The organism is Legionella parisiensis, from assembly GCF_001467945.1.
GTDB classification, from domain to species: domain Bacteria; phylum Pseudomonadota; class Gammaproteobacteria; order Legionellales; family Legionellaceae; genus Legionella; species Legionella parisiensis.
Window position 1 is genome coordinate 2,296,769 of sequence record NZ_LNYQ01000013.1, and the last position, 230,686, is coordinate 2,527,454.

Consider the following 230,686-nt stretch of genomic DNA (forward strand, 5'->3'; position numbering starts at 1 on the left):
GTGACCTGCACGATGATACTCAAAACTGAACTCGTGGAATAATTGATGCGGGGTATCAAAATCAATGGTTTCAAAATACTGCAATGCAGCCCTGGCTTCTTTTTCAGTATAAAGAGGAAGAGCAGGTTGGTGCTTGGAGAATCCATACTTATTGGCCAAGCGGGCTTCTTCTTCCTGCAGATAACCACTGTCGGGTAATAATATGGAACACAGTGCTTTGGTACCCGGTGTTGCATAAATTTTACCTTGGAATCCGTTTTTTACTAATAAGGGCAAATAACCCGTGTGGTCAATATGGGCATGAGTGATAATCACCGCATCGATGTCATGGGGGTCAATAGGTAAAGGAGCCCAGTTGCGTAATCGTAATTCTTTGTAGCCTTGAAAAAGACCGCAATCAATCAGAATTTTTTTAGAACCAATGGTCAAAAGATATTTTGAGCCGGTGACGGTCTGAGTAGCTCCTAAAAAAGTTAATTTCATCTTGCCTCCATTAAGCCTGCTGTTTTTTTCAAATCCACTTGGCCCCGCCACATCACATAAACCACGGGAATCACAATTAAGGTCAGCACAAGTGCAGAAAAAACCCCACCGACCATAGGAGCTGCCAGACGTTTCATCACATCAGCCCCAATGCCCGTGGCCCACATCACCGGTAATAAACCAAGGATGTTAGCCAACCCCGCCATGGCCATCGGACGAATGCGTGAGACCGCGCATTGTTGCACCATCCGAATCAAATCGGGTAAGGTTTTGAGTACCCCTTTTTCTTTTTGTTCGTTGTAATCGGAATCAAGGTAAGCGAGCATCACAGCACTCGTTTCAGCCGCAACTCCTGCCAGCGCAATCATCCCTACCCAAACGGCAATACTCATGTTGTATCCCAATACATAAAGCAATAAAAAGCCGCCAAATAAAGCAAAGGGAACGCCTAACATCACCATCAAAGTCTCGGTGATGGTGCGGAAAGTAAAGTAAAATAAGACAAAAATGATGGCCAAGGTCAGTGGCACAAAAATTTTAAGTCGCTCATACACCCGTTGCATGAACTCATATTGTCCCGACCAGGCCAATGTATAGCCTGGAGGCAATTTCACTTTGACTTTGACCGCTTGCTTTAACTCCTCCACATAGCCGCCAATGTCTCGGCCGCTGATGTCAATGAACACGTAACCCGCCAACATGCCATTCTCATCGCGAACCATGGCAGGTCCTGAACGAAAGGTTAAAGTCACCAATTGCGCAACGGGTACTTCCGCACCACTGGGTGTTTTGACTAAAATACGATTGAGTTTGTCGGGGTCGTCGCGTAATTCTCGCAAATAACGCACATTCACTGGGTAGCGCTCACGCCCCTCAATCGTGGTGGCAATGTTTTCACCACCCACAGCGGATTCAATGATGCGATTGACATCCATAATGGTTAAACCATAGCGAGCCAACTGGTCTCGATTGATTTGAAAATCAAGGAAGTAGCCTCCAGCCACCCGCTCGGCATAAACCGTACTGGTGCCCTTTACTTCTTTGGCCACCATTTCAATTTCTTTGCCAATGGCTTCAATCTTTTTAATGTCGGGACCAAAAATTTTAATCCCTACAGCCGTTCGAATGCCTGTGGTGAGCATGTCATTGCGCGCTTTAATGGGCATAGTCCAGGCATTACTCACACCTGGGAATTGCAAGGCTTTATCCATCTCGGCCACCAAGCCCTCATAAGTCATTCCTTTGCGCCAAAATTCTTTAGGTTTTAACTCCACAATCACTTCCATCATATTAAATGGAGAAGGGTCGGTAGACGTTTCAGCTCTTCCCGTCTTGCCAAAAACGTGTGCCACCTCTGGAAATGCTTTTAATTTCTTATCCATTTCCTGAAGCAAAGCCGTCGCTTGCGTCACCGAAATGCCTGGTAAGGTCACTGGCATATACAAAATGGTGCCTTCATAAAGAGGCGGCATGAATTCGGAGCCAATGAGTTTATAAAGAGGAATGGTGGCCATAGCCAATACAATGGCAATTCCCACCACGAATTTTCGATACCTCAAAGCAAGCCTCAGCACGGGTGCGTACATGGCTTGCATCCACCGCGTAATTGGATGTTTTTGTTCAGGAATGATTCGACCACGTACCAAAAGAGGCAATAACACAGGAATTAAGGTGATGGCGAGTAAAGCGCTCATGAAAATGGCCAAGTTTTTGGTATAAGCCAAGGGCGAAAACAGCCGCCCTTCTTGGGCTTCCAAGGTAAAAACGGGCATGAAGGAGATGGCAATCACTAAAAGGGATGAGAAAATCGCAGGCCCCACTTCTTTCGCCGAATCAATCAACACTTGGGTGCGATCCCCCGGACTTCCTTTTGCTTCCCAATCGGCTAAGCGTTTATGAGCATTGTCGACCATGATGATGGCCGCATCGACCATATCGCCAACAGCGACTATAATGCCACCAATGGACATGATGTTCAGTCCAACATGTAAGAAATAAATGGGAATAAACGAAATCAAAATCGCCAGCGGCAAGGTAATAATGGGAATGAGTGCGGAACGAAAATGACCTAAAAACACAATAATGAGTAACCCAACCACGACGAGCTCTTCAATCAAGTTCCAATTGGCCGTGGAAATCGCTTCCCGGATTAAATTACTTCGGTCATACACAGGAACCATTTTTATCCCTTCCGGGATGGCTGAAGCTAATTCTTTCAATTTATCCTTGATGCGACCAATCACTTGCAATACGTCTTCACCAAAGCGCATGATGACAATCCCGCCCACGGCTTCGCCTTGGCCATTTAAATCGACCACCCCGCGGCGCATGTCCGAGCCAAGCTGAACAGTCGCCACATCACGTAATAAAATCGGTGTGCCATTGGCATTGGTGCCCACGGCAATTTTTTCAATATCCTCAGTAGACTTAATGTACCCGCGACCACGAATCATGTACTCCACGCCTGAGAACTCAATGACTCGACCACCGGTGTCGTTATTACTCATGCGAATTTTTTCAACAATCTCAGGAACCGATAGGTTGTAGGCAAGGACTTTGACTGGATCCAAATTGACTTGGTATTGCTTGACAAAACCTCCCACACTGGCTACTTCAGACACCCCAGGAACTGCTCTTAACCAATAGCGCAAATACCAATCTTGAAACGTGCGTAACTCAGCCAGGTTATGTTTGCCATTTTCATCCACCAAGGCGTATTGATAAATCCAGCCCACGGGTGTGGCATCAGGCCCCAATTGAGGAGTCACTCCTTCAGGCAATTTTCCAGCCAGCTGACTCATGTACTCCAAGACCCTACTTCGCGCCCAATAAATATCCGTACCATCCTCAAAAATGATGTAGACATAAGAAAAACCAAAGTCAGAAAATCCCCGCACAGCAACAACCTTTGGTGCGGATAAGAGGGCTGTTACAATGGGGTAAGTGACTTGGTCTTCCATCAGATCGGGCGAGCGCCCCATCCAGGTCGTATACACAATGACCTGAGTGTCTGAAATGTCAGGCAATGCGTCCATACGGGTATTCTTCAAGGCAATGTAACCCATGAAAGAAAACCCGAGTACAAAAAGCAACACAATAAAACGATTGCGTGCACAAAATTCAATAATCCGTTCGACCATAAAATCCCTTTATTCCAAGGCCAAATTACGCCTCTTTATTAGAGCTTCTTTCCTATTATAGAGGCTCGGAAAGAAAGTCTATTGATGTTGCATGCCTCCCATGGCCGCTTTCAACTGGCTCTCTGAGTCAATGAGGAAATTGGCAGACGTAATAATTTGATCGCCCTCTTTAACCCCTTTGATTATCTCAAGCAAATCCCCTGCCCTAACCCCTAAGGTCACGTCTCGCCATTCAATTTTGCCATTGCCATGGTAAATAAACACCACTGCGCGCTCACCTGTGAGTAGAACAGCATTTTTAGGGACCACAAGACGTTCACCCAACGGTACTTTGAGTTCCAGGTTAACATACATGCCAGGTTTTAATTGCTCTTTTTGATTGTCCACTTCAAAGCGAACCTTGGCTGTACGTGTTTTCATGTCAATCGTAGGATAGATAAAATCAAGCTTGGCTTTAAATAATTCATTGGGCAAGTAGGTAAGAGTCAAATCAGCCATTTGACCAAGACGAATATAAGGAAGCTCGTATTCGTAAATGTCCCCTAAAACCCACAAGCGTGATAAATCAGCAATGGTATAGAGTTCATCTCCTGGCTCAATGCGCATGCCCACCAGCGCCATTTTTTTAAGAACCGTACCTTGGATGGGGGAATGAATCGTCATCGTCCGAGTGATTTTGCCCGTACGTCTTAATTGCTCAATGTCTTTTTCGGAAATCCCCCACAGCAACAACCTTTGGTGGGCTGCTTGAAAAGCAGACTGCGCACCACGAGCCGCACTCGATGTCGTATTTTTGCTTAATATTTTTTGGGCATTAAGGGCGAGCAAATATTCTTGCTGGGTGGCTACAAGTTCCGGACTATAAACAGTAAACAGAGCTTGGTCTGCTTTGACTTTTTCTCCGGTAAAATTAATGAATAAGTTCTCAATCCATCCATCAAAGCGCACATGAATATGGGCAACACGCCGCTCATCGGCTTCAACACGCCCCACGGTACGGATTATTTTTTCAACCACTTGGCGACGCACCGGCTCTGACGTAATGCCAATGGCTTGTAAACGAGCCGGATCAATCACAATCTCATTTCCTTGAGTGGACTGTTTCATGTCCATCTTGCCATGATTATCCATGGCCTGTTGCGCCTGAATTACCTGCAACAACGAAAGTAAACTCAAAATAACCACACTCTTGATTATTAGCTTAAGATTCATAAGAACGTCCCTGTACTTTCTTCGATTTGTGCAATCGCTTTTTCATGTTCAGCGAGTTCACCGTGCCATTCCAATTCATTTTCTTGCAGCGTCAATAAATTATTCAGCATCGTTAAGAAATCCACTTTGCCCACGCCGTAGGTGGCTTGTGATGAAGTAAATGTTAAAGTGGCTTGTGGAATGATGGTATGTTGAATCAGATGAATAAGTTTTGCAGAGCGCTCTGCCAATAAATAGGCATTTTTCACTTGAAAAGAAAGCATACGATAGGTCGTCTGCAAATCCTCAATATCCGCATTATACCGCGCAAGTGATTCGCGCACGGCATGATTTTGCTTTTGCATGAAATAAAGTGGAACCGTTGCTTTTAACAACACTTGATAGCCTTTGGTGTGCATCCCCGTATCATGAAGTCGTCCCCCTTCGATTTCCACATCCGGGAAATACTCCATTTTACTTAAGCGGATGGCTTGTCGTCCTTTTTGAACAGCGCGCTGTTGCATGATTAATTGTGGTGCTCGGCTCTTAACAAGGGTATAAAAATACTCTAAATTATGCCCCATGGGCGTTACGGGGAGTGTTCCTGGTGTATCGATTTTAATTTCTAACGAACGATTTAAAAGGCGATTGATATCCGCCTGCAGGGATCCCCGTTGTTGTTTTAATATCACCAAGCGCATCAAAAGGCGAGAAATCTCCGTTTGAGCACGATAAATGTCTTGTTGCGGTGTTTTCCCCACACTGTAAGTCGCTTCAGCACTCTTCTCCATCTCATGAAGAAGTTCTTGGTTTCTTTGTACGATCTCAATGGATTTATTGACAAAATAAAGGTCATAATACAGCCGTTTGAGTTCCGCAATAACCGCGAAACACGTTGCATGATACTCCGCTTTGGCTCTTTTGGCCTCTAGCGTTGCTATCCTTCCTCGCACAATGAGTTTGCCAGGAAAAGGAATTTCTTGTTGGCCACCTAACATTTGCTCGCGTCTTGGATCCACATCCATAGGGATATTCTCTGACATGTTGATGTAACCTGCATTCAATTTGGGATCGGGCAATGCTGTTGCCTGGGGAATCACATGGATTGCGGCCATTAGTCGGTCACGTGCGGCGCGAATCTGAGGATTGTTTTGCGTAGCCTCCTTAATTAGCTGCGATAAAGCAGGCGGTGTTCTGGCATAAGATATTGGCCCTGTAAAACAACAAAAACCTAAGAGAATAGTGTAAGTGATTTGTTTCATACTAAAATGCTTCATTGGGTGCCTTCCTTAGTCGTTTCTGAGCTTCTATGATGAGCAAAGGCACCATGCCCAATAGAATCCAAACCAGGCATTGGGTGAATGAGACCGGTTGTATCCCAAATAATTCGCGCAATACCGGGATATGATGAATCAAGACCTGCAGGGAAAAACTGATGCTCACAATAAAAAAGAGTCTTAAATTGGAAAACAATCCTACTTGCCAAATGTTCTTCGTGTCGCTTCGCGCTCCAAAGGCCCATAAAAGCTCGGCGGTTACTAAAACAGAAAAGGCCGCATCTTGGGCTTGAATTAAATCCTTATCGATTAAATATTCATAAGCGAACACACTAAGGATTACTAAAGCCTTTAAACAACCCACAAAGGTTACTCGTTTGAAAAACGCCATATCCATCATGGATTTTTGCGTGGCTCTGGGTGGACGATTCAAAATCCCTGGCTCTGACATATCGGTAGCTAAGCCAATGGCCGGCAAACCATCGGTTACTAAGTTAATCCATAATAATTGGATAGGAAGTAACGGCAGGGGCCAGCCGATTAAAAGTGCTACAAACACAACCAGTAACTCCCCACTATTGCCTGCTAATAAATAGGCAAGCGTTTTGGCAATGTTATCGTAAATCGTGCGACCTTCTTCAATACCTGCCACAATCGAGGTGAAGTTATTGTCCATGACAATGATGTCAGAGGCTTCTTTAGTGACAGCAGTCCCTGTTTTCCCCATGGCAATGCCCACCGAAGCTTCTCTTAAAGCAGGCGCATCATTCACCCCATCACCTGTCATCGCCACCACCATTTGTTGTTTTTTCCAGGCCCGTACGATTTTTAATTTATGCTCCGCCGTCACACGAGCATAGACAGCAATGTCTTTGACGCAATGGTTAAATTCCTCCTCTGGCATATTTTCAAGTTCATTGCCAGTGAGTAATCGATCCCCTGCTTCCAAAATGCCAAGCTCTTTGGCAATGGCTCTTGCCGTGTCAGGATGGTCTCCTGTAATCATCACCGGTTTGATGCCGGCTTTTTTACAGCGACTGATGGATTCCTTGCTACTTGCATGAGGTGGGTCCTGAAGACCAATAAGACCTAAAAACACCAGGTTATGTTCAATCTCGTCGTCTTCTTTTTCTAAAGCTGTAGGCTCTAATTGGCGCTTCGCAAAAGCTAGCAGTCGCAATGCTTCGCTGGCCATGAGTTCGCAGGATTGTTTCATGCGCGCTTTATCATTCGGTGTTAATTTTTTAATGCCTGTTTTGGTCAAAATATGGGTACAGCGCTCCAAAATGAGTTCGGGTGCCCCCTTCACAAAAGCGATGTGTTCATGGTCTTGTCGACACACAACTGTCATGCGTTTGCGTTCGGAACTAAAGGGTAACTCTTTGATGCGAGGATAAGAGGATCGCAGTTCCCCTCGCCAAATGCCTCCTTTGGCAGCAGCAACCAAAAGTGCCACTTCAGTTGGGTCTCCCACAGTAGCTACCTGTCCATCTTGGCTCTCAAAACTCGCGTTATTGCAAGCCACCATCGCTTGCAAAGTGGCTTGCAACAACTGGTCTTCTGGCACATTAATTTCTTGACCTTGAAGAGTAAACCCTCCCGAGATGTTATAGCCTTCTCCATGAATGCTATAAACATCACTTGCCGTCACAAGCTGACGTGCAGTCATTTCACCTACGGTTAACGTTCCTGTTTTATCGGTGCAAATGACTTGTAAACAGCCGAGTGTTTCAACCGCCGATAATCGTCTTACCAGTACGGCACGCCGTACCATACGCTGCACACCAAGCGCTAAAGCCACCGTGACAACAGCAGGCAAGCCTTCAGGAATTGCAGCCACTGCAAGACTGACTGAACTCATGAATAAGCTGAATAGAGAGATATTACGTAAAAGACCTAAGCCAAAAATGGCAATGATAATGAAAAAGCAAAGCCACAATAGACGAGACCCCACTTGATTGAGTTTTTTCTGTAAAGGTGTTTCATCACGAGACGCCTCACCCAGCATTTTGGCAACATGGCCCATTTCCGTTTGCATGCCGGTTGCCATAACAAGTGCTCTGCCTGTGCCATCGGCCACAGAGGTCCCCATAAACACCATGTTTTTACGGTCAGCTAGAGGCGTCTCGGCAGTGCAAACATCCAGATTTTTAGCAACGGGTATCGACTCACCCGTGAGTGGCGCTTCATTGACCTTAAGCGCTGATAATTCAAAAAGACGAGCATCGGCAGCAATTAAATCGCCACTTTCAAAAAGAAGAATATCACCTGGTACGATATCAGAAGCGGCTATCACCTTCGCATGGCCATCGCGAAGCACTGTTGCTTTGGGAGCAGCCATTTGCTGAAGCGCAAGCATTGCCCTATCAGCGCGATATTCCAAAAAAAATCCGATGATGGCATTTAAAATGACAATGGCCAAAATGGCAATGGCGTCGGCTTTTTCATCTAATAAAAAAGAAACAAGGACAGCACCTAAAAGTACCCAGATGACCACACTCTCAAATTGCTGCAAAAAAATAATGAAGGGAGAGGTTCGCTTCTGTTTGCTGAGAAGGTTTGGCCCTACTTCCTTTAATCGCAGCTTGGCCTCTTTTTCAGATAACCCCAAAGAGAAATCGATGTTAAACCGTGAAGCAATCTCTACAGGTGATTTATCATGCCATTGCCCTTCCATAATAACCATCTAACCATCCTTTGCATTTGCATATCCATTAACCTGTTTTTACAGGTTTGATTCTTTGAATATCCTCTAATCAATTGTATCAAAATGTAATAATTTTATCACATTGGGGTATGGATTCATTTAACTGAAAATCAAATACATGAGCATACTCATGAAGAAGAAACACATAGTCATAGCCATTATCATGACGAACATCATCAACATGAACATCTTTTCGATTGGGCTTGAAAAGAACCACATTCACACAGTCATCATCACAATAAGCTCATTCATGCACATCCCCACTTTCCAGATATCCATCATCAACATAAGCATTAACCAGAGTATCCTCTTCAAATTAATGAAGTTTAAATGATACTCCGTGTAAAAAAATAGCAAGCATGATAAGAAAACTCACTAAGGAAAAAATAAAAGATAATTTTTGCTTATTTTTTTGAAAATAAATCATAAGACTGAATAAAATAATGAGAAAAACAACAAACATGCCTAATACCCAAGCATTTATTATCACTTTTATTCCTAATTCTAGTCGTTATAATAATCATGCTCATGCTGAGCTTTGCCATCAGAACCCTTATCATGACCACTTTCAGAATGAGCTCCACCAGAAGCAGTTTGCATATGAGTGCATGAAATTAATCCAAACCCCGAAATAAGAATACCTATCAGGAAGAACAGTTTAAATCTTGGCATAGTCATTACATCTCCATATATAGACATAAAAAAACAAACTCACCCTACTACATTGAAAAATAAGCTACCTTTTATACTAACATAATAAATACCCACTTTGATGAGTGGTGAAAATCAATTATTTTCCTTCATTAAAAACCCCAATAAACTTAAAACATTTTGTTTTGAAATGGATTTATGCTAAAGAGCCATCAAATACTAAAATTGACTCATTTCCATCCTGATTTTAATACCCAAAAAATGTTCTCGACTTACGTTATTTTATTCATTACTTTCTGGAGACAAATACAACAATCGCAATCCATTAGCTACTACGATTAAACTCGCTCCCATATCTGCAAAAACCGCCATCCATAAAGTTGCATATCCTACAAGAGCTAAAATAAAGAAAATGCCTTTAATCGCAATAGATAAACTGATGTTTTGATAAAGAGTGCGTGCCGTCTTACGACTTAAATCAATATAAAAGGGAAGTCTTGCTAGATTATCATTCATGAGAGCAACGTCTGCTGTTTCTAAGGCGGTATCTGTTCCTTTCCCCATCGCAAAACTCACGGTAGCTTTTGCCAATGCAGGTGCATCATTAATTCCATCTCCTACCATACCAACACTATGATAGTGTTCTAAAAGACGATTAATCGCTTGCAGTTTTTCAGCAGGTAATATATTCGCATTTACTTCATCAATACCTACTTTTTTAGCAATAGCCTGAGCCGTTACCGCATTGTCTCCCGTTAACATCGCGGTTTTTATCCCCCGTTCATGTAGTTGTGCAATCGCCTGTTGGCTTGTAACACGTAAAGTATCAGCTACTGCAAAAATAGCCAAAACAGTCGTAGCATTACTTAATATTACGGTCGTTTTACCTTCTTCCTCCAAGCGCTTCAGCTCTTGTTCGACAAAATGATTGCATACCTGATTGTCTTCAGCTAACTGATGATTGCCTACAAAATAGAGTTCTTGACCCACTAATCCCTTTACTCCTCGTCCAGGAAGCGCTGAAAATTGCTCAATTTCAAGTAAAGCGTTTTGAGGTTGTTCCTGTTGCCAGTACTGTACTAAGGCATTAGCGACTGGATGCTCTGAGTGACTATCAAGGCTTGCAGCTAACAATAACAAACTATCCTTAGTTCGATTTTCATCCCAAGCTATGAAGTCAGTTACAACTGGCTTTCCTTCCGTTAAAGTACCTGTCTTATCTAAAGCAATTAACCTCAGTCGATGACCAACCTCTAAGTAGCTTCCTCCTTTAATAAGAAGCCCTTGTTTTGCTGCCGCTGCAAGACCGCTTACAACAGTCACAGGTGTTGAAATCACTAAAGCGCAAGGGCAAGCAATAACTAATAAAGTCAGTGACTTATAAAGAGAATCATAAAAAGGATAACCAAATGCTAAAGGTGGAATTAATGCAACAAAAAAAGCCATCAATACCATAATTGGAGTATAATATTTAGAAAACTGATCAACAAATCGTTGTGTTGGAGCTCGATCCGCTTGCGCTTGCTCTATCGCTTTACCAATTTTAGCAAGCAATGTATCGCCTGACGCTTTACTGACCTGCACTTCAAACGCGCCGTGCTCATTTAATGTTCCTGCAAAAACCAAATCACCCACTTTTTTTGTTATTGGCATTGATTCACCAGTAATCGGCGCTTGATTGACCGTGCTCTGACCTGAAATAACCACGCCATCCAGGGGAATACGCTCTCCAGGTTTTACTCTAAAAATAGCACCAGGCACCACTTTTTCAATGGCCAAGGTTTGCCATTGACCATCGTCCTGTTTCACTGAAGCCACCTCAGGGGCAATTTGCATTAAGCTTCGAATCGCAAGACGTGCTTTATCTAAGGAGTAGCGCTCGATACGTTCGGCCAATGCAAATAAAACAGTCACCATTGCCGCTTCAGGCCACTCTCCAATAAGAACAGCCCCTGCTATCGCAATGAACATCAAGCTATTGATATTCATTGTTTTAGTCCCTAAGGCAAGCCACCCTTTTTTAAAGGTAGAAGGCCCACTAAGACCAATAGCCAACAAAGCTGGAAGAATAGTCCAAACGGATTGTTCTGTAGCTAAAAAATAAGCTGCCAGCTCAGAAAATAGGGCAAGAAAACCTGCTAGTCCAATAATTTTCCAGGAAAAATCCAAAGATAATTGTTTTCTTTGTGGTATAGGCAAAGTGCTTTCCAGAGTTCGAACATTCATTCCCAACGCCTCAATGCGTTTTTGCAATTCTTCACTTGAAGCCAACCGGTGATGAATGGTAACTTCTTCAGCAATAAAATTAAAATCCAACTGCTCCACTTCAGGAATATCCTGTAACTGCTTTCTGATTAGTTGCTCTTCCGCTGGACAATCAAGACCTGCAACAAAAAATTTGGTTTCATTTAAAGGTACTGTCATTTGGTTTTTCCGCATTGTCCGTAAAATATAACCCTTGTAATGAATGAAGCATCACAAGAACATCGTCTGATACACATCACTCTGTGATCTCTTGCTTAAGACCTTGCTTCTTGCGCCGCTCATGAAATATATAATACAACCCTGGCAATACCAGTAATGTCAAAAACGTGGAAGAAATAATTCCACCAATAACCACAGTGGCCAGAGGTCTTTGTACCTCAGAGCCTGTACCCGTAGCTAATGCCATGGGGACAAAGCCTAATGATGCGACCAGTGCAGTCATTAATACTGGACGAAGACGAGCTAGAGATCCTTGCAACACCGCATCCTTTAAATAGTATTTCTTCTGTTCGCGTAGCTTATTGATGAACGTAATCATCACCAAACCATTTAAAACAGCGACTCCTGACAAAGCAATAAATCCTACTCCTGCTGAAATTGAAAGTGGAATGCCTCGCAGCCATAAAGCAAAAACGCCTCCAGTCAAAGCCAAGGGAATACCAGAAAATACTAGTAATGCATTACGTGCGTTCCCAAAACTCATAAATAAGAGTAGAAAAATACCCAATAAAGTTATGGGCACCACGATTTGTAGTCGTTGCGATGCCGATTGCAGCTGCTCAAATTGACCACCCCAGGTTATCCAATAACCACTAGGTATCTTAACCTTTTGCTCAATACGCTGCTTTGCTTCATTAACAAAAGAGCTTAAATCCCTGTTCCTCACATTTGCAGTGACTACTACACGACGTTTACCCACTTCACGACTGATTTGATTGGGACTTTCACTGCGTACCATTTTAGCAACTTCACTCAATGGAATAAAATGACGCTCTCCGTCTTTTGCAAGAGGTAACGGAATAAACACTTGCCTTAAAACAGTAGGGCTTGTACGTAATGCCTCAGGCAGGCGCACGATTAAATCAAATCGCTTGTCACCTTCAAACAATTCTCCACCTTTTTTCCCCCCTGCAGCAATGACTATAGCGTCTTGGACATTACCAATTTGTAGACCGTAACGAGCCAATGCATCACGATTGATTTCTATGGTCAGAAGCGGCAACCCACTGACTTGTTCGACTTTCACATCAGAAGCACCCGGTACTTTTTTAAGCTCTGCACTAATTGCGTCCGCAGTCTTTAATAAAGTAGGCATATCATCACCGAACACTTTCACTGCGACATCGCTTCGAACTCCTGAAATTAATTCATTAAAGCGCATTTGAATCGGCTGGGTAAATTCATAATTATTTCCTGGAATTTGTTTCACAGCCTGCTCAATTTCTTGTACAAGTTGTTGTTTGCTTTTCTTAGGATTAGGCCATTCGTTACGTGGCTTGAGCATAATAAATGTATCAGCCACATTAGGCGGCATGGGATCAGTAGCAACTTCTGCGGTCCCCAATTTGGCAAACACACGTTTTACTTCAGGAAATTGCCGCACGCGTTTTTCAACTAAATCTTGCATAGCAATGGCCTGAGTTAAACTGGTTCCAGGAATACGCATAGCATGCATAGCAATATCCCCCTCATCAAGACTAGGAATAAATTCCCCACCTAAACGAAATGAAAGAATAAGACTGATAATAACCAGAACAACTGCTGCCCCAATCACTTTCCTACGTGCATGAAAGCACCGTCTTATTACTTTGGCATAACCTATAGAAAGGAAATGAACCAGTCGATTTTCTTTCTCTTGTATGCGTCCTCGCAAAAAAATAGCGACAGCAGCCGGTACAAACGTTAAGGCAAACAGCATCGATGCCAAAAGTGCAATAATGACGGTTTCTGCCATGGGCAAAAACATTTTTCCTTCAACACCTGTTAAGGTTAAAATAGGCAAATAAACCACAGTAATAATAAAAACACCAAAAATACTAGGTCGAATCACTTCAGTGGTAGCATAAGCAATGGTCTTTAAACGCTCTTCAAGGTTTAAAATTCGCTGTAGAGCATGCTGTTGCTCTCCTAAATGCTTGATGCAATTTTCAACAATAATAACCGCACCATCGACAATCAAACCAAAATCAAGTGCACCTAAACTCATTAAGTTGGCACTGATTTGATTAGTCACCATACCAGTGATAGTCAGCAGCATGGATAATGGAATGACCATCGCCGTAATGAGCGCGGCGCGAACGTTTCCCAGAAAGAGAAATAAGATAACGCATACTAATAAAGCACCCTCAAGTAGATTCTTTTTCACAGTATTAATGGTGGCATTAACGAGCAATGTCCGGTTATATACCGTGACCGCTTCGACTCCCTCGGGTAATGATTTATTAATTTCCTTCATTTTTGCAGCAACGCGCTGAGACACGGTACGACTGTTTTCGCCCATTAGCATAAACACAGTTCCTAAAACGACTTCATCACCATTTTCCGTTGCAGCGCCCGTTCTTAGCTCCTTGCCAAGAGCCACCTCTGCTACATCACGAATTCGAACAGGAGTTCCCTCAAAGTTTGCCACCACAATGTTTTCTATGTCGGCAATATTCTTTACTTGGCCTGGTACACGAATAAGATTTTGCTCGCCATTTCGTTCAATATAACCTGCTCCAACATTAGCATTATTGCGTTCAAGTGCTTCAACAACATTATTTAAACTCAGACCATAACGCACCAATTTGGTCGGATCGGGAGTAATATGAAACTGCTTTTCATACCCACCAATCGTGTTGACCTCTGCCACTCCTTCTACATTCCGCAACTGGGGTTTGATTATCCAATCTTGTATTGTACGTAGCTCAGTTGGGTTATAACGTTGATTTTTTGGAGTATTTGCTTTGTTAGTCACGGTATACATAAAAATCTCACCAAGTCCTGTGGAAATAGGACCCAATGTTGTTTCTGCTTCTGGTGGTAATTTATCTTTGACTTCCTGTAAACGTTCGTTAATAAGCTGTCGTGCAAAATAAATATTCGTCCCATCTTTAAAAACAACGGTCACTTGCGATAAGCCATAGCGCGATAAAGAACGGGTATAGTCAAGATTAGGCAGACCACTCATGGCCAATTCAATAGGAAACGTAATGCGTTGCTCCACCTCAAAAGGCGAGTAACCTGAGGCTTGTGTGTTGATTTGTACTTGCACATTGGTGATATCAGGGACTGCATCAATGGGAAGGCGTTGAAAATTGTAAACGCCTAGTACTGCGATAATGAATGTAAATAAAAGAACAAACCAACGGTGTTTTAAAGAAAAACGTATGATTTTTTCAAGCATCACTATTCCTTAGTGGTCATGGCTTGCGCCTTCTTTGCCTATTTCTGCTTTGATATAAAAACTATTTTTGCTCACATAGCGCTGCCCTGCATCCAATCCCGAAATCACTTCTGCCCATTGCTTATCTTTTTCACCCAGATTAACTGGAGTGGCTTCAAAATAATCGCCTTGCTGAACAAAAACTACATCTTGTTCGCCCATTTGTTGGAGTGCAGAAAGAAGTACTGCAACAGGGGCTGTTTTCTCTTTAATCACGATAGCGCCATTCACATACATACCAGGAAGCCAGATGCGAGCTTCATTATTAAGAACAGCACGTGCCAATGTGGTTTGACTGTCCTCAACACCCAAGGGTGAAATGTAGGTAATGGTGCTCACAGATTTAGGCTTTCCTTCATCACCAGTCACAATGACTTCCATACCTGGCTTCACTAAAGGGGCATCCTTGCGATATAAGGTAAAATCAGCCCAAACAGTAACTAAATTGGCTACCTCAAAAATAGGTTTGGTGTTTTGGGCAAACTCACCATTGGTTGCATATTTTTGTACTATCGTTCCCGTTATGGGTGACCTTATTTCGTAATTTTGCAAACTCTCATTACTTTCAATCGTTGCCAACACATCCCCTTTTGTCACTTCATCGCCTAAATTTTTATTCATTGCTTTAATAATTCCCGAATAACGTGCATAAATAGGCGCTGAAGTATCACGATTAGTAACAATTTTACCTACAGCATTTAATTGCGTTTTTATCGTTTGCTCTTGGGCAACTGCTGTTTCTATCCCCGCTGCTTTAAGAATAGCGGGAGCAATTTTTACTCGCCCTTCATACGTGGAGTAATGCCAACTCAATTGTTTTCCAAAACTATTTAATTGAATTGTTACATCAAAAGAATGAGGTTCTTCAATGATCTGGTTGCTTTGTAAAAAATTTTCCACAGGAATAAAAGTAATCTGCTCTTTTTTTCCACCAAATCGAGTAAATGCTACAATTAATTCTGCCTTTTGTGGCAAAATCATTTCTCCATTTTTATAAAGGTAGGCTCTAAAATGAGGTAGCATCCCTCGCTCAAAAATTAGAAACTCTAAGGCCAAATCCCCATCTTTAAACAAACGGCCTCCGTGAGGTCCTTTTTCCATGGTTTCTTGATGACTATTTTCTTCTGTAGCATGAGTTGTTTCTTCCGCCCAAAGCGAAAAAGAACTTATTCCCAGCAGGAAAACAACAAGTTGCAGGAAGAAACTGACTGGTTTTAATAGATTCATTTACTCTCCTTGGTAGGATGAAGACCTAAAAGCCCTGTAAGTTGAATTAATGTTTTATGATAATCTGCATGTGCCTGTTGATAGTGTCGTTCTTCTTCATACAAAGCATTTAAGGCCGTGGATAATTCAATGTAGGTATAGCGTCCCATTTGATAGCCATCTTGAGCGAGTTTTATTGATTTACGAGCAAGGGGTAACAAAGTACTGGTTACTAATTCTGCTTCATAATGATTTTGTTGGGCTTGTAAAAATACAGTATATGCTATTTGACGTATATCGAGCTTTGTTCCCTGATATTCACGCGCAGTTTGCGTGAATTGCGCTTCCGCTGTCATGATTTTCCCCTGATTGCGATCAAAAACAGGAACTTGTGCATAAGCCGACATCACCGCAGCATTGCTTCCATCATCAGAAAAATGACGAGCGCCCAATTGAATGTTTAAATCGGGCCAAACGGATTTTTTAACTGCTGTAATGGTTGCTCGTTTGGCTTTTAGTTTCTGTTGCATTTGTATCAATTGCGGGCTTTGAGGTAATTTTTTTAAAAGCACTGACCAATTTAATGTAACATCAGGTAGCCCTTTATCTACTAATGGTTGATCCACCTTTAACCCGACACCTAATAAACGAGCCAATTTAGCACGTTGTGACAGTGCATCACGTGCCGCTTTTTTTTCTTGAATGCGCGATTCACCCAATCGAATTTGAGCTAAACGTAAATCCAATTCAGCTCCCGCACCTGCTTTAACACGCCGCTCAATTGCTTTAACGATACTCTCATTGAGTGAAATAAGCTTTTTAGTTACTTGGTGCCATTGTCCGGCATACAATGCATCAACATATGCGCCACCAACAGCCATATAAATCGCTGCTTTTTGGACTTGAATTTGTGCCAATGAGGCTAAATAATCTGCATAGCTGGCTTTTTTCAAATAAGATAAACGATTACCTAAAGGAATAGGCTGTGTCACTGATGCCGTAGTTTCAGCAGATTCGTAACTGGAATAACTGCCAGATCCGCCAAAATTCTCGGCAGTTAAGGTAAGCTGTGGATTAGGGTAAAGCCCGCTTTGTACAAAGTACCCACGCATGGCCCGAGCTTTATCTATTTCTGCTTGTAACTCAGGATTGTTTCGATACGCAATGGCCAAAGCATCCTTGAAAGTAAAAGAGGATGATGCCATAGCTTCATAAGCCATGAGGTTCATCCATGTAATAACTAAATAAAAATAAATACGCATCCCTTAACTTACCCCTAGCTTGCAAATATACTTTTTTAGTTTAACTTTATTTGGGTGTTTTTACATGTTTAAATTGTAACTTCTCAATAACCTAGAGAATGAAGTTACCAAACAAATATTTAGGATACCTCTACTTTTATTTAATCCCTGTCTTAAAAAGACAATCATGATATCATTCTATTTACTGATTAAAATAAATAGCATTCAAAATATAACTATAAGAAATTATTTAAAACCTATTGGTTTTCTTGGAGATGAAAATATTGTGAAAAAATTTGCCATCACTCTAATGAGCTTGATATTCATTAACTTATATTATCCTACTGCTTTTTCCGAAAAGCCTAATCAGCGCATGATGAAAAATCAAGCAACACATTCTTTGAAATCAAAAAATACCATGCAATTATCTATTCAAAAGATAATTGATAAAAAAGACAAGAAACTGGTGTTAATCAAACTCATTGACACAAAAAACAATAAACCAATCACCTTAAACGATCTTATTGAGGCACATACACAAAAGATTCATTTGTTGATTATCGATGATAACCTCCTTGACTACAGTCATGTCCATCCAGTCGAAACAACGAAACCAGGCATCTATCAATTTGAATGGCAACCTACTCTTAAACGTGCCTCCTATCGAGCATGGGCTGATCTGATACCGACTAATACAAAAACCCAAGAATATGTAGTTGCTGATTTACCTTCCCCAAAAACCAAAAAGAAATTGGAAAATCATATTCATCGACAACTATTATTTGAAAGTACTGTTGATGGCTACCATTTTAAATTGTCCTTTGATAAAACACCATTGCACGTCGGTCAAGCAGTCATGGGCAAAATTGATATCACCGATGCAAAGGAAAACCCAGTTCATACCCTAGAACCCATTATGGGTGCTTATGCTCATATCGTTGGTTTTAATGAGGACTTTAAAACAGTAACTCATGTTCATCCTATGGGCAAGGAACCTACAAATAATACGGAACGAGGAGGACCTGAATTACTATTTCATATAGAGCCCAACAAAGTAGGATTTATTAAAATGTTTGCCCAAGTACAAATCAATGGGAAAACACTGTTCGTTCCGTTTGGAGTCACAGTAAATTCATAAAGATCTTTGATGGATTGTGAATTCACAGGGGTTAGGCCTAGCATAATGATTTATCCTGTTTGCCATTCGTCTGTATGAACGCTACGGTTTGATTGAGACACCACAACGAGCCCCGAATGGCTATCGCCAATATCTAGAAGACGTCGTTGATTGCCTTCAACTTTGCCAAACTCAGATTGCATTAAAAGCGATCTTAATATTCAAATATAACATGATCCATCCACTCTCCATGTGGGTCATTAGAAATACCAAGCAACCAAGAAGCAGCAACAACCAACTCTTTGGATAGAACTAAAGCCTCTTCAGGTCCTGGGCTTCTCGTACCCTGCTCCCAATTCCCAATCCTGGCAGCGCCAAATCCTGTTCTCTCTGCCAATATCTTAATCGTCAACCCATTCGCTTTTCTAGCCTGCGTAATCCTACTGCCTATAATTTTTTTCATGTTCATTTAGGTTCATTTGATATCAAACGGAAATAGCCCATTGACACTAAAAAGTGCTTATTTACAATGGGTTATCAACAACACGTTTCGTGTTATTGATTGATACTAAATGAAATTATTTGATATTGCAAACACTGAATTTGGAACAGTGTTTTTAGATGGATGAATAAGAAAATGGGATTTTTGTTTGTTACTACTAACGAATTATCCGCACTGATGGGATTGCCTTATATCCAGCAATCGACCTACTTGCTGGGGATTCGACCTTATATGGATAGGGAAACCTTTCTGGTTGGGGTTAAACGAAAAATCAGTTATCAGCAACTCGCTGAGGCTTTATATATTGAGCCTCATCAAGGCTTTCAACAATCCGGTAGTCCTAGTCGTCAACAATTGCGAAGAATCATCTATGCGCTGGAGAGAGCTGGTTTAATCAAGATTGAGTCCATAGGCATGAACCTGATTGTAAAATGCCTTTTAGTTGATACGGATATTTCTGTCCAAAATAAACCCGACACAAACCCGACACAGCAACCCGACACAAACCAGAACATAAAAAAGAATTACAAATCATCAAGTTACGATGATTTTTCTAAAAAATCCAACACAGTTGAAAACACAAAACCCGACACACCTCATAACTCAGAAAATTTGTGTGTGTATGTGCGCGCCCAATTTGAAAAATTTTGGGAACTTTATCCACAGAAGCAGGATGAGACCAGGGCATTCCAGGAGTTTTATAAACTCAAGCCCGATGAAACTCAATTTAGGCAGATGATAGATGCTCTGCAAGCGCAAATTGAAAACCGTTTAGACATGGAGCTCTGTGGCGAGTGGGTTCCTAAATGGAAGTTTCCAGCCAATTGGCTAGCCCAACAATGCTGGAATGATGAACTTTTACCCGTAAGAAAACAGGAGCAAGGCCATGCAAACACTCAAACAAGTTATAGAAAAAAATCAGCCGCAGATATTCTCGCTGAATCCTGCAAAGAATCCAGCTTCAGCATCAACTTTGAAGACGAACCCCAAACAGGAAACAACGTCCTCAACTTCAGTTCAACAAGAAACGTATGACAAACGGGTAGATACTTTGTTCTTAAGATTTAATGCCATTTATGGTGCCTTATGGCTTTCTGCCTATAACAATGAAAAAGCCCTTGAAGCTGCCAAGCTGGAATGGTCTGACAGCATCAAAGAATTTGATAGCCAGGTCTTAACCTTTGCAGTGGAAAAAATCAAAAGAACGCAACAACGCCCTCCCGTTATCCCTGTCTTTGTAGAACTTTGCATCAGCATTCAAAAAAGTATTAAGGCAAGAGAAGAATCTCTGCGGGCTAAACCCGAAAACTATAAAAGAACCGATCCACAAATCGTTAAATCCCACATCAAAGAGATGATGGAAAAGCTAACCAGTCCCTCAGTTAAGGAGAAAAAATCATGCTGATCCTAGACCGCAAAATTGGTGAAGAAATATTCATCAATAAAGGCAAAATCAAAATCACTGTTCTTTATGAAAAAAATGGCCTGATAGGAATTGGTGTCAGAGCACCCAGCGAAATCGATATCGATCGCAAAGAAGTCTTTATCCGCAAATACATTCAAAAATTAGACCAAGAAAACAAGCCAAATCAAGAATAGGAGTAGTTATGTTGAGAACAACCATTATTGGCCTTTTAGCCCTAAGCAGCATGCAAATACAAGCTGCTAATATCACCCAGGTTGGACGTTATGCTACCGTGAATAATCAACCCCTGGCAGCACAGATAAATCCGCTTAAAACAGTCCAGCAGATTCATTTCCCAAGCTCAGTTCAAACGATAGGTGAAGCGGTTGAATATTGGCTTCGTTATTCAGGCTACCATCTTGTTCCCCAAGATAAGCAAAGCGGAAGCCTTAAACAAATCATCCAACAACCCCTACCCCAAGTCACTAGAAACCTCGGTCCTTTAACCATAGCGGACGGACTGACCGTATTGGTTGGGAAAACCCTGTTTAGCCTCAAGCAGGATGACCTCTTAAGAGAAATCAATTTCAGTCTTAATGCAAGGAGAGCACAATGAAGAAATTTCTGGATGCCAAATGGCTTGGCCTGGTTGTTTTAAATATTCTGGTGATTGTGTTTGTGTGTGTAAAACACCAATCTTCATCCATCAATAATAACAATCTGAATGGTCTGGAACAAAAACTTATAACCATTCAATCGCAATTAAATAAACCTACCCAACAACCCGATCTTTCTCCTATTACTGACAATATCAAACAGCTTGGGGATTTCATCCAACAAATGCAAAACAAAGACGACCATCAATTGGGTGATATTTTTTCAACCGAACAAGCTGCTATTAAAAACCAACTCGATGGCATTAAAGAATTGCTGAAACATTTAGATAGCCAAAAGCAGCCTATTAAAATGCTGCCAGCAAGCGAACTTCCTTTTAGAGTTTTAAGCATAGACAGCGTACAGGAAGTTTCAGTCGCATCGGTTGCTTACGATTATAAAACCCAAGCCCTAGGGAAAGGGGATTCCCTAGCCGGATGGAAAATCCTAGATATCAATTTTGCCAAGCAAACTATCGAATTTGAGAATGCAGATCAAGCCCATGCCCTGATCCATTTGACTCAACAAGAGGTGGGCAATGAATAAATTGTCTGCCATCGCTCTAAGCCTGTTATTAGGCCAGCAGGCCATCGCTGGTTTGTATATCCCTGGCATTGCCACCCCACCCATGCAGCAAGCCGACAATGCCTTGGCAAAAGCGGGTCTTGGTGAATTTCATGATGAAGTAATTGAGGAAAAGGATTTTCAACTGAATGATACTCAAAAACAAGAAGCCAAAGTTTGGGGATTAAGTGAAACAGAAGAAAAACGTTATCTGCAATTAATGCAAAGTAGAAGCAGTATTTACTACAAAGATCTGCGTATGACCCCTGTTGATATTCTTGGACTTAATGCAAGAAATGATACTGAACGTGCGCATTTCGCCGAACTTGCTGCCCTTCAAGAAGCGCAAAAGGTCGCGCAAAACATAGCTTGGAATAATGCTTTTTATAAGGCCTATAACGAACTATTTAAAGACGTACCCGTGGTTGGCGATTTTGATCCCTCCCCTTACTCACCTTATGCTCATCAGCCTATTCAATTAAAAGCAGGTGAAACACTCTACTTATTTGTAAGACCTGACGATGCTGTTACCACCATTGTATTGCAACTGATTGACGCGATTAACCGCACTCCCAATACAAAATTTAACCTGCTGTTTCTGGATATGGACAATAACGCCATACAACTGTGGGCGAATCGACATCAGATCCCCATTCAATTAGTGACCAGTCAGCAAATCACGCTAACCCCTGGCAACCAACAATTTGAAGGCTTATCGCTCACCAAGAAACAAACCCCATTACTGCTAATAGCCAACGGTAAAAACTCCCAAGTCGTCGATTTAGGGAGATTTTAATGATTAGGATTCTGCTCTTACTGTTGGTCGCGTTGAATGTTCATAGCATGAATGTCATTCCTTTAACACTGTCACAAAGTGATACGTCATTAAAATTAAATCTGTCTAGCCCAATAGGCGTCCCAGCCAAAAGCAAAGCCACCGCAGGCAAAGTCAGCCGCAAAACATTGGATACCACTTTATTAAACATGCCTTTGTTTGTCATAGGTGCGGATAAAGCATCGATTCAATGGTTAGAGCAGCATCAAGAAGAATTAAAATCCATGCAAGCCACAGGATTCATTACCAACGTCAATGACTTTGAAACCATTGTCGCTTTGCAAGAAAAATTCAAATTACCATTACTGCCTGTCAATGTTGATCCATTGCTTGCATACCTTCACGAACAACATTACCCCTTAATCATTGCTGAGGGGGCTGTATGGCAGTAAAACAATATTCAAGACAACTGACCATGCAATTAACCATAGTGCTATTCTTAGGTTGGTTAGCAATTATTATCTGGGTATTGAGCCAATGGATGCTGCATGGCTACGCCCTCGCTTTTGAACAAGTGAATATCCTTGTAAACACTCAAAGAGAGGCCATTACTCCTGTTTATCAAGGCTCCCTTCTGGCAGTCCTTCCTTTAAATGCCAAACCGGATTGGGCATTAGTCATTCCCTATTTAAACAAATTGGCCATCAATGATCTTGTCAAGGACTTAATCGAAAAATCACAACAATTCTTGCAGATCCTTTTATTAAGCAGCCAATGCCTTTTAATCAAACTCATTATCCTATTCGCTGCCTTGCCCTTATTTGCTTTAACCATGATTGCAGGTCTGGTTGACGGTCTAAATCAAAGAGCGATACGCACTGCTTGTTTAGGTCGTGAATCCTCTTACGTGTTCCACAGGCTGAATCACTTTTTAAAAAAGGGACTTGTGATTTTACTCATGCTGTGGCTTGCCCTACCCGTCAGCATCACCCCTGCTTATGTCTTTGTACCTGTCAGTTTATTGATGGGATTAATGGTTGCCATGACGGCCAGCCGCTTTAAGAAATACTTATAGGGAGAAACCATGAAACGAATATTATGCCTGATCTTAATGATAATAAGCCTGCAATGCTCAGCGAATAACCCTGATTTAAATGAAACGCTGGTACGGATTATTAATCAGATTAACGCCATCATGCCTTTGCTTGATGAAGCGCAAACACAAATAACACCTAACGCTCGTATCCAATTGCAAATAGAGGGATTTGAAGATCTGCAAGGACAACATCACGCAGGATTGAGAGAGGATTTGCTAAACATCCGCAACGGTCTGATTGACTATATCAACCAGCCCATCATTGCCCCTCGAAAAATTAAACCATTAGAAATGGATTTTGTGAGGAAACCCTAATGAGTAAAGACGAAATAGCGAGAATGTTTGCTTCAACATTCAAACAAGCCAGCAACAACACCTCAGCCCAAGTCTTTTCCAGCAGTATCCGTTTTATTGCCATAAGCCTGGTGATTTTAGCGGTGATGTGGTGCGTCAACCACATGATGGGAACCGAGGAAAAACAGCAACAAGGATACTTACTGAACTTCGGCTCTCGAATGGTCAGGCTTGTCATTGGCCTGATGATTTTCATTTTAGTGTTATTCGTTAAGGAGACAACATGAAAACAACGCTTCGCACGCTCTACCTGGGAGCTGTCAATCTTTTTTATGCGCCTGTGTTATTGGCAGATAACTGGTTCCCTAAAATTTCTGATGCGGACAACATCGGTGACGGTTCCAAAAGCATGATGTCGGTAACAGGCAATTACGTCAAACAAGGTCTTGGCTTATTGCTGTTCATCACCGCAGTCGTGACCTTTATCAAGTTCATTACCACTGTGCAACACGGTATTGAAGAATCCAAAAAGAACGAAGGTTCCATGGTGGCCTTCGGTACTTTTGCCGTAATGGGAATCACCTATTTAGCCATTAGCATCGCTTCTGGTTACGTGGGTTACACCATGATTACCAAGTTCAAAATATAGGAGGTGAATTTATGAGCCAGCCTTCTTCGCGCCATCTATCACATGACTTCCCAGCCTGGAAAGGCTTAAGTCTGCGTGAATTGTTTTGGATTGTCGTCACTACAACACCAGTAACTACCTTGCTTTTTATTCTTTTAGGAACAATGGCAGGGTATCCTCTAGCCGCTGGCTGCATCGGTTTTGTGATTGGATTCATCCTCTCCATTACCGTGTGGCCAAAAGGTGTCGCCCGTATCAAAGCTGGCAAACCTTACGGTTATGTGATGAAGAAAACCATTCAATGGATGGTGCGATTAAGGCTCAAACACTCGCCCTGGATTCATTACCAGGGACAGTGGCAAAAGAATAAATCTGTTGGAGAGCCTCATGTTTGAATATTGGAAAAAAATCGACAGCCTACAGCACCATAACCGCTTGTTACTGGCCTTTATCAGCGTGTTATCCGTCATCGTTTTGGCCTTAATCATTAACCTCATGACCATGCCCAAACGCTATGAGTTTTGGCTAAGCCCTAATATGGCAGCCAATGGCGGTTTAATGAAAGCAAGCGATATCCCTAATGAATACGTACAAGGGTTTGTATCCTCGTTAATACCCACGCTATACACTTGGTCTAATAAGGGCAAAGAAGAATTTAACCAGAATATTAAAGCCTTCCATTATTATTTTACTCCTCGCCATGAACAATTACTCAGAGACACTTTAGGAGCTTACAAAAATGCGCAGCTTTTTGATCGCAGCCAAGTAGCAAGCCTCTATCGCTTCATGGAACCTCAAGACATTAGAAAAATTAGTCCTGATACCTGGGAAGTAAAATTAATCATGCGCATTACTCAAAGACTGAAAGACAACAGCGGTATGGTGATTGCCGACAAGGTAGTTGCCTATCACCTGCGTGTAGTCAAACTCAACTTGTCTCGTTTACACAACCCCTTCCAACTGGCTCTCGATGGCTATACCCGTCCTGAAGAACGGTTACAAGATTTATTGGTCGACACGGAGGAACCCCATGAAACTCACTAAACACATATTATTAATACTTGGCTTTATGCTCACGCAAGTGAGCTACGCCCTGCAAAGCGAACATCTGGTTTGGGAAAAAGTCCCTTTAACGATCGAATTGCCTATCAATAAAGAAAGACTTGTTCAGTTTCCCCAGGCCATTAAAATCATTGATCAACAACTCAGTACTAACCTCGATATTCTGAAAGTAAAAGGAAGTTTGTATTTAAATGCCAAAGACACTTTCAATGATGCGCGTTTGATTGTGCAGCTCTTACCTGAAGGCGAAGTAATCATACTGAATCTTAAAGCCAATGAGAAAGTCGTCAATACCACTCCAATTGAAATCCTGATTGATGATCCCAAAGCCACTCATCAGTCAGGTGCAAGTCAATACGAATACAATGCCATCCAGCTTACTCGCTTTGCCATTCAAGCCTTGTATTCACCTGAACGTGTCAGAGATATTCCAGAAGGTATTTATCGCTCGCCCATGCAAACCAACAAAACCATTCCCTTATTTTATGGTGCAAGCATTGAAGCGCACCCTCTAGCTTCATGGCGTGGCGGTAGCCTCTATGTGACTGTGGTCGATTTGAAAAACCTGCTGAATCAACCCGTGAAACTGCAATTTTCAAAACTCATGGGACGTTGGCAAACCGCAAGTTTCTATCCTAAAGGGGAATTGCCTCCACGAAATCAACATGAAAGCACCACCGTCTTTTTGGTTTCAGATCAACCCTTTGCCACAGCACTTACTCAACATGCGAGGTACAGCCGATGAACAAAAACAAAGGCATTAAAATCTTAGCTGGATCGGTGGTGTTCGCAGTCGTCATGATTCTTATCAATAGCCGTCATAGTACGCCTGTCCATGATGATACGCCCAATCCCAACAATTTTCATGAAGCCATTACCAGCCAATTCAACGACAACATCCGTGATGTGTCTGCAAGACTTCTGGAAACAGAAAAGAAACTGGAACAAATGCACAAGGAGAATAAATCGCTGCAAAAACAATTAAAACAACCGATACAAGAAGCAAGCCATACACTACAAGATGAATTGCAAACACTGAAAGAAAAGCTCTCAGCCCTTACTGATCATCAAACTCAATCCTACCCCATGGAGGGCAATCAAGCTCCTGTATCTGGCCAAATCAAAGATCTGGATGGATTACTGGATAAAGCTCCTATTGAGAGCAAAGTCTTTGCAGAACAAGATACCTCAACCAAAGAAGAAGCCCCAACCAAAACGCCCTTCTATACCATTCCAGCAGGCAGTGATTTCAGTAAAGTCACGCTGTTGTCCGCCTTAATGGGTGAAGTACCTGTTGAAGGCAAACTGATGCAGCCTTTGTTTCCCTTTACCGCAATGGTCAGCCGTGGGGACTTAATGACAGCCAATGGGATGCAATTGCCGGAAGAAATTATAGGTATGAAAATCAGTGGTTACTCGATTGGCGTAGGTTCTTTTCTCGATAACATCAGCTGCGTTCGCGCGTATGTCACTGCCGCTTTATTTGTCTTTGAGGATGGGAATTTTGTCAGTATCGGCCAAGAGCAAATGAAAAGCTCTGCGGAGCTGGTGAACAATGACAGCATTGGTTATCTGACTACTCAATTCGGCAATCCTTGCATTAAAGGACAGTACATCACTAATGCCCCCAGAGTTTTAGCTGCTTTCATGGCTGCTGGCGGTATTCAGGGGGCAGGCAATGCTTTATCCAAATGGCAAATGAGTTATCAAGCCGAAGGCGGTTCTGCGATTGCCACGCCTACGGGTGATTTAGCGCATTTTGCCGCTGGCGGCGCTATCAACGAGGGTAGCCAAAAAATTACTGATTGGCTTGAGAAAAGGATACAAGGCAGCTTCGATATGGTTTTTGTTCCTGCCAGCATCCGCAGTCATTCAGGCTTTATACCAAACCAATTCAGTCTTCATTTCAGTCAAACCATAGCCATTGATAAAGAACACCAAGGGAGGGTATTAGATTATGGTTACCATCAACAAAAGAACTTTGACAATGCTTTGCGCTAGTCTGGCTTTGAGCGCTTGTTCAACCGCCAATATATCGCAAAGCGCCATTCCTGAGCAGGGCTTAACTGTCAGCCAGCTCTATCAGCAAAGCATGCAGCAGCCTATACAAAAAGCTGTTGTTCAACAGGTGCGGTTTGAGGATTCAGGCGATGAGTTTAAGCAACTGCCTAATCCCGAAGTGCCTATCCATATTTTTGCGCATGTGGCTCAGCTCGGCGATGAACAAATCATCAAACCAGCCTATACCACACGCTTTTTTCTTTACAAGCAAAATCAATATGCCCTGGCATCAGAACTGTATTAAGGAGGCATGATGAAACGATTATCTAACTGGTTGCTTGGGGAAATGAATCTCCAGGCTATGAAAGAAATAACCATTAAAAAGCAATACGCCAATCCTTTGCCTTCTTTTGCTGACAGGCTGGCCATTGTTGATTTCAACGAGCAAGAACAAGTGTTTTTATTAGTCGATGGAAAAAGTTTAGGTTCTGGGTTTGAGCTAGGTGATATTCAAGCCGAAGCAGCTTCTCCTGAATATTTGCAAGCTGTCTTTAATAAAATCCGCGACACCTTTGCAACGGTAGTTCCCCTTCATGCGATAGATCCTTGGGTCATGCAAATGTTTGTTCAAGACGAATATTGCCTTGATCCCGTTATCGATCATATTAAATCCAAAATCCCACAACAACTCGTTGAAAATCCACTAACGCAAGATTACTTACAACGCTTGCAAGATCTCTACAACAAAATGACCAAGCCAGAAGGCTTATTTCTCGATCCTAAAACAGGTGCGCCCTATCGAGGACGAAGACGACGAATCAGAGTATTGTTTTATAGGCAACTACATCAAACCACTTTAACCAGAGAACAAATTCTTCTCGAACATCAAGAAGTCATCAGCCAGATTGAAACCAAACTACGCTCACCAGGTTTAGAAATCAAACGCCTTAAAGGTCAGGATTATTATCAGTGGTGGATACGCTGGTTTAATCCGAAATCAGCCGATGAGATCTTGGAAGAATATCCCTACCCTAATCCCATGCCCGCAGGTTTTAATCTGACGCAAAATATATTCTTTTCCCCGCCTGAGAGCGATGAGCAAGGATTTATTTTTGAAGGCCGAAAACAAAGAATCCTGTATGTTGATGGCTTAAAAGAAGCACCCATTATTGGTTTAGTCTCCCGAGAAAGACAACAAGCCAATCCTAAGCACCGATATGCGCTTTTAGATACTTTGCCAGAAGGAAGCATTTACACCATTCAAGTCGTCTTTAGCCATGATGAAAATCTTGATTCCCATTTAACACGATTAGAAAAGGGAATTGTGGGAACCAGCCTAAAACCCCAAGAGGTCAGAGATGATATAAAAACAGCCCGTAATGAATTAAGTACTGGCAATCGTCTGTTCTGGGTTAATCAGGCTGTTTTTTATCAAGCAGAGGATGAGCAACAAGCACAAGTCATAGAAAAAAACCTGCATACCATTTTCAACGACGCCAAGATGCCATTAATTCATTCCAGCTATGATATTCACCCTTTAAATTCCTGGCTCAATGCGTTGCCGTTTAATTTCGATCCTCACTATGCCCGTAAGTACTTATGTTTTGATCGTCTGATGTTTGCTACAGAACTTGCTGCCTTGCTTCCAGTCTATGGCCGAAACCAAGGTGCAAGGCATTTACCCTGCTTTCCCTTTTTCAACCGCTTAGGCGAACCCGTTTTCTTTGACTTACTACACCATGATTTTATTAGTCAAAATTCGCATTGCGCGATTTTCGCCAACTCTGGTGGTGGTAAGTCAGTTTTAACAGGTTGGATGATTCAATCACTACTCGCAATGAAAAACGCCCGTGTAGTACTTTTTGAAATGGGAAACTCGTTTGATCGGATGCTCGTTCATGCCAAAGCTCATGGTAAGAAAACCAAGCAGTTACTATTAAGCAATAAAAAAGAGGAAGCTGTTCCATTAAATCCATTTTGTGAAGCGTATAAAGCAATTCCAGAAATAACAGATAATTTAAGCACAGAACAAGCTGCTTTAATAGCTCAAAAAATCATGGATCTTAAAGATCCGAAACATTCAGAAGATTTAGCTTGTGGTGATGGTTCACGCGCATACCTTGCAGAGCTTGCTTTAGCTTTGCGTACCATGATTACTGAAGCCAATGCCATGGAAGAAGAACAATTTACCCTGGCTGATGAAACGCTGCTAATTGAAGTATTAATTGATGCCATTCTAACTTCATTTAACGATGGCATACCACAAATGCTGACTGAGCATATTGTGAGTTCGTTTCAACGGCGATTGGATAAAGAAACGGTGGCGCGCAAGAAAGACCGGATTCTGGATATGCACGACCGATTAAACAGTTATGTCATTAACAGCGCAAAATCACGCTTTTTTAATGTACCAACAGAACCTTTAGGTGATTTTGATATCTTTCATATTGATATTTCCGCCATTAAAGATGATACCGGAAAACTGGCTTTGGTCATGGTCTCTTTGTTGCCAAGAATACTGGCCATGGCTGAGGCCACTCAAAACGATAATAGGCCAACCTTTCTTTTTATTGATGAGTCACACCTGCAATTTCAAATTCCTTCTGTGGTGACAGTGTGTCTACTGGTTGCCAAAGTAGCCAGAAAGCTCGGGCTTTGGCTGGTTGCAATTACCCAAAACGTTACCGACATGAATTCTGAAAAATCTGCAAAGATTTTATCGCTAATTGAAACCTGGATTTTATTGGGATTGGATGAAAAAGAAATCACTGATGTGAAACGCTTTAAATCCTTAACACCGCAGCAGGAAACATTAATCAGAGATATTGATTCGCAAAAAGGTTTGTATGCAGAAGCAGTTTTATTAGGGTCACGCTACCAAGGATTATTTCGCGTCATTCCACCTCGCTACTTGCTTGCCCTCTTAATGACTGAAAAATCAGAAAAAGCGCAACGCCACCTCCTGGAGAAAGAACATGATGTCCTGGTCGCCGCTGAAATCATGGCTAAGAAACTCGAACAACCAAAGGAAACTACTCATAACAGGGCTTATTTTTATGACTAACACTGCCCTTGCTTTAGAAAGCACAAGCCCACCTCATCCTGTGAATACCTTCACAATCGCTACACGGGTTTTGCAAAAACTGTTTCAAAACAGTCATTACAAAGTCATTGGTTCTTGCACTTGGACGGTGGGACGTTTACCGCCAAGACTTGAAGTCACTCCTGCGGTTGAACAGTTTTTACCTGATTTAGTGATTACCGTCAGCAATAAACCAGAAGAAAATCCCTGGCTTGAAGCTCGAACGCTTTATGAAAATAAAGCAGCAAGAACGATGTACCAACAAGCCTATAAAGCTGCGACTGGTTCAGCGTTAGGATTTGGCAATGACAGCGGTCAAACCACTGATCTTCACATCAATGATGAGCGGACACGCATTGTTGATGTGATTGGCAGCCCTGCTGCATTTTACCGTATCCCTTATCTATCACACAGGCCGGAAACTGGTTTTGGCGTTCCTTATTATCTGGCCGAAGCTGATGCAGTCATGGATAGAACAGAAGCAGCTGAATTGTTATATATGGGAACGCATCCTCATCTGTTAATTAATCATGAAATTGGCACATTAACACAGCATTGGGGTTCTGAAATTCCCAGGTTGATGCGCGTAACACAACCTTATAACTACAGAGCTTCAGTTGTTGCAGCCATGCACGCCGTAGATATTGTCACCAATAAAAATCCTTTGCATGTCACCAAGTCAACCAATAATTCCTGCGGTAAAAATTGTGTGGTGGCTAATGCCATTTACGACCCACAAAACAATAAAGTCATCTGGCAGGAAATCTATCCTTTAAATCGCAATATCCACCCAGGCGATGCACAGGATTTCGGCATTGAAGACGAAAAAGCCGGAAATGGCAATTACGTGTTTGTCCTTTGGCGCAAATATCGCGGCTGTATTCAGAACAAAGGCAAACTCGTGAACTTTCTCACTTTCCCAAAAGTTGGACAACCTCAAAAACGATAGGACATCAACATGAATAAATATCTATTATTAACCTTACTTATTCCGCACCTAACCCATGCCGGAAACTTTATGCCCAGCCAATCAGATTACTATTATGAATTAGGAGGAACCTCCAATTTATTTATACCACCTGTTAATAAAGATCAAACGCTGGTTATTGGTGCAGATATTGATGGCCGTATGGGATTCTCTTGTAGCGGTTTTAATCCTGTCGTATCCATTACCAATACCTTTCAGGATTTAAAAAAATCAGCATTAAATATCCCTGGTGGTGTCATTGATAACTTAAAAGGTTCAGTCGCAGGATTCCCTCTTTATAAGCTGCAACAGTCCATGCCTGCTTTATACAATGTTCTACAAAACGCTGCATCCAGTGCACAAAACGAATTTACCCTCAAGGTTAAAGATTGTCAGGAAGTCAAACAAGCACTGGAACAAAACCAATCTCCAATGGAAGGCATATTATCAGTATCCGATAGTCAAGGATGGCTTGATGCTGCCAAACGAGCTAAAAAGGAAAACGTCGATGTGACCGAAACATCAAAAAGCATCGCTCAAAAGCGAGATGAATATGGTCTACCCTGGATAGGCAGCAATAAAGGCAATGCGGGCGGTAAGTTTCAACGCCCAATTAAGGTAATTAATGATGTAGTCATTGCGGGCTACAACATTCTTTTAGAGAGAAAACCTTTAGATTCTTTGGAAAAACCAAGCACCAAAATTCCTATGGTACAAAGCTGGCCAACACCTACCGATGCTGCTAATTGGGCAGTTAAGGTTCTTGGCGATATCCAGGTCAGCAGCAGTGAAAACAAACAAAGCCATGATGCTAAAGCAGGGATTGGTTTATCAGCTTTATTGCAAAGCTGCGCGAACGCCAATACCTGTAGCCAGAACATTGCCAAGGCCTTATGGAATTTAGTCAATGGTACTTGGACGCTTACTGAAGAAAATCTGAGTAAAGTCAGTGCCTCCAATTTACTGATTACTGATGAAGTCATTACTACTATTCAGCACCTGCCCCGTGAAGAACAAATGCTTACTGTCTCAAAACTGGCAGAAGAAATCGCTGTTCAAAATATGCTGGATAAAGCCTTAATGATGCGCCGCATCTTACAAGCAGGATTACAAGTGCAAGAAGTACAGAATTTAAAACCTGCTATGAATATGGTCTTGTTTGCCCTGAAAAAACTAGACGATGACATTCATTCTTTGTCCTTTGAAAACGATGTCCGCAAAAAAATGATGACTGAGACTTTGGGAACCATCATGGACATTCGCCATCAAGCCCAAAGCCAAAATATGCCAGGCCAGGATCACGAACAGCCTGCTGTTAAAAACGGCGCAATCTACGTTAAAGAAAATAAAGGAGCTTAATCATGATTGTCTTTAATCCTTTATCTCTCTATACCACCTATCTAGGCTGGCAACAGTATGAGGTTCTATTCAACGCCCTGTGGCAAACAGGGCTGTTGTATCTTGGCTTTTTGGCCATTGGTTATCGCTTTCTTAAAAATGTGCTCAATCCAGCTGGCGCGTTCTATGCGGTTGAACATGCTTTAAATAATTTTCTTTATGAATTGGCAATAACTTTCCTGATATGCAGCTTATTTGTCTATCCTTGTGTACCGTTGGAAACCAAAGCCCTACAATTTAAACCCTTATGCGGACTGAAAAACCCAACGACTGCGGTCATTGGCGACAGCGGCACAACTTATGATGAAGCCTTTGCAGATCTACTGACTAACCAGGTCAAAATTCCTATAGGCTTTGCCATCATCCAGAATTTTATATCGAGCTTTACCTACAGCCTTATGAAGGTGACGGGTTGCACCGATAGTTTGCAATCCATTCAAGGAGATTTGGTATCAACCTATCTCCCCCAGAGCGTTCGCAAGCAGGCATTGGATTTTCATAGACAATGTTTTATTGAAGCCAGAACTCAATTCAATAGTGAAAAGCATGAAGCCAGTGAATTAGACCCTATGCTCAAACGCTATGGCGGTGAAGATGACTTAAACTGGATGGGTTCTAAAATCCTGCAAAAAATGTATTACAGCAAACTTCATGCTCGCCAACCCGTGCCAGGATTTACCTTTCATCAAGCCCCTAATCGCAATCTTGAAAAGGCAGCTAATCGTGGCGATATCCCACCCGAACGATTGCCAGAAGATGGTTATCCCAGCTGTCAGCAATGGTGGAACAAAATCAAAACTGACCTGGTTGAAGTCTCTAATCAGGCCAGTGTTTTTAATAAACACTTAAATTACTACGCCATGCTTGATAGGGTTCGCCAATATAAAGTGAAACACCCAAAAGCCTGGAAAGCAGACATCAGCGCAGAAGATTTTATTGCGAAAATGCTCTTGCAAGAAAGCAAAGACATGCAGACCAGTTCTGTGCAAAACCTCATGGATAATAACAATGGGAAGGTCGCATCTGCCATTACCCATAGCCTAGTCAATGTCGGACAATGGACAAAATCATGGACATCCACCCCATTAAAAAGAGAAGCAATCATGCAAACATTGCCCGTCATGCAGGCGTTTTTCATGTTCTTTTTAATCATTCTCACTCCAATGGTTTTGTCTTTAAGCTGCTACAGCACCAGAGCATTAGGCAGTTTATGCGCCTTATTTGTCATGGCTATTTTTCTTCAGTACCTCTGGCATTTAGTCGGATTTCTTGAACGTTCAGTGCTTGATCCATTAGGTGAAAACGATGCGATTTCTGCCATGAAGAATATGGCTGTGATGTTTTACTTTGTTGCACCTGTTTTATTGTTGAGATTATCAAGCCATTTTGGCGGTGACGCTGGGGCGGGTCTTATGGATTTAGTCAATGGTGCAGATAGGCAAAGCGAAAGCATGGCGCAATCCGGTATGCAGGTAGCCAAGACAGGAGTAAAAATTATTTCAAAAGGAATTCAATGAATATGTTAAAGCACATCTTTACGTTCAAAGGCTTCATTGTATTCACGAATAGTGATCAAGCCATTATCAAGCTTATCTTGAGCCTCATAAACAGACATGTAGCATTTGGCAGGTTTATCCTCTGCCACTCCGACAATGGCATCAAGAACAACTGCCAACAACCGAAATACCTTTCTCATTTGGAGCTATCCCTATGATTAAACATTATATCCGTTCATCCATTATAGTATTAATTCAAACCGTTTTACCAATCATTGCCTTATTAGCAATTGCGCCCTGGTTCATTAATAGCAATCTACTGACTCGCTGGCAAAGCACCTTCACTACCATTCAACCATTATTTCTTGGTCTGCATGGAGTACTCTATTTATCCCTTGTCTTATTATGGCCAAGGCTAATTTTACGCCTACAGAATCAACACCAAATAACCACAGAGCAGCTGAACACCGCTTTAAAAGCTCGGTGGTATCTGCTGGGTATTTTTGTATTTATTGATATTTTGATGATTGGAGGCAAACTATGAGCAATTACCCCATTAATAACCTATTAAGAGAACCAACAGAAGCCTGGTCAGCCATTACCTGTTTGTCTCTAGCCTTGCTGGCATATACTCAACCGCATTTGTTTTTACTAACACAAACTATGGGATTATACGCTGCGCTCGCATTGTTAATCCCTGGAATTTATAGAGCCTGGCAAGCAATTAAAGTAAAACGCTATCACCGAAGATTATTAGCCATGCCCACTTATGCCCTATCCACCACAGAAATACCTTTATCCAAAAACTGGTTGTTCTTGGGCAAAGGCTTTCGCTGGCGACCAAGCCACACTCAAAAGCTGCATCAAATTAAACAGGTCAAAAATGAAAAGTTCATGCAACGAAGCTCTTGCTACCAACTTGCCAGAAGATTCTGCCAAAATCATGAACATACAAAGCTAGCCAAATGGTTAAATACAAATTCTAAACTAAACCCTTTTAGACCTGATCCACCTGTTGGCGGTAGTCCATTCTTGCATGGTATAGGCGAAGAAGATAAACCTGTATACATCCCTCAAGATGTACGTGTCGGTCATACCTTCGTAGTCGGTACAACCAGAGTAGGAAAAACACGGTTGGCCAGTATTCTAATTAACCAAGACATCCGAAATGGGGATGCGGTTATCGTTGTAGATCCAAAAGGCGATCAAGACCTGGTTAGAGACATGATGGCAGCCTGTAAAGTATCAGGCCGAACAGAAGACTTCAAAATCGTACACTTAGGCTTTCCAGAACAATCTGCACAATACAACCCCTTAAAAAATTTCGACCAAATCAGTGAGGTTGCAACACGTATCACCGATGCAATCTCCGCAGAGGGAGAAGGAAAACAGTTCGCAGCCTTCGCCTGGAAATACGTCAATATCGTGGCTATATGCCTAGAAGAAATGAATCAACCCCTTACCTACCAAACAATAGCCTTCTATATCAGCCGACTAGAACAATTATTAATGTCCTATGCTGATAAGATTCTTCCTAACCACTACCCAAATTACCATCAAGAGATAGATGAAATCATCGAGGAGCATGATAGTAAAATAGGCAAAAATAATAAGACAAAATCCCCTATGGAACGCCACCAAGCAGTCATTCAATATGTCAAAAACCACATCAATAAAACGATCAAAAACAACAATGCTGAAGCTCTGCACGATCAAATACTAATCGACCTCTACGATGCAGCCATTATGGATAAACACTATTACGACAAAATCACCGCCAATGTCGGTCCTGTACTGTCTGAAATCAATAAAAGTAATGCCTCAAAAATCCTATCGTCAAAAGCTCAACCAGGTGAAATTGAATTGATGGATGTAATTAAAAATAAGAAAGTTCTTTATATCGGCTTAGATAGCCTAACCAATCCCAATATTGCCCAAGCAGTAGGAAAAGCCTTTTTGTCTGATCTGGTTTCCACAGCAGGTAAAATCTACAAAGAACCTAACGCGCGGTACACTTTAAATCTACACTGCGATGAGTTATCAGAGATTATTCAGGATTCTTTTGTGAAGATTCTTAATAAGGCAGGTGGTGCTGGGTTTCAAGTAACCGCTTACGCTCAAACTATTCAAGATATGGAAGTTGCACTCGGTTCCAGAGCTAAAGCAGAAGTATCCGAGGGAAATTTTAATACTCTAATTATGCTGCGTGTTAAAAATGAAGAAACAGCCAATTTACTGGTTAAGGTGCTGCCACAAGTAGGTGTTGTCGGACATACTCAAGTTTCGATGGTTAACGACACACCACATGGGGATGACGGTGTTTACTTTAATACGACTAATGAAGATAGAGTCCAAACGTCTTCTGTGCCGATGGTTGGAGTGGATGATATTATTTCTTTACCTAAAGGACAGGCTTTTATGATAGTAAATGGTGGAGAACTATACAAAACTCGAATTCCTCTACCAATAAGTTGTAAAAAACAGACTAAAACACCATTGCCAATATTCAGCACCTACATCAATCGCACTATATGATACAATTTATTCAAAGCATTATAACCCAATCACCTAATGAAGATTTAGTTCTAAGGGTATAACCAGAAATGCACAAGAATGAATACTGAATCAAAACGAATTGAGAAATGTACTATTGTCTCTAACACATTAGCGTGTATGAGCAATCAACAATTACAACAAGTCCTGTCAACCGGAAAAGAGATGCATGCTGGTATTGGAGGAACTTCTGTTCGAATAGATATCGAAAACATCCCCGTTTTTGTAAAAAGGGTTCCAATTACTGAATTTGAACTCAAGCCAGATAACTTCATGTCAACGGCTAATATTTTTAAATTACCAATGTGCTATCAATATGGTATTGGCTCAGCTGGTTTTAGCGCTTGGCGTGAGCTTGCAGCACACATCATGACAACGAATTGGGTGATTAGTGGTCAATGCCCCAATTTCCCAATGATGTATAGCTGGCGAATTATTTCTAACTCTTTAAGTAAAACAGATCTTTCCTATTGGGAATCTACAGAAAAATATTTAGATTATTGGGAAAACAACCCAAACATCAAAGAGCGTATACATGGTCTGAATAGCGCAAACACCAGTGTCCTATTATTTCTTGAGCATTTTCCGAGAAATTTACACCAACATTTAAAAGAAGTTTTATCATCCAATATCTCTGAATTAGATTCAATTAACCATCTGGAAAAATTGAATAAATCATTTGGAACGGCTTTAGAATTTATGCAAAAAAAAGGTTTTCTTCATATGGATGCTCATTTTCATAACATTTTAGCTGATGAGGATGACATTTACCTCAGTGATTTTGGTTTGGCATTGTCAAAGAAATTTGATTTATCAATGACCGAACATAATTTTGTAAAAGACCATGAGCATTATGATCGATGTAGTTATTCAGTCAATTTGCTGCATGCTGTCTTAACAGCCTATGCAGGAAAAGAACATTGGGATAAAACATTAAGTGATTACTTAACAAATAAATTTTCAATTAAGTTACCCAATAAAATAAATGAAATACTATCTATAAATGCTCATATTGCGGAAAAAATGCATACATTTTATAAAGAAATTCAGAAAGATAAGTCAACTCCGTATCCATCAAATCATATGAAGGAGATGCTCGAAATACTGCGACAGAGGGAAATATTATGATTCAAATTGAAAAAATAACAGGTGAACTAGCTAAAACCTTGTGTCAAACCATTACAACGGAGTTACCTGAGTACTTCGGATTACCAGAAGCAAACGAGCATTATGCAATAGGTGTTACAAACCGTATAAATTTCGCTGCAAAAAAGGATGATAACTATATTGCTCTGATTTCAATAGATTTTCCCTATCCTAATAATGCCAATATTTATTGGATGGCTGTAAGACGTGATTTTCACCGTCAAGGTGTTGGAAATCAATTAATAGATGAGGCCTGTCATTTTGCTATAACGCAAGGTGCTAAAACTATAACCGTTGAAACTCTAAGCCCTTCTGAATCAGAAGAGAATTATCTTAAAACGTATCGGTTCTATCAGTCGGTTGGTTTTAAAGCTCTTTTTGATTTAAAACCCGCCGGATATGAGTGGAATATGGCATATATGATGAAACAGCTTGAACCTTTAGCAATAAACCAACAGGCAATTGTGATCAAAGCACTGGCTTTATCTGATATCCCCTTTCTGGTCGATGCCTTTCAAAAAGCAAATTGGCAAAAACCTGCATCGTTATTTGAAAAGTATTACCAAGAACAACAACAGGCTGAACGAGTCGTATGGTTGGCTTATTTTCAAGACCAAATTGCAGGATATGTTACGCTAAAATGGACATCACTCTATGAACCCTTTGCTCAGAAAAAAATCCCAGAAATTATGGATTTAAATGTATTACCCTCATTTCGCAAATTTGGAATAGGAAGTACTTTACTAACAGTTGCTGAAGAAAAAGCAGCAAGCCAACACTCACATGTAGGTCTTGGCGTTGGCTTATATGGTGGACAAGATGGTGGCTATGGACAGGCGCAACGACTCTACATTAAACGCGGCTATATTCCTGATGGGCTAGGAGTCACTTATGACTATAAGTCAGTTGCTCCAGGAAAAATGGTTTCTTTGGATGATGATTTGATATTATGGTTTACCAAAAAAGTGAAATAATAAAATGAAATTTCCTTATCACCTCATCGAATTAACCCATACTTTAGATGAAACCAGTCCTTCTTGGGAAGAAAACTGTGGTTTTTCATCATCACTAATATTGGATTATGCAGATTGTACTAGCGAAGCCTCATTTCGCGTGCAACATCTCACAATGCCAGCAGGAATGGGAACGCATATGGATGCCCCCTCTCACTGCTGTCCTGATGGGCTATCTATAGACCAAATTCCACTGGATAAATTAGCCGCTCCTTGTGTGGTGATTGATGTATCTCAAAAGGCACATGAACTTTACAGCGTGACACCTCAAGATATCGCTGACTTTGAAAAAAAGCATGGCCTTATTCAACCTAATTCATTTGTCATCATCAAAACAGGTTGGTCACGCTTTTGGGACAACCCCTTCCAATATCGTAACAACCATAATTTTCCCTCTGTCTCGGCAGAAACAGCTACCTTGCTGGTGTCACGGGGCATTGTGGGTTTAGGCATAGATACCTTATCACCTGACAGGCTAGATGATGGTTATCCTGTGCATCGCATCTTGTTAAATTCAGGACGATACATCGTGGAAAACATTGCAAATAGTGAACAATTACCCCCTACAGGTAGTTTTGTCATGGCCTTCCCACTGAAAATCAAACAAGCAACCGAGGCACCTATGCGTTTAATTGGATTATTGCCATGAATTATCCTCAAGAAAAAATAGAACCCAATCCTGATGCGCAACAAATCAATGAATGTATTAATTTAGTCACTAAAGTTTTAGGTGACAATCTTTTGGGCGTTTATCTCTATGGTTCAGCCCTTGTGGGTGGTTTACAAAAATACAGTGATATTGACTTATTCGTTGTAACCAATCATGCCACAACCTTGAGTGAAAAGAATGAATTGACGAAACACCTGCTTCACATATCAGGCCTTTACATGAAAAGCGCAAAACGGCCTATAGAAATGACGGTTGTTGAAAAAGGAGCAGTTAACCCCTGGCATTATCCCCCTCGTTTTGATTTTCAATATGGAGAATGGCTAAGAGCTTCTTTTGAAATGGGTGAGATTGAACCCCCGAATCTTGAAATGCCTGATCTTGCCTTGATTATCACTCAGGTTTTATTGAAGAGCCAGACCTTGTTTGGGGAGCAGCCAGAAAAAATTTTAGCGCCAGTTCCCTACGCTGATTTTATTAAAGCGATGCTTCAAGATCTCAATAGACTTGCAGCCGATATCAAGGATGATACTCGAAATGTGTTACTCACCCTGGCACGAATTTGGTGTACTTTAAAAACTAATACAATTTGCTCCAAACCAGATGCAGCGGATTGGGTAATAGAACGGTTGCCAAAAACTTACCAAGCCGTGATGAATAGAGCTAAATCCATCTGCATCGGCGATGAAAATGAATATTGGGAAGATATCAAAGCATCGTTAAAACCTTGTGCAGATTGGATGCTACAGGAAATTAACACAATCAAATTATCCATAAATCCAAACAAAATAGCCTACAAGGTGAGCGAATGAAAGAACTTACTTTTTTTAAGGGTTATCAACAAGATGAACAAAAGCGCGCCGCGTTTAATCACCTTGCAGTTAAAACCTTTGATCTATCGTTTGAAGAATGGTACCAATCCGGCTATTGGCGAGATAAATACATCCCCTATACCTTGTTCGATGGGGAGCAAGCCGTTGCCAATGTTTCAGTAAATATTATGGATTTTAGCATCTTTGGCCATCAACAAAGAACCATCCAGATTGGCACGGTGATGACAGAGGAAGCCTACAGGAATCAAGGTTTGAGTAGAAGGCTCATGAAAAAGATCTTTGAGGATTGGAAAGCAAATAGCCATCTGATTTATCTTTTTGCTAATTCAACCGTATGGGGCTTCTATCCTAGACTTGGATTTAAGTCAGTTAAAGAGTACCAATACCAGCGAACAATAACCCCAACAATGAAAGCTAACTTCATCAAATTGAATATGGATAAAACAGAAAATAGGGAAAAACTCTATGATTATGCCCAAAAAGCTCGCCCAATTAGCAAGATTTCCATGCAAGAAAACGCCGATTTGGTCATGTTTTACGGCATCACGGTATATAAAGATAATGTGTTTTACCTGCCTGAATTAGATGCCATCGCCATTGCCAAAATAAACGGGAGACAACTACACCTTTTAGACGTGTTTAGCAAAAAAGATCAAAGCTTAGATGATATTATCCATGCATTAAGTGACGGAACCATAGCTACCGTGCAACTTGGTTTTGTCCCTAAGGATTGTTCATCCTATGAGATAATTCCTATCGATGAAAAAGAAAAAGATGAAATGCTTTTTGTTGAGACAGACAAGACTGCTTTATTTGATGAAAATCAGTTGATGTTTCCTCTTTTGTCTCACGCATAAATTAAGAGGGGTTTAAGTATGGATGAACATAACACCTTGATTCTGTTAAATGAACTATCAGAAAAAATTAATAACTTATATGGCTTTGTCAAAATTGCTGGCGAAAATTTTGGAGAACCGGCAATAAACTCCGGTCCATGTGGCCCTTTTGCTAATGCCTTTTATACGATTTGGAATCAAAAATTTACTGAAAAAGTAAATATTGCCTTTATCATGGTAAAAAATTCTGATGAATGTTGGCATGTATTAATTAGATTACCAAACGGGTTACTTTTTGACGGCGGTATTGGCGTTCATTCAGATGATAGTTGGGATAAGGACAAATTCGATATTGTGGATATGCCCAAATATGACCTGCAACTATTAGAAAAACATTCCGGTGGTTTGAATAGAACGTACCCTAGATATTGCCCCAATTTTTCTATTGGTGAAGTCACCCACTTGATAACAAATTGTATTGACCTGATTGAAGAATAAAATGAATATGCAACTGTTGATAGAAAATCTGCAACTTGGTGAATTAAAAGCACAGCCTGAGTTACTCACAGGAGGTGCGCTGCATACAATGATTAAAATAGAAACCAGCAACGGCGCTTTTGCGATTAAACGATTAAATCCTCATATTACCGCTAAAAGTCATTTTAAAAACGCCTATGAGCGCTCCGAGCAGATTGCTAATGAGATGGCTAAAAATTCTATACCTGCGGTTAAGGCTTTATCTTTGAATAATGAGTATGTTATTAACGTCAATAAAGATCATTATATAATTTATCCGTATATCGACGGTCATTTACTGGATGAGTCTAAGTTAACGCTTGAGCATGCGCGCTCTATTGGCGAATTGTATTCGTTAATTCATTCAGCCAATATCCACCATGCTGAAACAGATGAAGCCCAGTACGATTACTTTGACGATGCTAGGGCATTGTGTATTGGCATGGACTGAATTTAACATACGCCGTATGCTAGGCGAGGTTACTTCTGATGAGACTGAAATACTAAAAGGACGTGAGATTATCGAAGAAAAAATGATGCCTTGTATAACCTATATTAAAACAGAAGAAGTACTTCTAAAGTCATTGTTAGAGACATTATTTTCAACTAGATAATGAATATTCATTGAAAGGCATCAAGTTCTGGTAAATTCTTGTCTGCTCAAGCACAAGTTAGTAATGAAACCTTCAAATTAAATATGGATGCACGTATATAGGTTCAAGTCTTTCTTTTTGCCTAAGGGACAGGCTTTTATTTTAGCTAATGGAGAAGAAGTCTTTAAGATGCGAGTACCAATTCACCTCAGATGTAACTAATAGTTGTTCATTTTTTGACTTAATTGTTAGGAAAAAGTAAATAAACTGGATAAGTACAATTTATGTGCTATACTAAAAGGTGGACCTGTTATTGGTCTTAGCTTTAAGAGCTGCTAGGATTTTCTTTGACAAGTGTATTCTAGAAAATGTTGTTCAAAAAGTCAATTATTAGGTGCGATTTTTTTCGACAAAGCTCTTAAAACTAAAGAATGTATTCATTTGATTGAATGAGTACTGTTTTTTCTTTGTTTTTATAAGAGGATTTTTAATGAGAAATTTTAAATATGTTGTAGATGATAACTTTGCTAAATCAGAATACCTAAAAAATGCGCCCTGTTATAGAACTGTAATATGTGCTGCATTTTTAGAATACTACACATTTAATGAGTGCGAAGAAACACTTAGGCTAAAAATAGATGAACTTATTAACTCACTCAAAGATAAACAAGAGTTTCGATTATTAGGCATGGGCAATACAAAGATTTATCTAGAAATATATCCAGTGCCTATGCAAAATAAATGCGGTTTTGTTGTCATAGACCATACAGGGGGATGTTTTCCATTAATAATCTATCCTTATCCAAACAAATCATTCAATGGTAAACCAAATTTATCAAGATGTCTTGGGCTATCTAGAGCTATTGAAAATATTGAACAAGAAAAAGAACGAATCATTAGTTTATTCATAAAATATAAAAATATATGTGATTTTTTCGATGATTCGGGTCTTACTTACGATGATTTTCAAAATGAACTACATAGCTTTATATACTCAACTAGAGATAAATAACAATCTTGGTAATTCTGCGTCACTGCAAATTTCCCAGCAGTGACGCAGAAAAATCACCTTGATTTTACCACGTAAAATCAACACATTTCAGCATTTTGTCCTATCCCGCCAATCGGGATTGGACAAAATTATTTCCAAAATCCCTTGCGAAGCAAGCACCGCTTTGCTAATTTGGAATCAAGCATGACTGATGAGCTGGTGAAAAACCGGCGAAACGTCAATCGACGTCTTATGCTAAGCCACTTCATTCCCTAACTTTGTGGCTGGACGTTCAGTCGGGAAAAACATCTAGGAATCTCTGTCATCCGACAGGGCAACTCCCTCGGGAGTTTAAGTCAATTTATTTCAATTTGACCATGGACTTGTATGACAAGAGCCATTGTCTTGTCGTTTTTATTAATCATCAAAACAAGGAGGAAATACACACCCAAAAACTGTTGTAAATCGGCGAGATCGTTTGCCTTATAACGATTGATTTGCCCCCTACTTCGAGCTTTATGGCTTTGGCCAGGTTTCATCTTTGAGTGAGCCGCTCGTTCAACACTAAACCAAAGACAGGGCAAATAAATTTTATCGGATGGGATGATGAGAAAATACAGCTTAAGACAAACTGCCAATCAATATTTAAAGCTCGGCAATCAAGGCAGCTACAAAATCAAAAAACAACGAGCATACGTTATTCGTAAAATGATTGATGATTTCTATACCATTGGAGATGTGCCATCTTCGTGGAAAAATATTCAATCAAATCATATTCATCAACTGGTAGCACATTGGAAAAAGAGTAAACTACGTTCCAGCACGATTATGAATCATATGACTATCGTCCGACATTACCTGCTCAGCATAGACTGCCCTATCCCCGATATAGACAATAAATCGCTGCAACTTAGCAAAACAAGCAAGAAACGCAAAAGAAAACTCAAAATCCAGCATAACCATTGGCAATCATGGGATAATTCAATCCCCCGCCTTATTATGGCATTACAAACTGAATTTGGGCTTACCTTTCAAGAAGCCATTTATATAAAACCTGAAATTAACATCCAAACAGACAGCATCTGGATAACCAGAAACATCGCGTTTAATTCCTTGGATAGAACAATTCCTATCAGATTTGAAATGCAAAAATCCATCCTGGATGAAATCAAAAAGCTGACTGACGGTAAATCCATTGCTGAGTTTAACGATTATGACGACACCAAAATTGCCTGGCGAAAGGTTTTAAAAAAACATGCCTTACCAATTAATAAAGCATACCGCTATCTCTATGCAAAACAGATGGCTCTGTATCTTTTACCACTATTGGGGAAATACGAAGCCTATTGGGTTATTCGCAGCGAAATGGGCATCAAATCCCGTGATTCTTTATGGAGGTATCTCAATGAGTAAGTCCAAACTTAAAAATGCGCAGTATTCCATCAATGAATGTATTAAGAAAATCCAAAACTACTCCCACGCCAGCAGAGCGGATATGAAACACATGCTGAATCGCTGCGTCAAAGATTTGCACGCGCTAGGCTATATGGTCACACACATCAAAGGATTAAAACCAAAGCACATACACATCCTGGTTGAACACTGGAAAACCCAGAATAAAAATCCTGCAACAATAAAAAATTACATGGCTAAACTGCGAAAAGTAGCCTCGGTGCTAAACAAGCCAGAACTGGTTAAGCAAGGCAACGACAGCTATCAAATCAATAAACGTAATTATGCTCCTCAATACAATAAAGCAATCAACAATGTCGATTTTTCTAAATGCTCAGACCCAATGATCCGTTTATCCCTGGAAGCCCAATTCCTTTTTGGTCTTCGCCGTGAAGAATCTATGAAGATTGTACTTAGTGATGCCTGGCAAGGAAATAAATTGGTTATAAAGCCTAGCTGGACAAAAGGTGGCATCGGTCGTGATATTAGACTCACGAATGAGCAACAACGACAATGGCTACTCAATGCGATAAAGCAAGTTCCTGCTGGACAATCTCTCATTCCTAAAGAAAAGACCTATAAAAATCATCTTGCTCAGTATCATGAAGTGATAGAAAAAATGGGCTTAAGCAAATGCCATGGCCTTCGCCATGCTTATGCTCAGCGAAGATATCATGAAATTACAAAATCCTATGACAAAACTGGCAATGGACTTATATGCCCAATTCAAGGAGGCAGAGTATACAACGAACTGAATCCTCTTGAAAAATATTGGGATAGAACCGCAAGGGAAATTATTAGCCAGTCGCTTGGGCATTCGAGATTGAGTATTACAAAGATCTACTTAGGCTGACAATCTTTGTATTTTTAAATCTTCAATACACAATTTCATTTTATAATGTGGTACTGGGTGCCATGGAGCTATAAATTCCCCAATGATTTCAAAACCAGCTTTTTTATAAACATGAACCGCACGCTCATTAGAGATTTCAGGATCAATAAGCACGATTTTAGCATCAGAAAATTGCCTTAAGATAAATTCATGTATCATCTGTACTGATAATCCCTTCCCAATATAATCCAACCTGCAAATGAATAAATCCAGCGTAACTGCACTATCAGGATATTCTTCTGATTTCTCTATTTCAGAAGTAATCAAGTAAGCGAAGGGGATTTCATTATCATAGGCTATCCAATGAGTAGCCCATGGTTCCCCATCGTTTAAAAATTCATGAAGGTCTTTTATTGTATTACTTAAACCATCACCATGAAGCCATTCATTAATATGTGGCTGATGAATCCACCCCAAAACAAGTGCATGTTGCGCATTCATTGGTTTGAAACAAAAACGAACCTCATTTGTGGAGACTTTAATCATCAAATAACACTCAAAAAAACTAGGACCTTATCTTTGAATTCTACCATTTATCAGAAAGCGGTCTATTAATAAATTTTCAATTAAGTTCATTTACTATCACTTGAAAAAAGCGCTTGATTTCCAATACAAGCTTGATAATCTGAAAGCAACACAACTGATGAGTCAGCGCAAATCTGACGAAACCACTAGGTCTTGTGATATGCCATCTTGTTCCCTAATTCCATGGCAAAGCGTTTAGCAGGGAAACCCATCAGGAGTTGTCTTTACGGCTTTACGCCCGAGGAGTGCTTCAAGCACATCATCATTAATAACCAGGTAAATCAACCGATGTTTCGGTGATCTTTTTGCATAACCCAATTGGGATTCATAGTCCCTTTGGGGCTAATCCTCCCTACCCCTAAGGAGCATACCATGCAACAGCAGGAACCAGCGCAACTTGAAATTGAACATTTGCTGTTTGAACTGAATTGTTGTGTGAATGATTTAAGTCGTCATCGACTGCAAATTAATCCCTATGACATTCAACAGGCAGAGTTAAGTTTGCACAAACTGGAATCTTTGATTTCCTTTGTCAAACAGTTCGATACTCAACGAATTGCTTGTTAATTGAAACAAATTAAGTCTTATCCGCATAACAGAAAACCACCTGCCTATGCGGATGTTTTTCTGTTATACCGCTCAGATTTAACAATAACAGGAGAATACAATGACTGCATCTTTAAACCGAGTTCAATTAATTGGCAATCTTGGTGCTGATCCCAAAATCGTCACTGGAAAAGATGGACAATCTTTTGTCACAGCTACTTTGGCTACCAATGAATCATTCAAACAGAATGATGAATGGCAGACCAGAGTGGAATGGCATCAGCTGGTACTATTTGGAAAGCTAACCAAAGTCGCTGAGTATTTAAAGAAAGGTTCACATGTATACCTAGAAGGTAAACTGCGTTCTAATCAATGGACAGACAACGAAGGCAAAGCACGTCAAGCCTTAAGCATTATTGTCAACCATATTCAGCTACTCAGCTCACCCAAATCAGCTGATGAATCTAGCAACAAAACCGCAGAACAGCACATGGCGCAAATGCGTGAAATGTTGCAACCGGATTCAGAAGAAATTCCGTTTTAATCATACCCTACCACGGGAGCAAGCTCCCGTGTGGGATTGCTCCCTTAATACAAGGAGATAATCCCATGGACACCCCTTCAATCTACGTCGCGTGTTTAGCCTCATACAACAATGCCATTCTGCATGGTGTTTGGATAGATGCCACACAAAGCGAAGATGACATTATGGAAGAAATCTGGGAAATGCTGGATAACAGCCCTGAACCCAATGCTGAAGAATACGCCATACATGATTATGAAGGATTCGGCAGCATCAAAATCCATGAGTATGAGTCAATAAGTAATATTGTGGAGTATGCTTCATTTATTCAAGAACACGGAGAGCTAGGCTTAGCCCTTCTCTGCGATTATTTGGTAGATGATGCACAAACCATGCTGGAGGATCATTACCAAGGTTGTTATGATTCAGAGGTTGATTTTTCCAGGCAGTTATTTGATGACTGTTATGCCCATCAAATGCCGGATAATTTGATCTGCTATTTTGATTTTGAAGCTTTTGCTCGGGATCTTTTTATTAGTGATTATTGTTCGGTAGAGTTTGGTGGACAGACATATATTTTTGCGAACTTTTAAGCCCCTCTTTGGGGCATCTTTTTTAATACTTTAAACTCTAAAATCACTTTGCAATTTCTATTAGGTTTTAAAAATTTTATGTTATAGGCTGTTGGTTCAATGTTAGAATAATCGATTATTTATCTCGAAATGAACTGAAATGGGTTCTGGTGTATTTATAATTTTATCTGCAATCCTCCATGCAGCATGGAATACATTTGCCAAACGCAATTCAACACCCTATTACGAAGTACTGGGAATTATGAGTTTTGCAACTATATTCTCGCTTGTATTTATTCCTTTTTTCTCTGGCCCGTTGTTTGAAACATCTGATTCTTTTTTATGGGCATTAACATCTGGTTTATTTGAAGGTGGCTATATAATCACATTAGCCATTAGTCTTAGTCAATCTTCGCTTGGTAAAGCTTATATTATTATGCGAGGAAGCGCCATGGTAATTGTCTGGTTTATCTCAGCATGTTTCCTTGGTGAGAATATAAATTTATTTAATATCATTGGAATATCTTCTGTATTTTCTGGATTAATACTTACAAGCCAAACTTTTAACTCTGATCAATCAAGACAATTATTCTTCCCTGTTTTATGTGGTATCTGCATTGCTGGTTATCATTTATGCTATGGTCGTTCTTTGGCATATGGTGCAAACCCAGCCGCACTCTTTTCTGCCGCTTTATGGATAGCTTTACCTTGTGTTTTTCTTTTGATGAAGAAAAAACAAAGACGAGTATTCAAAGAACAAGTCAAATCCAATTGGAAAATAACTTCTCTAGGAGGAATTATAAGCGCATTATCCTTCTTATTATTTTTAATCGGATTGCGTCATTCTGAAGCTGGGCTAGCCCTTACTCTCCGTAATACCTCAGTGGTATTTGCGCAAATATTTGCTTATTTTATTGGTGAAAAGATTTCTCGATATCAGTGGATTGGAGCCTTCCTAGTAGCTTTGGGCGCTAGCTTAATATATCCATACTAAAAGTGCATAAATCTATGGATCATTTGTCTTCTATAAGTTGACAAAAAATTACCTTCAAATACTCTATAGAGTTATTAGCGCTTGCACTTAGTTGCATTAGATAAGCATTTTCATTATCCCACCAAAGGACATCATGTGGTCCATAACAATTATTAAGACTTGCAATGTATATATTGCTCGCAATCATACTACTTTTCGGGTTTAGAACTGTTAAATTAAAATTACTATAGCCACTAAATGAATTCATACTAGGCAATCTAGAGAGGGCTGGCTTCTTTATTGGAAAAGAGGCTTTATTGAAAACACGAAACCATACCATTTGATTTTTCTTTCCATTCTTCGGAAACAGGACAAATTGAATTTCTTCTATTTGATTTTCATTACCATAAATAATTTGGCTATCTGGAATAAAGTCTAAGTTAAGTTGGTTTGAGTACTTGATATAGCAATCCGGCTTGCTGCCTCTAAGGATATTATGCATTGGCCATCTTAAATTCCATAAACTCGAAGGTGGTTTATATTCATTGCTATTAATGCAAGCATTTTCTAGGCAGTTGCGGTAACGTGACCAATAGGATAGTTCAAAAAAACTCTTTTTTAAGATTTCATTTGATGATGAAAGAGGATAAAAAAATTTACAAAGTTCTAAAAATTCTTCGTCCTTCAAATTTCCTTCAAGCAGACGAAGTTCAATATTAGTCCCATAACATAAAAAACTTAACGTTTTCGATTTTGAATAATCATAACCAATCCAGCAAATATTTTCCTGATTCAATACGTGGGGTTTCATTTCCCAAACCCAATGATCGTATAGAGCAGCGTGATCTAATGTTGATAAAGGTCCAAAGTCATACAAAAATTGCTTACATCTTAAGAGAGCATTTTTATACTTAATATAGTAGTAATAGGAAGAGAAATGGGCGGAACACCAAGCAGACCACTTTTTAAATTGATAATGACTTGGTTGTTCATTATAAGGAACATCTTCTTCTCTAAGAATAAAGTTAGATAAGGCTGCCTCATCAGAGTTGGGTATCGAAATAACAAAATTTACTTTTTCCTGAGCTAGTGTAGGTGTGATTTCATGCACTAAATTCATTTTATAATTCCAAGCATATTAAGATTGATAGTATCAATAAGTTGGCCGGACTAAACTAATACAAATAACTCTTAGATTGAATGTTCTTTTTCTGCCTCTTTCGTTTCATGTATTTTCTCATTACTCATAAAAAAACCCGTTATTGATGCTCTAACATGATTACCGGCTGCATTTTCTACTTTTTTTATGCAGTGCAGAATATTATTTTTAAAAATAACCAACCTATTGGGTTTTGGGACAATATAATATCCAACTCCATCATCGGCATATTTATTCAATTCAGCGCTATTTATATGGTATCCTACTTTTTTCTTCTTATTGTTGATTAACGTCACTTCGGGATAATCGAAATCAAGTTGAGGAGTAGGATTTATTAGTAATTCAGCTCCCCAATTTATGTCCCAAATTGGATGGCAGTAATATACATAGGCTCCTGAAATTTTATACTTACCATCAGTATGCCAAGAAAGTCCTGATCCTCTAGGATATAGATATGGTCTAGCATAGAAAAAATCCCAATCTCTATCCTTGAAACCAATTAAATGAGAATAATCAGAGGAGCTTGCAATTAATTCATTTATAAATAAATCAATAGTTTTGTTTGTAGGATAAACTTGCTCTGTTGTGCAAGCTTCCGGCCTAGGATGAGAAATAGTAACGCTGCCCCATAGAGGAGATCCATCCTCAAGACTAAAAGCATTTACCCATTTAGAAGAGTGAACAAACTTGAATTTTTCAGTTTGAATAAAATTCCAAATTTTTTCAAAAGATGGTTGCTCCAGGAAATCATCAATGACCGCTAGAACATCATTGTTAAAAACTAATTTCATATCAATATAAAACTATAAAAGGAGATACTTATATCTCCTTTATTTACCAAGGCATATATTCATCCTTATCTTCGTCGGTATCAATTCTATTAGAATAATATACGTTCATAACATCTCCTTATTAATATCCTTGAATAACAGTATTGGATTATAATTTTATTATTTCACCAAGACAATCATATTAAGGAGTGTTTTTTTACACTATGATCTATATAAACTCACAAAATGATCATTTATATTGTATTTTGTTCTCATTTAAACCGAACTTATGGTTTTAGAAAATTATAGGGTTCGTGTTAGGGTGCTCTGCGAATGATTAAAGCTGCTCCTAATTGGGAAAGAACCAGAATACCCATGTTATTATTTTGATATCAATTAATGTCTATTAATTACATTTCAAAACAGGTACCAAAAACGGTACCAAATTTTTTCAATTTTTAACTTTCTATTTGTAACTCATTGATTTTACTATGCCGCTGAGAGGAGTCGAACCTCCGACCTCTTGATTACGAATCAACTGCTCTACCGACTGAGCTACAGCGGCGCTATAGAAAGTATACTTAAGTTAAGTGATGATGCAACTGATTGGGGTTATTCATAATTCTCGGAAATAAAAAAGAATAACTATTTTTTTTATAAAAAAAACAATTATTATAAGCTTTTTCATTGGTTCAACCTCTAAATTACAGCAGAATCCGATGCTTTTGCTGTAATAATTTTCGCTAAACTAGCAAATAAAAGTTCAATTAGGTAAAAAATGATTTATAATGTTCTGCTTGCTAATTTTTTATATCAGTTTTTAAAAAAAATTAGTATAAATAGGAAAAATTTAGTTTTAAATTATTAAAGATGAATATAACATAGCGTCACCCAAAAATATGACAACCTGTGAGAAATAAACAGCCCGTGAAAAAGAGTAAGATGGAAACAGATAAGCCTGTAAAAGACAGTGGCTATAGCCGAAGATTAAAAGACCGCCATGTGCAACTCATTGCCTTAGGGGGCATTATCGGCTCAGGTTATTTTTTAGGCACAGGTGAGGTAATCAACCTGGTAGGTCCTGCAGTGTTTCTAGCCTATATACTAGGCGGATTGATTATCTTCCTAACCATGCTTTGCATGGGTGAACTTGCTGTGGCTATTCCCATTTCAGGCTCGTTTGTAACTTACACCGCTGATTTTATATCTCCATCAGTTGCCTGTGGCGTAGGATGGTCTTATTGGATCAGTTGGGTAGCATATATCCCTGCCGAATGCGTTGCGGGCGGGATAATCATGGAAATGTTTACTGGGGTGAATGGTTATGTATGGGCTCTTTGCTTTGGTTTACTAATTACCTACATTAACTTGGCTAAAGTAGACACATTTGGTGAAATCGAATTTTGGCTGGCTTTGATTAAGATTTTGGCTTTATTAGGATTTGTTATTTTAGCACTTTTAATTTTCTTTGGCCTAATCCACAGCCCAGAATCCAGTGGAATTATTGGCTCCAGATATATTTTAGGTGATGGGGGACTTCTTCCTAACGGAGTGATGTCCCTGTTAACCGCGATGGTGCTTTTACTGGTGAACTACCAGGGGTCTGAAATCATTGGACTTGCTGCAGGAGAATCAGAAAACCCCGCACGCATGATTCCCCACGCCATTCGAAATGTAACTTTAAGAATCCTTTTTATATATATTATTCCCGTATTTTGTCTGGTATTAATTTTCCCATGGCAAAAGGCCGGTTTATCCAATTCAGTATTTGCTGATGCCTTAAACTATTACAATCTTAAATGGGCAGGCGCGGTAACCAGTTTTGTGACTCTAAGTGCTACTTTATCCTGTGCTAACTCAGGGTTTTATGGTACTGTTCGCGCACTCAATGCATTAGCACGCGATGGCATGGCGCCACACACTTTTTCTAAATTCAATCAAAACTCTGTACCCCAAAATGCAATCATTGCAACCTTGATTACCATCTGGATTCTTTTAGGAGTGGGTTACTTGTTCGGGCAAACCCAGCTTTATATCGCACTACTTCTAGTATCTGGATTTACTGGAACCCTGGCATGGATCTCCTTATGCACCTCACAAATTCGTTTTAGAAGCAGATTATATCAAGCTGGATATACAACAGCGAATCTGCGTTATGTTACCCCCTACTCCCCCTACACAGGAATACTTGCCATCATACTGATGTGTATTGCCTTGTTTTTCCTGGTACTGAATAAAGATCCTACTTATAAACTTGCTTTTTATATAGGTATGGTTAGCTTTATTGTTCCTATAATTATCTATAAACTTTTTGACTTATCAAAGAAAAGGAAAAAAGCATTGCACCTGAAATCTCGAGTTAAGTTTCAGGATCTTTTCCCTCCGGTTTAACACGTGTAGTTCTTATGTAGCCTGGGTGATACTGTTGTAAAACCCAGGTTTTATTTCTTTATTTCAATGACTTAAAAACCAGTTTTGCTACGTTTTCACCACATGTTGTCAACTCAATGATTCTATTAATGCAATTTTTGTCCATTTGGAACTTTAGGATCGGTAGTTACTAGGCATATGGCGCCATTCTCATCAGAGAATCCAACCAATAAAAATTGAGAAATAAAACCTGCGATATTTTTTTCACCCAAATTGACGCAGCCGACTACAGAGCGTCCTACCAAGGTTTCTGGCGTATAATTCACGGTGATTTGCGCAGAGGTTTGTAATACTCCTATATCCTTACCAAAATCTACCCAAACTTTATATGCAGGTTTGTTTGTGCGAGGAAATTCTTCAACCTTAACAATTGTGCCTGAACGCAATTCAACTTTGGCGAAATCATCGTAAGAAATCATTTAAAACCTCTTATTCAATAAAGCACAGCAACAACAAATTAGATTGCTGGTATCACACTTGTTGTATTTAATTCAGGAACCAAACTCTTCAATAAAATAAATAACTCATCGGCCTGATTCTCTTCACACGCTGTATTTAATAAACGCATTGTTTGGATTAATTCTTCCCAGTTAAGTTCACGGACTTTTGCCTTGAATAATTTTTCATGCTCTGTTGAAGCCAATTGCTCTGACTCATGGAACAACTCTTCAAATAATTTCTCTCCTGGGCGTAATCCAGTGTATTCAATCATAATGTCTTTTCCAGGCTCTTTCCCAGCCAGGCGAATCATTTGCTCAGCCAAGTAGCTGATTTTAACAGGTTCTCCCATATCCAAAACAAAAATTTCTCCGCCCTTTCCATTAACCATGGCTTGCAAAATCAATTGGGATGCTTCAGGTATTGTCATAAAATACCGTTGCATATCAGGATGAGTGACTTTGATTGGGCCCCCGCTTTGTAATTGTTTTTGGAATAATGGAACAACACTTCCTGCAGAGCCTAAAACATTTCCAAAACGAACCGTAATGAATTGTGTCTTAGCTCTTCCATCCAGATTCTGGCAATAAATCTCAGCAACCCGCTTGGTAGTTCCCATGATGTTGGTCGGATTTACTGCTTTATCAGTGGAAATCAAAATAAATTTTTCAACATTAACTGCAACACTGGCCTTTGCAACAACTTGGGTTCCAAGCACGTTGTTCATCACAGCAACACGTATTTGATCTTGCAAAAGTGGAACATGCTTATACGCTGCAGCATGGAATACGATTTCAGGTAAGAACTCCGTAAATAAATGATTAATAGCTACTTCATCTGTAACACTGATCAGCTTAAGCTCTAAAGGAATATCTGGAAAATTTTGCTTCAGCTCAAGCTCTATTTGATATAAATTAAATTCACTGTTTTCAACTATAGCTAAACTCTTGGGTTTAAGGGCTAAAATTTGACGGCATAGTTCTGATCCAATGGATCCTCCCCCGCCAGTAACCAATACTCTTTTTCCTGCAAGACCGGCCGATAGTCGGTCCCATTGTAAATTAACCTGATCTCTGCCCAACAAATCTTCTATATTGACAGGTCTTAATGCATTTACCTCTACCCTTCCAGACGCTAAAGCATTAAGACTAGGAAGTGTGCTAAATGGAGTTTGACTTTCCTCACAACAGGTTACGATTCGGCGCATTACTGAAGAGCTTGCTGAAGGAATCGCGATAAAAATCAAATCAATCTTATACTTATGGACGCGCTCCACAATTTGGCTGGAGGTTCCAAGAACAGGGATACCATGAACCTCTAAGCCGCGTTTCGCTACATTATCATCAATAAAACCTATAGGCCTATACCGATTGGAGCGTTTTAAATCACGAGCAAGTCCCTCACCGGCCATACCGGCACCAATAATAAGCACACGTTTAATTTCAGTTGCTTTACTGCCTCTGGCCCTCTTATCCCAATAAATCCTTCTCAATAACCTGCAGCTGCAAAGCATGGTAGTTAAGATCATGCAATATAATGGAAATACGGAACGAGGCAGTTCATGCAGCATTGAAGTTGCGTATAAAACGGAAATTCCCAACACTGTAGTAGTCAGCGTCGCTTTTAAAATTCGAACTACATCGTTTAATGAAAAAAAGCGCCACAAACCACGGTATGTTTTGAAGTAAAAATAACAAGACACTTGAATCACTGTTAGCAGAGCCAAGGCTAGAATGGAGTGGGAAGAAGCTAATATTTTAGGAAAGGGTTGCATGTTATAACGCAGCCAATGCGCTGCGTACCATGCGACAGGAATCGCAAAAATATCACACAGAAAAACAGGGGTTTTTTTATGCAGTTTTTGCAACAACACTGACATTTTATGTCTCATACAAAGCTCATCCTTTACTCATTTTTATTATCTTATCATCGTGAGATAGTACACTATGTTAAATTGTATCTCATCAAAAAATCACTACAACCCTGGTAAACCCTAATCGAAATTTATCTCCTCTGGTAAAGCAGGAGTGGAGCGTTCATATAGTTCATAGCAATAAATTGAGTTGGGGCTAATACTTATATAAGTTTTACTTAATTTGTATTTAAAGGATTTACTCAATTCAGGTTTTAAACAAATATCACTCAGGGTATATATTACTTCGTCTTTTTTAATAAGCGAAGTTAAAATGATAAAATGCTGTTTTTTACAAAAAGTCCTAACAAACTACTCATATCTTTGTTTCGAAGAATAATAGCCTACCAAATTATTTAAACAATATGAAATAATATAATTCAAATTAATAGCATAAAGAGTCGCCTTTATCTGGGGTTTGAATAAAATAACGACAACCCACCAAACTCATCACTGGAATAAAAAGAAAGATCAAAGGATCTTGTATCAGAGCAAATAAATAAAAAATAATAAAATCAGGGATGCTGTCATACTAACGCACCCCAGGTTTCATTGGGCCAAAGCCATAAAGGTCAAAATTACGAAACACCAAAGATTAATTCGCGATAATTGATCACTTAAAAAAACAATAACCGGATCATCATTCTCAATGTTTTGTCTTGCCAGCCAGGCAAAACGCCACAATGCAATTGCTGCGAAAGGTACTGTCAACATAAAATAAAAAGACTCATCTCGAACATAAACGATGTAAAAAACATACGTAATGAAACTGGCAAGGCCTATGGTTACAATCAGCCAATGAAGTACCAGAGGATTATATTTTTTCAATACCTTACGTGTCGCATGCTTTAAGCCTAATTGCATTTCCATTTGTCGTTTGTTTAAAGCGATAAAAAGGCTAAGTAAAGTTACTGCCGTAATTAGCCAGGTAGAAATGGGTAAGCCAATACCCAAAGTACCGGCTAATACGCGCAGCATAAATCCTGCAGCAATACAAAGTACGTCTATGATGGGGATAAGTTTGAAAAGATGGTTGTAAGCAATATTAATTACTAAATAAACACTGAGAATTATGGCCAGTTTTTTAGAAATCAACCAACCCAAGGTAAGCCCCGTAACCAGCAATAAAAACAGCATAAAAATTGCTTCAGAAAGAGAAACTTTTCCGCTCGCGAGTGGCCTATGTCGTTTGTGAGGATGCAAACTGTCTTCAATTCTGTCTTCAATATCATTATAAATATAAACAGCGCTTGAGATAAGGCAGAAAGCCAAAGAAGCAAGTAAAGCAGGTATAAAATATCCAGGAATAGGTGTGTAACAAAATCCCAGCATTACAAAGACTGCTTTGGCCCAGTGGGACACACGAAGAAGCATAAATAAATGTTTCAGCCTTTCCATGAAACTCACTTTTTTCATATCATTTATCAATTCAGTCACCTTCTCTGTTCCTGTAAAATACAGTCTGGGAGAAGTAAGCATGACTCCGAAAATATCCTTCATCTGCTAGTTGCTTGGATTATGGCTTACACACCCAAGTTAACCCTACTTGCACCCACAACATACAATAGACATATCCGGAAGTCCTGCTACAGAGAAAAATTGATAGGGCTCGAAATCCGCATGTACTTGCGTATACCGGTTCTACACTCCGCATCTCCTCACACTTTTCTCTGTAGCGGGTCTTCAAAGAAGTCTAATAACTATTAGCCATTAAGTTAAAAGTATCATAATCCTGAAAAAATGCATCATTTCAACATGTTAATTACTAAATAAAATAAAAACGTTCAATATATTGAAGCAATTTAGTAAAAAATAATCAAATAACATTGCATTTATACAATTACGAAGTAAGATAAAATATGCTAAAGGAATTACACGTGTATCAGACACAAAAAAATGCCAATGGAAGGGGGATATTATGCACTTTATTCTTGCGCCAGGACGTATCGCAAAATTTGACAATTTACGTAAAACTTACGAAGCAGAAAAAAAAATTGATTTGAACGAAAAACCATCAATTATTAGTACGCCGATTTTTTTTGGTGGAACTGATGTAGTCAGTAGAAACAAGCAAATTTCATTCTTAGAAAAAGTGAAAGTACTACTTAAAATACATTTGATTAATGAAGAGGACATCAAAACACCAATACAACGTCAAGTATACATCATTGCAACACGATTTATGATCGCTGCGTGTTTGTATGTAGAATCTCAGATTGGAAGTTCAAAGCGAAACTCTGTCTTATATCGAATTATCGAAGACAACTTGGGCATAACCTCTGAAAATTATCTCGATGATGAAGATAAAGAAACGTGTCTTTTGACCGCAGAGCGGATCATAAAAACACCAAATGCTTTTGAGCACGCTAATGCTGCGTTAGAAAAAAATGGACTTAGACCTTTTTCTGAAAAAGATTGGAAAGAATTCACCGAGTTTTTAAAAGGAATGTCCCGAACAAAAGAGACTAAAGATCAGTTTACAAACTTCCCTGTGATTTCACTCACCCAACCCTTCTTCGGTACTGCTTTGGCTTATGCAGGAGCTACTGTAGGTGTTGTATTGGCGGAGGGAATAAGCAACTCTACCTCCGCAGTATCTCCCCGTGTTCAATTAACAGCGCTTGTTGGAAGTACTTTATTAGTTTTTAGTCCCGCTGGGCCAACCGGAGTTGCCCTTTTGGCACCAGTAATTGCCACGAAACTCTTCACTTCTTTTTGTACAATAAGTTTGGCCCATATTATGAGCACAGCAGGAGGTTATCTGGGACAAGGCATAGGGATAGGAGTAGGCCTTCCTTTTGATGCAGCATATAATTTACTCTGGTCTATATGTTCTCTAATCAATCGTTACTACAGTAAACCATCACAACTTGCTCCAATTGATGGAATACGTGTTGTTGATGGAGCTACAATAGTTTCGGGTATTCCTATTCAACTAGTTCCTGAGGATGCATTACCCCAGGGATATACTAAAAAAATTCTCGAAATCACTGATGGAGGTGAAATTCGCATTGAGGGGGAAGAAATAAAAGACTCCGAAAAACCTGTACACATTCCTCCTGAAGTAATTGAAGAACTAAAGAAACAATTAGCTGCACGCACTAAAGCACTGGAATCATCCGAAGTGCAACAAGAGTCAGAGAAAAAAGAAGAGACACAGAAAAATGATGAAGAAGCGGACTTGGAACCATTCTCACTTGTTTAAGAAAAAACCTGGGTACCTGGAATTGCACTTTTCTAATTCAATTGCATGATTTCTTTTTTGAAAATTTGCCGCTATAAAAGTAAAAGCAGCCTGGGTGCGGCAGAGAGACCCAGGTTTCGCTGCGCGCTCCCAAGCTAGGAATTAGGGGCGACTATCAACTTCTTTGCGCTGGTTAGGCATAAAGTCTTTTTTATCCAGTCCCATAACTACAGCTAAAGCCCCAGCAACATAAATCGATGAATATGTTCCGATCACAATACCAATGATCAACGCCAGCGAAAATCCACGTATGGCTTCGCCTCCATAAATAAAGAGTGCAACTACTACGAAAAGCGTTAACACAGAAGTCATAATAGTTCGCGATAACGTTTGGTTAATCGAAACATTCATAATTTCAATGGGAGAGGAACGGCGAACCTTAATAAAATTCTCCCGTACCCTATCAAAAACTACAATAGTATCATTTAGAGAATAACCAATTACTGCTAACAACCCAGCTAGTGCTTTCAAATCAAATTCAATGCCGAAAAAGGCAAAAACACCCAATATCAATACAGGGTCATGCACCAATGCAACAGCAGAACTCACTGCAAGCCGGTACTCGAAACGCATAGCAATATAAATCATCGTCGCTAACAAAGAAACAAGAACGGCCAAGGCGCCCTTAGTTGCTAACTCTTGCCCTACTTGCGGTCCAACAAAATCAACTCGCTGCTTTACAGCGCCTGGTAGTACACTCATGACTTGATCAACCAGACGAGCCTGCTCTTTGTCTTCTCGAGGAGCGATACTGATTAATACATCCTTAGAAGTACCGTAACTCACTACCTGAGCTTCTTTAAATCCTGCCTTATTCAGACTTTCCCTTATTGAAGATAAATCTGCAGCAGAAGAATAAGAAACTTCAATTTGAGTTCCGCCAGTAAAATCAAGCCCCCACTTCAAGCCATGAATCAATAAAGCGCCTATAGAAAGCACAAAAATTAATATAGAGAACGTCGCCGTCCAACGGCGAGCACCCATAAAGTCCACATTTGAATTTGGATTAAAAAATTCCATCTGAGCCCCGCCTTAAATACCAATAGACAATTTTTTAACAACCCTGCCGCCATAATACCAATTTACAATCCCTCGGGTGTAAGTGATACCGGTTAGCATAGAAGTTAATAACCCTAAAGAAAGTGTTACTGCGAACCCACGTACAGGTCCTGTACCAACAGCAAACAAAATGATTGCTACAATTAGTGTCGTTACGTTCGCATCAAGAATCGTAGAAAAAGCACGATCGTATCCGGCACTAATTGCTGCTTGAGGTGACAATCCATGCCGCAATTCCTCTCGAATACGCTCGTAAATCAGGACGTTGGCATCTACTGCCATACCAACCGTCAATACAATTCCTGCAATGCCTGGGAGCGTCAGTGTTGCATCAATCAGAGACAATAAAGCACAGAGCAAAACCAGGTTAAGCAACAACGCAATATCCGCAATGAGTCCGAAAAACCGATAATAGATTGGCATCAAGATGAGAATTAAGCCCATACCAACCGCTAAGGAAACAATACCTCTACGAATATTCTCCTTACCTAAGGTTGGACCTACTGTGCGTTCTTCTATCGGATAGATGGCAGCAGGTAAAGCCCCTGCTCTAAGCAATAAAGCCAAATTACTTGCTTCTTTATTATCAGTAAGACCAGTAATCTGAAAATTATTTCCCAAAGCATTTTGGATAACTGGAGCACTAATAACACGCTCTTCTCTATGAGTGACTCTCTTTTCTTCTCCATTTATGTTTTGTATGGTGTTTTTTGTTTCAACATACACAATGGCCATACGTTTACCAATATTCTCACGAGTAACTTTGGTAAACAGACTCTCACCACCTCCGCCAAGTTGTATTTGCACTGCAGGGGTAGCTGTTTGCTGATCATAACTGGAAACTGCTGAGGTAATTGAATCACCACTCAATACCACTTGCCTCTTTAACAGAATGGGACGTCCATCCATAATGAGTAATTTATCATTGACAGGAATCGCACCTGTTTGTTTCGCAATTTGCGGATCATTGTCTTGGTCCACCAGGTAGAATTGCAAGGTCGCAGTGCCTCCAAGAATTTGCTTTGCGCGCGCAGCATCTTGAATTCCTGGTAAATCAACAGCAACACGAGTTGCCCCCTGTTGTTGCACCACTGCTTCGCCAACACCTAACTCATTAACCCTGTTACGCAAAATACTCATTGTTTGCTCAATCGTATTTTGGCGCGTCTTGTTTAATTCGACAGGCGAAATCGATACTAGAATTTCATTATCTGTTTTGCTTTTTACAAAGATGAGGTCAGGAATTTTTTCCTTTAAGCCCAAATAAGCATTATCCATGGACTCACCATCACGGAAGCGTAAGTTCACACCTTTGTCAGCTATGTAACGAATGCCTGTATAGCGAATGCCAAGATCACGTAACTCTTGGCTAATATTTTTCATTATCCCTTCATAACGACGGCTAATAACACTGTCTATATCAACTTCTAACAGAAAATGCACCCCACCACGTAAGTCCAGACCTTGTTTCATTGGGTTAGCACGAATTGCATCCAACCAATTGGGTGTGGATGGAGCTAGATTCAGAGCCACAGTGTATTGGGATCCCAAAGCATTTTTGATGGTATCGCGAGCTAATAACTGGGAGTCAGTCGATGAAAAAACAACCTCGACCCCTTCATTTTGAGCGTTGAGGGATTTAAAAGGCAGATTATCTTTTTTTAAGATACCTTCTATCTGATTTTTTAATTCATCATAATCCACAGGTGTCTCTGATGAAATCTGTACTACAGGATTTTCTGTATACAAATTAGGTATAGCGTAAATAAACCCAATAACCGCAATAATAATCAGCATTAGGTTTTTCCATAGAGGATATTTATTTTGCATTTCCGTGTCCCTATGCTTTCTTAAAGCGATTTTATCGTGCCTTTGGGCAATACAGTACTTACCGCACTTCTTTGTAAATTAATCTCCACACCTTCTGCGAGACTTATCTTAATGTATTGCTCATCAAGACTCACTACTTTAGCTAACATACCGCCAGAGGTAACAATCTCATCGCCTTTTTTTAAACGGCTTATTAAGTCACGATGTTCTTTTGCTCTTTTATTTTGAGGTCTAATCAGCATAAAGTAGAACAACACAAAAATAGCGGCGATCATAATGAGTGAAAAAGATCCATCTGCTTGAGGCGCTGCTGTCCCCGCTCCAGCCAGAGCATCGCTAATAAAAAAACTCATATCGTCTCCTTTAATCTACTATTGATAATCGCGTGACATCATATAGCGAATTGCTCTTAAGGTAAATGAATCAAAGCGGAAATTAAAACAGTTTTTCATAATATTAGTTCCTATTTTGAACTATAATTTTTAAGAACTGCTCAACAAGGGATCTAAATGAACAATTATAAGGTATTGGTTGTTCTTTTATTTATGATGACCTTTCTGATAACTGGATATTCAGCAATAGAAAAAAGTACTCAGGACATAAAAAAACCAACTGTGCTTATTATAAAAAAAATACCACTTATAGTAGATGGAAAGAGTACGGAGGTATTCAAAATCGAGCAGCCCGATGGCACTTGGGGCTATAAGGGGGTAAAAGGGCAATACTTTGATGCAATAGTTAAAAATACAACTGATAGTCCAACAGTGGTTCATTGGCATGGGTTAATTTTACCGAACTCACAAGATGGAGTACCTTATGTGACTCAAGCACCTATTCCAGCAGGTGGAGAATCTCATTATCATTTTAAATTACGTCAATCAGGCACTTATTGGATGCACTCTCATTTTGACTTACAAGTACAACGTTTTCTTTCTGCCCCATTTATCATTTACGAGCCAAACGAAAAAAATAAAGAAAAGGATGTCGTTTTATTTCTCGGGGATTTTAGCTATAAAAAACCTGAAACTCTACTGTATGAGTTAAAAAACAAAGGTACCGCGCCCCTAAAAACAATGGGTGATATGCAACAAAAAACATCCATAAACGATAATACAATGAAAAAAAGTACATCTAAAACAGCAAAACCTGATTTAAATGATGTGAGTTATGATGCTTTTTTAACAAATTATCATACTCTTTCCAATCCTGAAATAATCCCAGTTCACAGTGGAGAAATTGTGCGGCTTCGCATCATTGATGGTGCAGCAATGACTAACTTTTTTATTAATCTTGGCAAACTTCAGGGAAAAGCAATTGCAGTTGATGGGCAACCTATCAAAGAAATTCAGGGTAACCAATTTCAACTTGCTGTTGGACAGCGCATTGATATCCTCATCAAAATCCCTAAAGGTGAAGGAGCATATCCTATCCTTGCTCAAGGTGCTGGCACCCAATTGCAAACGGGATTAATTTTATCTACACCAGGGGCTTCTAAAATATCTGTAAGCGCAAAAGCCCCCTCTCTTGTTGGCGGACTAAATAATGAGCAAGAATTTAAAATCCAATCCTTGGCTCCGCTGCCAGTGAAGCAACCGAACCAAACACTCACTGTCACCTTAGATGGGGATATGCTGAATTATATTTGGAAAATAAATAATCAAGCTTGGCCTAATATTACTCCATTAAGCGTGGATAAAAATAAAAGAATAGAAATAGTCATAATGAATAAAACAGGTATGGCTCATCCGATGCATTTACACGGGCATTTTTTTGAAGTCACAGAAATTGATGGCAAACCTCTTAAAAATGGATCAAAGCGAGATACCGTTTTAGTTTTACCTAACTCCACAGTCAAAATCCAATTTGATACTGATAATCCAGGAAATTGGATGTTTCACTGCCATATGCTCTATCACGAAGCAACAGGAATGATGACTTTTATAAATTATAAAGACATCAAAATACCTGATTATAAGAAAGATACTTTTCGTCGATAAATTGTAGCCTGGGTGAAGCGCAGCGAATCCCAGGTCAACCATGCTAGATGTTTATCATCTATAATGAATCCATTCCATTAGCCAAGTGATAAACTGTGCGAAATCCTGCTTGTTTTAATAACACTACAGCGCGCTGACTTCTTTGGCCGGACTGACAATAAATAAGGATAGGCGCTAAAGGATCAAGCTCATCAAGACGCATAGGCAACTCAGCCAAGGGTATTAATTTTCCACCTAAATTATTATGGAAGTGTTCGTCTGCTGTTCTCACATCCAATAACAACGCCTGAGGATTCTCTTGCAAAAAACGCGACAAATCTTCGCGCGCAATGGTAAAAAACTGCATCTCATCTGCAGGGATACAAAAAGCACTTGCCTCAGGGGTTTGCCCAAAAACACAAAATTGACATTCTTCGTTTTTAATCAACTGAGTTTTTTTTATCTCCATAGTGAGTAAGTCAATACAAAGCAATCGATTCAGCAATGAGACACTACCTGTAGTAATCCATTTGATAATTTCTGTTGCCTGCAAAAGTCCTAATAATCCAGGAAGAGTACCTAAAACCCCTCCATTTTGACAATTGGCGCCCATGTCAGGAATAATCGGAAACAAACAATGTAAGCAGGGATTCTCTTGCCCGTAAAATAAAGAGCAATGTCCTTGAAATTGATAAGCACTTGCATAAACATAGGGTTTTCCTAAACGATAGCATGTATCATGAACAAGATAACGCGTATAAAAATTGTCGGAACAATCAGCTACCAGATCGTATTGCGCAATAATTTCTTCTGCATTACAAGCAGTTAAACGAAAAGCATGGGTGTCAATAGTATTACGGGAATTTAAGGCGTGTATTTTTATTTTTGCAACATCAGCTTTTGCCTTGCCCACATCGATTTCCTGATAAAGAATTTGTCGATGTAGATTATTTTCTTCGATTATATCACCATCAATAATCCCTATTGTTCCTACTCCTGCGCCAGCAAGATAAGGAAGTAGTGTAGCTCCGATACCACCTGCCCCAACACATAATACTTTTGCTTTTCTTAGTTTTAGTTGTCCCTGAATGCCAATTTCTTCTAATTTGATTTGCTGAGAATAACGTTCCAATTCTGATAAAACAGTCATATTACGGTTCCTTATCTGACTTGAATTTTTACTTTGTCTCCGATTTATATCAATCGCAAAAGTTGCTCGGTTGCCTTTTGCGGATCCTTTACGTGAGTAATTGCAGAAATAAGTGCTACACCTTGAACTCCTGTAGCAACTACATCAGGCATACGCTCGACATTGATTCCCCCTATTGCAACCAAAGGATAATTTAAAGTCCTTTTCCAGCGTTGTAGAGATAGTATACCTTGCGCTGTAAAAGGCATTTCCTTGCTGGTAGTCGGAAAAACAGGGCCAATTGCAATGTATGAAGGATTAAGAGCATGTGCTCGTGCGACTTCGTAGTAACAATGGGTACTCACTCCCAGTAAAAGCCCTTGCTTTCTAATTGCATCAATATCTGCATTATCTATATCTGATTGCCCTAAGTGCACTGCTTCTGCATTTAATTTTAAAGCCATTTCCCAGTAATCATTAATAAATAAGGTGGCATAATGTTTTTTAGCTAAAGCAATACTTTGTCTTATCTCCTCTTCAAGATTATTTGTCCTTTCTTTAATGCGCAATTGAATGGTTTTTACCCCAAGACTCAACAGCATTTCCACCCAGGAAAAACGGTCAACTACAGGGTAAAGGCCTAATCGATGACATCGCTTAAATGGAGGAGGTGTACTATATAATGGTTTGGATGAAAGATAAGGCAAATCTGTTTCATCTTCTGGAAAATTACCATAATACAGACCGGTTTGTGCTCGACGCACTGCTTGGTGTACATACATTTTTGCTATGATGAGTGCATCCTTAAGCACATAACCAAGAGCCAATGATGCTGTAATTGCCGCTGAGAGAACCGAGCGAAGTTCTGGATACGCTGCATCAGAACAGTGATTTTTGGTCAGCCAAAATGAAGTAACGCCGTTTGTCCAATAATCATGTCTCCACGAAGCGCCCTGCCCATGCTGGCCTAAGAGAAAAATACTTTTTGCGCCATAAGCTAATAATCCGTGCGCAGCTTCTTCCATAGATTGGTGCGTCATAATTTTACGCTTTAAAATAAATTCAGCTTCAAGTGTATTCAGCACCAAAACATCAGCAAAAGAAAACTCAGTGCCGCTTAAATTTTTTTCACCAAAATACCGGGCTGAAGCTAAAGTAAAATCGAAAACCACCGGGCCAGAATAATAACTGAGACAGTCAAGGTCCTCAGAAGAAATTTCCCCATTAATTTTAATAGCATCAGGTTGGGCATCTTCATAAAATAGCTGTGATTGAAGTTTAAGGCCCAACCCTCGAAAAGTGTGTCTATCCGCCTCATTTTCAGCTTTGGTCCACACAAGGCTCATAATGGAGTCTCCTGAAGCCAAAATGGTGTATCGATCAGAGGAGTACACGATTGTGCTGTAATTCGCTCAGGCATAAGGCCTGCTGCAAAAGCACCTCGTCCTGCGATGACCGCATGCGCAAAGGCTTCAGCCATCGCTATTGGATGAGTTGATGAAGAAACCGCACTATTTAGCAGTACCGCATCAAAACCTAACTCTAAAATACGTGTCGCATGAGATGGCTTACCAATCCCAGCATCAACAATCAAGGTCACATCCGTTAATCGCTGGCGTAAAGTTTCCAAAGCAAAGGGGTTAAGTAATCCTTTTCCAGAACCTATAGGCGCTGCCCAAGGCATCAAAATACGACAACCACAATCAACTAGACGCTGACATAAAACTAAATCATCCGTACAGTATGGAAAGACTTCAAATCCTCGTTTTACCAATTCAGTTGCCGCATACAACAATTCAAAAGGATCGGGTTGCAAGCTGTAATCATCACCGATTACTTCCAATTTAATCCATGAGGTTTGAAAAAGTTCGCGTGCCATTTCAGCTGTAGTAATTGCAGTTTGTGCATCACGGCAACCCGCGGTATTGGGAAGTAAATAACAACCCAAAGATTGTATGGTTTGCCAAAATAAATCTGTTCCAGAATCCCCAGGCATTTGCCGTTTTAACGACACAGTAATCACATTGGTTTTAGAAGCCTGAACGGCATGGGTCATCACTTCAAGTGATGGATAGCCTGCTGTTCCCAAGAGCAAACGACTTGTTAAAGGCTTATCTGCTAGAGACCACATAGCTATCCTCCCTGCATCGGTATAATCAGATCGATACGATCCCCTTCAGACAAGATGGTGCTAGAAAACATGGACTTAGGAACAAATTGATTATTAATTGCGATTGCTACATGGGCAGCAATCCCCTCTCTTTGTGCAAGCATTTCCTGCAGTGTACAGGATGTATCAAGTGTTAATGGTTTATCATTTATATAAATAATCATGAATAAGCCTCCCAAAGCTCAGGATAACAAGTGTCGTGTTGATTGCTGTTTAATCCACGTAGAATTTCCTCGACTAATGCCGGAGCAATTAAATATCCATGACGATAAAGTCCGTTAACTGCAATAAATCTCTTCGCATATTTTATACGGGGCTGATGATGCACTAAAGTCGGACGACAATGCGTCACCGTTTTAATTATTCGCGCTTCGGAAAAACCTCGATGAACATAGTATGCAGCGGTTAATAATTCGAGCGTTGTGCGTACCGAAATTGGGCTACAATCTTCTGCTTCTAACTCACTTGCGCCGATAAGGTAATGAAAGTCAGGGCGTGGTGCAATATAAATAGTATACCTGGGGTGTAAGAGTCGAATAGGTCTTTGTAACTGAACCTCAGGGGCATGCACCCAAATAAGCTCCCCCCGAAGTCCGCGCAGATGCGGAAAAGAGGTTTTTGCCCCTAAACCTCGGCAATCAAAAACAAAATCAAACCGATGTGATTCATTCCTTGCTTCTATTCTTCCTGGATAGACAGCGGAAACAAAGGTATTATCCCGGCAAATAACACCCTGCTTGCACAGATGATTTTTAAGTGCTGACAATAGAGCCTGATTATCAAGCTGCGCTTCTTTAGGGAAATAATAGGCTCGTTTAAATTGACGAAGTTCTGGTTCAAGCTGAATTAGTAAATCTTCATTGAGCAACTCGTAGCATGAATCACTTAAGTGATTAACAATTCTGGAACTAAACTGCTGCCATTCTGCTTTATCTTGTGGATGATGTACCACAAGACTGCCTTTTTGGCGAAAATATACCGGTTCTGTCAATTGATTTAGAATGGACGACCATAATGTTTCAACCGATTCCATCCCCAAATGGAAAATCACTTGCTCCGCCTTATCAAGCTCAGATAGGGGTGCCAAAAGGCCTGCTGCTGCATTGCTGCAATTATTGAAGGAAGTTTCTGCTTCAAATAATGATACTCGCCAGCCTTCGTTTTGTAAGCGCAAAGCCAACAAACACCCCATTATCCCAGCCCCCACAACTGCAGCATTTTTCATTTAATAGAATCACTCAAGAGTAGACCTATTGTAGCCTGGTGCGACGCATCGGGAGCCGGGATTGATGAGCTAATGAGTTTTTTGATCCTGGGTTCCGCCGCGTTACACCCAGGCTACAAACACCCGGGCATTGATTTATTTTTTATTCACCTACGCAACACGCGATAGGCTCCAAATCAGAATGAGGCATCTTAGGTAAGAACTCATTCGTATAGCAAACATCCACTGCGAAAGACTCATCAATTACTCCCAAATGTTTGCCAAATCGCCCTACTTTATTCCAATCACGTTCCACATTTAAAAGCGTACGGGAGAAAAAAGGTAAGCTGCGGATGAATATTGTGTGATACATAGGAGTTCGCAATTGAGGTTTCATACGACATAAAAGCTCATAAGCTTCATCCGGATTTTCGGTTGTAAAGGCGGCTCCACGTTGTGTGGCTTTGAGAAAACCTTTAATAGTTTCAGGATTCTTTAACATGCGTTCTGGTACAATAAATTGAATGGAACAAAAGCAGCAGCAACCCAAGCCGGCAAGCTGATCCAGGCGCAGAAATACAGTTTCACCGCGTAAATGTTCTAATTCAACTTTCTGAAAGTTAATAAAGCCAATGCCGGTGTCAATAAGATCGCGGCAAATCGCATCAGTCACATTCATGCCGATGCGCACCGTCTCATAACTTGTGGGAGCAATGCCTGCTAACTTAGCCAAATTATCTATGATGATTTTGCCAAACTCACCAATATAACCTACTCGTTTGCCGACAATATCCTGAAATGAGCTTATACCACTGGATTTAAGTGCAATAAGGCCTGTTGGCGGCTCATCCAGCAATGTTCCAATTGAGGTAACAGGATAGCCTTTCGCACGAGCAGCCAAGGTGTGAATCATAGCCTTGACTCCAAAATCTACATGTCCCATACCCACAATTTCGGTGACATCACTGGGATCGCTAGGTTCCAAAATCGCAAGTTTTATGCCTTCTTGCTGATAATACCCTAACGAATGGGCAACAAAAATTGGGGTATGATAAGGGTTTGCATACCAATTAAGTAATAGGGTTGTTCTTGTTGATAACGCACTCATGCCATGGCTCCTTGAATTAATTAATAAAATAGAGGATGGCAAAAGATATCGAATGAAGGCCTAATAAAGAAATGAACCTGTATTCAGAGCAATGATTCTTAAAAAAATAGCAAATAGATAAGGCTTTCCAAGAGATCAATTAAAAATAAACACAGATTTAAGGCGTTCTTACGCTGGTACAAACCAGATCAAGTTCAACGGGTATTTCTCAGACGTTTATCACGACACCCCGCGCCATCAAATTGTTGGTAATCCTATCTTGTATGGGAAAAACTGTCAAACATTATCCCCTCTCCTATGTATGGGGGAGGTTAGGAAGGCTGTCATTCCGCCTTCGCGGGGATGACAGCCTCATAGGGGGAAAGTGAAATTCATCAGGAATAACAATAATTCTGCACATGAAACACGTTATGCTGAATTAAAAACCGCTGACATAATAGGGGGGTATGTTGCAATAGATGATGCAGATAAGCCCGAGTAAATTGTTGTGAACACGTGGGGCAAACGCAATCTGCATCAATCATTTCAAATTGCATCTGCGTTTTTGAATCAGTTAAATCCACAGTTCCTTCCTGGCTGTAAACCTTGCCTTGAGCCGCTGCTTGGGCAGGCTCATCTGTCTCAATAAGCCCTATTCCCTTATCATGCAAACGCTTAATTAATTCAGGATCAAAACGTCCTATAGCATAACGTGCCAGATGAGACCATTGATCTAATTGCTTCCAATTCAGCTCATCCAAAACATTAAAATAAACCCCATGTGCCTTAACTACCTCATTTTTTTCCAAATCATTCACATGAATAAATGGAACAATTGCATCATCCCAGTTACTCCAGATTTGTGGAAAATCGCGCAGGATATTTTGAGGTAAAATTACTGCATTAGGTTTTAAATGATGGATAAGATCAATTAATTTCTCCGAAGTAAGTCTAACTTTAGAGCCATCATAGGGTGATTTGAGCACATAAACTTTTTCCCTATTGGCTACAAGTGACATTGCATTAAGGACCACTTTCCCAAGGCAACCCAAGTAACGGGCTAAATCTGATATTTTTTCGAGTACATCCTGACCTGGCTTATATAACAAATGCTCCAAAGAATAGGATGCCGCCGTTATTTTTACTTCGTGCCAATTTGCCGTTGTAAGACATAAACCTGCCTCTGAAGTTAAGACAGGTATAACATTCTGTATCGCAGCCAACATTCCTAATCTCCTGATTTATAGCAATAAACTGGTATCACCATAACTAAAAAATCTGTATTTCTTTTCGATTGCTTCCTGATAAAGCTTCATTGCTTGTTTATGGCCGATAAAAGCTGAAACCAGCATGAGTAAAGTAGACTCAGGCAAATGAAAATTAGTCATTAAGCCATCACAAATCTTAAACTCATATCCTGGGTAAATAAAGATGTCTGTATCTCTGCTGCACGCGGTTAAAACTCCATTTTGTGCTGCACTCTCTAAACTGCGCAAAGCAGTCGTACCTACTGCAATTACTCGATTTCCTGCTGCCTTTGTAGCGTGTACCGCAGCACATAATTCAGGGCTAATTGTGAATTGCTCACTATGCATTTTATGGTCTTCTATATTATCACAACGAACAGGTCTAAATGTTCCTGCTCCTACATGTAACGTAAGATAAGCTACAGCAACTCCTCTTGAATGTAAGCTGGATAATACAGCTTCATCAAAATGCAAACCAGCCGTAGGAGCTGCGACAGAGCCTTCATATTTTGCATAGACTGTTTGGTAACGATCCTGATCCAAAATTTCATCATTTCGAGTAATGTAAGGAGGCAACGGAATATGTCCTATTCCATTTAATAATTGCAAAACATCTATATCCGCTTTGCATATAAATAAATCATCTTCTCTATCAAGTACTTCGATTTCTTTATTGTGCTCTAATTTAATAATAGACCCGGCCTTTAATGCTTTACTGGCTTTAATATGAGCTAGAAAAGTAAATTCTCCTGTAATACGTTCCACTAATAGTTCTACTTTTCCACCAGTAGTTTTATGGCCATACAGTCGAGCTGGAATCACTTTAGAATCATTCATAACCAGTAAATCGCCAGGATTTAAAAAATCAGCTATTTCGCGAAACTGATAATGGCCATATTCATCTTTTTGACGATTATAAAGTAAAAGACGTGAATCACTACGATGCGCCAAAGGATATTGCGCAATTAATTCTGGTGGTAAATCAAAGTAAAAATCCTGTTTATTCATAGAGCAACCTGAAAATAAATTGCCGATATTATACACGGAATGAAACGATTCAGCACCCCCAATGAATAAGAGATGGCTTACAAATTAAACTTAAATTTTCTGCACATCTGATAAACCAGGCCGGATCTACTCCAACGCCCTCCCCACGATGATCAAAAGACAGTAATAAAAAAGAGGTACCCTTGAACATGTTACTTCATCGTTTTAGTCGGATCGACTTCAGGCTTGGGTGATGAATCCATAATTGTTCGTTTGGCGCTGTATAACCATTGAAGCCTTTGTTTTTGCGGCTCCATAATCTTCTCTGGTGTGATTTGTTCAATTAATTTATCAAGTTTTCCTTTGCTCTCAGGCGGTATTGATGAATTTTTAACAACATCTCTAACTTTTTCTATATCTTCTTTTTTGGGAGCTGTTAATATCAAAGACTCAAATTTCTCTACTATCTGTTTATAGCTTGCATGCGGCTCAGGTTTTAGCACGGACCTTTGGGATAAGCGGGGATTGCTTAATAATGTTGCTTTTCGAGTTTGAGCAATGCTTAAAGTTTCTTCCATTTTTTCCCTGGCACGATGCATTTCTGATCTTTGGGTTTGTAATATTTCTCTTAGGCTTAGGTGTTGTTCTTTGCGTTGAATTTGTTTCTGCAAATTTTCTTGTATCTTTTCCATAAAATTAAAGCGGGGTGTTTGAATACGCACTTTCTCTTGATTAAAATTACACTTAGCTTGCTCCCATTCTTCTTGAGTCATTTTTTGAGGATCCGCATCCTTAGGGATTAGTGCATATGAGCCATCATCTTTTTGAATAAGGCATTTAGCCTCCTCATGTTTAACAATAAAACGGGCTTGAGAAAAATCAAAAACTTGTTCCAATTGATCATTAAGGAGTATTTTCTTATTTCTCATAACTTTTAATGCAGACACGAGGCCTTGCTCACGTAATTGTAAGCCTTCAATTTGAGTGTCCAATTGTCTTGGGAAAGATGTTTGTGACTTAAGCTCTTGTATTTGAGATCGTGTTTGTTCCAGAGCTAAACGAAATAATTCCTCATAATTTGTGACTGTTTGACTTAGGTGAGCTTGATGAAAATTCAGTTCATGCTCAATGGTCTTGATGTGCCTACAAATCCGGCGTCGCTCTTTTTCCTGGGTCTTAGGATCTTCTGAAGTTGTATTTCTATGTAATGCTTCTTGTTCTCTATATCTTTCGAGATCTTGTATTAAAATGGAACGTCTTCGTTCAACAAAAACAGCAGGATTCTCTTGAGGATGACTCAAAATAGGCATCGCTAAGAACGTATTCAATATATCGAAATGCGCATGAAGTTCTTCGTGATAGACCTCCATTTGCTCCTCTTCTTCTTCAATAGCAATCCATTCTTTTTCAATTTCATTCAATTGCTCTTCTAATTTATTCAGCTCTAAATCTAGAGCGTGGATAGTACTGAGATAGTTATCAATCATAGCATCTATAATTTCTACCGCACGGCTAGAAATTGTTTCTGTATGAGCATGTTTATCTTTTGTAAGATGCCTTTCAATTTCGACTCTAAAAAGTTGATCCACATTTTTAGCTAAAGCTTCTCTCTCTGCAATTAATCCCATAAGAAGAAAAACGATATGTTCTCGCTTTTGCATTGCCTCTTCATTTTGCTCTCTTATTGATTGAATTTCCTCCTCTTGCCTCATCAGTTCTCGGGCTATCATCGTAATCGTTTCCATTCCTCCAGCCGTTTTAAGAAAATAAAACACCTCTGCAGCATTTTTTAATCCAAAATATGAAAGAAACCGAGTGGCTAAAGAGAGGGTTGTTCCGTTATTTCCAGGGTTATTGTTTTTTTCTATATCTGCAAACCATTGTTGCAATCGCCCCGTCATAAGTTGTTGTTCTGCTTCATTTAGTTCTGGCCACATTGAGGTAACAGTTTCTGAAGAACGTTGAGGAATTTCCGATCGATTAGAAACCATATGAAAACTCACCAAAAACTCATCTTGATTAAATTATAGGCTATTTTGGAAGGAAAAAACGGATAAGGCCTAGAAGAAACTCTTAATTGCTTAGTATTGTAAACCTTGCAATGAGGATTAATTTCAAAGATTTTAATTGTTTAGAATATTTATTTGGCTTTTGGGTCCTCTGATAAAGAACCCAAAAAACTATTGAAAAAATCCACTGAAAACAGAGGCAACAAACACTAGTTATTCGAACTGTATATTGAAGGGTATAAAGGAAAAGAAACTTGAGAGTCTAACAGATGATGCTCTTCACTTTCCTCTCGAGTTTTACTATACAATTCAGTATGAACAGGTGGCAGATCTTTTCGCTGACTACTCATGGAGGGTTGTGAGCCTAGACCATTCGCTCCCATCTCTTTATAGGATTCTGTAATTTCCATGCTTACCACAGTAGTCGACACCGAGCGGGGTGAAACACGAGCGCTCATAGCCGCTTTAACTGCCATACCTGACAAACCACCAAGGAGTAAAAATGGAGACCACAAGACAGAACCTATGGATTTCATAACCCCTTTAAAGCTCAATCCATCGTCATTTACAACACGTGATTTAATCATATCAAACACGTTTTTGTCGCTGCTGTAGCATTCTTTAGCACTAGAATATAAATACGCTAAACCCAAAGCACCATAAAGTACAAGTGCTCCGATACCAAAAGTAGCGGCACTAAAAGCCATTGCACCTGTAGCACCAGCTCCAGCAGTAGTTAGCGATGCTGTGGTTAAACTCATCGCGCTAAGAGTCGAACTCAGTATTGCAGCAACAACCACAATGGGTAAAAGGATAAAAAGTCCAACAAATAAAACACGTCCACCACGGCCAGAAGAAGAATAACTGTGATGATTATGGTGATGACTATGTTGATAACTATTATGTATGCGAGAAGGAGTGCGAACCTCTACATGGGACTGACGAGGCGTTACCTCAACATAAGGGTTATGAGAGGACATTACCTCAATATGAGGATAAAGAGGTTTAGGATTATGCTGATGAGAACCACGGGTAACATGATCATGATGATGTTGTTTGCTGCTGAATTCCACTTGAATCTCCTTTTTAATTTTTATTAAATTCCAAACTGGTGGCAAGGAGTATAAAAAAGAAAACTTAAGGTTTTATTAACAAAAGCGACAAGCCTTTACATAAAAATTACATTTCTTTACAGAAAGACTAAATGATGATTAATGAAAAAACAGATAGCAACCAAATTATCCCGCTTGTAATATAAGGGTACTTATATCCTTTGAATTTTTTTCTTCGTGAAAGAATATCAAGAATAAGGACTGGAACAACGGAAAGAAAAGTCAACATGAATATCAGTACAACTGGAACTGCGATATTCTGAAAAGGCATAATACGCACTAAAAAGTCCTCTATTACCTGCAATATTTCACGCATATAAAAAATTGCCCATAAGCACCAAAAGGTAAACGTATAAATTAGCCAAGAAGCAGCAAATATTGGTATAAACAATTTAGCTCCTTTTATGGCAAAGAGCTTCTTAAAGGCTTTAATAAATTCCTCTGAAAAGAAAACCAAAATTGCACTCAAAAGAACAACCAAAGCCAGTGTTAGTAACATTTACTTGTTCCTTTTCTCAACATCTTCTAATACCTCCCATCGCGCATAAAGTCGTGTTAATAAATCCTCATCTTCAGCCAGACCTTGATTCATTTTTGTAATCAGCTGGGTATCTTGTTGGTAAAATTTGGGTTCGGTCATTTGTAATTGTAATTCGGCTATTTTTGCTTCTAGCTGTTCAATTTTTTGGGGCAATTGCGCCAGTTCTCGTTGCTCATTAAAACTTAATTTGTTTGTTGCAGAATTTCGTTTCACAACAGGTGTTTTTACTATATGCTCTCGCTGTTGTTTTTTATGCATTTTATATTCATCATATCCACCAACAAATTCATTAAACTGCCCTGCTTCTTCGTAAACCAGGACACTGGTAACGACCTGATTAATAAACGCTCTATCATGGCTAATTAATATTAAAGTTCCGGGATAGTCAGCTAACATACTTTCAAGGAGCTCCAAAGTTTCAATATCCAAATCATTGGTAGGCTCGTCCATTACTAACAGGTTTACTGGTTTGGCAAACAGTTTAGCTAATAATAATCTGTTTCTTTCTCCACCAGAAAGCACTGAGACCGGTTGATTAAAACGCTCGGCTGAAAACAAAAATTCACGCAAATAACTGGCAACATGTTTTTGCTTGCCATTAATTGTTACATAATCCGCACCATCACCCACATTAAACATAACTGTTTGATCTTCATGCAATTGACGACGCAATTGATCAAAATAAGCGACACTCAAAGAGGTACCAAGCTTTATTTGTCCAGAGTCAGGCTTTAATTCCCCGAGCAATAACCGGACCAAGGTCGTTTTACCGCATCCATTAGGACCAATTATTCCAAGCTTATCTCCTCGAGTTAATAGTAAGGAAAAATCACGTAAAATTGTTTTATCCCCCAAATTATAGTTCACCTGGTTTGCTTCGATAACCACAGCACCCGAACGAGTAACATCGAGAGAGAATGATTTGACCTTATCTAACTGATTACGGCGAGCCTTATATTCATCGCGCATTGCCTTTAATGCACGCACCCGTCCTTCATTACGTGTTCGTCGCGCTTTGATTCCGGTACGGATCCATACTTCTTCCTCTGCCAGCTTCTTATCAAATAAATCATTATGCTTTTGCTCGCTAAGACGAATGGATTCTCTTCTGTCCAGATAGGTTTCATAGTTACAATCATGCTGGTACAGTTTTCCTCTATCAATTTCTACTATCCGGTTGGATACTTGGCTTAAAAATTCCCTGTCATGAGTAACCAAGAGAACAGCCCCTTTGAAACTCTTTAAATAAGCCTCCAACCATTCGATCGCTTCAATATCCAAATGGTTTGTAGGTTCATCCAATAGTAATAAATCTGGAGTTGCGATAAGTGCCGCACCCAGAAGCACCCGTCGTTTCATACCACCAGACAAGTTATTCATCCGCTCATTAGTAGCTATGCCGAGACGACTAGCCATGGTCTCAATTTGCGGCAATTTATCCCAAGCATGGAAATTATCCATTTGTTGCTGACACAAAGCTAATTCGTTCACATCACCCAACTGAGATAATTCATTAAAACGCGATAAAACCACCCCTACTTCGCCGAGGCTTTTCACGAGAAAATGATAGACAGACTCTTCTTCAGTAATTGGAACTTCCTGAGTCAATCCAGCAACCCGCAATCCAGAAAGTCGATTGATTTGACCTCTATCAAGAACCAAATCTCCTAGCAAAAGTTTAAGCAAAGTGGACTTTCCTGCTCCATTCCGTCCAACTAATGCAATACGATCCTGAGGTTGAATCTGCCAATCAGCATTATCTAATAACTGATTACCAGCGATATTAAGGGAGACACCATGAAGGGAAATAATACTCATAATAAGCTCTGATTATAAATGTGTAGCCTGAGTGAAACCCTTAAGATTGCAAACCAATTAACCCGGGTTGCACCCTTTTTCTGTACCCAGGCTACTTTTCAATAAATTATTTCGAAGATAAAACCATTATACCATCCATCTCAACCTGAACACCACGTGGCAATGCAGAGACTTCTATCGCTGCTCTTGCTGGATATGGTGATGCAAAATAACGACCCATTGCTTCATTAATTAAAGGAAAATGACGCAAATCCGTAAGATAAACATTTAATTTCACTATATGTGCCAAACTACCGCCTGCGGCTTCACAAACGGCCGACAAGTTTTCCAAAACCTGAGTGATTTGTAATTTAATGTCTTCGCTGCATAGTTCCATCGTTACAGGATCAAGTGGTATTTGTCCTGATAGATAAACTGTATCCCCACACTTAATGGCTTGTGAATAAGTTCCAATAGCTTCTGGAGCCAATTTTGTATTTACCGGTTGCATTAATTATCCCCTTGTTTTTTTCTATAAAGACGCATTACCACCTTATTTGCCCGCAACCTGCGCATTACACGAGCCAGATGCGTTCTATCAATAACACTAATTGAAAATGTAACTGCATTATGTCGCCCATCTCGCGGATCCACGTTGATATTACCTATATTGGATCCTGCTTCCGCAATAGCAGTTGCTAAAGCAGCCAGCACTCCACGCTCATTCACCACATCAACTGTAATATCAACCCAGTACTCACCTTCAACCTTCTCATCCCAACGAAGAGCAACAAATTGCTCTGGATTGGTTCGCGAATTTTTTAAGGTGGTGCAATCACTGCTATGAACAATAATTCCCCGGCCCTGTTGGAATTTTCCAACAATATTATCTCCAGGGATAGGTTGACAACATTCACCGAAATGAACCACCATTCCTTCTGTTCCTTTAATCGCCAAGGGCCGTGTTTTAATTCCTTTATCTAATTCATTAGAGTCTTGAGTTACTACTAATCTTTTGGCAATTACCATTGCCATTTGGTTGCCTATACCAATCGCATAGAGCAAATCATCCATCGTTTTATAATGTAAATCACTTAATAATGCTTGTAGGGATTCTGGTGGGATTTTAGCATAGTCACTGGATAGTTCGTTTAATGATTGCTCTAAAAGGCGTTTTCCTAAACTAATTGATTCCGTATTTTGTTGACTCTTCAGAAAGTGACGAATATTAGATCGTGCTTTTCCAGTAACTACAAAATTTAACCAAGTCGGGTTGGGATGAGCACCTTGTGCCGTAATAATCTCAACTGTTTGCCCATTAGACAAAGGAATACTTAAGGGCACCAGTTTTCTATTTACTTTCGCTGCCACACAACTATTACCCACTCCCGAGTGAACCGAGTAGGCGAAATCAACCGGCGTAGCTCCTTTAGGTAATTCCATAATATGACCTTTAGGAGTAAAAACATATACTTCATCTGGAAATAAATCGATTTTGACATTCTCTATAAACTCTAACGAACTTCCAGTGCTACGTTGCATTTCCAATAGACTTTGTACCCATTCTCTTGCACGCAGTTGCGCTTCATTTACTTCAAGGCCGGACGATTTATAAATCCAATGTGCAGCTACCCCATTGTCAGCGACCTTATCCATGTCGCGAGTACGAATTTGCACCTCGAGAGGAACCCCAAAAGGCCCGAACAAAGTAGTATGCAAAGATTGATATCCATTTGCCTTAGGTATTCCAATATAGTCTTTAAAGCGTTGAGGAACAGGTTTATAGGTACAATGTAAAGCACCTAAAATACGGTAACACGAATCAATATCTTCAGTAATCACCCGAAAAGCAAAAACATCGGTAATCTCTGTAAAGGAGGCTTTTTTCTGGCGCATCTTTTTATAAATACTGTATAAATGCTTTTGTCTACCGAACACTTGTTCATAAGGAATATTTAATTGCGCTAAAGCCAGTTGCAAATCACGTTCAATTGTCTGAGTCAATTCACGTCGATTACCACGAGATTTTTCAACTGCAGATTTAATGGCTTTGTAGCGCATTGGATATAAAGCCTGAAATCCTAAGTCTTCAAGCCCCACATAAACCGAATGCATCCCTAAGCGGTTTGCGATTGGGGCATAAATTTCAAGAGTTTCTATTGCGATACGTCTACGTTTTGCATAAGGCATTGCACCCAGGGTCTTCATATTATGCAAGCGATCGGCTAACTTAACAATAATCACACGAATATCTTTAACCATAGCCAAGACCATTTTGCGGAAATTTTCCGCCTGGGCCTCTGCCTTTGACTCAAATTTGATTTTAGTCAGTTTGGTAACACCATCCACAAGGGAGGTAATTTCTTCACCGAATTGGCGTGTTAAATCATCTTTGCTTACTGATGTATCTTCAACCACATCATGAAGCAAAGTGGCCATAATTGTTTGATAATCCAGACGCATTCGGGCAAGAATCAATGCGGCTGCAACAGGATGAGTAATATAAGGCTCGCCAGAACGCCGCATCTGCCCTTGATGCGCTTTTTCAGCTACCAGATAGGCTTGGTAACATTTCTCTATTTGCGACTGCTCAAGATAGCATTTCAGCTCTTCATCGAGCTCCTTAAAGTAGCTCACGCAGTACTCCCTAGTATCTAACATGACCATACCCCTATACCCATAATGCACCCTATTTAAGGTGTCCCGTATAAATCACAATCCTTTATGATTCGTAGCTTGGGTGAAGTGAAACGAATCTGGGAATTTAGTCACACAAAACTTTGGGAACCATTTCACTCTACCCAAGCTACGTGAATATTTTTCCCGGGTCTCTGTTACAATTCTACTATTTCTGGCCTAAAAGCCTTGAGCGTCTAATGAATTGAACAGGAACCCGTCCAAAAAAATTATTCTTTATCCAAAATTTCTGGCGTAATTAAACCTTCTGCTATTTCACGCAAAGCCACTACCGTAGGCTTATCATTTTCCCATTCAACCATAGGTTGATCGCCTCGAACTGCAATTTGACGCGCACGTTTAGTGGCTACCATAACAAGTTCAAATCGATTTGCAACATTCTTTAAACAATCTTCAACTGTAACTCGCGCCATAATTCATTCTCCAGTAGCAAAACCTTGCATTTTACTGCGATGATAAGAGGAAAGAAAGCAATTTTGATTGTTTATTTATCTGCCGCCCAATACGTAGACGGTTAGCAATCACAATTGCACCCAATTCCATCGCTGCTTTTTCAAAACTATCATTCACTATTAAATAGTCAAACTCAGGATAATGACTCAACTCATCCTGTGCTTTTTTCATCCGGTCACTAATCACTTCATCCTTATCTTGTCGTCTATTCAATAATCGTTGTTTTAAGGCATCCAGAGACGGCGGTATAATAAAGATACTCACCACGTCCGGAAAGGAACGTCTAATCTGTTCTGCCCCTTGCCAGTCTATATCCAAAATTACATCAATGCCATCTTGCAAACGGCTAGTAATTTGCTCCATCGATGTTCCATATAAATGATTGAAGACTCGGGCATGCTCTAAAAAAGCACAATCATCAATCATATGTATAAATTCTTCTTCATCAATAAAAAAGTAATCCACTCCATGCTGTTCCCCAGGTCGCATCGTTCGTGTTGTATGCGAAATGGATACTTCAATATCCTCAAGAGTTTCAATTAACTTTTTTACTAAACTTGTTTTACCTCCCCCAGAAGGTGCTGCAACAATAAATAAATTACCGGAATTATCACCCACAATAATACTCACTCAATGTTTTGAATCTGCTCACGCATTTGCTCAATTAAAACTTTCATTTCCACTGCACTCTGAGTCAATTCCACAGAGTCAGACTTTGAGCTTAGCGTATTCGCCTCCCTATTTAACTCTTGCATCAAAAAATCAAGACGCCTTCCTGCTATTTTATCGCAATTTAGTGTCCGATTCACTTCATCAAGATGAGTCTGTAATCTATCTAATTCCTCGCTTACATCAATACGAGTCAAAATCAAAGCAATTTCCTGCTCCACACGCGATTCCTGGACTTCAAGTTTCACTGAGTGCAATCGGGTCAATAACTTGTCTTTCACTTGTTCTGTTTGCATTAATACTATAGACCGAGCCTTCTTAATTTCCTGACCTAATTCATTTAATCGTCCTTCCACATGTGCTTTTAATGCGCTCCCTTCTGTGGTACGCATTTGCCTAAGTTGCTCGACCGCCTCATTAAACAAGGAAAGCGCATGTCCTCCTAACACCTCTACATCGGGTATACTTGCTTGCATCACGCCAGGCCAAGATAGTACGCGACTAACACCTAAGTCATTCGGCAAACGGTGAGATTCAGCAAGTTTCTCACTTAAATTCATTAATGCATTTACCATGCCCATATTTATAAGCATAGACTGATTATTAGCACTTGTGTCTTGATATTTCAGCTGACACTCCAATTTTCCACGATTGATCTTATCGCGCAACAAATGACGCAATTGTTGCTCTATAAATCGAAACGATTCAGGCAAACGAAAAGAAACATCTAAATATCGATGGTTAACAGATTTAATTTCCCAACAAAAATGACCTTCTTCGATTTGCTTTTGCACTCGGGAGAAAGCCGTCATACTTTGAAGCATATAGATACCAATGAAAAAAACTACCTTGCGCGAATATACTCCAATTTAAAGCAATTGGACAGAGACAATCTGCCTGAAATTATTATCAGACCATGATAACCAGTGATCAATATTACAACACTTTGGTTATTAATTAAATATATAAATACGATGGTTTCATGAAAACACCTATATCAATCACCTATTTTTATCCCGAGTTAAAACTTAACCCGGGACCAAAATAATTACTTATTTTATAATTACTTATTTGGAGAAGAGATGGATTTCTTTTGCTGATTTTGGGACAAAAGATCATCCATCTTTTCATTCATCCAACTCATAAGCGTTACAGCAGACATCACTCGTAGACCTCGAGGAAATCCTCCTTTAAAAAATCCATATCCCCCCTGAGTTGTATAGAGCTTTTGAGTCGTTTTAAAAAAACCGGCTGAGTTCATCGTAATTGATGACTGCTGGGCTGTTTTTACTACATCAAATTTTTGAGAAGCCAATGTTGCTCCCACTCCTGCCAGCATTCCTGCTAGCAAAGAAGCCGCATAATCATTGGGATAATACTGTTTTATTCTTACTTTCAATGTAGGGGCCACCGCTAGAAAAAATGTAGAAAACAACCCTTCCCTCAGCATCGTTGCCATCAGTCCTGTATAAAGACGAGGCCATCCACCTTGTCTCACCAGATTTAATCCTGTTGAAAAAAAACCTGTTTTTTGATGCGTCATTATCATTTCAGTAGGACAACTTATCAAAGCAGAACCAATCCCGGCAGCAAATGCGCTAGTTAGTTTTTGAGCGTCAGACAATTCATACCTGTTGCCCAGAAACCATTTTTGAAATACACGATTCAAACCTAATTGCACTGCAGTTATTGGGATCATACTTGCAGCATTCGGCAATATGCCTCGATACAATACTTGCGGATTGAGCGTAAAAGGATCTCCTTTTTGAATTCGTGTCTTTATCGACCACAATGGATGATCAACGAACACTTCAAAAGCACCAGTAACACTTCCTGAGACAATGCTTTGGAATATACTTAGATTATTTTTCTTTTCTGCTGGGTACGACTCTTCTTTACGTGCCTCAAATTTTGCTTGAGTCATAATAATTCTCCGATAGTTAAGTCACATGATTCATTACCCGCTTTGGTGTCGCCTCTCCCTAGAGAGGCGCGGATAATGACAAATGTCCGCCCTAGGGAAAGGATGGTAAGAAAATAAGTACTAAAGAAGAAATATTTTGTAAGGAAACCAAATCGCAGACTGATAGCTTGCTTGCAGAAAAACCTGCAGATAATGCAACGCTGATTTCATGGCTACGATAGTTCATAATGAAGACTTTTTATAAGCTAGATTTCAAGCTACCAAATGAATCATTATTAGTCAACATGGACTTAAAGAAATTTTTTGTCCTAAATTAAAACTCTATGCTTGGAGATTCGAATCAAGGCTCAACTTATCATTTTGCCCACATACACCATAAGCCTATCCATATAATGAATACAATGATTATACGTTTTTATCACGTTCCCCATACTTTAGGATGCAACATGGGAAATTAAGCGTTATAATTCTTAATTTTACCGAGGATTATCTAATGCGCCCAAGTAACCGCGAAGCCAATCAATTACGTTCTGTTAAATTAACCAGAAACTATACAAAACATGCTGAGGGCTCAGTTCTTGTTGAATTTGGACAAACTAAAGTATTATGTAATGCATCCATAACCGACGGAGTTCCCCGTTTTATTAAAGGAAAAAACCAAGGTTGGGTCACTGCTGAATATGGTATGCTCCCACGCGCAACACACAGCCGTACTGAACGAGAAGCAAGTAAAGGTAAGCAAGGGGGCAGAACCATGGAAATCCAGCGCCTCATTGGTCGCTCGCTAAGGGCCTGCGTTGATTTAAAATCCCTAGGTGAAAATACAATAACTTTAGACTGTGATGTAATTCAGGCTGACGGGGGTACAAGAACAGCAGCGATTACAGGCGCCTGTGTCGCGATGAGAGATGCAATAAACTGGATGGTAGAGCGAGAAAAAATACGCAAAATGCCGATATTTCACTACATCGCAGCAGTTTCTGTAGGACTCTATCGAGGTCAAGCCGTGCTTGACCTGGATTATGCTGAAGATGTACTTGCCGAAACGGACATGAATATAGTGATGAATGAAGCAGGGCATTTCATCGAAATCCAGGGAACAGCCGAGGACAAGCATTTTAATCGTGATGAATTAAACAGCATGCTTGCACTTGCTGAAGTGGGGATTCCTCAATTAATTGAATTACAAAAAAATGCGTAAGTGCTTCCTGCCAATGACGGAGAATTAAGCCCGTGAAGCCTGGTTACTTGCAAATAGTACCTTTAGATTACACAGGATTGATTTCTTAAGTTGGCACCCTTGAGTGCTCAGCACCTATATGAGAACGGTTGGATTATCTTGCAAGATGCGCGCAAAATCCAACCATCCGATAAGACCATTACAAAATAAGCTAAGAAGCCTTCTCGGTTTGCAGGAAAATCAACTCTTTAAAATAATGATTTATCAATAGCCGCCTCTCGTGCTGTATGAGTAGAAATCATATTTTTTTTCACCAGTTCAGTTAAATTCTGATCCAACGTTTGCATCCCTTTGGCCTGACCTGTTTGAATGGAAGAATACATTTGCGCCACTTTATCTTCACGAATTAAATTTCGTATCGCACCGGTGCAAATCATAATTTCAAGAGCGGCAACTCTCCCACCGCCACTTTTTTTCAATAGAGTTTGTGCTACCACAGCCTGCAGTGATTCAGACAGCATCGAACGCACCATGGCCTTCTCCTCGGAGGGAAACACATCAATAATCCTATTGATAGTTTTGGTTGCAGAATTAGTATGTAAGGTGCCAAATACTAAATGTCCTGTTTCCGCAGCAGTCATTGCTAAACGAATTGTTTCCAGATCGCGTAACTCCCCCACCAAAATCACATCAGGATCCTCACGTAATGCAGAACGCAAAGCAGCATTAAAACTAAGCGTATCTCGATGAACCTCACGTTGATTCAACAAACATTTTTTACTTTGATGCACAAACTCTATTGGATCCTCCACAGTTAAAATGTGATCATAACGACTCGAGTTGATGTAATCTATCATGGCTGCCAAAGTCGTACTTTTTCCTGATCCAGTTGGGCCAGTAATGAGCACCAACCCTTTAGGATAACTGGCCATCTCTTCAAAAATAGCCGGTAATCCTAGGTCATTCATACTTAAAATTTCAGAAGGAATAGTACGAAAAACAGCTGCTGCTCCACGCAATTGATTAAAGACGTTCACCCTAAAGCGGGCCAGATTGGTTATTTCAAAAGAAAAATCCGCTTCTAAAAATTCTTCAAATTCTTTCCTTTGCCGATCATTCATCACATCATAGATGATTTTTATCACATCTTTATGTTCCATGGCAGGTAAATTAATTTTACGCAAGTCGCCATCCACGCGAATCATTGGCGGTAATCCTGCAGAAAGATGTAGATCTGATGATTTATTTTTTACTGAAAACGCTAATAGTTCTGCTATATCCATTGCTTAATTCGTCCTGGTTTTTAATCAATAATAGGTTGAACCATTAATGCTAGTCCAACCACACAATATGATGCTACTAGCTTAGCTCACGAACTAAGACTCGGCAAACATTGTTTCTTTTGCTATTGTTAAGGTTTGCAAACATACCTAAATGATCATGAATCTTCAGCAAAATCTATATCAAATAAAACAATTAATTAAGCAATACGAGCTGGATTTCAGCAGAGAACCAGGAAGTGTTCTATTACTAGCAGTCAGCAAACAACAAAGTATTGAGGCAATTAGCCAATTATTTCATCTTGGAGTGACCCATTTTGGAGAAAGCTATTTTCAGGAAGCCCAACAAAAAATAAATGCATTAAAAAACATGCCTATATGCTGGCATTTTATTGGTCCCATTCAAAGTAATAAAACCAAAGGGATAGCGACTTCATTTAACTGGGTTCATAGTGTTAGCCGCTTGAAAATCGCCCAGCATCTCAATGAATATCGTCCACCTCATCTAGCCCCACTCAACATCTGTTTACAAATTAATTTAGTAAATGAAAAAACAAAATCAGGAGTTCCTCCTGAATATGCTGCAGAATTAGCTTTTGCAGCCAGCCAACTTCCTCACCTCAATTTAAGAGGTTTGATGACTATTCCTCCACCCCAACAAGATACAGAAACCCAATATGATTTATTTATGCAACTCAATCAACTGATGCACACACTCAACCAGGAACTTCGACTCAATATGGATACATTATCTATGGGCATGAGTGATGATTTAGTCTCTGCGATTAAAGCAGGTGCTAGTATAGTTCGTGTTGGTCGGGCATTATTTGGTGAGCGACAAAAACAAAACGACGCGATATAATCCTAAAATCAGTTGTAGAGAATGCAGGATAGGGGAAAATATGTCTGGTCTTATTGCCGTAATACTTTTTATTGTTTCTTTATTTTTTTCACTTGTTATTTTTAGTTTATGGTTGCGTATAGCGCTACGCTATTTACGCGTCAGTGCACTTCATCCAGTAAGCCAACTTATTTACAGAATAACTAACCCTATAGTAAACCCAATTCAACTGATCTCAAAACAATCTTATAAGCCGGGACAGAAATACGATATCCCGGCCATTATCACCTTAGTGCTGGTTGAGCTATTAAAAATTATCTGCATTAGCATTCTTGTCTTAAATGGACTAATTCCTATTGTATTCATTTTCGTTTATATAATTGCCGACTTAATCATCCAGCCTTGCGATATGTTGTTTTATGCCATACTTATCCGTGTCGTTATGAGTTTTATCAATCCACAGTGGCAAGGTCCAATTGCTGATTTCTTACGTTTGCTCACAGAACCCTTGTTAAAAATCGGTAGAAAGATTGTTCCACCGGACATTTCTGGTTTTGATTTTTCGCCTTTTATCATCATGATTTTGTTAAAAATAATTACTTTGTTTATTAACGCAAACCTACCCTGGAGATTATTATAAAAGCAGCTATACTTAATTTTAAGCAGAGGATTAGCAGGATTGAATTATGAAATTGACGCTCCTCAGTAGTACTGGCTTGGGATTAATCCTTTTACCTTTTAGTTTAATTGCTGATACCCAATCTTATTATTGCCCACAAAACCACGGATATATTAATGTAGGAATGACACCCGATGAGGTAATTGCAGCCTGTGGCCAACCAGTGAGCCAGCAAGAATCAAATCAACCTCTTATGCAAAAAATTCCCATGCAACAGCTGATTTATAATAATATGGGAACTCAAACCGCCTTTTACGGGGTATGGAATGTTCCCACGGGTAGTGGCGGCGTCTCACTTGAAGTAAATATTGTGAATCAAAAAGTACGCTCTATTAAATTAAACGGCTCAGATAGCAATGCGGTATCTGTTTGCCAGGGAGCAAACATTCAGGCCGGTGATCCAGTGCAAAAAGTTTATTACTCGTGTGGATCTCCTTCTATGGTAAACAATACTTTTATCAATGAAATTGTACCAACCGCCGAAAAACCTCTAGTTTGGCTTTACCAACCGGGAGAGTACCAACCTGCCGTTAGCATGACTTTTGTTAATGGTAAATTGCAATCCATACAATAATTCGGCAAAGCGATTGGATATAATAATTGCTCATTTCATTCTATTCCCTATTTTTTGAGCAAATCACCGTTCAACACTATGGTAAGTTAAAAAAATAAGATAAACTCTCAGCATTTTAGAGCAGAACTCAATCAAATTAATGAGTTCACTGCTTTTATTGAAATATTTGTTAAGGTAGATTTTTAAATGACTGCAAGCATAGATGAACTCACTATTGCATTTAGTGAAAATGGAACAGAAACAGTTAAAGAACTGGATAAGAAGGTATTAAGTAAAGGCGCTTGGACTACGATTATGTTTAAGTATCAAGATTGGGATAACGCCCAAAACGACTATGGACCAGTTAAATTTTCAATTCGGCGTTATCAAAAACGTAATAATCAATACTGGCAAAAATCCAAGTTTAATATATCCAGCGCAGAACAAGCGCAGAAAATCATTGATATTCTGAGTGATTGGTTGAAATAGTTTATATTTATAACCTATTCTCTTATTAAATTTTTACAATTTACAGTTTTTTTTAAATAAATTTATCCTATCTCCCAGTATACGATTTGCTTATTGTACCTTCACGCCATACTAAGATAAGTATCTATAAATAAAATATTTTTTATTTATCCTCCTATTATAATAAGCAAATACCTGGGAGCTTTTTGCTCAATTCCAGCACCCTTGTGCCCACAAAATAAACCTCGCGATTTTTTTTTGTTCTAATTATTCATGTTTCTTAAGGTTGAGTTAATTTTTGCTCCTTATAATGCAGATCTAATTAACAACGATGTAAGAAATTATCATGCAGAATAAAAAAGAAACTCAAGTTGCAAAAAAAGGGCAACCACCAGTGTCTTCACTATGGAACATACCTAACCTCTCTAATGCTCCATGGTTGGTAACACCGTGGGACGTAGTAAAGCAAAAACTACAAACCCCAAAAAATGGGCACATGCCTGTGACTTCACCAGTATGGACTTTTCCAGATTTTACCAAAGCCACATGGTTTCCCAGCGTAACTAATATGTCATGGATGACAACACCACTGGATTTAGTCAAGCACAGACTGCAAGCTTCAAATACGAAGCAACAACCGATGTGGAGCATACCGAGTATATTTACTGCTTCATGGTATTCACCATTTGATGCAGTAAAACAAAGACTGCAAACATCAAATACCAAGCAACAACCTATAACGCCACCAGTGTGGACTTTACCAAATATATTTCCTTTTCCTGGGATAATACCGTTGGATTTAATAAAACAACAGGTACAGGCTAGCAAAACCACGCCCATTCATAAACCTGGAACCTTAGGGGTAGGTGGCGTACCTGGCAGCACTTGGTCACCTATGCCAACAATGGATACACTCCAACAACAAATGTGGATTGGAGCTAATTTTGTAACTGTTGCATTAGCCACCAGTTTTAGTATCGTAGCTGTTCAAAGTCCAGTAAAAACGATGTTAGTTAATTTATCCAAGAGCGGTAATATGGTCCCTACTTATCAAGGCGGAGTTTGGGGACTAATGAGAGCAATGTATGCTGGTACTTCAGCTTCTATTTCAGGATCAGTAATTCGAACTGGTTATGTTACCGGAGCTAAAGGCGGCAGCAAGCCTGTAGAAGAAGGGATCCATGAGGTTGGTAAAGAAGAAGGTAAAAAATATTCCGCAACGAATTACAGCCTTGTTATGGCTATGGCTTTAGGCGATATCCTGGTGACCCAAATACCTGAATCATTATCCACCTTGAAAAAGGTTCCTGGCCTTCTTCCTACTGATTTTACATGGAAAACTCCTCATAATGCTTGGAAATTGATGATGGGAGGTTTTATACCCAGATATGGCTCTGGAATGGTTAACTTTGCTGCTTTATGTATTCTTGAAGAAAGAATAGCAATGAACTTGCCAATTCAAGATAAAAATGTAGCTCATTTCACTTCTGGAATGTTTAGTGGTATGGCTGCTGCCTTTTTCTCATATCCATTTACATCCTTTAAAGATTATGCACTAGTGCAATCTACGGTTAAAGATGGACGTCTGCATAATGTAAGCACAATTAAATTAACTCAAGAGTTATTTTATTGCTTCATCAGCAATCCAGGCGCTTCATTAAAATCATTTGGATCAATGGCTATAAAACAAGTTCCCATGCGAATGACCTTAACAGGGGTTATTTTTGCACTGGTTGCTGGTGTTGGTGAAACTATGGGAGCGGAACCTTTGGAAAAAGTTGTTCCCTCAAAATACCAACCCTCACCAGGAAAATCCAAACATAGTATGTTTGCGCCTAAGGGAACAACACCTCGAATTGAAGAGGTAATTGAAGAAACCAATGAAAAGGAAAATAACACGAGTAGCAAATTAAATTAGGTGTTTGAAAAACATTGCATGGCAAACTAATTTTCATAAAAGAGTTTGCTATATGCAAAAATAGTGTATTATAGATAACTGTGATGTGTAATTTTAAACCATACATTGCAGTTTTTAACACTATTAAAAAGGATGATAAAATGATGTCACGTTTTGGGATGTTTTTCAAACCAGTTCTTGAAACCACGGCTTATTCAGTTGGAGCTGCCGCAGTAGGTAGTGGTATTTATCGTACCGGAACCTATATTCTAAATAAAACCAAAGAGCAGGAACAGGAGCCAGGACAAGAGAAAAGTAAGTCCTTTATAAATGATATAAGTTTTCCACTTGAAGACAATAATGAAATACATGCACCAGGAATTAAGCTTGGATATTAAAATCATCGCTCATGGTCATTTATCATCATGAATGACTCATAAAAAGCTCGGTGCTGTTAAAATTAGATTTATCAATACCGAGCCAAACAGTCTTACAAAAAACCGAAAAAAACTATACCAACTCCAAACCAGGATGGGAACGTTCGAAATACTTCTGAACCATTTCCTCTGAAACTAAATCCAAACGCACTGGATGCCATTGAGGTTTTTTATCTTTATCAATCAATAAAGCTCTGACTCCTTCATAAAAATCATAATCGTGCATAAAATGACTGACCACGTCATAATCAATTTGCAAGCATTGCGCTAAAGAGAGTCCTTTTGCCTTTTGTAATTGAGCTAAAGTAACTTTAAGGCTCAAGGGAGATTTTTGAGCCAAAGTATTATCAACCGCTTCAGCCCAAACTGTATTGGCACTTTGCAGGGACTCTCGAATCATTTCCACTGTTGGATGCGCAAAACAGACATCAATCAAGGGCTTAATTTGACTGACCTCCTCTGTAGCAGGTACAAATGAAAAGTGCTGCAAGCATTGATTGACACGTTCAAAAGCATCTGTTGATAAATCTTCATTCATTAATGCATCATACAAAGCGGGCATTTGTTCTGAAGACACTATTTTTTTAACCAATCCAGCTTTCACCGCGTCATGTGAGCCTAGACGATTGCCGGTCAAGCCTAAGTAAGTACCCAAATATCCTGGACATCGTGTTAATAAATAGCTCGCACCAATATCAGGAAAAAAACCAATACCTGTCTCAGGCATGGCAAATACGAAACGCTCACTGGCAATGGGATGACTTCCGTGCATAGAAATCCCTACTCCTCCTCCCATAACAATCCCATCAATTAGAGAAATGTAGGGTTTACCAAAATGGTGAATGAAATGATTTAATCGGTATTCGTGCCAAAAAAACTGCATTTGTTCGGCATCATTTACTTGCCCGGCAAAATAAAGCGAGCGTATATCCCCCCCGGCACAAAATGCATTTCCTGAAACAGCGCGTACAACTACAGCATGAATAGTATCATCTTCTTGCCAAAGACTTAACTGCCTTTGTATGTTAAGAATCATATTTAAAGTCAGTGCATTCAGTGCACTAGGTCTATTTAATGTAATAACACCCAATGAACCTTCTTGATTAAAAAGTACTTCGTCAGTCATGATTATTTTCCTTCGAACCCAGCTGCTCGTTTTTCGATAAATGCAGCCACCCCTTCTTTCTTGTCTTCAGTAGCACATACTTTAGCGAAGTGAATTGCTTCTAGATGCAAGGCCTCGGTTAAAGACAAATCATAACCATGATCAATAACCTCCATAACACTTGCAACCGCAAGAGGAGCCATGCTCAAAATTCCATGCAATAATGTTTTCCCACGATCCAACAAAGCTTCCGGCTCTACAACCTCACTCACTAATCCCCAATGTAATGCGGTTTCTGCATTAATAAATCGTCCGGTCAAACATAAATCTAAAGCACGTCCTTTACCGATTAGACGCCCCAATCGTTGTGTTCCGCCATAGCCAGGAATTACCCCCAGTTTTACTTCGGGCTGACCAAATTGAGCTTTAGTTGAAGCAATTCTTAATGTTGCAGAAATAGCTAACTCACAACCACCCCCGAAAGCAAATCCATTAACTGCTGCTAATGAAGGCTTACCTAAAGTTTCCAAAATACGGAAGACCTCTTGTCCACGACAAGCAAATTCATATCCTATTTGTGCAGTACATTCAGCCAATCGGTTAATATCTGCCCCAGCACAAAAGGCTTTACCATGCCCAGTAATTATTAACGCCTTAACTTTTGGATTCATTTTCGCAGAATGGAATGATTCTTCTAAGGTATCTAATACTTCCGAGCTTAAAGCATTTAACTTTTCGGGTCTGTTCAAAGTTAAAGTCAAAATTCCCTGGCTATCTAAATCTTGTTCAATTAAATTCATTTCATTTACTCCTTTTCTGTAAGAACATACTAGTGTCATAGCCTGTGTGCAACGTATTAGAACCCGCTTTAGGAGTTCGTTCTGCGCTGAAAACTCAGGATCAGCTCCGAAAAAAATTCATTATTTTTTACTCTACGTCTCGCCGCTCAGTAACAATAAACTACCTTTTAAGTTCATGTCTATTTCAGGGCTCTATACTACACCCAAATCAACAATATCAATCAGCACAAAAAAAGCTCCTCATCCAAAGTTGCCTTCGCTACAATTTCGCGCATGATTTCATTAGTACCCTCAAGAATTTGATGCACTCTCAAGTCCCTGAATATTCGCTCAATTTGATAATCACGTAAATAACCATATCCCCCATGAATTTGCATTGCCTTGTCACAAATGCGGAAAGCAACGTCCGTAGCCAGACGTTTCGCCATAGCACAATATAGAGGGACTTGAGGATCATTTTTATCCATGGCATTTGCTGCTCGATAAACCATTAAACGTGCTGCTTCATAATCTGTTAGCATATCCGCGAAATAAAAACGTAATGCTTGCATCTCAGTGAGTGGTTTACCAAATTGTTTACGCTCATGCATATAGTTCTGAGTTAATCGTAAGCAAGCAAGAGCCCCGCCTAATGAACATGAGGCAATATTTATCCGTCCCCCATTTAAAGCATTCAATGCGATTTTAAATCCCATACCTTCATCGCCCACACGATTGACAATAGGTACGCGACAATTTTCAAAATACACCATACAGGTCGGCTGACTATTCCATCCCATTTTTTTCTCTAATTTTCCAAAACTTAATCCTGGGGTATTTTTTTCGATCAACAAGCAACTTATTCCATGATGCGACTCATCACCAGTACGAACCATACATAAATAAACATCACTTACTGAACCACCTGAAATAAAAGCTTTAGAACCATTAAGAACATAATGGTCTCCATCTCTTACAGCTCTGGTTTTTAAAGAAGCCGCATCTGAACCTGATTCAGGTTCAGTCAAGCAATAACTACCGAACACTTCCATTGATGTTAATTTTGGTCCCCACTTCATTCGTAACTCGGGATCAGCATATCGGTCCACTAGAGAAGTCACCATGTTATGAATGGAAAGATAAGCACTGGTGCTGATGCAACCTGTTGCTAATTGTTCAAACAATAATGCAGAGTCTAACCGTGTTAATTGGGCTCCGCCAATATCCTCACGCGCCATCATCCCTGCCATTCCTAATGTGGCGGCTTCACGTAAAACCTCTATGGGAAAATAATGGTGTTCATCCCAATTATCAGCCATAGGAGCCAATTTTTTGTGCGCAAAATCAGCTGCCATCTCACGAAAGGCCAAGTGCTCTGCTGTGAATTCGAAATCCATAAAACTGTCCTTAGAAAATTTATTCAAATGTATTATTATTGCGAATTTTTATCATCCATGAAAGAGATATGTTTCTAAAATTACCAAGAACATTTTATGAACGTGATACAATCAGTGTTGCCAAAGAACTTTTAGGAAAATACCTTATCCATAACCAATCCGGCCTTGAATATATAGGAAAGATTGTCGAGGTAGAAGCGTATCTAGGACAACATGATCTCGCTTCCCATTCCTCTAAAGGTCATACCCAAAGAACGAAAGTCATGTTTGGGCCAGCTGGATATGCCTATATCTATTTAATTTACGGAATGTATTACTGTACCAATGTCGTTACTGAAAGTGAAGGCACAGGTTCTGCAATATTATTGCGTGCTGTTGAACCCATCAAAAACATTCAAGGACGAACACAAGGCCCCGGGTTACTTTCCAAGGCGATGCATATAGACAAACAATTGAACCAATATGATTTAACCGGTGATATTATTTATATTGCGGAAACAGAAACCCAAGAGCCATTTACCATTGTGGAAAAACCAAGAATTGGGGTTCATTATGCAAAAGATTGGGCTGAAAAATTACTGCGCTTTTATATTAAAGATAATGCTTATATCTCCAAACCATAGTCCCCAAAAAACAGTAGACCTCATAGTGAGAATAACCAAGTGTCTACTGCTTTTTTAAGGATAATGATATGATTGCAAACTTCCTGCTTGTGAAAAGAATAAGAATAATCACATGGAAACTCTTGTAGCACCTGTAATTCGTAATAACTCACTTACTGTACTTAAAGAATATTTTGGTTTTGACTCGTTTAGAACACCTCAGGAAGACATCATTCATGATGTTATTGCTGGCCATGACGTTCTTGTTTTAATGCCAACAGGCGGTGGAAAGTCCCTATGCTATCAAATACCTGCTATAGTAAGACCAGGAATAGGCATCGTTGTTTCTCCATTGATTGCCTTAATGGAGGACCAAGTGGCTGCACTCAGATTACAGGGAATCCGTGCTGCATATTATAACTCCTCTTTAACCAGTGAAGAGGCAAAAAACGTATTAATGCAATTACATCATAATGAATTGGATTTACTGTATATCGCCCCCGAACGTCTTATTAACCCATCATTCCTGGAGCGCTTAAAAGAATGTCATATAGCACTTTTTGCCATTGATGAAGCCCATTGCATCTCTCAATGGGGACACGATTTTCGTCCCGAATATTCTGCTTTGGGTATTTTAAAAAACCATTTCCCTGATATTCCGATTATTGCGTTAACCGCAACTGCTGATAAACAAACACGCCAGGACATTGTTGATAAATTAAACTATTCACCCAAAAAATACATTGCTTCATTTAATAGACCCAATATCCATTATAAAGTAGTTCCCAAAACCAATGCAGTGAAACAATTGAATCAGTTTTTGCAAACAGTAGAACAACAATCAGGGATTATTTATTGTGGCACCCGCACTGGGGTAGAAAATCTTGCCAAAAAACTGCAAGAAATCGGTTTCAAGGTTCGAGCATATCATGCCGGACTTTCCCATAAAGAACGTCGAGAAGTCCAAACTTTATTCAGGTACGATCGTATTGACATTGTTGTTGCCACAATTGCTTTTGGGATGGGAATTGATAAACCCAATGTTCGTTTCGTTGTTCATCATGATTTACCTAAAAATATCGAAGGCTACTACCAAGAGACAGGACGTGCTGGACGTGATGGGTTGCCAGCTCAAGCACTGTTACTCTATAACGCAGCAGATAGCGCCAGGCTACGCTCCTGGATTATGAATAACCCGCTCGATGAACAAAGACGGGTTGAAACCAATAAGCTCAACCACATGCTTGCTTTCGCTGAAGCAGCCTATTGCCGTCGCCAAATTTTATTGCGCTATTTTGATGAGCCTTGTGATACGGAATGCCAATATTGCGATGTATGCGAAAATCCACCAATAACCGCTGATGCAACAGAAGATGCGCAAAAATTCTTATCCTGTATATATCGATTACGGCAAAATTATGGTTTAACGCATACCATAGACGTATTGCGTGGCAGTTCTTCCGATAAAATAAAACAATACGGTCATGAACAACTAAGTACTTTTGGCATTGGTAAAGACAAATCTGCCCACTTTTGGAAGCACTTGGCCTGGCAACTCATTCATAAAGAATATTGTGTGCAGGACATAAATCACTTTAATGTTCTTAAATTAACGCCCAAAGCCATTCCTTTGCTTAAAGGCGGAGAAAAAATTTCGCTCACATTACCTGGTGATGATCTGAAGCGGAGTAAAAAGAAAACCAAAGAACGACGTTCGATTGAAACGACAAACACCCCATTATTCGAATTGCTTCGTGCATTAAGACGCCAGATGGCCGATGAAGAAAACAAACCACCTTTTATGATTTTCAGCGACGCAACCTTACAAGCAATGGCCGAAGTAAAACCTCAAAATTTAGAACAGTTGCTTGCAGTACCTGGTGTGGGTCAACATAAACTGGCTCATTATGGACGTCAATTTCTTGATGTATTAAGCGAATACAGTGAATGAAATAAACGCGGCTAATCAGGTGCAATAATAATCCCTTACCATAGTGCGCTATACTATAAATACAAAGGATTGTACCTGAGGTTTTAAATGGCCTTACCCCATAAAGAGGAAGTCGCATTTCTTTTTGAAGGCTCGCTTCGAGCCATACCTTTTAACATAATTTTAGCCATATTATTAACTTTAGAACTTCTGTACATGCACGTGCCTTGGCAATACGTTATATGGATAGCTCCAGTTATCCTGTCCAGCACATGTAGATGGTTTTTATGTCATTATTTCCTCAAAAAAAGACGAGGGCAGTACAAAAGCTCTCGCGCGTTAATTTATTTTATTCTACTTACGTTGATTACTGGTATTACATGGGGATGCTTTTATTGCCTTATCTTTCCTTACATATCGATAATTCAAGAATTTATTATCATTTTAGTTTTAGGTGGGTTAAGTGCTGGTGCTATAGCATCATTGTCTATTTATCTTCCTGCTTATTATGCTTATATCGTTCCTATCTTTATCCAAGTAATCGGCTACAACTATTGGATAAATAAAGAAGAACGAATCGCTCTTGCAGCTATGTTTTTATTTTTTTTAATAATGATGATCATTTCTGCAAGGATGAGTCACTCTTCGTTAAAAAAAATATTCCTGTTATCTAGAGAAAAAGAAAGATTAATTGAGGATTTACAAACGCTTTCTATAACAGACGCTCTAACCGGTTTATACAATAGACGTTATTTTCAATCTAGTTTACAGAAAGAATGGGATAAAGCGCGACGCACTCATTATTCAATAATTTTAGTATCAATTGATATTGATAATTTTAAACTGATTAATGACAATTTGGGACATACTTATGGTGATAATTTTTTAATTTTTACTGCAAAATTATTAAAAAAAATATTCCGTCGCGCCAATGATACGATTTGCCGTGTTGGGGGAGATGAGTTTTTCGTCATTCTTATCAACCAAACTATTCAAGAATGTCTCACGGTGTGTCATTCATTGAATGAACAATTCAATAAAAAGAAATCGAGATATAAATTCCTAATGAACCAAATCACATTAAGTATGGGTATAGTGTCTACTCAAGCTAATTATAAGTTCCATGTAGATAATTTAATTGCATTAGCAGATAAAGCACTATATCAAGCCAAAAATGAAGGTAAAAACAGAATCGTCATAAAAGAATTAGCTTGATCTCAGCAGCCTCCTGCCTGCTAAGGTAAAATCAATTCACCTTGGGCGTTAAAACGATATCGATTTTGATCCCACCCCTGACCAAAAAGCCTTAGTACAGAGTTGTAATAACTGTCAGCTCTCAGCTCTTCAGCATCAATGCGCTGTCTTTGCACTGCAAGCTCTGAAGGATTATTTGCCAATAATGGTAACAGTGCCGCAGCAAAACCAATAGAGCCTTTACCCTGTGTTTTACCTGTCAGAATATCAATTTTCTCTGGTGGGGCTCCTAATTGTTGGGTTAAACCAATAATAGGCAAAAAGTGTTTTATCAATTCCACTGCTTGAGGTGCGTCCTGAGCTAACATCCCGACCCAAAGATACACACGAATTGCATTATAACTACCTAAATTAGGATACTGTAAGTCAGGTTGCCAGCCGCGATTCTTTTTCCAAATAACCCAATCCGGTGCAAATCCTTTAGGAGAGGTTTCGAGCAACAAACGTCGGCTATTACGTTCAACATTATTCCATTGGCTGTTGAGTTGAGCAAATCGAGCAAATAACTGCGGAGGTAAATAACTGGGATTAAGACGCCAGTAGTTTTTAAAATTAAACCCGAATTTTCCTGGAAGTAACATAAGTCCAAATCCTGGAATTTGAACTACCTCTTCCTTCAGAATACGTTGAAGAAGCTTTTTACCAAGAGTATGATATCGCTTATTGTTCCATAAGCGTCCTGCTTCAAGTAAAGCATAAGCAATCCATACGTCAGAATCAGCAGCCGAATTTCTGTCTAAAACAGTCCATTTTTTTTTAGCATTTTGTCCCCATTCCCATGCAGGTAAGTGCTTTCCCAAATCGCCCGCAGCAAGATTTTTTTCAGTCCAGTGTAATAACTTATCAAACATAGGCTGATCATGAGCAACTAAAGCAAAAAATAATCCATAACTTTGCCCCTCAGAAGTAGTTTTTCTCTCTGGAGGTTGTGGATCAATGACTCGTCCATCCCTACTGATGTAGTACTGTTTAAATTTATCCCAAATTGGCCATGGGGTACTTGCCATAACGTTACAAATACCCGATATCAATAAGATAATAATCAATAAGCATTTCTTATTTTTAAAAATCACGTGTTATCCTTTTGTGTACCTTTTAAACGATGTTTAATGAGTCTTGACATAGCACTCCAAATCAAAAATGTAATCAGGACTGCCGCCAAAAGAGATAAGAGAGCGAGACTAATTGGATGTTCGTACAGTAAGTTCCAAAAGCGATCCCAAAATGGCAAATATCCCAAATAATACTTATTGCCTACCCGAAAACTGTCAATTCCAGAGTCACGGATTACTGCTAAGGAACCAAAAATTTTGTCGACATTTTTATTATTAGTTAATGCCTTATTGAGTAGATCAAAACCTTGCTGGCTTTCTGCTAGCAAAGTGATAATGCTGCGTTTTTGGTAATATGGTGATTGAATACCGAGAATAGCTGCTACAGAACCCATTGCTGTGACAGTAGTTTTACTTTCAGCAGCACTGAAAGAAGTCAATCGATGTTTATCTGGCATTGCATTTCTATTCAAAGGCTTTTTAACCCAATCTTGGGTTTTATTAATCAGCAAATTAAGATCATCATTATCACGAAGATCTTTAGGTAACGTGCCAATGATCAAAAGATCAGCATCTTTATTTTTAGCTTTGGACCAGTTATCTGTCAAAGTCATCGCTAAAACAGGATAACCGGTTGCTGCACCAATGTTACCCGCTACATTAAGTAAAGAAGCCACTGCTTCAGGTTTTGATTGTGGATCAATATAGACTACCGTTTGTGACAAATCAGCCAAAATACTAAAAGGAAAACCTGAACTCGCGAATGCATTTAAATTGGGCATTGCAATATAATGATAATAATTGGAGAGATTTAAAGTTGAAGTATCATCAATGACTCCCAAATTATTAATTACCTGATAAGTAATGCATTGCTCATTGAGAATTCCTCCTGCAATTTGTGTTCCGTATGCAAAATCAAAGGTAAATTGGTTATTCGCTCCTAATTTTGCTGGAATATAGAGTTCTTTACTTGTGACTGCCATATTCCCAGAAAGGGCTTTCTCACTCTTGGGCTCTAGCACATAACTTTTTACAAAAGAATTATTTAGACTAATATGCAGCTGTGACATACTTGCTGCCGGGGGTAATGAGTAACGATATTTTAAACGTAAATCAATCCCTCTGCTTTGATGTAAAAACAAATCGGGCGGTAAATTAAATCTAAGTGAGATGGGATAAGGAGTAAACCCTTTTGTTTGTAGTTGCTCATCAAATTCTTTTAATTTTGCAAAAGCTACCGGCTTATAAGTAGGAGTCCAGTTTGGCGCATCATAAGGCTTTCGAGGCTCTAGCATTTTTACGTTACTGATAATAACGCTTGGTCCTCGAAAAAGGACATTACCTTGCGCTATGCCTCGAACAGCAGTTACTAAATCTTTATCATCACGCCCTAAAATCAAAAGTAATTTAATATAGGGATTATTTGGATGACTTATCATCTCGACTGTAGGGGCTGTGACAGTTTTATAGTTTTTCAAGAAATCAGGTTTTTTTGTATTCGTCGCAAATATTATGGCGTTGCTTGTAGGTACCTGGTTCAACAAAACAGGAAAAGTCGATCCACGCCATAGAGCTTTACTTCCAAACCATGACGCCAGAATTGCAGCAGCACGCTGTTGCGCCAAATTAGGTTGGCCAGAGAATATAATGGGTAAATTTAACTGATTGTGATCTAGTGGGTCAAAAAAAGGCTCGGGAAAATGTGACAGATCATTTTTCAAAAGTAAGGTTTGAAAATTCAACTCAAGATAGCTGCTCTTGTCAATATCCATCCATATTGAACTATGCGCTGGATTTTCACAAATCGCTTTATAATGGCCAATAAACTCAAGGCGAAGGCGATTAAAATCATTGATAAAACGAGGATCGATGGGTATATCTATGGCATTTAATTTACCTAACTGTTCGGCACTGATTGCGATCACATCGACCAATTGGTCATTTAAATAAATTTTAATTTGTGAAAGTAAAGGAATCAATGCGGGTGAAGGAGTAAATTGCAAGTGTAATGCTGCTTGAAATATTAATTCATCTTTACGCATGGTAAATTCGATATTTCTTCCTGTAGTGAAGTTGCCTAAAGTAAAATTACCTTGCTGCTGATTTAAGTTATTAAAATATAATTTAACTTTTCGTGTAGGAGTATTGGCTGGAACAGATAATGTAGGTTTTGCAGCCTGACCTGGATTTGTTGTAACAGCAAACACTGCGGGAAAGTGAAATCCAAAAACCAGTAATGTAATCCAAATTATTTTTCTTATCATTATCTCATCCATTAGTTTTTAAATTTTATTCCAACTTTGGCAATCCATGCTTAGAGATTGCTCTTTATTCTCGGTCGATGTGGAAAAAAAGTCCCCATCCAAATAACCACATTAGTAAAGCCTAGAAGTATGTTACGAATTACACGTGGTGTATATTCTATGATATCGTAATAACCACGCAAATCCAGCGCAAATACATCACGCATACTTTTCAGAGGTTTATCCTGACGGAATTCTTCTTGCCACAATGACCAGACGTCTGCCCGTGCAAAGGTACACTGAATAAAATCGATATTTTGTCTCAGAGACAATTCGTGTAAATGGATGCCCGCATTGCGATGAAATGTATAGGCAATCGTTCCTGGGAAAACAAATTCGTCTCGCCCACGTTTGAGGAGCAGGTTTATCTCTTCTCCTGCACGAAACAAGTTTTGCTCCTCCATTTGTATACCTACCCCTCTATCAGAATAATTATTCATGATGCATTGATATACATGTCCATCAGATCGCATGATTGCTGCTGGCATAATAAAAGACACGCGAGGCGCCCTGCGTCGTTGTCTTGCCTCGATACTTACTCCCAGCGCACCACCAAGAATAGCTATATTATATAAAGACCAGGTTGCCGTAATAATAACCGCCAGAATTGTTGCGGCTGGATCCACAGTCAAACGGAATCCTGCAGCGATTAAACCAGCTATATTAATGCATAGTAACACTACATAAGGCCTGGCCGTCATCCAGTCTACGTGCTCTTCTGCAATAAGATCCCCTTTAGGTGTGACATTAAACCTTCCCTTATGCGGGTTAATTAATGCCATAGTTGTAGGCACCGCAATATACCAGGCCATTACCGTTTCATAGATTTCATTCCATAAAAAATGGCGAAACCTGCCTTGAATCTGATTATTAGTCAAAACTGCATGCACAATATGAGGTATCGCATACAGCAATATCATTACTCCAGAAGCATAGACAACATAGGCATTCAAAACTAAAAATGCTGCAGGGGTAATAAAAAAAATTAAGCGAGGAACTCCAGAAAGAAAATGCAGCATGGCATTAAAATAACAAAGGCGCTGTCCAAAAGCTAACCCTCTACCGAATAAAGGATTATCCATACGTAAAATTTGTACCATGCCGCGTGCCCAACGAATACGTTGACCTACATGACCTGCTAGACTTTCGGTTGCCAAACCGGCTGCTAATGGGATTCGAATATAAGCAGAATTATAACCAAGACGTTGCAGTCGCAATGAAGTGTGTGCATCTTCGGTAACGCTTTCTACTGCCAGGCCACCAATTTTTTCCAGGGCAGAGCGACGCATAATCCCACTCGATCCACAAAAGTAAGTTGCGTTCCATGTATCATTCCCATCTTGTACTACACCATAAAACAAGGCACTTTCATTAGGTGTTTTTCGAAACGATTTTAAATTGCGTTCGAAAGGATCAGGTGAAAAAAAGTGATGCGGGGTTTGTAAAATCGCAAGATTGGGATCTTTTAAAAACCACCCCACTGTCAATTGCAAGAAGGGATGAGTAATGACATAGTCACAATCAAAAATTGCTACCAGCTCACCATTTGAACGTTCCAAAGCATAATTAACATTGCCTGCTTTTGCATGTTCATGGGTAGGACGTGCAATGTAATGTACCCCAACTTCCTCGGCAAATGCTTTAAATTCAGGACGGTTACCATCATCCAGAATATAGATGTTAAGTTTTTCTTTGGGCCAATCCAAACCTAAAGCCGAGTATACTCCTGGTTTTAATATACTTAGATTTTCATTATATGTAGCTATCATAATATCCACAGTAGGCCAGGTGGATTGATCAGCAGGTAGCGGCACTGGCTTACGATGCAGGGGCCAGATACTTTGAAAATATCCTAATATCATAACCAGCCAAATGTATGTTTCAGCAATGATAAGCAAGGTTCCAAATACAGCACTTACTGTATCATCCCATACTAAAGTATATGCGTATCTCCACCATAAATACCGACATGAAACAATCACGGATAGGACAATCAGCATAATGGTACTTATATGCCCTGGAGCTTTACGAATGCTCAGAGCCATTGCCCAAAGAAGTACCACAAAAATAAATTGTGCTATTGGTTGAAATGGCTGGGTAATACAAAGCAATAATAATATAGCGGAAAAAATACTTAATACAATAAACAGAATACGGCGCACCATACTTTTTGCTTGGTTAAAATGCCTTGCAGTTTGTTTTGCTACTTTATTCCCTTCAATTTTATCAGGAAGTACTTCTATCCAGGAGTAATAATAATTAAGGCCTCTTTGCCAAAGATTATTACTCGTTCTTTTTTTTTGTTCTGGATAAAACACAACAAGCCATAAACTTTGAATTAAATAACGAAATATATCTCCTGGACGAGGGTGTTTTCGGGAAATATGAGGAAACCACGTATGATGATTGCTCCTTACCCATTGCCAACGAGATGATTCCAATCGTAAAAAAGTCCATGCAGTTATTTGCAATAAAATAATGCAAATCACAGTAAAAAATGAAGCTTGATGATGAAGAAAATGTTGATAAATCTTTTCAACTTTTTTACATGCATGACGTGACAAAAGCAAATGCAGGATCTTACTCATTTTGTATTTCCAAAATCATTGCCCATGCACCAATTAGCTAAGGTATTTATATCTTGAGCGATTAAACTATGCGCTTGATATTCTCCTATAGGTTTTTTAGCAGCGAGCGCCTCTGCAAGTGCCTCATCACTATGAAGTACTACTGGTAAAAAATTTGCTAGCAACCGTTGCCATAGCTCATATAAATCTTTTTGCAATGACTTGGCCGCAGAATAATGATTCATTAAAAAATAACACTGCTCTGGAGTTTTTTGCTGATGCAAACGAATGTGGCAGTTAATGTCAGGGGTTAACAATAAGAATGTAATATCTGCTCTTTCTAATCCCTGTTGAGTCAGTAAAGTAGTATCAGAGGCCAGATCTAGTAAAATCCAACGATAATCATTTTTTGTGACTAAATGCTCTATATTTTTTTCCCAGAAATCAGGATTTTTCTGGAATTCATTTTCCAGGTTAATACGCTCAGCCTGGTTTATTTTTCCAAAAGGCAAATAACTCAAACATTTGTTGTAAGAGTAAATACTTTCACTCCAGTCCCCCTTGTCCTGATAGGAGCGCGCCCAACCCTGTGCCTGTTCAAACGGCATATTAAAATGCAACCGCAATAAGTTATCCGCTGTAAAATCAATAACCAATACTGATTCATTCAATTGCGCTAAAGCCCAACCCAGGCCCGCAGCAATGGAGGTTACGCCTATCCCTCCACGGATTCCTTGAAACGCAATTACCGGCATGCTTTTGTCCTATTTATTTTTTGACTCAATTTGACTAAACTCTTTCAATATTTTCCATCGTTCGATTATTTCTTTGATAATTTCTTGTTTTGAAATATCTACATACATTAACTGAGTTAAAGAATATATTTTACTCAGTATGAGCAAATCATCCTGAAGCCCAAGTGATTTCAGTCCATGTGGATCTGATATCTGATTCTTCATAGTACACCCCTTACAAGCTGTGTCCATTTAAACATAGCTTGCTTTGACAAAAAGATCAATTTTATCTAGCTGGTTATGCCATTCTAATAGCTTAAATTATAGAGTCTATTTACAATTCGCTATCTTGAAGAGAATGCTGCAATTTTAGAGACCCGAAACAAGGTATACACAAAATATATGAGTATCGACGCGCATAAAAATCGAAGCCAAGGGAGTAAAATTGTAAACAAACCTTAAATATGGAATTTTTGAGTATCCGGTGCAAGTACCTCATACCTTTTATCAACAAGTTCCTGTGCTTTAATAATAATTGGATTTTCTTGTAGGCTTTCATCCGGATGGGCTATCCGACAAAACTCTTTATATCTATCTAACTCTTGTTCGCGCATATAAAGTTCAAATTCCTTGTAAAATGCCTTTCCATTTTCTGGTCCAAGAATCTCAATAAATTGCTCATATAAACCTGTTTTTGGATTACTGTAAAAACAAATATCCATAAATTTTTTCTGGTAAATTGAAGAAAACTGGTAGGGCTCACCCACGATCTCGGGTATTTGGTTAAAAAGGATATTCGTTCCTTTTGCCTGAGGTTCATTTTTTGCTTGATATAAAAGCTGAATCACTTCTTGACGTTGTTCTTTTGGCACAATAATTGATCGGACTGCCGCAAATTTCTTGTTTTCATCATTTAAAAAAGGAGCTCCGCCTACCCGAGCACCTCGCTCAGCAAGCGAGAGCTTCATGCTTCCATCTGGCAAATCTTTTAATGTGGCAAGAACAGCATGTCCCTTAAAGCCAGTTGCCTGAAAGGCCATACCTTCTCTATCCAAGCGATTTAATATATTTCCAACGGTTGCATCAAAGTAGAGTTTATCTAACACACCCAATAAGTGTTCGAAGCATGCCGTGTATTCTGGATGTTTCTCATGAATAAAGGTCTTTAAATAGGAATTAAGGACCTGTACCCCTTCATCGAATAAGCCGGAACCAAATTTAACATCCGCATTAGGAAATTTAAGAGACTCATTCAACTTTTCTCCTCCAAAGATAAAGTACAGTCGTCGGCGAGCATAATATTCTCTATAATCAATTTGATGTGCATCAAAAAAAAGCTTGAGAGTTTCCAGGGGAAGCGTATTCAATGGCGCGATTGTAATGACTGATTGAGCTTTACCGTTTTTAGCTAAAACATCCGCCCCTGCAGCTAAAAGTATAGGTATTGCTTCAGGATGTTGACACTCAACAGCTGTCAATAGAGGGGTATTTCCATGTTGATCTCTTGCTTCCATTAACTCAGCTTTGGCCTTAGGATCTGAAGTAACTAAAGCAAACACTCTCCCTATTTCATCCGTTTGTTTGTGCTTAATTACTGTATGTAAGGGAGACTCTTCTTTATTATTTTTTTTCAAGAGCAATGCAGGGTTATGGGCGTGAATATAGCTCATAGCATTTCCAAAATTTCCTTTGGCAAGTAACAAATGATACGCAGTGTTTCCCTCATTATCTTGATCTTCCAATGCACTACCTTTTTGATGGAAAAACTCAACAAGCGCATCAGAGTTAACTTCGGCAGCAGCTAATAAAGGAGTTTGTCCTTTATCATTTCTATCTTCTACTGAAAAATAACCACTATCAATTACATGTTTCACAAGTAAAGGTTGCCGCGCTTTTATTGCAACAAACAATAAGTTATCCCCCTCGCTATCCTTATGATAGGCAAAAGAATGATCCTCAATACTAAGAAAATAATCGATTAATTTGATATTACCTAAACTTGCAGCAAGTAGTATTGGAGTCATTTGGGATTCATTCGTTGCCGATAAGGACGCGCCGTGCTTGACTAACCATTGTATTCCCTCTAAATCCCCTCTTTTTACCGCATCAAATAAAGCCTGATCCTTTTCTATGGAAGTACTTTTAGTTACAAGCAATGCAGCAATCTCAAGCTGGGTTGCTTCCAGAGCAAGTTGAAAAGCTGTTTTTCCCTGATTATTTTTCAGGTCTATTGGGACACCGTGTTCCAATAAATAAGAGACACATGCCAAATGCCCATTTCGAGCAGCTAATGTCAACGCATTTTCACCCTTGTCATTAACTGCTATTAAATCAGCACCCAACTTATCCAAAAACTCAAGTGTATCTAACTGTCCATTTTCCGCCGCAAAAAAAGCTGCATTTTCTCCAATATTATTTTTTCGATGCAAATCACAACCTTTTTCAATCAAATACTCAATAATTTTTAAATTTCCTCTCGCAGCCGCAAGCATTAACGGAGTATTACCTTGATTGTCTGTTACTTCTGCGATGAACTCCTCAGGAAAGAATTTAAGTGCCTCTAATTGATTATTGTAGACAGCGAAATGTACACCAGACCATCCATCTTTAGTTTTATGGCGAAGCAAACTTTCTTTATCTCTTGCTTTTTTTAAAAGAATTTCCAATGCCCGGACATCACCTAATGCACTTGCAAATAGTGCAACCTTCTCAATTCTTTCCCGACGGAAACTCATTGAAGATAAGCCTTCCAATTTGCTGTGCTGTTCTAAGAGAACCTGATTACATATAGGACTCAATTGAGAATGAGGTTCTAATAGCAGCATTGTTTTAGAAGATGAATATAGATAACAACATTCTAGAGGAGTGTATCCATTGTCATTAGTGACTTGAAAAACCGGACAGCCAAGTTCCTCCCCTTTTTTAATAAGTACTTCTAAAATATCAGGTTGATCATATATCACAGCAAGGTGCACCAATGTATTACCCTCATCTGATGCTAAAAAATCCTCTTCATCCAGGCTTGAAAGTAGCTTTTTAAACTGAGCCAAATTCTTTTGCTTTATTGCTGTTTTTAATGATTCTATTCTACTCATTGAACATCTCATCTATCATTCTGTTAAAAGAAGTATAGTTGATATGTAGCAAATGAAATGAGGAAGGTTAGATCCATACTGTGAAAATCAATTCCGGATGCGTGATGGAAGTCACCCATACTGATAAAGACATAACTCACGTAATATCGCAGTGGCATAAGAGCCCGCAGGCAGGCTAAAAGATAACTCCGCCAGATTATCCTTAATAACACACGTTAGTTGTTCTGCATGCAAAATATTAGCTCGCCAATCTTCCTCTAAGCCATAATGCTCCAACCCCCCCAACCATGGCTGCCAGTCGAGATAAATTTCATTAACCAATTGCAATGCTTCATCTTTGGTTTTGTTTTTACTTTTTCCAGGCAAAGGGCTTGCAGGAGAAATATCTTTATCTTTAATCCGTTGAAGTAATTTATCATCGATCTGATCAATAGCAAAAATACTGTTTGAACCTTTTAGCTGCATCACATCACCAGGCAAAGGCGTGTTCCAGCATTGCTCCATAACACGACGAGATAAAATCAGATTGTAAATCCATGAGCGTGCGGCAGAACAATAAATACCCAATAAAAATCGGTCTTTGACTCTATATCCTTGAACCAACATTTTTTCGGCTTTCAGTAAATTATTGGCATTACGACCAAATCGTTGCTCTCCAAAATAATTAGGGACACCTTGTTCTTTAATTCGTTCGATGCGCTCTAGCAAATCTTCTGCATGGGAGATTTCACGCAGACGTATAATAAATCGATTGCCAGTTAAAAATCCTGGCCGCAATTTTCTATGATGACGCGTCCACTCCAAAACGCGCCAATTGGATGCTGTAAGCTGTGCAATCCCAGCAATTTGCTCTCCAGGAGCATGAATACTCAGCCATTGAGTAGCCTGTGCCTGCCTATCTTTTAATCCAGAATAACCAATTGATTTTACAGGTTTATTCAGCAATTTAGCTAAAGACCTAACCACTACTTCTGTGGTTACCCCGGTTTTCTCTATTCTCAGAACAATATGTTCTCCCTCTCCAGAAAATGGACTATCAAAAAATTCATCCACCTGAAAGTCTTCTGGACTGCATTTAAAGCGAGCCGTGGACTTTGGCTGCCCATTAACGTATGGCCAATTTAAAGAATACATAACAACCTTACTGAAACTTATCCTAACCTTTTCAAAAATTTGATAAAAAACTATATAAATCAAAATTTTTTACGTGCATACTTAAAGAACCTATACAATCTACATTAATTGTTACTAAATGGATAGATTAACAATGAATCCATCATTTCCACCAATACGTAAGGCAGTATTTCCTGTTGCCGGTCTTGGGACGCGGTTCTTGCCCGCAACAAAAGCGGCTCCCAAAGAAATGTTAACTGTGGTAAACAAACCTTTAATTCAGTATGCAGTTGAAGAGGCCTATGCTGCCGGCATACGCCAAATGATCTTTGTCACTTGCCATAATAAACGCGCTATTGAAGATCATTTTGATCTTGCCTACCAACTCGAGAACGAACTGATCGTACATGATAAAAACGAACTTTTATCTATAGTTCAATCAGTAACACCTGCGGACATGGAATGTTTTTATGTGCGTCAGTCCCTGCCCCTGGGGCTAGGACATGCAGTTTTATGTGTGGAACAAATCATTTGCAATGAACCATTTGCTGTAATTCTTGCTGATGATTTAATGACAAGTACAACACCAGTTATCCAACAACTAATCCAAATGTATGAGCAATATGGCTACAGCATTGTTGCAGTAGAAAATATTCCTCAAGAACTTACAGAGTGTTATGGAATTATTCAAGGTGCACCTTGGGATAAAAGCCTTTTGAGCATTCATCATTTGGTGGAAAAACCCAAACCTCATCTTGCTGCATCAAATATTGCCATTGTAGGTCGCTATATCCTGACCCCAAGCATTTTTAAGCAAATTAAAAAAATACCCCAAGAGAAACATAAAGAAATTCAATTAACTGATGCCATTAATGGGTTAGTAAAAGAGGAGACAGTTTTAGCACTTCCCTATGAAGGGAAACGCTATGATTGCGGAAGTGTTCTTGGTTTTCTTAAAGCAAATGTAGATTTAGGCAAGAAACATCCCACTGAGGGAGAAAATTTTACTAAATGGCTTTTAGCTTAGGATCTGTTTACATTCGCTGGCTTGTGTCAAAAATGGCCCCGATTTTCAGTACCGAAGTGCAACTACATGGAGTATGAGCATCGCAGCGCAGAAAAGCAGGCCATTTTGGCCAAGACAGTAGCAATATAAAAAGATCCTAGATAATTTAATTAGGAATGTATTATGGAACAACTAACAAAAATGAATTCATGGAAAAAACTCGAAAAATACGCAAAAACATACATAAGCCCAAGTTCTGAAACTAAAAATTATTATGTATCCAGCGACAACATTACTCTGGATTACAGTGAACAACATATTAATACCCATATTCTAGATTCACTTCTTGAACTTGCTCATGAGTGTGATCTGCTTGAACATATCAATGCCATGATGGTTGGAAAGCCAATTAACCATACAGAAAATAGACCCGCATTGCATACAGCACTTCGTGCCCCAGAAAATAAAGTCATATTGATTAATGGACATAATATTATTCCCGAGATAGTTCAAGTACGAAATACGATGAAACTCATTTCTACAAAAATCAGAAATGGAGAGTGGCTAGGTTATTCTGGAAAACCCATTACTGATGTAGTGAATATAGGAATTGGCGGCTCTATGCTGGGTCCTTTTTTTTGTCTTAATGCATTAGCTGACTTAGTAACAGACCAGTTAGGATTTCACTTTATTTCCGATATTGATCCAAATGCGTTCGCACGTGCTACTGCAAAACTAAACCCAGAAACTACCTTGTTTATTATTTCCTCGAAGTCATTTACCACACCAGAAACCTTATCTCATTATCAAAAAGCTTTTTCTTGGCTAAATCAGGAACAACATTTCAATCAACATTTTATTGCTGTCACTGCAAATGTTCAAAAGGCTCAAGAAATGGGTTTTAAAACCATTCTTCCAATATGGGAATGGGTTGGAGGGCGTTATTCCTTCTGCTCAGCTATTAATTTGATTTCCTGTATCGCCATTGGTTTCGAACATTTTTCAGAAATCCTTGCTGGAGCATATCAAATGGATATGCATTTTTGCACTGAGCCTTTTGCAAAAAATTTACCCATTCTTATGGCATTATTAGGTATATGGAACATTAATTTTTTAAACATTAATAACTTGCTGGTCATGACTTACTCTCAAGACTTACAGTATTTTGTTCCCTATCTTCAGCAACTCGATATGGAAAGTAATGGTAAGTCGATAAACAGACAAGGTCGCACAGTTGATTATGCGACAGGCCCCATAATATGGGGTGGTTTAGGCAATCATGCGCAACACAGTTACTACCAGCTTTTGTGTCAAGGAACACATAAAATAGCAGCTGATTTAATTTGCGTTGAAAATTTCGATGGTAAGTTAATTAATAAAATATGTCGTGCCCACAAAGAAGTATTAACGAAAGGTGGAAATCACGGAGAGAATCCTCACAGTTACATTGTCGGCGAAATGCCTGTCAATCTCCTTTCTTTAACGGAATGCTCACCAAAAACTCTTGGTTCACTAATTTCTTTATACGAGCATAAAATTTTTGTCCAAGGTGTAATTTGGAATATAAATTCATTCGATCAACCTGGAGTTGAAAGCTCCAAAGAAATAGTTCGACAGAATAATTGGATTAGTTAATGTTCAGAGCCAGATTCAGTTTATTATTGTTTAGCTTAATAACGTTAAAAGTTTATGCTATTGAGATCAATCCAAAACAGATTTTATTGGATCAGGTGATTTGGGGTGAGACCTATTATAGAGATGATTTTGTAAAAAACTCTCTTGACCGTTTGCAATTGATCGCCCCTAATGATCCAGAGGTTCTTGCAGCACGCATCAGACTTGCGATACGCCAAAAGAACCTGATTCTAGCAGAAGAACTAGTTGAGGAATTAAAACAAAAAGCCCCCGATTCAGTTGAATACAAGCAAGCTAAAATGAGTTTACTCCTTACACAGCCCGAAACAAGACTAAAATTGCAACAAGCAAGAATAATGGCAATGTCTGGACATCTGGATAAGGCTAAAGCTCAATATGATGCTCTTTTTCATGGGATTTTTCCCACGCCCGAATTAAGTACTGAATATTGGCGTATCGTCTCAAGAATCCCCGCTCAACGTCAAAATGCATTTAACCATTTGCAACAACTTTATAATTTTTTAAACGCACATAAAGTGTATTCGAATAACAATAATCAGGATAATTGGTCTTATGCTCTCAAAGAGAGGCTTGCAGAATTATGGGTGTCCCGTGGTGAAGCCTCATTTCAAGCTGGTCATATCGATTCGGCACAAAAGCAATATCAGCAAGCCCTACTTTTAGATAACAGGAATTATGATGCTTGGGTTGGTATAGGCGAAGTAGCATTTGCCCGCAAAAATTTCATTAATGCGGAACAAGCATTTAAACACGCGTTGGTCATTAGTCCTGGAAAGGGTACTGCAGTCTTTGGCCTTGTTGGCATTTACAAACGTGAATCATTACAAAAGGCCTTAAATTACCTAAATAGTTTGCCAGAAGATTTAAAAAGCAAATTTAAAGATGCTCAACTTAGTTTGGAAAGCGCTTTATTACAAGAGAAGGCGGAACGTCTCGAAAAAGAAAACAAATGGAAAGAAGCAATAGAAAAGTACAGGCAAGCACTAAAAATTGACCCGGATAATGTTTGGTTAACTTATCATTTCGCCTTAGCATTGAATCATGAAGGCGAACTCAAAAAAGCACATGATTTATTTAAGCAGTTGATAGCGAAACAACGAAAAAATCCAATTCAAGTATATGCTTATGCACTTTTTTTATCGAGTATTGATCAGTTACAACAAGCGCTGAACCATCTTCATACTTTACCACAAAAACAGTGGAATGAAGGCATGCGACAATTGGCCGAACGCCTGACCACGGAATTGATTTTAGAACACGCTCAACAATTACGTGATAGTGGCGATAAACAAGGCGCAGTAGCTTATTTAATGCGTCAAACCCAGACCACACCTATCAAACTCACTTTAGGAGATTGGGCTTTGCTCGATGGTGAATTTGCAAGCGCATTGAATTATTATCAAGATGTGAAAACTCATGAACCTCTCAATGCTGATGCAAATATTGGAGTTATAGAATCACTCATCGCTTTGGGAAAGAAGAAAGAGGCGTATCAGTTGCTGCAACAGCAGCAACAGCTCCAATTGGATTTTAATCTTAACATGCAAAGAAGGTTAGCGAATGCCTGGAATGCTGTAGGAAACTCTCAAAAAGCATTAACTATATTCAACCATCTTAAACAACAAAGTATTAATACGGCACCTAGTCAGGATAGTGCACTTATATTTCGCGATGCTGCCCGTTTGGAAACACAACTTCGCTTGCCCAAATTAGCTCGGGAAGATTACAAAAAGGCAATGGTTCAAAGCACTATTACTTCACTATGGCCTACAAGCAACGATTTCTATACCTGGTTAACACGAAACCATATAGAAGATGATTGGCTTAAACGCAGCATTCGTTCTGAATCAGCCCTACTTTATCGGCAACAAGAAACACGATTTACTGTGGATGAAGATTACTGGCGGTTGCCGGGTACAGCCGGAATTTCTGACCTGCGTGCTGAAGATACTATAGCGCAAGCAGATTGGGCATACTCGAACGGTCGTGCATTTTTTAGAACGGATAAAATCAATTTAGGAGCAGGAAGCTTTTCTCAAATTGATGGGGTTTATGATGATGAATTTGGTACTTGTGCTATCAATGGCTGTACAACAGGTATCAAACAGGCGACAAAAGGTATTGGCTGGGATGGAGGCTGGCAAAATCAACTCTGGGGTTTTGACATTGGACAAACGCCTATAGGATTTCCTGTAAAAAATTGGATTGGCGGCATCAATTACAACGGTGAAATACGACATGTGGGCTGGACAATCACAGCATCCCAACGCCCTATGACGAACTCCTTACTTTCTTTTTCGGGTACAGCTGATCCCAATACGGGAGTCGTGTGGGGAGGAGTAGTTGCTACAGGCCTTACTTTGTCACTGAGTTACGATCGCGGCGAAGCTCATGGGGTCTGGGCTAATATTATTGGCAGTAAGCTAACTGGGAAAAACGTGCTCTCTAATAAACGTATTCTCTTATTAGATGGTTATTATTACAAAATCATTAATGAAGAGAACCGTCGTCTTTCCATTGGAGTCACAAATATGATCTGGCACTATGAAAAGAATCTATTTGGATATACTCTTGGACAAGGTGGGTACTTTAGCCCTAATTTTTATGTATCATTTTCACTCCCGATAAATTACCGCCGGCGTACTGCAAACTGGTCTTATGAATTGGGCGGTTCGATAACCTATTCACGTGACACAACCAAAGACTTGGTTGGTTATCCCTTACCCAACCTGATTCCAAATTTTGATCCTTCGCAAAACTTCATTCAACCGGGTGGACCTGGCACAGGCTATGGTTATTCTATACTTGCACTGATAGAACGTCGACTTGGTTCACATTTTGTTATTGGAGGATGGTTAGATATCCAACAATCAACAGACTATACCCCAAGTCACGCGGCTCTTTTCCTTCGCTACTCATTGGAGGGCTGGCAAGGAGATATGAACATGCCAATCGTTCCATTAGTACCTTATTCTAATTTTAGATAATAACTAATCTTATGTTGTATTTAACGAGCAAACGCATGTGCTGTATCAGATTCATAAAAAACTTGAATTGGTTAAGCCTGTAATAGAAAAATAATCCTGTGGAGAGATGTATTGATTTGATACACAACTTACTATCCTGATTTAATGGTTAGTATTAGATGTCTTAGTTCAGCAAAAAGAGAAAGTTTTCAAAACAAAACAGTAAAAACCCTCATCGGATCCTAATTGAGGAGAATTAAAGTGCTTAAGGAAAATATTAGCCTAAAGCTTCCTTGCTATACGAAGTCAAAAGCGTAACAACGGTCTTTAAATAGAATTCAAGACAATTGTTACGCTTAGACATTATTGAGGATAAGGTACCCAGTTATTGTCACCTTTCAATAAAATATAAAATTTATCTTGATATTTCATCACAGTAACACCTTCATTTGATGCAACCAACGGGGTTTGAGGTAAATTTTTGGTCAGTGTTTCTAAACTTACATTTTCCTGAGTAAATATCTTTCCATCGACTAAACGCGCAATTAACTCTGAAATAGCCAAATAACTGCTTGGTTCATTTATTTGTATTTGAGTAGGTTTTGCTTTCAAACCAATAAATTTAATTCCAACAGGGACATGTGTAATGCCTGGGCTAGGAATGTCACGTAAACCTGGCATTTGTAATTTATCCCCAACAAGATTAGCCCCATGTTCCGGGATAAAAACTACAACTGCTTTACGTCCTGAATTTTCCAATGCGGTAAAGAAATTCATCGTTTGATCTAAAAGTTTCTTTGCCCTCGCCCCGTAGGGCGCAGGCGTATTTTCACCAATAAATGTATTACCATCATGAAGCGAAATTTCATTATAGTAGGTAACATTGCGTTTCTTACTTGAATCAATCTGTTGCTTAAGCCATTTATCCAATAATTGACCATCATCCGAAAGCAATTTTCCATCAAATGAAACAAGATCAGGGCGTATGCCCGCTCGCGACATTAAAGGTACGTCCTCTAAACCACCATATTCTTTTATCTCTTTGAGAAAATTACCAAACTCACCTTCGTGGTCAAGCATCATCTCAGGAGAAAAACCAAGCTTAGCTAAGTTATCCAAAATATAACAATTTTGGGCTACAGGCTTATAAAGACCAGCATGGGAAGTTTGGCCACAGCTTGCACGTAATAAACGTATTGCAGCAGGGCCGCTATATGAAGCAGCCGTATTGAATTGGTTAAAGAGAATATCAAATTTACTCCATAGAGGATGATCTCTCAAATGCACTGCATCGATATCTGACCAGGCAAGAGAGCATATCTGAATAAATAGGACATCAAAAGGCTGATCATCAGCAGAAATAGCGCTTGGAAAAACAGTATGTAGTCCTTTTTGCTGCTCATAAAATTGGTTCAAGTATGTATTTAGATTATCGTTGGTAGGCGGCAAATTACTGTTTAGCTCGACTGATCCGCTTACTTTAGTCTCTGCAGCAGCTTGCCCATTAGTCGTTGCAGTCTTGCTTTCTATCGGTAAAAAATTAATAGCTGGTCCTGTTAAAGTGAGAATATTTAACCAAATTAAAGCAATTACTGTAAACGTAGTAATGCGAATCCATTGCGAAAGAAATAAGTACGCGACTAAGAGAATAAAAGCCATACCTATCAATTGCCAATTAATAAAACGATTTAATAGTTCAAGAAGATAATTAGAACTGAATGCAAAAAGATTTGTACCCTGACTCATAATTGAACTTAAACCAGGTAACCATGTATCGTGATATAAAAGAGCGATACCTATTGGAAAAGCTATCCAATTACGGCAGCGATGAAGAAATAATGATGGTAAAGGGAATAATAAAAAAGCCAAAAATACTAGATTAATAAAAGGATGAAAATTTAAATATCCACTCCATAAAAGAGCAAACTTCAATAGAAAATAATAGTTCCAACCATTTATATCACGCCATTTTACGCGGATTTTTTCTCGCGTCTGAACTGTTTCCATCATTACTATTCTTTGTCCATAATAAATAATTGATCAATTGATATGCCCAACTGACTTTATCAAAATCCGTTCGCGCAAAGCAGGCATGACAGATATAGAGTATTAAATCCTTTTTAATTTTTTAGTGTAACAGGATATATAAGATATTCAATGTAAAATAGTTACTTTGCATATACTTTATCTAGATCCATTCTTGACATCAACCCATGCATCTTGGTATTTTTATATAAATTAAAAATATAGGACAATATGTTTAAAAACAAGACCATTTCAATTATCGGTGCAGGCCATTTAGGAAGTGCTGTAGCACGTGGCCTGATTAAAAGTGGACATCCTGCAAACTCCATAATATTTAGCAATCGGGATCCCAGTAAATCAGAGCGCTTGGCTAAAGAACTAGGGGTACTGTCAGCAAAAAACAATACTCAGGCCGTCATGAACGCTGATATCCTTATTCTTGCTGTAAAACCTCAGTTTATGCAAAATGTCTGTCAAGAAATTAGCCCACCCATGCAACAAAAACAACCTGTTTTTATTTCTTTAGTGGGTGCAATAGATATTGAGAACATAACTCGTTGGCTCGACAAGAAAGACTTAGGAATTATTCGTGTTATGACCAATACCCCAACTGAATTTTGCAAAGGTACATCTGCTTTATTTGCTAATTCTTCTGCAACATCGGAGCATAAATTATTAGTTGAGAGCCTTTTTAATGACGTAGGTTACACATTTTGGGTTGAGAAGGAATCCATCCTTGATACACTTACAGCCCCTATTGGTTGTGCACCAGCGTATGTCTTTCTGTTTCTTGAGGCATTGCAAAAAGCAGCAGTCAGTAGAGGCATTCCAGAAGAGCTCTCCGAAAGAATTGCCCTGGAATCTGTTTTCGGTGCTGCAGAATTAGCTAAAAAATCAGGACGTTCTTTTGCTCAATTAAGAGCAGGTGTTAGTACTCCTAACGGAGTGACAGCTCATTCTTTGGAAAAACTTTCTTTTCCTGATTTTTTTGATCTTTTTAAGCAAGTTTACGCAGCTGCTGAAGAACGTATTGAGCAAATAACTCTGTCATTAAATACTGACATTTAGCGTTGGGTATAACGTAGCCTGTTTGCAGCGCGGCGAAACTCGGGAAATTTGGAAATTAAAACACCCTGAGTTCCGCTGCGCTAAACTCAGCTTCGCTCTTATGATTGGCTAATCAAGCCCAGAACGATTTAGCTTAGATTGGATACTGGCCTGACCCAAGGATGTAACTTAACTAAAGCTGGTGGTAACTTAGTCACATTACGCTGTGCCTCAGCCCTACTTTCAAATTCCCCGACAGTCAGTATGTACCAAACACCTTTTGAATTAGCGAAATGTCTTATTTTGGCATTTTGAGTGAGTAAATGATTATTTTGTTGAAAACGCTCTATATCATTTTTATTATGGCTCGCAGCAACCTGTATGGTATAAAGAGGCTTACTTGCATTTGAGGATGATTGCTCTTTTTCACTTTGTTTTGCCGTTGGGATCTCGACAGTTTTTGATTCCCGTGTCAGATCAGATTCTGGGCTTTCCCGTTTAAACTCAGACTCAGGAATTCTAGGTTCTTGCTCCGCTAAATTTTTCATTTGTAATTTGGGAATCACAACGACCTTATCAATAATTGCAACAGTATCACTAGACATCTCATCATTGAGGTCATCCAAAATTTGTTTTTTGGGCAAAGAAGCATAAACCAATTGTCGTGTTGAAGAGTCTTCCCAAGAAGGAATTTGACTCACTAATACTTCAGGCTGCACTTGCTGCTTGACCACTCCAGGTACAGTACTTTTGTCCAGTACTTCAGAAGCCGTCACTAAATGATAAAAGAATGAAAGTTCAGTGTTTCTGGCAAAATAAAAACTCATAAGTCCTGCGATCACAGCCAGGCTGGCTGCAACACCTATTTTTTTTATTAATTTTCGTGGCTCTTTTTTCTTTTGGGTAGCACACTTAAATATAAATGACTCCAAGTTACTATTAATTGTTGCAAGCTTTCCTTTCGTAAGTTGATAAAACTGCTTAAACTGTGCATCAGTTAATGGTTTGCTGATCAAATGTGCAGCCATGGCACGTTGTAACACATAAGTCCTTGTTTCGTTTTCATTCAGCGATCCTAATTCTATGCTATGAACTAAATTATCGAAAAACGAAGCGACTAAATTATTAAGCGTTGCAACAATTGAATAGTCCGATATGAGGCAAAGATGGAAGAAACTAAAGTTTTCTTGATTTTTTATTGCCAACATTGCTTCTTTAATTAGAGACTCAGGTAAATGTTGTGCATCATCAATCAAGAGCAAGACATGCGCCTTACGTTCATTAATCTGTGCAACTAAAAAGCTAATATCTGTATTTTCATCATGATTCAGATGGAGTTGGCGTGCAATTTCCTGGATAATGCTTTCCCTATTGCAGGGAGCCTTCACTGTCATAGAAACAGATTTGATTTGTTGATCTAAATTACTTTGTAACAATGTTCCAAAGGAAGTTTTACCTCCCTCTTTCTCTGATAAAATCGTAATAAGCACGTTGTTAAAAAGAATTAAATGATTGATGAAATCAATCTTAGCGAGCCAGGATCCGGGTTTAAACAATACTCTTGGTTGAATTACAGCCGCTACCTCAGACCGAATTATTCCCTCTTTCATTTTGATTCTCCTCTACAGCCGCATCAAGTGCATTATATAAACAATCCTCTGTTACGCTGGCATCAAGATAACAATCACCGAGCTTTTTAATCAACACAAAGCGTAAACAGTTATTTTTAATTTTTTTATCCGATTGCATTAAATTTTTTAGTTTTTCCAAATTAACAGTTCTTGGAATTTTGTGTGGCAAACCCGCGAAACGCAGAATTTGTTCTATTTGTTCTACCAATTGCTTATCAACTAAATGCATTTTATGCGACAAAACTGCAGCACAGTATAAACCTATCGCTACTGCTTCACCATGTAACCATTGTTGATAATGAGTGTATGTTTCCAGCGCATGAGCAAAAGTATGTCCAAGATTCAGTAAGGCTCGTTGCCCAGCTTCCTTTTCATCGGTTTCAACAAACTGAGCTTTGATACGGCAACATTCAGCAATTAACTGGGGTAACTGCAAACTTTTAGCAGTCAATCCCTGCTGGATTGCATCACTTAGCAATTTGAAAAATTCGCCTCCAACGAGCAAAGCATATTTTATCATTTCCGCCAAACCGGCACGAAACTCTCTTTCTGGGAGGGTGCTTAATGTATTCAAATCAATAATCACTGCTTGAGGTTGATAAAAACTGCCAATCATATTTTTACCTAAAGCATGATTAATTCCAGTTTTTCCACCTATGGATGCATCGATTTGTGCCAATAAAGTTGTGGGAATTTGAACCAGTTTTACCCCACGTTGATAGGTTGATGCTGCAAATCCAGTCATATCGCCAATCACACCACCACCTAAAGCTATAAGTGTGGTATCCCTATGATGTTTGTTTTGCATTAATGCATCATAAATAGCAAATAAACTTTGCTGGTTTTTATAGTGCTCTCCATCTTCTAAAATCAAAACATCACATTGAATTTCAGAGAAAGCATCTTGCACATACTTTAAATAAAAAGGGGCTATAGTCTGGTTGGTAACAATTAGAATTTGCGAAGATGTTACGATAGTTTGCAAAAATTCCAGATTTTGCAAACCATTGCGACAAATAATTATAGGATATTGATGTTCGGTTAAAGAGACATCAACCTGTTCATAAACCTCAAAGTTCGCCATAAATATATTTTATTATATTATTTGCAACCGCTTTGACTGTTAATTTATCTGTCTCAAAACTAACATCAGCTAACTCATTGTAGAATGGCTCGCGCTCATCCCTCAATAGCTCCAATCTTCCTTCAAGATCATTTGTCTGCAGTAACGGACGTTTGGTATCTCGCTTGGTTCTTTCGAATTGCTGTTGTAATGAAGTTTTAAGATAAATTACAGTTCCACGACCTGCTAAAGCATTTCTGTTTTCAGGGGTGATTACAACACCACCACCTGTTGCCAAAACAATATTGGTCTTTTGAGTTAATTCTTCAATAACTTTTTGTTCACGGCGTCTGAAACCCTCCTCACCCTCAATATCAAAAATCCAAGATATATCGGCACCAGCACGTTCTTCAATTACTTCATCCGAATCAAAAAATTCTAACTTGAGCTCCTTTGCCAAAGCACGACCTATAGTGCTTTTACCTGCACCCATGGGTCCGATGAGAAAAATATTTCGTACTTTAACTATGCTCATTTTTTATTACATACCTCTTTAACTGAAATGTCATTAATTAAAGATCGAGCCCAAAATAACTTCCCATTTTAGTCTTGGACTAAAGTATGGTAATTTGCCAAAACGAGGATATTGGGGCTCAATCCTAACTGTATTTTTCGCAGTTAGAAATTCCCGCCCATTATTCTACAACAAAATGGGCATATTTTATAACTATTTACTCTTAATCATTTATTATTATATCACTTCATTAAAAAATAAGTCTGTAGAATCGCACTATAACATCGCTAAAAATTTGTAGTTCTTGATGCAACAAAAATGTCCGAACTGAGATGAAGTCCCTGAAGCAAACTCCAGCGTCTCAGGAACATCTCTCTTAAACTCAGTTCATCTCAAGATCATGATAAATCTTATTTTTCATCAAAACGAATTGGTTTCCTACCTTCAATTGTCGTAATGGATAATGAGTTTGTGATTATTTTGGGTGTTATAAAAATCAGTAACTCATCATTTCTAAGAGCAATTTGTGTATTTTTAAACAAGTTCCCAACTACCGGTAACTGACCGAAAAAAGGTACTCTGGTAATGGTTTTGCTCTTATCCTGCTGATAAATACCACCAAGTACTATAGTTTGTCCATTGCTAACCAGTACATTCGTCTTAATTTCTTTAGTTGCAATTACTGGTACTCCATTAAATGTTAAGTTTGGTAATGCGTTATCCTGATTAATTTTCAATTCCATAAGTATCTTACTATCAGGAGTAATTTGTGGCGTTACATTTAAACTTAATACCGCTTTTTTGAATGCTACTGCTGTCGCCCCACTTGAAGTCGCTTCCTGATAGGGAATTTCCTGCCCTGATTCAATTACAGCAGCTTGTTGATTTGCTGTAATAAGCTTCGGACTCGATATCAATTCAGCAAGGCCCTCGCTTTCTAAAGCAGACAATTCAAGATCAAGTAAAATATTATCTCCAAGCTGCGCTAATGCGATACCTACAGAAGCAGGAGGTACACCCGTCACCGGAGCAGCGACTAAATCCAGGTTTAATCTGTCTGTAAATGGAACGACATTTGCCGGAGCAACGCCTTGTGCCAACTGATTAGCACCAGCCAAGGTTCCACTTAAATGAGTCGGCCTGGAAACACCCCAACGAATACCGAGGTCTTGAGCAAAATCTTTGGTCACTTCGACAATACGTGCCTCTATAAGCACCTGTTTGACGGGTACATCCAACTGTTTAATCAACTCCCTGACTTCATTTATCCGAGTTCCACTGTCTTGAATCCAGATAGTATTTGTTCGCGTATCAACACTTACTCGACCTTTCTCTGATAAAAGAGAGTTTTGTTTGTCTTTAATCAAAATCGCAAGATCTGTGGCTTTGGCATAGTTGATCTGGATAAGCTCTGAACGTACCGGCTCAAGCTTTTGAATAGCTCGTTGGCTCTTAAGCTCCTCTGCCTCCATTTTATCAAAAGAAGCTTTATAATCGATTAACATTACATTCCCTGTCTGGTGTTTAGCCAGTTTCTGCGTCGTCAAAATAATATCCAGAGCTTGATCCCAGGGAATATTATTTAACCTAAGAGTAATATTACCCTGAACGTTATCACTCACTACAATGTTCATCCCAGTAAAATCAGCAAGCAACTGCAGCACAGCTCGTATACTGATATTTTGGAAATTTAAAGAAAGTCTTCTTCCAGAAAAAACCTTCTTTTTCAATTTGGCCTGTTGCGCCTCTTCTGGAGTCAAAGGAAATACATCAATCATAAATTGCTTATTAACCTGATAAACGTATTGGCCAAAAGCGCCAGTACCCGCTAATCTCATATGGGCATTTTTACCTTTTTGCTGAAAAGTAACGATTTGCACAGGGCTGCGGAAATCTGAAACGTCAAAACGCTTCCTTAATTCCTGAGGAATTTTTGTATTTAAAAATTTAACTAAAATTTCTTTACCATGCTGTTCGACTTCCATGGGGACGGTAGTACTGGAAACATCCACTATTGCTCGACCACCCTGCCGCTCAATTCCTCGAAAATCAAAATGATTGATCTCATAACTTGTTCTGACTGGACGATGGGTGAGTAGAAGTTCTTTAGCAGGTTGGTATAACTCATTATTTTTGCCATTCAAAATAAGAGTATATACATTTTCAGAAACTGAGCCTAAATAAGGTACTGCATAGTTTAAATCCAAGATGGCCCGAACACGGCTCCCCACTGCAACAACAGCATATTTATCAAGAGAGCCTATTTTAATCTCTTTTGCTTTTTGTTTGGATGGTAACTCCAGGTTAGAGTCAATAAAATCAAGGACTATACGCGTCGGATTTTGGGTCACAAAGCTCGCAGGCTCTCGCTTAACAGGTTGCGCAAACTCGAAATCCACACGTAACTTCCCTTGTGGTAAAGGAATTACCTTAATTGATAACAAAGGATTATTTTGGGCAAAAGCCATCCCCAAGCTCATACTAAATAAAATGAATAAAGCAACAATTCTCCGCACTTTTGCTCCTACTTCCCAGTATATAATTCAAGCGTGATTTTATGTTTCTCCCACTTTCCTGATTTTTGTGTTGTTTCTATTAATTGAATTGAATTATTATTGATTGATACGATACGGCCATAATTCTGGCCCATATAATTACCAATCCCCACATGAGTAATATCTGAGCTGGGTAGTTTTACCAATGCCCATATTTCATTTCCTTGCATTAAAGTGCCTACAAATTTTAAAGCATCCAAAGGATAGGCTTCCAATGGCTCTTTCGGCCTATTTCTATCTGGGGCATTAATATCAACCTCTTCCTTTTTTTGAGTTATAGGCTTAAATGGATTACGCCTGTTGCCATTATCTGGAAATCTAAAAGTAGGTAAAGGCGCAAAGGAAGGGATTGGTTCAACCTCTCGTGTTTTTCTCTGTTTTACCTCCTTGATATAACGCACTAGATCATCATTATTACCGGAACAGGCGACCAGCAATAAAGACAATGAACAGATACAACTAATTGTTTGTTTTCGGTTTATCATTGTGTGCGATATCGATATATTTTAGCTGTAATGTTCATTACCAATTCATCCTCTGAAACCACTTTATTATCTTTTGAGGACACCCCTGCAATACTAAAGTCATGTAAGGTTACGATACGGCTCATCTCGGCAACCCGACTTATAAACATTGCCAATTGAAAATAAGTTCCTACTACTGAAATTTTTATTGGTCGTTCAACATAAAAATCATGTACTACCTCCGGTTGTGGCGCAAATAACTCAAACCTTAGGCCTGATGTCACACCTGTTTTAGAAATATCTTCTAATAAACCGGGCATCTGATTTTTTTCTGGAAGCTGTTTGAGCATTAATGCAAAACGCTCCATCATTATTTGCAGTTGCAGGCGGTAGGCTGGCAAATTAAATAATTGGCGTTGCTTGTGTTCAAAATCTGCTTTTAAAGTGGCCTCCTGCTCTTTTAGATTGTTATATTGAGCAAAATTGTCTTGTATGATTAGCCAATAACCCAGAGCAATAATTAAAATACTCACTCCCATAAGAACGCAAACTTTAACCACTACTGGCCATTGCCCAACATTTTCCAGAGTTAATTCATTCAGGTTAATGTTATTCATAGTATTATCCCGATCTGAAACTGAGGGGCAAGCACAAAAGTTAATTTAAATTCATTATTAGCAGCCTGCTGTTTCATTTTCTCATCATCTTCTTTCTTGATTTCACTAAGCAGAGGATTATGAAGCCAGTCATTATTTTCTATGTTCCTCATTAATATGGAAACAAAAGTATTTGATTCAGTATAACCAAAAATGGTAATGACATCATTTTTCCCTTCTACCTGAGTTAAATAGATTCCCGATGGGGTTATATTGATTAATTCATCAAATAAATGAACCATTAATGTTCGTGTGGATTGTAAATGCTGAACTATAGACATTCTAGAAATCATCATTTCCCTAGCCTTTTGCAAATTTTTTATTTCTCTTATTTGCGCATCCATAGTATTAATTTCTTTCTGAAGCATTTGATTCCGCGTGACTTGATTGTTCACCAAGCCTGAAGCATACGAGTTAATTAAAAATACAATAAATGCTGCGAGCACAATGCACGCAAGTAACATCGTTGTAAACAGCTTTTTTTCCTGCTCCCGCTTTAATTCTCGCCAAGGAAGAAGGTTAATTTGTGTCATATAGTCTCACTTAAAATCCCTTAATGCCAGACCACAGGCTACCATGAGTGTTGAAGCATCATGATTTATAGAGTCCAAATTCACCATTTTTCCAGGAATCATATACGAAAAAGGATTGGCAATCGTGGTACTCATTCCTAATCGCTCCTGAACCAAAGCTATCAACCCAGGCAGCTTGGCTAAGCCTCCAGACAGCAAAATATGATCTACATCTCCGTCCTGGCTTGTGGAATAAAAAAACTGCAAAGTACGTTTGATTTGCAATAAAATATTTTCTTTAAAAGGCTCTAAAACTTTTTCCTCATAATCTGCAGGTAATTCTCCATTGTCTTTAGCAAGGGCGGCTTGTTCCAAAGACATGTCATAATACTCAGCAATCGAGTCTATTAATTGCTTGCCGCCAAATTTTTCTTCTCTCGAATAAACCAATTTCATAGCTTGCAATACAACTAAATGCGTATAACAGGCACCAATATCAATGATAGCAATTGTTTTATCTTGTCCAGATGCGGGTAAATCCTTAGCAAGTTGTTGTGCAGCTCTCTCTACAGCATAGGATTCTACGTCAATCACTACAGCCTCTAAACCTGCGTGAATCGCCGTCTCAACACGTTGATTCACATTTTCTGCTCGCGACGCAACAATAAGTACATCTAACATACTCGGATTTTTTTCAGAATGCCCCAAAATTTCAAAATCAAGATTAATTTCATCTATTGGATAAGGAATATATTTATCAGCTTCTGTAACAATTAGCTCCTCCATCTCCTGATCATTTAAGCCCTCATTGATTTGTATCACTTTACTGATTATTGAGGAGTCAGGGACAGCTAAAGCAGCTTGCTTACATGCTGTATGCAAGCGGTCAATTACTTTCTTAATGCACTGTGAAACCGCATCAATATCCTTAATTGTGTTCCCATCCATTGCATTCGCTGGCAGTACTTCGCGTCCATAATTTTCAACAACAAATGTATCTTCCTGACCTGAAATTTCCAAGATTTTAACTGCTGTCGATGTAATATCTATTCCGAGAATTGAACGATGCTTAGGCTGAAACAATTTGAGCACGTTTGTTATTCCTTTGAATCTTCCATGCATTCAAAAAAACTCCTTGAGAATTGTATGTTGATGTTAACGTAACCTCTTAAAAAATTACAATGATTTCTGCTTTATTAAACTACCATAATGATGTCATTTTGTCATTTTACTCTTAAGTTCCACAACAACTTGCGCTTATCAAAAACATTGCATATAGTGAAAGACCAACTTGTAAGGGGATTTCGCATTTATGTATTGAAAAGGAGATTTTCATGACTAGGTTAGAAGAGTTAGTTTATGCATTGGCGACAGTTATAGTACGTTATCATGACATCCAAGATAATATCGCGACTAAAGATAAATTTGTTACTGCACTTGATCCTACTATGCGCAAAAAAAAATCTCATGATCGCGCAGTAGAAATAATTCAGGATACAAAAACCGATTTTGCTCCATACCTAGAAGGAAAGATCAATGCGTGTACAGGGGGCTATCAAGCTCGAAAGGAATTCCTTTCATTCATCTTGAGCGCAATTTGTTATCTAAAAGAACAAAACGAAAGAAAAATTCCATTTGAACCCAAAGAATTACAAGCATTTCATGAACAATTAACCCAGTTATTTATTGATTTTCGACAATTGTTAAATGTATATAAAGGCTCCAAATATCCAGTAACGCTAATTAATTCCAAAAGTGCCAAAACTCAGGAGTTCAATGGTTTATTAAACGATAGGCTTGTGGGTGGTAAATATTGCAATTCAGGCCTATTGCTTATCGATGAAGTTTTTTTTGTACTTCATATGACTACCGAAGACTCGAATGTGGAACTCAAAGAGATTGCAACAAACATCTGTCTGGAACAACAAACTCTTCTAGAGAATCAATGTGAAAAATTAAAAAAAGTAGATGAAAGAGAACAAAATGCTCAAAAATTAGAGCAAGAAAAACAAAAAGCCGAATTAGAGGCCCAAAAACTAGAACAAGAAAAACTAAAAGCTGAATTAGAGGCCCAAAAACTAGAACAAGAAAAGCAAAAAGCAGAGTTAGAGGCCCAAAAACTAGAACAAGAAAAACAAAAAGCTGAGTTAGAGGCTCAAAAGTTATTATGGGGGAAAGAAAAAGGAGAATCAGACTCCCAGATTTTGGAATTAAAAGAAAAAAATAAAGCACTACTCGCAACCATTGAGGAATCTTCTAAGGAACTGGAAAAAACTAAATCGGAACTACAAAAAGCTAAAGATACCCCAGCCAGACGTTTCCCTGTTTATACCCCATTTTATGGAAGTCTTGCTGCATTAAATATGCTTCCAGGAACTAACCCTCGATTTTTCCAACAGCAATCTACATCGTCACAAAGTTTGCCCCAAGTGGATGATATTGACGAGAGCATAAAGAAGGCAATGATAGAATGAAAGAAAAAGAGGCATTATCCTCTATTTAGTACATGGTATTAAATGACTTACTGAGTGTTTCATTGAGTTTTCTCAGCAAAACCCGATGAAGCACCCAAAAATTAGTAGAAAATTACTCTCTTTTTTGCACGAAACTCGCAATTAAACAAAAAATCACTGTATAATACACGCCAAATTTCAAAACATTATGACTCTATGAAAATGGCATACTTCTGGCGTAAAGGTCTATGGGCGCTGATGAGCCTGTTTTTTGTTTTAATCGTAGCAGGTAGTCTATTTTACCTCTATGTTGAAAGCCAACTCCCCAACGTAGATTCGTTGAAAACAGTACAATTGCAAGTACCTTTACAAATTTTCAGCAAAGAAGGCTTGCTTATTCAGGAATATGGCGAAAAAAAACGAATTCCCGTTACTTATGATGAAATCCCCCCTATGCTGATTCATGCATTAATTGCAACTGAGGATCAACGCTTTTTTGAGCATCCTGGTGTGGATGTTTTGGGCCTTGGACGTGCTGCAGTTCGTATGGTTAAAACTGGAACAAAGTCTCAAGGTGGTAGTACCATTACCATGCAGGTTGCGCGTAATTTTTTCTTAAGTCGTAAAAAAACCTTTTTACGCAAATTTAATGAAATTATGCTTGCTATTAAAATAGATAGGGAATTGAGTAAGGAAAAAATTCTCGAACTCTATCTTAACAGAATCTATTTAGGTAATCGTGCTTATGGCGTTGGTGCTGCAGCGATGGTTTATTATGGTAAGTCGCTTAAAGAATTAAATCTAGCTGAACTCGCAATGATTGCTGGCCTTCCTCAAGCACCTTCAACCCAAAACCCCATTGCAAACCCATTAGCGGCCAAAAAACGGCGCGACCATGTATTAGAGCGCTTGCTGGAAGAGCATTATATCAGTGAAGAGCAATATCAAAATGCAATAAACCAACCAATTACTGCGAAGTATCATGGCACTGCTATTGAAGTAAAAGCGCCTTATGTTGCTGAAATGATTCGTCAATCCTTATTCGATAATTTCGGCCCTGACGCATACACTAAAGGCTATAAAGTTTACACGACTATTGATGGAAAATTGCAAAATACAGCCAATGATGTAGTCGAAAAAAACTTAATCTCTTATGACCACCGACATGGTTATCGAGGACCTGTTGCCACAATTGGTGAAAAAGACAGCAAATCCTTACAATCAATTCAAAAAAATCTAGAAAAATATCCGGAACTTAACCATCTTCTTCCAGCAGTTGTTACCGAAGTCCGGGAAAAAGAAGCAACAGTTACATTGCAAAGCGGCCGAACCATTCTTATCCCTTGGGCCGGTTTATCTTGGGCAAGACCTGCACTTAAAAATGGTTGGGTAGGAAAATCTCCATCCAAAGCCATGCAAATTGTTGCTGTTGGAGATATTATTTATGTCCATTCAATAAAAGATCATTGGGAATTGGCACAAATCCCTGAAGCCGAGTCAGCGATGGTAGCACTGAATCCTAAAAATGGTGCCATAGAGGTACTCGTTGGCGGATTTAATTTCCAAAAAAGTAAATTTAACCGGGCAACTCAATCCAGCAGACAACCAGGATCCAGTTTTAAACCTTTTGTCTATGCTGCGGCATTAAACAACGGTTATACTTTGGCAACATTGATTAATGATGCGCCTATTGTCGTTGATGATCCAAGTCAACCCAACTTATGGCGTCCTCACAATGTGAATCTGAAATTCAATGGACCAACCCGGTTAAAACAAGCCTTGGTCCAATCTAAAAACTTAGTGTCCATACGTATCCTTGATGACATTGGTATCAATTATACCATTGATTTCCTAGCTCGTTTCGGATTTAATAAGAAAACACTACCCAGAGGCTTGTCCCTTGCTTTAGGCAGTTTATCAATTAGCCCTATGGACCTCACAGTTGCTTATGCTGTTTTCGCAAATGGTGGTTATAAAATCGAACCCTATCTCATTGATCACATTACTGATGCAGATGGCAAGATATTGTTACAAGCCAAACCAACCGTTGTCTGTAATAACTGCGACAACAATGTGGACCATTCAACACTAGCTCCGCGAGTAATTCCCGAAGACATTAACTTTTTAATGTATACTGCTTTAAAAGATGTTGTTCAGCATGGTACTGCCCGTGCAGCTCGCGCCCTTAATCGCCAAGACATAGCAGGTAAGACTGGTACAACTAATGATCAGGTAGATGCCTGGTTTGCCGGGTTTAATCCTGACCTCGTTGTAACAGCGTGGATAGGTTTTGATAATCCTAAATCGTTACACGAATATGCTGCGGGACTCGCTTTGCCTTTATGGATCGACTTTATGAAAGTTGCTTTGAAAGGAAAACCTGAAGGTGAAATGAGACAACCTGAAGATGTAGTTGCAGTTCGCATTGATCCCAATAGTGGTTTATTGGCACGTCCTAATCAGGCAAATGGCATCATCGAATATTTTCGGAATAAAGAAGTTCCAGCAGAAGAAGATCCAACTCCTGTCTTTAATGCGACTAATGATCAGCAACAACTTCCAATAACCGAAGATAGTTTGTTTTAAATTAATGTAGCCTAGCTCAAGCGTAGAAGAACTGGGAAGTGCTAACATATCTTCCCAGATTACCGCTTCACCTTACCTATACCCGTCACGTGAAGCAGAATGCAGATATTTTCATTCCTGCGAAGGCATGAATCCATCCATAATTAAACACATTACCATATAAAATGGCTCTCATGCTGAGGATGGCAGAGTTATTTGAGATTGCGTAAAATGAAACACTATATACACGCAATGTTTCCAGCTAATAATCTTTAAGGTTGATTGAATTAGCAGCTTTGTTAATACGCTGTGTCGAACGATTAATAAAAAATTTGATTAAATAACCTGGTACAATTTTCATAAGCTGACAGAGTAACCAGGAAAATAAAGTACTCTTCTCTTTGTAGCGCATTACTTCGGCAGCCTTAATCCCTAATGCTTGATTGAGCTTAACAAAAGGACGCATTTGATTTTCATAATTTTGCAGCGCAAGCTGATAGTTATCTTTTGATGCTCCCAGCTCCCCTGCAAGAATATAAGCACCGATGATGGCTAAACTACTCCCCTGACCTGACATAGGTGAAGCACAATAAGCAGCATCTCCCAACAAAACTACCCTGCCTTGTGACCAGTGATCCATATGGATCTGGGCTGCTGCATCAAAATAAAAATCAGGTGAGTCGCACATCATTTTCAGAAATTTAGGAATCTCCCAGCCAATCCCGTCATAAACGGTTCTAAGCACCTGTTGCTGTTGTTCCACATTACGAAGATCGACTTTTTCTGGAGCAATAAATCCAAAGCATGCTTTAGCATTCGGCTCTCCTGAAGCGCTCCAAACTGACGCAACTCGGCCTAACTCCGAGTATTGCATCTCTAATCGATCCAAATTCAAATAATTGGGAACAGTAAACACGCAGAGATATAAACCTAACTCCTGAGAAAAAAGTGATTCTTCACCAAATACAAGCTTCCTTACATTTGAATGAAGCCCATCAGCGCCAATAACCAGATCGAATTCTCGTGCTTCACTATATTGAAATAGAACTTCTATATGATCAGAAAATTGAGTTATCTCTTGAATCCAATCACCAAAAATAAAATCTGCATCAAGTACCTGATCCATGAGAATCTGGCACAAGGCGCCACGAATAATTTCCACATCCTCGCCAGCTCGATGACCAAACACATCACCACTCATTTTCTGAATTACTTTTCCATTCCTGTCAACCAGCATAGCCCCTTGCATATCGGTGCTTGCTGCTACAACAGTCTCATAAATACCCATTCTTCGCAAAACGTGTAGCGCTGCGCCTCGTACATCGATTTTATAACCTCCAATAAGCAATGATGGGGCTCGTTCAACGATTGTGATCGTAAAACCATATCGTTTTAACCAATATGCAACGCTCAACCCTGCTACTCCTGCACCGGAAATAAGTACTCTCATATCAACCTCATGCCATTGGAAAGAGAATCTGGGTTTTAATAAATAAATTTAGTGTAATATGGAAATTATAGCGTAGCCTGGGTGAAACCCGAGATTGCAGAATGAGCGAACGTCTCAAGTCCTGGGTTACGGCTTTCGCCTTAACCCAGGCTACAATTTATAGAGCAAAATCAGACAATAATAAAACTTTATCGACCAGCCAATGCGATCGCTGCTGGGGTATACTCATACTCTAAATCACGAGCAACTGCATCAAAGGTGATTTTACCCTGATGAACGTTTAAGCCATTAAGTAAATGTTTATCATTCAATAAAGCCAACTTCACACCCTTAGTTGCAATGCTTAAAACAAAAGGCAGGGTTGCATTATTCAAAGCAAAAGTTGATGTTCTTGGCACAGCACCCGGCATATTTGCAACACAATAATGCACCACATTATCGACAACATATGTAGGTTCTTGATGTGTTGTGGGTCGGCTTGTTTCGAAACATCCACCTTGGTCAATCGCTACATCCACCAGTACCGAGCCAGGCCGCATTGATTTAAGCATAGCACGAGTCATTAATTTGGGAGCTGCTGCCCCAGGCACTAATACCGCACCAATCACTAAGTCAGCGCTAGTAGTATATCTCTCTATGGCATCTGCAGTAGAATAAACGGTATTGATCTTAGAGCCAAATTGGAAATCCAACTCGTTTAAACGTTGTAAGGAACGATCGAGCACTGTCACTCGAGCTTCCATACCCATTGCCATACGTACCGCATTAGTACCAACTACACCGCCTCCAATCACTACGACATTTGCCGCCGCTACTCCAGGAACACCTCCGAGCAAAACGCCGCTACCACCTTGGGCCATTTCTAAGCAATGTGCTCCGGCCTGAATGGACATACGACCAGCAACTTGTGACATAGGAGCCAATAAGGGCAAACCACCATTATCTTCAGTTACTGTTTCATAAGCTATAGCAGTAACTCCAGACTCTTTAAGCATGCGTGCTTGGTGAGGATCTGGGGCCAAATGCAAATAAGTAAATAAAGTTTGACCTTCACGGAGACGTTTGCACTCAATGGGTTGCGGCTCTTTTACTTTTACAATAAGTTCAGCTCTGGAAAATACCTCATCCGCGCTATCAACAACCTCGGCTCCGGCATGTCGATAATCATCATCAGAAATCCCAATTCCCAATCCAGCTCCCTTCTCTACTATAGCAGAGCTGCCTACTCGTATAATTTCCCTGATACTTGAAGGGACAAGACCTACACGATTTTCTTGAGGTTTAATTTCTTTTGGAACGCCTACTAACATACTTTCTCCCTCTAACGGTTCTTTAATTGTGCTATTAACTGTGGCACGAGTTCAAATAAATCACCAACCAAACCATAGTCAGCAATTTGAAAAATAGGGGCATCTTCATCCTTATTAATTGCAACAATAATCTTAGAGTCTTTCATCCCAGCCATATGCTGTACCGCTCCAGAAATTCCCACAGCAATATAAAGCATTGGTGCAACTATCCTTCCGGTTTGCCCCACCTGATAATCGTTAGGAACGAACCCGGCATCTACAGCAGCACGGGATGCTCCTACAGCAGCACCAAGTACATCAGCTAATTCTTCGATCAACTTAAACTTCTCGGCACTTTGAAGTCCCCTTCCTCCAGAAACAACAATTTTAGCGCTTCCTAGATCAGGACGTTCAGACTTACTTAGCTCATGTCTAACAAATTGACTACTTTTTGCAATAAATTCTTTATCGATTTGTTCAATGCAACAACTAGCCTGACTTGTAGTTACTGGATTAAATGCCGTTATTCTAATCGTCAAAATCTTTATTGGATCAAGGACTCGTACAGTCTCTATAGCATTACCTGCATAGATTGGATGTTCGAAGGTATCTTTATCGATAATCGTACTCACATCAGAAACCTGAGCTACATCCAACTGTGCTGCAACACGAGGTGCGACATTTTTACCAAAAGTACTTGCAGATACTAATATAGCTTTAAATGACTGAGCAAACGAAAGAACTAAATCACTTATTTGCTCTGCCAATGGATGTTCATAACACGGTTTATCAATACACCAAACCGCATGAACTCCTGAAAGACTTGCGGCTTGTTCTGCTACCGCTTTACATTGATGCCCTATAACGAGTAAGGTTGGTTCGCCGCCCAGTTCCAATGCTGCAGCCAGAACATTACGTGTAGATGGATGTAATGTTTGATTATCATGTTCAACGAGTACTAAAGTGCTCATCACGTCCCCCTTTATCAAAGCACTTTGGCTTCATGCTGTAGTTTATCCAATAACGCAGACACTGACTCAACTTTCACTCCAGCACTGCGAGCATCAGGTTCTGTGACTTTTAATACCTCAACGTGTTTTTTAAGTGACAACCCCAGTTTATCTAACTCCAAGTCAACCAAAGGTTTCTTTTTTGCTTTCATGATGTTGGGAAGGCTAGCGTATCGTGGTTCGTTTAAGCGCAAATCCGTGCTGACTACTGCTGGCAAGAGTACTTTAATTGTTTCAAGCCCTCCATCAATTTCTCGTGTTACCTGAAGGTGGTCTGCACTTGCTTCGATTTTAGAAGCATACGTTGCCTGGGGCCAATTTAATAAAGAGGCCAACATTTGGGGGGTCTGGTTATTATCACCATCAATAGCTTGCTTACCCATTAATACTAAATTGGGATTTTCATCATCGATAATCTTTTTTAATATTTTTGCGACATTGAGGCTTTCTAATGAGTCTTGAGTGCGAATCAAAATTGCTCTATCAGCCCCTAAGGCTAAAGCATGTCTCAAAGTTTCCTGAGAACTCTCACCACCAATACTGACTGCTACCACCTCTGTAGCCCAATTTTTTTCGCGTAAACGTAACGCTTCTTCTATAGCAATTTCATCAAAGGGATTCATTGCCATTTTAATATTATGTGTTTCAACTCCGGTATGGTCCGATTTAACCCGAATTTTGACATAAGGGTCGATTACACGCTTCACTGCCACGAGAACTTTCATAATTCCTCACTGGATAATCAAAACTAACGCATCTTGCCAGAGATACCCTGCCAAATTCAAGGGGTATTTCTATTTTACCCTGAATTTGACAATGGTAAAGGCCATGAATATAACACCTGAAATTTAGGCATTAAAGGAGATACCTGACCTTAAAAACTTTTTTATGTAGGACATCCTACTACAGTAAGCTGCATCCCAGAGTCATCTTTGAGCAGACTAATCACCCGTTCTGCCCGGTCAACTGCCAAAGCAGTTTTTCCTCCTGGAGTGTAAACACTGGGATCTTTTTTTACTAACTCTAAAGCCTTAGATGCTTTTGCAACTTTTTCTTCGACTTTCAAATCATTATCTTTATCGATTACACGCACTCTAAGCAAAAATGCGTCTAATGCGCGATGCTTTCCTCCACCTGCCCTCCAGTTTCTAAAAAATTGCTGCTCTAATAATCCAAGATATGATTCAATTGGCGCTGCAATCATTTTTAATTCAGGCGTTTTAAAATTCTCGCTGATACTTTGATTCTGGCTTGCAAGAATCAATTCTCGACATAAGTTTTCATCTACTGCAGAGGCCTCAGACTTCACCTCCGAAGGAGCGCAAAGTAATGGTGTTAAAATTGTAGAACCTATTTGCAAACTCATCTCATAGCACTGACGAGATGCCCAAAAAGTCATTTCAACTAAACGAGCTAGTAAGGTAGTTGTGGTCATGGCAGAAACTATGGTGATTTTTTGCAAGGTATTACCAAGCTTTTGCAACCCTGCTGAATTGCTGCCCGTCATAAATTGTCCACCTGTTAATAAAGCAAAATAAAGAGCATAAATAGCAAATAACTCTTCCGCAAAAACAAAAGTACTCAAACTAATAAAAATCATGGGAAGGAATGAAATTAAAACACGGATCCCTTTTGGCTTTATTTTCCCTACTTCGTCTAAATATCCGGTAGATTGATCAAGTAGATGCAGAAGACTCACATATAAATGACGCTCCGTAAATGTTCGGGAAGCATTTCTTAAGTTTTCCAACCATTTTTTAAGATCTTCTCGCGTAGTAATTTCATCAAATTTAAGCGGTTTAAAATCTTGAGGGGAAGTTAACTTCCCATAACAAAGCGACAATGTTTTAAAACAAGCTCCATCATTGCGATTTTCAGACAGATTGTTCTCAATCCATTTTGCTTCTGCACCGAATTTTCCAATAAGGTCCGGATGGAAATTAAAAGATAAAATTCTATAATTTTTTTTTATTTTTGTTTTTTCCGGACCATCTTTAAGCAGCAATTTATTAATTAATTTAATAAAATCAGCGTCTAGTCGTAAAAGAGCCTCCTTGTTCAAATCACTTGTATAACAATCTTTTTCTTTATCATAACTGGCATAGATGCTAACCAGAGTTTTTAATTCAGTCTCTATAGTCATAACCTCTCCCTAGATTGGCTATTCAGGATCGATACTGCTAAAACTCGTTAACTTTCTGAAATCCTAGTTATCGCATAGTACAATCCATTTTATTGAACCAATTTTTCCGTTTAATGTATTCTGTAAAAAAGCCAACAACCAACAGACTAATATAAAATGCACTCATCACATCACTCAAATAATGAAACCATAACAAAATTCTTGAAGCAGCAACTAATAGAGCAACAACAAGTAACACATAAAAATATCGAGGAAAAATTATCCCTAATCCAGCTACTAAACTAATAACCGTCGTCGTGTGTCCTGAAGGCAAAGACCAATAATTTGAACTTAACTTAAACCAATAAAATCCAAACTCATTACTGGAAAATAACAATTCAGGGCGAGCACGGCTCAATGCAACTTTTAAAATTAAACAAACCAAATTGGCTAAAAGTACGCAACTCAGTAAATACCAAGATCGAACTTCATAAACAGTATTAACTTGGATGTATCGAAAATACAACCCGGCAATAAAAAACAAACTGATATAAGAAACCCATTTTCCCAATGCAGTCAATAGGAGTAAAAAGGGAATATTGACTCTGAAGTCCAAATGGTAAAAATAAGTCGCCAAAGGCTTGTCTACAAAATAATAGGCTAGAATAACCAAAAATGCATAGGGAATAATAACCCAAGGTTTTTTCATAAAATTAAATAATTTTTCAAACTGCGACATCAATCAAATCCTTATTTTTCACGTAAGTACCATGGAATGGTAACAACAATTGTACTAGGATCTCGCTTTAAAAACAGTAAAGCCCGTAATCCTGTGGCATGAATATTGTGTAATAAGTACTCATACCAGTTAAGTTCTAATAACTCAGGTATCATAAAGGCAATCAGCTTATCTTTCCTCTCTTTTCTTACGTTATCTACAAAATTTAATAATGGCTTATAAATACGCCAATAAGGTGATTTTATAATTTCTAGTTTAGGTAGACCTTTATCTGCTTTTTTGGCTGGCACTTCCATCAGTTGATGCCAAAGTTGTTTTAAAGGTTCAATATCTTCATATCCTGCATTAACAAAAACAGCTGTAATATCAGATTGAATTGCATTTTCAGCGATTAAATCTAAACCATGTATTGGAATAATTACTACAGGGTGCTTTAGATAACGAGGATGTATTTTTATTGGATTTTCAATTTCTCACGCAATCTTATTATAATGACGCTTAATATGAGACATCAAAAATGCCAATGCAGGTGCAAGAACAACAATTATCCAAGCACCTTCCATAAATTTTGTGATGATAATAATAAAAAGTGCGATTGCGGTGATTAAAGCACCCAGAGCATTCATTACTAATTTATAGCGAACTTGCCGGCTTTCTTCGCGCACCCAATGTACTACCATACCAACCTTTGAAAAAAGAAAAGCACTAAAAGATCCCACAGCAAACATTGGAATTAGATTATGGGTAACTCCCTTAAAAACAAATAGAACCTAAAATGATAATTCCTGCTGGCAACAACACTGTGAGTGCTGCTTCTGGTCCATAAGCTGTTGAGGACAAAGCGTCTAATCCGAGTGCAGGAACTCCAGTTAATACAGACAATTCTTGTTTCTTCTGGGACTTCCAAGTAAGGGGCTTCCCTAAAATTTTATCTGTTAATGACATATTCCTACTGTCCTCTGAAGTTTATAACTCATTGTAACCATTCAATAAATCTTAATAAAGGCATCTTTTTTTATAAGAAACTCCATTAAACTAACCTTTTCAGTATCCATTTCAATCATTGATATTGTTGACAAGAGACCCAATAAGTACGAAAATCCAACACAACATCTTAAACACAGAAACGAGTGAGCATGGATTTAACAAAATTTACTATTAAGTCAATGCAAATACTTGTTTTCGCTGCGTTGGTAATTCAAGGAGCCTATGCCCACCAGGATGTTACAGTTGTTGGTACTCTAAAACAGACATTACAGCAAGCACCTGCACATTTGTCGCACGATAGTCTGGTGAAAGATAAAAAGAGTATTCAATTACTGCAAGTCCATCTTTCCGACGAGGCAAAAAATCTCCTGGCCACCCGTGCCCAAGATGCTTTAGCGCATACTCAGCAGTTTGCTTATACTTCTGCAAATAACGCAGCCTTGTTGATACCTAATAATGTTAAATTAGGCATGAATAATGTACCCGTCTTGGACCAAGGAATCCATGGGACCTGTGTCACTTTTGCAGTAACCGCTGCACTTGATGCAACCATGTTCAAGGGTGATTACATTAGTCAGTTGTGTAATCTACAGCTGGGTAGTTATCTGGAAAAACACGGTTATGGTCTAAGCGGCTGGGATGGAAGTTATGCGAGTTATGTCATTGACCAGATGGAACAGTATGGAATCGTTAATAAAGTCAAACAACTAAAATTCGGTTGTGGCGGCTTGAAAAACTATCCAACATACACAGAGCATGATCCCGCATCATTTATGGATCCCGAAATATTTAATTCACTTAGCGAGTCGATCTTTGGCAAAGAAGTCAATTGGTCTGATGTATTTCAAAAAACTGATCCGGAAAAGAACTTAAACGATGTGAAGCAAGCTCTATCTTCAGGTGACCGATTGGTATTTGCTGTACTTCTTCCACGTACCGATTTAGGTAGCGTAGGAGCAGTCGGCAAATATAAGACATGGATGTATACTGATACCTGGGTTTTAACACCAGAAATAATTGCAGATGTCGATTATGTCGAAGCTGCTCATGAAATGGTCATTACTGGATATGATGATAATGCAGTTGCGGTGGATAATCACGGAGTGAAACATAAAGGATTATTATTCTTAAGAAACTCTTGGGGCACCTCTGTTGGGGATGACGGTGAGTTCTATATGTCCTATGATTATTTTAAATTATTATCTTTTGATATAACTCGATTTTCTCGCGCTTCGATATAGCATAAAAATATTTGTCCAAGAATCTAGCCCGGATAAAAACACACGCCAAACCCCACGAAACCTTATGTAAAGAATCCCCTGGTGCTTTTTTTAATTCTTAAGTTGCAAGCGATAAAAATCAGTGGCATTTGTCAATAAAATTTTATTGGCTAGACGGTTATCAAAAACATCTAAAATAAGATTGATATCATTTTTACTAAAGGGTTTCGGCGCACGTGTTGAGGGAAGATCTGTACCGAACATCAGTGCGTCGGGATTAATCGATACAATCGTTTTTAAGGTGCTGGTGACATCAAAATCAACTCTGCCAAATCCGGATGCCTTGACTTTGATCCCTTGTTCAATGAGCTTAAATAGACCTGGAAGCCCACTCTTAGACAATCCCAGATGGTCTATGCTGACCGCAGGTAGACTGAGGAGTAAATCACTCAACTCCACGAGATCAGAAGACTCAACATACAACTCTACATGCCATTTGGCAATCTCATAAACTCGATGCGCCATGTCACTTAAATGCTCCATTTTTTCTGATCCGCCACGTCTCAGATTGAATCGAATACCGCGAATTCCTTGCTGATTTAATTCAATAATTTCTTCGTTACTTGCTAGAGCGGGTAATTGAGTCACCCCCACAAAATTTGGACCCAAGGCATGTAACGCATTTATTAAATAAGTTTGATCAAATGCTTGAAAAGATCCTGAGACCACCGCCCCACCAATAATGTGCAGGGGCTGTGCAATTTTAATGTAATCAGTAACCGTAAACTCTTTAGGCACATAGGATTGGTTGGCAATCAAGGGAAACCGGTAATCGATAATATGTAAATGTGCATCAAATAAGTTCATCATTTATGTCCCTTTTATATATTTTCCCTGTACTACATTTGTAACCTGTGCAGCGAGCCTGTGTTAATTACCATCGATTTCCCCGGGCTCTTCTGTGCTGCACCCAGGCTACCCAAAACGGTTAACAAACCTCACTTCCTCAACAGGTGTGCGAGCTTGCTGCTTTGTGCTTTCGGTAAAGAATCGACACCTTAAAGTATCTTCCTTAACTGATTCCATCAAAGTTGGGGTGTCCCTATATCCACCGAGACAATACCTTTGCCATTGACCATCCAATTCCATTTCAATAAAACAATGATCCGGATTAACAGCAACAGATACAGGAATCTCAGGATATAAACGACTCATTTCTTCCTTAAAGGCAATCGCTCTTAAACGACAACTTGCAACACCCAACTTTCTTGCCTCATTAAGATACTCAGTACCATTATGAACGGTGGCTCCAATGGAGTTGCGTAATTCTCCACGGTCTCTGCCAAACTTAAAGTACTTCATTAACAAACGATGTATTTCATGATGTCCAGGTTGCGCAGCTAACGTGCTAAAAACAGGATGTGCTCTATAGTGTTTGGGCATACGCAACAATAAATTGACAATAATGTCGCGTGGCTCTATTGTGGGTTTAAGTAAGCGAATGTAATGCAAATGATTTTTTTGAGAGTACTTTATTTCAAAATCATCCTTTTTTAATTCACTAATAGCGATGTCTAACAAAGTTTCACCAGGATGCAAAGAGGGTAAAGCCTGCCAATTTTCTGTCAAATTTAATCTCTTTTTTCCTTTTAATAGAACGCGATTTGGTTCCTCTTTTCTTTTTTCAATGAGTTCTTCGGTTAATCCTTCAGGATGAAAGTTATAGTGGGACTCAACCAGGTTATCCGTAGCATTCATGCCTGCTAATTCAAAATATTGGAATGGAGAGGATGGATTTTCATGAATTACCAGATCAGAATAAACTTCGTCACGGTAATATTTGGCAGGTGGAGTAAATGTCAGTGAATTTACTGGTTTGAATATGGGTTTTCTATATTTTGGTTGAGCAATAAAAGCCTTTGTATCAATACCACTTTGATATGTTTTTTGTTTTACTTCTTTCTGGTTAATAATGCGACTTTTTAGGCTCTGTAACTCGAATTGTTCGCTTTCATTATGCGTATTTTCTAGTTCAATATCAATGATAGCTTGTTTCGTTTGATTCAAATGGTACCTGTCCAGCTTGGGTGAGAATATCGGCGCGACCTGGTTAAGGTGTGTTTCAATGGACTGATGATCATCTACTAATTCTTGGCAGACTTTATAATCAAGAAAGTGAATCTGCTCTGTAGCTAATTGTTGCTGTTGTGCCTGGACAAGCAGTGTAGCGCGAGTCGCTGGTTTTAATTTAGATGCCAACAAATCATCAAAATCATCCCCATTAATGGCACGTTGTATGGACTCTTTGTTCATTTGAACTAATTTTTCATTTTCCCAAGTATATAATGCATGCCCCGCATCAAGCAATTCAAGCATATGCTTTAGCATCAGCTCACGTTTACTTATTGACCAACTGGAAAAAGACCAATCAGAAAAAATATAAATTTGATCGGTAGGCACCAGTTTAAAATCGTCAACTACATCATCCCGATCTTCTTTCTGAATGACGGGGTTACTATTTAGCTTCTCTGTTGCTTCACGAATATCCCCATCAAAAATACCCTGCGTACGGGCAAATGCTCTCACATTGGCATAAGCAGTTGACGGAAACCATTCCCCCAAGAAGCCTGTTTTTCTTTGTAATGTAGGAAGTAACGTTGCGATAAGCTTTAAAGCCTCATCCACCTGCAACTCAACAGGATAATTTTGGTATTTGGGATCTCGAAAAGGCAAAACAAGTTTTTTCAAATCAAATGCTTTATTTCTATCTTTCTGATTAATCCACCATTTAGACTCAATGCGTTGAATTTCTTGATCTACCACTGCTAATAATGTACTCATCAATTCTTTACCTGATGAAGGTAAAATTTGTAATTTAAAAGGAGGTAGTTTTTGTGCAGCAATCATTGCTTCAAAATCATCGAACTGGTCCTGATTTGCTGCGTCCGCTTCTGTTGCCTCACGAAGCCCAGCCTCCAAAGATTTAGGTAGGACGTGTCTGCCTCTCTTTACTAAATCAGGATTAACCTGATTTAAAACCTGCATCACATTTTGAGAGCAAAAAGTTTCCTCAGAAGGAGAATGCTTTTCTCTATCTTTTTTATCCTGTTTATTTGACCATTGGAAAAGTGATTTGAGCACAGCCCAGAAGCTGGTGCGGGTTTTTCCTTGTGCATATAATCTTTTAGTAACATTGACTTGTTGCCGGTATGCCTCGAGGAATTGTCGTCTTTGATTGCTGTCGGTATGTTTAAACACCAACAAACTTGAATTAACAGCAGGAAGAGTTTCTGCTTGTCCTGAAGCACGCCAGAAAACAACCAATAATTGGATTAATCTCTCTTTATTTTCATTAGATGCAACAAGGAATTGTTTAATGAGCTCTTCTGCATCTTCATTTCCCGTTATTTGGGAAGCCCAAAGTTTCATCCATTTGAAGCCTCCTTCAAGTGCTTTCTTTATTTGAGCTGAGGTGAATTCTTTGCTGCAGTAATTGAGAAGCAGAACTGTTAATTCCTCTACACTCTTCCCTTGAAGATTTTCAATAAATACATTCGCAGACGCAGAAAGCTGTCGCTCATAATTGTGACAAATGATGCCGTGTTCATTCTTGCCGGTACAAACAAAGACGGTAACAACTTCCATATGCCCATGTTTATTGCCAGCAGTCGTGATGGATTGAGCGGCCTGTTTTAATCGGACGAAAGGTTTTCTGCTACTTGATACAACAAAGACTATATCGCCTGGATCAATAGCGCAATCCTTCATCAGTAACATACCGCTCTCCTACATTTAATTACCAGTGGCCGTGATGGTGGCTACCAGAACCAAAAGATGTTACGGTTGCAAAAGGATGACCATGGTGATGTCCATCAGGGCATGATAACAAAGTTTCACTGGTTACTACTGATGATATGATAAGAGAGAGTAAATCATCATCACCACCAGCTTGCTCGATACCTTTAGTTATTTCATCAATTTTACTGGGCTCGAAATCCAGCTCTTTAAGTCGAGATGCGAGATCTCCTGGCTTAGAAAAAGCGAGTATACCAACTTCAGCTGCATGTCCTTTCAATAAAGATAAAAAGGATTCTTTTTTTTCTTGCAGGGCTGAAGATCTAGGCGATGTTTTTTTAATCAAATTATAGCGCTTAATAACATCATCAACGTATTGAGTTGCATCTTGGTTATCTCTAAGAGATTCCTTTTTACTCTTTTCAACCAATTCATCATATCGAGATACGAGATCACTCATTGTACCCAAGGCCTCTTTAAGCTCAGGATTTAATTTATTTAATGCTGGCATTTTGTCTCCTAGACTAGTTAAATTTCGGGCAAAATATATCATGCATAGACCAACCAATCAACTTTCTGGCTCCAATTTAATCAAGCACTAAGGTACTGATTTGACCATAAAAATTAAATACATACATATATTAAGAAAAAGGACTTTTAACTTCTTTTTACTTGTTATTGGAAGCAACTATTCGCTAGAATCAGAATACATTTCTCACTGCTCAGTTTTTTAATGATAGAATTTACCCTAATCCAAAAAATATGTATTTGGGCGATCCCCATTTTATTTGCCATTACCCTGCACGAAGCAGCTCACGCTTTCGTTGCATATCGCTGCGGCGATTCTACGGCAAAAATGTTAGGTCGACTAAGTTTGAATCCTCTTCGTCATGTGGATCCTATAGGTACTGTAGCTATACCTTTGTTGGTTGGTGTATTAACACAATTTAATTTTGTTTTTGGCTATGCAAAACCTGTCCCAATTAGCTGGAACCAATTTCGTCATCCTCGGCGCGATATGATCCTCGTAACTCTTGCCGGACCATTTGCAAATCTTCTCATGGCATTTTTATGGGCTGCTTGCGACAAAATCGCACTTATGCTCAATCCACGCACATCAATGGCTGTCCTTTTTCTTTATGCTACGTCCCAAGCAGGAGTATTTATTAATTTAATTTTGGCTGCATTAAATTTACTTCCTATTCCACCATTGGATGGCAGTCGGGTAGTCAGTAGCCTTTTACCTCCCAAACAAGCTATGGCTTATGCTAAGATAGAACCTTATGGTTTTTTTATTCTCATTCTTTTGGTGTTTACTGGGGTTTTAGGCATGATATTAACCCCGATAATTAATCTCGGACTCATCGCACTTAGTGCCATTTTTAAAATATGAAAGCCAGCAATTTAACCTCTCGATACATTCGACCGCTTTCCAAACTCGCTGATGAAGACAAAGCAATTTCCCACATTAGAGTTTGGAAACAGGTCTATTTTTGAAGGTTACACTTTGATGGAGTAAACATTGACTATGAATATACTTGCTGACTCCTCTCTGCCAGGATTAGAACAGGCTTTTCCTAAGCCCTTTCGCCTAACGCTATATCATCATCTCGATGAAATCACAGGATTACTTCCTGGACAAGATGTTCTTCTTTGCCGTGCTAATCTAAAAGTAAATCAACTTTTATTAAAAAATCATTGCTTGCGCTACGTTGCGACTGCGAGCAGCGGTACTGATCATCTTGATCGTCTCTGGCTCGAGTCTCAAAACATTCAAGTGATTGATGCAAAAGGATCCAATGCGCGAGCTGTTGCTGATTATGTCGTTGCCTGTCTTGCCTTTCTAGAACAACGACAACTTTTACGTGGAAATAAAGCAGGCATTATTGGACTGGGAAAAGTAGGAACTCAAGTTGCTGCGCGCTTGCAAGCCGCTGGTTTGGAAATTTTCACTTATGATCCCCTCAAAGCAGAATGTGAACCCACTTTCCATAGTTGCTCTCGTGAGGAATTGTATGCAATTGATCTGCTGTGTATTCATGCTGAATTACATAATAATCAACCCTATCCTAGTGCCAATTTGATTAATCAGGATTTCCTAGATCGATTAAAACCAGGCTGTGTCATTATTAATGCCGCTCGCGGTGGAATTGTCAATGAAAAAGCACTTCTCAATACATCAAAACCATTAATCTATTGCACCGATGTATATCTTAATGAACCCGATATCGACACCCGTATTATTAATCAATCCACAATATGCACTCCCCATATTGCAGGCCATAGTCTAGAGGCAAAATACGCGGCAGTTGCTATGGTAAGTTCCGCTTTACATCACATTGCTGATCTCGCTATACCTCAATTCGCAGCACCCGCTTTGCCACAGACTTTGAACTTACATAAAGGTCAATTATGGCATGACTTTATATTAAAAATTTATAACCCACTCGAAGAAACATTATCCTTAAAGCATGCTGTAGATAAAAAAGTGGCTTTCTTGAATTTACGTAAAAATCACCAAACGCGCCATGATTTTTCTCAGTACTCAACAGACCCAATTTTGAACTATAAAACTAAATTATTATTGGGCGTATAAGAAATAAAACAACTAAATAGTCTCCAATTGTTTACATAATCAATACGATTAAATCTAAAATTGTCCATTGTAAATCAGTAAAGCAAATGATACTCTTTTGCCGATTTTTACAAAAAAACAAAGGAGTATGTAAATGTCTTTAGGAGTCAAGTTATCTACTTTTACAGCAGCATTGGTTCTTGCTGGTTCAGCCTTAGCAAATAATACTTGTCCCGATTTGAGTGATCTGCAAGCGGAAGGAATTTCAGAAGTTCAGCAGATTGGTAATAACTATTTTATTGGTTTTTCTATCAGTCAATTCAACTCAGCTACCTGGGGTTTTGCTATTGGGCCAGTGAAAGCAGATACAGAAGATGATGCATTAGATGCCACAACTGGAATTTTAAATAATATGGCTACTCCTGGATTTCCTTTAGAACTAGATCATGACACATTGATTTGTTTGTATGACACAGGTAACCCTTATGTTTATTCTGTTGCTGTTAGAGATTACGCAATTAGCCCAATGAAATTAAAACAATATTTGCTGAAAGCTCATAAGTAAAAAATTGCTATTTACCTGGGTTCGATAAAAAAATCCCTACTTGGGATTCACTTGGAATGATTTGATTTAACAAGGAGTTATAATATGTCTTTAAATGCAAAATTTACCTCTTTTGCTGCTGCGTTGGTTCTTACTGGTTCTGCTTTTGCAGGTGAATCTGTTTGCCCTAAACTAAGCGATATCCAAGCTGTAGGAATTACTATGGCGTCACAGTTGGCTTATAATTATTATATCGGCTACTCGGTCAATAACTACAATACTTCATCTAGCTGGGGATTCGCTATAGGCCCGGTAGAAGCAGATTCTGAAGAAGAGACAATCGATATAGCCAATGATATTTTAGCTGACTTAACAGCACCGGGGATTCCTGAGTCAGGTAAAGATGATGAATTAGTGTGTATCTACGAGACAGGTGATCCGAATCTATTTGCAGTAGCAATCCAAGGCTATGAAGAAATATCACCTATGAAGTTCAAGCAATACATACATAAATAAACCTCATCTGGGATTGAAACACAGCCTAAACCCGGGAAATATTTTCTAGATAAATCCCGGGGATTCACCCAAGCCATAAATTTCTTAAGTTGCAGGTTTATGGAATCTATTTCTGGATTAATTTTTTTACTACATCCTGATCCGAAAAAGTATGCTTTATCGTGCCAATTTGTTGATAGGCCTCATGCCCTTTTCCTGCAATTAAAATAACATCATGTTCATCTGCTTCATTTAAAGCATAAGCAATTGCTTCTTCACGATTAACCAATTGAATAACATTCGATGAATTTGCAATGCCATGCGCAATTTCATCAACAATCATCTGCGGATCCTCTGTACGGGGATTATCGCTGGTAATAACGATTTGATCAGCAAGTGTACTGGCAACCTTCCCCATCACCGGTCTCTTGGTCTTATCCCTATCTCCACCGCAACCAAACACCACCCATAGCCGTCCTCTTTTTAATTGATTTAAGGTAGTTAAAGCATTCTCCAGAGCATCAGGAGTATGTGCATAATCAATAAGCACATAAGGAGCATTAGCAACAATTTCCATTCGCCCAGGAGCTGCTTTCAATTGGGTCATTACTTCGACGACCTGATCGGGTGCATAACCAGCAGCCAATAAACTACTGAATATGGCCAAGCTATTATAGATATTAAATTGACCTAGGGATTTTATTCGGAATTGATGCTGTCCCCAAGGAGAATGTACTTCAATTTCTGTGCCTTTTATATCCATAGTCCAATTTACAGCTTTCACATCACAATCTTGATGTATTCCATAAGTTAACTTTTTAACATGGGACTTAACGGCAGTAGCCATTATTTTTTGATACGCATCATCTTGATTAATAATTGCCCACTCCAACGATTCTTTGGCAAATAATAATGACTTGGCAATTGCATAATTTTCCATGTTGAGATGGTAATCCAGATGATCAAGAGTTAGATTGGTAAATATAGCTTGTTTAAACGCAACTTCATCTACTCGATGTTGTGCCAATGCATGAGAAGACACTTCCATGCATACTTGTCTCAAGCCTTGATTTTTGTAGTGATGTAATAGTTTTTGTAAACAAAGTGAGTCTGGGGTTGTATTGTCCAATAATTGGAGTTTATCTACATTGCCTTGACCAATAGTGCCTATGTATGCTGCTCCTTCCCCTAATAAATGATGAGCCTGTGCTAATTGATAAGCGATTGTTGTTTTACCATTAGTTCCAGTAACTCCAGTTACAGTTAAAAAACGGCAAGGATCGTCATAAAACTGTTTCGCAATTGGCGCAAGTTGTGTCGCTAAGTGAGGGACAGGAATACAAGAAACTGATTCGGGCAATACGCAATTCTTGGGAAAATGGATAGGATCATAGGCAACAGCAATTGCACCAGCAGAAACAGCCTTATTTATAAATAAACGACCATCAGATGCTGCTCCAGCATAAGCTATAAACAAATCTCCTGGTTGAACACGACGACTGTCATTTTCTATACCGGTAATAGTACAATCTGAATTAATCTGTGACATCCATGGTTTTAATAATCGTGAGAGTTTCATCACTTTGGTTCCTAATAGGTTTTATGTAGTCTGGATTTTACCCAAAACTACAGTTTAACTAAACTAAAAAACCTTTAAAGCTTATAGTCAAATTTATCCTACCAATTCATCAGTGGGTATATTAAACAATCGTAAAGCACCTGACATTACTTTAGCAAACAATGGAGCTGCAACTGCTGCGGCATAATAGCTTTTACGAGAAGGCTCATGAATGATAACGACTACAACAAATTTCGGTTTTGAAACGGGTGCAATTCCTATAAAACTTGCAGTATATTTTCTATCTTTGTAACCATCTTTCCCTGCTACACGTGCCGTTCCCGTTTTGCCCGCTACTCGATAACCAGGGACTCTTGCAGATTTTCCAGTACCGTCTTTACCTAATACAGCTTCCATCATAGATAAAACCTGTTGTGCTGTTTCAGATTTCATTACCTGCACGCCTGGCGTTGGTGGATCATTATGAAGTAACGTTACAGGAATCAATTTGCCCTGATTCGCAAAAACCATATTCGCTTTAGCTAATTGTAACGCGGTGACCGACAGGCCATAACCAAAACTCACTGTAGCCAGGACGAAAGGTTTTGCATCTTTAACGCTAACAATTCCTCCCTCACTTTCCCCAGGATAAGTGCTTTCAGTTCGTTGCCCAAAACCACAACGCTGCAACAATCCAATTAATTGCTCAGGGGGACTGGCTAAAACCATTTTTGTCACCCCAACGTTACTTGAGTGTTGTAATACACCAGTTACATCAAGGACGCCGTAATTATGAATATCGCGCACTGTACGCCCCTGAACACTCATCCAGCTTGGATTCGTATCAATAATCGTCGATGGTGTAAATAGTCCGGTTTCTAAAGCACTGGCGACACTAAATGTCTTAATGACCGAACCCGGTTCAAACGTATCTGTAACTGCTCGATTTCGATAACTATCTTTATCGTAACGTCCCCGTGAATTGGGATTATAGGAAGGAACATTAGCCATAGCTAAAATCTCACCGTTTTCTGTATCGACAACAACAACAGAACCCGATTTTGCAGCAAACTCCTCAACCGTTTTAGTGAGTTCACTGTAGGCCAAATATTGCAAACGTCGATCAATACTTAAGGTCATATCACGGCCTGGGCGAGGTTGTTTTATGACCCCTAATTCCTCTATAACTCTTCCTAAACGATCTTTAATTACCCTTTTCTTACCAACGACCCCCTTTAACCAATCTTGATAAGCAAGCTCAATTCCTTCCAAACCCTGATCATCTACATTAGTAAATCCGATCAACTGGGAAATACTATCTGAGTCAGGATAATAACGTTTGAATTCTTTTTGAAAGTTTACGCCTGGGATTTTTAATGCCTTTATTTTTTTAGCTAAAGGGGGAGGTAATTGTCTTTGTAAATAGAGAAATTCTAATTGTTTATTTTCTGCATCTACTATTTTTCTGCTTAGCTGCTTGGGAGTTAAATTTAGGTATTCTGCAAAGGACATAAATTGTTCTTTATCAGGTGAGAACTCTTTAGGATTCACCCAGACCGATTCCACAGGAGTACTAATTGCCAAAGGTGTGCCATTTCTATCCATGATCATTCCTCTATGCGCAGGAATGTCTACAACACGTAAACTACGAGCATTGCCTTGGCCTTGCAGAAATTGGCGATGGAGTACAGTGAGATCAACCATGCGCCAAACCAAAATGAATAATAGTAATAAAAAAAAAGTAGATACTACGATCAGTCTGTTTAAATGAGTTGAGTTTTTCATGGATATAATCCATCTGTAGCCAGGGTGGAGGCGCGTGCCATAACCCGGGTTATATTGCACAAAAACTCCCAGGTTATGGCCTTTGCCTCCACCTAGGCTACGTTACTAAAACTAAATGGCAATGGTACTCGTTTAAAACAAAAACTTCTACTGCTGTGCTTGTAGCCAATAAGTATTTTTAGAAGTTGGCAAAAGCATTTGTAATTTTTCAGTGGCCAACTCTTCTACTCGTGCCGGTGTAGCTAGGCTTGCTTGCTCAAGGAGTAACTGCCCCCATTGAAGCTGCAAATAATGTGTTAACTGTTCTTGCTGCTCGACCTTATTCAAAGTCACCCGATATGAATTGGTACTGTATATCACGGCCAAAGCACTGACTAATACGGCAACTAATAATATAATCAGCATGTATAATGATTTTGACATATGCATATCTGCCAGTTGACCATTAAATAAGGTACCTTGATTAATTACTCTTGCTGCAGCATTCATGCTAATTTCTCCCCTATTCTAAGTACAGCACTTCGAGATCTGACGTTCTCTTTTACTTCAACTTCTTGCGGCATAATTGCCTTACCTATTCTTTTAAAATTTGTCTTTAGCGCCTCATAACGAATGGGCACCTCCGGAGGCGGTTTAGCTCCCTCTTCTTTATCACGCATAAATTGTTTCACGATGCGATCCTCAAGGGAGTGAAAACTAATCACCGCCAATCTCCCTTTGGGAGCCAGAACATTAAGGCATTGCTCCAGACAACTCTTTAAATCGTTTAACTCTTGATTTATATAGATGCGTATTGCTTGAAACACTCGTGTTGCTGGATGTTTGTGTTTTTCCCATTTAGGATTTGCTTCCTTCACAATTTCAGCCAATTGCAATGTCGTGGAAATAGGCGCATTATTTCTGGCAGCAACGATTGCTTTGGCAATACGTCCTGCAAAACGTTCTTCTCCATACAGCTTGAAAACAGAAGCCATTTCTTCTGCTTCGGCTTCATTAACAAAACGCGCAGCACTCATGGGCTGAGATAAATCCATACGCATATCCAAAGGTCCTTGTTGCATAAAACTAAAACCTCTTTCCGGATTATCCAATTGTGGTGAAGACACCCCTAAATCCAACAAAATACCATCTACTTTTCCCAGTACACCCGCTTCAGTAGCAAATTTCTGAATTTGGGCAAATGAACCTTGAAATATATGAAACCGCTTATCTTGACTAAAATGATCTGTGGCATATGCAATTGCTTCTATATCTTTATCTATGGCATATAAACGACCTTGCTCATTTAAATGTCGCAAAATTTCTCTGCTATGCCCCCCACGGCCAAAAGTACCATCAAAATAGATACCTCCACTTTTAATGGCTAGACCTTCTATTGATTCATGAAGTAATACTGATTGATGCATTGCCATTTTTGTTTCCATTACAAAGAAAACGTTTTCATTTCATCAGGTAACCCACCAGTTCCTGAACTTTCCTCAGCCAACCATTGTTCACGCCGGGTTTCCCAAAGATCCTTACTCCAAACTTCAAATTTATTTCCTTGGCCTATCATCACTACATCTTTTTCCAATTGCGCATAATTTCTTAAAACCGTGGGTAATAACACCCGCCCATTTGCATCGACTTCAACATCAGTCGCATGACCAATCAATAAACGTTGTATTCTTCGTGCAGCAGCATTAAAACTGGGTAATTTTTGCAAATTATCTTCAATGATTTGCCATTGAGTCGCAGTATAGAGCAGCAAACATGTTTCCTCTGTATCAATAGTCACCACCAAAGGAGTTTTCTCTTCTGCACCCAGCGCGGCTCGATAACGCGTGGGGATAGCTAAGCGCCCTTTAGTATCAATGGTGATGGCATTTATTCCACGAAACATGGTTTTCCTTTATGTGGAAGTTTTTATCTTCCACAATTCTCCACTTTTTTATTATTTTACCCCACTTTTATACACTATAGAAACACATTTCTCCATGCGTCAAGATAAAAACCCACTTTTTGGATAATTTATTTAGGGTTTAGAAAGCGCGCGACCAATAAGAGAGCTATTTGTGATAATTATTGACACTATATGAAATTAGCAAAAGAGTTTAATTCAACACAATGAAGTAATTCGTTTACTTGGGTTTCAATTCGTAGAAGATGAGATTATTAAATAAAAATATCTTAAAAAAATTCAAAAGTGTTTCAAGGCCGCATGTTGAAAAAGGAAAATTTTTACCAATGTGAATCAATTTTCACATTATGTAGAATATTGTTAATTTTATTTTTTTGATGTAAAATAAAACAACTATCACAGATAATAAACATTTTGTAATGCAGTGGAGACCAAAATGAAAGCAAGACAAGAAAATTTAAAGCAGCAAATTCAAGAGGTAAAACGGTCTCTCGCTCAGGATAAAGCACCTTCTCAGAAAAGCGGCTTGACTTCTGTATTTCTGGAATCAACACAAATGCTTCACATAAGACACGCCGCTGAACATATTAAGAGACAATCGAATTGGTCTGACAAGCAAGAGGGATATAACAAACACCTTTTAGACGAATTTGCTAAGCATAAAAAAAGATTCACCGATTCTGCCCAAAAAATGATAAGCGAAGGATCTGAAAAAGAGAACAAAAAAGAATTTGAAACAGCAACAAAACAATATCAAGAAGCTTTAAACATTCTTCTAGACTGTCAACTGCATTTGACTGAGAAACTTGGCGAAAAAAGACGATTAAAAGATAAAAATACTGATGAACGAATCCAATTTTTAGAAAAACAATATGAGACTGCCCAAGAGGAAGTTGAATCATTTAAAAAGAAGATAGAAGAGGTTTCCTTAACATTAGTAGAAAGGCACGTGACAAGTCCTGCAAAGGGAGAAGTGCTCACCCTTGAAAAAGTCATACCACAGATAAAGAGTCAATATAAACAAGCATATGATAAAGCCTATGGTGAAAGTGGACATGGAATAAGTAGTTTTTGGCGATGGGTTAAAGACTTGTTTCAAAAGAGCGATAGGGCTCAAGAAATTAACTTTTTAAATGCCGTCTCAACTCATCACGGGTGTAATGAATTAATTCGAGCGCAAGCTATAGGTTTGGTTCATGCTAAAATTCAATCCGAAACGTTCGGCTCAGGAAGTGCACTTGGTAAAATCTTAGGGAACTTATCAGAAGGATCAGTTCAATCTAAGAATGAAAAGGGGGATCTAAAGGATTTTATTAATGCTAACGAGGATCTACAAAATGCTATGCCAGCAGGACTCCAAAAGTATTTTGCAAAGCATGAAGACGAGTATACAGTGAGTAAATTTTTTACAACAATAAAGTAGTTTCAAGCACCTGCAATTACCCTTTTTAAGAGTAATTGCAGGTTTTTTTAATCAATTATTCAGCAAAGCTGCCAATCTTATCCCTTGCAAAACCAAATCAGGAACAAGGTGATCATACACTTCCTGTTTTTCAAATAAGGAAGCAAATCCACCTGTTGCTAAAACTAAAGCTTTTTCAGCATCAAAAGCCTCTTGATGCAAGCGTTGAATCAATTCGCGGCAAGCACCAATAGCACCATAATAAACACCCGACTGAATACTTTCTATTGTTGAACGTCCGACTGAGTTTTCAATTTTTATGATTTCTACAGCAGGTAATTTCGCTGTATTTTTTGATAAAGCATCAACTGAAAGCCTAACCCCAGGTAAAATAGCGCCTCCCATATATACTTTCTGAGCACTAATAACACAAAAAGTAGTTGCAGTACCAAAATCAATAATAATCACGTTTTGGTTTGGGTAGATATGTGTTGCAGCAATTGCGTTTGCAATTCGGTCAGCACCTACTTCTATAGGATTACGATATTTAATATTCAGACCCGTTTTAACTCCAGCCTGTAACAGAAAAGGCTCTAAAGAAAAATATTTAACACAGGCTGCACGCAATGAATAATCAATTTGAGGGACGACAGAACAAATACCAATCTGTTTAATTGCTTCAGGAGAACAATTATTTTCTCGCAAAACACTTTTCAAAAAGATACCTAACTCATCAGATGTACTTATTTGAGATGTATGACGAAAACGAAGTTTGATCTCTTCTCCATCAAAAACTCCTCCATAGATATGAGAATTTCCAACATCAATACATAGAATCATATATCATGCATCCGGTTTAAAAAAACATGATAGTAAATTGCGATGTACATATTAGCAAGTTGTTCATTAGAAAAAATGAAATCGCGAATTAAAAATTTTTTGATGAAAAAGAAAGGATTTTGATTTTAGATCCCAAATAGAACTCTCTAATTGCAACATCCCCATTGTAGATGAGTTATTGTTGTTGGAAATTAAGTTGTTTTTGCTTTTCGTCTCGTGACTCTGTGTGCTGTGTTGATGAAATTAAAAAGCTTAAATCGGATAGCCTCTCACTTCGTTTTAAAATAATCCTTAAAGGTTCGGAATTATATAACGCAACTTTCTCCTCTTTCGATATAATCAGCATACCATTTTTAACTTCCTCAAGAGCATCCTCAAGTAAGGGTAGTACTTTATCCATATTAGAAAATTTGTCGAGCACGCATCTTAAGTCACCATAAGGACATTCCTCCATTTGAGCAATTATTGTCAGATGCTGGAAAAATTTTAAAGCTTCACGATGATTTTGAGTCTCAATTATTGCTGACAAACGGCTATCGAGTATGTCCATCTCAATAGCTCCTTCTTTTAATTCTTGCAATCTCTTACTCGCATTTATTCCAAATAGTTCTCTCATCGTTTTTAAAGTAGAGTCCTCGTTATTCATAGTGCTTTTAGGTCCTTCTGCAAATGTAGATGTCTCTTTATCCATAGGATTTTCCTCTGTCAATGAATCATCTGGATTAAGTGAAGGCTCAAGAGATTCCTCATTTTCATTTGTTTTGGAATTCCATAACCCCAGTTTTTTCAGTTGAGAGCTAACTACTGGAGCGAGCAGGGAAACAGCAACCCGACCTACGACATAAAGAACACCTAATCCTGCACTACCTGCAACAATACCAAGACCAACAGGAGGAAAAAACAAACTCAGAGACAAACCGATGATAGCAACGGAAGTAAGAGCAGCGGTGACTCCCCTATCCACAAATGCACCTGTTCCTAAACCTTTAAGTGTTTGCTCATGATTCAACTTATCATTATAAAGCTTCTGTAACTTGACTCTTTCAATCTCATATTCGATGTTTAAGTCTTCAATTTCTTTGCAAATAGCCATGGCGTTTTTCTCATAATCCTCATCACTTTTCTTAAGATTTTTTAATTTTAAGCCTAGCAACCGGGCATTTTCGCGCTTTAGCTCTAAAATATCCTCTTGGGGTTTTATCTTTTCATTAGTTTCTTGTAGTGATTTTTTAATTTTATAACGGTTGTAAATCATATTTCCTATGGAGACCAAACTAAGTACCAAACTTAAACTGGCCATAGCCAAGGCAATTGGAGGCGCTGCTGCGGGAACCAAAATAGCGGTTAAAGTCAAACCCAACAATAATGCGGAATAAGCCCAACGTGCATTATTGGAAAGGGTAAAAGGTGGGGGTTCTCCTGCAATAAGTGAAAAGAAATAAATCAAAGGAATACGAACAAAATTGACTGCTGCAATACCTAGGCCGGCATAGTGAAAACCAGTGCTTGCTCCTTGCAACGCTTGAGACGTATTCCCCAGGCTTTTGATTAGCGCGGTAGTTGCAGTGCCAGAACCACCTAAACTTTGTAAGAAACCAGAAAGTAATGGAATCTTATTTATCAGTAATCTAAGTATAAATTTTTTTTGCTCTGGAGGTTGAGGAATAATCTTCATCGTTGACATTGTTTCCGCAAGATTCTCTGCTTCAAGAATCTTTTCCATCAAGTCCTCTGGTATTTTTTCTCTACTCATTTGATTACTTATGTCTTGTTTCTTTTAAATATAGCTCAAATATCACTGCCTCGTTGCCTAAACGTCTCATTAATTTCCGGCTAATCTGTAACAGTTCATTCAACCTAGACAAAAAAAACACTACTCGCTTGGTTTAGAGTAGTCATCGTTAAATAGATTACTTAGAAAAAAAGCCCTGCAATGCAGGGCTGTAGTGGAGAGTATCCTATTTATTAACGCCAACTTCCCATCAAAATTTCTTTCGATGCCTTGTTTAGTAAGGTTTAACAATTACTGTAGTGCCAATATCAGCAAAATCTTCGTTTAACCATTTTGCTGCACTGGGTAAAACACGGATACAGCCATGGCTTGCATTATAATTCGGTACTTCATACGCCGCATGAATGGAGTAACCTCCATGGAAGTGCATACAATATGGCATTTTTGCTCCACCATTTGTTTCTAAGGGATAAATACTGGAAGTACACTCCTCACCTTTTTTAGAATAAATGCGGAATGTTCCAGTCACTGTACGACACGGTTTGCCTGCATCTTCACAAAAATCCTTACCTCCGGAAGCACTACCGGTATTTACCCTATTACCTTCTTTATCGTAAGCCGCCCACGCTGTTGCTTTAGGGTCAAATACAATGACTTTTTTCCCGGTCGCCGGTCGTTTTTCAGGGAAGGCATGGGTACCCCTGTGGTCAGATTTCATACTCATCGTGTAATGTGTGTAGCCCGCATCATCAACTATAGGGACTGATCTATCCATGGAAGCACAGGATGTTGCTAAAGCACACACTGGGACTAACGCTAGATATTTTTTCACTTTATTTTCTCCCTCTTTTTTTCTATTTATCGGGAGATTTAAAAATAGGTTTAGGTTTTTTTATAATTTTTTTTTACACTGTGTATTTTTTATGAGCTTAAAGATTATTTAATGATTCCTTTTTTGGTTGTTTTGGGAGCATATATTGAATGACATTCATTAACTGTTCATCAGTGCATTCAAAACATCCTCCCCGAGGTGGCATTGCATTTAAACCCTCATCAGTATGTTTAAAGAGCACATCCATTCCCTGTTTTAAACGTATTTTCCAATCTGCTTTTTCACCAATTCTAGGAGCGCCTATTGGAATTAATGGTTTATTTGCGTGGCAATTGACGCAAAAATGATTGTAAATTTGTTCACCTTCATCTTTGGCGCCACTAATTGATTGCAAAAATTCTTGGGGATGATGGCTTTCTGCATGAACCGGTAATTGAAACATCAATAAAGTTACTACATAAACAATGAAATGAACCATAATTTAATACTCTCCTGAAAATTGGCATAATATTTGCAGTTTGCAACAAGACATTTAAAAAGGAATTATTGGTGAAAAAGTGCATACTAAGTGTTTTACTATTTTTTGCAAGTACAGGACTGCATGCTGAAGCGATGCAGCCGCCTGAAATACTAACGTACAAAATAGAGCAACATATACGTAATGAGCTTTCTTCATATAAAGAAGGAGTAATTCGCGTTAAAGCAGATAAAATTGATTCCCGGTTAAATCTCAAAGCATGTGCTGAAGAGCAATTGGTTGTTTTTAATCCCTATCAGTCTCCTATTTTAAACACCAGTACTATGGGAATAAAATGCCAAGAAAATGACAATCATTGGTCTTTATACGTTCCTGTTAAAATAACTGTATTAAAATCGATCTACGTAACAAAACGTGCTCTTATTAAAGGAACTCGACTCTCCAATGATGATATTTATCGAACAGAAATGGATGTACAAAGATTAAATCACGGCTATTTTACTAAAAAGGATTTATTAATAGGGCAAATATGCAAACAAAATATTCCCCCGAATAGTCCGCTTAATCCGAATAATATAGAAGCAGCGAAATTGATTAATAAAGGAGAACATGTTTCTATTGTTGCTGGTGATAGCAATTTAACTGTAAGTATGGATGGTATTGCATTGGAAGAAGGCTCACTTGGTGAAACCATTAAAGTACGCAATCTTTCTTCCAAAAAAATTATTGAAGCTCAGATTACTGACTCAAAGAAAGTGAATGTTATTATTTAATAATAAAGATTACTTTCAGTAACTTGAGCCAAAATCGCCTGCTTTTTGAATGCTGAAACATAGCTTAATCGAGTCGATGAGTTTCAACACGAAAAAATCAGCACTGCTTAGCCAAGATAATAGAAATGCAAACCCACCCATTTAATTAAAATTTACTAAAGATTTTTACAAAATAGCCGATACATTTAGAAGTCGAACGTGATTGAGGATAAATTATGTTTAATCAAATCAGTGATGCAGTTTCTGTAAAAACTCCAGATACAGACAGTCGTTTAAAAATGAAACATCAAGAAAAAATCCAAAGTTTGATTGAGGATCCCTCATCACATGTCAACATTAGTGATACTTCCAAACAGTTAGAAGCTATAAAAAACTCTCTTAAGGAAGTTGCTGAAATCAATGACGCTCGAGTTTTATATTTTAAATCTGAAATAGCACTTGGAAACTATCAGATTGATAGTGATAAAATTGCCATGAAAATATTAAATGTAGAACCTGCATAAATTCTAAGGGCAATAACTATGGATCATAAAATACAAACATTGAGCGACCATTTGAAACAAGAAATTAATTGGATAGAATCACTCAATTCTTTGCTGGCTGAGGAAAAGGAAATTCTAACGTCCCGTGAATTTAACAAGCTTGAAGAATTTGCGAATAAAAAACAGGAATTATCGAATAATTTAGAAGAAAGTGCCAAACAACGCTTGCAACTCATTGACTATACGAATCCCAATCAAGATATGAACCTCGTTTTAACTGAGTTTCTTAAAGAATGCACTGTTGAGGAAACACAACAAATCAATCAATTAAATACTAAGCTTGCAGAACTACTCACATGCTGTCGTGAATTAAATGCAGTAAATGGGCAAATAATAGCCAACAACCTTTATGTCCGTCAAGAAATTGTCAATACTCTGTCAGGAAATCAAGCAAATGCGGTTAGTGTTTATACTTCCAATGGAAATATTCAATCACCAAAAGACACTACACATCACCAAGAAGCCTAAAAAAATTGAGCAAAACTCTCTCTGGGTTGCAATGAAACTGCAACCCAGCAAAAATAGACCAATTTTTTTCTCAATAAAATATCAATATAAAAACCTTATTGGCTTTATTTAATACATAGCAATTGAAAATATGTATAATAAGTTAATTTTTTTCTTTGTGAATTCTATGAAATTTTTTTCAAAAAAATACGATCGAGCTACTGTAATTGAATTTTATTCTGATAAAACATCGCAAAATGATAGTGCCATTAAGGAAAATGCTAAAAATCTGTTAGGAATTCATTTTAAAGAAGAAAATCGATTAATATATTCTACCACCCTTAATTATTTTCCTGATCTGAGCCAATTAACGTCACAATCCCATTTGCTTCTAGTTGGTCATGGTACAAAAGGGACATATAAGTTTTCCGATTGCGATGCAGACATGTTGGTAGAACGACTAGTAGAAGATTGTTCATTACAGGCAGTTAAACGACTCACCCTTGTCGCATGCCATCTTGGTGAAACCAAGGCATTTATTGAAGAGCTGCAATTAAAACTGGCTAAAGAGAATATTTATACTGAAATAGCCGCCTATAAATCCTATTTGGTCATTGATAGTTCGGGACATCGCTGGATTGATTTGGGTGATGAATATGGACTAGTTAATGCAGGAAAACAAAAAATTGTTTTGGGTTGGGAAAATGCTGCTGGGAGCCCCTCCCCCAAGCAAATTGTAGTGGTTGATACCAATGAAATTAATGCTTATTATGCAGACAACCAGGGAGGTGATATGGATGACGAGGCCAACATGGAGGAGCTCTTTCGCTTTGGGTAAGCAGGTGCGCACTACCTCAACAAATTGTCTTTACAGCAAGCGTAAACCAGGTTTTTCAGCCCAGATCTCTTTGAGCACGAAACAAACTGTTTTGCAAGCAAACAGCTACCATCTGCAGGCTGGCGCCGAGATTGTGAAGCCAGTACAGTATGAGTTTGCTTCTTTATACCAAAGCTACGCGCTACGACTCCATTAAAAACCGAGATTTACTTCATGCGAAGAGCACCATCCAAACGGATCACTTCACCATTCATCATTCCATTTTCAATAATATGTGCAACTAATGAAGCAAATTCATCGGGTTTACCAAAGCGTTTGGGGAAAGTCATGGTTGCCACTAAATTATCTTGTACTTCTTGTGGCATATTTAATAACATGGGTGTCGCTATTAATCCTGGGGCAATGGTATTTACGCGAATGGCGAACTGAGCGAGCTCTCGCGCAGCAGGTAAAGTCATTGCCACAACCCCACCTTTGGAAGCACTATATGCAGCTTGACCAATTTGTCCTTCAAATGCGGCAATAGAGGCAGTGTTAACAATAACACCACGTTCCTGGGAATTACTTTCTAAATCCAAGAGGGTCATTGCATGTGCTGCAACTCTCATTACATTGAAAGTACCAATAAGATTAACATCAATTACTTGTTTAAATGCAGCCAAAGGCATTGCCCCCTCTTTCCCAACAATACGCTTTGCGGGAGCAATTCCGGCGCAATTCACACAAACTCTCGGTGTTCCTAATTGTTCTATTGTTTGTTGCATCGCCTTTTCAACTGATTCATCACTGGTTACATCACAACTGATAAATAAATCGGCTTCGCTTTGGCCATCTTCTTCTTTATCCCACACTACAACTCGCATTCCTCGCTTCTGTAAGTATTGAACACTTGCTTTGCCCATACCTGAGGCACCACCTGTAATCAAGGCGATTTGATTCGTAAAATTCACTATGTCTCTCCATAATTATAGATATTGTAGCAATCCAGGGGCTTTTTTTATTCACTAGCTTGAGACAAAACGGTAGGATTTTTGGGCACCGAAGAGCAGCATAAATGCTGTATGTGAGCATCGGAGTGCACAAAAATTAGTTCAGTCTGGCCAAAGTAGTAGAAATAAAAGCAAACCCTAAAAAAACTCCTTACTCAATTGTTTAAACTCAGAAGTCCCTGCCTTCCTTATCCATTCGAAAAATACCATTTCTGTGGTAACCAAATGAATCCCTGCATGTTTCATTCGTTTCAATCCATATTTCATATTTTGTTCACCACGGCAACTCACTGCATCGGCAACAACAAAAACATCATATCCTGCATCTTTCATTTCTAGAGCGGTTTGTAAGACACAAACATGTGTTTCAATACCAATAAGAATTAATTGTTTTTTATGAAATTGCTTTAAGCGCTCCGCATATTTAGGCTCGCTCATGCAAGAAAAATTTACTTTATCAACAACACATTCTTGTTGATTAAAATAGGATTGAAACTGTTTCAAAGTTGTTCCAAGACCTTGTGGATATTGTTCACTCACTAGAATGGGCACATTAATGCGTTTGGCTAATTTTAAAAGCCATTCACAACGCGTGATAAATGCTTCACTATCTAGTACGGCTGGTGTTAATTTTTCTTGCACATCAACCAATAATAAGAGTGAATCCTCTTTATTAAGTAACATCCTTATTCTCCTTGGCGAATCATTTGAAAGATCTTGAATTTAAAGCTCACTCTGTTCCATTTCGCTTGAGTCAAAATGACTTGATTTTCGAATACCGAAGCGCCGCATACATAGAATATGTGTAGCAATGAAGCGCAGAAAATCAGGTCAGTTTGGCTAAGAGAGTAGAAACAAAAACAGACCTTAATACCTGGGTGAGATGAATCACAAACCAAGCTGTAAGTACATCAGCGGATGAATTCCTAGTAAATCACTAAACACCAGCGATATCAATTGTTTTCATTTTAACATCCATCTGCTTGTTATTTCGCTGAATAGATACAATGACTTGCTCCCCAACTTTTATATCAGTAAGCATATTGTATAAAACATCATAGTTAGGAACTGCATGTCCATTCAATGCTACAATAATATCACCTAACTCGATATGTCCCCAAGCATCTCGGTGAGTACCTCGCAAATGAGCCTTAGCTGCAGGTGTATTGCGAATCACATCTGCGATTAATATTCCTTTGCGTATACCTAATCGCTGAGCAATACTCGGCGGAACACTTTGAATACCAATACCGGACAATACGACTCGCCCATTTTTAATAATTTGCGTCACGATACGATCAATATCATCTGCTGGGACAGCGAAACCAATTCCTGCAGACGAACCTGATTGGGAATAAATCATCGTATTCATACCAATTAACTGTCCAGCACTATTCAATAATGGACCGCCTGAATTGCCCGGATTAATTGGCGTATCTGTTTGAATCATATTACGAATGGTAACCCCGCCAATCCCTGGAACCTTTCTGCCCAAAGCAGAAATCACACCTTTAGATAAACTATGATCCAGTCCAAAAGGATTACCAATTGCAATTGCCTTTTGCCCTACCATGAGGTCATTAAGATGTACTATTTCAAACGGTTTGAATTCTTTTAACAGCGCTAAAGCTTGTGGTGATTCAATCTTTAATACAGCGATATCCTTACGTGGTTCTGCTCCGACTATCTTAACAGGAACAGTCAACTTGCCTAAAGTAATTGCCAATTTATCAGCGCCCTTAATCACGTGAAAATTGGTAACTATATACCCATTATTATTCCAGACAACTCCAGAACCAGCCCCGTCGGGTACTTGCCTTTTCTGTAATGATTTGTTGGTTACTGTTGCTAGTCTGTGAACATAAACTACCTTGGGGGATGCGTCATGAAAAACTTGTACAGTATTTTGCTCATCAGGAAGAAGGGAATTTACACTTGTACTATGTCCTGGTAAAGCCAGAATGGAGCATAGCATAAAAGTAATAAACCATAAAAAACGTTGTCTTGCCATCAATATATCTCCACCAATTAGGACCATAAGCGTGCATTTCTCCAAATGCACACGAATTGTAATATATAATGACAAAAATGTCACCAAATGATTCAGAAGAGTAATTTTCAAGCAAGTGTCAATGAGTGAGTTTTCTCTTGCTCTTTTTCTTCTTGATGAACATCATCATGCTGGCCATCTTGGCGTACTTTATTTTGTGGCTTAGCCTCCTTATGCACTAGATCTTCTTGTTTCTCAGGCACTGGATCATTGATTTCATGCTGTATTTTATCTACGTTCGCTCGTGCTACATTCTCTACTCGCGTTTGCACCAACGAAATTCCAGGAGTTACTGATACTCCAAAATATTGCATCAAAAATTGTATTGGCATCATAAGCATGTCTTTAAAAGTCATCGTTGATGCTTCCATACTTTTCACAGCTACAATTTCTGTATCATCGATATGGCGCAAATATACTTTTTCCAAGAGAGCGGAATGCTGTTTGTACACACTATCCAAACTGGCATTTCGTGACTTTTCCTGATTCAAAAGATATCTTTGAAAATCAGTATGCGCATCCCATAGAGAAGCTCTTCTTTCCTGTAGTTCTTTGAGTTCACTATCATAGAATGCTATCTTATGATCAATTTCTTCTCTTAATCGATCACACGCAGTTTTCCGCTCAGATGAAACTGTCCCACTAACTATTGAGTCTGACTCTTTAACAATAACTTTGGCATAACGCTCAACCAACTCTGTTTTTTTATTTAAAATCTCTTCAATTTTAGTATCTATATATCTGATAGCATCTTTATTAGCACCTAGCACTTGATAATGGGAATCAAAGCGCTTCTCATTTTGCATTTGTGCGCGGATTTGCTCCAGTTCCATTACTTCTTGAGTCAATGCCCTGCTTTGTGCCTGATCATTTAACTGCTTGTCTCGACTTAACAGGATTTGTCTTATAAACGCCGCCAAAATAACAACAGTTCCCAATCCTGCAGTGCAAATAAGTGCTATACTGACTGGCTCCATGTCAACTCCTTTAATTGGACAAATGAATCAATTGAGTATGAATTTCAATAGCAAAATACTGACTAAATGTTTGAAGCGAATCAATCAATGGCCATTGATCGGGCTGACCTGACATACGACTCATCGCTTCTGCAAAAATGGAAATGTAGTTCTCTTTGATATAGGGTTTTATCTCAGTCAAATTAGAAAAATTTTTCACCAAAGCAGTAGCGTTTTCTTCCAGGTGAGATAACTCTATTTTTTCAATAACTCCGTCCAAATTATCTTGGTCTTCCATGGTTTTTTTAATCCAGTTGAGTAAAGCCACGCGAGGCTTAATGAACAGTAATTGATGACTTGTTTCTATTGAGGGCTCCATTAAAACAATGTGGTTGTGCAATTCAAATTTAAAGCAACAAAGAAAATCAAGAAAATTAGTTTCAATTTCATTGCGTGCTTTATCACCCAACCAACGACAAATTTCATGACGAAACATTGTTGAAAAATGCTTTTCTATTTCATCCAGAGTTGCATCATCTGAGTTTTGCTTCTGCAATACATATGCGGTGTTATCAATTTGTAATAATCTAAGATCAGGTAACTTTGCTTCAGGTAATTGCGAAGCAAGAAATGATAAAAAAACAGCTGTAGGTTTTAATACCACAATTTCATGTTGGTGGTCGTGCATCGATCTCTCCTTAGATTTGACCTAAATCACTCACCAACAAATTACAGCATGCACCTAAGCATTGAACCTGCAAGCATTCTAAAGATCTTTTTTGCTCAGTGGCATTCAATTCGTGGGAGCTGTTTATGTTTCTACTATCTTGGCCAACTGTCCATTCGATTCAAGCTAGAGAAATAAAAACTGACCCCATTTTAAAATTAAAAAAATCTTAAAAAAACTCACATCGTCAATGCATTTAGTGAATTCGCTACAATCCTTTAGCAAATGATTCAGCTGATTTGACTCATCCTGAGTACAACAAGTGCCCCTATTTAAAACGATAGACTATATATCGACACTTAGCGAGTCATCTTTAATTTTTTCATCAAATAGCTGAAGATCACGAGCTATTTTTATCATCTAACTTATAATGTTTTTATTAACTCATTGAAATTTAAATATTTTTTATGTATCGCCACGCCATATCTAAGCAATTGCTTATTCCAGAAAGAATGGTACTCAAGTATTAAATCAAGGGCCAATTAAGAACATGGTGTTTATTTTTAATACCAATTGAAATACAATAAATCTTTATTTAGGATTATCGAAGTCATTATTATGCAAAACAAATTAGAAACATCGCCTCAAATTGAAGAAACGCAGAAAAAACGAATTCAACTTTTATCCAAAGTTCAACAACTTCCGACTAAGGAATTAAACGAATGCTTCGCATTTTGGTTAGGAAATGATCCCATTAAAAAAGGAGATCTGGAATCCTATAAAACAGATAAGCCTTTTGTTTTTGTAGGAACCTCTATTTTTGGTGCCGTTGCTTTGGCTTGTGATCTAGGGGAAAAAGTAAGTTGTATTCCGCAAGTAATTATTGTTGACTTAAGTCCACAAGTTGCAAACAGTTGGGATTTAATTAAAACATATTTTGGTTCAAGTACTGAAACTTCTCCAACATCATTTGTTAATGGCTTTATTCAATTTTTAAAGGAAAAAAACATACACCAATTTTCTATGGATATTTATGATGATGAATCATTTCAACAATTGCGTCACTTACTTATGGATCTAATGGAAAAATATGGTTTTACACGTGTTAAAGAGATGACCAATGATGCAATTATTCTAAAACAAAGCTGGGCACATAAAGAAACGTTCCAACAAATTCGCGAAGTCTATGCTGATTTAAATATTTATGCTTATCCTTCTAATATTATTCATAGTATTGGCGATTTGAAAACTCAAAAGGATGTTGCACAGTGTGTTGAAATTCTAAAGCCCGTTTTGTCAATTCAAACAAATTTGGATAATGGCGAACCCCAAAAAGTTCATTTAATTGAAAATAACACTACATTATCAATTATGAGAGCTTTAGGCCCAGGCCCTTTTCTTAAGGAAGAGGAACAATTACAATTTAATAATGAGTTTTATACTACTGATTCAAGTTCATTCTTTTATCAACCCGCTAAGAAACAAGAAACAAAAAGCCCTCATCAACTCACTGTACAAGATATAATTTAAAGAGACTAATACAATACTCAAGTGAAACCACGAGTACGTATCATTTAAATGGATATTAATGATCGTACTCATTGACCTGGAACATTACTTTTTTTACAGTATGCCCACAATAAAGCATCAAAGAATTACCTGCGTGGACAAACAGAATTTATACAAAAAATTTAGTCAACCATTACTACAGTGGTATACTCTATATGGACGTACCAATCTTCCCTGGCAACTGCCCCGAACGCCCTACAGGGTATGGCTTTCTGAAATTATGCTGCAGCAAACTCAAGTACAAACAGTAATCCCTTATTTCAATCGTTTTATACAGCGATTCCCCAGCATATGCGATTTGGCTCAAGCTCATGAAGATGAAGTACTTTCTTTATGGTCGGGACTTGGTTATTACAGCCGTGCCCGAAATCTTCATCAAACCGCAAAAATAGTGATGCAACAGTATGGCGGTGTATTTCCTGATGACTATCAGTTACTAAAAGAATTGCCAGGAATTGGTCCATCTACAGCAGCAGCTATTGTCTCACAAGCCTTTAATCAACCTGTTGCGATTCTGGATGGAAATGTTAAGCGAGTTTTAACTCGTTTTTTTAGAATTAAAGGCTATCCTGAGCAAGCACAAGTAAAAAAAACACTGTGGGAATTGGCTGACTCGTGTATGCCTAATGAAAACTGCTCTGATTACACTCAAGCAATTATGGATTTAGGTGCTCTATGTTGCACTCCAAAAAAACCTGATTGCCTTCATTGTCCTCTTCAGAATAATTGTCTGGCATTGAAATACCAAGAACAGCATCTCTATCCGGAAAAAAAAGTAAGAAAACCCATTCCCATTCACTACCAACAATTCCTGGTTTTACACAATGAACAAGGCTGCATTTACTTAGAAAAAAGACCTCCAGTAGGCTTATGGGGTGGCTTATGGTGTTTGCCTAGTCTGGATGAAGGAGATTGTCCTCTTGATTTTATTCGTCTGAATTATGATTTATCCGGAGACTCTCCACAGAAGCTTCTAAATTTTAAACATCGTTTTAGTCATTTTCACTTGGAAATTAATGCACTGAGCATAAAAACTAAAACATTAGGTAACATAATGTCTGGGCAACAAGGGCAGTGGTTTGCAAAAAAACAAATAAATTCCATAGGATTAGCTCAACCCACCAGCAAAATATTATCATTTCATTACAATATTGATATAAAAAAATAACCGTTCAATGAGATAGTTTTTAATCTGAAAGTCATGGGGCATTAAATCCAACACCAAAAACTGCCAATTTAGCTTAATGATCCACCACTGGCTAGTATTTGAATCGCTACTTTTGCATCCGGTTGTCCCAAATTAGCAGCAGCATTAATCCAAAACCAAGCTTGTTTCCGGTCTTCTACTACTCCTTTGCCATAATAATACATATAGCCTACAGCATATTGCGCATCAGGTTGACCTTGCTGAGCTAATGGCTTTAACCGGATAAAAGCCCTCCGGTAATCTTCGACTCTGAAACTATCAATTCCATCCCGCAAATTAATTTTGTTAGTGACAGCACATCCAGTAAGGGCAGAAATAAAAATTACAACGATTAGTCGATTAAATAAACGTCTCATAAATTTTTATCCCCTTCCAAAGGCTTTGCTGCTGGCTCAAAGATTAATTCATTTTTAGGCAAACTTAAACTCTCTAAACTACCATTACGTTCAACCAAAATCCCGGCAGCCATAATACGCTTGATCACAGCACCCCCAGGTATCGTATCTCCTAATTTATAAGAGCTTTCTTCTCCATTCGCAGAACGAATGATAACCTGGGAGTCTTCTAACTTACTAGCAAATAAGATTCCTACTAAAGTAACATTCAACATGGATTTTTTAATACTGGATAGATTATTGGAAACATAAACACCAAATAAAGAAGAGTGTAAAATCGCATCATAGGAATTCTGTTTTGCTATCACCGGCATCTCTTTTGTGGTTTCAGGAGCCGCTTGGTGAGTTAAAGGGGAAAAAATTAAAGTAGCATATTCTGCGATAATCAGTATGGAAAATAATGAAATCAAGGCGATAATAATCCATTGAGCATATTTTGCTGAAAATAAAGCATGAAGATCAAATTTCATTGCCAAAACGACCCCTGAAACATTAATTGCTGTACATGAAAACTTCGCTAAACCCTGGCTAAACCCCAAAAAAGTAGAACTTGCCTATACATACAACCCCCTCTAGAATATCCTACATAACCCACTCTGAAAAGATCACTCTTTCTAATGAAAGAAAGTATCGACATAAAGATTTTTACAGCACTTAAGGATAGTCCAATGAAAAAGCATCACTTTGAAACTCGAGCCATTCATGCTGGCCAGGAACCATGTCCAAGTACCGGTGCGGTTATGACTCCTATCTATGCAACATCAACCTACAAACAAATTGCTCCAGGTGAACATCTGGGCTATGAGTACTCTCGTACCCATAATCCTACTCGTGGAGCCTATGAAGGGTGTATCGCCAGTTTGGAATCAGGCAAACGTGGTTTTGCTTTTGCTTCTGGAATGGCTGCGATAAACACAGTGATTGATTTATTAGATGCCGGAGATCATGTCGTTGCCACAGATGATCTTTATGGAGGTACTTTCCGTTTATTTGATAAGGTCAAAACACGTACATCTGGATTATCCTTTACTTTCGTAGACATGTCTGACACACGCAATATAGAATCTGCGATTACCCCAAAAACCCGTATGATCTGGGTAGAAACACCTTCAAATCCCATGTTAAAACTAGCTAATTTACGTGAAATAGCAGTGATAGCAAAACGCCATAATCTCATAGCAGTTGCAGACAACACTTTCGCAACTCCCTGGATTCAAAAACCTATAGAATTAGGATTTGATCTAGTACTGCATTCAGCAACTAAATACCTTAATGGTCATTCAGACGTAGTCAGTGGGGTCGTAGTTGTTGGTGACAATCCTAATTTAGCAGATAAAATTGCTTTCCTGCATAACTCCTGCGGCGGAATTGCAGGCCCATTTGATAGTTTTCTTGTTTTAAGAAGTCTGAAAACCCTGTCATTACGAATGGAAAGACATTGCGAGAATGCACTTCATTTAGCCAATTGGTTGAGTACGCACTCGAAAGTAAAAAAAGTTATTTATCCTGGCCTTACAAGCCATCCCCAACATGAGTTAGCTAAAGAACAGATGCAGGGGTTTGGCGGCATGATTTCCATGGTAATTGATGGCGGTATTGATTCAGCCAAACGTTTTCTTGCACGTTGTGAATTGTTTACGCTCGCTGAAAGTTTAGGTGGTGTAGAAAGCTTGATAGAGCATCCAGCGATTATGACTCATGCTTCTATACCTCCAGAAAAGCGTAAGCAACTGGGTATAGAGGATGGATTTATTCGACTCTCTGCAGGTATCGAACATGTGAAAGATTTACAAGCTGATTTGGAATATGCGCTTGCATATTAAAGCCAGGATGCATTTGGGTAGCCTGAGTGCAGCGCAGCGGGGTCTGGCTTCAACTGAGTAAGAACTCCCAGCCTTTACTGCGTTGCACCCCAAGCTATAAAAATAATCATGCACGCTCTACGTTATGTTTACTCGAGCGGTTGGATTTTAGCTCAGGCTATGAGAAAATTTTTCTAAACAAGCGCAGCATAAAGCAGTATGTGAGCATTGACTAGGAACATTTTCTCGCAAGATGCGCCAAATAAAGCCGTTCCCTGACAGGGTTGACCACTTATCTACACAAAATACAGGAAAAACAGATGCAGAATTTACAAACTCTAATCGAACGAGCTTTTGAACAACGCCAAACATTATCAATTGATACAGCATCTCCCGAACTTATTACAGCGGTGAATGAAGTACTTTCTTGTTTGGACAACGGCCAGTACCGGGTTGCGGAAAAAATAAATAATGAATGGGTAGTTCATCAATGGATAAAAAAAGCGGTCCTTTTATCTTTTAGGCTTTATCCCAATCAAGTGATTGATTCAGGCTTTTGTCAGTTTTATGACAAAGTACCCCTCAAATACAATAACTACACTGAAGAACAATTCAAACAAACAGGAGTACGCGTGGTTCCACATGCCATGGTTCGCAAAGGGGCTTACATTGCCAAAAACTGCGTTTTAATGCCATCCTATGTCAATGTGGGCGCATATATTGATGAAGGTGTCATGGTTGATACTTGGGCAACTGTGGGTTCTTGCGCTCAAATCGGTAAAAACGTGCACCTTTCAGGTGGAGTAGGCATAGGCGGTGTTTTAGAGCCCTTGCAAGCTAACCCCACAATTATCGAAGACAATTGTTTTATCGGTGCTCGCTCAGAAGTCGTCGAAGGCGTTATCGTAGAACGCAATTCCGTATTATCTATGGGCGTGTACTTAGGACAAAGCACTAAAATATATAATCGCCTCACTGGAGAAATTACTTATGGACGTATCCCGGCAGGATCAGTGGTGGTTGCAGGGAATCTTCCCAGTGAAGACAAGAGTTACAGTTTGTATTGTGCGGTCATTGTAAAACAGGTAGACGAAAAAACAAGAGCAAAAGTAAGCATTAATGAACTATTGAGAGCAAGTTAGCATGACTAAAGTATTCCCTGCTTTAGAGGAAGATTTACAAGAAATGGTAACAAAACTTGTTCATTTTCCATCGATCACACCTGAAGATGCGGACTGCCAAGAATTTATGATCCATTTTTTGGAACAAGCAGGATTTAGGTGCCAACGCATGAATAAAGGGCCTGTTTGCAACTTCTTTGCCTCTTATGGAGAATTAGGTCCTTTGCTTGTATTTGCTGGTCATACGGACGTGGTTCCTGTTGGTGACCTAACAAAATGGTTTTCTGATCCTTTTACAGTGGAAAATAAAAATGGAATGCTCTATGGGCGTGGTGTTGCTGACATGAAAGGAAGTCTTGCTTGCATGCTGCTTATGGCACAACGATTTGTAAAAACCTATCCCAAATTCCAGGGAAGATTAGGTTTTCTAATTACCAGCGGTGAAGAAGGTAATGATTATGATATGGGCACACCTTATGTCATGCAACTCCTGAAAAATCAAGGCATTCATATTGATTATTGCATTGTAGGAGAGCCATCAAGTACTCATCATGTTGGTGATGTAATTAAAATTGGCAGGCGTGGTTCATTGAGTGCCCAAATTACCTTACATGGGAAACAAGGGCATGTTGCCTACCCTCATTTGGCGGATAATCCAATACATAAAATTAGTCCCGCACTTACGAAGCTAACCACAACACTTTGGGATCAGGGCAACGCCCATTTTCCGCCAACATCCATGCAAATTACCCACCTCCAATCTGGAGGCCATGCTGCAAATATAATTCCTGGGGAGTTAATACTACACCTGAATTTTCGATACTCAACAGAACAAACACACCACTCATTAAAAGAAAAAATCATTGCTGCTTTTCAAGAGCACAATCTGAATCCCATTATCGAATGGCGCCTAAGTGGTGAACCTTTCTTAACTTCTCATGGATCCTTATTGGAAAGTTGTAAGGAAGCAATTCTCGCACTTACAGGAAAGACACCCGAACTTTCTACCAGTGGTGGAACATCTGATGGCCGCTTCATCGCACCTTATGGTGTTGAAGTAGTAGAACTTGGACCCGTTAATGCCACCATTCACCAAGTGAATGAATGTGTTTCCTTAAGCGATCTGTATCAATTAGAAATATTATATTTTTCGATCTGTGAAAAATTATTAATTAATTAATGTTGTAGTCTATACTTTCAGAAAGGCAGTTGAATTTATTGCAATTTTGTAGCTTTGTAGCCTGGGTGCAGCGAAGCGAAACCTGGGTTTCGTAAATGAATTCCTGGGGTTCGCTCGCTGCACCCAGGCTGCGGTTTTTATAGGACGATTTCTATAAAAAGGAGAAACAAGCATGAACGGTTGCAAATTAAGCCCCCTGGGTCTAGGTCTTGCATTTGGAGTTCTTTGGGGCATATCTATTTTGATACTTGGACTACTTGCTTACTATTATACGTACGGACATGGTTTTGTACTTGCGGTGGGTTCGTTATATCCTGGATATGAGCCTTCAATCAAAGGAAGTCTATTAGGAGCCGTTATAGGTTTCATTGATGCATTCATCACAGGCTTTTTGATTGCTTGGTTATACAATTTATTTAGTGGCTGCAAGTGCGTCTGTTGTGACACTAAAATGAGTGGGGAAGTAATAAAAAAGAAGAGGAAAGTAATAAAAAAGGATGCGGAAGCAAAATAGCGAAGCTGTAGTATGATTATTATGTCATAACTATATAGGCTGGTGCTGAGCTTGCGAAGTCCGGCCTTATGCTAAAATAGAGATTAGGATTATACCCAAGGCAGAAGCCAAAAAAAATTATATTGTCGCTGTCATGCTAAAAGTAGCTCATCTTATCTTGAGGGGCTTAAAAATAAACAGGCTTTTAATAAACATTTCGTTTGCCTTGAAAGAAAGGATCTACGCTTATTGATTAGCGCCAATGGCTAAAGGTCATCAATTTTCTAATAAACTCATACGCTATAATTATTAAAGACTTTCGATTAGTCCAATATGATGTATTCTTCAGATTCTGATAATAATAAACTAACTGGTGAAACAGCTGAAGACCCCGTGTTTACCACAGAAAGTGGCTATCTATACCTAAATCAGAGATTCTCGATTACCTTGAGGGACTTGGCTTAGTTTTTCAAGCGGATTGGATAGGGGATTTCCCTGAAAATGGGCTTTTAGTTGATTTTAAAAATATGGAACTCAGCTGGTCCAGGAAGATGATAATGAAATGGATTTAACAGTAGGAACTATTATCCCTCCATATGAAGGATTTACTTATGATAAAAACCAAATTAATGTTGAACGATTAAAAATTGGGCTTCCTCAATTAGAAGACAACAAATTTGATTTGGAATTAGAAAAATCTAAAAAACACTTGAGTTAAGAGACTATCATTAAAAGTGGAGTATACATCAAAATCTACATTAAATCTGACACAAACAAAATTTCATGCAATTTTAAAGACCTGGTTGCAGTTTGTAGCGCGAACCATCATGAGCCCTGACTGCAACGCCAGGCTCCCTAAGATATAACTCAGTCTGTAAAGGGTTAGCGAAACGGAGCCCAGGTTTCGCTTCGCTACACCCAGGCTATATAGATATAGTTATTAGCTTACAACATGCCATGTACCATCTGGCTGACGGCATGCACTCCCCCGTAATGTTTGTTTTTTGCCGTCAATGATTGCCGAGGTGAGGTATTCGCGGCAGGGCAAACGCTCACGATAATAAGTACGTGTAGGCTGTACTGTATACCGATATCCAGTATCTGGATTTGACCAATTCACAGCTTTCCCTGTTGGTGCGGTTTCCAATGCACGTTGCATTTCCATTCTATCTACTTTGTCCATAGTCTTACCAATTTGACCACCCAAGTAAGCGCCAACAATAGCACCACCTGCTGTTGCAGCCAATTTAGCTGCTGGGCCACCACCAAATTGGCTTCCAATCAATCCGCCGATAACTCCACCTGAGATAGTACCTACGTCTTCATGATTCATTGAGGCACAACCAACCAATAATAAAGACAATGATGCAACAGCTATTTTTTTCATAACATATCACCCAATTAAGAGGTTATAGAAATCGGTTTTAATTCTAACATCACGCTCAGTTATTATCCATAGTTAAGGAAAATCTAAATATTCTAGCTTGGATGCCGCGAAACAAAACTTACTTCTATAATAAATAAACTTTTTCAATCCTAAGGTGCATACCATTACTTCCAGGCTACAATGTACACTGATTACAATAAAAAATAATTCATTTAATCGTGACGCACTCGTTCAGAAATTTGACATAATAATTCATAACCCGAAGTGCCTGCTGCTCGTGCGATTCGCTCAACTAAAATATGTGTACCCCAAAGCTCAACAGGTGCTCCAGGCTTTATTTCTGGATGCTCTGTTAAGTCTACAGCAAGCATATCCATTGAAACTCGCCCTACAATAGGAACCTCTTTGCCTTGCACCCAAACTGGGGTGTTTGCCGCAATATGTCGTGGATAACCATCACCATAACCCGCAGCAACAACTCCAATAATGGAAGACTTCTCACTTTTCCAAATACCACCATACCCAACTTGAGCCAAAGGAGGATTATAATGAACTGCACTAATTGCTGAAACAAAACGCATTACAGGAAGTAAACCCAAATCAATTGCAGTCTGATCGGCAAAAGGTGATACACCATAAAGCATAATACCAGGCCTGACAACATCCATATGAGTTTGCGGAAAAGAAATAATAGCAGCTGAGTTGGCAACACTGCGTTGACTAAACCCGGAGACAGAAATACTCTCAAACAAAGTAATTTGCTGATAATTTTCTATGCGTTCAGGCTCATCAGCACACGCCAGATGGGTCATCAAGCCAATCTCTTTATCCACCCAAGGACAAGACTGTAATGCCTCCATTACTCCTTGCAACTCATGAGTCTTAAAACCCAAACGATGCATTCCTGTATTTACTTTAACCCAAAGTTTTATCGGTGTATCCAGAGGGGTATTTAAAAGCCACTGCACTTGATGCGGTTGATGTATAACACATCCAAATTGATGCTGTGCTACCACCTTAAATTCATCAGGACTAAATATGCCTTGGAAAAGAATACAATGAGTTCGTATTCCAATTTTACGAAGAACAAGGGCTTCTTCAATACACGCTACACCAAAAGCATCTACATGCCCTTCCAATATTGGTGCTACAACATGCACACCACAACCATAAGCATTAGCCTTAACCATAGCAATTATTCTCTTGCCTGGGGCAAAATGTCTTATTCGCGTTAGGTTATGATGCAAAGCGCTTGGCTCTATCACCAGCTTGGTAGGTCTGGACACCTTAATCTACCCCTTGATAACCATTATAAGCTAAATCTTCAAAACGAGTGTATTTACCAATAAAGGCGACACGAACCTTACCAATTGGGCCATTTCTTTGTTTGGCGACAATTATCTCTGCTGTTCCTTTATCAGGACTATCTTCATTATAAACTTCATCTCGATAAATAAAGCAAATTAAGTCAGCATCTTGCTCGATCGCACCAGATTCACGCAAATCAGACATAACAGGACGTTTATCTGCGCGCTGCTCCAAACTTCGGTTCAACTGGGATAAGGCAATAACCGGTACCTGTAGTTCTTTTGCAAGCGATTTAAGACTTCGTGAAATTTCAGATATCTCAGCTGTTCTATTATCCGCTGAAAACCCAGGCACTTTCATTAATTGCAAATAGTCTACAACAATTAGCCCCAAGTTACCCTGGTCCTTGGCCAACCGCCTGGCTCGCGCACGCATTTCGCCGGGACTTAAAGCTGGAGTATCATCTATAAATAAAGGAGCCTCCGAAAGCATATGTACGGCTGACGTTACACGAGGCCAATCATCATCATCCAGTTTACCCGTTCTAATCTTGTGCTGATCAATGCGTCCTAGAGAAGACATCATCCTCATTGCCAAAGAATCTGAAGGCATTTCCATAGAAAAAACAAGTACAGGCTTTCCAGATTTAATCGCGCCATGTTCTGCCATATTCATCACTAAAGTCGTTTTCCCCATGGAAGGACGACCAGCAACAATAATTAAATCGGAAGGTTGCAACCCTGATGTCATTTCATCCAAATCAGACAAACCTGTAGCAAGACCAGTAATTGCATCACCATTATGATAAAGTGCGTCAATTTTTTCCACCGCGCGAACCAAGACTGATTTTATATTTTCAGGGCCACCATCACCGCCTGTTTGCTCGCCTATAGCAAAAACTTTAGTTTCTGCCATATCAAGAAGCTCAGGAACTTGCCTGCCTCCAGGGTTATACGCTGAATCAGCAATTTCGGTGGCTACAGTAATGAGCTGCCTCTGTACAGATTTTTCGCGAACTATATCGGCATAAGCAGATACGTTAGCGACGCTGGGTGTATTATTAGCCAATTCGAACAAATAGGCTTCCCCACCAGCATCATCTAATTCGTTATAAGACTTTAATGCATCAAGCAGAGTCACTACATCAAAAGGTTGATCTTTTTTTACCAAAGTGGAAATTGCTCGAAATAATATTCGATGCTCGGTGCGATAAAAATCTGCTTCACATAATTTATTACTGACTTTGTCCCAAACCTGATTGTCCAACATTAATCCACCAATAATGGATTGCTCCGCTTCCACCGAATGAGGAGGACGTTTTAATGGATCAACTGTTTTTTTGGAATTTTGCAGATCGTACATGGCCGTAATGTAATGAGAAATTCGGAACGAGGTCTATTGTAATGTTCTTTTACATGGATGTCATCCCGAACAAAGCTGTTCGGGATGAATTATGTCGATAAGCTACTGCTTTTTCCAAACTTGAGTACGGCCTAATAAAGAAATACCCAGATATCCTCTGACTAAAAGTTTATTTCCCTGAGCAGTAATTTTGGCGCGATAGATTTTCCCTGACTTAGGATCTAAAATAGAGCCACCGCCCCACTCATTATCTCCTTCTTTCTTTAATCCCCACATAAAAGTCAATCCTTCAACTTTCTTTCCTTTAAACATGCCAGGACAATTTTGGCAAACTCCAGTATCACCAGGTTGTGGAAATACCTTATTAATAACTGCACTTAAAGTACCCCCAGACTCACTAACGGTGACAATTGCTCTCTTCTTACCAGTTTTATCATCAATTGTGACCCACTTACCTACTGGCGATGCGGCAAGTGCTGCAGGTAAATAAAACACAGCAACAAAAAAACCACAAGCTAGCTTCCATAAGTTCATAATTTTCTCCATGTTTACAATCATTTAATAGCTTATTCCATGATTGAGTTCTATGCCAGTATTAACGAAGTAAATTTTAAAAAAAGTATTTAGGCTTGTTTACATTTCGCTAGATTCAGCCCCACTGACCTGATCTTTGAGCATCGAAGCACAGTGAGGATTGAAGCACAGAAAATCAGGTCATTTCGGCCAAAATCTTAGAGGTAAACAAGCCCTATAATGGCGTAAAAAACCGTTCTATATCTTCTTCACTTAATGCTATTGCTTTGGCCGGATCAGCAGATAGAACACCTTCAACTAATTGTCTCTTTTTTTCTTGCATTCCTAAAATAACTTCTTCTACTGTACCCGAAGTAATGAGTTTATAGACAAATACGGGATTTTCCTGACCTATGCGATGCGTTCTATCTGTAGCTTGGTCTTCTACTGCGGGATTCCACCAGGGATCATAATGAATTACTGTGTCTGCACGAGTTAAGTTAAGTCCGGTACCGCCCGCTTTCAAGCTGATAAGAAAAATTGGAATTTTTCCTTCCTGAAATTTTTCTACCATTGCTTGTCGATGTACTGTTTGACCTGTTAACTTTAAATATTCATAACTTCTCGCATGCAATTCATCTTCAATTAACTGCAACATAGAAGTAAATTGTGAGAAAACCAAGACCCGTCTTCCTTCTTCTACCAAGTTATCCAACAAATCCATTAATGCCTCAAGCTTTGCAGAGGTACCATGCGCAATTGCTGCTTCAGGCAAAGATAATAATCTGGGATCACAACAAACCTGTCGTAATTTCAACAGAGCATCCAGCAAAAGGATGTGGCTTTTACCCAAACCCTGTTTCGCAATCGCATCACGAACTTTTTTCTCCATACTCATTCGAATTGCTTCATATAGATCACGTTGTGGACCAATAATTTCTATGTTGCGCGTCATTTCTGTTTTGGGAGGTAATTCTCGAGCCACCTGATTTTTTGTTCTCCTCAATATAAATGGCTGTACTCTCTTGGTCAGCACCTCTCTTCTATTCACATCGGCATATTTCTCAATAGGAGTTCGGAACCAGAGCCTAAATTGCTTCGCATCACCCAATAAACCTGGCATCAGAAAATGAAACAAAGACCATAGTTCACCTAAGTGATTTTCCAAAGGAGTACCTGTCAGGCATAATCGATGGGTAGCATGTAATTGCTGAATAATCTGCGTCGTTTTCGTACGTGTATTTTTAATAAATTGTGCCTCATCCAAAATCAGATAATAAAAAGAATAAGTTACAAATTTTTCTTTATCTCGATGGATTAATCCATAAGTAGAAACAACGATATCATAGTCATCAAAATTATCCTGATGACGATCGGAACCATGATAAATTAAAACCTTTAATGATGGAGTAAAACGTTTTGCTTCAGCCTCCCAATTCCCCACAAGACTTGTTGGTGCAACAATTAAGGTTGCTGTTTTAATACGACCTTGTTCTTTTTCATATTGCAAATGGGCCAAGGTTTGTACTGTTTTACCCAACCCCATATCGTCAGCAAGAATGCCACTGAAATGGCTTGTTCGCAGAAATTGCAGCCAGTTTAAACCGTAGCGTTGATAATCCCTCAGCTGAGCATGCAAACCAGGAGGTGGTTGTATTTCAGGGATATGGGTTAATTGGGACAATTGCCTTATTTGCTCCCTTAAAATTTCAGCGCCTTGCCAACGTGTTTTGGTTGCTGCAATAGCTAATTCAGCTTCACGCATTAAAATAAGCTGATATTTGTTAATTTGTAAATGCTGATTTTCATCTATATGGCGTACACCAAATTGAAATAACAGTCGAACCAAAGGTTTGATTCGTCCCATTTCTAACTGCAATGCACGTCCGTCATGCAAAGGCAGTTTGACTAATTGTGTATCCGGAAGGTTATCTAAATCATTACCACTGTAATGATGAATTAAATCTGCTACCAAAGGTACAATACTGACTGGTTTACCCTCAACCAAAATTCCCAATTGATATGAGAAAAAATCCGTTGTATTTTCATGCAGATCTGAATACCACTCTACATCATCAGCACGGATCACTTCTTGATACAATGGACTGATACATTCGACATGCCAACCGCGACTTTTTAACTCGGGTACCAGCTGACTGTAAACGAACTCCAAATCTGCCATGACATTAATATTCTGCAAAACAAAATCAGCCTTTTTTACTTTTCCCCACTGTTCATTTTCCCAGGATCTAGGCGTTCTTAACTTAAGTATTTTCTGCACTTCATCCCATTTTGATTGTTCAAAATCCCTATGGCGCGGGTATTCAATTAAAAGTTCATCCTGCTGACACACGACGGTATTACATTCTTCTGAGCCGGCAATCATCAAACCCGCATAATCAAAAAGGATACGCGCGGTAAATAGAGCATGCAATTCTTCTTCCGTGTCATAAAGCCAGGAAGATTCATTCTCAAATTCATTAATAGCATCTAGAATAAGCACAGGTATTGGCGTAACCTGTCGAACTTCTCGCTTTGCAAAAACCTGCGGTACGGGAAACTCAGGGCATGTTTTAACCATTTTGCTTGCTAGTAATTCGGCCTGCTCCATTGGGATTGGAGGTGCTTTCAACAAATAGCTCAATTGTTTTATTGGATATGGAGTAATTAAACGTCCCATTTTGTCTTCAGAACAATTAAAATACCAACTTTCATCCAACAGCAACGGCTCAAGCTGATTCCCTTCGTGCATTAACAATAAATTTTGATGACCATTATGAGATAACACCCATTCACAAGTACCTTGAATAGCCTCCCCCAAATGAATTGGCTCATCCTGGTTTTGTACAAAAAAAGCTCTTCCAGTTTCAATAATTCGTTCTAATAACTCACTATTGCGAATGGATAATGTATCAAACCAACCTGAAACACCGCATTTAAACAGAAGAAGTGCGACTAAATCATTATCATCGCCAATAAAATGCTGCTTTCTGGAATCAGAGAGACTATTAAATGGGATCATTTTTCCATAGCCACCACGTTTTAATAGCTTGGCTAATGCTAACTTAATTGCAATCCGGTGCTCATAGCCATCAAGTTTTAGTTCTATGAGATAAACTAAATGATGTGTCATTTCAGGCGCTTTCACAACTGCAGCTTCTTGAGCACGTAAATTTTTCAACCAGCTATCAAGCTTTTTATCTAATTTATTACCCGCAAAAGATGGAGAACTTGCTTTTTCTCTATCACGTAGGGCAAACAAACATGCAGCAGCATGTTTACAGTTATATTGATAACTACAAGTGCAATGCGCTAGTTTTTTTGGCCAAGTCTTCAAATCCATATGTACATCATAAATTTGACTTGAACTTCCTTTAATTCGACCTTTTAATAGACCATCACTTAAACGGATATTGAGCACATGCCCATTTTCAAAATATTCTTGACCCCGCAATAATATTTTGGCCTCAAAGACCTCTGGCATTTTTGAAAGTGCTTCATTTAACATAAACGTACTTTTTACTGGACAAAGGATCCATTTTAGTCAATTTTTAAAATAATTAACATTTTTATCTTTAAATTAAAGGTTCTTTATATTAGTTTATCGCTCTTTAGGGACTTTAAAGTATTTATAGAGTATATATTATGCAGAACAAGCTTACTGTGCTTATGGCACAAATCAATCCCACAGTCGGTGCCTTGACATCCAATAGGGATCAAATTATAGAGATTATAAAAAGCAAACAAGCTGCTCACAATGTAATACTCTTTCCCGAATTGGCTTTAACTGGTTATCCTCCTGAAGACTTGCTATTCCGCAGGGAATTTCAGCAAGCAGTTGCAGAACATTTAAAACAGATTCAGACCGAAATAAAAGATTGCTATGTCCTTGTAGGACATCCAAGCATGAGAGAACAACGGCTGTACAATAGCGTGAGTATTTTTTATAGAGGCCAAAAAGTTGCAGAATATCACAAGCAAAATTTACCGAACTATCAAATTTTTGATGAAGCACGTTATTTTACCCCCGGAGAAAAAAATCCATGTGTTTTGGAAGTAAATCATCACAAAATTGGCGTCATTATCTGTGAGGATTTATGGCATCCAGGTCCCGCAGAAGATTTAATTGAGGAAGGAATTTCAGTCTTACTCGTTTTAAATGCATCTCCATTTGATTACAGTAAATATCAAAAAAGAGAAGACCTTTTAAAATCTTATGCAAAACACGGCATATCGATAGTCTATGTAAATCAAATTGGAGGTCAGGATGAACTATTATTTGATGGTCAATCATTAGCAATTGATTCTCAAGGCAGGGTTTGTGCGCGATCCCCTGCATTTAAAGAGGATTTAAATACTGTAGCTATTCAGGCAACTCATGTTAAAGGTACTCTGTCTCCCCTTCTTGAGTTTGAGCCATTAATCTATGAAGCATTAATTTGCGGCACTCGAGATTATGTCAATAAAAATCATTTCCCTGGAGTTCTGATTGGGCTTTCAGGAGGAATTGACTCCGCTTTAACTTTAGCTGTAGCAGTAGATGCTTTAGGGGCGGCTCGAGTTCATGCGGTGCTTATGCCTTCGCGTTACACAGCGCAAATGAGCAACGAAGATGCTTTGACGCAAATACAAAAACTGAACGTTTCCCATTCCACGCTTTCAATTGAACCCGCTTTTAAAGCTCTAATGGACACTCTTGAACCCGTATTTACAGTGCGAACTCCCGATATAACTGAAGAAAATATTCAAGCACGAATTCGCGGCTTGTTGATTATGGCATTATCTAACAAAACTGGCAAAATGGTACTTACCACTTCAAATAAAAGTGAATGTGCCGTAGGCTATGCTACGTTATATGGAGATATGGCTGGGGGCTTTGCCGTATTAAAAGACGTACTTAAAACCCAGGTTTATGCACTTGCACGCTATCGCAATAGTCTTTCTGAAAACATTCCCGAACGCGTATTGACCCGCGCCCCATCAGCTGAATTAAGACCCGATCAGACCGACCAGGACAGTTTACCTGACTATACAACATTAGATGCAATCATTGTTGGCTATATGGAGAAAAAATTAACTCCCGAAGAAATAATTCAGCAAGGATTTGCCGCAGAAACCGTAAATAAAGTAATTCAATTAATTAGACGTAATGAATACAAACGACGCCAATCTGCACCTGGAATTAAAATAAGCCCAACCGCTTTTGGCAAAGACTGGCGTTATCCAATCACCAATGGTTTTTTCGGATCATAATATTTTCCCCACATCCCACAATCTGTGGAATGTGGGGAAACATAACTTGCACTACACTTAGGCATGCGAATTAACAATTACCTAAAGATTTAGTTTCACATAGTTCTGCTTGTTCCTCAGCAACTTTGTGTTGTTGCCAAAAGGTAGGTAATTGTGAGAGTGCCGCATACCTGCTTTTATCTAACTTTTTAGGCAATTCTTTTGTCAGATTATCAACGACTTCCGGTTTAGATAGGGCAGGTTTATCAGTAGCTACTTTTTCCAAATGAGACTTCATATGTTGCTCGATTAAGGCAAATTGTTTTAAGTCTATTTTCCCTCTAGATACCTTAGTTTTATCACCCCCAGGCTGCTCCACCTCGTCTTTTATTGGTAACGCCTGCGAGAACAGGTTATGTGCCTGCAACACCTTAGATAACATGTTATTCATTTTATCTAATTTCGTTGAATCAATTGATTGAGAAGTATTTAATTGCAGTAAATAAGCTTTTAATTGTAAAACATCGGCCTCATTTAATGCAGCTTTATGATCAGCTAGCCAGGAGGTTAGTTTTGAATGATCATTTATAGATATTGGAGAGCCTATACTATTTATCCAACAAAGACTTATTTCACTCTCTGTACGTCGTAAGACAAAAGTTGATCTCACCCCATTTGCTATAAGCTCATCATTAGTCAAAGCACAATGAGTTTTGGGATTTTCTGGATTGATAACTAATTGAACTTTAGCGAGATATTGTTCTCTTGCTTTGAGACACTCTCGTTTAATCCGTCTTAAATTTACCATGTTTAATTTTTCTATATCTCTGTCTTCTAATGTCTCCAGGTTTTTGGCTAACTCGTCCCCTGGAGTAAGTGGATAAACCTCACCAGTTACATCAACCCAGCTAATATGCCATTGCTCATCTTTATAGCTTACAGAAAAAACAGTTTTATCTTTTTGCGTGGTTTGATATTGTTTCGCAGCAGCCAAGCTATTAAAAACCATCACATTTTCCGCTATTTGGCGTGCGCTTTCACGTGCTGCTTGGCGCTCAATTTCTCGTGCTTTCTTATCTTCTAATGTAGCCTTATATTGAGCCATGAAGCTATTAATCTCTATCAAGACTTCGTCTTTAAGATCCATAATAAAGCTAGGCATAAGGTGCTCTTCTAATGGCTGATAATCAGGGACTGCGTCGACCAATTCTAAAAAGAGGAAATAATTATAGGAACTTTTCTCATTCCACGCACCGTCACTGATCATGAGCTTTAATTCTTGCAAGCGAGTATAAGCATCAGGAAAATCTTTCATTACGTTAATTGATTGCCCTATTTTTTCACCACGAGTTCTTGTGTATTGATAAACCCAACCTGTTATCCATGATTTTACGGGTTGCTCATATTTTTCTTCTGCTCGTCGAGCAATGGCAACTATTCTTTTGCGTCCTTCTTCTGACTCGTTGGCAATTATAGCCACTACCTGCTCAACAAATTCTTTAGATATTTTTAATGGTTTTTTTTTTGGCATTTTTTGAAACTCCCTTTTCATGATGCAAATTTATCTTTGCATTAATATTAATTTCATACAAGTAGAAAATTATTATGCTAAATTGATCGCATGTGTATAATCATGTTAATTTTTCTACATCATGCAAGGTATAATAATTATCTGCCCCTAAATATCTTTCCATTGAATGAAGGTTTTAGACTTGCTCTTTTAAAAGCAAATTTGGACTCACTTTAGGTTTAAAATTTATACACTAACAAAGTATTTGTCACCGCCGCATTATCTTGATTGGTTATGCTTACCGCAGTATCCCACATAAAGCATTTTATACAAAAGATACCAATTGGAAGTATAGACTCTGTTTTAAATTCTGCCATAAAAATATGTCAGTTGAATTATTTAGTCCATATTTGTACCAACAATTTTGTTGATTCCAATGAGTGCTCCATCATTTTTTTGATGAAAAAAAAATACTTACACGCTTCTAGTACTTGCAAATTTAAAGCAACACGTTAACATGATTCGATAAAAAATAATAACAAAGGGATGTTATGAAATTTGCATTTTTTTCAGTTACATTATTGGCAAGTGGTATCGCTGCAGCAGCAACTCCAGTCAATGGATGGTATTCCGGTGCATTTGGTGGATATACTCATTTAAATGGAAATGTATCTAAAAACATTTTGGGATTTCAGTTTGATAACGTTGATTATGAAAATGGTTTTAATGCTGGATTACGTTTAGGCTATCAAAGTAATCCTATGCGCTTTGAATTAGAATATACTTACTTACGTGCCAATACCCAAAGCTTTCAAGTTGATTTCATCGATCAAATCGGGGTATCAGGAAATACCACTGCCAATATAGGTATGTTTAATATTTATTATGATTTCCCCGATGTTATCCTACCCACAATATCTCCTTTCATAGGGGCGGGTGTTGGATATGCTTACATTCAAACCTCTTTAAACGGTACTGGCCCCTTTGGCATAACCCTTTTTGACGATAAGCAAAGTGCCTTCGCCTATCAAGGGACTGCAGGACTCACTTTTAATTTTGCAGAAAACTGGGCATTAAATGCTGCTTATCGTTATTTAGCAACAGCAAGTTCTGGCAATTTTGGTCGAACATTACAGGCGCAAATGGGTAGTGCTGGCGTTATTTATCGTTTTGATAACTGCACTTATAATTAATTGAGTCATGCCATCTATGAAATCTGGGCTGGATAATTTTTTTCATAATAGCTCAAGCCCCACCGTGTTATTTATTCGAACTGCTGGGGCTGTGCAACCTTATTTTTAATCTGTGGATTGATAGATTTTTGTGGAAGTGAATATTTGCGGTTCTTGCCACAAAGTCATAAATAAAACCATAACTAAAGGTCCAACAAACAAACCAAGCAGACCTAAGGTTTCTACTCCCCCAAGAATTCCAAATAACACAGCTAAAAAAGGCAATTCTATAGCACCGCCAATTAACACAGGTTTGACAAAGTGATCTGCAACAAACATCACTAAAGTTCCCCAAACCAGAACAATAATTGCGCCAATCATGCTACCTAATGAAAACAGAATAATGGCTACGGTAATAAAAACTATAGGCACAACGAATGGAATCATTGCTGCAAGTGCGGTGATAAATCCAACAAGAGTAGGCGCTGGAAAACCAACCAGGCCATAACAAACTCCCATTAAAACACCGACACCTAACCCAACAACAATTGTTCCATTTACTGTGGCTCTTAATGCTCTAGGGAGTCTGTCTGCATAACGAAACCACCTTTTCCCCAAACAGGATTCCCCTACCTGATAAATCTGCAATATTAATCGATCACCATCACGATAAAAGAAAAACAAACTCAATAGGGTAAAGCCTAATTGAACACTTCGGTGCGCTAAATTGGAGCCTATTTGTTTCACATAATAGCTCGTTGGGGTTAACGATAAGTGAACATTAGACAGTAAGCTTTTAATCATTCCTGGTTTACCAATATGACTATCCCAATACATAACCAAATCATTTCCCATAAAGGGGAAGTCTTTTAAAAATTCAGGGGCAGCCCCACCTTGTTGATTTGTATCCTGTAAGAAATTAATAAATATCTGTAACTCCTTAATCAATAAACTCAATAACCAGCTTAATGGAAGTAGAAACAATAAACCGATTAACGTTGTAAAAAGTAAGGCAGATAAATTATCGTTTTTCCCAAAAAAATAACGCCATTTTTCATACAAAGGGTAAGTAGCAATAACAATTATGGAAGCCCAGATCAATGATGGAATAAAACGATGAATAATAAACAAACTAAGAACTACAATTCCAACAGTCAAACCCATACTAATGAGCTCTTTATGATTCTCATTCATTTATGCAAAACTCCATGCTAAAAGTTGCATTATTAACCAGGAGGGCACCGCAGCTAATACATCATCAAACATAATCCCAAATCCACCGCGTATTTTTTGATCAATATAATCTATTGGCTGTGGTTTCCAAATATCAAAGATTCGAAATAAAATAAACCCACAGAGCATCCATATCGCTCCTTTGGGTGCCAAAAACATAGTTAATAAATAACCTACAACCTCATCCCAAACAATTCCTTTATAATCATGCACTCCTAAATCCCGAGAAACTTTCTCACAAACCCACACTCCCAACATAAATGCGAGTAGTGTAAAAAAAAGATAAACCGCCCAATTGGTTCCCATAAGTAGTAAATAGACAGGCATTGCAGCTATTGTCCCCCAGGTGCCCGGAGCAGTTGGCATTAAACCACTACCAAACCCAAAAGCGATGAAATAAACTGGATCTTGGAACACATTTTTTGCTAAATTTATTTGTTTCATTTTTTTTCTCTATACTTAGCTCATTTTAAGGGTTGTATCCAAATACGCTAACGAGTGCAATAGACCGAACTTTAGTTCTTGCCTCCGAATCTTCTACACATCGGTGAAAAACAAGCCATCTCTATTCCTAGGTCCTCCTCCTCCACGCCTTGTTCGATGGGTGGTCGGTCCGAGGGCGTAGGCAGAGATGTGATCAAGAGACAGCGCTTGTCTCCAGTTCCACTAAAAATGTGAATAACCTGCTGGCCTTAACACATGGCAGTGATTGTTAGCATCTTTTATTCTTAAACCAGGTGCTGCTTCAATTACGCCAATAGGAGAACAATGTAAATGAGCTTTCTTACAATCATTCATCAATGAGGCCAACCGATTTGCTGGTATTGTAAAACATAACTCATAATCATCACCACCAGTCAATGCCAAATTAACTGCATTATCAGGCCAATGCTTATCTACTAAGGCATGTACTGGAATTGCCTCCTCATTGAGACAGGCACCAACATTGCTCGCAACACAGATATGATTTAAGTCCGCACTAAGTCCATCTGAAATATCTATAGCTGCAGTTGCATCACGTCGTAAAAAATCAACTAAATCAATTCGGGGTTTGGGGGACATTAATTTATTCATCAACTCAGATTTATCTTCTTGAGGCATCTCTTGGTTTTCAAGAAATTTAATTGCTAGGGCTGCAGCACCCAATTCACCTGAAACCAGAATTATATCCCCAGGCTTAGCACCACCACGTGAGATCGCTTGGCCTTTTGGTGTAGTACCAAATACAGTTAGCGTGATTGATAAAGGGCCTCGTGTTGTATCTCCCCCTATTAAAGTCATATTAAATTGGCTCAGCGAATCTTTTAATCCTTGCGTAAATAAAGTAAGCCACTGTTGATTGAGTTCAGGCAAGGTTAAAGAAAGAGTAACCCAACAAGGATCTGCTGCCATAGCAGCCATATCACTCACATTGACCATAACTGACTTGTAAGCAATATCATAAGCACTCCATTGAGGAAGAAAATGAACTCCTGAAACTAAAGTATCTGTGCTCACCAGCAAGTTCACTTCTTGATCAATGCGCACACAAGCCGCATCATCACCAATACCTAATAATACATCATCTCGTTTGTAATCAAGTGGTTTAAAAAAGTGATCAATCAGTGAAAATTCATTCATAATTGTGACTGATTTCAATGGAACGAACCTGTTGTGCCAAACTATTTAATACCCCATTAACATAACGATATCCATCCTGGGAACCAAATTCTTTAGTCAAAGATATTGATTCATCAAGGACCACTTTATAAGGGATTTCAGGACAATAGAGTAATTCAAAAGAACCAATACGTAATACAGTCAGTTCTATTGGATTGAGTCCAGTGATCTCTCTGTCAAGGAAAGGAGTAATACTTGCTTCTAAAGTCTCAACATGTGCGGGTACACCATGCAAAATACGGCAAAAATAATCTACATCCACTTTATTCATATTATTAATGACCCGAAATTGTGCCTCAATCTCATGTAATTCACTTCCAGACATTAGCCATTGATAAAGAGCCTGAAGTGCTAATTTTCGGGCTTTTCTTTTACCGCTTATCGACTGCTTTTCCACCTTTACCTCATGAACTCTTCTTAAACATCTACAAACCTCCTTCTCGCTCATTTACTAAAGAAGGAGAATAAAAATAGCGCTTATTAGGGTCTATTAACAATTGACCCTATTGAAGCCTACGTAGTACATGGACAAATAAATTGTCTTCATATTCTAATCTTTATTCATCTGATCAATTGTTTGTCTGAAATCACTTACGTCTTTAAAGCGTTTATATACGGATGCAAACCGTACATAGGCAACATGATCCAAACTATATAATTCTTTCATAACCAGCTCGCCAATGATCTGGGAATCAATTTCTCGCTCACCTCTACGGCGAATTTCTTGAGTAATCGAAATAATCGATGCTTCCAATGCATCGACACTTACCGGTCTTTTTTCTAAAGCGCGTAACATACCTGAGCGCAAATTATCGATATTAAATGGCTCTCGCCTTCCATCACGCTTTACAATTAACGGCATGATTAATTCAGCTGTCTCAAAAGTAGTAAAACGTTCATGACATACAAGACATTCCCGCCTTCTCCGCACCTGGGCGCCTTCAGCGACCAGGCGCGAATCTACTACTTTCGTTTCTTCCGCATGGCAAAAAGGGCAAAACATAATTATTTATAAACCGGAAATTCACGACACAAAAGTAATACCTGATCCTTAACTTTTGCTATAGTCGTTTCATTATTAATATCATCAAGAATATCTGCTATCCAATTGGATAAAAGCGTTATTTCTCTCTCTTTAAATCCTCTTGTGGTTACTGCTGGGGTTCCCAAACGTAAGCCACTGGTTACAAAAGGAGAACGAGGGTCGTTGGGAACGGTATTTTTGTTCACGGTGATATTTGCTTTATCTAAAGCCAAATCAGCATCTTTACCTGTGATGTTCTTATCAATTAAATCAACCAGTAATAAATGATTGTCTGTACCGTCGGAAACAATCTTATACCCACGACTCATAAGTACTGAAGCCATGGTTCTGGCATTCAATAATACTTGTTGTTGATAGGTTTTAAATTCAGGCAATAAGGCCTCAGCAAAAGAAACAGCTTTGGCTGCAATTACGTGCATCAAGGGACCGCCTTGGTTCCCAGGAAATACAGAAGAATTTAATTTTTTCTCTATTTCTTCATTAGCTCGGCATAAAATCATCCCACCTCGCGGCCCTCTAAGTGTTTTATGCGTAGTGGTTGTTACTACATCGGCATAAGGGACTGGAGAAGGATAAAGACCTACTGCTATCAAACCGGCAACATGAGCAACATCAGCCATGAGATAAGCGCCTACTTTATCTGCTATTGCTCTGAATCGAGGCCAATCAAGGGTACGTGAATAAGCAGAAAATCCTGCAATAATCAATTTGGGTTTATGTTCCAGAGCCAAACGCTCCAAAACATCATAATCAATTAAACCAGTTTGTGAATCAACACCATAAGGTATCGCCTCATAAAGTTTACCTGAAAAATTAACTTTGGAACCATGGGTTAAATGACCGCCATGAGGTAATGCCATACCTAAAATAACATCGCCAGGAGCTAATAGAGCCATCATTACAGCAGCATTAGCTTGCGAGCCCGAATGCGGTTGAACATTAACGTAATCCGCACCAAAAAGTTTTTTAGCACGCGCAATAGCGAGCTCCTCGGCGACATCGACATACTCACATCCGCCGTAATAACGCTTACCAGGATAACCCTCAGCATATTTATTCGTTAATACAGAACCTTGGGCCTGCAAAACGCGTGGGCTTACATAATTTTCCGAGGCAATAAGTTCTACATGTTCTTCTTGTCGGCATTGTTCATCAACAATAGCTTGATATAATTCGTCATCAAAATTTTCTATGGTATAGCTTTGGTCAAACATGAGTAATCCTTAGGAAAATGGTTAAGGTTTAACAATGATGTCATTACGTACCCTACTAACACCATCCACGCTTGCAGCAATAATCCCTGCTCTTTGTTTCAATCTTGGGGAAGCAACAAAACCACTGAGTTGCACTTCATCTTTAAAGGTCTTAACTTGTATTACTAAACCTGTACGCCCTAATTGATTCACTAATGTTGCTTTTACCTTAGCAGTGGTAGTCGAACTATCCAAAAACTCTCCTGTGCTTTCACTACCTGGAGATGCAACACATGCTATGATAATTATCGATAAAAGTCCTACAAACAGCATTTTAAGTGAGTTACGCATCCAAAAACTCCCTAAAGAAAAAACGTCATAAGACTACCACAAAATTTACTTGGTTACGAATTGTGAATACAAATCGAAAATAATGTTTTTATTTTGATTAAAAATTGTCCCCAGCCACCAAAAATAACCGGGAACATTAGTTTTTTTGTACCGTGTAAGCTCTTCAAATTAGTCAGTAACTATGACTTTGCTTCCTGTTTCTGAAGAATGCTTCACTACCTTGTTATTTTTCTTGTTATGTCCATGAACATTGTTTGGCTTGGAATTATTTACAATAACTTGCTTCTTATCATTTGCATGATTGCTATGTCCATGGATCTTGGCTTGATTAGAAATCCCTTTTGCTTTTTTGTGATCTCGATGATGGGGGGTTGGATGACGATAATCATGCGGACGCTCATCAAAACCATAGATTTCAGAACGGGGAGGAACTGAATGATAATAGCCTGCCTCATAATATTCCGGCTCGATCATTTCACATGCAGTCAAGAAAGGTAGTAACAAAAGACAAGGGATTAAACGCTTCATGAACAACTCCTGAAACACAAATAAAAAAGGGAAGGTGCAATTGAATGCAACTTCCCTATCGTTAAGGGTCTATGCTTTTGCTCAAGCTTGCGAAATGTGCGCAGACCCTATTTTACAAATTAATTATTTCTTTGCTGTAATCTCAACTTTATCGCCTTTAACACCTTTATTCAGGTAGTTAACGATACGTACAGTGCTATTTACGTTAGTCCAACCTGAGTAAATAGTGCCGTAAGGACCTTGGATTAAAAGATTCATACCAGAATGGCAGTAACCGTAATAATACAAGCTGATGTAATGAGGTGCATCATAATAGAATATTGTAAAAGGATCTAAGGGAGCCCCATCATCAAAAGAACCGTATACTCGGACATTGTCGATACTGTTATTGATGATTTCAATTTCACAATAACCTGGATACATTGTAGATTTACCAGCAGACTTATGATTCTTGTCAGCTTCGGTAGCTTTTGGGTGCAAATGAGCATTTGCTGCAAAAACTTGGCCAATCAAACAAAAACAAAGAGCAAATAACAAGGACTTCAACTTCATGGTTTCTCCTTTGTGTGATGAAAGCAGCATAGTAGCAAAGTGTTGTATTTAGTCAATAGGATATTTTTATAACCATGAAATAAATAAAATTGAAACTTATAAGCACAATAAGGGTAATAAATTCATCTTTCATGTTATATTTGGCGGATTTTAAAAACTTATCGTTTTTTTGAGGAGCATTAATGAAAAAGCGAATGATCATCATGGGAATAGCTTTATTGATTGTTTTTGGTGGAATCATTGCTTTTAACCTGATCAAAGGAGTGTTGATTAAGCGTTTCTTTGCAAGTTATCAACCGCCTGCTGTCTCTGTCGCTTCAGCTGTCGCCCAAGCCGTAGATTGGCAACCCACTATTAATGCAGTGGGGAATTTTGTGGCATCTAATGGCGTTGATATCAGCTCCCAAGCATCAGGAAACGTAGTGAAAATTGATTTTGAATCGGGACAGTACGTTGATAAAGATGCTCCTCTAATTACGATTGATGACAGCGTAGATCAAGCGGTATTAAAATTTAATCAAGCAGAATTAACCTTGAAAGCCCTAAATTATAAACGTCAAAATGATTTATACAAACGAGGTGCCTCGCCAATTTCCAATGTTGATGAAGCCAAAGCTAATCTCGATCAGGCTCAGGCAAAATTGGATCAAACCCAAGCACAAATTAATCAAAAGCACATCTCTGCACCTTTTGCTGGAAAATTAGGTATTCGACAAGTCAACCTGGGCCAATTTATCAGCCCAGGGCAAACAACAATTGTTACCTTGCAATCGCTTGATCCGTTGTATTTAGAATTTTATCTCCCAGAACAACTTTACAAGCGTATTCACCCAGATCAAACCATTACCTTTTCCGTAGAAGCATTCCCTAATGCTCTTTTTGAGGCGAAAGTCACTGCGATTAACGCTAAAGTGGATATCAATACGCACAATATGTTAGTTCAGGGTACTCTCGCTAATTGCCCTACAGCTGCTATTAAAGATCCCCAAAAATCGCCACTAATAACAACACGAAAAGAGCCTATGGGAAATAAAAAAATTGTCTCTTGCAATACTGATTTAAATACTAAAAATAAAATTCATAGTTTCACCTTTGTACCAGGTATGTTTGCTTCGATTGAGATAAGCCAACCCCCTGAACCGAATACAGTTATTGTTCCTTCAACAGCGGTGTCGTACAGTTTGTACGGAAATGCGGTATACATTATAGAAAAAAATGCAGGCGGTAAGAAGAACCCCGATGGTTCCGATCTGCTGACGGTCAAACGCGTTTTTGTCACCACGGGTGAGCAACGCGGAAATTTTACCGTCATCAAGAAAGGAGTTAAGCCAGGACAATTAGTTGTAAGCGCCGGAGAAATAAAATTACAAAACGGTACACCTGTTGTAATCAATAATGATGTCAAATTAAATGAAATCAGTAATCCGGATATGTTGGAACAATAAAATCAGTTGAATGCGTAACGTAGCCTAAAGCGGCGAAACGGAACTGTCATAAAGTTAAGAAACCAAGCGCTTGTCTGGCCCAAGGTAAACTTAACTTTATGACAGTCCTGTTCTGCACTCAAGCTACGTTTTAAGATGGGCATAGCCCTGTTACAAAATTCTTTATTCAGGAACAGTTATGAAATTTACCGATCTTTTTATCAAGCGGCCTGTACTTGCCATGGTAATTAGTTTGCTCATTTTTCTTTTTGGTATTAACTCCATTTACAACATGCAAATTCGCCAATACCCCCGCATGGATAATACAGTAATTACCATTATGACCGCTTACCCGGGAGCAGATGCCGATCTTATTGCGGGCTTCATTACTTCCCCCCTAGAAAAAGCAGTGGCCAGTGCAGAAGGGATTGATTACATGACCTCTTCAAGCACACAGGGTTTAAGCACGATTACCCTGAATATTAAATTAAATTTTGATCCGCAAGTGGCCTTCACTGATGTAATGAGTAAAGTGCAACAAACATTGAACCAGCTTCCTAAAGAATCCCAACAACCGGTTATATTAAAAGCATCAGATAGCTCCACAGCATTGATGTACATCAGTTTGGACAGTACAGAAATGACACCGCAGCAAATTACGGATTACGCAACTCGTGTCGTACAACCACAATTACAAACTGTAGATGGGGTGGCTAAAGCAGAGATTTTAGGTGGAGCAACTTACTCCATGCGCATTTTCCTTGATCCAATTAAAATGGCTGCCCTGGGCGTTTCTCCCTCTGACGTTTCTATTGTACTTGCTAAAAATAATTTCCTCACCGCCGCCGGAAATACTAAAGGCGAATACGTAGCTATCAGCGTCACTGCAAAAACAGATCTGAATGACACCACACAATTTGACAATCTGATTGTTAAAAGCGACAAAGGTTCTATAGTTCGTTTGCACGATATTGGCAGAGTCGAATTAGGTTCACAAGACTATGATACCTCGGTAACTTTCAATGGAAAAAAAGCTGTATTCATATCGATTACCCCCACACCCACAGCAAATCCCCTTACTGTAATCAGTGATGTAAGAAAAATACTTCCATCAATTATCAAGGAGTTTCCGCCATCACTATCAGGAACAATAGTCTATGATGCCACAGAATTCATTAGAGCATCTTTGGATGAAGTGACCCATACCATTATTGAAGCTGGCCTAATTGTTATCGTAGTCATTTTTTTATTCTTGGGATCTATTCGCTCAGTATTTATTCCTATTGTCACTATTCCCCTCTCATTAATTGGGGTATGTACTTTGATGCTTATCCTCGGGTACAGCGTCAATTTACTTACCTTACTTGCTTTTGTTTTGGCCATTGGTTTGGTAGTTGATGACGCGATTGTGGTCGTCGAAAACGTTCATCGACATATAGAGGAAGGAAAAAATCCTTTTGACGCAGCAATGATTGGGGCTCGAGAAATAGCCACCCCTGTTATTGCAATGACTATTACACTTGCTGCTGTATATGCCCCTATTGGATTTATGGGAGGACTGACTGGTGCATTATTCAAAGAATTTGCTTTTACTTTGGCCTGCGCAGTAATCATTTCTGGAATTATCGCGTTAACCCTCTCCCCCATGATGTGCTCAAGAGTGTTATCTAAAGAGATAAGCAGTGGTAAGTTTGTTCATTTTCTCGATAATTTTTTTAATAAGCTCAAAGTAAAATATCAAAATGCTTTGCATAGTTTGCTGAACACTCGGGTAATTATGTTATTTTTTGCAGCGGTTGTTATACTCATGCTGCCTTATCTCTATACTCATACTTCAGCAGAAACAGCCCCCGATGAAGACCAGGGCTTCTTTTTCGTCATGGCGATGATCCCTCAATATGCGACACTTAATTATATTGAATCCTTCACCAAGCCATTTGATGACATTTATAAAAGCTTCCCTGAAACAGAAAATTATTTTACGGTAAACAACAGCAGCCAAACCATCTCAGGAATGGTATTAAAACCATGGAATCAACGCAGCAAAAGCCAGTTTGCTTTAAAACAACCATTACAAGATAAATTATCACAAGTTGCGGGCTTAAATGCTTTTGCAATTGTTCCTCCTCCTCTTCCGGGCGGAGGAGGCGGCACACCAGTACAATTCGTCATCAAAACAACAAATGACTTTCAAAGCTTACTCGATGTTTCCAATAAACTTACCGAAAAAGCCCGAAAAAGTGGTTTGTTTATTTACGTCGATAATTCACTCAAATTCAATAAACCACAAATTGTATTGGATATTAATCGCTCCAAGGCTTCAGAAATGGGGTTAGATATGCAGGCAGTAGGAAGCAGCTTAACCAGTGCTTTATCAGGCGGTTATGTGAATTATTTTAACCTAGAAGGACGCAGTTATCAGGTAATACCCCAATTAAGCCGCTCATTTCGGATGACTCCCGAGCAATTGGGGCAAATATATGTCAAAACCATTAATGGCACCATGGTCCCTCTTTCAACAGTTGTCACTGCCAAAGAAAAAACCGCACCTAACGCAGCGTCACATTTCCAACAGATGAATTCAGCAACCATTCAAGCAGTAATGATGCCTGGAAAAACCTTAGGCGAAGGTCTAGCATTCTTACAAAATGCTGCCAATGATACTTTACCTAAAGGTTTTTCCTCTGATTATGGTGGTGAGTCAAGACAGTTTATCCAAGAAGGAAGTGCTCTGCTCTTTGCATTCGTTTTTGCAATCATAATTATCTTCTTGGTGCTTTCAGCTCAATATGAAAGTTTTCGTGATCCGTTAATCGTTTTAATCAGTGTGCCCATGTCTATCTGCGGCGCTTTAATTCCTTTGAATTTGGGTTTGGCAAGCATCAATATTTACACCCAGGTCGGCTTAATTACTCTCATTGGGTTAATTTCTAAACATGGAATTTTAATCGTTGATTTTGCCAATCACTTACAACGTGAAAAAAATCTGGATAGGCGAGCAGCAGTGGAAGAAGCTGCTGGAATCAGATTGAGACCCATTCTCATGACGACTGCTGCGATGGTGTTTGGTGTATTCCCTCTCTTGATTGCCAGTGGCGCAGGTGCAGTGAGTCGTTTTGATATAGGACTTGTGATTGCAACTGGCTTGCTAATCGGAACCGGATTCACTCTGTTTGTAGTTCCTACTCTATATACATACATTGCAGAAGATCATCGATCCAAAAAATCTGAGCCTCAGTTTGATGAGGCAAAAATTCCAGATGTTCAAGTACCTACTCATAATCATTAAAAATAATAGCCTGGGTGAGGCGTAGCCAAACCCAGAATAATTTAAATAGCCCCAACATAGCACTGTCTTAATATTAAAATTAACCCTAGTTGCCTAACTTTAGGCTTCCAACCTTTGTAATCAATTTCAAATTTCTTATACTTCATGTAAGAGAGAATCATTATAAAGGGTAAAATCGTGGCGCCTTTTAAACGAATGAACTTAAATTTAATCTTGCATCTGGATGCTTTATTAACCGAAAAAAGTGTAAGTGGGGCTGCTGCTAAAGTATTCGTCAGCCAACCTGCAATGAGCTCTTCTTTGAAGTTACTTAGAGAACTATTTAAAGATCCGCTCCTCATTCCTGGTAAAGGGGGATACTTTCTTTCTCCAAAAGCAAAAGAATTACAACCTCAATTAGAACAAGTAATGTTTGATTTAAGAAATATCGTGCAACCTAGTGAACGATTCGATCCCTTTCATTCAAAGAGATCATTTAAGATTGCTTTACCTGATTATGTTGAATTAATCTTATTGCCTTCCTTAATTTCAGCTCTTGAAAAACTACCCCATATTGTTATTGAAACCACTATTGAATCAATGGCAGATAACCCGCTTCTGTTTGTTGATGATAATGTAGATATTGCCATTGGGGCCATTAATGAAAATTCACTCCCTTCGCAGCTTAAAGCAGAAAAATTATATGAAGAAGAAATTATTTGTTTTGCGAGCCAAAATAATCCACTCATAAACAAGCCCTTATCTTTAAAGGATTATTTGACCTGTAAACATATTGCCTTTAGTTTTAATCCAGCAAGATACAGTCATTCAGCGGAATATTTACATAAAAGAAAAAAAGTACGCAATGATATGCTCTTTGTAAAAAATATTTTGCCCGCGATTTTTGCAGTAGCCAATTCAGACACAGTTATTTCCACAGCCCCCAGTTTTTTAATTAATATTTTTTCAGACCAGTTTCGTTTAAAAATGCAACCTCTACCGTTCAATCTGGAACCAACCCCGATTTACCTTGTAATGCACAGCAAGAGTCACTATGACGAAGGAGTGCATTGGTTATCCAGATTAGTCAGTTCGAGCATTAAAGATTTGAATAAGTGGTAAATACCTACATGTTTTAAACATGCAAGTCGTTTCAAACTCCATCAGAATTATTGCTGATAGAACAACGTCCGTAAGTCGCTCATAAGAAATTTGTATACCTCGCATATAAATAATCAATTTTTAATAAACATTCAAAGTTTATATCATGCCCATAATGGTTAATTAATCATCAATTATTCGTATCATAATTCACAAGGTCATAAAAATGAAATTTTCCACGCATGAAGAAAGAATGCAGCATTCACAAGCCAAGTTAATCCCGCAAACTCTCTGGGATAGACTTTTTTTTAAAGAGCTTCCTGACTATTTAATCCCCTTAATGCAAGAAAGTGATCTTGATTTATTACACGTGTTAATAGATGACTTAAAACCTGGGGCATACCCCCTCTCCTTCTTTAAAAACCAGTTGCTTTGTGTATGGTTTGGAATTGCGCTCAGTCATCCTGAATTTAATTCGGAAACTCTTCAGCATATAGGAGATAGGTTAGGTATGACGGATGAATTGATGTTTCAAGCGGCAGTTTTATTGGGGAATGATCATTATTTTAAGGATTTATTGACAAAATATTCTACACAATCATTGCAAGATATGATTGCAGCGAATAATTATGATGTTTTTATCCAATCTGCCAACCATTGCCATTTATCAATCCTTCAATACTTAGTCGAAAAAGTTCCTGAAAAATTGCAAGAGATGATTGCCTCTGAGAATTATCTCGCTTTTAGACTCGCTGCAGAAAATGGTCATTTATCGATCATTCAATTTTTGATCGAAATAGCTCCAGAAAAATTGCAAGAGATGATCGCTTCTGAGAATTATCTTGCTTTTAGGCTCGCTGCAGAGAATGGTCATTTATCGATCATTCAATTTTTGATCGAAATAGCTCCAGAAAAACTGCAAGAGATGATCGCGGCTCAGGATTATTTCGCTTTTAAACATGCTGCAGCAAACGGTCATTTATCAATCTGTCAATTCTTAGCCGAAAAAGCTCCTGAAAAACTGCAAGAGATGATCGCGTCTCAGGATTATTTCGCTTTTAAATATGCTGCAGCAAACGGTCATTTATCAATCTGTCAATTCTTAGCCGAAAAAGCTCCTGAAAAACTGCAAGAAATGATCGATGCCGATAACTATTTCGCTTTTAGCTACGCTGCAAATAAGGATCATTTATCAATTCTTCAATTCTTGGCCGAAAAAGCACCTGAAAAACTGCAAAAGATGATTGCGGCTAACAACTATCTCGCTTTCAAACACGCTGCAGCAAACGGTCATATATTAATACTTGAATTCTTAGCCGAAAAAGCTCCTGAAAAACTGCAAGAGATGATTTCAGCTATTGACGGCAACACTTTTAGCAGGGCTGTCCAAGAATGTCATTTATCAACTCTCCAATTCTTAGCTGATAAAGCTCCGGAAAAACTGAAAGAGATGATTTTTGAAGCTGCTGACAGGAACACTTTTAGCTGCGCTTTCCAAAAAAGTCATTTACCAGTTCTTCAATTCTTGGCTGAAAAAGCTCCGGAAAAATTTCAAGAAATAATTGATGATAACATCTTTTCCATTTTTCATCGCACCATAGAAAACGAAAGTTTATCCGTCCTTCAATTCCTGGCTGAAAAAGCTCCTGGAACATTTCAAGAAATGGTTACAAATTACAGCATTTATATTTTTCTTTGGGCTACTTCAATACAAGATCCACTTCCTATTATCAATTTCTTCCTGTCCCAGGCCAATGGCTTTGCCTATGCCGAACAGCACCAGATTGAGTATGGTAAATATGTTACTCCCTTTGTGACAAAAAAGCTTACTGACCTTCAGGTCCAGAAAAATACCGTCGAGCAAGAAAATGCTTATGCAGTATTTGATATCACTTCCCCTGAGGAAGCAAAACTCCTATTTCATGTCTTAAGAAATCTCATCAGACAAAATAACCCAGCGCGAAGAGATGATATTTTACTTTTGCTAAGTATTCCGTCGGTGAAAGCATTAGCCCATACCGAAGTGACACCTCATCAGCCAAACGAATTGTTGCGTCTTGCTCTCAGCTTAGGTAATGAAACTGCAGCTGAACTCTTATTAGGGATTCCCGCCGTGCGAGAGCTTGCCGCACAAAATAACTTTTACCGCACTGAACAACGCGGTGGACTGGATTTGCGTGCCCTGGCTCGAAACAGAGAATCTGCAATGACTGCCCTGACTCAAGGTGAGCAAAAACGCCTGGAAAAAGCCATCACACATTATCAACCTATGCTCCAACAGGCAGGTGTATCTTTAATCATGGAGGAGTTATATGCCATGCTCGCACAACAATATGAACAAAATCCAGCAGCCATCACTATCGAGCATCAAGGCAAACAAACCATTATAAGCCTACCCCTGCGCTGGGAGACATTACAAGCTCTTCGTCTCGATGTATCAACCTATCAAGATGCTCTGAAAGCCTACTATCAACATAAAGCACATTCCGCGTGGCGTTATTTATCCAAACCTAACCCCTGGATGCACGAACATGCCAGTTATGTCTATGTTAATCCACATAACATCACCGAAAAGTGGTCCACCTTTGAAGAATACCAATCACTCATCAGCATGCTTTATTTAGCGGTACTAGATAAAACAATCCCATGTCTTGACCATCATACCTTTGAATCAAGATTGGAACACTTCATCGATGAGCTCGCACTCATTGGACGCGCACATAACTGGGACAAAACCCGCATCATCGCTGATGTCGACGCAAACCATGTCACTGAAGAATTTGATGATCTTGAGGGCGACAAACCAAGTTGCTTTTCAGGGGTGAAACGCCGTTTATTCCAATCAGTACTTGGTCATCCTTATTTTATTCTTCTTACTGCGGACCTCATCAAACAAGAAATTTGTGAATTTGTCCGCCAGCATTTTAAAGACAGCATTCATGATACCAATCGTGACGCCATTAAAATCGCCTGGGAAAAAGGGATCCTATTGGAAGAGAGAACGAATGAAGATTGGGAAGCCTTAAAATCTATCAATATCAGTCATGAACAATTGGATGCCTTTATTCGTTCATTAAAAAATAAATATGAGGAAGAGCAGATATGCTCCTTTATACCTTATATCCAGAATAAATTTGCTCTGAATAATGACAAGGAGTATGAACGGGCGCATCTTCTTAAATTCGGCTACCTCCAGCTTGCAGAACTCCTCGAAGCAAAGAGCCAGCAAAATGATGAAAATCAAAGTGGCTCACAAGGACTCAATCAATTTGGTCTGTTTGCTGCAGCAGAGTCCTCAACCTCAGATCAAAATATTCAGCAATGCCATATGGTTAATTCTAATGAAATTTGAAAATACTCGCATGTTTAAACATGGAAGTCCTTTAATAAGTAAGTATAGCAACTGCCTTGAAATACAATTCATGGCAGTTGCTATAACAATATCCCCTAAATTAATTTAAACACCGAGTATTGTTGCCCTTATTAATTCAACTTACGATGGAATTTGTGATAATATTTCGTCTTTTATCAGTACAGGTTTAATCATGGATAAAATCTATTCCCCTGAAGCAATTGAAAAAGCATGCTATAAAAATTGGGAAAATCATCATTATTTCCAACCTCATGGTGACGGTAAAAAATATTGCATCATGCTTCCTCCTCCTAACGTCACCGGCAGCCTGCACATGGGACATGGTTTTCAGCATACGATTATGGATGCGCTGACCCGTTATCATCGGATGTTAGGTGATAAAACTTTATGGCAACCAGGTACTGACCACGCAGGAATTTCAACGCAACTTGTTGTTGAACGTCAGCTCGAGGCTTCAGGAATTTCGAGAAAAGATCTTAGCCGTGAACAATTTTTAGAACGCGTTTGGCAATGGAAAAATGAATCAGGTAATACCATCACGCAACAAATGAGACGTTTGGGTGCTTCTGTGGACTGGAGTCGCGAACGATTTACCATGGATGAGGGATTATCAGCTGCCGTACAAAAAGTATTTGTGCAACTCTATGATGAAGGACTAATTTACCGTGGAACCCGTTTAGTGAATTGGGATCCTAAATTAGGTACTGCAGTATCTGATCTTGAAGTGCTTTCTGAAGAGGAAGATGGTTTTCTCTGGCATATTCGCTACCCAGTAGTTAACTCTACTGAATCGCTTATTGTAGCTACCACCCGCCCCGAAACCATGTTAGGCGACACAGCAGTTGCTGTACATCCTGAAGATCAGCGCTTCAAACATCTAATTGGGCAACAGGTTCATCTCCCTCTTTGTGATAGGACCATCCCCATAATCGCTGATGAATATGTGGATAAAGAGTTTGGCAGTGGCTGCGTTAAAATTACACCTGCCCATGACTTTAACGATCATGAAGTAGGTAGACGCCATAATCTTCCTGTTATCAATATCTTAACTAAGAAGGCCTCTATTAATAAAAATGCCCCATTAAAATATCAGGGTATGGATCGATTTATAGCTCGGGAACAAATTGTTAAGGATCTGGAAGAAGCAGGCTTATTGATTAAAACAGAAGCACATAAGTTAAAAGTACCTCGTGGCGAAAAATCACATGTCATTATAGAGCCCCTATTAACCGATCAATGGTATGTAAAAACTCAACCCTTAGCTGAGCCAGCAATAGCAGCTGTGAAAAATGGCGAAATTCGATTTATTCCGGAAACCTGGAGCAAAACATATTTTCAATGGATGGACAACATCGAAGATTGGTGTATTAGCCGTCAATTATGGTGGGGACATCGAATACCTGCATGGTATGATAGCAATGGTAATGTCTATGTAGGGTACAGTGAAAACGATGTACGTTTTAAATACAAAATTAAAGATTCAACGGTGCTAAAGCAAGATGAAGACGTTTTAGATACCTGGTTTTCTTCGGCACTTTGGCCTTTTTCAACTCTGGGCTGGCCTGAACGTACTCCTGAATTAGAACAGTTCTACCCCACTTCAGTACTCGTCACTGGCTTTGATATTATCTTTTTCTGGGTTGCTCGTATGATTATGATGGGCTTAAAATTTACTGGAAAAATTCCTTTTAAAGAAGTCTTTATTACTGGATTAATCCGAGATAGTGAAGGACATAAAATGTCCAAATCTAAAGGTAATGTGCTTGATCCTTTAGACATTGTTGATGGGATTGATCTCGAATCACTTATTGCAAAACGAACTTCTAATCTGATGTTACAATCAGTTCGTGACAAAATAATAAAAAATACCCGTAAGGAATTCCCTGAAGGCATTAGCGCCTATGGTACAGATGCACTTCGCTTTACCTATTGCTCTCTGGCATCTACAGGTCGTAATGTACGCTTTGATATAGGCCGAGTGGAAGGTTACCGTAATTTTTGCAACAAACTGTGGAATGCTGCGCGTTATGTATTACTCAATACCGATGAGGAGCAAGTAGAGTTTGATGATGGAGCGTTTCAGTATACCCCAGCAGATCAGTGGATTTTATCTCGTTTGCAACGCACTATAAGCAAAGTACATCATTATTTTGAAACGTATCGATTTGATTTGTTATCAAACACGATTTACGAATTTGTATGGCATGAATATTGCGATTGGTATCTGGAATTATCCAAGCCTGTATTCCAAGACGAACATGCATTGAGTGCTTTAAAACGAGGAACTCGCAGAACCTTGATTCACGTTCTTGATCGAATTCTTAAAATGTTGCACCCTTTAATGCCATTCATTACAGAAGAAATTTGGCAACGTACTACAAAATTAACCAGTGATAATGGTTCAAGCATTATGGTTAGTGCGTATCCTCAAGTAAATCCTGAATTTATCAATGAAACCATTGAGGATGAGTTGGAATGGTTAAAATCAGCGATTCAAGCCGTCCGCACCATACGTAGTGAAATGTCGATCTCACCCGCTAAGCTTATTCCGCTTTATATTCGTAATATCACACCGGTACTTAAAGAGAGAGTGGAAAAGTATCAGCATACTTTAAAAGCGCTGAGTAAATTAAGTCAAATTCATTATCTTGCAGCGGATGAAAAAGTACCTGTATCTGCAACTGCGGTATTGGGTGACATTGAATTACTCATTCCTATGGCTGACTTAATTGATAAAGATGCGGAATTGGGGCGTTTAACAAAGGAATTAGCCAAATTAGATAAAGACATTGGGCTTGCTGAAGGTAAGTTAAATAACCCTAAATTTACTGATAAAGCACCTGCAGAAATTATCGCTAAAGAACGTGAAAAATTAGCGCAAGCTCAACAAACTAAGGAAAAGCTACTCCAACATAAAACTCGAGTAGAATCACTTTAAATATGTAATTGGCTTCATTCTATAAACCTAAATCACGCCAAGCAAGATTTAGGTTTTCTTCCAGATTATTTCCTGGCTGCAAGCCAGCCAGGTTACATTCGGCTTAGATTACGAAATTATGAAACTGAATCGTTTCTTTTTCCAACGACTCTATGAGTTATCCACCAAGCAAGTAATAAAGTAGATAAAACGCCCAAATACACACCTATATTTTCCCAGCCTGGACCGACTAATTGCAAAGCATCCGGACTTTGAAAAATTGAAAAAGGAATTGCAAGCAAAACATCCATAATTGCAGAACCTGCAACCAAACCACAGGCAATCAAAGTCCCTCTTTGTATTCGGATGATTGCTTCTTCTTTAACAGGAGTAGTGCGTTTCAAACGTTTTTTAACGAACAATGCAATCATACCGCCAATGAAAAGTGGAAATGAGGAAGAAATTGGTAAATACATTCCTATAGCGATTCCTAAAATGGATAAATTTAAATAACGCTGTAATTTGAAAATATAATTGAGAAAAATAATAATCAGAATAATTGCAGAACCTATGAACATCATGGCCCAAGGTAATGAATTTCTGAAAACAGCTTCCGTAATAGCAGCCATTAAAGCAGCTGTTGGTGCAGGCAAAGATTGACTTATATCCATGTTAGAATGAGGCATTACTCCTGCAATTCCATACACATTAAATAACAATTGCATTACAGGAGGAATTACTATGGAAGAAATCACCACACCCAACAACAACATCAATTGTTGTTTCCATGGGGTCGCCCCGACAAGCTGTCCCACTTTGAGATCTTGGGTATTATCATTCGCAATCGCCGCAATGCCGGTAACTACAGCGCCAATAATAATCGTAATTGCCTCAGCTGCCTGAATTTGTTGCGGGCTTAAGGGTAGTGGCAATAAATGATCAATCGCGACTAACAACAACCAGGCAGCAAAAAGCATTCCTGAGATTACAACCGAACTCCCAGGACTTGCCGTAACCCCAACCATACCTGAAAAATAAGCAGTAATAACCGAAAAAATAAACCCTATAAATAAGACATAAAGTACAGCAAAAAAAACTAGTGTTGGTGAGTATTGATTATCCAATCCTACTTGTCCTAAAGGAAGAACAAACTGAAAAAATAGAAATAAGATTGCAGCAAATATACCAGTTCCTATCAATATATAAGGTAATGGGATATCTTTATCAATTCGCGGCAGCTCAGTATCAACCTTTCCCCCTTTGGACATATATGCTTTCAGTGAAGTATGAATACTTCTAGATAACGGTTTAACTAATTTTAAAAAAGTCCAGACCCCTGCAAACAACATAGCACCTATTCCCAGATAGCGCATTTCGCTGTTCCATAAAAATGTTGCAGCTTGTTCTGCAGTGTAATGATTTACAAATTCAGGATTAAAATGGCTGACAACAGGCAGTGCTACTAACCAAGAGATTATTGCTCCCAAAAAAATACTGATCGCCATATCATGGCCAACAAGATAACCAGCACCGATCATCGTAGCAGAAAAACCAGCGCCAAGGCCAAAGAGCGATCGTTTTACCACGAACCAATATCCCCAACTGTTAGCAATTACTTTAAATCCAGTTTGGAATAATTCAATAAGTGCACCTACCGCTCCCCCAATTAATATATCCCCAATGCCTGCTTTTTCAACAGAAGATTTTAATACCTCCGCAATTGCTCTTCCCTCGGGGAATTTTAAAGATTGATCATGGACCAAAATACGACGGAGCGGAATTGAGAATAATACCCCTAAGACTCCGCCACAAACCGCAATAAAAAAATTGGTGAAGTAATCAAAATGGTTCCAAAAACCAATAATAATCAATGCAGGGATTGTATAAACAATTCCTCCTGCAACTGCTTCACCGGCAGATGCTGCGGTTTGCACTGCATTATTTTCAAGAATGGTAGAGTTTTTAAAAAAGCGCAAAATACCCATAGAAATAATTGCAGCAGGAATGGATGCAGAAGTCAAAATCCCCAGCTTCAAGGCAAGATATGCATTAGACATGGCCAACAAAACAGTCAGTATGATTGCAAGAAAAATCACTCGAAAAGAAAGTTCCGCTACATTTTTATCAGCAGGTATAAAAGGAATATCAGCCATTAACGACCCCAAACACTATGCATTATTTCAGGATTGAGTAAGGATGAAATTTGTGACAAAGGTATTTTTACCGTCTGCGGACCATAAACATAAGCAGCAACCTGGTATGTATCAAAAATAATATTTATTCCATTTGAGGAAAAAGACCAAATCTTATAATTTTTATCTATTGGCTTCGTACCTTCTTCAATCCATTTCTTGTCCGAAAAATTTTTATCGGCAGCAATTTTTTTATAGCTGAAACTGGCAATAGGTTTTAAATAATTCACTTCAGGGCGAAATAAATCAGATAAATCAACTTGACGGCCATTAATGAAATTTAATATAGCCACCGTATTTGACGGATGTGCAGCTCCTCGGTGATAAATTGAAATATTAAAGGAAACACTTAAGGCATTTTTCGTTTTATAGGGCAAAGAATAAGTAATATGTACACCTGATTTGCCTGGCGCATCAGCAGGAATATCCGTATCACTAGCAATTTCTTTAAAAAAACTTTTCTTGGTTTTTTCAATAAAATCCTGTATTGCAGCATTGATGCGTGGATCTTTAAATTCTTGGGGGTATTTAATATCAAGAATATAAACGGGCGTCTCTTTTTTAATCGATACCGGATTTACAGCCCACACAGCGAAAGAACTTACGATGACACATAAAGAGAAAATTGTTTTTATTGGATTTAACATCATTTTATTTCCTAGTAATTATTCTCTGTAGAAACCCATTCCCCTGCTATCATCATACGATGCGGTAAGGGATAGGCAAAATAATAACATAGAGCGGCACTGTCGCTGACAGACCACAATACCAAATCAGCTCGCATACCTTTAGCAATTGTACCAAGCTCCTTTTGCAAACCTAATGCCCTTGCCGCTTGACTTGTCACTGCAGCTAGAGACTCAGGAACAGATAATGAAAAGAATTGACAGGCCATACTCATCATCAAACGTAATGAAGTAGTAGGCGATGAACCAGGATTACAATCAGTGGCTATTGCCATACCTACTCCAGCTCGCCGCAGTAGCTCTATCGGGGGTTTTTGTTTTTCACGCAGAAAATAATAGGCTCCAGGCAGTAAAACAGCAACAGTGTTAGCCCTTGCCATAGAATATGCCCCTTTCTCATCTAAAAACTCCAAATGATCACAAGACAAAGCGCCAAACTCTGCTGCAAGCTCGCTTGCTCCAAGATTCGATAATTGCTCAGCATGACATTTTATAGGGAGATTTAATTTGCGCGCAGCAGTAAAAACTTGCTCTGTTTGTTTGAGTGAAAAAGCAATGGACTCACAAAACACATCCACCGCATCCACTAAATTCTCTTCACACAATGCAGGCAGCATTTCTTGACAAAGAGCCTCTACATAAGCCTGGCTGTCTCCTTGAAATTCAGGGCCTATTGCATGCGCGCCAAGAAACGTTTTTCTAACCCTTAATCCAGTCAACTCACCTAAACGCTTAGCTACGCGCAGCATTTTCAATTCATTAGGCAAATCCAAACCATAACCCGACTTGATCTCGACTGTTGTCACACCACCAGCCCGTAAGGCAAGAAGTCTTGGCAAGGATTGTTGAAGCAACTCCTCTTCAGATGCTGCTCGTGTGTGGTGTACTGTGGATAAGATTCCACCGCCTGCTTTAGCAATTTCAGCATAACTCACTCCAGCCAGTTTCATTTGAAACTCTGTTGCCCGATTTCCCCCATAAACCAAATGAGTATGGCAATCAATAAGACCCGGAGTAACTAATTGTCCCTGACATTCTTCTTTATGTTGCAGTTCATAAAATTGTGAAGGCATTTGTGCTTGCGGTCCACACCATTCAATGAGGCCATTTTTAATCACAATAGCTTGCTGAGTTAACTGGTTACCCTGAGCATCAATGGTAGTTGCATTTAAAAATAATTTTTCGCAGGCAGACATTAAAAATCCCAATAAAAAACTTGATGGGGTGGTTTAAGCCAGGCTTTATGATGTTCGGTATCATATATGTCCCACTCTTTGGATACAAAAGTTTTTTTATCCACATCCAATAAAAGCCAGGTCAAAAACTCAGCAACTGTATCTGGTGAAATAAGGCGATTTGCATCTTTCAAGCGCTTGTAAAAACTTACCTGCTCATGAGCAGGATTTTCATTACTTCGAGCAATCTCTTGCATTTTTGTGTCAATTATTCCTGGCATAACACTGGCAAAAGCAATTGAATCAGATTCCAACTGCCAACATTTAGTTAACATTGATAACGCAGCTTTAGATGCACAATACGCCCCCCATCCCCTAATTGCAAAATAAGCAGCTCCTGAACTGATATTTAAAACACGGCCATGAGTTAATTTATCATAGATCATTTGTGGGAGAAAAAGAGCAGCATTTAAATTTGTATCGAATGCATGATTCCAGTCTTTAGGCTCAACATCCTTAAGAAGAGCCAAGGGGTTTAATGTTCCTGCATTATTAACTAGAGCACTCACTTGATTCATGTGATTCAGACGATTTTTGATTGCCTCTAAACCTTCCTGAGTTGAAATATCAGCGCAAATGTACTGGATTTTTGAAGAAAAAGCTGCGGTTTCCTGCAATAAATCTTCTCTTCTACCTACGATTAAGATTGATTGATCTCGTTTTGCCAAAGAAAAAGCTAGTGATCTTCCTATCCCACTTCCTCCACCAGTAATAACAATCACAATATCCTCTTACTGTTTTGATTTTGCCATGCGCAGATAATACCAGACATTAAACAAACTTGGCATAATTTTATGCGCATGCATTGCCAGATAAAGGAATTCTATTATAGATTGTAAGTAATAAATTTGTGTCGGGCTCAATTTTTACGTTCTTCGAAGTTTCATAGAGAAAACAATCTTAAGGATTTTGTCTATGTATCGATTAAGTACATTACTCAGCAAATCAGCAGAAAAATTTCCTGATAAAATTGCCTTGGTTATTAATCAACAAGGTTATACCTATCAGGAGCTCTATGAATTAACGCATTGTCTCGCTGCTTCCTTTATAGAAAAAGGTATCTCAAAAGGAGATTGTGTTGCTTTTCTTCTACCAAACAGTATTGAAATTATTTTATGTTACTATGCCTGCTTTATGATAGGAGCAATAGCGGTTCCTGTTAACATTCAATTTAATAATGAACTTATTTACTACGTATTGAAACACAGTGCAGCAGGTATTTTTATAACCACGTCAGATTATTATAAGCAGCTACTCAACGATGAAAAAATCTTAAAAGAGATTAAACAATGCTATCTTACTTCGGAAGCAAATCGTTATCCAGGAGTCCTGGATTTTCAAAAATTGCTCGTACCTGCGCATGCACCCGTGTCAACAGATGAAGTTGAATTAGAAAATCCAGCCTTACTTTTTTTTACATCAGGTACTACTGGATTACCCAAAACTGTTGTTCATAGCCATGAAAGCCTGAGCCACGGTACGCAAAACCAAATAACGGAAATTCAGATTAAGCAAAGTGATCGAACGTTAGTAATGTTTGCAGTATGCTATTTGATTGGCCTTGGCTCGCAAATTTTACCTTTTCACGCTGTTGGAGCTACTGTAGTGCTATTACCCAGGTTTGATCCAAAGGAAGCATTAGCAAAACTTCACTTACATCAAATTACCAAAATCTATGGATTTCCCAAACTTTACCTTGAGCTTATTCATCATGCCGAGCTTTTGGATTATGAAATCAATACACTCGATTTTTGCTTTTCCGGCGGCGATGCAACACCTGTTTTTCTCCAAGAAAAATTTAACTTACTATTCAACATTGAAATTACTGAAGGATGTGGTATGTCCGAACTTCAGATCTACTCCATGAATCCACCTTATGGAAAAAAGAAAACCGGCTCGATTGGATTTCCTATAGCCGGCATGGAAATGCGATTAATTGATGAAAAAGAGGTGCCTATTTTAAAACCACATAAAACAGGCGAAATTATTGTGCTTGGTAAGAGCATGTGTTCCGGTTATTGGCAAGATAAGGTTTTGACAGCCCAAAATATAAAGAAGGGCTGGTTTTATACTGGAGACCTTGCGTATCAAGATAACGAAGGCTATTACTGGTTTGTAAGCCGTAAAGTAGACATTATTCGCAAAGGGAATGAACTTATTTCTCCTATGGGGATCGAAAATATCTTTTATCAACATGATGCGGTCAAAGAGGCAGCTGCAATTGCTTTACCCAATCCTAATAAAAAAAATGATGATAAGATTATCGTTTATGTAGTGCTTAAAATAAAAAAAAACCAATTGATTGCCCAAACATTACTCGATTGGGCTCATGGATCGCTACCGATCAATAAACGTCCTTATCAAATCATCATAATGGATCAATTGCCCTATGGTTTTACAGGAAAGATTGATCGCAAGACATTGAGGAGCTTGGCAAAAAAGCAATTGGGTTAAGGAAGAATGTTTATTGAAACTCTTGTATAACCTGTAGATTTTGCACTAAAGGAAAAGATAGAGGTTATGAAAGAGTTCTATTGAGATGGCACCATCATGTTATAATGAAACTAAATAATACCTGAGGTCGATTAATGAGAGTTCCTGTTTGTAGCCACTTTGTTTGTGGATTAATCGTTTTATATCACTCGGCATACGCTGCTACAATACAATGTCCACAGATCATTCAAACGAATCAATCATTACACCAGGAAATAAAAGATTGGGATGCGTTTGCGGATGAATCGAATGTTATTAATCAATTTGAGCGTATTACATTTTATTCAGGTCATCCAAAAGAAAATGCAAGTCTTGCACCTGATCATGAAAACTCTGAAGTCAAAAAACTCACCTGGACATTTGGTAAACAAGAAACTTGGATTGCATGTAACTATACACATACTAAAATTCAATTGATTCGTAAGCTTCCTGATGGAATAAAAAGCTGTACTGTGACTTATAATGCAAATTTTTCTACAGTAATGGCCATTAATTGCATTTAAACTGAGAATTAAGACTGGAATTTATTTAAATAATGCAAAAATAAATCTATGACTCAAAAGAATGTTTATTTTATAAAATGCATTTAAGATAAATTGTAGTTTGTATTCTACAATTATCTAGCCCCTAGTACGTAGAGATATTTTTTATTAGTAAGAGCTTGAGAAAAAAATCATAATATGAACATAGGGAGAATTTAATGTTTGAACATCTTTCCAATTACCAACGCGCCAATCATGTACTTTGGCAAGGTAGAAAAGATACTATCAATGCAGAACGGTTCTTTCAAAAAATTATTTTTCCTGCGCAACAAACCGATCTCATTACTAAAGAGAAAAAAACTGTTTTCCTTGGCTTCGCCAGTGATGCAGGTGTTCGTCGCAATATGGGAAGACCTGGAGCAAAATTAGGACCCGATCAAATCAAAACGCAATTGGCAAAACTGCCTTGCTCCATAGATAAGCCTCTTTTTGACTTAGGTACCATTTTTTGTGAAAAAGATGAACTGGAAACTGCACAAGCACAATTTGCCAATTTAATCAGTTTTTGCCATCAACAAGGTCATCAAACTATTGCCTTGGGTGGAGGACATGAAATTGCATGGGCGCATTATCAGGGTTTAGCACCTCATTACAGCAAATTAGGGATTATTAATTTTGATGCCCATTTTGATTTAAGGCCACATCAAAAAAATCAGCCCGGTACATCGGGAACCCCTTTTTCACAAATTGCTGCCTACTGCAAGGAAAATAATCAACCCTTCCACTATTGTTGTATTGGAATCCAAAAAATGGGAAATACACCATCCCTTTTCGAACGAGCTGATGAGCTTAATGTTAATTATCTGACAGCAGAAGAGTTATATGAGAACAGCTTAGCCTGGCATTTAGCTTTTCTTGATGATTTCATGCTCAATCTGGATCATATTTATCTTACTCTATGCTTGGATGTCTTAGCAGAGTCATTTGCTCCAGGTGTCAGCGCACCACAACCGTTGGGACTTACTCCTTGGCAAATTATACCGCTCTTGAAATACATTATTCAAAGTGGCAAAGTAGTTAGTTTTGATGTTGCTGAACTGTCACCGCCTTTGGATCACGAACAAAAAACTGCTAGACTGGCGGCTCTTATTATCGCAGAATTGCTACATACTATTTAAGGAGTCAATTTCATGAAGAACACATTACTATGGAGTACCCTTTTTACTCTGATTGGTACTCAAGTACATGCTGATGTTACTCAGTCAGTAACAACACCTGCTCCTCAAACCCCTGGCGCCATGCAACAAACACCTGCTACACCTACTCCTCCTGGTCAAAATCTACCTTCCATCAATCCAGCAGCAGTACCAGCAGCCGCCATCAATTGTGAATATAAAATTTCTCCAGATAACAAAACTATTGATCAGTCATTGGTGATGAAATGGGCCGCAAAAGCTGTTACCCAAGCTTTTGACTTTGATCCAAATAATTTAGACTCCCAATTGCAAAAACTACAACCATGCTTTACCGAGCAAGGATGGACTGGTTTTAATACAGCGTTACAAAAATCAGGTAATTTGGAAGCGATTAAATCCCAAAAACTGACTGTAAGCAGTCAAGTGACAGGACAAATTGTAGTAACGGAAGCAAAAGACAATCAATGGAAAATTAACTTGCCGGTGCAAGTTGTTTATCAGAATGATAAAGAAAAAGTAACTCAATTACTCAGTGTTGACGTGACTGTGGGGCGTAAGATAACTGGAGATTTGGGAATTACTCAGATGATCGCTGCACCAAGAGGAACAGTAAGTCAAAAACTACCCCCTGATTTTAATCCTAACCCTGCTACGGTCATGAATCCAAATATTGAAACGATGACCCCGCCATCAAAAACAACTCCTACTACGCCTCCTACTACATCCCCTACTACATCTCCTACTACATCTCCTACTACATCTCCTACTACATCTCCTACTACATCTCCTACTACATCTCCTACTACATCTCCTACTACGTCTCCTACTACATCTCCTACTACATCTCCTACTACGCCCCCTACTACATCTCCTACTACGTCAACTCAACCAACTTCTGCAAATCCTTCGGCAACTCCAACTCCAGCTACCCCTGGACAGCCTACTTTGCCAGAAAATCGCTCCACACAACCCTCACTTCCACCTAATACGCCTTAATTTAGTATCGTCTTTCTTAGTGAGAAAAAATCATAGTTGAAGCATAGCGAAACCATTGGGAGCCAAGCGAGCCTGGATTTCGCTATGCTTCACCCAGGCCAGGATAAGATGAGATTGATAACTTATGCAGATGCAACTGGTTTATTGGCACCAGGCTCACCAGGGTATTCCAATACAATAACTTTTGTACCTATTTGGAAAAAGTTTTCACTTAACCATTTAGCAGCACTTGGGAAAATACGCACGCAGCCATGACTTGATGGATGTTCAGGAACTTCGTATGCTGCATGTATAGTATATCCTTGATAGAAATAAGTACAATAAGGCATTCTTGCACCGCCTTTAGTATCCACGGGATATTCCCCGGACTTACAGTCAACTCCTCTTCGATTATAAACTTTAAAAGTTCCAGTAACGGTTCTGCACGATTGATTTGAATTTTCTTCACATGCGTCTATACCTGCTGATCCACCGCCAGTCAGTAAACGATTACCTTCTTCATCATAAGCAGCCCAAGCAGAAACCTTCGGATCGAAAATAAAACGTTTCTCACCTGTTGCCTGAATCTTCTGAGGATAATAATCACGACCTCGTTTGTCTTTTGTATAATGAACCGTCCGATGCACATAACCTGCATCATCAGTAATTAAAGTAGATGGATCATTCTCAACACAGGATGTTAACCCACCAATGCACAGTAACAAACCTGCCCAAAACAACTTATTCATTAAATTTTATCTCCACTTATATTAATGCTTTCTTAAAATCACTTACTTTTCCTGACACACTGTTCCTTGAGCTTCACAAAATCTACCCCATTCATACTATTAATCGGCTCTGTTGACATTTCGTTTTTTGATTACCAAAACGAAATGTCAACAAACCCCTAAAATTTACGACTCTAATTTTCTGTATTTAATTCGAGATGGCCTATCTGCTGCATCACCCAACCGACGTCTGCGATCCGCTTCATAATCAGTATAATTTCCCTCAATAAAGGTAATTTGGGAATCACCTTCAAAAGCCATCAGATGAGTACAAATCCTATCTAAAAACCATCGGTCATGCGAAATCACAATAACACAACCTGGAAAATTAAGAATTGCATCTTCCAAAGCACGTAAGGTCTCGACATCCAAATCATTACTGGGTTCGTCAAGTAATAATACATTTCCGCCACTTTTCAGTAATTTTGCCAAATGTACGCGATTACGCTCCCCTCCAGAAAGCTGGGCCATTTTCTTTTGTTGATCCGAGCCTTTAAAATTGAAACGCCCCACATAGGCACGTGAAGGCATTTGAAAACTCCCTACTTGCATGATGTCGTGTCCATCAGAAATCTCCTCCCATACTGTTTTATTGGGATTTAATTCATCACGCATCTGGTCTACGTAAGCCAATTGAACCGTTTCACCAACGCGAATTTCACCATCATCAGGCTTCTCCTGGCCGGTAATCATTTTTAGAAATGTAGACTTACCTGCCCCATTAGGACCAATAATCCCTAAGATACCACCCTTCGGAAGTTTAAAATCCAAATTTTCAATTAAGATTCGATCGCCAAATGATTTTGTAATTTTCTCACCTTCAATAACCAGATCACCCAAACGCTCACCTGGTGGGATATATATTTCATTGGTTTCATTACGCTTTTGAAACTCTTTCGAATTCATTTCTTCAAACCGAGCAAGACGTGCCTTGTTTTTGGCATGACGTCCTTTAGGTGAAGTACGCACCCACTCTAATTCTGCTTTCATTGCACGCATATGAGCATCTTCTTGCTTTTGCTCCATCTCTAGCCGTGCTTCTTTCTGTTCAAGCCATGAAGAGTAATTGCCTTTGTAAGGTATTCCTTCACCACGATCCAGTTCCAATATCCACTCTGCAGCATTATCTAAGAAATATCGATCATGGGTAATCGCAACCACCGTACCAGGGAACCCTTCAAGGTAATGCTCTAACCAAGCTACGGATTCTGCATCCAAATGGTTAGTCGGTTCATCAAGTAACAACATATCTGGGTTAGAAAGCAACAGACGACATAATGCGACTCGTCGACGCTCACCTCCTGATAGTTTACCTACAACAGCATCCCATTCAGGTAATCGTAATGCATCAGCAGCAACATCCAGCTTTCTATCTAAATCCCAACCGCCACCAGCTTCAATAGCATTTTGCAAATCACCTTGCTCAGCTAGTAAATTGTTCATTTCATCATCGCTCATTGGTTCTGCAAAACGCATACTGATTTCGTCGAAGCGGGCAAGTTTATCCTTCATTTCTTTTACGCCTTCCTCAACAATTTCCCGGACAGTTTTATCCAGATCCAATTGAGGCTCTTGCTCCAGATAACCAATCCTAATTCCAGGCTGTGGTCTTGCTTCTCCCTCGAAATGAGTGTCAACACCTGCCATAATACGTAATAAAGTGGACTTACCAGAACCGTTCAATCCTAATACACCGATTTTAGCGCCAGGAAAAAAACTTAATGAAATATCTTTTAGAATAAACCGCTGATTTTCAACTATTTTGCTGACACGATTCATGGTAAAAATATATTGTGACATAACTGCTCCGTCTTTTTAAACTGCCTTTATAGCCTGGGTGAGGCACAGCCGTACCCGGGAAAAATGATGTTTGATATTCCCCAGGCGATAGTTTTACTTCACCTGGATTACTTATTTATTTTCTACCAATCAAGCACTACTTTACCTGACTGGCCTGATGCCATAATTTGAAATGCTTGTTGGTACTCATCAATTGGGAAACGATGCGTTATGACTGGTGAAATATCCAATCCGCTTTGTAACATGGCAATCATTTTATACCATGTTTCAAACATTTCACGTCCGTAAATACCTTTAATCACGAGACCTTTAAAAATAACTTGATTCCAATCAATAGCTGTTTCCTGAGGTGGTATGCCTAACATAGCCACATGTCCGCCATGATTCATTGCTTTCATCATATCGTTTAGAGCCATAGGGTTTCCTGACATCTCCAAACCTACATCAAAACCCTCGAGCATTCCTAACTCGGAAGTTACATCAGCCAGCTTTTCGTACTTAATATTTACTGCACGAGTCACCCCCATTTTCCGGGCTAACCCCAAACGATAATCATTCACATCGGTGATAACTACATGACGCGCACCTATATGTCTTACAATAGCAGCCGCCATAATACCAATAGGCCCAGCACCTGTAATCAATACATCTTCACCTACGACATCAAAAGCCAAAGCACAGTGAGTAGCATTTCCAAATGGGTCAAAAATTGAAGCCTCTTCTGCAGTAACATTATCAGGAAGAACAATAACATTACTCGCCGGTATGGATAAATATTCTGCAAAGCAGCCTGGTCTATTGACCCCGACACCTAAAGTATTACGACAAAGATGACGTTTACCAGCACGGCAATTTCGGCAGAAACCACAGGTTATATGCCCTTCACCAGAAACGCGCTGTCCCTCATGAAGTCCTTTCACTTCTTGCCCTACTGCAACAATTTCGCCATAAAACTCATGCCCTACAGTCATAGGCACTGGGATAGTTGCTTGCGCCCATTCATCCCAGGAATAAATATGGATGTCAGTGCCACATATCGCTGTTTTTTTCACTTTAATCAATACATCATTGACGCCATATTCAGGTATAGCGACTTCCTCCATCCAAATTCCAGGTTCCTTTTTCGCCTTGACTAATGATTTCATAAAAGTACCTCAAAATAAGATCTCCTCTGCACAAGTCAGAAAAGATGACTTTGCTTTAAATAACAGAAAATTCCTTACCTACAGTTTCAAATGCCTCAATCGCTTTATCCAAATGATGTAGCTCATGCGCAGCCGACATTTGGGTGCGAATTCGCGCTAAACCCTTAGGTACGACAGGATAAGAAAAACCAACAACATAGATGCCTAACTCTAACAAACGATTCGCCATCCGCCCTGCCAAGCTGGCATCACCCAACATCACAGGAATAATTGGATGTTCTCCAGGGATTAGCTTAAACCCTAATTTAGTCATACCTTCACGAAAATAATGGCTGTTACGTTTTAATTTCTCAGCCCAATGATTATTTTTCATTAAATTATCCAGCACAACACAAGAAGTATGTGCAATCACCGGAGCTAAGGTATTTGAGAATAAGTAAGGTCTGGAGCGTTGGCGCAACCATTCGACTATAGCCTGATTTGCTGCAGTATAACCACCTGAAGCACCACCCAAAGCCTTACCCAGAGTGCCTGTGATAATATCGATGCGATCACTAACTCCAAAATGCTCAGGAGTACCACGGCCAGTTTCACCCATAAAACCAACGGCATGGGAGTCGTCAACCATAACCATAGCATCATATTTATCGGCTAACTCACAAATTGCAGGCAGATTTGCCAAAATCCCATCCATGGAAAAAACACCGTCTGTAGCAATTAAACGAAATCGTGCATTTTTAGCGGCGATCAATTGCTCTTCCAAAGCGCTCATATCGTTATTAGCATATCGATAACGTGCAGCTTTACAGAGCCTAACCCCATCAATGATACTGGCATGATTTAATGCATCACTAATAATCGCATCTTCTTCGCCTAACAAAGTTTCAAAAAGACCTGTGTTTGCATCAAAACAGGAAGAATATAATATAGTATCTTCCTTACTTAAAAATTGACTTATTTTCTGTTCAAGCTGTTTGTGAGGTGTTTGAGTACCACAAATAAACCGCACAGAAGCCATACCATAACCGTATTGAGCAAGTGCTTTTTGTCCTTCAGCAATAAGTTGAGGATCATTGGCCAAACCCAAGTAATTATTAGCGCATAGATTGATTACTTCTTTATGATTTACTGTAACAGCCGCTTGTTGCTGACTGGAAATAACCCGCTCTGATTTATATAAGCCTTCATTTTTAAGTGTCGCTATTTCAGTTTGCAAATAATCAGTAAATTGCTCAAGCACTGCATTCTCCTCTCATTGAATTATCGTAAATTCCCCAGACCACTCACTTCATAAGTACTCTATTGAGGTAATCAAAATCTATTTAAGAAAACTGTTAAAAATAGTGGATCATAACAAACTTTAAACAGAGTCACCACGAAATTTGGGATTCAAGCATTATTTCTTAGCACATACGCCGTTTTTTTGCTAAGATTGTGCCAAAGTTTTAAAAGTGTGCTGACAATTCGCTTCCACAACCTCGTTTCGCAGCATATTTGCGGAATTCTAAAATCCCCAAATGTGACATCATCGCGAGCAGATCGCTAAAGCGAGGGATTTGGCAAATGAATAGTCAATCTTAACCTAAAACAATCAACACGGTAGAACAAATGAGTTATCAAAGCGCCCGCATAAATATGGTCAAACAACAACTTCGAACTGGCGATGTTTTAAACGAATCCATACTTAATTTGTATGATGTAGTACTCAGACACGAATTCGTTCCCGAACAATTTATAAATTTTGCTTATTCGGATATGCAGATACCTCTTAATCATGAGCAACGCATGCTCACACCTTTAGAAGAAGGACAAATTTTACAAGCTCTCGATTTGCAAGGTCATGAAACAGTTTTGGAGGTAGGTACAGGCAGTGGATTTTTTACCGCAATGCTTAGTAAATTGTGTAAAAAAGTAATCAGCATAGACTATTATGCTGATTTCACGAACAATGCTGCTCATAAGTTAAAAGAGCATCACTGCAATAATGTTGAATTAATTACAGGAGACGCTCACCAAGGTTGGTTAGAAGACGCTCCTTATGATGTTGTCATATTCACCGGCGCAATGGAAAAAATAACTGAAACCCAAAGATTACAGATACTTCCCGGCGGAAAATTATTTGTTATTGAAGGAGCATCACCAGTAATGCAAGGTCAATTATATGAACTGGATCATCATGAAAATTGGCATGAATCCCTGGTTTTTGAAACAAACATCCCGTTATTAATCAATAAATCAAAGCCAAAAGAATTTGTATTTTAGGATTTAGTTTAAATGAAAAAATTGTTGATTTGCTATCTCATGACTTTGGGTCTGATGTCGCAATCATTTGCCGCACCAGACCTAATGGATATCTATCATCAAGCTCTTGAAAATGACCCTGTCTTCAAAAATGCCTATGATACCTATATGGCTAATAAAGAAGCTTTACCTCAAGCCTGGGCTGCATTACTTCCGCAAGCAGGTCTTACAGCACAAACAACTCGAAATTTCATTCATGTGAATGATGGTTTTTTTTCCATTCAAGACGACTATTATAAATCCAGAGCATGGCAGTTTTCTGCATCACAGGCTGTTTTCAATTATCAAGCCTGGGCAAGAGTACAACAAGCAAGAGCATCGGTTAAAGCAGCACAAGCCACGTTTAACGATGCAGCTCAGAATTTAATTCTTAGAACAGCAAAAGCCTATTTTGATATATTGTTTGCCCAAGATACTTTAAATTTTGCCGAAGCAAAGAAACGTGCAAACATGCGCCAATATGAACAAGCAAAACAACGTTTTGAGGTCGGTCTTGATCCCATTACTTCTGTATATGAAGCAAAAGCAGCCTACGATCAATCAGTGGCTACAGTTATTGCCTCGCGCAACAACCAAGAAAATCAAAGCGAAAACTTAAGAAAATTAACCAATCATGTTTATGAGCTCATAGCGCCGCTGCGAAATGGCACCATTCCCCTAGTAAAGCCAGAGCCTAACAATGTGGACGAGTGGATAGATACAGGCCTTAGACAGAACTATAAATTATGGTCTGCCAAATACAATCTTGAAGTAGCAAGACAAAATATGAAAGCGCTTTCTGCAGGAAACTGGCCTACCATCGCTATCCAGGGAAAGTCAACAGAAGCAACAAACGAAGTCAATACATCCAGCCCTTTCTTACCTGCAAACCAAAAGCAATCTAGTGTTGGTTTAGCTCTGAACTTTCCTGCATTTCAAGGAGGACTAGTTCTCTCACAAACACGACAGGCGAAGCATAATTTTCAAGCCAGTAGTGAACTGGTCGAACAAACTTATCGAGATGTGGTAGTAAACAGTCGGATTGCTTTTAATACCATTACTGATGGTATCAGCAAAGTAAAGGCTGACAGACAAACTATTATTTCCCAACAAAATTCATTAGAAAGTACAGAAGCTCAATTTGAGGTAGGCACTCGTACTATGGTAGATGTGGTAAATGCCCAACAGCGGCTTTTTGAAGCTCAGAATCAGCTTGCTAATGACCAATATGCTTTGATTAATGCCGTTTTAACTCTAAAATACCTTGCGGGAACACTCAATGTAAATGATCTCGAACTGATCAATTCATGGCTGGCAACAACCAGGGTTGACAAGTTACCCCCAGCTGAAAGCAAGGCTACTAAATAACTAACTACTTTTATTCAGGTTTAATAATGTCCAATCCCTCTCAAGTTGAAAAAAAATTATTACATTATACCGGTAAAGCGATTGCCGATTTTAACATGATCCAGCGTGGCGATCGGGTTATGGTCTGTTTATCAGGTGGCAAAGATTCTTTTACCCTCTTAACGATTCTGGATCAGTTGCGCCGCCGCTCCGGGAATAAATTTGAACTGTTTTCTTTTACCCTGGATCAAGCCCAACCGGGTTGGGATGATAGTGCATTGCGTAAATGGCTTGTTGATCGCTCCATCCCTCATGAAATTCTAACCCGGGATACCTACAGTATCGTTAAAGAAAAAATTCCTGAAGGTAAAACGTATTGCTCTTTGTGCTCTCGCTTGCGCCGAGGTATCATCTATCGATATGCCGAAGAACATGGGTTCAATAAAATTGCTCTAGGCCATCATCGCGATGATCTGGTTCGTACATTAATGATGTCCATCCTCTACAACGGTGATATTCGCTCCATGCCACCGAAATTACTTAGTGACAATAAAAAGCATATAGTTATCCGTCCATTATGCTATGCGCAAGAAAAAGATATTATCGCATTTGCCAAGGAACAATCCTATCCTATTATTCCGTGTACTCTTTGTGGCTCACAGGAAAATTTAATGCGCAAAAAAGTAACACATTTAATTAATCAGCTTGCTGAAGAAAACCCCAAAGTTCCAAGTAATATTCTCCATGCACTGCAAAGCATCAAGCCTAGCCAACTTATGGATCAAAATATGTGGAATTTTAGAAATCTTGAGCATGAATTGATTTCAAATCAAGCAACTAATACGGATGAACTCTTTAACACGGAAGAATTCGATCCAATTGAAGCATAAAAAAGTTAGTAGCCTGGATTTCCTTACACTGCATCCAGGCTTTGAGTAAACAACCCTTCTCAATTCTCCCCAAATGATCAGCCCTCTAACAAACTATTTAACACACATAATGTATTTATATGGCGCAATAAGATAATAAGTACCACAAATTCTTAACAAAACCGTAACAACTTTATAACATTTTTGTTACAATAGTGCTTAATTGAATAACACTACAATCTTACAATTAAAAAAATTTTCTAAATCAATATTTATTTAGTTTTGTTATATAGAGGAAAACAAATCCATGTTTACAAATGCAACGGTTGACTCACGTATATTTCGAATTTATGCAAAACGCTATTTTAAATTTGATTTTGTAGCAGCCATAGTCGTATTTCTAGTTGCTATCCCATTATGCCTTGGTATCGCTCTTGCTTCGGGTGCACCCCTTTTTTCGGGAATTTTAAGCGGAGTTATTGGGGGAGTTATTGTCGGTTGCATTAGCGGCTCACATGTTAGTGTCAGTGGACCTGCTGCAGGTATGGCTGCGGTAGTAGTTGCTGCCATAGCTCATCTCGGAGATTTCAACACATTTTTAGTCGCCCTTTTACTTGCGGGTTTACTTCAAATCATCATAGGAGGTTTCAGGGCTGGATTTGTAGCTGATTATGTTCCCTCAAATGTGGTTCAAGGCCTACTCTGTGCAATTGGTATTTTATTGATAATCAAACAATTACCCCTTGCATTCACGCTTTCTGCGGATTTCAACGAACTCAAAACACATTTATTAGAAACAACCGAAGAAATCACATTAAGTCCAATTCTTGCTCTGTATCATCATATTAATACAGGGGCAATGTTGATTACCCTACTCTCACTCGCTACTTTAATCTATTTTGATTTAACGAAAAATAAGGTACTAAAAGAAATCCCTTCACCAATTCTCGTTGTTATTTTGGGTGTACTACTTAATGAGCTGTTTCAATGGACCGATTCAAACCTTGCCCAGAATTCACCACAACTGGTTAACATTCCTCAAACAGATGGCTTCTATGATCTATTTGGTCAATTGGAATATCCCAACTGGGCTGCCTTATATAATCCTAAAGTCTATCTTTATGCCTTTATCATTGGCATTGTTGCTTCTCTAGAAACCTTATTGAACCTTAAAGCAGGAGAGAAGCTGGATAAAAAACGTCGTTATTCTTCCTCAAACAGAGAATTAGTTGCTCAAGGAGTCGGAAATATGACAGCAGGTTTAATTGGAGGAATTCCAGTTACCTCTGTAATCGTTAGAACATCCATTAATATCCAGGCTGGATCTAAAAGCAAAATATCTACTATTTTGCATGGAATTTTTATTTTCGTTGCAGTATTGCTGATTCCAGGTACGTTAAATAAAATACCTTTATCCTCATTAGCTGCTATTTTGATCTATACCGGTTATAAACTAAATAAACCTACTATTTATCGCTCTATATATGCTCAAGGAAGTGATCGCTTTATTCCATTTATCGCTACAGTGATTGGTATTATTGCATTTAACCTGCTAACAGGTATTTTGATTGGGCTAGGCGTCAGTTTGTTTTATATCTTAAAATCAAACAGTCAGGCACGGATTAACATCCTTAAAGAAATTCACCCTACTGGAGAAGTTAATCGCCTGATCCTCCCACAACAAATGACGTTCCTTAATAAAGCAGCTCTGGTTGCTGAACTTGCTACCATACCTAGAGAATCACAATTGATTATTGACGCGCGGTACTCTCAGTACATTGATAAGGAAATTTCCGAGTTATTAAAAGAATATAAAGAGGAACAGGCACCCAATAAAAAAATCTCCTTGAATCTGATTGGCTTCAAAGAACATTATAAAGTTCATAATTATATTGATTTTATCAATGTAACAACGTACGACGTACAATCAAATCTGTCACCAGCACAAATATTGAATATTCTATACGAAGGAAATCAACGTTTCCTCAATGATAATCTGATCCACCGTTCTAACCAGCTGGATATTAAGTATACTGCCAAGGGACAACATCCAATCGCTATCGTTCTTGGTTGTATTGATTCCAGGGTACCTGTAGAAACAATTTTTGATATGAGCTTTGGTGATATTTTTTGCGTACGCGTTGCTGGGAATGTAGTCAACAATGATATTCTGGCCAGTATTGAATATGCTTGTGATGTCGTGGGCGTCAAACTGATTATTATTCTCGGTCATACACGCTGTGGTGCCATTCAATCAGCATGCGATGGAGTTGAAAAAGGCCATATTACGGGATTACTTGATAAAATAAAGCCCGCAATTACTGCCGAAAGTGAAACAGAAGCCAGCCGTGACAGTAAAAATACAACATTTGTAAATAACGTGACTGAGTTAAACGTAGCTAATACCATGCAAAAAATTTATGAGGGCAGTCCCATTCTGCATGAAATGATAGAACAAAATGATATTTCCATGGTTGGAGCTGTTTATAATGTTCAAACAGGTAAAGTTCATTTTAAAAATTATGAGTATGAACTGTGTCAGCTGGGTGGAAAAAATTATGAACACTTAGCCACTAAATTAAAAGGATTATTAGAAGACGCCAGGATGAGGGGATAAGATCTGCACGACTTTCTATACTCCATATACCAAAGCAGAACCCGGAATAAGTTTCACTAAAAACTGGATTCTGCCTTGGGAAGCCATAGTTCATATCATCTGTTTTTGAACACAAACTCCTGTATAATGCTGTGCAATAAGAACAATATTATTCAGGAGTAGAAATGCGTGCGTCTCAATGGTTTTTAGCAACTCTAAAAGAAACTCCAAACGATGCGGAGATAGTCTCCCATCAATTAATGCTGAGAACAGGAATGATTCGTAAACTGGGCTCAGGCCTTTATACCTGGATGCCTCTAGGTTTAAAAGTATTACGAAAAGTAGAACAAATAGTTCGCGAAGAAATGAATCGCATTAATTCTATGGAGTTGCTCATGCCTGCAGTACAACCTGCAGAACTATGGCAAGAAACGGGACGTTGGGATACCTTTGGTGGCCTGCTTCTCACCATGAAAGATGCTAATGGCAGAGATTATTGTTTTGGCCCTACCCATGAAGAAGTAATTACTGACATTATGCGTAATGAATTACAATCCTACAAGCAATTGCCAGTAAGCTTCTATCAAATCCAAACTAAATTCCGCGATGAAATCAGACCGCGTTTTGGTGTAATGCGTGCCCGTGAATTTATTATGAAAGATGCTTACTCCTTCCATTTAAATTTGCAAAGCCTTCAAATGACCTACAAAGATATGTATCAGGCTTATTGCCGTATCTTTGATCGCCTAGGTCTCAAATATCGTGCAGTTGAAGCAGATACAGGAGCTATTGGCGGCTCTGCATCTCATGAATTCCAGGTATTGGCTGATTCTGGAGAGGATTTGATTTTCTACAGCGACCAAGGGGATTATGCAGCAAATATCGAACAAGCTACAAGTCTAAAACCAGAAAAAGCAACCCCTACCAATCAAGAAATGATTTTGATTGATACGCCAAACAAAAAAACTATAGCTGAGGTAGCAGAGTTTCTGGATGTAGCAAGCAGTCAAACCATCAAGACTCTGATTGTGAAAGGAAGAGAGCATCCTATGGTAGCTTTGGTTTTAAGAGGTGATGATGAACTGAATGAAATCAAGGCAATAAAACATCCTTCAGTACATTCCCCCTTACAATTTATAGATGAGGAAACCGTTTTAAAAACTTTGAAAGCACCAATTGGCTCACTGGGTCCAGTCAACTTATCGATTCCAGTGATTGTGGATCATCATGCGCTTGCTATGGATTCTTTTATTTGTGGCGCCAATCAGGCAGATAAACATTATCAATATGCTGCTTGGGATAAAGATATCAGTGAGTACCTTGCTGCTGATTTGCGTAATGTAAAAGTAGGCGATGTCAGTCCAGATGGCAAGGGAACACTTCGCTCTTGCCGAGGTATTGAAGTTGGGCATGTCTTTCAATTAGGAGATAAATACGCCAAATCCATGAATGCCACAGTGATTAATGAACAAGGTCAATTAGAAACCATGTTAATGGGGTGCTATGGCTTAGGTATCACCCGTGTGGTTGCAGCAGCCATCGAACAACATCATGATCAACATGGAATTATTTGGCCGCAAAGTATTGCACCATTCCAGGTAGTCATAATTCCTTTAAATGGACATCGTTCAGAAGTAGTACAAAAGCAAGCTAATGTATTATACGAAGGTCTGAAAGAATTAGGAGTCGATGTATTAATTGATGATCGTAATGAGAGAGCGGGCGTATTGTTTGCAGATCACGATTTAATTGGTATTCCGCATCGAATCATCATCAGCGAGCGCAATATGGAACAAAATTGTGTGGAATATAAAAACCGAGCTACCGGAGAAACACAGCAGTTAAGCCTGGATAAAGCAACTGATGAAATCATGCAATTAATCTCAAAATAATACTATTTCAAAACCTGTAACATGGTTGCAAGCAGCAGCCTCTAATCACATCTCTGCCTACACCCACCCCCACGACTTGTTTGGGGGTAGTGTTTTAGGACAAATCTCCTGGATTCCACGGTCAACCCCGTGAACGTGAACAACGTGTAGCTGGGATGTAGGCAAGAAGCAGCCTATTACGTTACATCTCAAAGAGCATTATTTTCTGTGTGAATGTTAATTTGAATGGTTTTGATTTGCAGGTTTTGAGACTTTTTTTCTATGTAAACGCAGCATACATCATGAGCATTGATTAGGGAGATTTTCTCGCAAGATGCGCCACATAAGGCTGCTCCCGCACTTACTTTTCATCCCCAGGATTACCCTGAGTATTCAAATAAGTCAGTGCTTCATTGTTTTTTAGTGCTTTTACGCCAATTGCAGTGATTTGATTAAATCCCACATCTAAAGTATAAAGTGTTGATGTTTCAGCTAATGCCAAAGCACCATCATCCCCGATATAATTATGGCTTAAATCTAAATTTTGCAACTGTACCGCTTTTGCCAAGATTCTTGCCCCATAATCTCCAATAAGATTATTGTTCGCATATAAGTTATTTAGAGAACTTATTTTTGCCAGTTCGGCTATGCCCTCATCATCAACGGAATTATTGTCGATGTTCAGCAAAGTAAGATGATTTAACTCAGATAAAGCCTGAGTACCTTCTCGACCCACGTCACAATCAGCAATTGACAGCCACTCAAGCGCCCTGCTCTGGGCTAGAAACACTGCTCCCTCATTATGTAATGGATTGTGATCAACAATGAGATATAGTAAATTAGGTTTTCTTGCTATAATTTCCGCTCCATCTTTATCAATATTATTGTCATCCAAATCAATAAAGTTAAGTGATTGGTTTCTATCAAGAAATTCTATGCCTTCATTACCTAAATGATTACTGCTTAAATATAAGCTTTTCAATGTCTTATTCCCAAACAGTGCCTTTGCACCTACTGCACCAATTTGGGCTTTTCTCAGAGAAAGATGAATCAGTGATTTATTTTTTGCTAAAAATTTAGCACCTGCAGAACCTATAGGGTTATCATCAAGAGAAAGAAAAAACAAGGTAGTGTTATTTGCTAAAGCTTCAGCCCCATAGGGGCCAATATGATTCTCCCCCAAAAGAAGATAAACCAAGTAAGAGTTTTTTGCTAATACCTCGGCCCCCAATGAGCCGATGCGATTTCCATTTAGGAACATATAGCGAATATGAGTATTATTGGAGAGTAGCTCTGCACCTTGGAAGCCAATCTGGTTATCGGAGAGGCTCAAGCGGGTAATTTCGGGATGTTCTTTGAGATAAGATACAATTTGCGGAATATCTCGATCATGTATATTACATTGATCCATAAATATACCGCCATCGCTGACATGTGACTCTATATTTTCCACGCACTTATTCCCTTGGTATACAGAGCTTCTTATTTTGTCCTTAGCAAATAGAGGTGAAATCATGGCACTCAGTATAAGCAAAAGACATAAAGCAGCTTTTCTCATCATGTACCTAATCCCCTGTTAAATCTGATGTCTTCAAGCTAGGAAATAAAAACTATGAAGTTGTATCACGAAGATCAATAAAAACCAACACACCAACGGATAAGATTCCTAGACAATACCTACAAAAGAATATTCTTTCCGGTTCATCCAATCTCAAGATTACACGCTCGCGATTCATCCCGGGTAATTCGAAAACTGGCAAAATCCTGGATAAAATGGGTTATATAGTAAGCTAAAGAAAAATGAGTATGCTCTCCAAAAATATCATGATAAATCTCCTCGGGAGATTCCTCTAAATCAGCGCAAAAGGTTTTTAACAAAATGTCTGCATATTTTTTATTTATTTCCCCCCACTTTTTTAATATTAATTGACCATGTGTTAACTGAATCTCTTCTGTAAAGGCACTTAATTTATTGTAATGGTATAAATTCCCTATGAGGTAAAGCATGAAAACACGAGTTTCCATATACTGCTCAGGGATAGCATTCAAGACTGACGGGACCAGGAGTTTAATTGGTAAAAATTTGGAATCTAAATTTTGCATAACAAAGAGTAAATTCCAGCTCTGATACAAATACATCCATTCGGTACTTATAAGAAATTGACTAACCCGTTTGGGCAGCTTATTAACAATTAAGTCGGGAAGAAGGCTGTATTTATTATCCGCTATTATTGTGCTTCCAACAGGTAATACGAGCTTCATAAAGGAAAAACCATTGGACGGCTGAGTATGTTCTAACAAACGAATAAGCGCAGAACCTGCAAAGGAATTATCATTAGGCTGTCCATCTTCGCCAGGTTTCTCCTCCCAAATCGCCTCCAAGATATTCAAGCTCACATTTTTAACCGAATCACAGTGTTTTTCACCTATTGGCGTAGGACTAATTTTCGTATTCCAAAGGGCTAATCCATGTTTATTAATAAACTCTTTTGACCGCTCCTGGATTGCTGCTTGGTCAAGCTCCTCGTTTCCCAATAAACGCGTGAACGCACCTGAAGTCATTACTGGATCAACAGAAACTAACTTTAGGTTTTTAAAAAGTGAAAAATTGTATCTGTTTGAAGCAAAAAATAAATTAAAAAGCGGATTCCCTGGATATGAAGTGCTCCTTTGCTTTTTAGTAAAACAATACACATCTTCATTAAATGTAAAACTATTTACCATAGTCACTGAACATGCTTCAAATAAACATAATAAATTAAGCTGAATTTGCAGCTGTTTTGACAATATTTCCAACTCATGATCTGAAATTAACTGTTCATGCTCTATAAAGGCAAATAACTTGCAGAGAGGGGCATTGTTGAGTAAACCAGTTTCTACAGACTGAATAAGTTTACTCAAGTCAACTGATTCTTCTGTAAGTTTCCTCAAAAAGCTCTTAAGTCCTTCATCACGAATTGTAAACGAATCAAACTTTAGGTCTTCTATGATTTTTTTGATAATTGATGGATCAGTTTGTTTCTTAAGATGTTTAACTACACGGTTTAAAAAATGTTTTGCTAAAAGTCGTCCCATAAAAAATCGTTACAAAAGAAAAGTATAAAAGTATATTCGTTCATTTTATTGAAATATACTTTAAGTGTATAGGGTAAGCGTATCTAATCGCATCATATAAAAGCAAAATACCGCCACTCCGAAAACCTAAAGCCTCCATCGTTGAATCTTGCTCTGGTCTTCAAGCATGCTTGAGAAAAAGGCTTCTAACTTTAGTTTTTATTTAAAATAGCATTTTTCGCTGCTCTAATTTCTGTACCTCTATTTATAGAAAAGATTTTCGTAATCTCCACACCAATAAAGAAAATTTGCGATGAATAATACACCCAAATTAAAATAATAATTAAGGAGCTTGCAGCGCCAAATATGGAATATTTAGAAAATTGTATAAGGTAAAATTCAATGAGAATTTTTCCGAAGTTAAATAATAAAGAAGTGATTAATGCCCCTAGCCACACATCGCGCCAATTTAATACCACATCCGGTAGAAACTTAAATATCATTGCAAATAACACTGTAAGAATACAGAAAGAGATTAAGTGATTTATTATTAAATCCATTAAAATATTTGTACTCATCATATAATTTAAATAATTAATTAAAAGAGTAAAACCAATACTTAAAATTAGTGATACTAAGAATAAAAACGCTATTCCTAAAACAATCAAAAAAGAAAAAAAGCGACTTTTTAATTTTGCAAACCATCCCGCATCAGGATTTGTTTTAACACCCCATATCTCATTTAATCCCACTTGAATCTCAGTAAAAACTCCGGAGGCGGTAAACAAAAGAACTAGAAAGCTAATTACTCTTGTTAGAAAAGATGGGGTTGGATGAGCTCTGTTTTGAATTATTTCTTGAAGTTGTAATGCAGGTTCTTTTCCTATTAAAATGCTTGCTTGGGCTAAAATTTGATTACGAGAAGTTTCTTCACCAAATATTGTTCCTACGATGAAAATACAAATTAATAAAATTGGAGCGAGAGAAAATAAAGTATAATAAGCAAGTGCTGCAGCTTTGCTTGAAACTCTATCACGACTCCAATTATTAAATAGTTCTTTTAAGAAATTCCAAGAGTTCATTAAAATCATTTTTTGTCCTTGTAATAGGAACTCTTTTATAGGTTAGCAGTAACCTTCTGTCTGCTCCCTAGCTTATTTTTTGCAGAGCTAGTTGTTCAGTCAGTAGCGTCAACTTTATTTTAACTACATGTAGCGAAGCAAAGCCAAACATTTTTAAGACTACTGTAAAGCACTTTCTCAAAGAAAATATTTAAACTTTATTCATATTGCGATGTGTACTGGTTTCACCAAGTTCTATTCCAACGAGAATTTCTGAAAATATATCGAAATTTTGAGAATGCGAATTAGTATTAATTATGGGAAACATGATGTGTTGAAAAAAATGAGCTCTTTTTCTAATTTCTTCTGCATAGATTATTGCTACTAGTTCAGGATCATTTTTAAATGCGCCACAACCCCATGCACCGAGGATTGCATAAGGCCGTCCTTCAAGAATTAATGTGTTCAGTTGTGCTGCAATTCGTCGGCGCAAATTGTTTTCATATGCTTTTAATACGCGAGGCTCTTGTGATTGTGATTCAGAAAAGTGCTCAGGAGCAGCTGATCTTAATTCATAAAAAGGAAAAATACTTGATGAAGGGAGAAACAAATAGCTTATATCAGGATTAGGCTCATACCCACTTGATCTAAATTCATCTGTAGATGACGGAGGAAAATATAGCTCCTCACCTCTGAAGCAAACTCTAGGCTCTTTACAAAAGAAAGCCTTAAAGAGTTCATCAGAAGAAAAGACTCCAGGGCAATGTTCTTTTAGGATGTCGATTTCCACATCCGTCATTTTCTTCCTTGCCTCAAGCAGTTCTTTTCCTGCCTCAGTATATAAAAATAAGTTGTTTTTTTTATCAAATTCAATCCATTTATCCATCAACGAAAGAGCACATGTGGTTCGATGCCACATATTTTCCTCTTGCGCACTTCCTCCTTCAAATACAGCTCCACCGGGATAGAGTGAATTTGCCATATTTAATACTGTATAAACTTCACCATGCTCTTCCGTTGCCTCAAGAGTTGCAGTGCCCCAATCCTTAGGTACAACTTCAACTCTCATAGGTGCTTTAGATTTTTTTTTTGCCCACCGATTTAAATTATCTGTTGCCTGTTGCTGTAATTTTTTTTGTTCATCAGGAATTGTTATCAGATTTATGGTTTTTTCCATGCTTTTATAACGCCAAGTCTTACCGGATAAAGCGCCGCTAATTAATCCTGGCTTTTGTGCTCTATAGGCAATTTTTATAGCGGAATAATATTCATGATTTGAGGAAACTCGCCCGAAAAATCTAGATCTCATAATTTAAGTCCTAAATATATTTTACACTGCGCCATTTCCTGCTTCACCTTATGGCCATTGCTTTCTCTGCAATATCAAATGAGTGTGTTTTTCAATTTTTTTGTAAAAAACTTCCTTTCGTCATGAATAATGCTAGAAGCAGATAAAGAGTGATTCCAAAAGGAATCAACAAGATCATATATTTATCATAGTGTATATAAACTTGAATTCAAGAAGATACTTAAATACCTTTTTCCTATCTATTGGAAAGATAAGAAAATTTTGACTATCTCGTACAACCAATTTTTTTAGAAAAGGTTTTTAATAGTAAATTTGCATTTTTCCTTGAAGGAGATAGTGATAAGATTTTTGTATTAAGAACAGTCATAAAAATAGCTCATTAGGAATTGCATGCTTATTTCAGCTTTCTTTGTCCGGGGGAGGAGCTACAATTGCAAAAGGTTCACTTGAACTACCATCAATAATTTTATTCAACAGTTTCACCCTTATTAAAACCCTCATCGTTTTGCTCTCCTCGGAGCATTTTATTTCTTGCGGCTCACGCTTACAATTTGCAACTTGGTGCACAGTATCTATAGGGCTGGTATCGCTATCAATCACTTTTTGATGTTCCAAGTCGATAAGAGTTAACTCCAGATGACTGAGCGTCCATTCGTTACCATCAGAAGTATACCCCACACGCCGCTCATGAACTAAGGTAACCTTTTCTCCTCTTTTAAGTATGGTTTGGTATTCCCATATTGGTTTTTCTGCGGTCAACTCACTTTCAATAATATTGTGTCTTTGTTGATACGCTTTTTCCATGTTGATATAACCCCAGCCATAAGTTCTATTCCAGGTTGAACCCATAATTTTAGAATGACCAGAATCTGCTGTACCTGCATCAGTCCAGGTATCTGCACTATTAATGAGTAATG

At 38.8% G+C, this 230,686-nt stretch carries 207 protein-coding genes, 1 tRNA gene and 1 riboswitch (2 of these 209 cut by a window edge); of the genes, 89 read left to right on the top strand and 119 right to left on the bottom strand.

All coding sequences use genetic code 11. The annotated features are described in order from the left end of the window. The 11 genes from Lpar_RS16250 to Lpar_RS16290 form a co-directional block, all read right to left on the bottom strand. Window positions 1-483, bottom strand: partial view of an MBL fold metallo-hydrolase RNA specificity domain-containing protein gene (locus Lpar_RS16250; RefSeq protein WP_011946113.1) — the 5' end (the start) only. Its footprint begins 879 nt before the window's first position; the window shows 483 of its 1,362 coding nt (coding positions 1-483); the start codon lies at window positions 481-483; the stop codon falls past the left edge of the window. After that, a complete protein-coding gene (locus Lpar_RS16255) occupies window positions 480-3,623 on the bottom strand; it encodes an efflux RND transporter permease subunit (RefSeq protein ID WP_011946112.1) in 3,144 nt (1,047 codons plus the stop codon). Before Lpar_RS16255 ends, Lpar_RS16250 begins: the two co-directional genes overlap by 4 nt. 78 nt (window positions 3,624-3,701) lie before the next feature. Next, window positions 3,702-4,835, bottom strand: coding sequence for an efflux RND transporter periplasmic adaptor subunit (locus Lpar_RS16260; protein ID WP_011946111.1), 1,134 nt, complete (start codon window positions 4,833-4,835; stop codon window positions 3,702-3,704). Then, window positions 4,832-6,091, bottom strand: coding sequence for a TolC family protein (locus Lpar_RS16265; RefSeq protein ID WP_011946110.1), 1,260 nt, complete (start codon window positions 6,089-6,091; stop codon window positions 4,832-4,834). The genes Lpar_RS16260 and Lpar_RS16265 overlap by 4 nt, the downstream gene beginning before the upstream one ends. Continuing rightward, complete coding sequence (locus Lpar_RS16270) at window positions 6,078-8,768, bottom strand: cation-translocating P-type ATPase (RefSeq protein ID WP_027265448.1); 2,691 nt, start codon at window positions 8,766-8,768, stop codon at window positions 6,078-6,080. Before Lpar_RS16270 ends, Lpar_RS16265 begins: the two co-directional genes overlap by 14 nt. Window positions 8,769-8,856: 88 nt before the next feature. After that, complete coding sequence (locus Lpar_RS19585; protein ID WP_011946108.1) at window positions 8,857-9,021, bottom strand: hypothetical protein; 165 nt, start codon at window positions 9,019-9,021, stop codon at window positions 8,857-8,859. 281 nt (window positions 9,022-9,302) lie between these two features. Further along, a complete protein-coding gene (locus Lpar_RS19045) occupies window positions 9,303-9,470 on the bottom strand; it encodes a hypothetical protein (RefSeq protein WP_162264341.1) in 168 nt (55 codons plus the stop codon). A gap of 261 nt (window positions 9,471-9,731) precedes the next feature. Next, on the bottom strand, window positions 9,732-11,873 hold the full coding sequence (locus Lpar_RS16275) for a heavy metal translocating P-type ATPase (protein ID WP_011946104.1): 2,142 nt from the start codon (window positions 11,871-11,873) through the stop codon (window positions 9,732-9,734). Between the two features lie 76 nt (window positions 11,874-11,949). Then, a complete protein-coding gene (locus Lpar_RS16280; protein WP_011946103.1) occupies window positions 11,950-15,099 on the bottom strand; it encodes an efflux RND transporter permease subunit in 3,150 nt (1,049 codons plus the stop codon). 9 nt (window positions 15,100-15,108) lie between these two features. Then, a complete protein-coding gene (locus Lpar_RS16285; RefSeq protein ID WP_011946102.1) occupies window positions 15,109-16,365 on the bottom strand; it encodes an efflux RND transporter periplasmic adaptor subunit in 1,257 nt (418 codons plus the stop codon). Then, window positions 16,362-17,606 carry a TolC family protein gene (locus Lpar_RS16290; protein WP_027264606.1) on the bottom strand — a complete coding sequence of 415 codons (1,245 nt, stop codon included), beginning with the start codon at window positions 17,604-17,606 and terminating at the stop codon, window positions 16,362-16,364. The genes Lpar_RS16285 and Lpar_RS16290 overlap by 4 nt, the downstream gene beginning before the upstream one ends. 265 nt (window positions 17,607-17,871) lie before the next feature. Between Lpar_RS16290 and Lpar_RS16295 the strand changes: the two genes are divergently transcribed. Then, on the top strand, window positions 17,872-18,723 hold the full coding sequence (locus Lpar_RS16295) for a hypothetical protein (RefSeq protein WP_027264605.1): 852 nt from the start codon (window positions 17,872-17,874) through the stop codon (window positions 18,721-18,723). Between the two features lie 50 nt (window positions 18,724-18,773). On the opposite strand, the gene Lpar_RS19590 is transcribed toward Lpar_RS16295, so the two are convergent. Next, complete coding sequence (locus Lpar_RS19590; protein ID WP_256388347.1) at window positions 18,774-18,905, bottom strand: hypothetical protein; 132 nt, start codon at window positions 18,903-18,905, stop codon at window positions 18,774-18,776. Window positions 18,906-18,916: 11 nt separating this feature from the next. Further along, window positions 18,917-19,171 (bottom strand): helix-turn-helix domain-containing protein, encoded by a 255-nt coding sequence (locus Lpar_RS16300; RefSeq protein ID WP_011215153.1) that lies wholly within the window; start codon window positions 19,169-19,171, stop codon window positions 18,917-18,919. Between the two features lie 168 nt (window positions 19,172-19,339). Here Lpar_RS16300 and Lpar_RS16305 point away from each other — a divergent pair, with 168 nt between their 5' ends. From Lpar_RS16305 to Lpar_RS16400, 20 genes are read left to right on the top strand one after another with little or no spacing between them, the layout of a single operon-like run. Further along, on the top strand, window positions 19,340-20,239 hold the full coding sequence (locus Lpar_RS16305; RefSeq protein WP_011946099.1) for a hypothetical protein: 900 nt from the start codon (window positions 19,340-19,342) through the stop codon (window positions 20,237-20,239). A 16-nt stretch (window positions 20,240-20,255) separates the two neighbouring features. Beyond that, window positions 20,256-20,609: a hypothetical protein gene (locus tag Lpar_RS16310; RefSeq protein ID WP_011946098.1), complete on the top strand. Its 354-nt coding sequence runs from the start codon at window positions 20,256-20,258 to the stop codon at window positions 20,607-20,609. Continuing rightward, window positions 20,603-20,803 (top strand): carbon storage regulator, encoded by a 201-nt coding sequence (locus Lpar_RS16315; RefSeq protein WP_011946097.1) that lies wholly within the window; start codon window positions 20,603-20,605, stop codon window positions 20,801-20,803. The genes Lpar_RS16310 and Lpar_RS16315 overlap by 7 nt, the downstream gene beginning before the upstream one ends. Before the next feature lie 8 nt (window positions 20,804-20,811). After that, window positions 20,812-21,225 carry a PFGI-1 class ICE element type IV pilus protein PilL2 gene (pilL2, locus tag Lpar_RS16320; RefSeq protein WP_011946096.1) on the top strand — a complete coding sequence of 138 codons (414 nt, stop codon included), beginning with the start codon at window positions 20,812-20,814 and terminating at the stop codon, window positions 21,223-21,225. Further along, window positions 21,222-21,809, top strand: a complete 588-nt coding sequence (locus tag Lpar_RS16325) for a hypothetical protein (RefSeq protein ID WP_011946095.1) — start codon at window positions 21,222-21,224, stop codon at window positions 21,807-21,809. The genes pilL2 and Lpar_RS16325 overlap by 4 nt, the downstream gene beginning before the upstream one ends. Then, window positions 21,802-22,623: a TIGR03759 family integrating conjugative element protein gene (locus tag Lpar_RS16330; RefSeq protein WP_011946094.1), complete on the top strand. Its 822-nt coding sequence runs from the start codon at window positions 21,802-21,804 to the stop codon at window positions 22,621-22,623. The genes Lpar_RS16325 and Lpar_RS16330 overlap by 8 nt, the downstream gene beginning before the upstream one ends. Next, the gene (locus tag Lpar_RS16335; RefSeq protein WP_011946093.1) at window positions 22,623-23,054 is read left to right on the top strand and encodes an integrating conjugative element protein; all 432 of its coding nucleotides are present in this window, start codon (window positions 22,623-22,625) and stop codon (window positions 23,052-23,054) included. Before Lpar_RS16330 ends, Lpar_RS16335 begins: the two co-directional genes overlap by 1 nt. Continuing rightward, window positions 23,045-23,677 carry a TIGR03747 family integrating conjugative element membrane protein gene (locus Lpar_RS16340; RefSeq protein WP_011946092.1) on the top strand — a complete coding sequence of 211 codons (633 nt, stop codon included), beginning with the start codon at window positions 23,045-23,047 and terminating at the stop codon, window positions 23,675-23,677. The genes Lpar_RS16335 and Lpar_RS16340 overlap by 10 nt, the downstream gene beginning before the upstream one ends. Window positions 23,678-23,686: 9 nt before the next feature. Next, window positions 23,687-24,013 carry an RAQPRD family integrative conjugative element protein gene (locus Lpar_RS16345; RefSeq protein ID WP_011946091.1) on the top strand — a complete coding sequence of 109 codons (327 nt, stop codon included), beginning with the start codon at window positions 23,687-23,689 and terminating at the stop codon, window positions 24,011-24,013. Beyond that, window positions 24,013-24,279 (top strand): hypothetical protein, encoded by a 267-nt coding sequence (locus Lpar_RS16350; RefSeq protein ID WP_011946090.1) that lies wholly within the window; start codon window positions 24,013-24,015, stop codon window positions 24,277-24,279. The genes Lpar_RS16345 and Lpar_RS16350 overlap by 1 nt, the downstream gene beginning before the upstream one ends. Continuing rightward, window positions 24,276-24,641, top strand: a complete 366-nt coding sequence (locus Lpar_RS16355) for a hypothetical protein (protein ID WP_011213425.1) — start codon at window positions 24,276-24,278, stop codon at window positions 24,639-24,641. Before Lpar_RS16350 ends, Lpar_RS16355 begins: the two co-directional genes overlap by 4 nt. Window positions 24,642-24,652: 11 nt before the next feature. Beyond that, window positions 24,653-25,015 carry a TIGR03750 family conjugal transfer protein gene (locus Lpar_RS16360; RefSeq protein ID WP_011946089.1) on the top strand — a complete coding sequence of 121 codons (363 nt, stop codon included), beginning with the start codon at window positions 24,653-24,655 and terminating at the stop codon, window positions 25,013-25,015. Further along, a complete protein-coding gene (locus tag Lpar_RS16365; protein WP_011946088.1) occupies window positions 25,008-25,664 on the top strand; it encodes a TIGR03746 family integrating conjugative element protein in 657 nt (218 codons plus the stop codon). Before Lpar_RS16360 ends, Lpar_RS16365 begins: the two co-directional genes overlap by 8 nt. Continuing rightward, window positions 25,651-26,427, top strand: coding sequence for a TIGR03749 family integrating conjugative element protein (locus tag Lpar_RS16370; protein ID WP_011946087.1), 777 nt, complete (start codon window positions 25,651-25,653; stop codon window positions 26,425-26,427). The genes Lpar_RS16365 and Lpar_RS16370 overlap by 14 nt, the downstream gene beginning before the upstream one ends. Beyond that, window positions 26,424-27,683 carry a TIGR03752 family integrating conjugative element protein gene (locus tag Lpar_RS16375; protein ID WP_011946086.1) on the top strand — a complete coding sequence of 420 codons (1,260 nt, stop codon included), beginning with the start codon at window positions 26,424-26,426 and terminating at the stop codon, window positions 27,681-27,683. Before Lpar_RS16370 ends, Lpar_RS16375 begins: the two co-directional genes overlap by 4 nt. Beyond that, window positions 27,640-27,987, top strand: coding sequence for a TIGR03751 family conjugal transfer lipoprotein (locus Lpar_RS16380; protein ID WP_011946085.1), 348 nt, complete (start codon window positions 27,640-27,642; stop codon window positions 27,985-27,987). Before Lpar_RS16375 ends, Lpar_RS16380 begins: the two co-directional genes overlap by 44 nt. Before the next feature lie 9 nt (window positions 27,988-27,996). Beyond that, window positions 27,997-30,747, top strand: a complete 2,751-nt coding sequence (locus tag Lpar_RS16385) for a conjugative transfer ATPase (protein ID WP_011946084.1) — start codon at window positions 27,997-27,999, stop codon at window positions 30,745-30,747. Further along, complete coding sequence (locus tag Lpar_RS16390; protein WP_011946083.1) at window positions 30,740-31,714, top strand: TIGR03756 family integrating conjugative element protein; 975 nt, start codon at window positions 30,740-30,742, stop codon at window positions 31,712-31,714. The genes Lpar_RS16385 and Lpar_RS16390 overlap by 8 nt, the downstream gene beginning before the upstream one ends. Window positions 31,715-31,723: 9 nt before the next feature. Next, entirely contained in the window at window positions 31,724-33,091 is a 1,368-nt protein-coding gene (locus tag Lpar_RS16395; RefSeq protein ID WP_011946082.1) for an integrating conjugative element protein, read from the top strand. A gap of 2 nt (window positions 33,092-33,093) precedes the next feature. Continuing rightward, window positions 33,094-34,647, top strand: coding sequence for a conjugal transfer protein TraG N-terminal domain-containing protein (locus tag Lpar_RS16400; RefSeq protein WP_010946720.1), 1,554 nt, complete (start codon window positions 33,094-33,096; stop codon window positions 34,645-34,647). Between the two features lie 5 nt (window positions 34,648-34,652). Here the strand turns inward: Lpar_RS16400 and Lpar_RS19165 are convergent, their stop codons facing one another. Further along, on the bottom strand, window positions 34,653-34,826 hold the full coding sequence (locus Lpar_RS19165; RefSeq protein ID WP_010946719.1) for a hypothetical protein: 174 nt from the start codon (window positions 34,824-34,826) through the stop codon (window positions 34,653-34,655). Between the two features lie 14 nt (window positions 34,827-34,840). Between Lpar_RS19165 and Lpar_RS16405 the strand changes: the two genes are divergently transcribed. The 10 genes from Lpar_RS16405 to Lpar_RS16450 all read left to right on the top strand — a co-directional run bounded on the left by Lpar_RS16405 (window position 34,841) and on the right by Lpar_RS16450 (window position 43,795). Continuing rightward, entirely contained in the window at window positions 34,841-35,170 is a 330-nt protein-coding gene (locus Lpar_RS16405) for a hypothetical protein (protein ID WP_011946081.1), read from the top strand. After that, window positions 35,167-37,161: a type IV conjugative transfer system coupling protein TraD gene (gene traD / locus Lpar_RS16410; protein ID WP_011946080.1), complete on the top strand. Its 1,995-nt coding sequence runs from the start codon at window positions 35,167-35,169 to the stop codon at window positions 37,159-37,161. Before Lpar_RS16405 ends, traD begins: the two co-directional genes overlap by 4 nt. Window positions 37,162-37,239: 78 nt before the next feature. Continuing rightward, window positions 37,240-38,307, top strand: a complete 1,068-nt coding sequence (locus Lpar_RS16415; RefSeq protein ID WP_058518860.1) for a BUD32 family EKC/KEOPS complex subunit — start codon at window positions 37,240-37,242, stop codon at window positions 38,305-38,307. Beyond that, window positions 38,304-39,299 (top strand): GNAT family N-acetyltransferase, encoded by a 996-nt coding sequence (locus tag Lpar_RS16420; RefSeq protein WP_011946078.1) that lies wholly within the window; start codon window positions 38,304-38,306, stop codon window positions 39,297-39,299. Before Lpar_RS16415 ends, Lpar_RS16420 begins: the two co-directional genes overlap by 4 nt. A 4-nt stretch (window positions 39,300-39,303) precedes the next feature. Then, window positions 39,304-39,987 (top strand): cyclase family protein, encoded by a 684-nt coding sequence (locus tag Lpar_RS16425; RefSeq protein WP_011946077.1) that lies wholly within the window; start codon window positions 39,304-39,306, stop codon window positions 39,985-39,987. Further along, complete coding sequence (locus Lpar_RS16430) at window positions 39,984-40,817, top strand: aminoglycoside nucleotidyltransferase ANT9 (protein WP_011946076.1); 834 nt, start codon at window positions 39,984-39,986, stop codon at window positions 40,815-40,817. The genes Lpar_RS16425 and Lpar_RS16430 overlap by 4 nt, the downstream gene beginning before the upstream one ends. Then, window positions 40,814-41,695: a GNAT family N-acetyltransferase gene (locus Lpar_RS16435; protein WP_011946075.1), complete on the top strand. Its 882-nt coding sequence runs from the start codon at window positions 40,814-40,816 to the stop codon at window positions 41,693-41,695. Before Lpar_RS16430 ends, Lpar_RS16435 begins: the two co-directional genes overlap by 4 nt. Before the next feature lie 18 nt (window positions 41,696-41,713). Next, complete coding sequence (locus Lpar_RS16440) at window positions 41,714-42,172, top strand: hypothetical protein (protein ID WP_011946074.1); 459 nt, start codon at window positions 41,714-41,716, stop codon at window positions 42,170-42,172. 1 nt (window position 42,173) lies between these two features. After that, on the top strand, window positions 42,174-42,641 hold the full coding sequence (locus tag Lpar_RS16445; RefSeq protein WP_011946073.1) for a protein kinase family protein: 468 nt from the start codon (window positions 42,174-42,176) through the stop codon (window positions 42,639-42,641). Between the two features lie 632 nt (window positions 42,642-43,273). Then, the gene (locus tag Lpar_RS16450) at window positions 43,274-43,795 is read left to right on the top strand and encodes a hypothetical protein (RefSeq protein WP_011946072.1); all 522 of its coding nucleotides are present in this window, start codon (window positions 43,274-43,276) and stop codon (window positions 43,793-43,795) included. Window positions 43,796-44,130: 335 nt separating this feature from the next. Here the strand turns inward: Lpar_RS16450 and Lpar_RS16455 are convergent, their stop codons facing one another. After that, window positions 44,131-44,313, bottom strand: a complete 183-nt coding sequence (locus Lpar_RS16455) for a hypothetical protein (RefSeq protein WP_011946071.1) — start codon at window positions 44,311-44,313, stop codon at window positions 44,131-44,133. A 67-nt stretch (window positions 44,314-44,380) separates the two neighbouring features. Between Lpar_RS16455 and Lpar_RS16460 the strand changes: the two genes are divergently transcribed. Then, the gene (locus Lpar_RS16460) at window positions 44,381-45,187 is read left to right on the top strand and encodes a phage integrase N-terminal domain-containing protein (RefSeq protein WP_011946070.1); all 807 of its coding nucleotides are present in this window, start codon (window positions 44,381-44,383) and stop codon (window positions 45,185-45,187) included. Further along, window positions 45,180-46,079 carry a phage integrase N-terminal domain-containing protein gene (locus Lpar_RS16465; protein WP_011946069.1) on the top strand — a complete coding sequence of 300 codons (900 nt, stop codon included), beginning with the start codon at window positions 45,180-45,182 and terminating at the stop codon, window positions 46,077-46,079. Before Lpar_RS16460 ends, Lpar_RS16465 begins: the two co-directional genes overlap by 8 nt. Here Lpar_RS16465 and Lpar_RS16470 read toward each other — a convergent pair. Beyond that, the gene (locus Lpar_RS16470; RefSeq protein ID WP_011946068.1) at window positions 46,071-46,604 is read right to left on the bottom strand and encodes a GNAT family N-acetyltransferase; all 534 of its coding nucleotides are present in this window, start codon (window positions 46,602-46,604) and stop codon (window positions 46,071-46,073) included. The genes Lpar_RS16465 and Lpar_RS16470 overlap by 9 nt on opposite strands. Before the next feature lie 411 nt (window positions 46,605-47,015). On the opposite strand from Lpar_RS16470, the gene Lpar_RS16475 reads away from it, so the two are divergent. The 4 genes from Lpar_RS16475 to Lpar_RS16490 all read left to right on the top strand — a co-directional run bounded on the left by Lpar_RS16475 (window position 47,016) and on the right by Lpar_RS16490 (window position 49,278). Next, window positions 47,016-47,210 carry a hypothetical protein gene (locus Lpar_RS16475; protein WP_011946067.1) on the top strand — a complete coding sequence of 65 codons (195 nt, stop codon included), beginning with the start codon at window positions 47,016-47,018 and terminating at the stop codon, window positions 47,208-47,210. A 100-nt stretch (window positions 47,211-47,310) separates the two neighbouring features. Beyond that, a complete protein-coding gene (locus Lpar_RS16480) occupies window positions 47,311-47,733 on the top strand; it encodes a single-stranded DNA-binding protein (protein WP_011946066.1) in 423 nt (140 codons plus the stop codon). Between the two features lie 65 nt (window positions 47,734-47,798). Next, on the top strand, window positions 47,799-48,305 hold the full coding sequence (locus Lpar_RS16485) for an antirestriction protein ArdA (RefSeq protein WP_011946065.1): 507 nt from the start codon (window positions 47,799-47,801) through the stop codon (window positions 48,303-48,305). Window positions 48,306-48,444: 139 nt separating this feature from the next. Beyond that, window positions 48,445-49,278, top strand: coding sequence for an EamA family transporter (locus Lpar_RS16490; RefSeq protein ID WP_011946064.1), 834 nt, complete (start codon window positions 48,445-48,447; stop codon window positions 49,276-49,278). 19 nt (window positions 49,279-49,297) lie between these two features. Here the strand turns inward: Lpar_RS16490 and Lpar_RS16495 are convergent, their stop codons facing one another. The 3 genes from Lpar_RS16495 to Lpar_RS16505 form a co-directional block, all read right to left on the bottom strand. Continuing rightward, window positions 49,298-50,377, bottom strand: a complete 1,080-nt coding sequence (locus Lpar_RS16495) for a hypothetical protein (protein WP_058518861.1) — start codon at window positions 50,375-50,377, stop codon at window positions 49,298-49,300. A gap of 71 nt (window positions 50,378-50,448) precedes the next feature. Then, window positions 50,449-51,207, bottom strand: a complete 759-nt coding sequence (locus tag Lpar_RS16500; RefSeq protein ID WP_011946062.1) for a 2OG-Fe(II) oxygenase — start codon at window positions 51,205-51,207, stop codon at window positions 50,449-50,451. 471 nt (window positions 51,208-51,678) lie between these two features. After that, window positions 51,679-51,751: transfer RNA gene (locus tag Lpar_RS16505), tRNA-Thr, on the bottom strand. A 377-nt stretch (window positions 51,752-52,128) separates the two neighbouring features. Here Lpar_RS16505 and Lpar_RS16510 point away from each other — a divergent pair. After that, the gene (locus tag Lpar_RS16510; protein ID WP_115341224.1) at window positions 52,129-53,577 is read left to right on the top strand and encodes an amino acid permease; all 1,449 of its coding nucleotides are present in this window, start codon (window positions 52,129-52,131) and stop codon (window positions 53,575-53,577) included. A gap of 125 nt (window positions 53,578-53,702) precedes the next feature. On the opposite strand, the gene Lpar_RS16515 is transcribed toward Lpar_RS16510, so the two are convergent. From Lpar_RS16515 to Lpar_RS16525, 3 genes are all read right to left on the bottom strand, one after another. Beyond that, window positions 53,703-54,035, bottom strand: coding sequence for a tRNA-binding protein (locus tag Lpar_RS16515; RefSeq protein ID WP_058518863.1), 333 nt, complete (start codon window positions 54,033-54,035; stop codon window positions 53,703-53,705). A 38-nt stretch (window positions 54,036-54,073) separates the two neighbouring features. Beyond that, on the bottom strand, window positions 54,074-55,945 hold the full coding sequence (locus Lpar_RS16520) for a polysaccharide biosynthesis protein (protein WP_058518864.1): 1,872 nt from the start codon (window positions 55,943-55,945) through the stop codon (window positions 54,074-54,076). A 570-nt stretch (window positions 55,946-56,515) separates the two neighbouring features. Next, entirely contained in the window at window positions 56,516-57,403 is an 888-nt protein-coding gene (locus tag Lpar_RS16525; RefSeq protein ID WP_058519309.1) for a decaprenyl-phosphate phosphoribosyltransferase, read from the bottom strand. Between the two features lie 481 nt (window positions 57,404-57,884). Between Lpar_RS16525 and Lpar_RS16530 the strand changes: the two genes are divergently transcribed. After that, window positions 57,885-59,171, top strand: coding sequence for a hypothetical protein (locus tag Lpar_RS16530; RefSeq protein ID WP_058518865.1), 1,287 nt, complete (start codon window positions 57,885-57,887; stop codon window positions 59,169-59,171). Between the two features lie 141 nt (window positions 59,172-59,312). Here the strand turns inward: Lpar_RS16530 and secF are convergent, their stop codons facing one another. Genes secF through yajC form a run of 3 tightly spaced genes read right to left on the bottom strand, consistent with a single transcriptional unit; the run spans window position 59,313 to window position 62,452 of the window. Further along, window positions 59,313-60,230, bottom strand: coding sequence for a protein translocase subunit SecF (gene secF, locus Lpar_RS16535; protein WP_058518866.1), 918 nt, complete (start codon window positions 60,228-60,230; stop codon window positions 59,313-59,315). Window positions 60,231-60,242: 12 nt separating this feature from the next. Further along, window positions 60,243-62,099: a protein translocase subunit SecD gene (secD, locus tag Lpar_RS16540; RefSeq protein WP_058518867.1), complete on the bottom strand. Its 1,857-nt coding sequence runs from the start codon at window positions 62,097-62,099 to the stop codon at window positions 60,243-60,245. A 20-nt stretch (window positions 62,100-62,119) separates the two neighbouring features. Next, complete coding sequence (gene yajC / locus Lpar_RS16545) at window positions 62,120-62,452, bottom strand: preprotein translocase subunit YajC (RefSeq protein ID WP_058518868.1); 333 nt, start codon at window positions 62,450-62,452, stop codon at window positions 62,120-62,122. 156 nt (window positions 62,453-62,608) lie between these two features. Here yajC and Lpar_RS16550 point away from each other — a divergent pair, with 156 nt between their 5' ends. Beyond that, entirely contained in the window at window positions 62,609-64,096 is a 1,488-nt protein-coding gene (locus Lpar_RS16550; RefSeq protein WP_058518869.1) for a multicopper oxidase family protein, read from the top strand. 58 nt (window positions 64,097-64,154) lie between these two features. On the opposite strand, the gene Lpar_RS16555 is transcribed toward Lpar_RS16550, so the two are convergent. From Lpar_RS16555 to Lpar_RS16640, 18 genes are all read right to left on the bottom strand, one after another. After that, complete coding sequence (locus tag Lpar_RS16555; RefSeq protein WP_058518870.1) at window positions 64,155-65,225, bottom strand: HesA/MoeB/ThiF family protein; 1,071 nt, start codon at window positions 65,223-65,225, stop codon at window positions 64,155-64,157. A 44-nt stretch (window positions 65,226-65,269) separates the two neighbouring features. Beyond that, complete coding sequence (thiE, locus tag Lpar_RS16560) at window positions 65,270-66,550, bottom strand: thiamine phosphate synthase (protein WP_058518871.1); 1,281 nt, start codon at window positions 66,548-66,550, stop codon at window positions 65,270-65,272. Beyond that, complete coding sequence (locus tag Lpar_RS16565) at window positions 66,547-67,335, bottom strand: thiazole synthase (protein ID WP_058518872.1); 789 nt, start codon at window positions 67,333-67,335, stop codon at window positions 66,547-66,549. The genes thiE and Lpar_RS16565 overlap by 4 nt, the downstream gene beginning before the upstream one ends. A gap of 2 nt (window positions 67,336-67,337) precedes the next feature. Further along, window positions 67,338-67,538 (bottom strand): sulfur carrier protein ThiS, encoded by a 201-nt coding sequence (gene thiS, locus Lpar_RS16570; protein ID WP_058518873.1) that lies wholly within the window; start codon window positions 67,536-67,538, stop codon window positions 67,338-67,340. After that, complete coding sequence (locus Lpar_RS16575) at window positions 67,535-68,599, bottom strand: FAD-dependent oxidoreductase (protein WP_058518874.1); 1,065 nt, start codon at window positions 68,597-68,599, stop codon at window positions 67,535-67,537. Before Lpar_RS16575 ends, thiS begins: the two co-directional genes overlap by 4 nt. 142 nt (window positions 68,600-68,741) lie before the next feature. Beyond that, on the bottom strand, window positions 68,742-69,686 hold the full coding sequence (locus Lpar_RS16580; RefSeq protein WP_058518875.1) for an ABC transporter substrate-binding protein: 945 nt from the start codon (window positions 69,684-69,686) through the stop codon (window positions 68,742-68,744). A gap of 148 nt (window positions 69,687-69,834) precedes the next feature. Then, window positions 69,835-69,928, bottom strand: a riboswitch (TPP riboswitch). A gap of 132 nt (window positions 69,929-70,060) precedes the next feature. Beyond that, window positions 70,061-70,891 carry a tRNA-guanine transglycosylase gene (locus Lpar_RS16585; protein ID WP_058518876.1) on the bottom strand — a complete coding sequence of 277 codons (831 nt, stop codon included), beginning with the start codon at window positions 70,889-70,891 and terminating at the stop codon, window positions 70,061-70,063. 15 nt (window positions 70,892-70,906) lie between these two features. Beyond that, window positions 70,907-71,920 (bottom strand): tRNA preQ1(34) S-adenosylmethionine ribosyltransferase-isomerase QueA, encoded by a 1,014-nt coding sequence (gene queA, locus Lpar_RS16590; protein WP_058518877.1) that lies wholly within the window; start codon window positions 71,918-71,920, stop codon window positions 70,907-70,909. Between the two features lie 191 nt (window positions 71,921-72,111). Further along, window positions 72,112-73,890 carry a hypothetical protein gene (locus tag Lpar_RS16595; RefSeq protein WP_058518878.1) on the bottom strand — a complete coding sequence of 593 codons (1,779 nt, stop codon included), beginning with the start codon at window positions 73,888-73,890 and terminating at the stop codon, window positions 72,112-72,114. Window positions 73,891-74,117: 227 nt separating this feature from the next. Continuing rightward, window positions 74,118-74,981: a hypothetical protein gene (locus Lpar_RS16600; RefSeq protein ID WP_058518879.1), complete on the bottom strand. Its 864-nt coding sequence runs from the start codon at window positions 74,979-74,981 to the stop codon at window positions 74,118-74,120. Between the two features lie 127 nt (window positions 74,982-75,108). Continuing rightward, complete coding sequence (locus tag Lpar_RS16605; RefSeq protein ID WP_058518880.1) at window positions 75,109-75,519, bottom strand: hypothetical protein; 411 nt, start codon at window positions 75,517-75,519, stop codon at window positions 75,109-75,111. Further along, window positions 75,520-77,379, bottom strand: a complete 1,860-nt coding sequence (locus Lpar_RS16610; RefSeq protein WP_058518881.1) for an ATP-binding cassette domain-containing protein — start codon at window positions 77,377-77,379, stop codon at window positions 75,520-75,522. 106 nt (window positions 77,380-77,485) lie between these two features. Beyond that, entirely contained in the window at window positions 77,486-77,869 is a 384-nt protein-coding gene (locus Lpar_RS16615; protein ID WP_058518882.1) for a RidA family protein, read from the bottom strand. Next, the gene (gene spoT, locus Lpar_RS16620; RefSeq protein WP_058518883.1) at window positions 77,869-79,995 is read right to left on the bottom strand and encodes a bifunctional GTP diphosphokinase/guanosine-3',5'-bis pyrophosphate 3'-pyrophosphohydrolase; all 2,127 of its coding nucleotides are present in this window, start codon (window positions 79,993-79,995) and stop codon (window positions 77,869-77,871) included. Before spoT ends, Lpar_RS16615 begins: the two co-directional genes overlap by 1 nt. Window positions 79,996-80,264: 269 nt before the next feature. After that, a complete protein-coding gene (gene rpoZ, locus Lpar_RS16625; protein ID WP_010653170.1) occupies window positions 80,265-80,468 on the bottom strand; it encodes a DNA-directed RNA polymerase subunit omega in 204 nt (67 codons plus the stop codon). Window positions 80,469-80,499: 31 nt separating this feature from the next. Continuing rightward, entirely contained in the window at window positions 80,500-81,129 is a 630-nt protein-coding gene (gmk, locus tag Lpar_RS16630) for a guanylate kinase (protein ID WP_115341296.1), read from the bottom strand. Between the two features lie 5 nt (window positions 81,130-81,134). After that, window positions 81,135-82,001 (bottom strand): YicC/YloC family endoribonuclease, encoded by an 867-nt coding sequence (locus Lpar_RS16635; RefSeq protein WP_058518885.1) that lies wholly within the window; start codon window positions 81,999-82,001, stop codon window positions 81,135-81,137. A 239-nt stretch (window positions 82,002-82,240) separates the two neighbouring features. Beyond that, window positions 82,241-83,101, bottom strand: a complete 861-nt coding sequence (locus Lpar_RS16640) for an MC/SLC25 family protein (protein WP_058518886.1) — start codon at window positions 83,099-83,101, stop codon at window positions 82,241-82,243. Between the two features lie 493 nt (window positions 83,102-83,594). Here Lpar_RS16640 and rph point away from each other — a divergent pair, with 493 nt between their 5' ends. Further along, window positions 83,595-84,302, top strand: a complete 708-nt coding sequence (gene rph / locus Lpar_RS16645; protein WP_058519310.1) for a ribonuclease PH — start codon at window positions 83,595-83,597, stop codon at window positions 84,300-84,302. Window positions 84,303-84,529: 227 nt separating this feature from the next. On the opposite strand, the gene Lpar_RS16650 is transcribed toward rph, so the two are convergent. Then, complete coding sequence (locus Lpar_RS16650) at window positions 84,530-85,564, bottom strand: type IV pilus twitching motility protein PilT (protein WP_058518887.1); 1,035 nt, start codon at window positions 85,562-85,564, stop codon at window positions 84,530-84,532. A gap of 157 nt (window positions 85,565-85,721) precedes the next feature. Here Lpar_RS16650 and Lpar_RS16655 point away from each other — a divergent pair, with 157 nt between their 5' ends. The 6 genes from Lpar_RS16655 to Lpar_RS16680 all read left to right on the top strand — a co-directional run bounded on the left by Lpar_RS16655 (window position 85,722) and on the right by Lpar_RS16680 (window position 90,397). Beyond that, window positions 85,722-86,423, top strand: coding sequence for a YggS family pyridoxal phosphate-dependent enzyme (locus Lpar_RS16655; protein ID WP_058518888.1), 702 nt, complete (start codon window positions 85,722-85,724; stop codon window positions 86,421-86,423). Between the two features lie 40 nt (window positions 86,424-86,463). Further along, a complete protein-coding gene (locus Lpar_RS16660) occupies window positions 86,464-87,042 on the top strand; it encodes a YggT family protein (RefSeq protein WP_058518889.1) in 579 nt (192 codons plus the stop codon). Between the two features lie 46 nt (window positions 87,043-87,088). Then, window positions 87,089-87,655 carry a DUF2845 domain-containing protein gene (locus Lpar_RS16665; RefSeq protein ID WP_058518890.1) on the top strand — a complete coding sequence of 189 codons (567 nt, stop codon included), beginning with the start codon at window positions 87,089-87,091 and terminating at the stop codon, window positions 87,653-87,655. 186 nt (window positions 87,656-87,841) lie between these two features. Continuing rightward, the gene (locus Lpar_RS16670; RefSeq protein ID WP_058518891.1) at window positions 87,842-88,123 is read left to right on the top strand and encodes a hypothetical protein; all 282 of its coding nucleotides are present in this window, start codon (window positions 87,842-87,844) and stop codon (window positions 88,121-88,123) included. 325 nt (window positions 88,124-88,448) lie between these two features. Next, window positions 88,449-90,020: a hypothetical protein gene (locus tag Lpar_RS16675; RefSeq protein ID WP_058518892.1), complete on the top strand. Its 1,572-nt coding sequence runs from the start codon at window positions 88,449-88,451 to the stop codon at window positions 90,018-90,020. Window positions 90,021-90,160: 140 nt separating this feature from the next. Continuing rightward, window positions 90,161-90,397, top strand: a complete 237-nt coding sequence (locus tag Lpar_RS16680; protein ID WP_069683534.1) for a hypothetical protein — start codon at window positions 90,161-90,163, stop codon at window positions 90,395-90,397. Window positions 90,398-90,509: 112 nt separating this feature from the next. Here the strand turns inward: Lpar_RS16680 and Lpar_RS16685 are convergent, their stop codons facing one another. From Lpar_RS16685 to Lpar_RS16695, 3 genes are all read right to left on the bottom strand, one after another. Then, complete coding sequence (locus Lpar_RS16685; RefSeq protein ID WP_058518894.1) at window positions 90,510-91,562, bottom strand: enoyl-CoA hydratase/isomerase family protein; 1,053 nt, start codon at window positions 91,560-91,562, stop codon at window positions 90,510-90,512. 2 nt (window positions 91,563-91,564) lie between these two features. After that, a complete protein-coding gene (locus tag Lpar_RS16690) occupies window positions 91,565-92,341 on the bottom strand; it encodes an enoyl-CoA hydratase/isomerase family protein (RefSeq protein WP_058518895.1) in 777 nt (258 codons plus the stop codon). A 221-nt stretch (window positions 92,342-92,562) separates the two neighbouring features. Continuing rightward, window positions 92,563-93,717, bottom strand: coding sequence for an acyl-CoA dehydrogenase family protein (locus tag Lpar_RS16695; protein WP_058518896.1), 1,155 nt, complete (start codon window positions 93,715-93,717; stop codon window positions 92,563-92,565). 68 nt (window positions 93,718-93,785) lie between these two features. On the opposite strand from Lpar_RS16695, the gene Lpar_RS16700 reads away from it, so the two are divergent. From Lpar_RS16700 to Lpar_RS16710, 3 genes are all read left to right on the top strand, one after another. Further along, on the top strand, window positions 93,786-94,340 hold the full coding sequence (locus Lpar_RS16700; RefSeq protein ID WP_058518897.1) for a DNA-3-methyladenine glycosylase: 555 nt from the start codon (window positions 93,786-93,788) through the stop codon (window positions 94,338-94,340). A gap of 112 nt (window positions 94,341-94,452) precedes the next feature. Then, on the top strand, window positions 94,453-96,270 hold the full coding sequence (recQ, locus tag Lpar_RS16705; protein WP_058518898.1) for a DNA helicase RecQ: 1,818 nt from the start codon (window positions 94,453-94,455) through the stop codon (window positions 96,268-96,270). 87 nt (window positions 96,271-96,357) lie between these two features. Then, a complete protein-coding gene (locus Lpar_RS16710) occupies window positions 96,358-97,464 on the top strand; it encodes a GGDEF domain-containing protein (RefSeq protein WP_058518899.1) in 1,107 nt (368 codons plus the stop codon). Between the two features lie 20 nt (window positions 97,465-97,484). Here Lpar_RS16710 and bcsZ read toward each other — a convergent pair whose 3' ends face one another. From bcsZ to truD, 7 genes are all read right to left on the bottom strand, one after another. Next, a complete protein-coding gene (gene bcsZ, locus Lpar_RS16715) occupies window positions 97,485-98,576 on the bottom strand; it encodes a cellulose synthase complex periplasmic endoglucanase BcsZ (protein WP_058518900.1) in 1,092 nt (363 codons plus the stop codon). Beyond that, window positions 98,573-100,819, bottom strand: a complete 2,247-nt coding sequence (bcsB, locus tag Lpar_RS16720) for a cellulose biosynthesis cyclic di-GMP-binding regulatory protein BcsB (protein WP_082650410.1) — start codon at window positions 100,817-100,819, stop codon at window positions 98,573-98,575. The genes bcsZ and bcsB overlap by 4 nt, the downstream gene beginning before the upstream one ends. A 50-nt stretch (window positions 100,820-100,869) precedes the next feature. Further along, a complete protein-coding gene (gene bcsA, locus Lpar_RS16725; RefSeq protein WP_058518902.1) occupies window positions 100,870-103,446 on the bottom strand; it encodes a UDP-forming cellulose synthase catalytic subunit in 2,577 nt (858 codons plus the stop codon). After that, window positions 103,443-104,180 carry a cellulose biosynthesis protein BcsQ gene (bcsQ, locus tag Lpar_RS16730; RefSeq protein WP_058518903.1) on the bottom strand — a complete coding sequence of 246 codons (738 nt, stop codon included), beginning with the start codon at window positions 104,178-104,180 and terminating at the stop codon, window positions 103,443-103,445. Before bcsQ ends, bcsA begins: the two co-directional genes overlap by 4 nt. Window positions 104,181-104,189: 9 nt before the next feature. Beyond that, window positions 104,190-104,384, bottom strand: a complete 195-nt coding sequence (bcsR, locus tag Lpar_RS16735; protein ID WP_058518904.1) for a cellulose biosynthesis protein BcsR — start codon at window positions 104,382-104,384, stop codon at window positions 104,190-104,192. A gap of 233 nt (window positions 104,385-104,617) precedes the next feature. Further along, on the bottom strand, window positions 104,618-107,254 hold the full coding sequence (locus tag Lpar_RS16740; RefSeq protein WP_058518905.1) for an ankyrin repeat domain-containing protein: 2,637 nt from the start codon (window positions 107,252-107,254) through the stop codon (window positions 104,618-104,620). A gap of 111 nt (window positions 107,255-107,365) precedes the next feature. Next, entirely contained in the window at window positions 107,366-108,388 is a 1,023-nt protein-coding gene (gene truD / locus Lpar_RS16745; RefSeq protein WP_058518906.1) for a tRNA pseudouridine(13) synthase TruD, read from the bottom strand. A 133-nt stretch (window positions 108,389-108,521) separates the two neighbouring features. Here truD and galU point away from each other — a divergent pair, with 133 nt between their 5' ends. From galU to bcsC, 3 genes are all read left to right on the top strand, one after another. After that, entirely contained in the window at window positions 108,522-109,394 is an 873-nt protein-coding gene (galU, locus tag Lpar_RS16750) for a UTP--glucose-1-phosphate uridylyltransferase GalU (RefSeq protein ID WP_058518907.1), read from the top strand. A 162-nt stretch (window positions 109,395-109,556) separates the two neighbouring features. After that, entirely contained in the window at window positions 109,557-111,008 is a 1,452-nt protein-coding gene (pgi, locus tag Lpar_RS16755; RefSeq protein WP_058518908.1) for a glucose-6-phosphate isomerase, read from the top strand. Beyond that, complete coding sequence (bcsC, locus tag Lpar_RS16760) at window positions 111,008-114,016, top strand: cellulose synthase complex outer membrane protein BcsC (RefSeq protein ID WP_058518909.1); 3,009 nt, start codon at window positions 111,008-111,010, stop codon at window positions 114,014-114,016. Before pgi ends, bcsC begins: the two co-directional genes overlap by 1 nt. A gap of 342 nt (window positions 114,017-114,358) precedes the next feature. On the opposite strand, the gene bcsG is transcribed toward bcsC, so the two are convergent. Next, entirely contained in the window at window positions 114,359-116,005 is a 1,647-nt protein-coding gene (gene bcsG, locus Lpar_RS16765; RefSeq protein WP_058518910.1) for a cellulose biosynthesis protein BcsG, read from the bottom strand. Window positions 116,006-116,251: 246 nt separating this feature from the next. Here bcsG and proC point away from each other — a divergent pair, with 246 nt between their 5' ends. Next, window positions 116,252-117,088, top strand: a complete 837-nt coding sequence (gene proC / locus Lpar_RS16770) for a pyrroline-5-carboxylate reductase (RefSeq protein WP_058518911.1) — start codon at window positions 116,252-116,254, stop codon at window positions 117,086-117,088. Window positions 117,089-117,216: 128 nt separating this feature from the next. On the opposite strand, the gene Lpar_RS16775 is transcribed toward proC, so the two are convergent. The 8 genes from Lpar_RS16775 to Lpar_RS16810 form a co-directional block, all read right to left on the bottom strand. Next, window positions 117,217-118,677 carry an SPOR domain-containing protein gene (locus Lpar_RS16775; RefSeq protein WP_058518912.1) on the bottom strand — a complete coding sequence of 487 codons (1,461 nt, stop codon included), beginning with the start codon at window positions 118,675-118,677 and terminating at the stop codon, window positions 117,217-117,219. After that, window positions 118,652-119,782 carry a 3-dehydroquinate synthase gene (gene aroB / locus Lpar_RS16780; RefSeq protein WP_058518913.1) on the bottom strand — a complete coding sequence of 377 codons (1,131 nt, stop codon included), beginning with the start codon at window positions 119,780-119,782 and terminating at the stop codon, window positions 118,652-118,654. Before aroB ends, Lpar_RS16775 begins: the two co-directional genes overlap by 26 nt. Beyond that, complete coding sequence (gene aroK / locus Lpar_RS16785; RefSeq protein ID WP_010653139.1) at window positions 119,769-120,296, bottom strand: shikimate kinase AroK; 528 nt, start codon at window positions 120,294-120,296, stop codon at window positions 119,769-119,771. Before aroK ends, aroB begins: the two co-directional genes overlap by 14 nt. 389 nt (window positions 120,297-120,685) lie before the next feature. After that, complete coding sequence (locus tag Lpar_RS16790) at window positions 120,686-122,791, bottom strand: type IV pilus secretin PilQ (protein ID WP_058518914.1); 2,106 nt, start codon at window positions 122,789-122,791, stop codon at window positions 120,686-120,688. Between the two features lie 8 nt (window positions 122,792-122,799). Then, the gene (locus Lpar_RS16795) at window positions 122,800-123,315 is read right to left on the bottom strand and encodes a pilus assembly protein PilP (protein WP_058518915.1); all 516 of its coding nucleotides are present in this window, start codon (window positions 123,313-123,315) and stop codon (window positions 122,800-122,802) included. After that, complete coding sequence (locus tag Lpar_RS16800) at window positions 123,312-123,911, bottom strand: type IV pilus inner membrane component PilO (protein ID WP_058518916.1); 600 nt, start codon at window positions 123,909-123,911, stop codon at window positions 123,312-123,314. Before Lpar_RS16800 ends, Lpar_RS16795 begins: the two co-directional genes overlap by 4 nt. Next, window positions 123,908-124,483 (bottom strand): PilN domain-containing protein, encoded by a 576-nt coding sequence (locus tag Lpar_RS16805; protein ID WP_058518917.1) that lies wholly within the window; start codon window positions 124,481-124,483, stop codon window positions 123,908-123,910. The genes Lpar_RS16800 and Lpar_RS16805 overlap by 4 nt, the downstream gene beginning before the upstream one ends. A 6-nt stretch (window positions 124,484-124,489) precedes the next feature. Continuing rightward, window positions 124,490-125,554: a type IV pilus assembly protein PilM gene (locus Lpar_RS16810; RefSeq protein ID WP_058519311.1), complete on the bottom strand. Its 1,065-nt coding sequence runs from the start codon at window positions 125,552-125,554 to the stop codon at window positions 124,490-124,492. A gap of 242 nt (window positions 125,555-125,796) precedes the next feature. Between Lpar_RS16810 and Lpar_RS16815 the strand changes: the two genes are divergently transcribed. Beyond that, window positions 125,797-126,936, top strand: coding sequence for a DUF874 family protein (locus Lpar_RS16815; protein ID WP_058518918.1), 1,140 nt, complete (start codon window positions 125,797-125,799; stop codon window positions 126,934-126,936). Window positions 126,937-127,131: 195 nt separating this feature from the next. Next, window positions 127,132-129,501, top strand: coding sequence for a penicillin-binding protein 1A (locus tag Lpar_RS16820; RefSeq protein WP_058518919.1), 2,370 nt, complete (start codon window positions 127,132-127,134; stop codon window positions 129,499-129,501). A 241-nt stretch (window positions 129,502-129,742) separates the two neighbouring features. Here Lpar_RS16820 and Lpar_RS16825 read toward each other — a convergent pair whose 3' ends face one another. The 9 genes from Lpar_RS16825 to Lpar_RS18965 all read right to left on the bottom strand — a co-directional run bounded on the left by Lpar_RS16825 (window position 129,743) and on the right by Lpar_RS18965 (window position 137,035). Beyond that, window positions 129,743-130,930, bottom strand: coding sequence for an FAD-dependent monooxygenase (locus Lpar_RS16825; RefSeq protein WP_058518920.1), 1,188 nt, complete (start codon window positions 130,928-130,930; stop codon window positions 129,743-129,745). Between the two features lie 188 nt (window positions 130,931-131,118). Beyond that, entirely contained in the window at window positions 131,119-132,240 is a 1,122-nt protein-coding gene (gene ald, locus Lpar_RS16830) for an alanine dehydrogenase (RefSeq protein WP_058518921.1), read from the bottom strand. A gap of 11 nt (window positions 132,241-132,251) precedes the next feature. Continuing rightward, the gene (locus tag Lpar_RS16835; protein ID WP_058518922.1) at window positions 132,252-133,190 is read right to left on the bottom strand and encodes an electron transfer flavoprotein subunit alpha/FixB family protein; all 939 of its coding nucleotides are present in this window, start codon (window positions 133,188-133,190) and stop codon (window positions 132,252-132,254) included. Window positions 133,191-133,204: 14 nt separating this feature from the next. Beyond that, a complete protein-coding gene (locus tag Lpar_RS16840) occupies window positions 133,205-133,954 on the bottom strand; it encodes an electron transfer flavoprotein subunit beta/FixA family protein (protein ID WP_058518923.1) in 750 nt (249 codons plus the stop codon). A 161-nt stretch (window positions 133,955-134,115) separates the two neighbouring features. Further along, window positions 134,116-135,372 carry a hypothetical protein gene (locus Lpar_RS16845; protein ID WP_058518924.1) on the bottom strand — a complete coding sequence of 419 codons (1,257 nt, stop codon included), beginning with the start codon at window positions 135,370-135,372 and terminating at the stop codon, window positions 134,116-134,118. 67 nt (window positions 135,373-135,439) lie between these two features. After that, entirely contained in the window at window positions 135,440-136,090 is a 651-nt protein-coding gene (locus tag Lpar_RS16850; RefSeq protein ID WP_058518925.1) for a phosphatase PAP2 family protein, read from the bottom strand. Between the two features lie 11 nt (window positions 136,091-136,101). Continuing rightward, a complete protein-coding gene (locus Lpar_RS19480; RefSeq protein WP_058518926.1) occupies window positions 136,102-136,386 on the bottom strand; it encodes a hypothetical protein in 285 nt (94 codons plus the stop codon). Window positions 136,387-136,563: 177 nt separating this feature from the next. Then, entirely contained in the window at window positions 136,564-136,809 is a 246-nt protein-coding gene (locus tag Lpar_RS19485) for a hypothetical protein (protein ID WP_237759436.1), read from the bottom strand. A 34-nt stretch (window positions 136,810-136,843) separates the two neighbouring features. Further along, on the bottom strand, window positions 136,844-137,035 hold the full coding sequence (locus tag Lpar_RS18965; RefSeq protein WP_058518928.1) for a hypothetical protein: 192 nt from the start codon (window positions 137,033-137,035) through the stop codon (window positions 136,844-136,846). A 191-nt stretch (window positions 137,036-137,226) separates the two neighbouring features. Here Lpar_RS18965 and Lpar_RS16870 point away from each other — a divergent pair, with 191 nt between their 5' ends. Continuing rightward, a complete protein-coding gene (locus Lpar_RS16870) occupies window positions 137,227-138,318 on the top strand; it encodes a C1 family peptidase (protein ID WP_058518929.1) in 1,092 nt (363 codons plus the stop codon). 90 nt (window positions 138,319-138,408) lie between these two features. On the opposite strand, the gene Lpar_RS16875 is transcribed toward Lpar_RS16870, so the two are convergent. The 3 genes from Lpar_RS16875 to Lpar_RS16885 form a co-directional block, all read right to left on the bottom strand. Beyond that, window positions 138,409-139,167, bottom strand: coding sequence for an amidohydrolase family protein (locus Lpar_RS16875; protein ID WP_058518930.1), 759 nt, complete (start codon window positions 139,165-139,167; stop codon window positions 138,409-138,411). 105 nt (window positions 139,168-139,272) lie between these two features. Beyond that, a complete protein-coding gene (locus tag Lpar_RS16880; RefSeq protein ID WP_058518931.1) occupies window positions 139,273-142,074 on the bottom strand; it encodes a hypothetical protein in 2,802 nt (933 codons plus the stop codon). A 19-nt stretch (window positions 142,075-142,093) separates the two neighbouring features. Then, on the bottom strand, window positions 142,094-142,603 hold the full coding sequence (locus Lpar_RS16885) for a hypothetical protein (protein ID WP_058518932.1): 510 nt from the start codon (window positions 142,601-142,603) through the stop codon (window positions 142,094-142,096). A 222-nt stretch (window positions 142,604-142,825) separates the two neighbouring features. Here Lpar_RS16885 and Lpar_RS16890 point away from each other — a divergent pair, with 222 nt between their 5' ends. The 4 genes from Lpar_RS16890 to Lpar_RS16905 all read left to right on the top strand — a co-directional run bounded on the left by Lpar_RS16890 (window position 142,826) and on the right by Lpar_RS16905 (window position 145,727). Beyond that, window positions 142,826-143,485, top strand: coding sequence for a site-2 protease family protein (locus tag Lpar_RS16890; RefSeq protein ID WP_058518933.1), 660 nt, complete (start codon window positions 142,826-142,828; stop codon window positions 143,483-143,485). A 135-nt stretch (window positions 143,486-143,620) separates the two neighbouring features. After that, complete coding sequence (locus tag Lpar_RS16895; RefSeq protein WP_058518934.1) at window positions 143,621-144,688, top strand: 4-phosphoerythronate dehydrogenase; 1,068 nt, start codon at window positions 143,621-143,623, stop codon at window positions 144,686-144,688. Window positions 144,689-144,821: 133 nt separating this feature from the next. Next, a complete protein-coding gene (locus tag Lpar_RS16900) occupies window positions 144,822-145,232 on the top strand; it encodes a DUF4949 domain-containing protein (protein ID WP_058518935.1) in 411 nt (136 codons plus the stop codon). Window positions 145,233-145,316: 84 nt separating this feature from the next. Next, window positions 145,317-145,727 (top strand): DUF4949 domain-containing protein, encoded by a 411-nt coding sequence (locus tag Lpar_RS16905; RefSeq protein WP_058518936.1) that lies wholly within the window; start codon window positions 145,317-145,319, stop codon window positions 145,725-145,727. Window positions 145,728-145,833: 106 nt separating this feature from the next. Here Lpar_RS16905 and Lpar_RS16910 read toward each other — a convergent pair whose 3' ends face one another. From Lpar_RS16910 to mraZ, 5 genes are all read right to left on the bottom strand, one after another. Next, window positions 145,834-147,285, bottom strand: a complete 1,452-nt coding sequence (locus Lpar_RS16910) for a UDP-N-acetylmuramoyl-L-alanyl-D-glutamate--2,6-diaminopimelate ligase (RefSeq protein WP_058518937.1) — start codon at window positions 147,283-147,285, stop codon at window positions 145,834-145,836. Window positions 147,286-147,378: 93 nt separating this feature from the next. Then, window positions 147,379-149,049: a peptidoglycan D,D-transpeptidase FtsI family protein gene (locus tag Lpar_RS16915; protein ID WP_058518938.1), complete on the bottom strand. Its 1,671-nt coding sequence runs from the start codon at window positions 149,047-149,049 to the stop codon at window positions 147,379-147,381. A gap of 147 nt (window positions 149,050-149,196) precedes the next feature. Continuing rightward, the gene (gene ftsL / locus Lpar_RS16920; RefSeq protein ID WP_019233725.1) at window positions 149,197-149,538 is read right to left on the bottom strand and encodes a cell division protein FtsL; all 342 of its coding nucleotides are present in this window, start codon (window positions 149,536-149,538) and stop codon (window positions 149,197-149,199) included. Beyond that, window positions 149,535-150,461, bottom strand: a complete 927-nt coding sequence (gene rsmH / locus Lpar_RS16925) for a 16S rRNA (cytosine(1402)-N(4))-methyltransferase RsmH (RefSeq protein WP_058519312.1) — start codon at window positions 150,459-150,461, stop codon at window positions 149,535-149,537. The genes ftsL and rsmH overlap by 4 nt, the downstream gene beginning before the upstream one ends. A gap of 11 nt (window positions 150,462-150,472) precedes the next feature. Next, window positions 150,473-150,931, bottom strand: coding sequence for a division/cell wall cluster transcriptional repressor MraZ (mraZ, locus tag Lpar_RS16930; protein WP_058518939.1), 459 nt, complete (start codon window positions 150,929-150,931; stop codon window positions 150,473-150,475). Between the two features lie 454 nt (window positions 150,932-151,385). Here mraZ and Lpar_RS16935 point away from each other — a divergent pair, with 454 nt between their 5' ends. Next, complete coding sequence (locus tag Lpar_RS16935) at window positions 151,386-152,372, top strand: hypothetical protein (RefSeq protein ID WP_058518940.1); 987 nt, start codon at window positions 151,386-151,388, stop codon at window positions 152,370-152,372. 51 nt (window positions 152,373-152,423) lie between these two features. Here Lpar_RS16935 and Lpar_RS16940 read toward each other — a convergent pair whose 3' ends face one another. The 4 genes from Lpar_RS16940 to Lpar_RS16955 form a co-directional block, all read right to left on the bottom strand. Then, window positions 152,424-153,191: a type III pantothenate kinase gene (locus Lpar_RS16940; protein WP_058518941.1), complete on the bottom strand. Its 768-nt coding sequence runs from the start codon at window positions 153,189-153,191 to the stop codon at window positions 152,424-152,426. Window positions 153,192-153,366: 175 nt separating this feature from the next. Then, window positions 153,367-154,944 carry a hypothetical protein gene (locus Lpar_RS16945; RefSeq protein ID WP_133133922.1) on the bottom strand — a complete coding sequence of 526 codons (1,578 nt, stop codon included), beginning with the start codon at window positions 154,942-154,944 and terminating at the stop codon, window positions 153,367-153,369. Between the two features lie 253 nt (window positions 154,945-155,197). Beyond that, window positions 155,198-155,755 carry a L,D-transpeptidase gene (locus tag Lpar_RS16950; RefSeq protein WP_058518943.1) on the bottom strand — a complete coding sequence of 186 codons (558 nt, stop codon included), beginning with the start codon at window positions 155,753-155,755 and terminating at the stop codon, window positions 155,198-155,200. A 97-nt stretch (window positions 155,756-155,852) separates the two neighbouring features. Beyond that, a complete protein-coding gene (locus Lpar_RS16955; protein WP_420324265.1) occupies window positions 155,853-156,233 on the bottom strand; it encodes a c-type cytochrome in 381 nt (126 codons plus the stop codon). A gap of 71 nt (window positions 156,234-156,304) precedes the next feature. On the opposite strand from Lpar_RS16955, the gene flgA reads away from it, so the two are divergent. The 4 genes from flgA (at window position 156,305) to Lpar_RS16975 (ending at window position 158,833) form a co-directional block, all read left to right on the top strand. Then, a complete protein-coding gene (gene flgA / locus Lpar_RS16960) occupies window positions 156,305-157,006 on the top strand; it encodes a flagellar basal body P-ring formation chaperone FlgA (RefSeq protein WP_058518945.1) in 702 nt (233 codons plus the stop codon). Between the two features lie 215 nt (window positions 157,007-157,221). Then, a complete protein-coding gene (gene flgM, locus Lpar_RS16965; protein WP_058518946.1) occupies window positions 157,222-157,509 on the top strand; it encodes a flagellar biosynthesis anti-sigma factor FlgM in 288 nt (95 codons plus the stop codon). An 18-nt stretch (window positions 157,510-157,527) separates the two neighbouring features. Beyond that, a complete protein-coding gene (locus Lpar_RS16970) occupies window positions 157,528-158,016 on the top strand; it encodes a flagella synthesis protein FlgN (protein ID WP_058518947.1) in 489 nt (162 codons plus the stop codon). A gap of 166 nt (window positions 158,017-158,182) precedes the next feature. Further along, window positions 158,183-158,833, top strand: coding sequence for a C80 family cysteine peptidase (locus Lpar_RS16975; protein ID WP_082650440.1), 651 nt, complete (start codon window positions 158,183-158,185; stop codon window positions 158,831-158,833). A gap of 206 nt (window positions 158,834-159,039) precedes the next feature. Here Lpar_RS16975 and Lpar_RS16985 read toward each other — a convergent pair whose 3' ends face one another. From Lpar_RS16985 to Lpar_RS17005, 5 genes are all read right to left on the bottom strand, one after another. Continuing rightward, window positions 159,040-159,783, bottom strand: a complete 744-nt coding sequence (locus tag Lpar_RS16985) for an SDR family NAD(P)-dependent oxidoreductase (protein WP_058518950.1) — start codon at window positions 159,781-159,783, stop codon at window positions 159,040-159,042. A 177-nt stretch (window positions 159,784-159,960) separates the two neighbouring features. Continuing rightward, window positions 159,961-160,506 carry a hydrolase gene (locus Lpar_RS16990; protein WP_058518951.1) on the bottom strand — a complete coding sequence of 182 codons (546 nt, stop codon included), beginning with the start codon at window positions 160,504-160,506 and terminating at the stop codon, window positions 159,961-159,963. 253 nt (window positions 160,507-160,759) lie between these two features. Further along, entirely contained in the window at window positions 160,760-161,833 is a 1,074-nt protein-coding gene (locus Lpar_RS16995) for a S1C family serine protease (RefSeq protein ID WP_058519313.1), read from the bottom strand. A gap of 107 nt (window positions 161,834-161,940) precedes the next feature. Next, window positions 161,941-162,849, bottom strand: a complete 909-nt coding sequence (locus tag Lpar_RS17000; protein ID WP_058518952.1) for a hypothetical protein — start codon at window positions 162,847-162,849, stop codon at window positions 161,941-161,943. A gap of 10 nt (window positions 162,850-162,859) precedes the next feature. Then, window positions 162,860-163,516 (bottom strand): hypothetical protein, encoded by a 657-nt coding sequence (locus Lpar_RS17005; RefSeq protein WP_058518953.1) that lies wholly within the window; start codon window positions 163,514-163,516, stop codon window positions 162,860-162,862. Between the two features lie 597 nt (window positions 163,517-164,113). Here Lpar_RS17005 and Lpar_RS17010 point away from each other — a divergent pair. Beyond that, window positions 164,114-165,025: a hypothetical protein gene (locus tag Lpar_RS17010; protein WP_058518954.1), complete on the top strand. Its 912-nt coding sequence runs from the start codon at window positions 164,114-164,116 to the stop codon at window positions 165,023-165,025. 133 nt (window positions 165,026-165,158) lie between these two features. Further along, on the top strand, window positions 165,159-166,232 hold the full coding sequence (gene mutY / locus Lpar_RS17015; protein WP_165482426.1) for an A/G-specific adenine glycosylase: 1,074 nt from the start codon (window positions 165,159-165,161) through the stop codon (window positions 166,230-166,232). Between the two features lie 68 nt (window positions 166,233-166,300). Here mutY and Lpar_RS17020 read toward each other — a convergent pair whose 3' ends face one another. Both Lpar_RS17020 and Lpar_RS17025 read right to left on the bottom strand, forming a co-directional pair. Further along, window positions 166,301-166,627, bottom strand: coding sequence for an SEL1-like repeat protein (locus tag Lpar_RS17020; RefSeq protein ID WP_058518955.1), 327 nt, complete (start codon window positions 166,625-166,627; stop codon window positions 166,301-166,303). After that, complete coding sequence (locus tag Lpar_RS17025) at window positions 166,624-167,136, bottom strand: type II secretion system protein N (protein ID WP_058518956.1); 513 nt, start codon at window positions 167,134-167,136, stop codon at window positions 166,624-166,626. The genes Lpar_RS17020 and Lpar_RS17025 overlap by 4 nt, the downstream gene beginning before the upstream one ends. A gap of 198 nt (window positions 167,137-167,334) precedes the next feature. Here Lpar_RS17025 and Lpar_RS17030 point away from each other — a divergent pair, with 198 nt between their 5' ends. The 5 genes from Lpar_RS17030 (at window position 167,335) to Lpar_RS18970 (ending at window position 171,980) form a co-directional block, all read left to right on the top strand. Continuing rightward, complete coding sequence (locus tag Lpar_RS17030; protein WP_058518957.1) at window positions 167,335-168,489, top strand: trans-sulfuration enzyme family protein; 1,155 nt, start codon at window positions 167,335-167,337, stop codon at window positions 168,487-168,489. Between the two features lie 299 nt (window positions 168,490-168,788). Continuing rightward, window positions 168,789-169,610 carry a 2,3,4,5-tetrahydropyridine-2,6-dicarboxylate N-succinyltransferase gene (gene dapD / locus Lpar_RS17035; protein WP_058518958.1) on the top strand — a complete coding sequence of 274 codons (822 nt, stop codon included), beginning with the start codon at window positions 168,789-168,791 and terminating at the stop codon, window positions 169,608-169,610. A gap of 1 nt (window position 169,611) precedes the next feature. Further along, window positions 169,612-170,769, top strand: a complete 1,158-nt coding sequence (gene dapE / locus Lpar_RS17040; protein WP_058518959.1) for a succinyl-diaminopimelate desuccinylase — start codon at window positions 169,612-169,614, stop codon at window positions 170,767-170,769. A 172-nt stretch (window positions 170,770-170,941) separates the two neighbouring features. After that, window positions 170,942-171,283, top strand: a complete 342-nt coding sequence (locus tag Lpar_RS17045) for a bacteriophage holin (RefSeq protein ID WP_058518960.1) — start codon at window positions 170,942-170,944, stop codon at window positions 171,281-171,283. A 541-nt stretch (window positions 171,284-171,824) separates the two neighbouring features. Beyond that, window positions 171,825-171,980 carry a hypothetical protein gene (locus tag Lpar_RS18970; protein WP_156416217.1) on the top strand — a complete coding sequence of 52 codons (156 nt, stop codon included), beginning with the start codon at window positions 171,825-171,827 and terminating at the stop codon, window positions 171,978-171,980. Between the two features lie 222 nt (window positions 171,981-172,202). On the opposite strand, the gene Lpar_RS17050 is transcribed toward Lpar_RS18970, so the two are convergent. From Lpar_RS17050 to Lpar_RS17070, 5 genes are all read right to left on the bottom strand, one after another. Further along, window positions 172,203-172,649 (bottom strand): RT0821/Lpp0805 family surface protein, encoded by a 447-nt coding sequence (locus tag Lpar_RS17050; RefSeq protein ID WP_058518961.1) that lies wholly within the window; start codon window positions 172,647-172,649, stop codon window positions 172,203-172,205. Window positions 172,650-172,861: 212 nt separating this feature from the next. Then, window positions 172,862-173,935: an alanine racemase gene (gene alr / locus Lpar_RS17055; RefSeq protein WP_058518962.1), complete on the bottom strand. Its 1,074-nt coding sequence runs from the start codon at window positions 173,933-173,935 to the stop codon at window positions 172,862-172,864. A 1-nt stretch (window position 173,936) separates the two neighbouring features. Continuing rightward, window positions 173,937-175,319, bottom strand: coding sequence for a replicative DNA helicase (gene dnaB / locus Lpar_RS17060; protein ID WP_058518963.1), 1,383 nt, complete (start codon window positions 175,317-175,319; stop codon window positions 173,937-173,939). Between the two features lie 102 nt (window positions 175,320-175,421). Next, on the bottom strand, window positions 175,422-175,853 hold the full coding sequence (locus Lpar_RS17065) for a DUF2147 domain-containing protein (protein WP_058518964.1): 432 nt from the start codon (window positions 175,851-175,853) through the stop codon (window positions 175,422-175,424). 214 nt (window positions 175,854-176,067) lie between these two features. Continuing rightward, window positions 176,068-179,340, bottom strand: coding sequence for a DEAD/DEAH box helicase (locus Lpar_RS17070; RefSeq protein WP_058518965.1), 3,273 nt, complete (start codon window positions 179,338-179,340; stop codon window positions 176,068-176,070). Window positions 179,341-179,477: 137 nt separating this feature from the next. On the opposite strand from Lpar_RS17070, the gene Lpar_RS17075 reads away from it, so the two are divergent. Then, a complete protein-coding gene (locus Lpar_RS17075) occupies window positions 179,478-181,085 on the top strand; it encodes an NAD+ synthase (protein ID WP_058518966.1) in 1,608 nt (535 codons plus the stop codon). A 70-nt stretch (window positions 181,086-181,155) separates the two neighbouring features. On the opposite strand, the gene Lpar_RS17080 is transcribed toward Lpar_RS17075, so the two are convergent. Next, window positions 181,156-182,595, bottom strand: coding sequence for a hypothetical protein (locus tag Lpar_RS17080; RefSeq protein WP_058518967.1), 1,440 nt, complete (start codon window positions 182,593-182,595; stop codon window positions 181,156-181,158). Window positions 182,596-183,125: 530 nt separating this feature from the next. Between Lpar_RS17080 and Lpar_RS17085 the strand changes: the two genes are divergently transcribed. Beyond that, window positions 183,126-183,767, top strand: a complete 642-nt coding sequence (locus tag Lpar_RS17085) for an outer membrane protein (RefSeq protein ID WP_058518968.1) — start codon at window positions 183,126-183,128, stop codon at window positions 183,765-183,767. A 105-nt stretch (window positions 183,768-183,872) separates the two neighbouring features. Here the strand turns inward: Lpar_RS17085 and Lpar_RS17090 are convergent, their stop codons facing one another. The 9 genes from Lpar_RS17090 to Lpar_RS17130 form a co-directional block, all read right to left on the bottom strand. Next, window positions 183,873-184,940 (bottom strand): AI-2E family transporter, encoded by a 1,068-nt coding sequence (locus tag Lpar_RS17090; RefSeq protein WP_058518969.1) that lies wholly within the window; start codon window positions 184,938-184,940, stop codon window positions 183,873-183,875. Further along, window positions 184,941-185,423, bottom strand: coding sequence for a phosphatidylglycerophosphatase A family protein (locus tag Lpar_RS17095; protein ID WP_058518970.1), 483 nt, complete (start codon window positions 185,421-185,423; stop codon window positions 184,941-184,943). It abuts the gene before it with no gap. Window positions 185,424-185,645: 222 nt separating this feature from the next. Further along, window positions 185,646-186,599 (bottom strand): thiamine-phosphate kinase, encoded by a 954-nt coding sequence (thiL, locus tag Lpar_RS17100; protein ID WP_058518971.1) that lies wholly within the window; start codon window positions 186,597-186,599, stop codon window positions 185,646-185,648. Further along, window positions 186,592-187,035, bottom strand: coding sequence for a transcription antitermination factor NusB (gene nusB, locus Lpar_RS17105; RefSeq protein ID WP_058518972.1), 444 nt, complete (start codon window positions 187,033-187,035; stop codon window positions 186,592-186,594). Before nusB ends, thiL begins: the two co-directional genes overlap by 8 nt. 153 nt (window positions 187,036-187,188) lie before the next feature. Next, a complete protein-coding gene (nrdR, locus tag Lpar_RS17110; RefSeq protein ID WP_058518973.1) occupies window positions 187,189-187,641 on the bottom strand; it encodes a transcriptional regulator NrdR in 453 nt (150 codons plus the stop codon). 2 nt (window positions 187,642-187,643) lie between these two features. Continuing rightward, window positions 187,644-188,897 (bottom strand): serine hydroxymethyltransferase, encoded by a 1,254-nt coding sequence (gene glyA, locus Lpar_RS17115; RefSeq protein ID WP_058518974.1) that lies wholly within the window; start codon window positions 188,895-188,897, stop codon window positions 187,644-187,646. Window positions 188,898-188,918: 21 nt separating this feature from the next. After that, entirely contained in the window at window positions 188,919-189,227 is a 309-nt protein-coding gene (locus Lpar_RS17120; RefSeq protein WP_058518975.1) for a BON domain-containing protein, read from the bottom strand. 168 nt (window positions 189,228-189,395) lie between these two features. After that, a complete protein-coding gene (locus Lpar_RS17125; RefSeq protein ID WP_065236083.1) occupies window positions 189,396-189,755 on the bottom strand; it encodes a hypothetical protein in 360 nt (119 codons plus the stop codon). Between the two features lie 123 nt (window positions 189,756-189,878). Beyond that, window positions 189,879-190,307: a hypothetical protein gene (locus Lpar_RS17130; protein ID WP_019233765.1), complete on the bottom strand. Its 429-nt coding sequence runs from the start codon at window positions 190,305-190,307 to the stop codon at window positions 189,879-189,881. A 182-nt stretch (window positions 190,308-190,489) separates the two neighbouring features. Here Lpar_RS17130 and Lpar_RS17135 point away from each other — a divergent pair, with 182 nt between their 5' ends. The 5 genes from Lpar_RS17135 (at window position 190,490) to Lpar_RS17155 (ending at window position 202,411) form a co-directional block, all read left to right on the top strand. Further along, window positions 190,490-191,752: an efflux RND transporter periplasmic adaptor subunit gene (locus Lpar_RS17135; protein ID WP_058518976.1), complete on the top strand. Its 1,263-nt coding sequence runs from the start codon at window positions 190,490-190,492 to the stop codon at window positions 191,750-191,752. A gap of 178 nt (window positions 191,753-191,930) precedes the next feature. After that, complete coding sequence (locus tag Lpar_RS17140) at window positions 191,931-195,020, top strand: efflux RND transporter permease subunit (RefSeq protein ID WP_058518977.1); 3,090 nt, start codon at window positions 191,931-191,933, stop codon at window positions 195,018-195,020. 174 nt (window positions 195,021-195,194) lie between these two features. Further along, on the top strand, window positions 195,195-196,121 hold the full coding sequence (lelA, locus tag Lpar_RS17145; protein ID WP_115341221.1) for a LysR family transcriptional regulator LelA: 927 nt from the start codon (window positions 195,195-195,197) through the stop codon (window positions 196,119-196,121). A 205-nt stretch (window positions 196,122-196,326) separates the two neighbouring features. After that, on the top strand, window positions 196,327-199,452 hold the full coding sequence (locus Lpar_RS17150; protein WP_058518978.1) for an ankyrin repeat domain-containing protein: 3,126 nt from the start codon (window positions 196,327-196,329) through the stop codon (window positions 199,450-199,452). Window positions 199,453-199,645: 193 nt separating this feature from the next. After that, window positions 199,646-202,411: a valine--tRNA ligase gene (locus tag Lpar_RS17155; protein WP_058518979.1), complete on the top strand. Its 2,766-nt coding sequence runs from the start codon at window positions 199,646-199,648 to the stop codon at window positions 202,409-202,411. 116 nt (window positions 202,412-202,527) lie between these two features. Here the strand turns inward: Lpar_RS17155 and Lpar_RS17160 are convergent, their stop codons facing one another. Genes Lpar_RS17160 through Lpar_RS17175 form a run of 4 tightly spaced genes read right to left on the bottom strand, consistent with a single transcriptional unit; the run spans window position 202,528 to window position 207,225 of the window. Beyond that, entirely contained in the window at window positions 202,528-204,543 is a 2,016-nt protein-coding gene (locus Lpar_RS17160) for an OPT family oligopeptide transporter (protein WP_058518980.1), read from the bottom strand. Next, entirely contained in the window at window positions 204,543-205,229 is a 687-nt protein-coding gene (locus tag Lpar_RS17165) for a DUF3298 and DUF4163 domain-containing protein (RefSeq protein WP_058519316.1), read from the bottom strand. Before Lpar_RS17165 ends, Lpar_RS17160 begins: the two co-directional genes overlap by 1 nt. Window positions 205,230-205,240: 11 nt before the next feature. Beyond that, window positions 205,241-206,464, bottom strand: coding sequence for an imidazolonepropionase (hutI, locus tag Lpar_RS17170; RefSeq protein WP_058518981.1), 1,224 nt, complete (start codon window positions 206,462-206,464; stop codon window positions 205,241-205,243). Beyond that, window positions 206,464-207,225 (bottom strand): SDR family NAD(P)-dependent oxidoreductase, encoded by a 762-nt coding sequence (locus tag Lpar_RS17175; protein ID WP_058518982.1) that lies wholly within the window; start codon window positions 207,223-207,225, stop codon window positions 206,464-206,466. The genes hutI and Lpar_RS17175 overlap by 1 nt, the downstream gene beginning before the upstream one ends. Before the next feature lie 193 nt (window positions 207,226-207,418). Here Lpar_RS17175 and Lpar_RS17180 point away from each other — a divergent pair, with 193 nt between their 5' ends. The 4 genes from Lpar_RS17180 to Lpar_RS17195 all read left to right on the top strand — a co-directional run bounded on the left by Lpar_RS17180 (window position 207,419) and on the right by Lpar_RS17195 (window position 211,670). Continuing rightward, entirely contained in the window at window positions 207,419-208,957 is a 1,539-nt protein-coding gene (locus tag Lpar_RS17180; protein ID WP_058518983.1) for a class I adenylate-forming enzyme family protein, read from the top strand. 134 nt (window positions 208,958-209,091) lie between these two features. After that, window positions 209,092-209,499 carry an STY0301 family protein gene (locus tag Lpar_RS17185; RefSeq protein ID WP_058518984.1) on the top strand — a complete coding sequence of 136 codons (408 nt, stop codon included), beginning with the start codon at window positions 209,092-209,094 and terminating at the stop codon, window positions 209,497-209,499. Window positions 209,500-209,696: 197 nt separating this feature from the next. After that, window positions 209,697-210,656: a formimidoylglutamase gene (gene hutG, locus Lpar_RS17190; protein WP_058518985.1), complete on the top strand. Its 960-nt coding sequence runs from the start codon at window positions 209,697-209,699 to the stop codon at window positions 210,654-210,656. A 12-nt stretch (window positions 210,657-210,668) separates the two neighbouring features. Continuing rightward, complete coding sequence (locus Lpar_RS17195; protein WP_058518986.1) at window positions 210,669-211,670, top strand: DotI/IcmL family type IV secretion protein; 1,002 nt, start codon at window positions 210,669-210,671, stop codon at window positions 211,668-211,670. Window positions 211,671-211,792: 122 nt separating this feature from the next. Here the strand turns inward: Lpar_RS17195 and Lpar_RS17200 are convergent, their stop codons facing one another. From Lpar_RS17200 to Lpar_RS17215, 4 genes are all read right to left on the bottom strand, one after another. Then, window positions 211,793-212,398, bottom strand: coding sequence for a L,D-transpeptidase (locus tag Lpar_RS17200; RefSeq protein ID WP_058518987.1), 606 nt, complete (start codon window positions 212,396-212,398; stop codon window positions 211,793-211,795). Window positions 212,399-212,563: 165 nt separating this feature from the next. Beyond that, the gene (ettA, locus tag Lpar_RS17205) at window positions 212,564-214,237 is read right to left on the bottom strand and encodes an energy-dependent translational throttle protein EttA (RefSeq protein WP_058518988.1); all 1,674 of its coding nucleotides are present in this window, start codon (window positions 214,235-214,237) and stop codon (window positions 212,564-212,566) included. Between the two features lie 122 nt (window positions 214,238-214,359). Beyond that, a complete protein-coding gene (gene tdh, locus Lpar_RS17210; protein WP_058518989.1) occupies window positions 214,360-215,382 on the bottom strand; it encodes an L-threonine 3-dehydrogenase in 1,023 nt (340 codons plus the stop codon). A 55-nt stretch (window positions 215,383-215,437) separates the two neighbouring features. Then, the gene (locus Lpar_RS17215) at window positions 215,438-216,622 is read right to left on the bottom strand and encodes a glycine C-acetyltransferase (RefSeq protein ID WP_058518990.1); all 1,185 of its coding nucleotides are present in this window, start codon (window positions 216,620-216,622) and stop codon (window positions 215,438-215,440) included. Between the two features lie 368 nt (window positions 216,623-216,990). Here Lpar_RS17215 and Lpar_RS17220 point away from each other — a divergent pair, with 368 nt between their 5' ends. The 5 genes from Lpar_RS17220 (at window position 216,991) to Lpar_RS17240 (ending at window position 224,366) form a co-directional block, all read left to right on the top strand. After that, entirely contained in the window at window positions 216,991-217,644 is a 654-nt protein-coding gene (locus Lpar_RS17220; RefSeq protein ID WP_058518991.1) for a protein-L-isoaspartate O-methyltransferase family protein, read from the top strand. A gap of 12 nt (window positions 217,645-217,656) precedes the next feature. Continuing rightward, entirely contained in the window at window positions 217,657-219,030 is a 1,374-nt protein-coding gene (locus tag Lpar_RS17225) for a TolC family outer membrane protein (protein WP_058518992.1), read from the top strand. A 26-nt stretch (window positions 219,031-219,056) separates the two neighbouring features. Next, on the top strand, window positions 219,057-219,899 hold the full coding sequence (ttcA, locus tag Lpar_RS17230) for a tRNA 2-thiocytidine(32) synthetase TtcA (RefSeq protein WP_058518993.1): 843 nt from the start codon (window positions 219,057-219,059) through the stop codon (window positions 219,897-219,899). Between the two features lie 286 nt (window positions 219,900-220,185). Further along, window positions 220,186-222,495, top strand: coding sequence for a bifunctional SulP family inorganic anion transporter/carbonic anhydrase (locus tag Lpar_RS17235; protein WP_058518994.1), 2,310 nt, complete (start codon window positions 220,186-220,188; stop codon window positions 222,493-222,495). 164 nt (window positions 222,496-222,659) lie between these two features. After that, the gene (locus Lpar_RS17240; protein ID WP_058518995.1) at window positions 222,660-224,366 is read left to right on the top strand and encodes a proline--tRNA ligase; all 1,707 of its coding nucleotides are present in this window, start codon (window positions 222,660-222,662) and stop codon (window positions 224,364-224,366) included. Window positions 224,367-224,706: 340 nt separating this feature from the next. Here Lpar_RS17240 and Lpar_RS17245 read toward each other — a convergent pair whose 3' ends face one another. The 5 genes from Lpar_RS17245 to Lpar_RS17265 all read right to left on the bottom strand — a co-directional run. Further along, a complete protein-coding gene (locus tag Lpar_RS17245; RefSeq protein WP_058518996.1) occupies window positions 224,707-225,906 on the bottom strand; it encodes a leucine-rich repeat domain-containing protein in 1,200 nt (399 codons plus the stop codon). 140 nt (window positions 225,907-226,046) lie between these two features. Beyond that, entirely contained in the window at window positions 226,047-227,420 is a 1,374-nt protein-coding gene (locus Lpar_RS17250) for a hypothetical protein (RefSeq protein ID WP_058518997.1), read from the bottom strand. A 191-nt stretch (window positions 227,421-227,611) separates the two neighbouring features. Then, window positions 227,612-228,490, bottom strand: coding sequence for a YihY/virulence factor BrkB family protein (locus Lpar_RS17255; protein WP_065236084.1), 879 nt, complete (start codon window positions 228,488-228,490; stop codon window positions 227,612-227,614). A gap of 181 nt (window positions 228,491-228,671) precedes the next feature. Then, window positions 228,672-229,769 (bottom strand): poly(ADP-ribose) glycohydrolase domain-containing protein, encoded by a 1,098-nt coding sequence (locus Lpar_RS17260; protein ID WP_058518998.1) that lies wholly within the window; start codon window positions 229,767-229,769, stop codon window positions 228,672-228,674. Between the two features lie 399 nt (window positions 229,770-230,168). Continuing rightward, window positions 230,169-230,686, bottom strand: the 3' end of a protein-coding gene (locus Lpar_RS17265) for a S8 family serine peptidase (RefSeq protein ID WP_058518999.1). The gene runs 1,276 nt beyond the window's last position; the window shows 518 of its 1,794 coding nt (coding positions 1,277-1,794); its start codon lies beyond the right edge, outside the window; it ends in the stop codon at window positions 230,169-230,171.

What these genes read in the sequence shown, in the direction of transcription:
- Lpar_RS16370 (WP_011946087.1), top strand. Translation starts at nt 25,651, where the DNA reads ATGAAACTCACTAAACACATATTATTAATACTTGGCTTTATGCTCACG.
- galU (WP_058518907.1), top strand. Translation starts at nt 108,522, where the DNA reads ATGAATCCATCATTTCCACCAATACGTAAGGCAGTATTTCCTGTTGCC.
- Lpar_RS16890 (WP_058518933.1), top strand. Translation starts at nt 142,826, where the DNA reads ATGATAGAATTTACCCTAATCCAAAAAATATGTATTTGGGCGATCCCC.
- Lpar_RS19165 (WP_010946719.1), bottom strand. Translation starts at nt 34,826, where the DNA reads ATGAGAAAGGTATTTCGGTTGTTGGCAGTTGTTCTTGATGCCATTGTC.
- Lpar_RS16915 (WP_058518938.1), bottom strand. Translation starts at nt 149,049, where the DNA reads ATGAAAAACTCAACTCATTTAAACAGACTGATCGTAGTATCTACTTTT.
- Lpar_RS17070 (WP_058518965.1), bottom strand. Translation starts at nt 179,340, where the DNA reads ATGTTAAATGAAGCACTTTCAAAAATGCCAGAGGTCTTTGAGGCCAAA.
- queA (WP_058518877.1), bottom strand. Translation starts at nt 71,920, where the DNA reads ATGAATAAACAGGATTTTTACTTTGATTTACCACCAGAATTAATTGCG.
- ettA (WP_058518988.1), bottom strand. Translation starts at nt 214,237, where the DNA reads ATGTCACAATATATTTTTACCATGAATCGTGTCAGCAAAATAGTTGAA.
- Lpar_RS16305 (WP_011946099.1), top strand. Translation starts at nt 19,340, where the DNA reads ATGGGATTTTTGTTTGTTACTACTAACGAATTATCCGCACTGATGGGA.
- Lpar_RS16880 (WP_058518931.1), bottom strand. Translation starts at nt 142,074, where the DNA reads ATGTTACTGATGAAGGATTGCGCTATTGATCCAGGCGATATAGTCTTT.
- Lpar_RS16990 (WP_058518951.1), bottom strand. Translation starts at nt 160,506, where the DNA reads ATGTTACTTAATAAAGAGGATTCACTCTTATTATTGGTTGATGTGCAA.
- Lpar_RS16520 (WP_058518864.1), bottom strand. Translation starts at nt 55,945, where the DNA reads ATGAGACATAAAATGTCAGTGTTGTTGCAAAAACTGCATAAAAAAACC.
- Lpar_RS17125 (WP_065236083.1), bottom strand. Translation starts at nt 189,755, where the DNA reads ATGAAGCGTTTAATCCCTTGTCTTTTGTTACTACCTTTCTTGACTGCA.
- Lpar_RS16910 (WP_058518937.1), bottom strand. Translation starts at nt 147,285, where the DNA reads ATGAAACTCTCACGATTATTAAAACCATGGATGTCACAGATTAATTCA.
- rsmH (WP_058519312.1), bottom strand. Translation starts at nt 150,461, where the DNA reads ATGGCAATGCATCAATCAGTATTACTTCATGAATCAATAGAAGGTCTA.
- Lpar_RS16640 (WP_058518886.1), bottom strand. Translation starts at nt 83,101, where the DNA reads ATGACTCAAGCAAAATTTGAGGCACGTAAAGAAGAGTCGTACCCAGCA.
- Lpar_RS16300 (WP_011215153.1), bottom strand. Translation starts at nt 19,171, where the DNA reads ATGAACATGAAAAAAATTATAGGCAGTAGGATTACGCAGGCTAGAAAA.
- hutI (WP_058518981.1), bottom strand. Translation starts at nt 206,464, where the DNA reads ATGTCTGCCTGCGAAAAATTATTTTTAAATGCAACTACCATTGATGCT.
- Lpar_RS17080 (WP_058518967.1), bottom strand. Translation starts at nt 182,595, where the DNA reads ATGCCAAAAAAAAAACCATTAAAAATATCTAAAGAATTTGTTGAGCAG.
- Lpar_RS16680 (WP_069683534.1), top strand. Translation starts at nt 90,161, where the DNA reads ATGATGTCACGTTTTGGGATGTTTTTCAAACCAGTTCTTGAAACCACG.
- Lpar_RS16285 (WP_011946102.1), bottom strand. Translation starts at nt 16,365, where the DNA reads ATGAATCTATTAAAACCAGTCAGTTTCTTCCTGCAACTTGTTGTTTTC.
- Lpar_RS17185 (WP_058518984.1), top strand. Translation starts at nt 209,092, where the DNA reads ATGAGAGTTCCTGTTTGTAGCCACTTTGTTTGTGGATTAATCGTTTTA.
- Lpar_RS16670 (WP_058518891.1), top strand. Translation starts at nt 87,842, where the DNA reads ATGACTGCAAGCATAGATGAACTCACTATTGCATTTAGTGAAAATGGA.
- thiE (WP_058518871.1), bottom strand. Translation starts at nt 66,550, where the DNA reads ATGAGCCTTGTGTGGACCAAAGCTGAAAATGAGGCGGATAGACACACT.
- Lpar_RS16695 (WP_058518896.1), bottom strand. Translation starts at nt 93,717, where the DNA reads ATGGATTTCGAATTCACAGCAGAGCACTTGGCCTTTCGTGAGATGGCA.
- Lpar_RS16895 (WP_058518934.1), top strand. Translation starts at nt 143,621, where the DNA reads ATGAATATACTTGCTGACTCCTCTCTGCCAGGATTAGAACAGGCTTTT.
- glyA (WP_058518974.1), bottom strand. Translation starts at nt 188,897, where the DNA reads ATGTTTGACCAAAGCTATACCATAGAAAATTTTGATGACGAATTATAT.
- Lpar_RS16665 (WP_058518890.1), top strand. Translation starts at nt 87,089, where the DNA reads ATGAAATTGACGCTCCTCAGTAGTACTGGCTTGGGATTAATCCTTTTA.
- Lpar_RS16375 (WP_011946086.1), top strand. Translation starts at nt 26,424, where the DNA reads ATGAACAAAAACAAAGGCATTAAAATCTTAGCTGGATCGGTGGTGTTC.
- aroK (WP_010653139.1), bottom strand. Translation starts at nt 120,296, where the DNA reads ATGAGCATAGTTAAAGTACGAAATATTTTTCTCATCGGACCCATGGGT.
- Lpar_RS16945 (WP_133133922.1), bottom strand. Translation starts at nt 154,944, where the DNA reads ATGAGTAGAGAAAAAATACCAGAGGACTTGATGGAAAAGATTCTTGAA.
- Lpar_RS17240 (WP_058518995.1), top strand. Translation starts at nt 222,660, where the DNA reads ATGCGTGCGTCTCAATGGTTTTTAGCAACTCTAAAAGAAACTCCAAAC.
- Lpar_RS16385 (WP_011946084.1), top strand. Translation starts at nt 27,997, where the DNA reads ATGAAACGATTATCTAACTGGTTGCTTGGGGAAATGAATCTCCAGGCT.
- Lpar_RS17065 (WP_058518964.1), bottom strand. Translation starts at nt 175,853, where the DNA reads ATGAACTTATGGAAGCTAGCTTGTGGTTTTTTTGTTGCTGTGTTTTAT.
- Lpar_RS16710 (WP_058518899.1), top strand. Translation starts at nt 96,358, where the DNA reads ATGGCCTTACCCCATAAAGAGGAAGTCGCATTTCTTTTTGAAGGCTCG.
- Lpar_RS17250 (WP_058518997.1), bottom strand. Translation starts at nt 227,420, where the DNA reads ATGGGACGACTTTTAGCAAAACATTTTTTAAACCGTGTAGTTAAACAT.
- thiS (WP_058518873.1), bottom strand. Translation starts at nt 67,538, where the DNA reads ATGATTATTTATATAAATGATAAACCATTAACACTTGATACATCCTGT.
- Lpar_RS16255 (WP_011946112.1), bottom strand. Translation starts at nt 3,623, where the DNA reads ATGGTCGAACGGATTATTGAATTTTGTGCACGCAATCGTTTTATTGTG.
- Lpar_RS17245 (WP_058518996.1), bottom strand. Translation starts at nt 225,906, where the DNA reads ATGATGAGAAAAGCTGCTTTATGTCTTTTGCTTATACTGAGTGCCATG.
- Lpar_RS16395 (WP_011946082.1), top strand. Translation starts at nt 31,724, where the DNA reads ATGAATAAATATCTATTATTAACCTTACTTATTCCGCACCTAACCCAT.
- Lpar_RS16900 (WP_058518935.1), top strand. Translation starts at nt 144,822, where the DNA reads ATGTCTTTAGGAGTCAAGTTATCTACTTTTACAGCAGCATTGGTTCTT.
- Lpar_RS16380 (WP_011946085.1), top strand. Translation starts at nt 27,640, where the DNA reads ATGGTTACCATCAACAAAAGAACTTTGACAATGCTTTGCGCTAGTCTG.
- Lpar_RS16635 (WP_058518885.1), bottom strand. Translation starts at nt 82,001, where the DNA reads ATGCTTCAAAGTATGACGGCTTTCTCCCGAGTGCAAAAGCAAATCGAA.
- Lpar_RS16975 (WP_082650440.1), top strand. Translation starts at nt 158,183, where the DNA reads ATGAAATTTTTTTCAAAAAAATACGATCGAGCTACTGTAATTGAATTT.
- Lpar_RS16820 (WP_058518919.1), top strand. Translation starts at nt 127,132, where the DNA reads ATGAAAATGGCATACTTCTGGCGTAAAGGTCTATGGGCGCTGATGAGC.
- Lpar_RS17005 (WP_058518953.1), bottom strand. Translation starts at nt 163,516, where the DNA reads ATGCACGACCACCAACATGAAATTGTGGTATTAAAACCTACAGCTGTT.
- Lpar_RS16290 (WP_027264606.1), bottom strand. Translation starts at nt 17,606, where the DNA reads ATGCGTATTTATTTTTATTTAGTTATTACATGGATGAACCTCATGGCT.
- Lpar_RS16270 (WP_027265448.1), bottom strand. Translation starts at nt 8,768, where the DNA reads ATGGAAGGGCAATGGCATGATAAATCACCTGTAGAGATTGCTTCACGG.
- nrdR (WP_058518973.1), bottom strand. Translation starts at nt 187,641, where the DNA reads ATGTTTTGCCCTTTTTGCCATGCGGAAGAAACGAAAGTAGTAGATTCG.
- proC (WP_058518911.1), top strand. Translation starts at nt 116,252, where the DNA reads ATGTTTAAAAACAAGACCATTTCAATTATCGGTGCAGGCCATTTAGGA.
- secF (WP_058518866.1), bottom strand. Translation starts at nt 60,230, where the DNA reads ATGGAATTTTTTAATCCAAATTCAAATGTGGACTTTATGGGTGCTCGC.
- Lpar_RS16315 (WP_011946097.1), top strand. Translation starts at nt 20,603, where the DNA reads ATGCTGATCCTAGACCGCAAAATTGGTGAAGAAATATTCATCAATAAA.
- Lpar_RS16435 (WP_011946075.1), top strand. Translation starts at nt 40,814, where the DNA reads ATGAAAGAACTTACTTTTTTTAAGGGTTATCAACAAGATGAACAAAAG.
- Lpar_RS16815 (WP_058518918.1), top strand. Translation starts at nt 125,797, where the DNA reads ATGACTAGGTTAGAAGAGTTAGTTTATGCATTGGCGACAGTTATAGTA.
- Lpar_RS19590 (WP_256388347.1), bottom strand. Translation starts at nt 18,905, where the DNA reads ATGCAATCTGAGTTTGGCAAAGTTGAAGGCAATCAACGACGTCTTCTA.
- Lpar_RS17045 (WP_058518960.1), top strand. Translation starts at nt 170,942, where the DNA reads ATGAACGGTTGCAAATTAAGCCCCCTGGGTCTAGGTCTTGCATTTGGA.
- dnaB (WP_058518963.1), bottom strand. Translation starts at nt 175,319, where the DNA reads ATGTACGATCTGCAAAATTCCAAAAAAACAGTTGATCCATTAAAACGT.
- tdh (WP_058518989.1), bottom strand. Translation starts at nt 215,382, where the DNA reads ATGAAATCATTAGTCAAGGCGAAAAAGGAACCTGGAATTTGGATGGAG.
- Lpar_RS17160 (WP_058518980.1), bottom strand. Translation starts at nt 204,543, where the DNA reads ATGGCTGATATTCCTTTTATACCTGCTGATAAAAATGTAGCGGAACTT.
- Lpar_RS19045 (WP_162264341.1), bottom strand. Translation starts at nt 9,470, where the DNA reads ATGCCAAGATTTAAACTGTTCTTCCTGATAGGTATTCTTATTTCGGGG.
- Lpar_RS16260 (WP_011946111.1), bottom strand. Translation starts at nt 4,835, where the DNA reads ATGAATCTTAAGCTAATAATCAAGAGTGTGGTTATTTTGAGTTTACTT.
- Lpar_RS16835 (WP_058518922.1), bottom strand. Translation starts at nt 133,190, where the DNA reads ATGAGCACTTTAGTACTCGTTGAACATGATAATCAAACATTACATCCA.
- Lpar_RS16490 (WP_011946064.1), top strand. Translation starts at nt 48,445, where the DNA reads ATGGGTTCTGGTGTATTTATAATTTTATCTGCAATCCTCCATGCAGCA.
- Lpar_RS17180 (WP_058518983.1), top strand. Translation starts at nt 207,419, where the DNA reads ATGTATCGATTAAGTACATTACTCAGCAAATCAGCAGAAAAATTTCCT.
- Lpar_RS16420 (WP_011946078.1), top strand. Translation starts at nt 38,304, where the DNA reads ATGATTCAAATTGAAAAAATAACAGGTGAACTAGCTAAAACCTTGTGT.
- Lpar_RS16615 (WP_058518882.1), bottom strand. Translation starts at nt 77,869, where the DNA reads ATGCAACCGGTAAATACAAAATTGGCTCCAGAAGCTATTGGAACTTAT.
- Lpar_RS17050 (WP_058518961.1), bottom strand. Translation starts at nt 172,649, where the DNA reads ATGAAAAAAATAGCTGTTGCATCATTGTCTTTATTATTGGTTGGTTGT.
- Lpar_RS17030 (WP_058518957.1), top strand. Translation starts at nt 167,335, where the DNA reads ATGAAAAAGCATCACTTTGAAACTCGAGCCATTCATGCTGGCCAGGAA.
- Lpar_RS16800 (WP_058518916.1), bottom strand. Translation starts at nt 123,911, where the DNA reads ATGAATAACATTAACCTGAATGAATTAACTCTGGAAAATGTTGGGCAA.
- Lpar_RS17150 (WP_058518978.1), top strand. Translation starts at nt 196,327, where the DNA reads ATGAAATTTTCCACGCATGAAGAAAGAATGCAGCATTCACAAGCCAAG.
- bcsB (WP_082650410.1), bottom strand. Translation starts at nt 100,819, where the DNA reads ATGATAAGAAAAATAATTTGGATTACATTACTGGTTTTTGGATTTCAC.
- pgi (WP_058518908.1), top strand. Translation starts at nt 109,557, where the DNA reads ATGGAACAACTAACAAAAATGAATTCATGGAAAAAACTCGAAAAATAC.
- ftsL (WP_019233725.1), bottom strand. Translation starts at nt 149,538, where the DNA reads ATGAATGCTGCAGCAAGAGTAATTAATCAAGGTACCTTATTTAATGGT.
- Lpar_RS16350 (WP_011946090.1), top strand. Translation starts at nt 24,013, where the DNA reads ATGAGTAAAGACGAAATAGCGAGAATGTTTGCTTCAACATTCAAACAA.
- hutG (WP_058518985.1), top strand. Translation starts at nt 209,697, where the DNA reads ATGTTTGAACATCTTTCCAATTACCAACGCGCCAATCATGTACTTTGG.
- Lpar_RS16515 (WP_058518863.1), bottom strand. Translation starts at nt 54,035, where the DNA reads ATGATTTCTTACGATGATTTCGCCAAAGTTGAATTGCGTTCAGGCACA.
- Lpar_RS16400 (WP_010946720.1), top strand. Translation starts at nt 33,094, where the DNA reads ATGATTGTCTTTAATCCTTTATCTCTCTATACCACCTATCTAGGCTGG.
- Lpar_RS17095 (WP_058518970.1), bottom strand. Translation starts at nt 185,423, where the DNA reads ATGAAACAAATAAATTTAGCAAAAAATGTGTTCCAAGATCCAGTTTAT.
- Lpar_RS16595 (WP_058518878.1), bottom strand. Translation starts at nt 73,890, where the DNA reads ATGGTTTCTAATCGATCGGAAATTCCTCAACGTTCTTCAGAAACTGTT.
- recQ (WP_058518898.1), top strand. Translation starts at nt 94,453, where the DNA reads ATGGAAACTCTTGTAGCACCTGTAATTCGTAATAACTCACTTACTGTA.
- Lpar_RS16550 (WP_058518869.1), top strand. Translation starts at nt 62,609, where the DNA reads ATGAACAATTATAAGGTATTGGTTGTTCTTTTATTTATGATGACCTTT.
- Lpar_RS16335 (WP_011946093.1), top strand. Translation starts at nt 22,623, where the DNA reads ATGATTAGGATTCTGCTCTTACTGTTGGTCGCGTTGAATGTTCATAGC.
- Lpar_RS16440 (WP_011946074.1), top strand. Translation starts at nt 41,714, where the DNA reads ATGGATGAACATAACACCTTGATTCTGTTAAATGAACTATCAGAAAAA.
- Lpar_RS16885 (WP_058518932.1), bottom strand. Translation starts at nt 142,603, where the DNA reads ATGCCAGCATTAAATAAATTAAATCCTGAGCTTAAAGAGGCCTTGGGT.
- Lpar_RS16940 (WP_058518941.1), bottom strand. Translation starts at nt 153,191, where the DNA reads ATGATTCTATGTATTGATGTTGGAAATTCTCATATCTATGGAGGAGTT.
- Lpar_RS16845 (WP_058518924.1), bottom strand. Translation starts at nt 135,372, where the DNA reads ATGACTATAGAGACTGAATTAAAAACTCTGGTTAGCATCTATGCCAGT.
- Lpar_RS16415 (WP_058518860.1), top strand. Translation starts at nt 37,240, where the DNA reads ATGAATACTGAATCAAAACGAATTGAGAAATGTACTATTGTCTCTAAC.
- Lpar_RS16430 (WP_011946076.1), top strand. Translation starts at nt 39,984, where the DNA reads ATGAATTATCCTCAAGAAAAAATAGAACCCAATCCTGATGCGCAACAA.
- Lpar_RS16480 (WP_011946066.1), top strand. Translation starts at nt 47,311, where the DNA reads ATGACTGCATCTTTAAACCGAGTTCAATTAATTGGCAATCTTGGTGCT.
- Lpar_RS16795 (WP_058518915.1), bottom strand. Translation starts at nt 123,315, where the DNA reads ATGATAAACCGAAAACAAACAATTAGTTGTATCTGTTCATTGTCTTTA.
- Lpar_RS16995 (WP_058519313.1), bottom strand. Translation starts at nt 161,833, where the DNA reads ATGGCAAGACAACGTTTTTTATGGTTTATTACTTTTATGCTATGCTCC.
- bcsG (WP_058518910.1), bottom strand. Translation starts at nt 116,005, where the DNA reads ATGATGGAAACAGTTCAGACGCGAGAAAAAATCCGCGTAAAATGGCGT.
- Lpar_RS16365 (WP_011946088.1), top strand. Translation starts at nt 25,008, where the DNA reads ATGTTTGAATATTGGAAAAAAATCGACAGCCTACAGCACCATAACCGC.
- Lpar_RS16775 (WP_058518912.1), bottom strand. Translation starts at nt 118,677, where the DNA reads ATGAAAGAGGGAATAATTCGGTCTGAGGTAGCGGCTGTAATTCAACCA.
- dapE (WP_058518959.1), top strand. Translation starts at nt 169,612, where the DNA reads ATGACTAAAGTATTCCCTGCTTTAGAGGAAGATTTACAAGAAATGGTA.
- traD (WP_011946080.1), top strand. Translation starts at nt 35,167, where the DNA reads ATGAGCAATTACCCCATTAATAACCTATTAAGAGAACCAACAGAAGCC.
- Lpar_RS16555 (WP_058518870.1), bottom strand. Translation starts at nt 65,225, where the DNA reads ATGACTGTTTTATCAGAATTGGAACGTTATTCTCAGCAAATCAAATTA.
- Lpar_RS16875 (WP_058518930.1), bottom strand. Translation starts at nt 139,167, where the DNA reads ATGATGAACTTATTTGATGCACATTTACATATTATCGATTACCGGTTT.
- Lpar_RS17020 (WP_058518955.1), bottom strand. Translation starts at nt 166,627, where the DNA reads ATGAGACGTTTATTTAATCGACTAATCGTTGTAATTTTTATTTCTGCC.
- Lpar_RS17155 (WP_058518979.1), top strand. Translation starts at nt 199,646, where the DNA reads ATGGATAAAATCTATTCCCCTGAAGCAATTGAAAAAGCATGCTATAAA.
- Lpar_RS16870 (WP_058518929.1), top strand. Translation starts at nt 137,227, where the DNA reads ATGGATTTAACAAAATTTACTATTAAGTCAATGCAAATACTTGTTTTC.
- Lpar_RS16360 (WP_011946089.1), top strand. Translation starts at nt 24,653, where the DNA reads ATGAGCCAGCCTTCTTCGCGCCATCTATCACATGACTTCCCAGCCTGG.
- Lpar_RS16685 (WP_058518894.1), bottom strand. Translation starts at nt 91,562, where the DNA reads ATGACTGACGAAGTACTTTTTAATCAAGAAGGTTCATTGGGTGTTATT.
- Lpar_RS17000 (WP_058518952.1), bottom strand. Translation starts at nt 162,849, where the DNA reads ATGGAGCCAGTCAGTATAGCACTTATTTGCACTGCAGGATTGGGAACT.
- Lpar_RS16455 (WP_011946071.1), bottom strand. Translation starts at nt 44,313, where the DNA reads ATGAAACCTGGCCAAAGCCATAAAGCTCGAAGTAGGGGGCAAATCAAT.
- Lpar_RS16955 (WP_420324265.1), bottom strand. Translation starts at nt 156,233, where the DNA reads ATGGTTCATTTCATTGTTTATGTAGTAACTTTATTGATGTTTCAATTA.
- Lpar_RS16405 (WP_011946081.1), top strand. Translation starts at nt 34,841, where the DNA reads ATGATTAAACATTATATCCGTTCATCCATTATAGTATTAATTCAAACC.
- truD (WP_058518906.1), bottom strand. Translation starts at nt 108,388, where the DNA reads ATGTATTCTTTAAATTGGCCATACGTTAATGGGCAGCCAAAGTCCACG.
- Lpar_RS17200 (WP_058518987.1), bottom strand. Translation starts at nt 212,398, where the DNA reads ATGAATAAGTTGTTTTGGGCAGGTTTGTTACTGTGCATTGGTGGGTTA.
- Lpar_RS16805 (WP_058518917.1), bottom strand. Translation starts at nt 124,483, where the DNA reads ATGACACAAATTAACCTTCTTCCTTGGCGAGAATTAAAGCGGGAGCAG.
- secD (WP_058518867.1), bottom strand. Translation starts at nt 62,099, where the DNA reads ATGCAAAATAAATATCCTCTATGGAAAAACCTAATGCTGATTATTATT.
- Lpar_RS16650 (WP_058518887.1), bottom strand. Translation starts at nt 85,564, where the DNA reads ATGGATATAGCAGAACTATTAGCGTTTTCAGTAAAAAATAAATCATCA.
- Lpar_RS17010 (WP_058518954.1), top strand. Translation starts at nt 164,114, where the DNA reads ATGCAAAACAAATTAGAAACATCGCCTCAAATTGAAGAAACGCAGAAA.
- Lpar_RS16610 (WP_058518881.1), bottom strand. Translation starts at nt 77,379, where the DNA reads ATGAGTATTATTTCCCTTCATGGTGTCTCCCTTAATATCGCTGGTAAT.
- Lpar_RS16585 (WP_058518876.1), bottom strand. Translation starts at nt 70,891, where the DNA reads ATGTTGGCTGCGATACAGAATGTTATACCTGTCTTAACTTCAGAGGCA.
- thiL (WP_058518971.1), bottom strand. Translation starts at nt 186,599, where the DNA reads ATGAATGAATTTTCACTGATTGATCACTTTTTTAAACCACTTGATTAC.
- Lpar_RS16690 (WP_058518895.1), bottom strand. Translation starts at nt 92,341, where the DNA reads ATGAATTTAATTGAACAAGATTTAGATAGCCAGGGAATTTTGACTTTA.
- Lpar_RS16495 (WP_058518861.1), bottom strand. Translation starts at nt 50,377, where the DNA reads ATGAATTTAGTGCATGAAATCACACCTACACTAGCTCAGGAAAAAGTA.
- Lpar_RS17075 (WP_058518966.1), top strand. Translation starts at nt 179,478, where the DNA reads ATGCAGAACAAGCTTACTGTGCTTATGGCACAAATCAATCCCACAGTC.
- Lpar_RS16935 (WP_058518940.1), top strand. Translation starts at nt 151,386, where the DNA reads ATGAAAGCAAGACAAGAAAATTTAAAGCAGCAAATTCAAGAGGTAAAA.
- Lpar_RS16325 (WP_011946095.1), top strand. Translation starts at nt 21,222, where the DNA reads ATGAAGAAATTTCTGGATGCCAAATGGCTTGGCCTGGTTGTTTTAAAT.
- Lpar_RS16475 (WP_011946067.1), top strand. Translation starts at nt 47,016, where the DNA reads ATGCAACAGCAGGAACCAGCGCAACTTGAAATTGAACATTTGCTGTTT.
- Lpar_RS16340 (WP_011946092.1), top strand. Translation starts at nt 23,045, where the DNA reads ATGGCAGTAAAACAATATTCAAGACAACTGACCATGCAATTAACCATA.
- Lpar_RS16655 (WP_058518888.1), top strand. Translation starts at nt 85,722, where the DNA reads ATGAATCTTCAGCAAAATCTATATCAAATAAAACAATTAATTAAGCAA.
- Lpar_RS17090 (WP_058518969.1), bottom strand. Translation starts at nt 184,940, where the DNA reads ATGAATGAGAATCATAAAGAGCTCATTAGTATGGGTTTGACTGTTGGA.
- Lpar_RS16675 (WP_058518892.1), top strand. Translation starts at nt 88,449, where the DNA reads ATGCAGAATAAAAAAGAAACTCAAGTTGCAAAAAAAGGGCAACCACCA.
- bcsC (WP_058518909.1), top strand. Translation starts at nt 111,008, where the DNA reads ATGTTCAGAGCCAGATTCAGTTTATTATTGTTTAGCTTAATAACGTTA.
- ttcA (WP_058518993.1), top strand. Translation starts at nt 219,057, where the DNA reads ATGTCCAATCCCTCTCAAGTTGAAAAAAAATTATTACATTATACCGGT.
- Lpar_RS17220 (WP_058518991.1), top strand. Translation starts at nt 216,991, where the DNA reads ATGAGTTATCAAAGCGCCCGCATAAATATGGTCAAACAACAACTTCGA.
- yajC (WP_058518868.1), bottom strand. Translation starts at nt 62,452, where the DNA reads ATGAGTTTTTTTATTAGCGATGCTCTGGCTGGAGCGGGGACAGCAGCG.
- rph (WP_058519310.1), top strand. Translation starts at nt 83,595, where the DNA reads ATGCGCCCAAGTAACCGCGAAGCCAATCAATTACGTTCTGTTAAATTA.
- Lpar_RS17130 (WP_019233765.1), bottom strand. Translation starts at nt 190,307, where the DNA reads ATGAAGTTGAAGTCCTTGTTATTTGCTCTTTGTTTTTGTTTGATTGGC.
- Lpar_RS18965 (WP_058518928.1), bottom strand. Translation starts at nt 137,035, where the DNA reads ATGTCATTAACAGATAAAATTTTAGGGAAGCCCCTTACTTGGAAGTCC.
- Lpar_RS17225 (WP_058518992.1), top strand. Translation starts at nt 217,657, where the DNA reads ATGAAAAAATTGTTGATTTGCTATCTCATGACTTTGGGTCTGATGTCG.
- pilL2 (WP_011946096.1), top strand. Translation starts at nt 20,812, where the DNA reads ATGTTGAGAACAACCATTATTGGCCTTTTAGCCCTAAGCAGCATGCAA.
- Lpar_RS16330 (WP_011946094.1), top strand. Translation starts at nt 21,802, where the DNA reads ATGAATAAATTGTCTGCCATCGCTCTAAGCCTGTTATTAGGCCAGCAG.
- Lpar_RS16700 (WP_058518897.1), top strand. Translation starts at nt 93,786, where the DNA reads ATGTTTCTAAAATTACCAAGAACATTTTATGAACGTGATACAATCAGT.
- Lpar_RS16265 (WP_011946110.1), bottom strand. Translation starts at nt 6,091, where the DNA reads ATGAAGCATTTTAGTATGAAACAAATCACTTACACTATTCTCTTAGGT.
- Lpar_RS16580 (WP_058518875.1), bottom strand. Translation starts at nt 69,686, where the DNA reads ATGAGTGCGTTATCAACAAGAACAACCCTATTACTTAATTGGTATGCA.
- Lpar_RS17260 (WP_058518998.1), bottom strand. Translation starts at nt 229,769, where the DNA reads ATGAGATCTAGATTTTTCGGGCGAGTTTCCTCAAATCATGAATATTAT.
- Lpar_RS16500 (WP_011946062.1), bottom strand. Translation starts at nt 51,207, where the DNA reads ATGAAATTAGTTTTTAACAATGATGTTCTAGCGGTCATTGATGATTTC.
- Lpar_RS16740 (WP_058518905.1), bottom strand. Translation starts at nt 107,254, where the DNA reads ATGAGTAGAATAGAATCATTAAAAACAGCAATAAAGCAAAAGAATTTG.
- dapD (WP_058518958.1), top strand. Translation starts at nt 168,789, where the DNA reads ATGCAGAATTTACAAACTCTAATCGAACGAGCTTTTGAACAACGCCAA.
- Lpar_RS16825 (WP_058518920.1), bottom strand. Translation starts at nt 130,930, where the DNA reads ATGAGAGTACTTATTTCCGGTGCAGGAGTAGCAGGGTTGAGCGTTGCA.
- mraZ (WP_058518939.1), bottom strand. Translation starts at nt 150,931, where the DNA reads ATGTTTCGTGGAATAAATGCCATCACCATTGATACTAAAGGGCGCTTA.
- Lpar_RS16575 (WP_058518874.1), bottom strand. Translation starts at nt 68,599, where the DNA reads ATGAAAAATGCTGCAGTTGTGGGGGCTGGGATAATGGGGTGTTTGTTG.
- Lpar_RS16850 (WP_058518925.1), bottom strand. Translation starts at nt 136,090, where the DNA reads ATGTCGCAGTTTGAAAAATTATTTAATTTTATGAAAAAACCTTGGGTT.
- Lpar_RS16905 (WP_058518936.1), top strand. Translation starts at nt 145,317, where the DNA reads ATGTCTTTAAATGCAAAATTTACCTCTTTTGCTGCTGCGTTGGTTCTT.
- Lpar_RS16280 (WP_011946103.1), bottom strand. Translation starts at nt 15,099, where the DNA reads ATGCTTGAAAAAATCATACGTTTTTCTTTAAAACACCGTTGGTTTGTT.
- Lpar_RS19480 (WP_058518926.1), bottom strand. Translation starts at nt 136,386, where the DNA reads ATGGAAGTGCCAGCCAAAAAAGCAGATAAAGGTCTACCTAAACTAGAA.
- Lpar_RS16605 (WP_058518880.1), bottom strand. Translation starts at nt 75,519, where the DNA reads ATGTTACTAACACTGGCTTTGGTTGTTCTTTTGAGTGCAATTTTGGTT.
- Lpar_RS18970 (WP_156416217.1), top strand. Translation starts at nt 171,825, where the DNA reads ATGGATTTAACAGTAGGAACTATTATCCCTCCATATGAAGGATTTACT.
- flgM (WP_058518946.1), top strand. Translation starts at nt 157,222, where the DNA reads ATGTTTAATCAAATCAGTGATGCAGTTTCTGTAAAAACTCCAGATACA.
- Lpar_RS16275 (WP_011946104.1), bottom strand. Translation starts at nt 11,873, where the DNA reads ATGACAGTACCTTTAAATGAAACCAAATTTTTTGTTGCAGGTCTTGAT.
- Lpar_RS17235 (WP_058518994.1), top strand. Translation starts at nt 220,186, where the DNA reads ATGTTTACAAATGCAACGGTTGACTCACGTATATTTCGAATTTATGCA.
- Lpar_RS16565 (WP_058518872.1), bottom strand. Translation starts at nt 67,335, where the DNA reads ATGTGGTCTCTAGCAGATAAGCCTTTAACAAGTCGTTTGCTCTTGGGA.
- ald (WP_058518921.1), bottom strand. Translation starts at nt 132,240, where the DNA reads ATGTTAGTAGGCGTTCCAAAAGAAATTAAACCTCAAGAAAATCGTGTA.
- Lpar_RS16445 (WP_011946073.1), top strand. Translation starts at nt 42,174, where the DNA reads ATGAATATGCAACTGTTGATAGAAAATCTGCAACTTGGTGAATTAAAA.
- Lpar_RS16450 (WP_011946072.1), top strand. Translation starts at nt 43,274, where the DNA reads ATGAGAAATTTTAAATATGTTGTAGATGATAACTTTGCTAAATCAGAA.
- Lpar_RS16470 (WP_011946068.1), bottom strand. Translation starts at nt 46,604, where the DNA reads ATGATTAAAGTCTCCACAAATGAGGTTCGTTTTTGTTTCAAACCAATG.
- bcsR (WP_058518904.1), bottom strand. Translation starts at nt 104,384, where the DNA reads ATGAAGAATCAGATATCAGATCCACATGGACTGAAATCACTTGGGCTT.
- Lpar_RS17140 (WP_058518977.1), top strand. Translation starts at nt 191,931, where the DNA reads ATGAAATTTACCGATCTTTTTATCAAGCGGCCTGTACTTGCCATGGTA.
- bcsQ (WP_058518903.1), bottom strand. Translation starts at nt 104,180, where the DNA reads ATGCCGGTAATTGCGTTTCAAGGAATCCGTGGAGGGATAGGCGTAACC.
- Lpar_RS16840 (WP_058518923.1), bottom strand. Translation starts at nt 133,954, where the DNA reads ATGAAAGTTCTCGTGGCAGTGAAGCGTGTAATCGACCCTTATGTCAAA.
- aroB (WP_058518913.1), bottom strand. Translation starts at nt 119,782, where the DNA reads ATGGCGAACTTTGAGGTTTATGAACAGGTTGATGTCTCTTTAACCGAA.
- Lpar_RS17165 (WP_058519316.1), bottom strand. Translation starts at nt 205,229, where the DNA reads ATGTTAAATCCAATAAAAACAATTTTCTCTTTATGTGTCATCGTAAGT.
- Lpar_RS16510 (WP_115341224.1), top strand. Translation starts at nt 52,129, where the DNA reads ATGGAAACAGATAAGCCTGTAAAAGACAGTGGCTATAGCCGAAGATTA.
- Lpar_RS16345 (WP_011946091.1), top strand. Translation starts at nt 23,687, where the DNA reads ATGAAACGAATATTATGCCTGATCTTAATGATAATAAGCCTGCAATGC.
- bcsA (WP_058518902.1), bottom strand. Translation starts at nt 103,446, where the DNA reads ATGAGTAAGATCCTGCATTTGCTTTTGTCACGTCATGCATGTAAAAAA.
- Lpar_RS17135 (WP_058518976.1), top strand. Translation starts at nt 190,490, where the DNA reads ATGAAAAAGCGAATGATCATCATGGGAATAGCTTTATTGATTGTTTTT.
- Lpar_RS17195 (WP_058518986.1), top strand. Translation starts at nt 210,669, where the DNA reads ATGAAGAACACATTACTATGGAGTACCCTTTTTACTCTGATTGGTACT.
- Lpar_RS17120 (WP_058518975.1), bottom strand. Translation starts at nt 189,227, where the DNA reads ATGCGTAACTCACTTAAAATGCTGTTTGTAGGACTTTTATCGATAATT.
- Lpar_RS16485 (WP_011946065.1), top strand. Translation starts at nt 47,799, where the DNA reads ATGGACACCCCTTCAATCTACGTCGCGTGTTTAGCCTCATACAACAAT.
- Lpar_RS16460 (WP_011946070.1), top strand. Translation starts at nt 44,381, where the DNA reads ATGAGAAAATACAGCTTAAGACAAACTGCCAATCAATATTTAAAGCTC.
- Lpar_RS16465 (WP_011946069.1), top strand. Translation starts at nt 45,180, where the DNA reads ATGAGTAAGTCCAAACTTAAAAATGCGCAGTATTCCATCAATGAATGT.
- Lpar_RS16970 (WP_058518947.1), top strand. Translation starts at nt 157,528, where the DNA reads ATGGATCATAAAATACAAACATTGAGCGACCATTTGAAACAAGAAATT.
- Lpar_RS16660 (WP_058518889.1), top strand. Translation starts at nt 86,464, where the DNA reads ATGTCTGGTCTTATTGCCGTAATACTTTTTATTGTTTCTTTATTTTTT.
- Lpar_RS17255 (WP_065236084.1), bottom strand. Translation starts at nt 228,490, where the DNA reads ATGATTTTAATGAACTCTTGGAATTTCTTAAAAGAACTATTTAATAAT.
- Lpar_RS17085 (WP_058518968.1), top strand. Translation starts at nt 183,126, where the DNA reads ATGAAATTTGCATTTTTTTCAGTTACATTATTGGCAAGTGGTATCGCT.
- Lpar_RS16355 (WP_011213425.1), top strand. Translation starts at nt 24,276, where the DNA reads ATGAAAACAACGCTTCGCACGCTCTACCTGGGAGCTGTCAATCTTTTT.
- Lpar_RS16530 (WP_058518865.1), top strand. Translation starts at nt 57,885, where the DNA reads ATGCACTTTATTCTTGCGCCAGGACGTATCGCAAAATTTGACAATTTA.
- rpoZ (WP_010653170.1), bottom strand. Translation starts at nt 80,468, where the DNA reads ATGGCGCGAGTTACAGTTGAAGATTGTTTAAAGAATGTTGCAAATCGA.
- Lpar_RS16390 (WP_011946083.1), top strand. Translation starts at nt 30,740, where the DNA reads ATGACTAACACTGCCCTTGCTTTAGAAAGCACAAGCCCACCTCATCCT.
- Lpar_RS17025 (WP_058518956.1), bottom strand. Translation starts at nt 167,136, where the DNA reads ATGAAATTTGATCTTCATGCTTTATTTTCAGCAAAATATGCTCAATGG.
- Lpar_RS16425 (WP_011946077.1), top strand. Translation starts at nt 39,304, where the DNA reads ATGAAATTTCCTTATCACCTCATCGAATTAACCCATACTTTAGATGAA.